The sequence below is a fragment of the Streptomyces sp. NPDC007189 genome (genome assembly GCF_040703635.1).
Taxonomy (GTDB): domain Bacteria; phylum Actinomycetota; class Actinomycetes; order Streptomycetales; family Streptomycetaceae; genus Streptomyces.
Window position 1 is genome coordinate 480,481 of sequence record NZ_JBEYEY010000002.1, and the last position, 188,108, is coordinate 668,588.

Annotated in this window: 173 protein-coding genes, 1 other RNA gene and 1 pseudogene; 76 read left to right on the forward strand and 99 right to left on the reverse strand. The window is 72.4% G+C overall.

Annotation, left to right across the window (positions count from 1 at the left end; all coding sequences use genetic code 11):
- Window positions 1-279 precede the first annotated feature (279 nt).
- Window positions 280-840, forward strand: a complete 561-nt coding sequence (locus AB0950_RS05270) for a hypothetical protein (protein WP_366777838.1) — start codon at window positions 280-282, stop codon at window positions 838-840.
- A 25-nt stretch (window positions 841-865) separates the two neighbouring features.
- Here AB0950_RS05270 and AB0950_RS05275 read toward each other — a convergent pair whose 3' ends face one another.
- Window positions 866-1,303 carry a DUF1992 domain-containing protein gene (locus AB0950_RS05275; protein ID WP_360143855.1) on the reverse strand — a complete coding sequence of 146 codons (438 nt, stop codon included), beginning with the start codon at window positions 1,301-1,303 and terminating at the stop codon, window positions 866-868.
- A gap of 115 nt (window positions 1,304-1,418) precedes the next feature.
- On the opposite strand from AB0950_RS05275, the gene AB0950_RS05280 reads away from it, so the two are divergent.
- Window positions 1,419-1,811: a hypothetical protein gene (locus tag AB0950_RS05280; protein WP_360143852.1), complete on the forward strand. Its 393-nt coding sequence runs from the start codon at window positions 1,419-1,421 to the stop codon at window positions 1,809-1,811.
- 27 nt (window positions 1,812-1,838) lie between these two features.
- Here the strand turns inward: AB0950_RS05280 and AB0950_RS05285 are convergent, their stop codons facing one another.
- Window positions 1,839-2,510 carry an O-methyltransferase gene (locus tag AB0950_RS05285; protein WP_360143849.1) on the reverse strand — a complete coding sequence of 224 codons (672 nt, stop codon included), beginning with the start codon at window positions 2,508-2,510 and terminating at the stop codon, window positions 1,839-1,841.
- Window positions 2,511-2,680: 170 nt separating this feature from the next.
- The gene (proP, locus tag AB0950_RS05290) at window positions 2,681-4,054 is read right to left on the reverse strand and encodes a glycine betaine/L-proline transporter ProP (RefSeq protein ID WP_366777839.1); all 1,374 of its coding nucleotides are present in this window, start codon (window positions 4,052-4,054) and stop codon (window positions 2,681-2,683) included.
- Window positions 4,055-4,443: 389 nt separating this feature from the next.
- Here proP and AB0950_RS05295 point away from each other — a divergent pair, with 389 nt between their 5' ends.
- On the forward strand, window positions 4,444-6,486 hold the full coding sequence (locus tag AB0950_RS05295; RefSeq protein ID WP_366777840.1) for a bifunctional glycosyltransferase 87/phosphatase PAP2 family protein: 2,043 nt from the start codon (window positions 4,444-4,446) through the stop codon (window positions 6,484-6,486).
- The gene (locus tag AB0950_RS05300; RefSeq protein ID WP_366777841.1) at window positions 6,483-6,848 is read left to right on the forward strand and encodes a hypothetical protein; all 366 of its coding nucleotides are present in this window, start codon (window positions 6,483-6,485) and stop codon (window positions 6,846-6,848) included. The genes AB0950_RS05295 and AB0950_RS05300 overlap by 4 nt, the downstream gene beginning before the upstream one ends.
- Here the strand turns inward: AB0950_RS05300 and AB0950_RS05305 are convergent.
- The 7 genes from AB0950_RS05305 to AB0950_RS05335 all read right to left on the reverse strand — a co-directional run bounded on the left by AB0950_RS05305 (window position 6,810) and on the right by AB0950_RS05335 (window position 13,919).
- Window positions 6,810-7,508 (reverse strand): YoaK family protein, encoded by a 699-nt coding sequence (locus AB0950_RS05305; protein WP_360571040.1) that lies wholly within the window; start codon window positions 7,506-7,508, stop codon window positions 6,810-6,812. The genes AB0950_RS05300 and AB0950_RS05305 overlap by 39 nt on opposite strands.
- An 88-nt stretch (window positions 7,509-7,596) precedes the next feature.
- Window positions 7,597-8,013: a transglycosylase SLT domain-containing protein gene (locus AB0950_RS05310; RefSeq protein WP_360143834.1), complete on the reverse strand. Its 417-nt coding sequence runs from the start codon at window positions 8,011-8,013 to the stop codon at window positions 7,597-7,599.
- A gap of 286 nt (window positions 8,014-8,299) precedes the next feature.
- A complete protein-coding gene (locus AB0950_RS05315) occupies window positions 8,300-9,205 on the reverse strand; it encodes an ECF transporter S component (RefSeq protein WP_366777842.1) in 906 nt (301 codons plus the stop codon).
- On the reverse strand, window positions 9,202-10,911 hold the full coding sequence (locus AB0950_RS05320; RefSeq protein ID WP_366777843.1) for an ATP-binding cassette domain-containing protein: 1,710 nt from the start codon (window positions 10,909-10,911) through the stop codon (window positions 9,202-9,204). Before AB0950_RS05320 ends, AB0950_RS05315 begins: the two co-directional genes overlap by 4 nt.
- Complete coding sequence (locus AB0950_RS05325; RefSeq protein ID WP_360571046.1) at window positions 10,908-12,059, reverse strand: CbiQ family ECF transporter T component; 1,152 nt, start codon at window positions 12,057-12,059, stop codon at window positions 10,908-10,910. The genes AB0950_RS05320 and AB0950_RS05325 overlap by 4 nt, the downstream gene beginning before the upstream one ends.
- The gene (locus tag AB0950_RS05330; protein ID WP_366777844.1) at window positions 12,046-12,699 is read right to left on the reverse strand and encodes an SCO2322 family protein; all 654 of its coding nucleotides are present in this window, start codon (window positions 12,697-12,699) and stop codon (window positions 12,046-12,048) included. Before AB0950_RS05330 ends, AB0950_RS05325 begins: the two co-directional genes overlap by 14 nt.
- Window positions 12,696-13,919, reverse strand: a complete 1,224-nt coding sequence (locus AB0950_RS05335; RefSeq protein ID WP_360571050.1) for a prenyltransferase/squalene oxidase repeat-containing protein — start codon at window positions 13,917-13,919, stop codon at window positions 12,696-12,698. Before AB0950_RS05335 ends, AB0950_RS05330 begins: the two co-directional genes overlap by 4 nt.
- Before the next feature lie 342 nt (window positions 13,920-14,261).
- Between AB0950_RS05335 and AB0950_RS05340 the strand changes: the two genes are divergently transcribed.
- Entirely contained in the window at window positions 14,262-14,930 is a 669-nt protein-coding gene (locus AB0950_RS05340) for a phosphotransferase (RefSeq protein ID WP_366777845.1), read from the forward strand.
- On the opposite strand, the gene AB0950_RS05345 is transcribed toward AB0950_RS05340, so the two are convergent.
- Both AB0950_RS05345 and AB0950_RS05350 read right to left on the reverse strand, forming a co-directional pair.
- Entirely contained in the window at window positions 14,908-15,381 is a 474-nt protein-coding gene (locus AB0950_RS05345; protein WP_360143813.1) for a nuclear transport factor 2 family protein, read from the reverse strand. The genes AB0950_RS05340 and AB0950_RS05345 overlap by 23 nt on opposite strands.
- A gap of 70 nt (window positions 15,382-15,451) precedes the next feature.
- Window positions 15,452-15,784 (reverse strand): hypothetical protein, encoded by a 333-nt coding sequence (locus tag AB0950_RS05350; RefSeq protein ID WP_366777846.1) that lies wholly within the window; start codon window positions 15,782-15,784, stop codon window positions 15,452-15,454.
- Window positions 15,785-15,898: 114 nt separating this feature from the next.
- Here AB0950_RS05350 and AB0950_RS05355 point away from each other — a divergent pair, with 114 nt between their 5' ends.
- Window positions 15,899-16,759 carry a tetratricopeptide repeat protein gene (locus AB0950_RS05355; RefSeq protein ID WP_360143807.1) on the forward strand — a complete coding sequence of 287 codons (861 nt, stop codon included), beginning with the start codon at window positions 15,899-15,901 and terminating at the stop codon, window positions 16,757-16,759.
- 16 nt (window positions 16,760-16,775) lie between these two features.
- On the opposite strand, the gene AB0950_RS05360 is transcribed toward AB0950_RS05355, so the two are convergent.
- Window positions 16,776-17,396, reverse strand: coding sequence for a TetR family transcriptional regulator (locus tag AB0950_RS05360; RefSeq protein WP_360143804.1), 621 nt, complete (start codon window positions 17,394-17,396; stop codon window positions 16,776-16,778).
- A 220-nt stretch (window positions 17,397-17,616) separates the two neighbouring features.
- Between AB0950_RS05360 and AB0950_RS05365 the strand changes: the two genes are divergently transcribed.
- The 3 genes from AB0950_RS05365 to AB0950_RS05375 are packed head-to-tail and all read left to right on the forward strand — an operon-like array spanning window position 17,617 to window position 20,833.
- Entirely contained in the window at window positions 17,617-19,038 is a 1,422-nt protein-coding gene (locus AB0950_RS05365; protein WP_366777847.1) for a glycosyltransferase family 4 protein, read from the forward strand.
- On the forward strand, window positions 19,032-19,766 hold the full coding sequence (locus AB0950_RS05370) for a class I SAM-dependent methyltransferase (protein ID WP_366777848.1): 735 nt from the start codon (window positions 19,032-19,034) through the stop codon (window positions 19,764-19,766). The genes AB0950_RS05365 and AB0950_RS05370 overlap by 7 nt, the downstream gene beginning before the upstream one ends.
- Window positions 19,763-20,833: a prenyltransferase gene (locus AB0950_RS05375; protein ID WP_360143795.1), complete on the forward strand. Its 1,071-nt coding sequence runs from the start codon at window positions 19,763-19,765 to the stop codon at window positions 20,831-20,833. Before AB0950_RS05370 ends, AB0950_RS05375 begins: the two co-directional genes overlap by 4 nt.
- Before the next feature lie 20 nt (window positions 20,834-20,853).
- Here the strand turns inward: AB0950_RS05375 and AB0950_RS05380 are convergent, their stop codons facing one another.
- Window positions 20,854-21,147, reverse strand: a complete 294-nt coding sequence (locus AB0950_RS05380; RefSeq protein ID WP_360143792.1) for a hypothetical protein — start codon at window positions 21,145-21,147, stop codon at window positions 20,854-20,856.
- Between the two features lie 129 nt (window positions 21,148-21,276).
- Here AB0950_RS05380 and AB0950_RS05385 point away from each other — a divergent pair, with 129 nt between their 5' ends.
- A complete protein-coding gene (locus tag AB0950_RS05385) occupies window positions 21,277-21,858 on the forward strand; it encodes a hypothetical protein (RefSeq protein ID WP_360571058.1) in 582 nt (193 codons plus the stop codon).
- Window positions 21,859-21,979: 121 nt separating this feature from the next.
- Here AB0950_RS05385 and AB0950_RS05390 read toward each other — a convergent pair whose 3' ends face one another.
- The 4 genes from AB0950_RS05390 to AB0950_RS05405 all read right to left on the reverse strand — a co-directional run bounded on the left by AB0950_RS05390 (window position 21,980) and on the right by AB0950_RS05405 (window position 26,494).
- A complete protein-coding gene (locus AB0950_RS05390; RefSeq protein WP_360143786.1) occupies window positions 21,980-22,798 on the reverse strand; it encodes a hypothetical protein in 819 nt (272 codons plus the stop codon).
- An 83-nt stretch (window positions 22,799-22,881) separates the two neighbouring features.
- Window positions 22,882-23,844 (reverse strand): N-acetylmuramoyl-L-alanine amidase, encoded by a 963-nt coding sequence (locus AB0950_RS05395; protein ID WP_366777849.1) that lies wholly within the window; start codon window positions 23,842-23,844, stop codon window positions 22,882-22,884.
- Window positions 23,845-23,978: 134 nt separating this feature from the next.
- Complete coding sequence (locus AB0950_RS05400; protein WP_360143780.1) at window positions 23,979-24,632, reverse strand: class I SAM-dependent methyltransferase; 654 nt, start codon at window positions 24,630-24,632, stop codon at window positions 23,979-23,981.
- A gap of 113 nt (window positions 24,633-24,745) precedes the next feature.
- On the reverse strand, window positions 24,746-26,494 hold the full coding sequence (locus tag AB0950_RS05405; protein ID WP_360571064.1) for an MFS transporter: 1,749 nt from the start codon (window positions 26,492-26,494) through the stop codon (window positions 24,746-24,748).
- Window positions 26,495-26,704: 210 nt separating this feature from the next.
- On the opposite strand from AB0950_RS05405, the gene AB0950_RS05410 reads away from it, so the two are divergent.
- Window positions 26,705-28,141, forward strand: a complete 1,437-nt coding sequence (locus tag AB0950_RS05410; protein WP_360143774.1) for an MFS transporter — start codon at window positions 26,705-26,707, stop codon at window positions 28,139-28,141.
- 20 nt (window positions 28,142-28,161) lie between these two features.
- On the opposite strand, the gene AB0950_RS05415 is transcribed toward AB0950_RS05410, so the two are convergent.
- A complete protein-coding gene (locus AB0950_RS05415) occupies window positions 28,162-28,803 on the reverse strand; it encodes a response regulator transcription factor (RefSeq protein ID WP_366777850.1) in 642 nt (213 codons plus the stop codon).
- A gap of 423 nt (window positions 28,804-29,226) precedes the next feature.
- On the opposite strand from AB0950_RS05415, the gene AB0950_RS05420 reads away from it, so the two are divergent.
- Together AB0950_RS05420 and AB0950_RS05425 are read left to right on the forward strand one after the other, a co-directional pair.
- Window positions 29,227-30,009, forward strand: a complete 783-nt coding sequence (locus AB0950_RS05420; RefSeq protein WP_366777851.1) for a class I SAM-dependent methyltransferase — start codon at window positions 29,227-29,229, stop codon at window positions 30,007-30,009.
- 174 nt (window positions 30,010-30,183) lie between these two features.
- Complete coding sequence (locus AB0950_RS05425) at window positions 30,184-31,752, forward strand: alpha-L-arabinofuranosidase B (RefSeq protein ID WP_366777852.1); 1,569 nt, start codon at window positions 30,184-30,186, stop codon at window positions 31,750-31,752.
- On the opposite strand, the gene AB0950_RS05430 is transcribed toward AB0950_RS05425, so the two are convergent.
- Genes AB0950_RS05430 through AB0950_RS05440 form a run of 3 tightly spaced genes read right to left on the reverse strand, consistent with a single transcriptional unit; the run spans window position 31,730 to window position 34,707 of the window.
- On the reverse strand, window positions 31,730-33,001 hold the full coding sequence (locus tag AB0950_RS05430; protein WP_360143762.1) for a sensor histidine kinase: 1,272 nt from the start codon (window positions 32,999-33,001) through the stop codon (window positions 31,730-31,732). The genes AB0950_RS05425 and AB0950_RS05430 overlap by 23 nt on opposite strands.
- 18 nt (window positions 33,002-33,019) lie before the next feature.
- A complete protein-coding gene (locus AB0950_RS05435) occupies window positions 33,020-33,736 on the reverse strand; it encodes an ABC transporter permease (RefSeq protein ID WP_360143759.1) in 717 nt (238 codons plus the stop codon).
- A complete protein-coding gene (locus AB0950_RS05440) occupies window positions 33,736-34,707 on the reverse strand; it encodes an ABC transporter ATP-binding protein (RefSeq protein WP_366777853.1) in 972 nt (323 codons plus the stop codon). The genes AB0950_RS05435 and AB0950_RS05440 overlap by 1 nt, the downstream gene beginning before the upstream one ends.
- A 190-nt stretch (window positions 34,708-34,897) precedes the next feature.
- Between AB0950_RS05440 and AB0950_RS05445 the strand changes: the two genes are divergently transcribed.
- Window positions 34,898-35,773: a MaoC/PaaZ C-terminal domain-containing protein gene (locus tag AB0950_RS05445; RefSeq protein WP_366777854.1), complete on the forward strand. Its 876-nt coding sequence runs from the start codon at window positions 34,898-34,900 to the stop codon at window positions 35,771-35,773.
- Window positions 35,774-36,002: 229 nt separating this feature from the next.
- Here AB0950_RS05445 and AB0950_RS05450 read toward each other — a convergent pair whose 3' ends face one another.
- Entirely contained in the window at window positions 36,003-36,161 is a 159-nt protein-coding gene (locus tag AB0950_RS05450) for a hypothetical protein (protein ID WP_360143750.1), read from the reverse strand.
- 97 nt (window positions 36,162-36,258) lie between these two features.
- Window positions 36,259-37,503 (reverse strand): hypothetical protein, encoded by a 1,245-nt coding sequence (locus AB0950_RS05455; protein ID WP_360143747.1) that lies wholly within the window; start codon window positions 37,501-37,503, stop codon window positions 36,259-36,261.
- 187 nt (window positions 37,504-37,690) lie between these two features.
- Here AB0950_RS05455 and AB0950_RS05460 point away from each other — a divergent pair, with 187 nt between their 5' ends.
- From AB0950_RS05460 to AB0950_RS05470, 3 genes are read left to right on the forward strand one after another with little or no spacing between them, the layout of a single operon-like run.
- Window positions 37,691-38,527: a Nif3-like dinuclear metal center hexameric protein gene (locus tag AB0950_RS05460; RefSeq protein ID WP_366777855.1), complete on the forward strand. Its 837-nt coding sequence runs from the start codon at window positions 37,691-37,693 to the stop codon at window positions 38,525-38,527.
- Window positions 38,528-38,544: 17 nt separating this feature from the next.
- Window positions 38,545-39,288 carry a C4-type zinc ribbon domain-containing protein gene (locus AB0950_RS05465; protein WP_360145449.1) on the forward strand — a complete coding sequence of 248 codons (744 nt, stop codon included), beginning with the start codon at window positions 38,545-38,547 and terminating at the stop codon, window positions 39,286-39,288.
- A 25-nt stretch (window positions 39,289-39,313) separates the two neighbouring features.
- Window positions 39,314-40,504, forward strand: coding sequence for a bifunctional RNase H/acid phosphatase (locus tag AB0950_RS05470; protein ID WP_360143741.1), 1,191 nt, complete (start codon window positions 39,314-39,316; stop codon window positions 40,502-40,504).
- On the opposite strand, the gene eda is transcribed toward AB0950_RS05470, so the two are convergent.
- Entirely contained in the window at window positions 40,487-41,179 is a 693-nt protein-coding gene (gene eda / locus AB0950_RS05475) for a bifunctional 4-hydroxy-2-oxoglutarate aldolase/2-dehydro-3-deoxy-phosphogluconate aldolase (RefSeq protein ID WP_366777856.1), read from the reverse strand. The genes AB0950_RS05470 and eda overlap by 18 nt on opposite strands.
- A 98-nt stretch (window positions 41,180-41,277) precedes the next feature.
- Window positions 41,278-42,060, reverse strand: coding sequence for a peroxide stress protein YaaA (gene yaaA, locus AB0950_RS05480; protein WP_366777857.1), 783 nt, complete (start codon window positions 42,058-42,060; stop codon window positions 41,278-41,280).
- 205 nt (window positions 42,061-42,265) lie between these two features.
- On the opposite strand from yaaA, the gene AB0950_RS05485 reads away from it, so the two are divergent.
- The 3 genes and pseudogenes from AB0950_RS05485 (at window position 42,266) to rnpB (ending at window position 44,437) form a co-directional block, all read left to right on the forward strand.
- Window positions 42,266-43,114 carry an AraC family transcriptional regulator gene (locus tag AB0950_RS05485; RefSeq protein ID WP_360143732.1) on the forward strand — a complete coding sequence of 283 codons (849 nt, stop codon included), beginning with the start codon at window positions 42,266-42,268 and terminating at the stop codon, window positions 43,112-43,114.
- Between the two features lie 85 nt (window positions 43,115-43,199).
- A pseudogene (locus AB0950_RS05490) lies at window positions 43,200-43,916 on the forward strand (DMT family transporter); the annotation flags it as partial.
- Between the two features lie 118 nt (window positions 43,917-44,034).
- An RNA gene (gene rnpB, locus AB0950_RS05495) (RNase P RNA component class A) lies at window positions 44,035-44,437 on the forward strand.
- A gap of 66 nt (window positions 44,438-44,503) precedes the next feature.
- Here rnpB and AB0950_RS05500 read toward each other — a convergent pair.
- Together AB0950_RS05500 and AB0950_RS05505 are read right to left on the reverse strand one after the other, a co-directional pair.
- Entirely contained in the window at window positions 44,504-44,851 is a 348-nt protein-coding gene (locus tag AB0950_RS05500; protein ID WP_360143729.1) for a MazG-like family protein, read from the reverse strand.
- A gap of 41 nt (window positions 44,852-44,892) precedes the next feature.
- The gene (locus tag AB0950_RS05505) at window positions 44,893-45,438 is read right to left on the reverse strand and encodes a DoxX family membrane protein (protein WP_366777859.1); all 546 of its coding nucleotides are present in this window, start codon (window positions 45,436-45,438) and stop codon (window positions 44,893-44,895) included.
- Between the two features lie 171 nt (window positions 45,439-45,609).
- On the opposite strand from AB0950_RS05505, the gene AB0950_RS05510 reads away from it, so the two are divergent.
- The 3 genes from AB0950_RS05510 (at window position 45,610) to AB0950_RS05520 (ending at window position 48,386) form a co-directional block, all read left to right on the forward strand.
- The gene (locus AB0950_RS05510) at window positions 45,610-45,936 is read left to right on the forward strand and encodes a nuclear transport factor 2 family protein (RefSeq protein WP_360143723.1); all 327 of its coding nucleotides are present in this window, start codon (window positions 45,610-45,612) and stop codon (window positions 45,934-45,936) included.
- Window positions 45,937-45,994: 58 nt separating this feature from the next.
- On the forward strand, window positions 45,995-46,975 hold the full coding sequence (locus AB0950_RS05515; RefSeq protein ID WP_366777861.1) for an aldo/keto reductase: 981 nt from the start codon (window positions 45,995-45,997) through the stop codon (window positions 46,973-46,975).
- Between the two features lie 181 nt (window positions 46,976-47,156).
- Window positions 47,157-48,386, forward strand: a complete 1,230-nt coding sequence (locus AB0950_RS05520) for a serine hydrolase (RefSeq protein WP_360143717.1) — start codon at window positions 47,157-47,159, stop codon at window positions 48,384-48,386.
- 265 nt (window positions 48,387-48,651) lie between these two features.
- On the opposite strand, the gene AB0950_RS05525 is transcribed toward AB0950_RS05520, so the two are convergent.
- Together AB0950_RS05525 and AB0950_RS05530 are read right to left on the reverse strand one after the other, a co-directional pair.
- Window positions 48,652-49,410, reverse strand: coding sequence for an SDR family oxidoreductase (locus tag AB0950_RS05525; RefSeq protein ID WP_366777863.1), 759 nt, complete (start codon window positions 49,408-49,410; stop codon window positions 48,652-48,654).
- Window positions 49,411-49,501: 91 nt separating this feature from the next.
- A complete protein-coding gene (locus tag AB0950_RS05530; RefSeq protein WP_366777864.1) occupies window positions 49,502-50,509 on the reverse strand; it encodes a Gfo/Idh/MocA family oxidoreductase in 1,008 nt (335 codons plus the stop codon).
- 114 nt (window positions 50,510-50,623) lie between these two features.
- Here AB0950_RS05530 and AB0950_RS05535 point away from each other — a divergent pair, with 114 nt between their 5' ends.
- The 4 genes from AB0950_RS05535 (at window position 50,624) to AB0950_RS05550 (ending at window position 55,931) form a co-directional block, all read left to right on the forward strand.
- Complete coding sequence (locus AB0950_RS05535; protein WP_366777865.1) at window positions 50,624-51,928, forward strand: multidrug effflux MFS transporter; 1,305 nt, start codon at window positions 50,624-50,626, stop codon at window positions 51,926-51,928.
- A complete protein-coding gene (locus AB0950_RS05540; protein ID WP_360571086.1) occupies window positions 51,868-53,049 on the forward strand; it encodes a serine hydrolase domain-containing protein in 1,182 nt (393 codons plus the stop codon). The genes AB0950_RS05535 and AB0950_RS05540 overlap by 61 nt, the downstream gene beginning before the upstream one ends.
- A 1,055-nt stretch (window positions 53,050-54,104) precedes the next feature.
- Complete coding sequence (locus AB0950_RS05545; RefSeq protein ID WP_360143702.1) at window positions 54,105-55,112, forward strand: small ribosomal subunit Rsm22 family protein; 1,008 nt, start codon at window positions 54,105-54,107, stop codon at window positions 55,110-55,112.
- A gap of 90 nt (window positions 55,113-55,202) precedes the next feature.
- Window positions 55,203-55,931, forward strand: a complete 729-nt coding sequence (locus AB0950_RS05550) for a bifunctional DNA primase/polymerase (RefSeq protein WP_366777867.1) — start codon at window positions 55,203-55,205, stop codon at window positions 55,929-55,931.
- 13 nt (window positions 55,932-55,944) lie between these two features.
- Here the strand turns inward: AB0950_RS05550 and AB0950_RS05555 are convergent, their stop codons facing one another.
- From AB0950_RS05555 to efeO, 4 genes are read right to left on the reverse strand one after another with little or no spacing between them, the layout of a single operon-like run.
- A complete protein-coding gene (locus AB0950_RS05555; RefSeq protein ID WP_360143696.1) occupies window positions 55,945-56,937 on the reverse strand; it encodes a hypothetical protein in 993 nt (330 codons plus the stop codon).
- Window positions 56,897-57,769: an iron uptake transporter permease EfeU gene (efeU, locus tag AB0950_RS05560; protein WP_360143693.1), complete on the reverse strand. Its 873-nt coding sequence runs from the start codon at window positions 57,767-57,769 to the stop codon at window positions 56,897-56,899. The genes AB0950_RS05555 and efeU overlap by 41 nt, the downstream gene beginning before the upstream one ends.
- A 3-nt stretch (window positions 57,770-57,772) precedes the next feature.
- Window positions 57,773-59,020, reverse strand: a complete 1,248-nt coding sequence (gene efeB, locus AB0950_RS05565; protein WP_360571088.1) for an iron uptake transporter deferrochelatase/peroxidase subunit — start codon at window positions 59,018-59,020, stop codon at window positions 57,773-57,775.
- 2 nt (window positions 59,021-59,022) lie between these two features.
- On the reverse strand, window positions 59,023-60,159 hold the full coding sequence (efeO, locus tag AB0950_RS05570) for an iron uptake system protein EfeO (RefSeq protein WP_360143687.1): 1,137 nt from the start codon (window positions 60,157-60,159) through the stop codon (window positions 59,023-59,025).
- A 138-nt stretch (window positions 60,160-60,297) separates the two neighbouring features.
- On the opposite strand from efeO, the gene AB0950_RS05575 reads away from it, so the two are divergent.
- Together AB0950_RS05575 and AB0950_RS05580 are read left to right on the forward strand one after the other, a co-directional pair.
- The gene (locus AB0950_RS05575) at window positions 60,298-61,188 is read left to right on the forward strand and encodes a hypothetical protein (protein WP_366777868.1); all 891 of its coding nucleotides are present in this window, start codon (window positions 60,298-60,300) and stop codon (window positions 61,186-61,188) included.
- A complete protein-coding gene (locus tag AB0950_RS05580; RefSeq protein WP_360143681.1) occupies window positions 61,181-61,825 on the forward strand; it encodes a PhzF family phenazine biosynthesis protein in 645 nt (214 codons plus the stop codon). The genes AB0950_RS05575 and AB0950_RS05580 overlap by 8 nt, the downstream gene beginning before the upstream one ends.
- A gap of 35 nt (window positions 61,826-61,860) precedes the next feature.
- On the opposite strand, the gene AB0950_RS05585 is transcribed toward AB0950_RS05580, so the two are convergent.
- From AB0950_RS05585 to map, 3 genes are all read right to left on the reverse strand, one after another.
- Entirely contained in the window at window positions 61,861-63,006 is a 1,146-nt protein-coding gene (locus AB0950_RS05585) for a PP2C family protein-serine/threonine phosphatase (RefSeq protein ID WP_366777870.1), read from the reverse strand.
- 58 nt (window positions 63,007-63,064) lie between these two features.
- Window positions 63,065-63,712 carry a biliverdin-producing heme oxygenase gene (locus AB0950_RS05590; protein WP_360143675.1) on the reverse strand — a complete coding sequence of 216 codons (648 nt, stop codon included), beginning with the start codon at window positions 63,710-63,712 and terminating at the stop codon, window positions 63,065-63,067.
- A gap of 102 nt (window positions 63,713-63,814) precedes the next feature.
- The gene (map, locus tag AB0950_RS05595) at window positions 63,815-64,672 is read right to left on the reverse strand and encodes a type I methionyl aminopeptidase (RefSeq protein WP_360143672.1); all 858 of its coding nucleotides are present in this window, start codon (window positions 64,670-64,672) and stop codon (window positions 63,815-63,817) included.
- 58 nt (window positions 64,673-64,730) lie between these two features.
- Between map and AB0950_RS05600 the strand changes: the two genes are divergently transcribed.
- The gene (locus AB0950_RS05600; RefSeq protein WP_330340440.1) at window positions 64,731-64,964 is read left to right on the forward strand and encodes a hypothetical protein; all 234 of its coding nucleotides are present in this window, start codon (window positions 64,731-64,733) and stop codon (window positions 64,962-64,964) included.
- Here the strand turns inward: AB0950_RS05600 and AB0950_RS05605 are convergent, their stop codons facing one another.
- The gene (locus AB0950_RS05605; protein WP_366777871.1) at window positions 64,965-66,242 is read right to left on the reverse strand and encodes an MFS transporter; all 1,278 of its coding nucleotides are present in this window, start codon (window positions 66,240-66,242) and stop codon (window positions 64,965-64,967) included.
- A gap of 66 nt (window positions 66,243-66,308) precedes the next feature.
- Window positions 66,309-66,905, reverse strand: coding sequence for a hypothetical protein (locus AB0950_RS05610; protein ID WP_360143665.1), 597 nt, complete (start codon window positions 66,903-66,905; stop codon window positions 66,309-66,311).
- Window positions 66,906-67,031: 126 nt separating this feature from the next.
- Between AB0950_RS05610 and AB0950_RS05615 the strand changes: the two genes are divergently transcribed.
- The 3 genes from AB0950_RS05615 to AB0950_RS05625 are packed head-to-tail and all read left to right on the forward strand — an operon-like array spanning window position 67,032 to window position 69,102.
- The gene (locus AB0950_RS05615; RefSeq protein ID WP_366777872.1) at window positions 67,032-68,105 is read left to right on the forward strand and encodes a sialidase family protein; all 1,074 of its coding nucleotides are present in this window, start codon (window positions 67,032-67,034) and stop codon (window positions 68,103-68,105) included.
- A 36-nt stretch (window positions 68,106-68,141) separates the two neighbouring features.
- A complete protein-coding gene (npdG, locus tag AB0950_RS05620; protein WP_360143659.1) occupies window positions 68,142-68,855 on the forward strand; it encodes an NADPH-dependent F420 reductase in 714 nt (237 codons plus the stop codon).
- Window positions 68,856-68,910: 55 nt separating this feature from the next.
- The gene (locus AB0950_RS05625) at window positions 68,911-69,102 is read left to right on the forward strand and encodes a hypothetical protein (protein ID WP_360143656.1); all 192 of its coding nucleotides are present in this window, start codon (window positions 68,911-68,913) and stop codon (window positions 69,100-69,102) included.
- Here AB0950_RS05625 and AB0950_RS05630 read toward each other — a convergent pair.
- On the reverse strand, window positions 69,092-69,892 hold the full coding sequence (locus tag AB0950_RS05630; RefSeq protein ID WP_360143653.1) for a site-2 protease family protein: 801 nt from the start codon (window positions 69,890-69,892) through the stop codon (window positions 69,092-69,094). The two genes, AB0950_RS05625 and AB0950_RS05630, sit on opposite strands and share 11 nt — an antisense overlap.
- A gap of 114 nt (window positions 69,893-70,006) precedes the next feature.
- On the opposite strand from AB0950_RS05630, the gene AB0950_RS05635 reads away from it, so the two are divergent.
- A complete protein-coding gene (locus AB0950_RS05635) occupies window positions 70,007-70,516 on the forward strand; it encodes a DUF6578 domain-containing protein (protein ID WP_360143650.1) in 510 nt (169 codons plus the stop codon).
- A gap of 14 nt (window positions 70,517-70,530) precedes the next feature.
- Window positions 70,531-73,788 (forward strand): BTAD domain-containing putative transcriptional regulator, encoded by a 3,258-nt coding sequence (locus AB0950_RS05640; protein ID WP_366777873.1) that lies wholly within the window; start codon window positions 70,531-70,533, stop codon window positions 73,786-73,788.
- Between the two features lie 14 nt (window positions 73,789-73,802).
- Here the strand turns inward: AB0950_RS05640 and AB0950_RS05645 are convergent, their stop codons facing one another.
- The 3 genes from AB0950_RS05645 to panB all read right to left on the reverse strand — a co-directional run bounded on the left by AB0950_RS05645 (window position 73,803) and on the right by panB (window position 76,710).
- A complete protein-coding gene (locus AB0950_RS05645) occupies window positions 73,803-74,663 on the reverse strand; it encodes an ABC transporter permease (protein WP_360143644.1) in 861 nt (286 codons plus the stop codon).
- Window positions 74,660-75,685, reverse strand: coding sequence for an ATP-binding cassette domain-containing protein (locus tag AB0950_RS05650; RefSeq protein ID WP_360143641.1), 1,026 nt, complete (start codon window positions 75,683-75,685; stop codon window positions 74,660-74,662). Before AB0950_RS05650 ends, AB0950_RS05645 begins: the two co-directional genes overlap by 4 nt.
- Window positions 75,686-75,843: 158 nt before the next feature.
- The gene (panB, locus tag AB0950_RS05655) at window positions 75,844-76,710 is read right to left on the reverse strand and encodes a 3-methyl-2-oxobutanoate hydroxymethyltransferase (RefSeq protein WP_366777874.1); all 867 of its coding nucleotides are present in this window, start codon (window positions 76,708-76,710) and stop codon (window positions 75,844-75,846) included.
- 224 nt (window positions 76,711-76,934) lie between these two features.
- Here panB and AB0950_RS05660 point away from each other — a divergent pair, with 224 nt between their 5' ends.
- The 4 genes from AB0950_RS05660 (at window position 76,935) to AB0950_RS05675 (ending at window position 81,836) form a co-directional block, all read left to right on the forward strand.
- Window positions 76,935-78,521 (forward strand): MFS transporter, encoded by a 1,587-nt coding sequence (locus AB0950_RS05660; protein ID WP_360571104.1) that lies wholly within the window; start codon window positions 76,935-76,937, stop codon window positions 78,519-78,521.
- A gap of 106 nt (window positions 78,522-78,627) precedes the next feature.
- Window positions 78,628-79,257 (forward strand): TetR/AcrR family transcriptional regulator, encoded by a 630-nt coding sequence (locus tag AB0950_RS05665; RefSeq protein ID WP_360143635.1) that lies wholly within the window; start codon window positions 78,628-78,630, stop codon window positions 79,255-79,257.
- A 191-nt stretch (window positions 79,258-79,448) separates the two neighbouring features.
- Window positions 79,449-80,498: an endonuclease/exonuclease/phosphatase family protein gene (locus AB0950_RS05670; protein ID WP_361981088.1), complete on the forward strand. Its 1,050-nt coding sequence runs from the start codon at window positions 79,449-79,451 to the stop codon at window positions 80,496-80,498.
- Window positions 80,499-80,618: 120 nt separating this feature from the next.
- A complete protein-coding gene (locus AB0950_RS05675) occupies window positions 80,619-81,836 on the forward strand; it encodes an MFS transporter (protein WP_360143629.1) in 1,218 nt (405 codons plus the stop codon).
- A gap of 128 nt (window positions 81,837-81,964) precedes the next feature.
- On the opposite strand, the gene AB0950_RS05680 is transcribed toward AB0950_RS05675, so the two are convergent.
- The 3 genes from AB0950_RS05680 to AB0950_RS05690 all read right to left on the reverse strand — a co-directional run bounded on the left by AB0950_RS05680 (window position 81,965) and on the right by AB0950_RS05690 (window position 85,461).
- A complete protein-coding gene (locus tag AB0950_RS05680) occupies window positions 81,965-83,908 on the reverse strand; it encodes a S53 family peptidase (RefSeq protein ID WP_366777875.1) in 1,944 nt (647 codons plus the stop codon).
- 234 nt (window positions 83,909-84,142) lie between these two features.
- Entirely contained in the window at window positions 84,143-84,775 is a 633-nt protein-coding gene (locus AB0950_RS05685) for a DUF305 domain-containing protein (protein ID WP_360143623.1), read from the reverse strand.
- Window positions 84,775-85,461, reverse strand: a complete 687-nt coding sequence (locus AB0950_RS05690) for a DUF3105 domain-containing protein (protein WP_360143620.1) — start codon at window positions 85,459-85,461, stop codon at window positions 84,775-84,777. Before AB0950_RS05690 ends, AB0950_RS05685 begins: the two co-directional genes overlap by 1 nt.
- 153 nt (window positions 85,462-85,614) lie before the next feature.
- On the opposite strand from AB0950_RS05690, the gene AB0950_RS05695 reads away from it, so the two are divergent.
- Window positions 85,615-86,067: an Rrf2 family transcriptional regulator gene (locus AB0950_RS05695; protein ID WP_360143617.1), complete on the forward strand. Its 453-nt coding sequence runs from the start codon at window positions 85,615-85,617 to the stop codon at window positions 86,065-86,067.
- Between the two features lie 1,146 nt (window positions 86,068-87,213).
- Here the strand turns inward: AB0950_RS05695 and AB0950_RS05700 are convergent.
- On the reverse strand, window positions 87,214-88,407 hold the full coding sequence (locus AB0950_RS05700; protein ID WP_366777876.1) for a globin domain-containing protein: 1,194 nt from the start codon (window positions 88,405-88,407) through the stop codon (window positions 87,214-87,216).
- Between the two features lie 344 nt (window positions 88,408-88,751).
- Here AB0950_RS05700 and AB0950_RS05705 point away from each other — a divergent pair, with 344 nt between their 5' ends.
- The gene (locus tag AB0950_RS05705; RefSeq protein WP_360143611.1) at window positions 88,752-90,113 is read left to right on the forward strand and encodes a glutamine synthetase family protein; all 1,362 of its coding nucleotides are present in this window, start codon (window positions 88,752-88,754) and stop codon (window positions 90,111-90,113) included.
- Between the two features lie 199 nt (window positions 90,114-90,312).
- A complete protein-coding gene (locus tag AB0950_RS05710; protein ID WP_360143608.1) occupies window positions 90,313-91,686 on the forward strand; it encodes an MFS transporter in 1,374 nt (457 codons plus the stop codon).
- A 29-nt stretch (window positions 91,687-91,715) separates the two neighbouring features.
- On the opposite strand, the gene AB0950_RS05715 is transcribed toward AB0950_RS05710, so the two are convergent.
- Genes AB0950_RS05715 through AB0950_RS05725 form a run of 3 tightly spaced genes read right to left on the reverse strand, consistent with a single transcriptional unit; the run spans window position 91,716 to window position 94,856 of the window.
- The gene (locus tag AB0950_RS05715; RefSeq protein WP_360571116.1) at window positions 91,716-92,735 is read right to left on the reverse strand and encodes a TolB-like translocation protein; all 1,020 of its coding nucleotides are present in this window, start codon (window positions 92,733-92,735) and stop codon (window positions 91,716-91,718) included.
- Entirely contained in the window at window positions 92,732-93,967 is a 1,236-nt protein-coding gene (locus AB0950_RS05720) for an MFS transporter (protein WP_360571118.1), read from the reverse strand. Before AB0950_RS05720 ends, AB0950_RS05715 begins: the two co-directional genes overlap by 4 nt.
- Window position 93,968: 1 nt before the next feature.
- Window positions 93,969-94,856 (reverse strand): alkaline phosphatase family protein, encoded by an 888-nt coding sequence (locus tag AB0950_RS05725; protein ID WP_360143599.1) that lies wholly within the window; start codon window positions 94,854-94,856, stop codon window positions 93,969-93,971.
- A gap of 126 nt (window positions 94,857-94,982) precedes the next feature.
- Between AB0950_RS05725 and AB0950_RS05730 the strand changes: the two genes are divergently transcribed.
- Together AB0950_RS05730 and AB0950_RS05735 are read left to right on the forward strand one after the other, a co-directional pair.
- A complete protein-coding gene (locus AB0950_RS05730; RefSeq protein ID WP_360143596.1) occupies window positions 94,983-95,945 on the forward strand; it encodes a DUF72 domain-containing protein in 963 nt (320 codons plus the stop codon).
- Window positions 95,946-96,212: 267 nt separating this feature from the next.
- Window positions 96,213-99,206, forward strand: a complete 2,994-nt coding sequence (locus AB0950_RS05735) for a bifunctional [glutamine synthetase] adenylyltransferase/[glutamine synthetase]-adenylyl-L-tyrosine phosphorylase (RefSeq protein ID WP_366777878.1) — start codon at window positions 96,213-96,215, stop codon at window positions 99,204-99,206.
- On the opposite strand, the gene AB0950_RS05740 is transcribed toward AB0950_RS05735, so the two are convergent.
- On the reverse strand, window positions 99,194-100,069 hold the full coding sequence (locus AB0950_RS05740; protein WP_360143589.1) for a phosphatase PAP2 family protein: 876 nt from the start codon (window positions 100,067-100,069) through the stop codon (window positions 99,194-99,196). The two genes, AB0950_RS05735 and AB0950_RS05740, sit on opposite strands and share 13 nt — an antisense overlap.
- Window positions 100,070-100,137: 68 nt before the next feature.
- Window positions 100,138-101,172 carry a LacI family DNA-binding transcriptional regulator gene (locus AB0950_RS05745; protein WP_360143586.1) on the reverse strand — a complete coding sequence of 345 codons (1,035 nt, stop codon included), beginning with the start codon at window positions 101,170-101,172 and terminating at the stop codon, window positions 100,138-100,140.
- Window positions 101,173-101,518: 346 nt separating this feature from the next.
- Between AB0950_RS05745 and AB0950_RS05750 the strand changes: the two genes are divergently transcribed.
- The 6 genes from AB0950_RS05750 to AB0950_RS05775 all read left to right on the forward strand — a co-directional run bounded on the left by AB0950_RS05750 (window position 101,519) and on the right by AB0950_RS05775 (window position 109,832).
- Window positions 101,519-102,796: an extracellular solute-binding protein gene (locus AB0950_RS05750; RefSeq protein WP_360143583.1), complete on the forward strand. Its 1,278-nt coding sequence runs from the start codon at window positions 101,519-101,521 to the stop codon at window positions 102,794-102,796.
- Between the two features lie 100 nt (window positions 102,797-102,896).
- Window positions 102,897-103,901, forward strand: coding sequence for a sugar ABC transporter permease (locus AB0950_RS05755; RefSeq protein ID WP_360143580.1), 1,005 nt, complete (start codon window positions 102,897-102,899; stop codon window positions 103,899-103,901).
- Between the two features lie 19 nt (window positions 103,902-103,920).
- Window positions 103,921-104,826, forward strand: a complete 906-nt coding sequence (locus tag AB0950_RS05760) for an ABC transporter permease subunit (RefSeq protein WP_366777879.1) — start codon at window positions 103,921-103,923, stop codon at window positions 104,824-104,826.
- A 180-nt stretch (window positions 104,827-105,006) separates the two neighbouring features.
- Window positions 105,007-106,692 (forward strand): glycoside hydrolase family 13 protein, encoded by a 1,686-nt coding sequence (locus AB0950_RS05765; protein WP_360143574.1) that lies wholly within the window; start codon window positions 105,007-105,009, stop codon window positions 106,690-106,692.
- A gap of 178 nt (window positions 106,693-106,870) precedes the next feature.
- Window positions 106,871-108,247, forward strand: a complete 1,377-nt coding sequence (locus AB0950_RS05770; protein WP_366777881.1) for an alpha-amylase family protein — start codon at window positions 106,871-106,873, stop codon at window positions 108,245-108,247.
- Between the two features lie 136 nt (window positions 108,248-108,383).
- Entirely contained in the window at window positions 108,384-109,832 is a 1,449-nt protein-coding gene (locus tag AB0950_RS05775) for a Yip1 family protein (RefSeq protein WP_360571128.1), read from the forward strand.
- Here AB0950_RS05775 and AB0950_RS05780 read toward each other — a convergent pair.
- Window positions 109,807-110,868, reverse strand: a complete 1,062-nt coding sequence (locus AB0950_RS05780; RefSeq protein ID WP_366777882.1) for a hypothetical protein — start codon at window positions 110,866-110,868, stop codon at window positions 109,807-109,809. The genes AB0950_RS05775 and AB0950_RS05780 overlap by 26 nt on opposite strands.
- Window positions 110,869-110,944: 76 nt before the next feature.
- Here AB0950_RS05780 and AB0950_RS05785 point away from each other — a divergent pair, with 76 nt between their 5' ends.
- From AB0950_RS05785 to AB0950_RS05795, 3 genes are all read left to right on the forward strand, one after another.
- On the forward strand, window positions 110,945-111,133 hold the full coding sequence (locus tag AB0950_RS05785; protein WP_366777883.1) for a hypothetical protein: 189 nt from the start codon (window positions 110,945-110,947) through the stop codon (window positions 111,131-111,133).
- Between the two features lie 513 nt (window positions 111,134-111,646).
- On the forward strand, window positions 111,647-117,019 hold the full coding sequence (pulA, locus tag AB0950_RS05790; protein ID WP_366777884.1) for a pullulanase-type alpha-1,6-glucosidase: 5,373 nt from the start codon (window positions 111,647-111,649) through the stop codon (window positions 117,017-117,019).
- A 34-nt stretch (window positions 117,020-117,053) separates the two neighbouring features.
- Window positions 117,054-117,410, forward strand: a complete 357-nt coding sequence (locus tag AB0950_RS05795; RefSeq protein WP_360571134.1) for an isomerase — start codon at window positions 117,054-117,056, stop codon at window positions 117,408-117,410.
- 1 nt (window position 117,411) lies between these two features.
- Here AB0950_RS05795 and AB0950_RS05800 read toward each other — a convergent pair whose 3' ends face one another.
- The 5 genes from AB0950_RS05800 to AB0950_RS05820 form a co-directional block, all read right to left on the reverse strand.
- Entirely contained in the window at window positions 117,412-118,128 is a 717-nt protein-coding gene (locus AB0950_RS05800; RefSeq protein WP_360143553.1) for a TetR/AcrR family transcriptional regulator, read from the reverse strand.
- A 47-nt stretch (window positions 118,129-118,175) separates the two neighbouring features.
- A complete protein-coding gene (locus AB0950_RS05805; RefSeq protein WP_366777886.1) occupies window positions 118,176-119,198 on the reverse strand; it encodes a PDR/VanB family oxidoreductase in 1,023 nt (340 codons plus the stop codon).
- A complete protein-coding gene (locus tag AB0950_RS05810) occupies window positions 119,198-120,076 on the reverse strand; it encodes a metal-dependent hydrolase (RefSeq protein ID WP_360143547.1) in 879 nt (292 codons plus the stop codon). Before AB0950_RS05810 ends, AB0950_RS05805 begins: the two co-directional genes overlap by 1 nt.
- Before the next feature lie 100 nt (window positions 120,077-120,176).
- Window positions 120,177-122,096 carry a hypothetical protein gene (locus AB0950_RS05815; RefSeq protein ID WP_366777887.1) on the reverse strand — a complete coding sequence of 640 codons (1,920 nt, stop codon included), beginning with the start codon at window positions 122,094-122,096 and terminating at the stop codon, window positions 120,177-120,179.
- A gap of 71 nt (window positions 122,097-122,167) precedes the next feature.
- Complete coding sequence (locus tag AB0950_RS05820; protein WP_360571187.1) at window positions 122,168-122,686, reverse strand: tetratricopeptide repeat protein; 519 nt, start codon at window positions 122,684-122,686, stop codon at window positions 122,168-122,170.
- 95 nt (window positions 122,687-122,781) lie between these two features.
- Here AB0950_RS05820 and AB0950_RS05825 point away from each other — a divergent pair, with 95 nt between their 5' ends.
- Window positions 122,782-123,183, forward strand: a complete 402-nt coding sequence (locus tag AB0950_RS05825; RefSeq protein ID WP_360143538.1) for a hypothetical protein — start codon at window positions 122,782-122,784, stop codon at window positions 123,181-123,183.
- Between the two features lie 120 nt (window positions 123,184-123,303).
- On the opposite strand, the gene AB0950_RS05830 is transcribed toward AB0950_RS05825, so the two are convergent.
- The 7 genes from AB0950_RS05830 to AB0950_RS05860 all read right to left on the reverse strand — a co-directional run bounded on the left by AB0950_RS05830 (window position 123,304) and on the right by AB0950_RS05860 (window position 130,682).
- Window positions 123,304-124,845: a DUF1996 domain-containing protein gene (locus AB0950_RS05830; protein ID WP_366777888.1), complete on the reverse strand. Its 1,542-nt coding sequence runs from the start codon at window positions 124,843-124,845 to the stop codon at window positions 123,304-123,306.
- Window positions 124,846-124,981: 136 nt separating this feature from the next.
- Window positions 124,982-125,635: a response regulator transcription factor gene (locus AB0950_RS05835; RefSeq protein WP_360143532.1), complete on the reverse strand. Its 654-nt coding sequence runs from the start codon at window positions 125,633-125,635 to the stop codon at window positions 124,982-124,984.
- A complete protein-coding gene (locus AB0950_RS05840) occupies window positions 125,620-126,879 on the reverse strand; it encodes a sensor domain-containing protein (RefSeq protein WP_366777889.1) in 1,260 nt (419 codons plus the stop codon). Before AB0950_RS05840 ends, AB0950_RS05835 begins: the two co-directional genes overlap by 16 nt.
- A 31-nt stretch (window positions 126,880-126,910) precedes the next feature.
- The gene (locus AB0950_RS05845; RefSeq protein ID WP_366777890.1) at window positions 126,911-127,960 is read right to left on the reverse strand and encodes an NAD-dependent epimerase/dehydratase family protein; all 1,050 of its coding nucleotides are present in this window, start codon (window positions 127,958-127,960) and stop codon (window positions 126,911-126,913) included.
- Window positions 127,961-128,028: 68 nt separating this feature from the next.
- Window positions 128,029-128,595 carry a winged helix-turn-helix domain-containing protein gene (locus AB0950_RS05850; protein ID WP_360143523.1) on the reverse strand — a complete coding sequence of 189 codons (567 nt, stop codon included), beginning with the start codon at window positions 128,593-128,595 and terminating at the stop codon, window positions 128,029-128,031.
- Window positions 128,596-129,019: 424 nt separating this feature from the next.
- Window positions 129,020-130,051 carry a glutamine synthetase gene (glnII, locus tag AB0950_RS05855; protein ID WP_360143520.1) on the reverse strand — a complete coding sequence of 344 codons (1,032 nt, stop codon included), beginning with the start codon at window positions 130,049-130,051 and terminating at the stop codon, window positions 129,020-129,022.
- 136 nt (window positions 130,052-130,187) lie between these two features.
- Window positions 130,188-130,682 (reverse strand): MarR family transcriptional regulator, encoded by a 495-nt coding sequence (locus AB0950_RS05860; protein WP_360143517.1) that lies wholly within the window; start codon window positions 130,680-130,682, stop codon window positions 130,188-130,190.
- 69 nt (window positions 130,683-130,751) lie between these two features.
- Between AB0950_RS05860 and AB0950_RS05865 the strand changes: the two genes are divergently transcribed.
- The gene (locus tag AB0950_RS05865) at window positions 130,752-131,609 is read left to right on the forward strand and encodes an alpha/beta hydrolase (RefSeq protein ID WP_366777891.1); all 858 of its coding nucleotides are present in this window, start codon (window positions 130,752-130,754) and stop codon (window positions 131,607-131,609) included.
- 3 nt (window positions 131,610-131,612) lie between these two features.
- Here the strand turns inward: AB0950_RS05865 and AB0950_RS05870 are convergent, their stop codons facing one another.
- Both AB0950_RS05870 and AB0950_RS05875 read right to left on the reverse strand, forming a co-directional pair.
- Window positions 131,613-132,335 (reverse strand): hypothetical protein, encoded by a 723-nt coding sequence (locus AB0950_RS05870; protein ID WP_360571150.1) that lies wholly within the window; start codon window positions 132,333-132,335, stop codon window positions 131,613-131,615.
- A 119-nt stretch (window positions 132,336-132,454) separates the two neighbouring features.
- Window positions 132,455-132,823: an arsenate reductase family protein gene (locus AB0950_RS05875; protein WP_366777893.1), complete on the reverse strand. Its 369-nt coding sequence runs from the start codon at window positions 132,821-132,823 to the stop codon at window positions 132,455-132,457.
- Between the two features lie 219 nt (window positions 132,824-133,042).
- Here AB0950_RS05875 and AB0950_RS05880 point away from each other — a divergent pair, with 219 nt between their 5' ends.
- Window positions 133,043-133,357, forward strand: a complete 315-nt coding sequence (locus AB0950_RS05880; protein ID WP_360143505.1) for a hypothetical protein — start codon at window positions 133,043-133,045, stop codon at window positions 133,355-133,357.
- Between the two features lie 49 nt (window positions 133,358-133,406).
- On the opposite strand, the gene AB0950_RS05885 is transcribed toward AB0950_RS05880, so the two are convergent.
- Window positions 133,407-134,153: an alpha/beta fold hydrolase gene (locus AB0950_RS05885; protein WP_366777894.1), complete on the reverse strand. Its 747-nt coding sequence runs from the start codon at window positions 134,151-134,153 to the stop codon at window positions 133,407-133,409.
- A gap of 136 nt (window positions 134,154-134,289) precedes the next feature.
- On the opposite strand from AB0950_RS05885, the gene AB0950_RS05890 reads away from it, so the two are divergent.
- Window positions 134,290-134,565, forward strand: a complete 276-nt coding sequence (locus AB0950_RS05890; RefSeq protein ID WP_360143500.1) for a hypothetical protein — start codon at window positions 134,290-134,292, stop codon at window positions 134,563-134,565.
- A 16-nt stretch (window positions 134,566-134,581) separates the two neighbouring features.
- Here the strand turns inward: AB0950_RS05890 and AB0950_RS05895 are convergent, their stop codons facing one another.
- The 5 genes from AB0950_RS05895 to glnA all read right to left on the reverse strand — a co-directional run bounded on the left by AB0950_RS05895 (window position 134,582) and on the right by glnA (window position 138,448).
- Window positions 134,582-135,166 carry a hypothetical protein gene (locus AB0950_RS05895; RefSeq protein ID WP_360143497.1) on the reverse strand — a complete coding sequence of 195 codons (585 nt, stop codon included), beginning with the start codon at window positions 135,164-135,166 and terminating at the stop codon, window positions 134,582-134,584.
- A gap of 3 nt (window positions 135,167-135,169) precedes the next feature.
- The gene (locus tag AB0950_RS05900; RefSeq protein ID WP_366777897.1) at window positions 135,170-135,343 is read right to left on the reverse strand and encodes a hypothetical protein; all 174 of its coding nucleotides are present in this window, start codon (window positions 135,341-135,343) and stop codon (window positions 135,170-135,172) included.
- Between the two features lie 220 nt (window positions 135,344-135,563).
- A complete protein-coding gene (gene htpX, locus AB0950_RS05905; protein ID WP_360143491.1) occupies window positions 135,564-136,484 on the reverse strand; it encodes a zinc metalloprotease HtpX in 921 nt (306 codons plus the stop codon).
- A 140-nt stretch (window positions 136,485-136,624) separates the two neighbouring features.
- The gene (locus AB0950_RS05910) at window positions 136,625-136,879 is read right to left on the reverse strand and encodes a hypothetical protein (protein ID WP_360143488.1); all 255 of its coding nucleotides are present in this window, start codon (window positions 136,877-136,879) and stop codon (window positions 136,625-136,627) included.
- A 159-nt stretch (window positions 136,880-137,038) separates the two neighbouring features.
- On the reverse strand, window positions 137,039-138,448 hold the full coding sequence (glnA, locus tag AB0950_RS05915) for a type I glutamate--ammonia ligase (protein WP_360143485.1): 1,410 nt from the start codon (window positions 138,446-138,448) through the stop codon (window positions 137,039-137,041).
- A 210-nt stretch (window positions 138,449-138,658) separates the two neighbouring features.
- Here glnA and AB0950_RS05920 point away from each other — a divergent pair, with 210 nt between their 5' ends.
- Both AB0950_RS05920 and AB0950_RS05925 read left to right on the forward strand, forming a co-directional pair.
- The gene (locus AB0950_RS05920; protein ID WP_360143482.1) at window positions 138,659-139,129 is read left to right on the forward strand and encodes an RDD family protein; all 471 of its coding nucleotides are present in this window, start codon (window positions 138,659-138,661) and stop codon (window positions 139,127-139,129) included.
- 101 nt (window positions 139,130-139,230) lie between these two features.
- A complete protein-coding gene (locus AB0950_RS05925; protein WP_360143480.1) occupies window positions 139,231-139,731 on the forward strand; it encodes a flavin reductase family protein in 501 nt (166 codons plus the stop codon).
- A gap of 22 nt (window positions 139,732-139,753) precedes the next feature.
- Here the strand turns inward: AB0950_RS05925 and AB0950_RS05930 are convergent, their stop codons facing one another.
- The 4 genes from AB0950_RS05930 to lipB all read right to left on the reverse strand — a co-directional run bounded on the left by AB0950_RS05930 (window position 139,754) and on the right by lipB (window position 142,845).
- The gene (locus tag AB0950_RS05930) at window positions 139,754-140,443 is read right to left on the reverse strand and encodes a DUF4191 domain-containing protein (protein ID WP_360143478.1); all 690 of its coding nucleotides are present in this window, start codon (window positions 140,441-140,443) and stop codon (window positions 139,754-139,756) included.
- 69 nt (window positions 140,444-140,512) lie between these two features.
- Window positions 140,513-140,710 (reverse strand): hypothetical protein, encoded by a 198-nt coding sequence (locus AB0950_RS05935; protein WP_208901281.1) that lies wholly within the window; start codon window positions 140,708-140,710, stop codon window positions 140,513-140,515.
- Between the two features lie 253 nt (window positions 140,711-140,963).
- Window positions 140,964-141,929, reverse strand: coding sequence for a lipoyl synthase (lipA, locus tag AB0950_RS05940; protein ID WP_360143475.1), 966 nt, complete (start codon window positions 141,927-141,929; stop codon window positions 140,964-140,966).
- 118 nt (window positions 141,930-142,047) lie between these two features.
- Window positions 142,048-142,845 carry a lipoyl(octanoyl) transferase LipB gene (gene lipB / locus AB0950_RS05945; protein ID WP_360571165.1) on the reverse strand — a complete coding sequence of 266 codons (798 nt, stop codon included), beginning with the start codon at window positions 142,843-142,845 and terminating at the stop codon, window positions 142,048-142,050.
- Between the two features lie 240 nt (window positions 142,846-143,085).
- On the opposite strand from lipB, the gene AB0950_RS05950 reads away from it, so the two are divergent.
- A complete protein-coding gene (locus AB0950_RS05950) occupies window positions 143,086-144,555 on the forward strand; it encodes a regulator (protein ID WP_360143469.1) in 1,470 nt (489 codons plus the stop codon).
- Window positions 144,556-144,672: 117 nt separating this feature from the next.
- Here AB0950_RS05950 and AB0950_RS05955 read toward each other — a convergent pair whose 3' ends face one another.
- Window positions 144,673-146,034: an NAD(P)/FAD-dependent oxidoreductase gene (locus AB0950_RS05955; protein ID WP_366777898.1), complete on the reverse strand. Its 1,362-nt coding sequence runs from the start codon at window positions 146,032-146,034 to the stop codon at window positions 144,673-144,675.
- A gap of 252 nt (window positions 146,035-146,286) precedes the next feature.
- Between AB0950_RS05955 and AB0950_RS05960 the strand changes: the two genes are divergently transcribed.
- On the forward strand, window positions 146,287-146,766 hold the full coding sequence (locus tag AB0950_RS05960; protein ID WP_360143463.1) for a GNAT family N-acetyltransferase: 480 nt from the start codon (window positions 146,287-146,289) through the stop codon (window positions 146,764-146,766).
- A gap of 80 nt (window positions 146,767-146,846) precedes the next feature.
- Here the strand turns inward: AB0950_RS05960 and AB0950_RS05965 are convergent, their stop codons facing one another.
- Complete coding sequence (locus AB0950_RS05965) at window positions 146,847-148,031, reverse strand: MarP family serine protease (protein ID WP_366777899.1); 1,185 nt, start codon at window positions 148,029-148,031, stop codon at window positions 146,847-146,849.
- A 1,008-nt stretch (window positions 148,032-149,039) separates the two neighbouring features.
- Between AB0950_RS05965 and AB0950_RS05970 the strand changes: the two genes are divergently transcribed.
- Both AB0950_RS05970 and AB0950_RS05975 read left to right on the forward strand, forming a co-directional pair.
- Window positions 149,040-149,804, forward strand: coding sequence for a peptidoglycan recognition protein (locus AB0950_RS05970; RefSeq protein WP_360143457.1), 765 nt, complete (start codon window positions 149,040-149,042; stop codon window positions 149,802-149,804).
- 72 nt (window positions 149,805-149,876) lie between these two features.
- Complete coding sequence (locus AB0950_RS05975; protein ID WP_366777900.1) at window positions 149,877-150,128, forward strand: hypothetical protein; 252 nt, start codon at window positions 149,877-149,879, stop codon at window positions 150,126-150,128.
- 154 nt (window positions 150,129-150,282) lie between these two features.
- On the opposite strand, the gene AB0950_RS05980 is transcribed toward AB0950_RS05975, so the two are convergent.
- The 9 genes from AB0950_RS05980 to AB0950_RS06020 all read right to left on the reverse strand — a co-directional run bounded on the left by AB0950_RS05980 (window position 150,283) and on the right by AB0950_RS06020 (window position 162,692).
- On the reverse strand, window positions 150,283-150,801 hold the full coding sequence (locus AB0950_RS05980; RefSeq protein WP_360145446.1) for a DUF4240 domain-containing protein: 519 nt from the start codon (window positions 150,799-150,801) through the stop codon (window positions 150,283-150,285).
- Window positions 150,802-150,868: 67 nt separating this feature from the next.
- A complete protein-coding gene (locus AB0950_RS05985) occupies window positions 150,869-151,882 on the reverse strand; it encodes a WYL domain-containing protein (protein ID WP_366777901.1) in 1,014 nt (337 codons plus the stop codon).
- 77 nt (window positions 151,883-151,959) lie between these two features.
- Window positions 151,960-154,662 (reverse strand): pyruvate dehydrogenase (acetyl-transferring), homodimeric type, encoded by a 2,703-nt coding sequence (aceE, locus tag AB0950_RS05990; RefSeq protein WP_360576142.1) that lies wholly within the window; start codon window positions 154,660-154,662, stop codon window positions 151,960-151,962.
- 294 nt (window positions 154,663-154,956) lie between these two features.
- Window positions 154,957-155,580, reverse strand: a complete 624-nt coding sequence (locus tag AB0950_RS05995; protein WP_360143445.1) for a GntR family transcriptional regulator — start codon at window positions 155,578-155,580, stop codon at window positions 154,957-154,959.
- A 296-nt stretch (window positions 155,581-155,876) separates the two neighbouring features.
- Window positions 155,877-157,703, reverse strand: a complete 1,827-nt coding sequence (sucB, locus tag AB0950_RS06000; RefSeq protein WP_360143442.1) for a 2-oxoglutarate dehydrogenase, E2 component, dihydrolipoamide succinyltransferase — start codon at window positions 157,701-157,703, stop codon at window positions 155,877-155,879.
- A 61-nt stretch (window positions 157,704-157,764) separates the two neighbouring features.
- A complete protein-coding gene (gene lpdA / locus AB0950_RS06005; RefSeq protein ID WP_360143439.1) occupies window positions 157,765-159,153 on the reverse strand; it encodes a dihydrolipoyl dehydrogenase in 1,389 nt (462 codons plus the stop codon).
- Window positions 159,154-159,438: 285 nt separating this feature from the next.
- On the reverse strand, window positions 159,439-160,971 hold the full coding sequence (locus AB0950_RS06010; RefSeq protein ID WP_366777902.1) for a leucyl aminopeptidase: 1,533 nt from the start codon (window positions 160,969-160,971) through the stop codon (window positions 159,439-159,441).
- A gap of 277 nt (window positions 160,972-161,248) precedes the next feature.
- Window positions 161,249-161,857, reverse strand: coding sequence for an RDD family protein (locus AB0950_RS06015; protein ID WP_360143433.1), 609 nt, complete (start codon window positions 161,855-161,857; stop codon window positions 161,249-161,251).
- Between the two features lie 49 nt (window positions 161,858-161,906).
- Window positions 161,907-162,692: an adenosylcobinamide-GDP ribazoletransferase gene (locus tag AB0950_RS06020; RefSeq protein ID WP_360143430.1), complete on the reverse strand. Its 786-nt coding sequence runs from the start codon at window positions 162,690-162,692 to the stop codon at window positions 161,907-161,909.
- An 84-nt stretch (window positions 162,693-162,776) separates the two neighbouring features.
- Here AB0950_RS06020 and AB0950_RS06025 point away from each other — a divergent pair, with 84 nt between their 5' ends.
- Entirely contained in the window at window positions 162,777-163,541 is a 765-nt protein-coding gene (locus AB0950_RS06025) for a hypothetical protein (protein ID WP_360143427.1), read from the forward strand.
- On the opposite strand, the gene AB0950_RS06030 is transcribed toward AB0950_RS06025, so the two are convergent.
- The 3 genes from AB0950_RS06030 to cobT form a co-directional block, all read right to left on the reverse strand.
- Window positions 163,481-164,245 carry a hypothetical protein gene (locus AB0950_RS06030; RefSeq protein WP_360576146.1) on the reverse strand — a complete coding sequence of 255 codons (765 nt, stop codon included), beginning with the start codon at window positions 164,243-164,245 and terminating at the stop codon, window positions 163,481-163,483. The genes AB0950_RS06025 and AB0950_RS06030 overlap by 61 nt on opposite strands.
- Window positions 164,246-164,269: 24 nt before the next feature.
- Window positions 164,270-166,066, reverse strand: coding sequence for a phosphatidylglycerol lysyltransferase domain-containing protein (locus tag AB0950_RS06035; RefSeq protein ID WP_366777903.1), 1,797 nt, complete (start codon window positions 166,064-166,066; stop codon window positions 164,270-164,272).
- An 83-nt stretch (window positions 166,067-166,149) separates the two neighbouring features.
- Window positions 166,150-167,214: a nicotinate-nucleotide--dimethylbenzimidazole phosphoribosyltransferase gene (gene cobT / locus AB0950_RS06040; RefSeq protein ID WP_366777905.1), complete on the reverse strand. Its 1,065-nt coding sequence runs from the start codon at window positions 167,212-167,214 to the stop codon at window positions 166,150-166,152.
- Window positions 167,215-167,347: 133 nt separating this feature from the next.
- On the opposite strand from cobT, the gene AB0950_RS06045 reads away from it, so the two are divergent.
- Entirely contained in the window at window positions 167,348-168,331 is a 984-nt protein-coding gene (locus tag AB0950_RS06045; protein ID WP_366777906.1) for a methyltransferase domain-containing protein, read from the forward strand.
- 75 nt (window positions 168,332-168,406) lie between these two features.
- Here the strand turns inward: AB0950_RS06045 and AB0950_RS06050 are convergent, their stop codons facing one another.
- Window positions 168,407-169,609, reverse strand: coding sequence for a bifunctional adenosylcobinamide kinase/adenosylcobinamide-phosphate guanylyltransferase (locus tag AB0950_RS06050; protein ID WP_360143412.1), 1,203 nt, complete (start codon window positions 169,607-169,609; stop codon window positions 168,407-168,409).
- A gap of 146 nt (window positions 169,610-169,755) precedes the next feature.
- Between AB0950_RS06050 and AB0950_RS06055 the strand changes: the two genes are divergently transcribed.
- A complete protein-coding gene (locus tag AB0950_RS06055; RefSeq protein WP_055709718.1) occupies window positions 169,756-169,968 on the forward strand; it encodes a hypothetical protein in 213 nt (70 codons plus the stop codon).
- A gap of 68 nt (window positions 169,969-170,036) precedes the next feature.
- Here the strand turns inward: AB0950_RS06055 and AB0950_RS06060 are convergent, their stop codons facing one another.
- The 3 genes from AB0950_RS06060 to AB0950_RS06070 all read right to left on the reverse strand — a co-directional run bounded on the left by AB0950_RS06060 (window position 170,037) and on the right by AB0950_RS06070 (window position 172,554).
- Window positions 170,037-171,086, reverse strand: a complete 1,050-nt coding sequence (locus tag AB0950_RS06060) for a trypsin-like peptidase domain-containing protein (protein WP_360143409.1) — start codon at window positions 171,084-171,086, stop codon at window positions 170,037-170,039.
- Window positions 171,087-171,142: 56 nt separating this feature from the next.
- Window positions 171,143-171,844 carry a methyltransferase domain-containing protein gene (locus AB0950_RS06065; protein ID WP_360143406.1) on the reverse strand — a complete coding sequence of 234 codons (702 nt, stop codon included), beginning with the start codon at window positions 171,842-171,844 and terminating at the stop codon, window positions 171,143-171,145.
- 83 nt (window positions 171,845-171,927) lie between these two features.
- Window positions 171,928-172,554 carry a DUF3043 domain-containing protein gene (locus AB0950_RS06070; protein WP_360143403.1) on the reverse strand — a complete coding sequence of 209 codons (627 nt, stop codon included), beginning with the start codon at window positions 172,552-172,554 and terminating at the stop codon, window positions 171,928-171,930.
- A gap of 258 nt (window positions 172,555-172,812) precedes the next feature.
- On the opposite strand from AB0950_RS06070, the gene AB0950_RS06075 reads away from it, so the two are divergent.
- The 6 genes from AB0950_RS06075 (at window position 172,813) to AB0950_RS06100 (ending at window position 180,060) form a co-directional block, all read left to right on the forward strand.
- Window positions 172,813-173,604 (forward strand): PspA/IM30 family protein, encoded by a 792-nt coding sequence (locus AB0950_RS06075; RefSeq protein WP_360143400.1) that lies wholly within the window; start codon window positions 172,813-172,815, stop codon window positions 173,602-173,604.
- 33 nt (window positions 173,605-173,637) lie between these two features.
- On the forward strand, window positions 173,638-173,916 hold the full coding sequence (locus AB0950_RS06080; RefSeq protein WP_361987667.1) for a hypothetical protein: 279 nt from the start codon (window positions 173,638-173,640) through the stop codon (window positions 173,914-173,916).
- Window positions 173,917-173,977: 61 nt separating this feature from the next.
- A complete protein-coding gene (locus AB0950_RS06085; protein WP_360143394.1) occupies window positions 173,978-175,195 on the forward strand; it encodes a histidine kinase in 1,218 nt (405 codons plus the stop codon).
- 84 nt (window positions 175,196-175,279) lie between these two features.
- Complete coding sequence (locus tag AB0950_RS06090; protein WP_360143391.1) at window positions 175,280-175,960, forward strand: response regulator transcription factor; 681 nt, start codon at window positions 175,280-175,282, stop codon at window positions 175,958-175,960.
- 201 nt (window positions 175,961-176,161) lie between these two features.
- Window positions 176,162-179,263 carry an efflux RND transporter permease subunit gene (locus AB0950_RS06095; protein WP_360576150.1) on the forward strand — a complete coding sequence of 1,034 codons (3,102 nt, stop codon included), beginning with the start codon at window positions 176,162-176,164 and terminating at the stop codon, window positions 179,261-179,263.
- A gap of 227 nt (window positions 179,264-179,490) precedes the next feature.
- Window positions 179,491-180,060, forward strand: coding sequence for a hypothetical protein (locus AB0950_RS06100; protein ID WP_366777908.1), 570 nt, complete (start codon window positions 179,491-179,493; stop codon window positions 180,058-180,060).
- Here the strand turns inward: AB0950_RS06100 and nadA are convergent.
- Window positions 179,984-181,168, reverse strand: a complete 1,185-nt coding sequence (nadA, locus tag AB0950_RS06105; protein ID WP_360143385.1) for a quinolinate synthase NadA — start codon at window positions 181,166-181,168, stop codon at window positions 179,984-179,986. The genes AB0950_RS06100 and nadA overlap by 77 nt on opposite strands.
- A gap of 264 nt (window positions 181,169-181,432) precedes the next feature.
- Here nadA and AB0950_RS06110 point away from each other — a divergent pair, with 264 nt between their 5' ends.
- Entirely contained in the window at window positions 181,433-181,789 is a 357-nt protein-coding gene (locus AB0950_RS06110; protein WP_301974519.1) for an iron-sulfur cluster assembly accessory protein, read from the forward strand.
- A gap of 91 nt (window positions 181,790-181,880) precedes the next feature.
- Here AB0950_RS06110 and AB0950_RS06115 read toward each other — a convergent pair whose 3' ends face one another.
- Both AB0950_RS06115 and AB0950_RS06120 read right to left on the reverse strand, forming a co-directional pair.
- Entirely contained in the window at window positions 181,881-183,374 is a 1,494-nt protein-coding gene (locus AB0950_RS06115) for a hypothetical protein (RefSeq protein ID WP_366777909.1), read from the reverse strand.
- Between the two features lie 102 nt (window positions 183,375-183,476).
- Entirely contained in the window at window positions 183,477-183,686 is a 210-nt protein-coding gene (locus tag AB0950_RS06120) for a hypothetical protein (protein ID WP_360143378.1), read from the reverse strand.
- A 129-nt stretch (window positions 183,687-183,815) separates the two neighbouring features.
- Between AB0950_RS06120 and AB0950_RS06125 the strand changes: the two genes are divergently transcribed.
- Window positions 183,816-184,790 carry a carbohydrate kinase family protein gene (locus tag AB0950_RS06125; protein ID WP_360143375.1) on the forward strand — a complete coding sequence of 325 codons (975 nt, stop codon included), beginning with the start codon at window positions 183,816-183,818 and terminating at the stop codon, window positions 184,788-184,790.
- Between the two features lie 27 nt (window positions 184,791-184,817).
- On the opposite strand, the gene AB0950_RS06130 is transcribed toward AB0950_RS06125, so the two are convergent.
- Window positions 184,818-186,197, reverse strand: a complete 1,380-nt coding sequence (locus tag AB0950_RS06130) for an aminotransferase class V-fold PLP-dependent enzyme (RefSeq protein ID WP_366777910.1) — start codon at window positions 186,195-186,197, stop codon at window positions 184,818-184,820.
- A 293-nt stretch (window positions 186,198-186,490) separates the two neighbouring features.
- Between AB0950_RS06130 and coxB the strand changes: the two genes are divergently transcribed.
- Together coxB and AB0950_RS06140 are read left to right on the forward strand one after the other, a co-directional pair.
- On the forward strand, window positions 186,491-187,450 hold the full coding sequence (gene coxB, locus AB0950_RS06135; protein WP_366777911.1) for a cytochrome c oxidase subunit II: 960 nt from the start codon (window positions 186,491-186,493) through the stop codon (window positions 187,448-187,450).
- A partial coding sequence (locus AB0950_RS06140; RefSeq protein ID WP_366777912.1) for a cbb3-type cytochrome c oxidase subunit I occupies window positions 187,447-188,108 on the forward strand: 662 nt, incomplete at its 3' end. The genes coxB and AB0950_RS06140, both read left to right, overlap by 4 nt.

Consider the following 188,108-nt stretch of genomic DNA (forward strand, 5'->3'; position numbering starts at 1 on the left):
CGGACGTCGGACGAAGGTCGGATGCCTCCGGCTGGGACACCTGGTGAGGGCCGGATGCCTGGCGAGACTGGGATGCCCGGCGAGGACCGGATGGCTGGCCCGGAGGGGATGCCGGGGGAGCGGCGGATGCCTGGTGAGACCGGGATGCCGGGCGCGTACGGTCCGGCCGCGGGGGCTGGTGAGACCGGGATGCCCGGTGAGGAACGGACCCCGGGTATGCGTGGAGCTCCCGGTCAGGGCCGGGTGTCCGGTGAGAGGCGTGCCGGGTACGACAGCCCCATGCCGGACGACGGGCTGGGGGTGCCGTCCTCCGGGGAGATGGCCGGGCGGGAGGCGCACACGACCGACTACCCGGCGCCGGACGCCTGGCCGGCGGCACCGGGCGGCAGGGCGACGGGGCCCGCTCCCGCCACCGCACCTGGGCAGACCACCGCGCCCGAGTCGGCGGCCGCACCCGGCACTTCCGCCGGCGCCTCCTCCGCCGCTGCCGGTGAGGCTGCCCCCGGACCCTCCGGCGCTGTCGGTGAGGCCGCTCCCGGGCCCTCCGGGGTTGGCGCGCCGTTGTTGCCGCACGAGGAGACCGATCGGTGGGAGCAGGAGATGCGGCGTCTGGCCGTGGGGTTCGTGGACGAGCCGCGGACGACGGTCGAGCAGGCCGATCACGTGCTGGAGGAGATCGCGGGGCGGTTCGAGGAGGCGGTGGAGCGGCGCCGCCGTACGCTGCGCCGGTCCTGGGAGGCCTCCGAGGACCGGGGCCCGGGCTCGGACGCCGACACCGAGCAGCTGAGGCTCGCCCTGCGCGACTACCGGGAACTGGCCGGACGGTTGCTGCACATGTGAGCCCCCGGATCCGCCCGCCGCGTGCCTACCCGGCGCCCGGACCCGGCAGCTCCCCCTTGGCGGCAGCCCTGCGCTGCCGCCACTCGCGTACGACCTCCTCGACGTCGTACGGCTTCTTGCCCAGCGGAGGACCCGGCGGCGGCTTGAACATCATGTCCTTGATCTTGACGTTGACGTCCTCGATGATCTTCCGCGCGATCCGCTCGGACGGCGCCGCGTAGGCCGCCGCGAGCGCGTCCTCCGCCTCCTTGCGCAGCGCGAGGGCGGGAGGCAGGACCGACAGCCCCTCGCGGGCCAACTTCCTCTTGACCCACCACAGTTCGTCGTACGCGGAGTAGAGATCGGCGGGCAGCGGCTCGCCCGCCCCCGGCAGCCGCTCGAACTCACCGCGCCGCTGCGCGTCGCGGATCTGCTTGTCGGCCCAGGACTCGAACGGCACACCCGGTGGTTTTCGCTCGGTCATGACCCCATTGTGCCGGACGCGGCCCGGCCGGGCGTTTTATCATGCGGCGGCGGTCCGCCGATCCGGCCGCCGCGCCACGATGGTCGTGCAGCCGGCCGTACAGGGGGAAACGCACGTGCTCGAACTCACCATGGCCACCGTCTCCGGGGAGGACGCGGGCGCCACCGCCGGCATGACGATGGCCGAGGCGCCGAGCGAGCCGGGCGCCGTGCTCCGGGTCGGCCGGGACGCGTCGCTGTGCCGGCTGGTCACCCCCGAGGACTGGCTGTTCGTCTCCCGGGTCCATCTGGAGTTCGTGTGCGGCCCCGACGGCGGCTGGCACCTCACCTGGCTGCGCGGTTCACAGCCCGACCCGGCCGCCGAAGTGCGGCTGACCGCCGGGGAGTACGCGCAGCCGCTCGGCTACGGCGCGACCGTGGCGCTGCCGCGCGGCGGGTCGGGCGAGATCGTCGTCCAGGACCGCACCGCGCCGCGCAGCGTCAACGTCGGCTTCTACCACGAGGCTTGAGCTCCGGCCGGGCGGCGCCGACGCGGCTCAGTCCAGCACGCGGGCCAGCGCGAAGCCGTCGTAGCCCTTGGCGCCGACCGTCTGGATCGCCGTGCCGCTCAGCCGCGGATGGGTGGCGATCAGCTCGATCGCGGCGCGCGTGCCCACGATGTCGGGCTCGGTGCTGTCGGCGTCGGTGACCCGGCCGCCGCGCACCACGTTGTCCAGGACGATCAGGCTGCCGGTGCGGGTGAGCCGCAGCGCCCACTCCACGTAGTGCGCGTTGTTGGCCTTGTCGGCGTCGATGAACACCAGGTCGAACGGGGCCGGGTTCTCGTCGGCGAGCTTGGGCAGCGACTCCAGGGCTGGGCCCACCCGCACCTCGGCGATCCGGTCCAGGCCGGCCCGGGCGATGTTGCGGGCGGCCACCTCGGCGTGCTTGGCGCTGTACTCGAGGGACACGAGTCTGCCGTCCTCCGGCAGGGCGCGGGCCAGCCAGATCGTGCTGTACCCGCCGAGCGTGCCGATCTCCAGGATGTGCCGTGCGCCCTGGACCTGGGCGAGCAGATGGAGGAGCTTGCCCTGTGCCGCCGTGACGGCGATGTGCGGCAGCCCGGCCGCGTCGTTCTCCCGCCGGGCCGCCCGCAGCGCCTCGTCGTCGGGTGCGAGGCGGCTGGTGAAGTAGTCGTCGACGTCGTCCCAGAGCTGGGAGTCGCTCATGGTCCTGCTGCCTTTCCCGAGTGCCTGCGCTTCCCCGACATCGTCTCAGCCGAGGGGCACGCACGGGGTGATCACCGACGGACTCGCCGCCCAGGGATCGGTTCCGCTGCGGGTACGGGCCGGGGGGTTGCGCTCACCGGCGCGGCGGTTTTCAGCGACCCCTACGGCGCTTACCGCTGCTCCACCGCCGGGGCGGAACCCGGCAGCGGCCGGCCCGCCGACTCCGACATCCTCCACACCGCGAACCCGCCCACGACAGCCGCGGCCATCATGTAGTACGCGGGCATCATCATGTTCCCCGTCGCCCCGATCAGCGCGGTGACGACCAGCGGCGTCGTCCCGCCGAACAGGGACACCGACACGTTGAACCCGATGGACAGGGACCCGTACCGCACCCGCGTCGGGAAGAGAGCGGGCAGCGCGGCCGGCATGGCCGCCGTGAAGCAGACCAGCAGCAGACCCAGCGCACCCATGCCCAGACCCACCGACAGCAGGCTGCCCTGGCGGATCAGCAGCAGGGCCGGGATGGACAGGAACAGGAAGCCCGCGCAACCGGCGGCGATCACCGGGCGGCGGCCGACCCGGTCGGTCAGCGCGCCGGCGAACGGCTGGACGATCATCATCAGGGCCATCACGCCCAGCACGACCAGCAGCCCGTGCGTCTCGTCGTACTTCAGCTCACTCGTGAGGTAGCTCGGCATGTACGACAGCAGCATGTAGTCGGTGACGTTGAAGACCAGCACCAGGCCCATGCACAGCAGCAGCGCCTTCCACTGGCCCGCGACCATCTCGCGCAGCGGCACCTTCGGCCGGGCGGCCTCCGCCTTCTCGACCTCGGCGGCGAAGGCCGGGGTCTCCTCGAGACGCATCCGCAGGTACAGGCCGATGATGCCCATCGGGCCGGCGATCAGGAACGGGATCCGCCAGCCCCAGGCCAGCAGGTCGTGCGAGGACAGCAGTGCCGTCATCAGGGTGACCAGGCCCGCGCCGCCGATGTAACCGGCCAGCGTGCCGAACTCCAGCCAGCTGCCGAAGAAGCCGCGCTTCTTGTCGGGGGCGTACTCGGCGATGAAGGTCGAGGCGCCCGCGTACTCACCGCCGGTGGAGAAGCCCTGCACCAGCCGGGCGGCGAGCAGCAGCAGCGGCGCACCGACGCCGATCGAGGCGTACGACGGGATCAGGCCGATCGCGAACGTGCCCACCGCCATCATGATCATGGTGACCGCGAGCACCTTCTGGCGGCCCACGCGGTCGCCCAGCGGACCGAAGACCATGCCGCCGAGCGGCCGGACCAGGAAGGCCGCCGCGAACGCGCCGAACGTCGACAGCAACTGCGCGGTCGGGTTGCCGGACGGGAAGAAGACCTTGCCCAGCGTGACGGCGATGTAGCTGTAGACACCGAAGTCGAACCACTCCATGGCGTTGCCGAGTGCGGCCGCCTTCACGGCGCGCTTGACCAGCGCGGGGTCGGTGACGGTGACGTCGCGGGCCTTGGTGGCCCGCCGGGTCTTGAGGGACGGGGTGACGGCAGTGACGGTCGCCAAAACGGGGCTCGCCTACCTTTCGTCGGGGACAGGGCGCGGTCCGTGCGGCGACGCTGCCGGGAAACGGGCCGAAAAAAGACCATAGGCGGAGTTCGGCCCCTTACGTACTGTATGCACTTAGCTGCTCAGTGCATCTAAATGGTGCGTACGCAGGTACGTCTGCCCGCCCGTGACCGGCCAATCCCGCCGGACGCTGTGATCCTTGTCGCGCCCCGCCGGGGCAACCGTTCCGGCCCCCGACTATCGTCTTCCGGACAAAAGGAGAACGGACGTCAGGTGAAGTCGCGGTAGCCTGCGTCCTTCTCCGGGGGACTGGGACCCTCATAGGGTCCTCCAGGAGTACCCGGCGTGCCCGGCGCCGGGACGACGGGGCGGGAGGCCGACGAGGCGTGGCGAACGTGGAGCACAGCGGGCGACCGGCGGACACCCTCGGCAGAGCACCGGCCGATGCGCGGCTGTGTGCGGCCCGCCTCGCCCTGTGGGCGGTGGCCGCCATCCTCGCGGTACGGCAGCTGACCGTGGTCCTCACCACGCCGAGCGGCGAGCGGCTGACCGACCTGGAGACCTGGGTCGGCCCGCACGGCGTCCTGCATGTGAAGGGCTCGCTCTACGACTCGACCCGGTTCACCGGCACCCCCTTCGCCGGCCTGGTCCTCAAACCCCTCACCCGCTCCGCGCAGGCCGCCCTCGGCTGGGGCTGGACCTTCGGCACCCTCCTGCTGGTCGTCGCCCTCGGCCTGGTGGCCGCCCGCGCGCTGCCCCAGCCGGTCGGCCGCCGCACCTCCCTGCTGGCCGCGCCGGTCGCGATCAGCCTGCTCATGCTGTCGCTGCCGGTGCGCAACGCCCTGTGGCTCGGCCAGACCAGCATCATCCCGGTGCTGCTCGTCCTGGTCGGCTGCTTCGCCGTGCGCGGGGAGCGGGGCAGCGGGGTGTGCATAGGCATGGCCGCCGCGCTGCAGCCGACCATGCTGCTGTTCGCCCCGCTGCTGTGGTTCACCGGCCGCCGCCGGGCCACCGCCGCCACCGCCGTCACCTTCACCTCCTGCGCCGCGCTCGCCTGGGCGGCGCTGCCGCACGACTCGTACACGTACTGGGTGCACCACATGGCCGGGGTGGGCCTCGGCGGCAAGGCCGACGCCCTCGGCAACCAGTCCCTGCACGGCGCCCTGCTCCGCCTGGGCCTGACCGGCCCCCTGGAGATCGGGCTCTTCCTCTCGCTGGGCGCCGTCGTCGCCGCCCTCGCCCTGCGCCGCGCCGTCCACTACGCCCACGACGGCCAGCTACTGCTCGCCGTGGCGATCACCGGCTGCGCCGCCGTCGCCGTGTCCCCGACCGCCTGGCAGCACCAGCTGCTGTGGGTGCTGCTCGCCATGGTCGGCCGGGTCGGCAGACGCGCCTCCGACCGCTATGTCTGGCCGGTCGCGATGGTCCTGGTGACGACGCTCCCGGCGAAGATGATGCTGCCGAACATGGCGGTCATGCACCCGCTGCGCGACAACCTCGTCCTGCTCGCCGCGCTGGCCGCCGCCACGGCCGTACCGTTCCTGTCCCGGACGTCCCCCACCTACCAGCGGCCCGTCCCGGCCGAGTACGCGCCGGCGGTCCCGGCCCGCTTCCGCCGCGTCCCCCTGCTGCCCGTCCTGCGCAGGGTCCTCACCCGCCCCAACCTCCTGCTGGAGCTGCTGCTGCTCCGTGTGGTGTACGCCGCCTACTCCCAGGTCCGGCTCGCCGCGACCGGCGGCACCATCTCCGGCGGCCGGGCGCGCGCCGAGCACCACGGGCACATCGTGCTGGACACCGAGCGGTTCCTGCACATCGACATCGAGCACTGGGCCAACCACGCCGTGGTGAGGATCGGCTGGCTGCGGGACTTCTTCGACTTCTACTACGAGTCCTTCCACTTCGTGGTCCCGCTGACGATCCTCGGCATCCTCTACTGGCGCCGCCCCGTCGACTACCGCTGGGCCCGCGCCTCCCTCGGTTTCGCCACCTTCCTCGCCCTGATCGGCTTCTGGCTCTTCCCGCTGGCCCCGCCGCGTCTGATGCCGACCCTCGGCATCATCGACACCGTCCACGGCGCCCAGAACTTCTCCAAGCCGAACTACGGCACGCTGACGGCCCTGACCAACCAGTACGCGGCGATGCCCTCGCTGCACTTCGGCTGGGCCCTGTGGTGCGGTGTCGTCATCGGGGTCATCGCCCCGAGGTGGTGGATGAAGGCCCTCGGCCTCCTGCATCCCCTCTTCACCGTCTCGGCGATCATCGCCACCGGCAACCACTGGGTGCTGGACGCGGTCGGCGGCGCGGTGGTGGTGTCGGCGGGCTTCGGGCTGTCGTACGTGTTCCAGGGCCCGCGAGCCCGTCTCGTCACGGCGGCGGCGGCCCGCCAGGAGTCCCCCGCCCCGCTCGCCGTGCCGGAAGGGCAGCGGTGACCAAGCTCGTGTCGCTGCCCTCGGGGGACTCGGGGGAGCACCTGGCCTGGTTCGCCACGGCCGCCCTCTTCGACGACGTGGCCGCCTTCGTCCTTGGCCATGTGGCGGACGAGCAGGCACGGCGCGCGGTCATCGCGGGCGCCGCCTCGGGCCATGTGTTCGTCGGGGACCTGCCCGAACCCGATCAGACCGCCGTCCTGCTCGCCCTGCGCTCAGCGCCCGCCTGGCCGACGGCGCACGCGAACCAGACGGTCTCGCCGCCGTCCGGCGCGGCCGTCACGTCGGTGACCAGCTCGCTCATCTCCAGCATGAGCGTCCGGTGCTCACTCGCGGCCCGAGGCCAGGAGCGCCAGGGCGCCTGATGCCGCCGCCGCGATGAGCAGGGGGATGCCCAGGCCGTGATGGAGGACCAGCCACGCGCCCAGGAAGGCGCCGGCGAGCATGGCGAGGACCGAGGCCGTGCGGCGCGGTGAGCGGTGGCCGGTGGCGTCGCCGATGTGGGATTCGGAGGCCAGACCGGTCAGGGTCATGGTGAGGACGGTGGTGGTGAGGTCGGCGACGCCCAGCTTGCGGACGGTGGCGTTGCGCAGGCCCATCGCGTAGCCGGTGAGGGCGATCAGGGCGTAGACCGTGGCGGTGGCGTGCGGCCAGGCGAAGGCGACCGCCGCCGACAGGGCGATCAGGAGGGCCTCCGCCGCCAGGGTGAGGCGGGTCCAGGTGCGGCGCGAGCCCTTGCCGACGCGGGCCGCGAGCCGGCCGCCGGTCACCGCGCCCAGGAGGAAGCAGGCGAGCGAGGTCGCCGTATGGGGCACGGAGAAGCCGGGCGCGCCGGCCGCCGCGAAGCCCAGGACGACCACGTTGCCGGTCATGTTGGCCGTGAAGACGCGGCCGAGCCCCAGATAGCTGACGGCGTCGATGAGTCCGCTGACCACGGTGAGGATCAGCAGGACGGCCACCAGGCGCAGCCCGCGCGCCTCCGGGTCGTACGTCTCTTCCGGCGATGTGTCACCCGCTGTGCTCACCGCCCCAGTTGACCACGCGGGGACACGGAAACGCCGAAGGCGGCGGCCCGGGGATCGGGGGCCGCCGCCTTCGGCGGCTGTGGACGGCTCAGTACCAGCCGTTGGCCTGCCAGAAGTTCCAGGCCTTGACGGGGCTGCCGTAGCGGGACTTCATGTAGTCCAGGCCCCACTTGATCTGGGTGGCAGGGTTGGTCTTCCAGTCGCTGCCGGCGGAAGCCATCTTCGAGCCCGGCAGGGCCTGGACCAGGCCGTAGGCGCCGGACGAGGAGTTGGTCGCGGTCGGGTTCCAACCGCTCTCATGCGAGACGATCTTGTTGAACGCGTTGAACTGCGCGGCGTCCGGGATCATCTTGTGCGCGATCGCCTGGGCGGAGGAGGCCGATGCGGGGGCCGCGGCATGGGCGGGCGCCGCGGACAGAGCCATACCGGCGGTGGCGGCGGCCACGGCGGCGGTGGTGAGGGCCTTCTTCGGGGAAGCGATGCGGCGGATGAAGGAGACGGACACGGAGTACCTCTTGCGTCGGGGACGGGGGATCGCCCGCATGGGGTGGGCCACGCGCTGTGGCCTTCATGCGTCGGCGCCCGGCCCGTGTGGGCTCGTGGCGCCTGGCGACGTCGTCCAGAGAAGCAGCCCGGAAAGCCGTCCGCAATGACCCCTTTTACTAGTTGTGGCCGGATGGGGCGGAATCGCCGAGTGTGTGACGTGGGTCGCAAATCGCAGGTCAGAGGGGGTACTCAAAAGGATGTATCGGACATTCGGGACTACGGCTCGGCATCGTAGGTGACCTGCGTCATGTGGGGCGCTTCACCGTCTCGCTTGCAGCCGGTGAAGCCGTCGATCCGGTGGGTGAGCGGTCCGGGGCGTCGAATGTGACCGCGGTCTCGAAGGCGGCGCGCCGGGTGGCCCTGCGCAGCGCGCGCAGCACCGCCGGGCCGAGAGCGAGGGTCAGCAGCACCGTGCACAGGGCCCGGCCCAGGTCCCAGCCGAGCGAGGTGGCCAGGCAATAGGCGATGAAGCGGGCCAGGTTGGCGGGCACGGAGGCATGGGCGTCGAAGGAGATGTTCGAGGCGGCGCCGCCCATGAAGGGCCAGCCGGCCAGATTCATGACGGTGCCGTAGGCGAAGGCGGCGAGGAAGCCGTAGACCGCGAGGAGCACCAGTTCCGCACGGCCGCGCAGCCGGACCGCGCCCGGCAGCAGCCCGGCGCCCATCGTGAACCAGCCCATCGCCAGCATCTGGAACGGCAGCCACGGCCCGACCCCGCCGGTGAGCAGGGCGGACGCGAACATCGTCACCGAGCCCAGGGTGAAGCCGAAGCCGGGGCCCAGCACGCGTCCGCTGAGCACCATCAGGAAGAACATCGGCTCGATCCCGGCCGTACCCGCGCCGATCGGGCGCAGCGCGGCGCCCGTCGCAGCCAGCACGCCCAGCATCGCCACGGCCTTCGGCCCGAGATCCGACTCCGAGATCGTCGCCGCCACGACCGCGACCAGGAGGGCCAACAGCCCCGCGAAGAGCCAGGGCGCGTCCTGGGCGTGGGCGCTCAGCCGGGACTCCGGCGGAGCGAGGAAGGGCCACCCGAACGCGACCACCCCGACGGCCCCGACCAGGACGAGCGCGACGAGCGAACGGGGGCCGAGACGGACGGCGTGCAGCCGGGCGGGGCGCAGGGGGCTGATGTGACTGTTAGGGCTCATGCGAGGGCCTCGCGGACGTCGGTCACGGTGAGCCACTGCTGCGGGGCGAGGATCTTCGTCACCTGCGGGGCGAAGGACGGCGAGGACACGACGATCTGCGCCGTCGACCCGTCGGCGATGACCTCCCCGTCCGCCAGCAGCACCACCCGGTGCGCGATCTCCGCCGCCAGCTCCACGTCGTGCGTGGCCAGCACGATCGCGTGGCCCTCGGCGGCGAGGGCGCGCAGGACGGCCGCCAGGCGGGCCTTGGCCGCGTAGTCCAGGCCGCGCGTCGGCTCGTCGAGCAGCAGCAGGGGCGGGCGGGCGGTCAGCACGACGGCCAGGGCGAGCGCCAGGCACTGCCCCTCGGACAGGTCGCGGGGGTGGGTGCCGTCCGTGATCCCGGGCAGCAGCTCGGACACCAGCGCCCGGCAGGTACCGGGCTCGGCGCCCGCGTCCCGGTCGGCCGCCGCGCACTCGTCGGCGACCGTGTCGGCGTAGAGGAGGTCCCGGGGGTCCTGCGGGACCAGACCGACGCGGCGCACGAGGTCGGGGGGCGCCGTGCGGTGAGGGACGGCGCCGGCGACGGTGACGCTACCGGCGGAGGGCGCGAGCAGCCCGACCAGGGAGCCGAGCAGCGTGGACTTTCCGGCGCCGTTGCGGCCCATGAGGGCGACGGTCTCGCCGGGGGCGACGGTGAGGTCCATATGACGCAGGGCGTGTATCCGACCGCGGCGGACGGAGAGCGAGCGGATCTCGGCGAGGGGGCTGTCGGCGGGCGCCGGGGTGAGGGAGGGGCGGCGCCGGAATAGGCGCCGGCGGCCGGGGGCGCCCCGAAGGGGCGCGGGGAACTGCGCGACCAGCCCGGACGGACCCGCGGCCGCCGACGGAGAGGTGCCACCCGCTGCGGCTGCGGAAAGGCGTTCTCGCAGCTCGCCGGCCTTCCGGCGAGCGTCCCGCACTGTCAGAGGCAGCGGCGACCAGCCCGCCAGCCGCCCCAGGTCCACCACCGGGGGGAAGACGGGCGAGACGGCCATCACCTCCGGCGGGGTGCCGACGACCGGCGGCTCGCCCGGGGCCGGGAGGAGCACGACCCTGTCGGCGTAGTGAAGGACCCGCTCAAGACGGTGCTCGGCCAGCAGGATCGTCGTACCGAGGTCGTGGACCAGCCGCTGCAGCACCGCGAGGACCTCTTCCGCCGCGGCCGGATCCAGCGCGGAGGTCGGCTCGTCCAGCACCAGCACCTGGGGATGCGGCGTGAGGACCGAGCCGATCGCGACCCGCTGCCGCTGCCCGCCGGAGAGGGTGGCGATCGGACGGTCGCGCAGCCCCGCGAGGCCCAGCAGATCGAGGGTCTCCTCGACCCGGCGCCGCATCACCTCGGGCGCGAGGCCCAACGACTCCATGCCGTAGGCGAGTTCGTCCTCGACGGTGTCGGTCACGAAGTGGGCGAGCGGATCCTGCCCCACCGTGCCCACCACGTCGGCGAGTTCGCGCGGCTTGTGGGTACGGGTGTCCCGGCCGGCCACCGTGACCCGCCCGCGCAGGGTGCCGCCGGTGAAGTGCGGCACCAGCCCGCTCACCGCGCCGAGCACGGTCGACTTGCCGACCCCGGACGGGCCGACGAGCAGCACCAGTTCGCCCTCGGGCACCTCGAAGTCGACGCCCTGGACGACGGGTCCGGCGGCCCCGTCGTACGTGACGCTGACATCCTCGAAGCGGATCACGACGGCTCCTTGGAGTTCTTGGATACGGCGAAGGCGGGGACCAGGGCGAGGAGGATCGCCGCGGCGGGCCACAGGGGAAGACCGGGGGAGACGAGGGGGACGACACCCGGGTGCAGCGCCTCCGGGTCGCGGGCGGCGGCCAGGCTGAGCAGCGCGGCGACCGCGGCGCCGGAGCCGGCCACCAGCCAGGCCCGTACGTCCCACGGGTCGGGCCGGTACCGGGTGCGCAGCGAGCGCCGGCCGCCGAGCCGCAGTCCCGCGAGCGCGGCGACGACACCGGCGAGGAGCAGCGGGACGCCGTAGACGCCGCCCTCCGCGGTGAGGAGGCCGTAGCTGCCGGCGCAGACGCCGAGCAGGCCGCCGAGGGTGAGCGCGGCCGTCGTACGGCGGACCCGTGCGGGAACCCGGGCACCGCGGCCGTAGCCCCGGGCCTCCATGGCGGCGGCGAGCGCGACCGAACGCTCCAACGCGCCCTCCAGCACCGGCAGTCCGACCTGGAGCAGGCCGCGCAGGCCCCGGTCCGGGCGGCCGCGCAGCCGGCGGGCGGCGCGCAGACGCTGGACGTCGGCGATGAGATGCGGGGCGAAGGTGAGCGCGACGACCACGGCGACCCCGGCCTCGTACAGGGCGCCGGGGAGGGACTTCAGCAGCCGGGTGGGGCCGGCGAGGGCGTTGGCCGCGCCGACGCAGATCAGCAGGGTGGCCAGCTTGAGGCCGTCGTAGGCGGCGAAGACGAGCGCCTCCGCCGTGACCTCGCCGCCCAGCCGGATCCCCTGCGCCCAGTGCGGCAGGGGCACTTCGGGCAGGGTGAACAGGGTGTGCGTGCCGGGGATGGGCGAGCCCAGCGCCGCCGCGAAGAGCAGGCGGACGAGGAGAACGGCGAGGGCGAGCTTGGCGAAGGCCGGGTAGGCGCGGGCGGCGGGGGTGTCGGTGCGGTGCGCTGCCACGACGTAGGCGGAGGCCGATATGAGAAGGGCGAGGAGGAGGGGGTTGGTGGTGCGGGTGGCGGCGGTGCCCAGGCTCAGCGCCCACAGCCACCAGGCGCCGGGGTGCACGAGCGCCCGGCGAGGGGCGCGGGCCGTACCGATGTGCGGCTGAGCCGCGTGGGCGCGCTCGGCCCCGACCGGCCCGCGGTCAGGCGGAGTCATCGCGTCGCCGTCGGTACTGCCACACCGCCGCACCCGCCAGCACGGCCACCACCCCGGCACCGACCGGCAACCCCAGCGAAGGCCCGCTGTCCGAACCGCTCTTCTTCTCCTCGGCCGGGGCCTTCTTGCCCGCGGAGCCGGAAACCTGCTCCCCGCACCCCTTCTGCGGATACCCGGCGATCGCGCACAGCAGGGCGTTGGCGTCGTACCGCAGCGGCGGCGCGACGGCCGCGAGCGCGTCCGCGGCCGTCGCGTCGGCCGGGATCCGCGCGCAGGCCGTACGGCGGGCCGGCGGCGTCTCGCCGGACGGCGCGTCCGCCGGGGTGCCGAAGTCGAGGACGACCGCCACCCGCTTCGTGCCGGACGCGGCGGGCTTCCCCGCACAGATCGTGCCGAAGTCCGCCGGCCCGCGCGGCCGGCTCGCGTCCGCCGAGTCCGCGCTCACCGCGAAGCGGAAGCCCTCCACCGCGCCGTCGCCGGGACGGGCGGTCGACGGCCCCTGCGTGGCGTACGTCCAGCGGTCCGAACTCCGCTCCCAGAAGGACCAGTAGCGGTACCCGGTGGCGTGCGCCGGGGCCGCGGCGGCCAGGAGCAGGAACGCGGCCGGCAGGACGCACCCGGCGCGGCGGACGGCACTCACGGCTGCCGCTTCTTCCGGCCGCTGAGCAGGAAGCCGATGCCGATGCCGGCGACGAGGCAGACGCCGACGAACCACCACACGCCGAAGCTCGAGCCGCCGTCGGACTTCCCGGGCTTCTTGGTCCCGTGCGTGGCGTTGTCCATGGCCGGCGCCGGGCCGAGCGCGTCGAGGGACCGGACCAGGCTGGTGCCGCCGAAGTCGCCGGGCTGCGCGCCGACCGCGTGCGCGGCGAGGATCAGCTGCGCGTACGCCGCGGGTCCGCTCTGCGCCGCCCAGGGCCCGGCGTTCTTCTCCAGCCAGGCGTAGGTCTTCTTCGCCGGCTCGGTGCGGCCGTCCGCGGCGAGCGCGACGACGGTGTCCGCCGTGTTGCCGTAGTCCGGCTGGTCCTTGGCGCCGGGCAGCGTGGACTGCAGGTGACCGGTGCTGGCGACGGCCGCCGCGAGATACGCGCCCGCGTTGTCGGCGATCCGCGCCGGGGCGGGGTGGCCGGCCTTGGCGCACGCGTCGTTCGCGGGCGCCTTGCCGGCGTCGGCCACGAACCCCTTGCCGAGCGCGGCGAGCACCCCGGCCGCCGTGGCGTCGGCGTTGGCGGCGAGCTCGCCCTTCTTGTCCGGCTGGTAGGCGAGGGCGCCGCCGCCGGCCTGGTCGCAGGGAAGGGACATGGCGGCGAGGAGGTCGTACGGCGACCTGCCCGCCTTCTCGACGCGCGCCGGGTCCGTGCCCGCCGCCGCGAGCGCGCCGATGACGACGGAGGTGGAGTTGGTGTCGCTGGCGCCGCCCGGCGAGTAGCCCCAGCCGCCGTCCTTGTTCTGCACGGACTTCAGCCAGGCGACCGCCTTGCCGACGGCGGCGTCGTGTCCGCCGACGGCCTTGAGGGCCTGGACCGCGGCGGCGGTGCTGTTGGTGTCCACCATGACCTTGGCGTCGCAGGCCTTGGCCGGGGCGGCGCGGAACGCGGCGAAGGCGCCGTTCGCGCACTGCTGCCCGGTGAGCCAGTCGACCGCCTTCACGGCCGGCCGGTAGCCGAGGGTCCGCTGGGCGACGAGCGTCAGCGACTGCCGCCAGACGCCGTCGTAGGTCGGGTCGGACTTTCCGTACAGACCGGACGGCACGGCGACCTTGGGAGACGGCGACGGGGACTGGCCGGCGGCCGTGGCGGGCGCGGCGGCGGCCAGCACGCCTACGGCGGCGAGAGCCGCGGCACTGCGGCGGACGTTCATGGTCGGCGACTGCCTCTCTGCGGGGAACCGGCAGCGCACGGGAGACCCCCGGGCGGCTCGGCTCCGTAAACCTCGACGGTGCCGTGCGCGGCGGACCGCCGACGCACGCGAGCCGGTCAACGTCCCGCCCGGGGCATTCCGGCTCACCATCTTTGCGACGGCTCACGGATGGGGGCGCCCCCGGGCTCGAGCGAAGCCGAGAGCTTGGGGGAGGGCCAGCGCCGGAATTGCACCGGCTTTCCCCCGTACGGGTGTGATGACGACCCCGCCACTTTAGCGGCAGCCCCGCGCGGCCCGAGCAGTGGCTGTGCCCACGCGCTCGCGGTGACTAGGGTCACGGTCATGACGGAGACGGGGAGACTGCTGGGCTCGGGCCGTTCGGCCGACGTGTACGAGATCGACGACGCCTGGGTCCTGCGCCGGGACCGGGAGGGCTGGGGGGACGCGGCGGCCGAGGGCGCCGTGATGACGTACGTACGGCAGCACGGCTATCCGGCGCCGCTGGTACGGCCCACCGGCTCGCGCACCGATCTGGTGATGGAGCGGCTGTCCGGGCCCACCCTGCTCGACGCCCTCGGGGACGGGCGGGTGAGCGCGGAGGACGCGGGCGCGCTGCTCGCCTCCCTGCTGCGGCGACTGCACGCCGTACCGGGACGCGACCCGGCCGACCCGCGCTCCCGCGTCCTGCACCTCGATCTGCACCCCGGCAACGTGATGCTCACCCCGGACGGCCCCCGGGTCATCGACTGGTCCAACACCGAGGACGGCCCTCCCGGGCTGGACTGGGGCATGTCGGCGGTGATCCTCGCCCAGGTCGCCGTCGGCGACACCCCGCTCGCGGCTCAGGCCCACGCCCTGCTCGGTTCCCTGCTGGCCGGTCGCTCCGCCGTGACGGAGGAGGGCCTGACGGAGGCCCGCCGACGCCGGGCGGCCAACCCGACGATGACCCGGCAGGAGAGCGAACTGCTGTCCCTGGCCGAGGAGTTGATCAGGAAGCTGGCCTTCCGCTGAGACCGGCGGCCTTCGGCGTCTCACCGCCGAAGGCCAGGTGCAGGGTGCGGGAGGCGATCAGCCAGCTGCCGCCGACCCGGCGGAAGGCGTCCACGTAATGCCCCACCTGCACGGGCGGCCCGGCGGGGAGCAGACCCGTTTCGTACCCGTCGACGCGGTACGTCGTGAAGTACGAGGTCGCGCTCGCCGTCTCCGGACCGGTCACCGTGACCAGTACGTTGGACATCAGACGCCGGGACAGCCGGTCGCCTGGCCGGGACCCGAAGTAGGCCCGCAGCGCCTCCCGCCCCTCCACCCGCCGCCCGTCACCCGGCGCCGGCCACTCCCAGACACCGTCCTCGGTGAACAGCTCGGCCACGGAGCCCGGTTCGCCGAGGTCGAGACGGTGGACGAAGTCGATGACGGCACGCTCACAGGCGCGCTCGGCCAGAAGTCGCTGCACGGGGTCCATACGCCTGTGTAGCAGGACGCCCGTCACCGGTCGACCGGATTCACGACCACGCAGACCACCGGTCCGGACGTCACCTCGCGCGATACGTGCCCTTCGCACGGCGGCCGTGGATGTGCGCGCTCTCCCGAAGTCCCCGGCGCACGAGTCGGCGCTGGCGGCCCCTTTCCAGCCGGGCGAACATCGCGAACCATCCGCCGAGCAACACGCCCATGCCCAACGCCGGCAGAACGTCGCCCTCCGAGGCGAGGAGGAAGAGGCCCGAGGAGAAAAGCCCGGCCACCACCGCCACGACGAGTGGCCGCCTCGCCGCGAACATCTGCGATCTGGTCGGAGGCCGTTCACCTCCGAGGGCGCGGTCGACGGCCCAGTAGGCACGCGCCGGATCCCCGCCCCTGATCGGCATGGCGGGATCGTAGCCCGCTCCCCGGCCACGGAAACAGCTCCGGCACCCAGGTGAGTCCGAGCAGCCACGGGGTACGCTCCAGCGGTTCCGACGTACCGACCGGGGTGGGGAAACGTGCACGAGTCCGAGGCCGAGCGGCTGATCGAGCGGGCGTACGAGGCGTGGGCCGCCGAGGACTGGTTGGCCGCCGCCGGTCTGCTGGAGCAGGTGCTGGCCCACTTCCCGGACGCGCCGCAGAGCGAGGTGTGGTGGTACGACGCCGCGCTCGCCCACAAGTTCCTGCGCAACTGGGCGAAGGCGTACGAGCTGGGCCGCGAGGCCGCCGCCCGCGCGCCGCGCGGCGAGGGGGATCCGGCCCACTGGAACCTGGGCATCGCCGCCACCATCCAGCGCGACTGGGTGACGGCCCGTGCGGCGTGGGCCGGCTTCGGCATCGAACTCCCGGACGGCGAGGGCGAGATCAACGGCCGGTTCGGGCCGGCCTGCGTACGGCTGGACACGGGAGGGGAGCGGGAGGTCGTCTGGGTGGACCGGCTCTGCCCGACGCGCGGCCGGGTGATGAACGTGCCCGTGACCGCCGGCCGGCGCTTCGGCGAGATCGTCGTCCACGACGGGGAGCCGAAGGGGGAGCGGGTCGTCGACGGCATGACGTTCCCCGTCTTCGACGAGCTGCTCCTGTTCGAGGCGTCCGAGCTGCCCACCCTGGAGGTCATGGTCGACGCGGGGGCGGCGGCCGATCTGGAGGCGCTGGTCAGGCTGTTCGTCGACCACGGTTACGGCGCCGAGCCCGCGAGCGCCGTCGAGGTGATGTGCGCGTGCTGCAGCGAGGGCACCCACCAGCAGGACCGCACCGTGCACGCGGGCGCCCAGCCGGTCGCCCTGGCCGCGCCCGAGGAGGAGGCCCGGCGCCTGCTGGAGCAGTGGGCCGGGCAGACGGCGGCCGGCCGGAGCTGGAAGGGGCTGACGGTCGCCTGAGCGGTGTGCCGGGGCCTCAGCGCGAACCGCCCGGCTCCGTCAGGTCGATCAGCCTGCACACCGTCTCGATGTCGATCTTCACCTGCGCGATGGAGGCACGCCCGGACAGCCAGGTGATCAGCGCCGAGTGCCAGGTGTGCTCGATCACCCGGACCGCCGACAACTGCTCGGGCGTGGGGTCCTCCAGGCCCATCGCGTCCAGGATGATCAGCGTCGTCTGCCGGGAGACCTGGTCGACCTCCGGCGAGACGCTGCGGTCGGCGAACGTCAGCGCGCGGACCATCGCGTCGGCCAGGTGCGGCTCGCGCTGCAGCGCCCGGAAGGCCCGCATCAGGGTCTCGGCGACCCGCTCGGCGGCCGTGTCACCCGCGGGCGGCTTCTTCCGCAGCGTGGCGTGCAGGTGCTCCAACTGGTCCTGCATCGTCGCCACCAGCAGATGGATCTTGGACGGGAAGTAGCGGTACAGCGTGCCGAGCGCCACCTGGGAGGACTCGGCGACCTCGCGCATCTGCACGGCGTCGAAACCGCCGCGGCCGGCCAGCTGGGCGCTCGCGTGCAGGATCCGCCGGCGGCGGGCCTCCTGGCGCTCGGTGAGCGGCGCCGAGGCCGGCCTCGAAACACTGGCTTCCGCAGGCATGGGTACCGTTCCGTGACAGTCGGTGAAGGCGTCTGTGGGGCACGTGATCGAACAGCTTGGCAGGGCGCCGCGCCGTGGCGCGAATCACCTGATCCACCGCTCACAGCGCCCTTACCTGCCGGTAGATTCAGAGCCTCTTGAACGATCAAGTCTGAAACTTGTTCTAGGTTAGCGTCCCGCGTAGTCTCGCGGGACAGTGCAGGCAGAAGGGGGCACGTCAGTGACCGCTGAGGCCCGGGTGGCGGGCGCCGACCTCGACCCCGCCGCTGACGGCGAGCGACCGCTCGACATCGCGCTCCTCACCTATAAAGGGAACCCGTTCTGCGGCGGCCAAGGGGTCTACGTACGGCACCTCTCGCGCGAACTGGCCCGGCTCGGCCACCGCGTCGAGGTCATCGGCTCGCAGCCGTACCCCGTGCTCGACGAGGGCTGCCCCGGACTCACCCTGACCGAGCTGCCCAGCCTCGACCTCTACCGGCAGCCCGACCCCTTCCGCACCCCCGGGCGGGAGGAGTACCGGGACTGGATCGACGCCCTCGAAGTCGCCACGATGTGGACCGGCGGCTTCCCCGAGCCGCTGACCTTCTCCCTGCGCGCCCGCCGCCATCTGCGCGCCCGGCGCGGCGAGTTCGACGTCGTCCACGACAACCAGACCCTCGGCTACGGCCTGCTGGGCGACATCGGCGCCCCCCTGGTCACCACCGTCCACCACCCCATCACCGTGGACCGGCAGCTGGAGCTGGACGCGGCCGACGGCTGGCAGCGCCGCTGGTCGGTGCGCCGCTGGTACGCCTTCACCCGGATGCAGAAGCGCGTCGCGCGCCGGCTGCCCTCCGTCCTGACCGTCTCCGGCACCTCCCGGCAGGAGATCGTCGACCACCTCGGCGTCCGCGAGGAGCGCGTGCACGTCGTGCACATCGGCGCCGACACCGATCTGTTCGCGCCGAATCCCGCCGTGCGCGAGGTGCCGGGCCGGATCGTCACCACCTCCAGCGCCGATGTGCCGCTCAAGGGGCTGGTGTTCCTGGTGGAGGCCCTCGCCAAGGTGCGCACCGAGCACCCCGCCGCCCATCTCGTCGTCGTCGGCAAACGCCCCGCGGAGGGGCCGGTCGCGGCGGCGGTCGAGCGGTACGGCCTCGAAGGCGCCGTCGAGTTCGTCAAGGGCATCTCCGACGCCGAACTGGTCGACCTGATCCGCTCCGCCGAGGTCGCCTGCGTGCCCTCCCTGTACGAGGGCTTCTCGCTGCCCGCCGCCGAGGCCATGGCCACCGGCACCCCGCTGCTCGCCACCACCGGCGGAGCGATCCCCGAGGTCGCCGGCCGCGACGGCGAGACCTGCCTGGCCGTGCCGCCGGGCGACGCGGGCGCGCTGGCCGCCGGACTCGGCCGGCTGCTCGGGGACCCGGAGCTTCGGGCCCGGCTCGGCCGCGCCGGCCGCGAACGGGTGCTGCGGCACTTCACCTGGGCGCGGGCCGCCGAGGGCACCGTCGCCCACTACCGCGAGGCCATCGCCCGCGCCGGCCGCTCCACCGGCCCCCGCCCCGACAGCCACTCCCCGGCAGGCATCAGCTCCCGGACTCCCGGCCGCTTCGCGGCCCCAGCAACTGCAGGCGTCTCCTCCGAAAGCAGGGCCACGTGCTGACCGTCGACTTCTCCCGGTTCCCGCTCGCCCAGGGCGACCGCGTCCTGGACCTCGGCTGCGGGGCCGGCCGGCACGCCTTCGAGTGCTACCGGCGCGGAGCCCAGGTCGTGGCCCTGGACCAGAACGGCGAGGAGATCCGCGAGGTCGCCAAGTGGTTCGCGGCGATGAAGGAGGCCGGCGAGGCACCCGAGGGCGCCACCGCCACCGCCATGGAGGGCGACGCCCTCGCGCTGCCCTTTCCCGACGAGTCCTTCGACGTGGTCATCATCTCCGAGGTGATGGAGCACATCCCCGACGACAAGGGCGTGCTCGCCGAGATGGTCCGCGTGCTCAGGCCGGGCGGCCGTATCGCCGTCACCGTGCCGCGCTACGGCCCCGAGAAGGTCTGCTGGGCGCTGTCCGACGCCTACCACGAGGTCGAGGGCGGCCACATCCGCATCTACAAGGCCGACGAACTCGTCGCCAAGATCCGCGAGGCCGGCCTGAAGCCGTACGGCAGCCACCACGCGCACGCCCTGCACTCGCCGTACTGGTGGCTGAAGTGCGCCTTCGGCGTCGACAACGACAAGGCCCTGCCCGTGCGGGCGTACCACAAGCTGCTGGTCTGGGACATCATGAAGAAGCCGCTGGCCACCCGGGTCGCCGAGCAGGCGCTGAACCCGCTGATCGGCAAGAGCTTCGTCGTCTACGCCACCAAGCCCCACCTGCCCCGGGTGGACGCCAAGTGACCACTCCCCGGACAGAACACCTGGTCCTGCCCGGGGTCCTCACCGCCGGGCAGGCCGCCGCGACCGTCCGCGGCATCCTCGCCGTCCAGCGGGAGGACGGCGCGATCCCCTGGTTCCGCGGCCACCACCTGGACCCCTGGGACCACACCGAGGCCGCGATGGCCCTGGACGCGGCCGGCGAACACGAGGCCGCCGAACGGGCCTACCTGTGGCTCGCCCGGCACCAGAACGAGGACGGCTCCTGGTACGCCGCCTACGCCGACGGCGCCCACGACGACGTCACCGACCGCGCCCGCGAGTCCAACTTCGTCGCCTACATAGCCGTCGGCGTCTGGCACCACTACCTCTCCACCGGCGACGACACCTTCCTGGACCGCATGTGGCCCACCGTCTACGCGGCCATCGAGTGGGTGCTCGCCCTGCAGCAGCCCGGCGGTCAGATCGGCTGGCGCCGCGAGGACGACGGCACGCCCACTCCGGACGCCCTGCTCACCGGCAGCTCCTCCATCCACCAGGCGCTGCGCTGCGCCCTCGCCATCGCCGAGCAGCGTGAAGAACCGCAGCCCGACTGGGAGTTGGCTCTCGGCGCGCTGCGCCACGCGATCCGCCGGCACCCCGAGCGCTTCCTCGACAAGGACCGCTACTCGATGGACTGGTACTACCCGGTCCTCGGCGGCGCGCTCACCGGCGAGGAGGCCAGGGCCCGCATCGCCGCGTCCTGGGACCGGTTCGTGGTGCCGGACACCGGCGTGCGCTGCGTGGTCCCCAACCCCTGGGTCACCGGCGGCGAGTCCAGCGAACTCGCCCTCGCCCTGTGGGCGGTGGGCGAGTCGGACCGGGCCCTTGAGATCCTGCAGTCCATCCAGCACCTGCGCGACCCGGACAGCGGCCTGTACTGGACGGGCTACGTCTTCGACGACGACGCCGTCTGGCCCCGCGAACTGACCACCTGGACGGCCGGCGCCCTCCTCCTCGCCGTCGCCGCGCTCGGCGGCCACGAGGCCACCTGCGCGGTCTTCGGCGGGGAACACCTCCCAACCGGCCTGGACCCCGACTGCTGCGCCTAGCCGGGGGCCAGTGCCGGTACTCAGTGCCGGTGCATCCGGTTGGCGACGGCGTGGCCGACGAACAGGTACACCACCGCGGCCAGACCGTACCCGGCCACCACCCGGGCCCACGCCTCGTCGAAGGTGAACAGGTCGTGCGACCAGCCGGCCAGCCAGGCGGCGGCTTGGTGGACGAACTGCACCAGGCTGTTCGCCCGGTTGGCGTCCAGCAGATACATCAGGATCCACAGGCCCAGGATCACAGCCATGATGTCGGCGACGACCGCGATGACCGTCCCGGCCTGATTCGCGCTGTTGCGATATCGAGGGGACATACCTTCCGGATTGCCGGGCCGCGACCGGTGAAACCCGAACGGCGGACGCCGAGTGGCGCCGTGGGCCACACCGGGTGACGCTGCCGGAGGAAGCCAACCGCTCGGGGAGGAGAGGTACCGGAGGATCCCGTGCCCGTACCCATACGGCGTCTCTGTGTGGCGCTCACCCTGTGCTGCGCCCTGCTGGCCGGTTCCACCGCCTGCGGCAGCAGCGAGAAGACCAGTACGAAGGACACCGCGGCGGTACCGGCCCTGCAGGCCGTCCCGGCCGCCGCCACCCCCAGCCCGACGACCTCCGCGGAGAAGCGCAAGTTCGCCAAGACGCGCTTCGTCGTGGACGCCGGTCTCGCGGCCGGCGCGACCTACCAGTGGATTGTGAAGCCGTACAAGGCCGGGAAGTTCAAGAAGGGCGCCCACGGCCGCAAGACGGCTCTGGTCAAGGCCGCCCTCGCCGGCGCCTTCACCTACAACCGCCTCAAGGCCGCCGTCCGCAACGCCAAGGCCGACCCCACGCTGTCCAAGGCGCTCGCACCGCTCAACTCCGCCATCGCCGGCCTGAAGGACCTGCCGTCCAAGCTCCGCAAGGGCGACGGCAGCGCGGTGAACTCCTTCAACGACACCATCGACAAGGTCAAGGGAGCGGGCGCGGGCGCCGGCGCCCCGGTCAAGGACAAGGTGCCGTCCGCCTCCCAGCTCAGGGGAAGCAGCTAGCCGTTCCGCTGTCCCCTGATGTCTTGACGTACCGTCAGTTTCCTTTCCGGAGGCGGCTGTACGACGACAACGGCCCCCCGCCCGGAAGGGCGAGGGGCCGTATGCGGCGCTTGCGGCGGACTCAGCCGCGCTGGATCCCGGTGGTGTCCTGCAGGACGCCACGGCGGCCGTCCTGGGTCTGCGCGACGAGCGCGGCACCGCGCTGCTCGACGGCCAGGTACCAGGTGCCCGGCGCCAGTTCGGCGATCGGGTTCGGCGAACCGTCCTCCGAGAAGAGCGGACGGGTCACCGGCACGGCGAACCAGAACGGCGAGAAGTCACCGGCGGGCGGCTGCGCGGCGGCCGGAGCCCCCTGCGCGGCCGGCTGCTGCTGCCCGAACGGCTGCCCCGGCTGCGGCTGCGCACCGTACGGCTGGCCCGGCTGCGGCTGGGCGCCCGGGTAGCCGTAACCCCCGGGCGGCTGGGCGCCGTAGGGCTGCGGGGCGACCGGCTTGGGGGCCGGGAGCAGGGCGGCCTGGAGGGCCGGGACCAGCGGGGTGGCGACGGCGGCGCCCGCGAGGACCAGGGCGGCGATGAGACCGAGGATGAGGCCGGTGCCGGCGCCGACCTTCGAGCTGCCCAGCTCGTCGCTGAACGCGCCCAGCGGGTCGACGATGGTCCAGAACGAGGTCCATGCGGCGAAGATCGTGAAGGCGACGCCCACATGACCGAGGTCGAGGCCGGCGACCTTGCGGGGCTGCGGAAGCGCGCGGGCGACGATGATGAGGACCGCCCCGATGATGCCGCCGACGTACATGCTCATCACCAGGCCGAGATTGTCCCAGGCGTTGGGGATGTCGCTGCCGTCGGTGTCGAATGTGTCGAGGAACGACGCGATGAACAGCACCACCGCTGCTCCGATCACCACGCCGTCGCCTCTAGTGAGGGAGCGGATATTCACCTTAGGTCCTTCGTAGGTCGTCTCGTCGTCGGTAGACACTACCGTCCGCAAGATCCGGCCGTCCGGCCGTATCCGCCTGCCGGTCACGACTCGCGCAGGAAACTCACGATTCCCTCAGAGATCCCCTGCGCCGCCTTCTGCCGCCAGGCTCCGCTGGTCAGCAGTGCCGCGTCCTTGCTATCGCGCATGTTGCCGCACTCGATGAACACCTTGGGAACCGTTGACAGATTGAGACCGCCCAGGTCCGTGCGTGTGACGAGACCGGTGCCTTTACCGAGGTAGTTGGACGGCGGCTCACCGGTGTCACGCAGGAAGTTGCCCGCGACGCGCACGCCGAGGGCGTGCGAGGGGCCGACGATGTTCCGGGTGTCGGCGGCACCCGCGTGCACCGGCCCCGGCAGGATCACATGGAAGCCGCGGTCGCCCTCGGCGGCGCCGTCGGCGTGGATGGAGATCGCCGCGTCCGCGTGCGCCTCGTTGCCGACCCGCGCCCGCTGGTCGACGCAGGGCCCCCAGGCGGGGCTGCCGCCGTCACGGGTCAGCTTCACCGTGGCGCCCTGCTTCTCCAGCAGCGCGCGCAACCGGTGCGCGACGTCCAGGGTGAACCGGGCCTCGGTGTAACCACCGTTGGTGGACGTCCCGGTGGTGTCGCACTCCTTCCAGTTCGTGCCGATGTTCACCTTGCGGTTGATCTCGGCCGTGTGCTGGAAGTTGCCGGGGTTGTGCCCGGGGTCGATGACGACGACCTTGCCCTTGAGCGGCCCGGCCGCTCCGGAGGGACGCTTCCCGTCGTCCGAAGCGGAGGGGGAGCCGGTGGGGGACGCGGCGTGGGCCGCCGGTGACGAAGGCGCGCCGGACGCACCGGACACGGGAGCCGCGGGCGCCGTACGGTCCGCGCCGCCCTTCCCGGCACCGCCGCCCACCGCCTCGTACACCACCCAGCCGAGCAACGCGCCGGGCACCAGCGCGGCGAGCGCCACGGTCAGCGGACCACGCCGGGACCGACGCGACTGCGGGGGATCGAACTCCGGGCCTAGATAGGACACATCTGCCACCCTAACGGCTGTCCAGGGTGCCCAGGCGGCCGGTGACGGCCCTACAGGTGACGTGGAACACCGGTGCTTCCAGCAGCGGACGCTCGCTGCGAGCAAAGACCAGGTGACCCGAAAACCCCGCGAGACTAGATCCCCGCTCCCGTTCGCCGCAGCACGCGCAGGGAGCCGGTCGCCGGGACTTCCGTGAACGCGCCGGAGTCGAGTGCCCGCAGGTACACGCGGTACGGCGCCTGCCCGGTGAACTCGTCCTCGGGTTCAGGGAAGACGTCGTGGATGACGAGGAGGCCGCCCTCGGCCACGTGCGGCGCCCAGCCCTCGTAGTCGGCGGCGGCGTGCTCGTCGGTGTGGCCGCCGTCGACGAAGACGAGGCCGAGCGGGGTGTTCCAGAGCGCGGCGATCTGCGGTGAGCGCCCCACGAGGGCGACCACGTGCTCTTCCAGGCCCGCCTTGAACAGCGTCCGCCGGAAGGCCGGCAGCGTGTCCATCAGGCCGACCTCCGGGTCGACGGTGTCCGGGTCGTGGTAGTCCCAGCCCGGCTGCTGCTCCTCGCTGCCCCGGTGGTGGTCCACCGTCAGCGCCGTGACCCCGGCCTCCCGGGCCGCGTCGGCGAGCAGCACGGTGGAGCGGCCGCAGTACGTCCCCACCTCCAGCAGCGGCAGGCCCAGCCGCCCCGCCTCCACCGCAGCCGCGTACAGCGCCAGCCCCTCGTCCACGGGCATGAACCCCTTGGCCGCCTCGAACGCGGCCAGGATCTCGGGCTTGGGGGCGGAGGCGGGCATGGGGGGCCTTTCGGTCGTACGGCGGTGGCAGCGGCCCCCAGGAGGGCGCGGGGAACTGCGCGACCAGCCACGACGGACCCGCAGTCGCCGGCCGGCAGTACCCCCCCCGAGTTCTACGCGCTGACAACCTCTCCAGGCAAGGAAAGATCCAGCTCGACGGCTCGCTCCTCCCCGGAGTGCGTGGCGGCGGAGGCGCGCGGCCCGTGGCCGGAGGCCTTCGCGGCGAGGACGTACGCCCCCTGCGCCGGCACGGCGAGGACGTAACTGCCGTCCTCTTCGGTGACGGTCGCGCCCGCCTGCCGGCCCCGCCGGTCGATCAGCGTGACCTTGGCGCGGGCGACCGGAGTGCCGTCGGCGCCCAGCACCCGGCCGCGGAAGCCGCGCAGCACCTGCTCGGCCCGCTCCAGCACGGCGTCCTCCTCGCTGCTGGCCCGCAGCTGGGTGTGCTGCGGCCGGCCCGCGCGGCGGGCGCTCGGCAGGAACAGCGCGAGCAGCAGACCGACCGCCACCGCGGCCGTGGCGATCAGGAAGGACACGCGGAACCCGTGCATGGTCGGGATCGCGACGCCGCCGACGTTCTGCGCCGTGTTGGCCAGCACCATCCCGACGACGGCGCTCGACACCGAGGTGCCGATGGACCGCATCAGGGTGTTGAGGCCGTTCGCCGCGCCGGTCTCCGAGGCCGGCACCGCGCCGACGATCAGCGCGGGCAGCGAGGAGTAGGCGAGGCCGATGCCCGCGCCGAGGATCACCGAGGTGACGATCGTCTGCCAGGCGGCGTCCATCAGGCCGAGCCCGCCGCCGTAGCCGATCGCGATGATGAGCAGGCCGATGATGAGGGTGGTCTTGGGGCCGTACCGGGCGGACAGCCGGGCGTACACCGGCGCCGTGAACATCATCGTCAGGCCCAGCGGGGCCACGCACAGACCCGCGACGACCATGGACTGGCCGAGGCCGTAGCCGGTGGCCTTCGGCAGCTGGAGCAGCTGGGGCAGGACCAGGGAGACGACGTAGAAGGCGACGCCGACCATGATCGAGGCGAGGTTGGTGAAGAGGACGGCCGGGCGCGCGGTGGTGCGCAGGTCGACCAGGGGCGCCTGGCTGCGCAGCTCGTACAGGCCCCACAGCAGGAGGACGGCGACCGACCCGGCGAACAGGCCGAGCGTCGTGCCCGACGACCAGCCCCAGTCGCTGCCCTTGGTGATCGGCAGCAGGAGGAGCACCAGACCGCCGGACAGGCCGATGGCGCCGAGCAGGTCGAAGGAGCCCTCGGCGCGCATGGCGGACTCGGGGACGACGAGCAGGGTCAGGGCGATGGACAGCACGCCGAGGCCGGCGGCGCCGTAGAACAGGGCGTGCCAGTCGGTGTGCTGGGCGACCAGGGCCGCGGCGGGCAGGGCGAGGCCGCCGCCGACGCCGATGGAGGAACTCATCAGGGCCATGGCCGAGCCGAGCCGTTCGCGGGGCAGCATGTCGCGCATCAGGCCGATGCCGAGCGGGATCGCGCCCATGGCGAAGCCCTGGAGGGTACGGCCGACGATCATGGTGAGCAGCTGGCTGGTGAGGGCGCTGATCAGGGCGCCGACCACCATCACGGCCAGGCTGAGGATCAGCATCCGCCGCTTGCCGTAGAGGTCGCCGAGCCGGCCCATGATGGGCGTGGCCACGGCGCCGGACAGGAGGGTCGAGGTGAGGACCCAGGTGGCGTTGGAGGGCGCGGTGTCCAGCAGTTGCGGCAGGTCCTTGATGACCGGCACGAGCAGCGTCTGCATCACCGCGACGACGATGCCCGCGAAGGCGAGCACCGGGACCACGGCGCCGCTGGCCCTCCGGGGCGGCTGGTCGGTCGTCGTGTGGGTCATTGAGTGAGGCCTCCCGTGTACATAAGTGCCGGGTAAACCTCGTATGCACAGGCAACTATTCCGTTGCTTCGGGCTGCTAATGAATTCTTGACCTTATCATGGGTTTCTGACGGTCATTCAGACGCTGGAGGCGTGTGGGGCGTAGGCCGCAGGCCCTAGGGCACTCGTGGTCCGAAAAGCCGATGCAAGGACCGTAACCGGCTTGAGACCATGACGCCCATGCTGGAAGCCGCCGACACCGCACCCCGTATATCCCGCCGCACGGCACCGCCCACCTGGCTGGTGGTGGCACTCGCCTGCGCCGGACAGTTCCTGGTCGTACTCGACGTGTCGGTGGTGAACGTCGCCCTGCCGTCCATGCGGTCCGGGCTCGGCCTGACCGCGACCGGCCTGCAGTGGGTGGTGAACGCCTACGCGATCGCCTTCGCCGGGTTCATGCTGCTCGGCGGCCGGGCCGGCGACCTCTACGGCCGCAAGCGGATGTTCCTGGTCGGCCTCGGCCTGTTCACGCTGGCCTCGCTGGGCGGCGGCCTCGCCCAGGAGGGCTGGCAGCTGCTGCTGGCGCGGGCCGTGCAGGGCCTCGGCGCGGCGGTGCTCGCCCCCTCCACGCTGACCCTGCTGACCTCCGCCGTGCCGGAGGGAGCGGCGCGGGCGCGCGCGATCGCCACCTGGACCGCGGTCGGCGCCGGCGGCGGAGCCGCGGGCGGGCTGGTCGGCGGGGTGCTCGTGGACGTGCTGTCCTGGCGCTGGGTACTGCTGATCAACGTGCCGGTGGGCGCGCTGGTGCTGGCCGGCTCGGTGCTGTGGCTCACCGAGAGCCGCGCCGGTGACGGGCGGCGCCTCGACCTGCGGGGTGCGCTGCTCGTCACGGCGGGCCTCGCCACCCTGGCCTACGGCATCTCGCAGACGGAGGCGGAGGGCTGGACGGCCCCGGCCACGCTGACACCGCTGCTCGCCGGGCTGCTGCTGATCGCCCTGTTCCTGCTGGCCGAGGCCCGTACGGCGGCTCCGCTGATGCCGCTCGGCCTGCTCCGGCTGCGCCCGGTCGCCTCGGCCAACGCGGCGATGTTCCTCTCCGGCTCGGCCATGTTCTGCATGTGGTACTTCATGACGCTCTACGCCCAGAACGTCCTCGGGTACTCGCCGCTGGAAGCCGGTGTCGCGCTCGTCCCCAGCTCGCTGGCCGTGGTCGTCGGCTCCAAGCTGGCGCCGCGCCTGATGCGGCTCGCGGGCCCGCGGAACGTGGCGGCGCTGGGCACGCTGGTGGCCGCCGCCGGCTTCGGCTGGCAGTCGACGATGAGCGCGCACGAGGCGTACGTCACCGCGATCATGATCCCGGGCGTCCTGATGATGCTCGGCGCGGGCCTGGCGGCGACCCCGCTCGCCTCCCTCGCCACCTCGGGGGCGGCGCCGGGCGAGGCCGGCGTGGTCTCGGGGCTGGTCAACACCTCGCGGACGATGGGCGGTTCGCTGGGGCTCGCCGTGATGTCGACCGTCGCCGCGGCCGGCACGGGCTCCGGGCACGGGCCGGGGGCGCTGACCCACGGCTACGCGCTGGCGTTCCGGGTCAGTACGGCGGTGCTGCTGGGCGGGGCGGTGCTGATGCTGGTGTGGCTGCCGCGCAGGGCCACCGGGGCGCGGAGCTGATCCGGCGGCTCGGCGGCGGCTCACAGCCAGCCCTGCTGCCGGGCCTCCCGTACCGCCTCCGCCCGGTTGCGGGTGCCGGTCTTGCCGATCGCCGAGGACAGGTAGTTGCGCACGGTGGACTCCGACAGATGCAGCCTGCCGGCGATGTCGGCGACCGTCGCGCCGTCCACCGACGCCTTCAGCACCTCGCACTCACGCGCCGTCAGCGGATTCGGCCCGGCGCTCAGCGCGGCGGCGGCGAGCGCGGGATCGACGACGGTCTCCCCGGTGAGCACGCGCCGGATCGCCGCGGCCAGCTCCTCCACGGGGCCGTCCTTGACGAGGAACCCGGCAGCGCCGGCCTCCATGGCCCGGCGCAGATAGCCGGGCCGGCCGAAGGTGGTGAGGATCAGCACCCGGCAGTCGGGCGCCTGCTCGCGCAGCTCGGCCGCCGCGTCCAGACCGCTGATGCCGGGCAGCTCGATGTCCAGCAGGGCCACGTCCGGGCGGTGGGTGAGCACCGCGTCCACGATGCCGTCGCCCGAGCCCAGTTGGGACACCACCTCGATGTCCTCCTCCATGCCGAGCAACAGCGCGAGCGCACCCCGCATCATGCCCTGGTCCTCGGCGAGCAGCACCCGAATGGACTTCACGGTCCGGTGCTCCCGGGGCATCTCGTTCATGGCTTCAGATTACGGCGGGGAACACGGCGACCTTGACGGCTTGGGGGGGGCGCGCTGGCGGCTTTGGAGGGTTGATCCTCTGCGGCTCCGGCGTGTGTCCCGGCGAGGCTTTGGGGCGGCGCCTTCGCGGCCGGGGTGCTCCGCGGTGCGTCCCTTACGGCTTTGAGGTCGCGGCGCTGTACGGCTTTCGGGGTGCCGCCCTTTTGTGGCTTCCGGTGCGCCCCTCACGGCTTCGGGGGGTGCGTGCCTCACGGCTTCGGGGGTGGCCCTCCACCGCTCCCGGGTGCGTCCGTGACGGCTCCGGGTGCGGCCCTGCGCGACTCCGGGGTCTGCCCTTAAGGCTCCCGGGGCGTTTCTCCCCGGCTCCCGCATGCCACCCGAAATCCCGCCCCACCCCCGCACCCACCCCACTAACCTCCCCTCATGCCCCAGCCCTCCACCGCCCGTTTCTACGACAGCCTGGCCGACGACTACCACCTGATCTATCCGGACTGGGCGGCGAGCGTGCGCCGGCAGGGTGTGGTGCTGGACGCCCTGGTGGGCCGGGAGCGGGCGGCTGTGCTGGACTGCGCCTGTGGGATCGGGACGCAGGCCATCGGGCTGGCGTTGCGCGGCCACCGGGTCATCGGGACCGATCTCAGCGTGCGGGCCGCCGCCCGGGCGGGCCGGGAGGCCGCCCAGTGGGGGGCGACGCTGCCGACGGCCGGCGCGGACATGCGGCGACTGCCGTTTCCCGGCGGCCGGTTCGACGCCGTCGTCTGCGCCGACAACTCGCTGCCCCACCTCCTCACCGAGCCCGACGTGCGCGCCGCGCTGGCCGAGATGCGCAGGGTGCTGCGGCCCGGTGGACGGCTGCTCGTCAGCACCCGGCCGTATGACGAGCTGCTGCGCGAGCGCCCGGTGTCGACACCGCCGCAGGTGCACGAGTCCGCGGACGGCACCGGGCGGACGGTCACCTTCCAGCTGTGGCACTGGCACGAGGACGGCGAGCACTACGACCTGGAGCACGTCCAGCTGGTCCCGGGCCAGGGCGACCAGGAGGACTCGGGGGAGTGGCGGGTCCGGGTCCGGCGGGCCGCCTACTGGGCGCTCGGCCGCGACCGGCTCGCCCGGTTCGCGGCAGGTGCGGGATTCACCCAGGTCGCCTGGCTGACGCCCGAACAGACGGGTTTCTTCCAGCCGTTGCTCACGGCGCGGGCCGATTAAAGACTCTCCCTTTTCCGGTGCGGCAGGGGTTGACGGCCCTGGGCGGCGCCCAAACAATCGCCCGTGCATTTCAGGAAACCCCCGCCGTAATTCCGCTGCCGAATAGTTCGGTATTTCGATCGAACGGCGTCCGAGATACCGAACGATGCGGCCAGACCACGTCGAGGTGCACCCGTGCTCCTGAGAACCCCCCGCTCCCGCCCCCGGCGCCCGCGCGGCGCCGCCCTGTCCGTGCTCGCCGTCTGCGCGACCCTCGCCGCGCTGCTCCTCGGCGCCGGCGAGCCCCGGGCCGCCGCCGCCGGCTCGCTGCCCTGCGACGTCTACGGCGCCGCGGGCACCCCCTGCGTCGCCGCGCACAGCATGGTCAGGGCGCTGTACTCCTCGTACAACGGCCCGCTCTACCAGGTGCAGCGCGCCTCGGACGGCGCCGCGAAGGACATCGGGCTGCTCTCCGCCGGCGGCTACGCGAACGCCGCCGCCCAGGACTCCTTCTGTTCCGGCACGACCTGCGTCATCACCAGGATCTACGACCAGTCCGCCCGCCACAACGACCTCACCGTCGAGGGCGCGGGCGGCGCCGGGAAGGCGGATGTCGGGGCGCCCGCCGACGCCCTGCCGGTGACCGCCGGCGGCCACCAGGTCTACGGCCTGGAGATCAGCGCCGGCATGGGCTACCGGGACAACTCCACCTCCGGCGTCGCCACCGGCGGCGCCGCCGAGGGGATGTACATGGTGACCTCCGGCACCCACGTCAACGGCGCCTGCTGCTTCGACTACGGCAACGCCGAGACCAACAACATGGACACCGGCAACGGCCACATGGACGCCATCAACTTCGGCACCGAGTGCTGGTTCTCGCCCTGCTACGGGCAGGGCCCCTGGGTGCAGGCCGACCTGGAGAACGGGCTGTTCCAGTCCGACGCCGGATACAGCAGGAACAGCTCCGACACCGGCACCGGACCCCTTCCGTTCGTGACCGCGCTGCTGAAGAACAACGGCCAGAACCATTTCGCGCTGAAATGGGGAAACGCGCAATCCGGCGGGCTGACCACCACCTATTCCGGCGGTGAGCCGACCAGGAGCGGATACTCGCCCATGCACCAGGAAGGCGCGATCGTCCTCGGCACCGGCGGCGACAACAGCAACGGTTCCGTCGGCTCCTTCTTCGAGGGCGTCATGACCTCCGGCATCCCGACCGACGCCGCCGACGACGCCGTCCAGGCCGACATCGTCTCCGTCGGCTACGGCGGCGCCACCGGCAGTACCGGCACCCTCGGCCCCGGCTCGGAGATCTCGCTGCGCGCCACGACCTCCTGCTGCACCGCCGACTACGTCCGCCACCAGAACGACGCCGGCGTCATCTCCCCGATCACGTCGGGCAGTTCCAGCCTGGACAAGAACGACGCCACCTGGATCGTGCGCCGTGGCCTGGCGAGCAGCTCGTGCGTGTCCTTCGAGTCCCGCAACTACCCCGGCGACTACCTGCGCCACTACAACTACAAGCTGTACCGGCAACCCATGGACGGCACCGCCCAGTTCCGGGCCGACGCCACCTTCTGCCCGCAGACCGGCAAGAGCGGCACCGGCACCTCGTTCGCGTCGTACAACTACCCGGCCAGATACCTGCGCCACTTCAACCACAGCCTGTACATAGCGAGCGACGGCGGGTCCAACGACTTCGACAGCGGCACGTCGTGGACCGACGACGTCAGCTGGGTGGTCAGCCGGCCCTGGGCGCCGTAGCCACCGCAGCCGCGAACTCGGCGGAGACCACCGGGAGTTCGGCGGTCACCGTGAAACCGCCGCGCGGCGACGGGCCGGCCCGCAGTGAGCCGCCCGCCGCCGCGAGGCGCTCGGTCAGCCCCTTCAGGCCGGTCCCGCCGATCCCCGGCTCGGACCGGCTCACCGGCCGGCCGCTGCCGTTGTCCGAGACGGTGAGCGCGGTCCGCTCGGCGCCGCTGTCCACGGTGATCTCACAGCGGCTCGCGTCGCTGTGCCGCACCACGTTGGTCACCGCCTCCCGCACCACCCAGCCCAGCAGCGCCTCCGTCTGCGGCTCCAGCGGCACCCCGGACTGCCGCACCACCGGCTCGATGCTCGCCGCCGACAGCGCCGAACGCGCCCGGGTCAGCTCGGTGGCGAGGCTGCCCTCCCGGTAGCCGGTCACCGCCTCGCGGATCTCGGTGAGCGCCTGCCGGCCCACCGACTCGATGTCCGCGATCTGCCCCAGCGCCGCGTCCAGATCGCACGGTGCCAGCCGCCGGGCCGCCTCCGACTTCACCACGATCACCGACAGCGTGTGCCCCAGCAGGTCGTGCAGGTCCCGGGAGAAGCGCAGCCGCTCCTTCTCCACCGCGCGCCGGGCCAGTTCCTCGCGGGCGGCGCGCAGTTCCCGTACGGCCTCGGACAGGCCGAGGATGGCGGCGGTCACCATGCTGGAGAGAAAGGTGCCGTAGGCGATGTTCACCGCGTCCGAGCCGTCGCGGACGTAGGAGACCGCCCCCGCGTACCCGGCCAGCAGCAGACCCGTGCGGCCGAGCCACGGACCGCGCAGCGCCGCACCCGCCGCCAGCCCCAGCAGGGGGAAGAACATCAGCCAGCTGCCGCCGTAGCCGAGCGCCAGGGCCGTGGTCACCAGGGCCATGAGCAGCAGCGCCAGCCGGGTGGAGACCGCCTCGCGGGTCTCCCGCCGGAAGGAGCGGAAAGTGACGTAGATATACAGGGTGTTGAAGGTCACCAGGCCCACGCCGCCGATCCACGGGCTCGGCGTCCTGCCCTGGAGGAGGTTGGAGAAGGCTCCCATCCCCATCAGCAGCCACGGCAGCAGCGCGAAGCCGGTGGGCGGCGGGCCCGGATGGTCGACGTCCGGGTCCCTGCCCTCCTTGCGGGCGGCCCGCTGCGCGGCCTTGAATCGCTCGTGCTCGGCCTGCCACTGGCGCCGCTCGGCCCGCAGGGCCCGTAGCTGGCACCGAACTCCCGACACCCACGTCATGTCTCTTGTTTCCCCCGGTCAGATGGTCCCCGCCCGACGGCGGTACGACAGCACGGCGTACGAACCGAACAGCAGCAGCCAGGCCGTCAGCACGATGATGGCACCGGCCCCCGGCGCATGCCCCTGCGATACGGCGGTGCCCAGCTGGGCGAACCGGTGGGTGGGGGTGTACGCCGACACCGCCCGCAGCCAGCCCGGGAAGAGGCTCACCGGGAACCACAGCCCGCCGAGCACCGCGAGCCCCAGATTGCACACCATGTTGACCACGCCGGTGGCGGGCCCGGTCAGCCGGTAGCCGTTGCCGAGGCCGAGCAGCGTGAACGGGACCGAGCCGAGCCACAGCAGCAGCGCGATGGCCACCCAGTGGCTCGCCGCCAGCCGTACGCCGTTGACCAGTCCGCCCGCCGCCAGAACGGCGACGATCGACGGCAGCACGGTCACCACGCCGGTCAGGGCCCGTCCGGTCACCACCTCGCGGGGAGTCATCGGGGTCACGCGGAGCTGTCGCAGCCAGCCGGTCGCGCGGTCCTCGGCGACGGCGCCCCCGGTGTTCAGCGCCGACCCGACGGCGCCGTAGGCGGCCATGCCGATCATCGAGGCCGTCTTCCAACTCCCTTGGTTCTCCCCGAGGTTGGTGAACAGCAGGTACATCATCACCGGCATGGCCACGCCGCCGACGACGAAGCCCGTGTCGCGCAGGGTGCGCAGGGTCTCCAGGCGGATGTAGGCGAGCATCAGACGGTCTCCGGGGTGTGCGGGGGAAGGGGGCGCTGCGTCGTCGTCCGGGTGCGGGTCCCGCCGCCCTCGACGGCATCGTCCTTGGCCGTGATCGCCAGGAAGGCGTCGTCCAGGGACGCCCGAGACACCTCCAGGTTCCTGATCGCCCCCAGCCCGGCCAGGGCGATCACCGTCGCGTCCGAGTCGTCGGTACGGAGGCGGGCCCGGTCGCCGTACACCTCCACCGAGCGCACCCCGGGCAGCAGGCCCAGGGCCTTCGGCTCCCGGCCCGCCAGGTCCACGCACACCAGGCTGCCCCCGGCCGCGCGGCGCAGCTCCTCACCGGTTCCGTCGGCGACGATCCGGCCCCGGTCGATGACCACGATCCGGTCGGCGTAGGCGTCCGCCTCCTCCAGGTAGTGCGTGGAGAACAGGACGGTGTGGCCGCGCCGGGCATAGGCGCGCATCGACGCCCAGAAGGCGTGCCGGGCCTCCACGTCCAGCGCCGCCGTCGGCTCGTCCAGCACCAGCAGCGCCGGGTCCCCGCACAGCGCGACGGCGAACCGCACCCGCTGCACCTGCCCCCCGGACAGCCGGTCCACCCGCCGCCCGGCGAGGTCCGCGATCCCGGCCAGGTCCAGCGCCCGCGCGACCGGCATCGGCGCCGGATAGCGGGAGGCGACGAACCCGACCAGTTCCGCCACGGTGACCCGGGGCACCGGCCGTGCGTCCTGGAGCATCGCGCCCACCCGGCCCGCCCGCACCGCGTGCTCCGGCGCGGCGCCGAACAGCTCCACCGCGCCGGCGTCGGGCTCGTACAGCCCGAGCAGCAGCCCGATCGTGGTCGACTTGCCGGCGCCGTTGCGGCCGAGCAGGGCCACGGTCTCCCCGCGCCCGATATCCAGGTCGACCCCGTCCACGGCCCGCACCGCGCCGTACGTCTTGACCGCCCCCGTGAAGGACACGGCGGTGTTCTCCGTCTGTGTCATGTCTACGACGTTACGGAGCGCGGCCCCGTTGGAGGCAGAGGCGCATGTACGGACTCGGGCAGGACAAATGTCACCGACGCTGATCTGACGCAGCGTCAGGTGTCTTCACAAGCGTGGACCGCTCGGCTATACAGAGGGCGCCGGACTGGAACGCGTTGCAGGTCGGCCCGCAGCCAGTGTCAGGAGCCGTATGCCCATCGACGCGAGCCGCGCCCTCGCGGCCGAACCCCGGACCGGGGGGATCTCCTGGACCGCCAAGGACGTCCAGCTCTACCACCTCGGCATCGGCGCGGGAGCCAACCCCGACAAGGACGACCCCGCCACCGACCCCGACGAGCTGCGCTACACGCTGGAGTCCCGGCTGCACGTCCTGCCGAGCTTCGCCACCGTCGCCGGCTCCGGCGCGCCCGGCGTGATCGGCGGGCTGTCCGTGCCCGGCGTGGACGTCGAGCTGGCCAAGGTCCTGCACGGCGGGCAGAGTCTGCGGATCCACCGCCGGATCCCGGCCGAGGGCACCGCGACCGCGACCCACCGGCTCGCCGCCGTCCACGACAAGGGCAAGGCCGCCGTCCTGGTCCTGCGCACCGACGTCGCCGACGCCGCCGGCCCGCTGTGGACCACCGACGCCCGGATCTTCGTACGCGGGGAGGGCGGCTGGGGTGGCGACCGCGGCCCCTCCACCCGTCTCGACCCGCCCGCCACCGGACCCGACCGGACCGTCGAACGCCCCGTCCGCCCGGACCAGGCCCTCCTCTACCGCCTCTCGGGCGACCGGAACCCGCTGCACGCCGACCCCGAGTTCGCCGCACTCGCGGGGTTCGACAAGCCGATCCTGCACGGGCTGTGCACCTACGGCATCACCCTGAAGGCGGTCGTGGACACGCTGCTCGGCGGCGATGTGACCCGGGTGCGGTCGTACACCACCCGCTTCGCGGGCGTCGTGTACCCGGGGGAGACGCTGCGCATCCGCATGTGGCGGCGGAAGGGGAGCGTCCAGGTGGTGGTGAGCGCGGTGGAGCGGGGGGACGCGCCGGTCCTCGCGGACACCGTCGTCGAGCACGGCTGAAACCGGTACCGAGGGTGGCCGGTTGTAAGGGTGCGGGCGGCGGCTGGGCCCCGCCGGGGTCCCGCGCGGTCCCACCGCGCCGGTGTGGAGCACGCGGTGGGACCGGCCCGGCGTCCAGGAGACGCCGGGGCGCCCGGTCTGCACTGCATCACGCTCGACCGCACAACGGCGGTCCCGCAGAGCCCTCGCAGCCTTCGGCCGCCGACCGGGCGGGGATACCGAACTGCCGTCAGGCAGCGGCCTCCGTGGTCTGCTCGGCCGGCTTGCGGTGCTTGCCGTGCGGAGCGGACTCGCTCTCCTGGGCCGCTACCGGGCCCCGGTGCCGGCCATGGCCGACCGCCTTCTGAGAGTCGGCAGACAGCTGCTGAGTCGTGCTGGTGTCGCTCATCGGAAGTAATTCACCCCGTCAACATGATCTTTCGTACAGCCGGGCGAGTCTAACCGGCACACCACGGGCCGAATCCAGGCGCACACGCCAACCGGCACTAGTTCGTTACAAGACGTCCCAGAGGCGCTTGCTGCAACGGCACCGGACGTGCCGTGACCTGCTCCGCAGGCTCCGCTCGCGCCGGCTCCGCAGGCCCCGGTTCCGGTTGCTGCGGCGGCGCCCCGGGCGCCCCGCCCGCCGTACCGTCCAGGCGCTGGACCGTACCTTCCGGATCCGCGTTCCCCGACCCCGCGGACGCATCGCGCTCCGCGGCCGCCTCCACCTTCGGCACCGTCAACTCCGCCACCCCGCACGGAGTCTCCTGCGTGGCGTACGGCAGCCGCAGCACCCCCTCCGGCGTCCACAGCCCGGCCCCGGCCAGCCACCCCAGGGGCGCCGGCAGATGGTCCACCCGCCGCCCGGCCGGCCGCCAGACGCCCACCCAGCTGCCGTACGGGCCGTCGATGCGCAGCGCCACCGCGCAGCTCTCCGGCATCAGCACCTGCCCGGGCTGGACCGCGAACGGCGTCACCGCGCAGTCCGGCACCCGGAGGCTCTCCGGGAAGCGCACCGGGAGCGTGCTGCCGAGCACGCCCCAGCCCAATCGTTCCTGCCCCGGCGAGGGCGCGTCGGAGGAGATGAGCAGCAGCCCGCTGTCGGGGTCGGCGAGCAGCAGCCGGTCGTCGCTGTCGGCCGCGATCTGCAGCAGCGGCGACACCTCGGCGCGCTCCAGGTCCACCACGACCGTCTTCACCGGCCCGCCCAGCTCCCGGTCCAGCGCCAGCATCCGCCCGGCGCGGTCCAGCCACACCCCGCCCGAGCAGCGCCCCGGCACCTCCGCCAGCCGCTCGGGGCCGAACGCCCCGCCCGCCACCAGCCAGACGGCGCTCGAGCGCGGCCCGACCGCGAGGGCGTACGCCCGGGCGCCTCCCGGCGCGGGCGGCAGCAGCGTGAGCCGGGTGCCGGGCTCGGGGCACTCCACCGCGCCCAGCGGCAGTTCACCGGTGCCGGGCCCGGTCGGGTACAGCAGCGAGAAGGCGTGCCGGTGCTCGACCAGCCGGTGGATCAGCACCCGGCCGTCGGACAGCGGCTGCACCTCGGTGCCGGGCTCCTCCGGCTGGTCGCCGGGCAGCGGCACCGCGTACGGCTCCGGGCCGTCCAGCGTCCAGCGCTCCGGGAACCAGGAGTCGCCGGCCGAAGCGAGCCGGGCCGCGTAGGCGCCGTCGGCCGTGAGGGCGAAAACCGGCCCCGGCACCCCGTCGGTCCCGTCCGTGGACGGGGGTTCGATCGCACAGGCCGTCATCGTTCGGTCACCTCCGGCGACGAAGCTAGTTTTCGCACGCACGGGCGTGGGACGGGCCGGGTCCGGCTTCACACATACGGGTGGTGCAGAAGCGATTCAGCTGAGGAAAACGGGACCTTTGTGCTGACCGGGGCAGAGCCGCCGTATGCGGTACGGCCGCGCAGGCCAGCCAGGTAGCCTTGCCCTCGTGCCCCGTCTGTCTGAAGTCATCGCCGCGCTGGAGACCCTGTGGCCCGCCGAGCGGGCCGAGTCCTGGGACGCGGTCGGCACGGTCGTGGGCGACCCCGGCCAGGAGGTCACCCGGGTCCTGTTCGCCGTCGACCCCGTGCAGGAGATCGTCGAGGAGGCGGTGAAGCTCGGCGCCGACCTGCTGGTCACCCACCACCCGCTCTATCTGCGGGGCACCACCACGGTCGCGGCGACCCACTTCAAGGGCCGTGTCGTGCACACGCTGATCAAGAACGACATCGCCCTGCACGTCGCCCACACCAACGCCGACACGGCCGACCCGGGCGTCTCGGACGCCCTGGCCGGCGCGCTCGACCTGCGCGTCGTACGGCCCCTGGTGCCCGACCCCACCGACCCGGAGGGCCGCCGGGGCCTCGGCCGCGTCTGCGAACTGGACCACCCGCTGACCGTCCGCGAGCTGGCCGAATGCGCCGCCCGGCGACTGCCCGCCACCGCGCAGGGCATCCGGGTGGCCGGCGACCCCGAGGCCGTCGTCCGCACGGTCGCCGTCAGCGGCGGCTCCGGCGACGGCCTCTTCGACCAGGTCCGCGCCGCCGGCGTCGACGCCTTCCTCACCGCCGACCTGCGCCACCACCCGGCGAGCGAAGCCGTCTCCGCAGGCCCCCTCGCGCTGCTCGACGCGGCGCACTGGGCCACCGAGTGGCCCTGGTGCGAGCTGGCCGCGAGCCAGCTCGACGAGATCTCCGACCGCCACGGCTGGGACCTCAGGGTCCACGTCTCCAAGACGGTCACCGACCCCTGGACCGCCCACGCGGCGTCCATCACCTCTAGCTGAACCCCGGGAGCCCCCAACTGAACGCCGCCCCCGCCGACCAGATCCGCCTCCTGGACGTCCAGGACCTGGACGTCCGGCTGCAGCAGCTCGCGCACAAGCGCAGGTCGCTGCCCGAGCACGCCGAGATCGACGCGCTGACCAAGGACCTCACCCAGCTGCGCGACCTGCTCGTCGCCGCGCAGACCGAGGAGAGCGACACCGCCCGCGAGCAGACCAAGGCCGAGCAGGACGTCGACCAGGTGCGCCAGCGCGCCGCCCGCGACCAGCAGCGCCTGGACTCCGGCGCGGTCACCTCCCCCAAGGACCTGTCCAACCTCCAGCACGAGATCGCCTCCCTCGCCAAGCGGCAGGGCGACCTGGAGGACGTGGTCCTGGAGGTCATGGAGCGCCGCGAGGCCGCGCAGGAGCGGGTGAACGAGCTGACCGAGCGGGTCGCCTCCGTCCAGTCGAAGATCGACGACGCCACCACCCGCCGGGACGCGGCCTGCGAGCAGATCGACAGCGAGGCCGCCTCGGTGACCAAGGAGCGCGAGGTGGTCGCCGCCTCCGTCCCGGCCGACCTGCTCAAGCTCTACGACAAGCTGCGCCAGCAGCAGGGCGGCGTCGGCGCGGCCAAGCTGTACGCCCGCACCTGCCAGGGCTGCCGTCAGGAACTGGCGATCACCGAGCTGAACGAGATCCGCACGGCGGCGCCGGACACCGTGGTGCGCTGCGAGAACTGCCGCCGCATCCTGGTGCGCACGGCCGAGTCGGGTCTGTAGACCTCGTAGACAAGGGGCTTGTCGGGTGCGGGAGTTCATCGTCGAGGCGGACGGCGGGTCGCGGGGCAACCCGGGGCCCGCGGGCTACGGCACGGTGGTGCGGGACGCGGCCACGGGCGAGCCGCTGACCGAGGCGGCCGAGTACATCGGCGTCACCACCAACAACGTCGCCGAGTACCGCGGCCTCCTGGCCGGCCTGCGCGCCGCCCACGCCCTCGACCCGACGGCCCGCGTCCACGTCCGCATGGACTCCAAGCTCGTCATCGAGCAGATGTCGGGCCGCTGGAAGATCAAACACCCCGCCATGAAGCCCCTGGCCACCCAGGCACGGGCGGTCTTCCCACCCGACCGGGTCACCTACGAGTGGATCCCCCGCGACCAGAACAAACACGCCGACCGCCTGGCCAACGAGGCGATGGACGCGGGGGCGAGGGGGGAGGAGTGGTCGGCTTCGGGGTCGACGGCGGCTCTGCACACGTCGGCGTCCGGGGCCGGAGCCGCGGGGGAGGTGCCTTCCAGCGAGCAGCCCCCTACGACCCCCAGCGAGCAGCACGTCTCGACACCGGGCTGGGGCAGCGCCCCCGACCTCGGCGCCCCCGCCACCTTCGTGCTGCTCCGCCACGGCGAAACCCCCCTCACCCCCCAGAAGCGCTTCTCCGGCAGCGGCGGCACCGACCCCGCCCTCTCCGCCGCCGGCCGCGAACAGGCCCACCGAGCCGCAGAGACCCTCGCCCGGCGCGGCACCATCCAGGCCGTCGTCGCCTCCCCCCTCACCCGCACCCGCGAGACCGCCGCCATCGTCGCCACCCGCCTCGGCCTGGACGTGACGATCGAAGAGGGCCTGCGCGAGACGGACTTCGGCGCCTGGGAGGGCCTCACCTTCGGCGAGGTCCGCGAACGCTACCCCGACGACCTGAACGCCTGGCTCGCCGACCCGGAGGCCCACCCCACCGGCGGCGGCGAGAGCTTCGCCGAGACGGCCGTCCGGATCGCCGCCGCCCGCGACAAGCTGGTCGCCGCGTACGCGGGCCGCACGGTCCTCCTCGTCACGCACGTCACCCCGATCAAGATGTTCGTCCGCCAGGCCCTCGGCGCCCCGCCCGAGTCCCTGTTCCGGATGGAGCTGTCGGCCGCGTCCCTGTCGGCGGTGGCGTACTACACGGACGGCAACGCCAGCGTCCGCCTCTTCAACGACACCTCACACCTGCGACCCTGAACCCACCCAGGCCCCCGAACCCGGCGCCCTGACCTCGCCGAGCCGCGCCGCGCTCCGCGCCAGCTCCTCGATCCGCGCCCAGTCGCCGGCGGCCACCGCGTCCGCCGGGACCATCCAACTGCCGCCCACACAGCCGACGTTCGGCAGCGACAGATACCCGGGCGCGTCGGCCGGTCCGATCCCGCCCGTGGGACAGAAACGGGCCTGCGGCAACGGCCCCGTGAGCGACCGCAGAAACGCCGTACCGCCCGCCGCCTGCGCCGGGAAGAACTTCATGTCGCGCACCCCGCGCTCCAGCAGCGCCACGACCTCCGACGCGGTCGACACCCCGGGCAGGTACGGCACCCCGGCCCCGCGCATCGCCGCCAGGAGCGCGTCCGTCCACCCGGGGCTGACCAGGAACCGCGCCCCCGCCGCCGTACTCGCGTCGGCCTGCTCCGGCGTGATCACCGTGCCCGCGCCGACCACGGCCCGCGGCACCTCGGCGGCGATCGCGCGGATCGCGTCCAGCGCCGCCGGTGTCCTGAGCGTCACCTCGATCGCGGGCAGCCCGCCCGCCACCAGGGCCCGCGCCAGCGGTACGGCGTCGGCGGCGTCGGAGACGACCACCACGGGCACGACGGGCGCGAGATCCAGCACGGAGGCGGCCGGGACGGAGGGCAGCGGTGAGGTCATGCCCTCATCGTGCCGACGTGGTGCACGTCCCGCAATGAGCGTTGCACATGCTGCAATGGGTGCCGCGAGCACCCAGAAGCCCGGTGAATGCGCTCAGCTCAGTGGATCTCGTCCACCAGCACGTCCAGCGACCACGGCCTGCCGGCCCGTCCCGGCGCCTCCGCCTCCACCACGTACCCCAACTCCCGCAGCACCTCGACCAGTTCGGCAGGGCTTTCCGGCGCGGCGCCGGCCGACAGCAGGCTGCGTACGATCCGCCCCTTGGTCGCCTTGTTGAAGTGGCTGACCACCTTCCGGGTCGGCGCGTGCAGCACCCGTACCGACGCCGTGCGGCCCGCGACCTCGCCCTTCGGCTTCCAGGCCGCCGCGTACGCCGAGGAGCGCAGATCCAGCACCAGGCCGTCGCCGGCCGCCTCGGGCAGCACCTCGGCCATCGGCGCTCGCCAGTGCCCGGCCAGCGCGCCGAGCCCCGGCAGCTTCACGCCCATCGGGCAGCGGTAGGAGGGGATGCGGTCGGTCACCCGCACCGCGCCCCACAGCCCGGAGAACACCAGCAGCGAGTCCGCCGCGCGCTCCCGGGCCGCCGCGTCCAGTGTGGCCAGGCCCAGGGCGTCGTAGAGGACACCGGTGTAGATCTCCCCGGCGGGGCGGGCGGCGGCCGTGGGCAGGCCCGCGTTCTTCGCGACCTCGCCGCGCAGCCCCTCGCTCAGCCCGAGCACCTCCCGCGCCTTCTCCTCGTCGCCGCTGCACAGCTCGACCAGCTCGGTGAGCACGGCCTCCCGCGCGGCGGTCAGCCCCGGCAGGGACAGCGACCGAAGCTCCAGCGGGGCGCCCTCGCCTCCGTTCGCCTTGCCTTCCGAGGGCGGCAGCAGGACCAGCACCACATACTCCTCACGTAGACCTCCGCGACAGGGTACGGCGTACCGCCGACGGGCCCTCGCGCGGAGATCCGCTGGGAGACAGCCGGTTTCCCCTTGGACGCGGCATGGAAGCGAGGGCTGAAGGCGTTGCACCCTTGGCCGGAAGCCGGGGTTTGCGCGACGAGGCCGGCAGGTGCGAGCCGCGGGGCGGGAGGGGTGACGGGTGATGACCGAACAGGCGCTGTGGACGCGCGCTCGGCTGGGCCCTGGCGGACCCCCGCTGGACCTCCTGACGGCCGACTTCCGCCGGCACACCTACGCCCCGCACGCCCACGACGAGTACACGATCGGCGTCTGCGTGGGCGGCACCGAGGTGATCGACTACCGGGGCGGCCGCATCCGCACCGGCCCCGGCACCATCGTCGTACTCGATCCGGGCGAGATGCACACCGGCGGCCCCGGCAACGCCACCGACGGCTACGCCTACCGCGCCCTGTACGCCGAGCCGTCCCTCCTGGCCGACGGCACCCTCGGCGGCCTCCCGCACTTCCGCGAGCCCCTCCTCGACGACCCGGAGCTGGCTGCCGCGCTGCACCGCGCCCACACCCGGCTGAGCGCCTGCCCCGACCCGCTGGAGGCGGAGTCCGTCCTGCCCTGGCTGCTGACGGCCCTGGCCCGCCGCCACTCCACGGCCAGGTCCGCGCCGGACGAGATCCCCGGCGCGGGCGCCATCGCCCTGACGGTCCGCGACCGCCTCGCCGACGACCTCACGGCACCGCCCCCGCTGGCCGGCCTCGCCGCCGAGCTGGGCCTGTCCCGCTACCAACTCCTGCGCGCCTTCCGTACGACGATGGGCATACCGCCGTACGCCTGGCTGGCCCAGTACCGGGTGAACCGGGCCCGGACCCTGCTGGAGGCCGGTCTGCGCCCGGCGGAGGTCGCGGGTCTGGTGGGCTTCGCCGACCAGGCGCATCTGACCCGCTGGTTCCGCCGGGTGCTGGGGGTGACGCCGGCGGCGTACCGGACGAGCGTGACGTCGGCGGCGTACCGCAACAGCGTTCAAGACATCCCCTGACCGGGCGGCCGAAACTCACCGTATGACTGCACGCGGCTGGTTTCTGTTCTCCCTGATGGGAGTGGTCTGGGGCGTCCCCTATCTGATGATCAAGGTGGCGGTGGACGAGGTGTCCCCGCCGGTGGTCGTGTTCACGCGCTGCGCGCTCGGCGCGGTCCTGCTGCTCCCGTTCGCCCTGCGCCAGGGCGGCCTGCCCCGGACCGTGCGCGCCCACTGGCGGCCCATGCTGGCCTTCGCGTGCCTGGAGATCATGATCCCCTGGTTCACCCTCACCGACGCCGAACGGCATCTGTCCAGTTCGACGTCGGGCCTGCTGATCGCGGGGGTGCCGATCGTGGGCCTGATCGTGGCCCGGCTGCTGGGCGACACGGAACACCTCGGAGCGCGCCGCCTGACGGGCCTGGCCCTCGGCCTGTCCGGCGTGACGGTCCTGACCCTGCCCCATCTGACCGGCGGCGACGCCCGCTCGCTGGCCGAGGTGCTGGTGACGGTGGTGGGCTACGCGACGGCCCCCGCGATAGCCGCGCGCCACATGAAGGACGTCCCGTCCCTGCACCTCACCTCGGCCTGCCTGACCCTGGCGGCGCTGGTCTACGCCCTGCCGGCGACGCTGACCTGGCCGTCCTCCGCCCCCTCGTCCTCCGCCTTCGTGGCCCTCGCCGGCCTCGGCGTGCTCTGCACCGCGGTGGCGTTCGTGGCGTTCCTGGAGCTGATCAAGGAGGCGGGCCCGACGCGGGCGACGGTGATCACGTACGTCAACCCGGCGGTGGCGGTGGCGGCGGGCGCCTTCTTCCTCTCCGAACGGCTGACGCCCACGGTCCTGGCGGCCTTCGCCCTGATCCTGACGGGCTCGGTCCTGGCCACGGCCGCCGCCGGCCCGCGCCGCTCCCGGCGCCCGGTACCATGGTCGACACGGCAGACGAGCCGGGCGGACGGCCGCGTGGAGTCCCCCTAGGGGGCTTCCCGAGGAACGTCCGGGCTCCACAGGGCAGGGTGGTGGCTAACGGCCACCCGGGGTGACCCGCGGGACAGTGCCACAGAAAGCAGACCGCCGGGGGCCTCGGCCCTCGGTAAGGGTGAAACGGTGGTGTAAGAGACCACCAGTGCCCAGGGTGACCTGGGCAGCTAGGTAAACCCCACCCGGAGCAAGGTCAAAAGGGAGCACCTCGGTGCTCCTGCGCGGACGATCGAGGGCTGCCCGCCCGAGTCCGCGGGTAGACCGCACGAGGCCGGCGGCAACGCCGGCCCTAGATGGATGGCCGTCGCCCCGGCGCCCGCGAGGGCACCGGGGAACAGAACCCGGCGTACAGCCCGACTCGTCTGCCGCTCTCCATTTCCCCAGGTCAGAGGCCATGTCTAGGAGCCTCACACCGGGGTCGGCACCCCCTCTCACTCCCCGGGGATCAACGGCCGTTCGCGCACCCGCTTGAGGTGGCCCTCGAACACCTCCCGTGCCTCGGGCGTCAGTGTGCGCAGGGCGACCAGGGCCGTGATCACCACGTCGCAGAGTTCCGCCTGCACGTCCTCCCACGTGTGGGTGACGCCCTTGCGGGGGTTCTGGCCGGTGGTGCCGATGATCGCCTCGGCCACCTCGCCGACCTCCTCGGAGAGCTTCAGGACGCGCAGGAGGAGGCCTTCCTGTCCGGCGTGCGTGCGGGTGGCCTCCAGGCGGGAGAAGAGGTCGTCGATCGTCGCCCAGAGGGCGGGGCCGGTGCCGGTGGTGTCCTGAGCGGTCATGCCGGGCAGCTTGCCATGGCCCCGGCCCGACGCCGTACCCCCTACTCCTCGAACAGCACCTCCTGCTCGCCCTCCCTCTTCGCCCGCAGTCGCTGGTTCCGGGCACCGATCACCAGGGCCGTGGCCGCCGCCGTGGCCCCGAGGGCCGCCGGGATCATCCAGCCGCGGTCGAAGACGTGGCCGAGGGCGTGGTCGAGGGAGAGGCGGCCGGGGCCGGTGACGGCGAGGCCGGCCGCCGCGAGGCCCAGGCTCGCCGCGTACTCGTAGCCGCCCTCCTGGGCGAAGAAGCCGTTGGGCATGTGGACCGTCGCCGCCCCGGCCATCGCACCGGCCGCCGCCGCGCCCGCCGCCGGGGTCGCGAGACCGAGGGCGAGGAGGGTGCCGCCGCCGGCTTCCGCGAGGCCCGCCGCCGTCGCGCTCGTCTTCCCCGGCGTGTAGCCGACGGACTCCATGAACTGGCCCGTGCCTTCCAGGCCGTGCCCGCCGAACCAGCCGAACAGTTTCTGCGCGCCATGCGCCGCCAGCACCCCGCCGGTGCCCAGCCGGAGCAGCAGCAGGCCAAGGTCACGGCGGTCGAGACAGGTCACGGCGACTCCCAGGTGATGACGTGCGGACATGTGATGACGTGCGGACACGCATGACGTGCGGAGGGGAGCAAGTGGGTTCCGCGTATCCACCGTCGCAGCTCTCACACCCTCCGGCCTGCAGGGAAGAGCGTTCGGGTGGCGGGGAGGGAGCACCGGTGTGAGCCTTGCGGCATGACGATTCAGCCAGCCAAGCTCAGCGATCCGGCCGTTCGGGCCTTCGTCAACGCGGTCAACTCCCATGACCGGGAGGGGTTCATGGCGCTGCTCGCGCCCGGGGCGACCATGTCCGACGACGGCTCCGACCGTGACCTCGCCGAGTGGATCGATCAGGAGATCTTCTCCTCCCACGGCCACATGGAGGTCGACAACGAGTCGGCCGGCGGCCGTACCCTCCTGGCCCGCTACCGCAACGACACCTGGGGCGAGATGCGCACCAAGTGGACCTTCACCGTCGAGGACGACGGGCGGATCTCGCGGTTCGAGACCGGGCAGGCGTAGGCCACCGGAGCCGGGGGGCTTGTGCTCGTGTGCGCTTCAACTCCTAGCGTCCTCGGGCATGGAGACCACAAGGACCTTGGGACGCAGTGGCATCGGCGTGAGCGCGCTCGGCTTCGGGTGCTGGGCCATCGGCGGGGAGTGGCAGGGCGCCGACGGGCAGCCGCTCGGGTGGGGGAAGGTGGACGACGAGGAGTCCGTACGGGCGATCCACCGCGCCCTCGACCTCGGCGTGACCTTCTTCGACACCGCCGACTGCTACGGCGCCGGGCACAGCGAGACCGTTCTCGGCCGCGCCCTCGGCACACGCCGTGACGACGTCGTGCTCGCCACCAAGTGGGGCAACCTCTTCGACCCGGACACCCGCACCGCCGACGGCCAGGACGACACGCCGGAGTACGTCCGCCGCGCCCTCACCGCCTCCCTGCGCCGCCTCGGCACCGACCACGTCGACCTGTACCAGTTCCATCTGGCCGATGCCGATCCGGGGCGCGCCGCCGAAGTCCGCGACGTGTGCGAGGAGTTGGTCGCCGAGGGGCTCATCCGCGGCTACGCCTGGAGCACCGACGACCCCGACCGCGCCGCCGTCTTCGCCGAGGGCCCGCACTGCACGGCCGTACAGCACACCCTGAACGTCCTGCAGGACGCGCCGGGTCTCCTGGGGCTGTGCGAGCGGGCGGATCTCGGCAGCGTCAACCGCGGTCCCCTCGCCATGGGGCTGCTGGCCGGCAGGCGGCAGGCCCCCCTGGAGGCGGGGGACATCCGCAGCAGGCCGCCCGTCTGGCTGCAGGGGTTCGGGGACGGTTCCGGGGCCGATCCGCGCTGGACGACCCGGGTCGACGCCCTGCGCGACGTCCTCACCAGCGGCGGTCGCACCCTCGCCCAGGGCGCCCTGGCCTGGATCTGGGCCCGCAGCCCGCGCACGGTGCCGATCCCGGGCTTCCGCTCGGTGGCGCAGGCCGAGCAGAACGCGGGCGCGTTGGAGAAGGGACCGCTCACCGCCGGGCAACTGGCCGAGATCGACCGCATCCTCGGCAGGTGAGCGGCCCCGGGTCCAGCGCGCGGCCACCAGCCGGGGAGGAACCTTTCGGCCATCCTCGGTGAGGGATGCGCGGGGCCGGGAAGGGAGTTGGCTCATAGGACTTTCATAAGGTGGCAAATTCCGGCGGCGGCACGGGGATCCTGTGCGGTTTCCGCTGCTGGGCGCGGTGTACCGTCCCCAGGTGCGCGAATGCTCCCGGCTCAGCCGGCGTGCCGTCCTCGGACTGACGGCCGCCGCCCTTCCCGTGTCCATGACCACCCCGGCCTCCGCCGCCGAGTCCACCGTCATCGGCGGCGAGCAACTGGCCCGCGCCGGTGTCCAGGTGCGGGGTGCCTCCGGGCTGCCCGAGAAGCTCAGCGCCCGCTCCTGGCTGATCGCCGACTGCGCGAGCGGCGAGGTGCTCGCCTCGTTCAACGCGCACCGGCGCCTCGCGCCCGCGTCCACGCTGAAGATGCTGTTCGCGGACACCGTGCTGAGCAGGTTCGACCGCGCCGAGCGGTACACCGTGAAGGACTCCGACGTCGCCGACGTCCCGTTCGGCTCCAGCCTGGTCGGCATCAAGCCCGGCATCACCTACACCGTCGAGCAGCTGTGGCAGGGCGTGTTCCTGCGCTCCGGCAACGACGCCGTGCACGTCCTCGCCCACATGAACGGCGGCATCGCCAAGACGGTCGCCGAGATGCAGGCCAAGGCCCGGGATCTGCAGGCCCTCGACACCCAGGTGGTCAGCCCCGACGGCTTCGACCACCCGGGCCAGATCTCCTCGGCGTACGACCTCACGCTGTTCGCCCGCCACGGCCTGAAGGACGCCGACTTCCGCGGCTACTGCGGCACGAGGACCGCGGACTTCCCGGCGGGCGGCAAGAAGACCTTCCAGATCCAGAACACCGACCGCCTGCTGACCGGGGCGTGGGGCCTGAAGTCGTACGACGGCCTGATCGGCGTCAAGAACGGCTACACCAGCCACGCCGGCAACACCTTCACCGGCGCCGCCACCCGCGGCGGGCGCACCCTGCTGGTCACCGTGATGCACCCGGCCACCGGCAGCAACGCCGTCTACGAGCAGACCGCCGCGCTGCTCGACTGGGGCTTCGGGCGCGGGCGTTCGGCGCAGCCGGTGGGCGTGCTGGTGGAACCGCTCAGCGAGGGCGGGGCGGAGGCGAGTCCGTCACCGGCGGCCGGCAAGGGGGCCCCGGCGGCGGCCGGGGCGGCGGGCGCGGGCGCCCGCGGCCCGTCGACCGGGCGGCTGGTGGAGGGCGCGGCCGGTACGGCGCTGCTGCTGGCGGCGGCGGGTGCGTGGGCCGTACGGCGGCGGCGCAGGGCGGTCGCGGCGGCCGGGGCCGTCGAGGCGCCGGAGCTTCCGGAGGCGGTCGAGGGGGACGCGGAGCCGGGCGGCAGGCACCGGCGCTGACAGTGTTCGGCGGCCGTTCCACCGGCCGGTGTGCACCTCGCGTCCCGTCGCGAGGCCCACCCCCAACTCCGGCCCGGTGGAACGGCAGCCGCTTCCCCCCTCGGTGTGGCCGAGACGCGACCGCGTGAGCGGCCGCGGAATCCATGTGCCCCAACTGTGAAGCTCTTGTGGAGGAATGTGAGCATACGGGCTCGACGGGCCGCAATGCCGCGGATGTTCACATTCCGCTTGTGTGGAAACGCCCGGTGACGGCGCGACGGGTTCCTCAGCCCCGCCCGATGTACGGCATCGCCGTCGCCAGCACCGTCGCGAACTGCACGTTCGCCTCCAGCGGCAGCTCGGCCATGTGCCGTACGGTGCGCGCCACATCGGCCACGTCCATCACCGGCTCCGGGACCACGTCGCCGTTCGCCTGCAGCGCGCCGGTCCGCATCGGGGCCGTCATGTCGGTCGCCGCGTTGCCGATGTCGATCTGCCCGACCGCGATGCGGTACGGCCGCCCGTCCAGCGACAGCGACTTGGTCAGGCCGGTCAGGGCGTGCTTGGTCGCGGTGTAGGCGACCGAGTGCGGGCGGGGCGTGTGGGCGGAGATGGAGCCGTTGTTGATGATCCGGCCGCCCTGCGGGTCCTGCTCCTTCATGCGCCGGTACGCCGCCTGCGCGCACAGGAACGCGCCGTTGAGGTTGGTGTCCACCACGTGCCGCCAGGCGTCGTACGGCAACTCCTCGACCGGGACCCCGCCGGGCCCGAACGTCCCCGCGTTGTTGAACAGCAGGTCCACCCGGCCGAAGCGGTCCACCGTCGCCGTGAACAGCGTGTCCACGTCCTCGGGCCGGGACACGTCCGTACGCACGGCGAGCGCGTCGCCCTCCGGGACCAGCGCCGCCGTCTCCTCGAGCGTCCCGGTGCGCCGCCCGGCCAGGACCACCGACCACCCGCCCCGCAGCAGCTCCACGGCCACGGCCCGCCCGATCCCGGACCCGGCCCCGGTCACCACCGCGATCTTCGATTGCCTGTCAGTCATGGCACCGCAGCGTAGGCGGAGAGTCCGCGATGCGGAATGCCGTGTCCGCCATACGGTTGTTCGGTGATGGGGGCCCGCCCCGGACACCGCGTCACACGGCCACCGTCATCTCCTCGCCCGGGTACCGCACCCCGATCCGCTCCCGGACCGCGTCCAGGGTCCGCATGACCGCGAGGGAGCCCTCCAGCGGTACCAGGGGGGACTCCTTCTCGCCCGCTCGCAGGGCCCGCATCACCTCGGCCGCCTCGTGGCGCAGGGTGGTGCGCGGGCCGTCCGCGGGGTCGGCGGTGAACTCCTCGGGGCCGTGGCCCTCGCGGTGCAGCACGAACCGCTCCGGGTGGAAGAAGCCCGACGGCACGTCGATCCGGCCGCGCGAACCGGTCACCGAGGCCGTGCCGCCCGTACCGCCGACGATCGAGCAGTGCAGCGACGCCATCGCCCCGCTCTCCCAGGACAGCACCGCTCCGGTCTGCAGATCGACGCCCTCCGGAGACAGCAGCGCGCTCGCCGCGACCGCGTCCGGCTCACCCAGCAGCAGCTGCGCGAACGACACCGGATACACACCGAGGTCCAGCAGCGCCCCGCCGCCCAGTGCCGGATCCCGCAGCCGGTGCGCGGGCGGGAAGGGGCCGGCGAGCCCGAAGTCGGCCTGGACGGTGCGCACGTCGCCGATCGCCCCGTCGTCCACCAGCGCCTTCAGCCGCCGGACCAGCGGATTGCAGTACATCCACATCGCCTCCATCAGGAAGCGGTCGTGCTCGCGGGCCAGCGCGACGAGTTCCTCCGTCTCGCGCAGGTTCAGCGTGAACGGCTTCTCGCACAGCACGTTCCGCCCCGCCTGAAGGCACAGCCCGGCCGCCGCCCGGTGCGCCACGTGCGGAGTGGCCACGTACACGACATCGATGTCGGGGTCCGCGGCCAGCGACTCCCAGTCGCCGTACGCCCGCGCCGCCCCGAACCGCTCGGCGAACGCGCGGGCCGACTCCGCCCGCCGCGAGGCCACCGCCGCGATCTCCGCGTCCGGCAGATCCACGAGGTCCGCCGCGAACGCCGCCGCGATCCCGCCCGTCGCCAGGATCCCCCAGCGCACCTTCTCCATCGCCCCACCCTCGCTCGTGTGTGCCCCGGCACTCTGTACGAGCTGAGAGCATAGGTGCCGTCCGCGTCAGAAGGGCACGGACGGGCACGGACGGCCACGACAGGGGAGGGGCGGATGCACGAGCAGGCGGCGGCGTCGACACCGAAGGCACGGTCCGCACCGGCTCCCGTCCGGCCGCCCGCCGCGACCCGCCGCACCGGCGTCCTCGTCACCCTCGTCCTCGGCGGCCTCACCGCCACGCCCCCGCTCGCGATGGACATGTACCTCCCCTCCCTGCCGGAGGTCACCCGGTCCCTGCACGCACCGGCCGCCACGGTCGAACTCACCCTCACCGCCTGCCTGCTGGGCATGGCCCTCGGGCAGCTCGTCGTCGGCCCGATGAGCGACCGCTGGGGCCGCCGCCGTCCGCTCCTGGCCGGCCTCGCCGTCTACCTCCTCGCGACCGCCCTGTGCGCCTTCGCGCCGAACGTGGAGACCCTGGTCGCCTTCCGGCTGGCCCAGGGCCTCGCGGGCGCCGCCGGGATCGTCATCGCCCGGGCCGTCGTACGCGACCTGTACGACGGCGTGGCCATGGCCCGCTTCTTCTCCACCCTGATGCTGATCTCCGGGGTCGCGCCGATCGTGGCGCCGCTGATCGGCGGTCAGATCCTGCGGGTGACGGACTGGCGGGGCGTGTTCCTGGTGCTCACCGTCGTCGGCGCGCTGCTGGGCGCCCTGGTCTGGCTGCGGCTCCCCGAGACCCTGCAGCCCGCGGAACGCCACGGCGGGGGAGTGGGCGACGCGCTGCGCTCGATGCGCGCCCTGCTCGCCGACCTGCCGTTCACCGGCTACACGCTGGCCGGCAGCTTCGCCTTCGCCGCCCTGTTCGCCTACATCGCGGCGTCCCCCTTCGTCGTCCAGGAGATCTACGGCGCCTCCGCGCAGACCTTCAGCCTGCTGTTCGGCCTCAACTCGGTCGGACTCGTGGCCGCCGGGCAGATCAACGGCAAGGTGCTGGTCGGCCGCGTCAGCCTGGACAAGGTGCTCGCCACCGGCCTCACCGTGATCGTGCTCGCCGCGACCGCCCTGCTGCTGATGGCCACCGGCGCCCTCGGCGACACGGGCCTGGTCCCCGTCGCCGCCGCCCTCTTCGTCCTGATGTCCGCCATGGGCATCACCCTCCCCAACACCCAGTCCCTCGCCCTGCTGCGCACCCGGCACGCCGCCGGCTCCGCCTCCGCACTGCTCGGCACCTCCTCCTTCCTCGTCGGAGCGGTCGCCTCACCGCTCGTCGGCGTCGCCGGAGAGCACACCGCCGTCCCCATGGCGGTGGTCCAACTGGTGGGAGCACTGGTCGCGGCGGCCTGCTTCGTGGGAATGTGCCGTCCCTGGAACGCACGCGGGAACGGCCGTGCGGGTTCGGAGGGAGACGAGAACTGAGCGCACCGAGACTGCGCGCCGACACACCGGAACGGGCCGGGCTCGACCCCGTGCACCTCGGGCACCTGGTCGGCGAGGTGCACGCCCTGACCGCCGGCGACCGCCCCTGGGCGGCCGGCGCCGTCGTGCTGGCCGGGCGCGGCCCCGTGATCGCCGTGGCCGAGGCCGCGGGCTGGGCCGTCCGCTACGCGGCGTACGACCCCGAGACCGACACCGGTGTCGAACTGCCGCCCGCCGCCCGGGTCCCGGCCACCGTCGACACGCCCTTCGACCTGGCCTCCCTCACCAAGCTGTTCACCTCCGTCGCCGCCGTGCAGCAGATCGAGCGCGGCACCCTCGGCATGGACGCCCGGATCGGCGACTACCTGCCCGACTTCCACGCCGTGGCCGCCCACGGCATCACCGTGCGCCAACTGCTCACCCACACCTCCGGGCTGCGCCCCGAGCTGCCTCTGTACGACTGCCCCGACGACGCCTCCCGCCTCTCCCTGCTGCGCGCCGAGGCCCCCGTCGGCGAACCCGGCCGGTACCTGTACTCCGACCTGAACATGCTCCTGCTGCAGGCCGTGCTGGAGCGCGTCACCGGCCGCACCCTCGACGTCCTGATCGCGGACGGCATCACCCGCCCGCTCGGCATGACGGCGACCGCCTTCGGGCCCTGCCCCGGCGCGGCCGCCACCGAGGACCAGCGGCGGCCCTGGGCCAAGGCGGACCGCGGGATGCTGCGGGGCGTCGTCCACGACGAGAACGCCTTCGCGCTCGGCGGCGTCGCCGGCCACGCGGGCCTGTTCTCCACCGCGCGCGACCTGGCCGTCTTCTGCCGCGCCCTGCTCGCCGGCGGCTCCTACGGCCCCGCCCGCATCCTCGGCCCCGACTTCGTCGAGCTGCTGCTCACCCCGCCGGGGCTGGGCTTCGCCGTGGACCAGCCCCGGTTCATGGGCGAACTGGCCGGCCACGGGGCGGCGGGCCACACCGGCTTCACCGGCACGTCCCTGGTCGTGGACCCGCACACGGACACGTTCCTGGTCCTGCTGGCCAACACGGTCCACCCACGACGCAGACCACCGGACAGCGACCCGAGAGCGAGACTGGCGACCCATCTGGCACGGGCGGTGATCTGAGGGGCCGGCACGGGTGGTGAACTGAGGGCTCCGACAAGGGTGGCGACCAGGGTCCGGCCCGGGCGGTGATCCGAGAGTCCGGCACGGGTGGTGATCGGAGGGCTCGGCCAGGGCGGTGAACTGGGGCTGGCAAGGGTGGGGGCTGAGGCTCCGGCAAGGGTGGCGATCCGGGTCCGGCCCGTGGGGTGATGCGAGAGTCCGGGACGGGCGGTGACTGAGGCTGCCGCCTGGGCGGTCACCGAGGCTTTGGCCAGGGCGGTGACCGAGGCTCCGGCCAGGGCGGTGATCGGAGGGCTCCGGCAGGGCGGCGATCCGAGGGCCCGGCCAGGACGGTGACCGAGGCTCCGGCCCGTGCGGTGATGTGAAGTCCGGCACGGGCGGTGACCGAGGCTCCGGCCAGGGCGGCGGCTAGAGTCCGGCCCGTGCGGTGATGTGAAGTCCGGCACGGGCGGTGACCGCTTTGGCAGGGCGGTGATCCGGAGGGGCTGGCAAGGGTGGGGGCTGAGACTCCGGCAAGGATGGCGGTCAGGGTCCGGCCCGTGCGGTGATGTGAGAGTCCGGCACGGGCGGTGACCGAGGCTCCGGCCAGGGCGGCGATCCGAGGGCCCCGCCAGGGCGGTGATCGGAGGCTCCGGCCAGGGCGGCGATCCGAGGGCCCCGCCAGGGCGGTGATCGGAGGCGGCGATCTGAGGGCCCGGCCCGGGCGGCGATCGGGGCGCTCCGGCAGGGCGGTGATCGGAGGGCTCCGTCAGGGCGGCGATGCCAAAGCCCGGCCAGGGCGGCGATCCCAGCGCCTGACCAAGGCGGCGATCCGAGGGCCCCGCCAGGGCGGTGACCGAGGCTCCGGCGAGGGTGGCGGTTACGGGGCAGCCCATGCGGTGATGCGAGAGTCCGGTACGGGCGGTGACCGAGGCTCCGGCCAGGGCGGTGATCGGAGCGCTCCGGCAGGGCGGCGATCCGAGGGCCCGGCCAGGACGGTGAGCGAGGCTCCGGTCAGAGCGGTGACCGAGGCTCCGGCAAGGGCGTCGCTCCCCGGTCCGTCTTAGAATCGCCGGGTGAACGACCCCGTACCCCCGGCGGAAGCCCTGCGTGGGAGCCTTGCCGAGTTGCTTGACGGACTTCCGCCCCGGCAGGCCGCCGGTGCGGTGGAGCGGCTCATCGCCCACTACCGGGGCGACACCCCCACCCACACCCCGATCCTGCGCGACCGCGCCGACGTCGCCGCGTACGCGGCCTACCGCATGCCCGCCACTTTCGAGGCGGTCCACGCCGCGCTGGAGGCGTGCGCGGCGGCCCTGCCCGGCTGGACGCCCGGCAGCCACACCGACGTCGGCGGCGGCACCGGCGCCGCCACCTGGGCCGTCACCGCAGCCTGGCCCGGCGAGCGCGGCGTCACCGTGCTGGACTGGGCCGAGCCCGCCCTCGCCCTCGGCCGGGAGATCGCCGCCGCCAACCCCGACCTGCGCGCCGCCCGCTGGCAGCGCGCCCGGATCGGCGCGGACCTCACCCTGGATGCCACCGATCTCGTCACGGTGTCGTACGTCCTCAACGAACTCTCCGAGCCCGACCGCGCCGCCCTCGTCGACGCCGCCGCGGCCGCCGCGCGGACCGTGGTCATCGTGGAGGCCGGCACCCCCGCCGGCTACGCCCGCGTCATCGAGGCCCGCGACCGCCTGATATCCGCCGGGCTACGGGTCGTCGCACCCTGCCCGCACAGCGCCGCCTGCCCCATCGAGCCCGGCCGCGACTGGTGCCACTTCTCCGCCCGGGTGGCCCGCTCCTCCCTGCACCGCCAGGTCAAGGGCGGCACCCTGCCCTACGAGGACGAGAAGTTCTCGTACGTCGCCGCCACCCGCCTGCCCGCCGCGCCCGCCCCCTCCCGGGTGGTCCGGCGCCCGCAGATCCGCAAGGGCCAGGTGCTCCTGGACCTGTGCGAGGCCGATGAACGGCTGGCCCGTACGACGGTCACCAAGCGCCACGGCGACCTGTACAAAGCGGCCCGCGACGCCGAGTGGGGAGACGCCTGGCCGCCGCGGGGCCCGCGGCAGGAGCCGCCCGCGTAGCCGCCCCCCGGATGCCCGCGGTCCCCCCGAAGCACATGAAGATGGGACGATAGGGCACACTGTCCGCACACCAGCGAGGCGAGGGGATAGATGAGCGCGACGTTCGGCGGCCGGTCCGGCCGGCAGGGCAAACTCTCCCGGTGGCTGCGTGGACGCCGCCCGAAGGAGGCCGCCGGCGACGGCGGCCGTGAGACCCTGCTGCTCGCCGCCGCCGCGGCGGGACTGCCGCTCGCCCCCGCCGCGCACCCCGCCCCCGGCTACCGATGTTCCTGCGACCGCGTCGGCTGTCCCACCCCGGCCCGGCACCCCGTGTCGTTCGCCTGGCAGACCCAGTCCACCACCGACCGCGCCCAGATCGAGCGCTGGGCCCGGCACCAGCCGGACGCCAACTTCATCACCGCGACCGGCATGGTGCACGACGTCCTCGACGTCCCCCTCGAGCCCGGCCGGGAGGCGCTGGAGCGGCTGCTCGGCTCCGGCGTCGAGGTGGGTCCCGTCGCCGAGAGCGACGACGGCCGCTTGCTGTTCTTCACCCTCACCCGCGGCACCCCCGAGGACGAGGACGAGTGGTGGCCGTGCGAGCTGGACTGCCACCCCGAGACCATGGACGAGCACCCGGGGCTGCGCTGGCACTGCCGGGGGTCGTACGTGCTGGTGCCGCCGGCCCGGCTGCCGGGGGACGAGCGGCGGGTGCGGTGGGTGCGGGGACCGGAGCACGCGCTGCCGGATCCCCTCAGCCTGCTCGAAGTGCTCACCGACGCGTGTTCGCGGTATGCCGGGGCCGATCACCAGGGCGCTGCCTGGCCACTGCGGCACTGACCTCAGGGCGCCCTCACTCGCCCTGTGCGGCAGTGAGCCCCGGCACCCTGCCCACGACCGAGACCTTGCCGCTGCCCGCCGGGTCGACGGCGGCCTCCGCCGAGATGAACTCCAGGGTCAGGGACTGCTTCACCTCGCCCTCGGTCAGCGCCTGGACGTCCTTGTTCGGGACCGGCACGGTGGTGCCGGCGGCGGCCGTCTGCTTCTCATAGTGGTGGGTGGTGAAGAACACCAGCGCCCCGCCGTCCGCCGTGCGCAGCGCCAGCGGCGCGTAGTCGCCGGCCGTCAGCGGCCGGTCGATGAACTGCGTGACCAGGCCCGGCTTGCGGGCCCGCTTGGTCCGGTTGGCGCGTTCGACGCTGGTGTACGTGCCGGCGGCGAAGGCCGTGCCGCCCTTCTTCAGGTACGCCGCGTAGTCCGCGCTCAGCTTCCCGGGCGCGACGGCCAGTTGCCCGGAGCCGGCCGGCACCGCCTGGGCCCAGCCGTCCTTGTCCGTCGTGAACTCCGGTACGGCGCCGGGCGCCACCAGGGTGACGTACGCCACCCGCCAGCGCTGCCCGAGGTCGCCCCGGGTGAACACCATCAGCCAGCGCGCCTTGCCGGTCTTGTTGGCCCGGGCGTCGGCGAGGAACCAGCGCGGCCAGCCGGCCTTCTTGGGGATGGTGATCTTGACGTCCGACAGTTTCAGCGGCACGTGGGCGGGGTTGCCGGAGGGGCTGTTGGCGTGGCCCGCCTTCAGGCGCGCGGCGGTGATGTCGCCGAACGGGCCGGTGAGATAGGGCGCGTCCAGGGAGTTGTCGTAGGCCTTGTCGGCCTTGTTGTACGCGGCCGTGAACGCGGTGACCGCCTTGGCGGCCTCGGCGCGGGTGGCGGTGGGGAGCACCTCGCGCTCCCCGTGCACCACCACGCATCCGCTCGTCGTCAGCGACAAAGCGGTCAGCGAGGCCGCTATGAGGGCGTACCTCTCACGCCTGCGGAGCCTGCGCGGGCTGCGATCCCTGCTCATCGGGTCCCTTCACCTTCCCCTTTCCGGAGGCGAACCCTACCGGGGCGAGGAAGACCGCGAGCGTCGGGACCAGGTACAGCAGCCACACCGTGACCTGGAGGACGGTCGGGTCGGGCTGGAAGTTGAACACGCCCTTCAGGAGCGTGCCGTACCAGCTGTCGGGCGGGATGGTGCCGCTGATGTCGAAGGCCAGGTGCGTCAGGCCGGGCAGCCAGTCCGCCTCCTGCAGGTCGTGGAAGCCGTACGCCAGCACCCCCGCCGCGACCACGACCAGCATGCCGCCGGTCCAGGTGAAGAACTTCGCCAGGTTGATGCGCAGCGCGCCCCGGTAGAACAGCCAGCCCAGCAGGACGGCCGTGGCGAGGCCCAGGGCCACGCCGATCAGGGGGCGCGGGGTGCCGTCGGAGGCCGCGTGCACCGACGCCCACACGAACAGCGCGGTCTCCAGGCCCTCCCGGCCGACGGCCAGGAAGGCGGTGGCGACCAGCGCGCCGGTGCCCACGGCGAGGGCCGCGTCCAGCTTGCCGTGCAGTTCGGACTTCAGGTGCCGGGCGGTGCGCCGCATCCAGAACACCATCCAGGTCACCAGCCCCACGGCGAGGACCGACAGCGAGCCGCCGAGCGCCTCCTGCGCCTCGAACGTCAGCTCCTGCGAGCCGAATTCGAGGGCGCAGCCGAAGCCCATCGCGATGGCGATCGCGATGCCGATGCCGGTCCAGATCGGCCTCAGGGCGTCCCTGCGGCCGGTCTTGACGAGGTAGGCGATCAGGATGCAGACGACCAGCGACGCCTCGAGACCCTCGCGCAGGCCGATCAGGTAGTTGGAGAACACGGTCTAGGCCTCCTTCGAGAACAGCGTGCGGCCCCACCAGTCGCCGGAGTCCCGGACGCCGGGCGGTATCGCGAAGACCGCCGAACCCACGTGCTGGATGTATTCGTTGAGCGCGTCGTGCGCGGACAGCTTGCGCTGCAGCGGGATGAACCCGTGGCGCACGTCCCGCTGGTAGGCGAGGAAGAACAGGCCGGCGTCGAGGCGGCCGAGGCCGTCGGTGCCGTCCGTGAAGGAGTAGCCGCGGCGCAGGATGGTGATCCCGCCGTTGGCGTCCGGGTGCGCGAGCCGTACGTGCGCGGTCGGCTTCATCGCCTTCAGGAACGGCGCGTCGTGCTCCTTGGCCCGGCCGACCGGAGCGCCCTCGCGCTTGTCCCGCCCGAACACGTCCTCCTGCTCCTGGAGCGACGTACGGTCCCAGGTCTCGATGTTCATCCGGATGCGCCGGGCGACGAGGTACGACCCGCCGGTCATCCAGTCGGGACCGTCCCCGGCCCCGACCCACACGTGCTCGTCCAGCCGGTCGGTCTCGGTGCCGGCGATGTTGCGGGTGCCGTCCTTGAACCCGAAGAGGTTGCGCGGGGTCTGGGCGTCCGGGGTGGTCGAGGAGGTCTTGCCGAAGCCGAGCTGGGACCAGCGCACGGCGACCTTGCCGAAGCCGATGCGGGCGAGGTTGCGGATGGCGTGCACGGCGACCTGCGGGTCGTCCGCGCAGGCCTGGATGCACAGGTCACCGCCGGTGCGGGCCTTGTCCAGGTTGTCGCCGGGGAACGCGGGCAGGTCGACCAGGGCCTCGGGCCGCCGGCCGTGCAGGCCGAACCGGTCGAAGAGCGACGGCCCGAAGCCGATCGTCAGCGTCAGCCGGGACGGCTTGAGGCCCATCGCCTCGCCGGTGTCGTCCGGCGGCGCCTCAGCGAGCCCGCCGAAGGCGCCTTCGCCGACCGGCCTGCCCGCGGTCATCCGCCGGGCCGCCGCCGTCCAGTCCTTGAGCATCCGCACGAACGCGTCGCGGTCGTCGGTCTTCACGTCGAACGCGGCGAAGTGCAGCCGGTCCTGCACCGGGGTGGCGATGCCGGCCTGGTGGGCGCCGTGGAACTGCACCGCGCCGCCCGCGTCGGCGGCCGGGTCGATGTCGTCGCCGGCCCTGGTCATCGCCACGGCCCCGCCGGCCGCGGCGGCCCCGAGCGCGAGTCCGGCGCCGCCCCAGCCGATCAGCGCGCGCCGCGACGGATTGCTGCCGCCCGTCTCCGTCATGGTCACTTCACCACCGCGGCGGCGAGCTTGGACAGCGGCTCGGCGAGCGCGTTCACCGCGTCCGACAGCTCCTTGCGCTGGTCCTCGGTGACCTTGTCGTAGGAGACGAAGGCGTAACCGGCCTTGTCCGTACGGTACTTGTCGAGGAGCGCGTTCAGCGCGGTGAACTGCTTGTCGAGTTCCCCGGTCAGCTCGGGGTCGTTCTTCTGCGCGACCGGCTTCAGCAGCTCGTACGCCTTCTGGGCGCCCTCGACGTTGCCCTTGAAGTCGACGAGGTCGGTGTGCGCGTAGCGGTCCTCCTCGCCGGTGACCTTGCCGGTGGCGACCTCGTCCAGCAGCTCCTTGGCGCCGTTGGCCATGGAGGTCGGGGTGATCCCGGCCTTGCCGACCCGCTTCTGCCAGTCCTTCAGGTCGGTCACCAACTGGCCGGCGAGCGCCTTCTCCTCGGCACCTACCTTCTTGTCCTTCCACAGGGCCTTCTCCAGCCGGTGCCAGCCGGTCCACTTCTGGCCGTCCTCCAGGCCGTCCTCGCGCACGTCGACCTTGGGGTCGATGTCACCGAAGGACTCGGCGACCGGCTCGGTGCGCTCCCAGCCGAGGCGGGAGAGGGCGTAGGCCTTCTTCGCGGCGTCCAGGTCGCCGGAGTTGACCGCCTTGGCGAAGGCCTCGGCCCGCGGCAGCGTCTGGTCGGCCTGGTCCTGGGCGTACCTGCGGTACCGGGCGACGGCCGTGTCGAGCCGCGGGTCCCGCTTCGCGGCCGTACCGGCCCCGGTGACGGTGAGCTTCTGCCGGACGCCGTGGCCCTTCATGCCGGGCCGGCAGGCTATCTCGTACGACCCGGCCTTCACCTCGGCGGTCAGCGTGTACTTGGTGCCCGGCCCGATGTTCTCCTTCTCGGAGACGATCCGGTCGTCCGGGAACAGGATCTCGACCTCGGTGGCCTTGGCGCCCTTGTTCTCGATCCTCAGCGTGACCTGCCCGGCCGGCACCGACTTCGCGGAGGTCTCACAGCTGGAGTCGGCCGCGGTGACCCGAACGGCGTCGCCGTCCTCGGCGTCGCTCTTCGCGGTGCAGGCCGTGAGGGCGGTCAGAGCGGCCACGGTCGTGGCAGCGGCGACGGTCGGTCGGACGGCTCGCATGCGGGCTCCCGGCAGAATCTGGTTTGGTGAGGCTGCCCTAACTTACCTGAGGCTTACCTTGCTCATGCCCTCGGGGGCAGTGATCCGGGTCTCACAGTGGTTCGCGGGAGGCGGGCCGGCGGTGGCAGGGTGGCCCGCATGGGGAACGCGCGCAGGGAACTGCTGGGGGCCGGCCGCGTCGTGCTGGACATCGAGGACCGGCCGGGGCCGCCGCCGCTCCGCTTCGAGACCACCGGGGACGGAGATCTCACGGTGCTCCGGCAGGGGGAGCACGCTGTGCTGCTCGGCGCGCTCACCGGCGACGGCTGCTGCCGTGACCTGCACCTGCACCGCCTCGACGGCTACCGGTCCCCGCTGCCGCCGATCGAGTCCGCGCTGATGCGCTCGGAGGTCGACTGGGTCCACCGGTACGCCCGTTGGCTGGAAGAGTCCGGCCTGGACCCGCTGTACGACGGCCGCTGGAAGCTGTCGCCGCGCACCGCCTTCGAGCCGGCCGTCTGGACGGTCGACCTCGTCCGTGACTGGCCCGGCGGGCTGCTGGAGCTGTACTGCGGCGGAGGCTGGCACGGCGTCCTGCCGCTGCGCAGGCTCTCCGCCCCCGACGCCGGTCGCGTGAAGGCCTACCGCAAACACGTCCGCGACGGCACCCTCGCCCCCGTCCTGCTGTGGTGGGTGCCGCGCTACGACGGCTGGCTGATCCTCGACGGCCACGACCGCGCCGTGGCCGCGCTGGCGGAGGGCCGGACCCCGCAGTGCGTCGTCCTGACCCGGCTGCGCGACGAGGAGCTGTGGCGCCGGGACGCCGAGAGGATGACCGAGGAGCTCCGACAGCACAGGGTGCGGCTCGCCGCCCACCCCGCCTCGCCCGGGACCGAGCGGCACCGGGCGGCCATGGAGCAGGGGTACGGCGACGCGCTGGCCGAGCTGCCGTACGACCCCTCGGGCATCAGTACCTGGCCGCTGCCCGGCAGTGCCCCCGCCTGGGACGCGCTTGCGCGGGCCGCGGTGTTTCAATTCCCCCGTGACTGACTACGACGTACTCCGCGTCTTCTGCGGCCCGGACGGCGGTTACGGCAACGAACTCGGTGTCGTCCGCGACGGCTCGGTGCTGCCCGAGCGGAGCGGCCGGCAGGAGCTGGCGGCCAAGCTCGGCTTCAGCGAGACCGTGTTCGTGGACGACCCCGAGCGCGGCGTGATCGACATCTACACGCCCACCCTGCGCCTGCCCTTCGCCGGTCACCCCTGCGTCGGCACCGCCTGGCTGCTCGACGTGCCCGAACTGGTCACGCCCGCCGGGGTCGTCGGCGCCCGGCTGGACGGCGAGTTCAGCTGGATCGAGGCCCGCGCGGAGTGGGTGCCGCCGCGCACCCTGCGGCAGTACGGCACGGCGGCCGAGGTCGACGCCCTCGACGTGCCGCCGCCGGGGGAGTGGACGTACGCCTGGGCCTGGGAGGACGAGGCGGCCGGCCGGATCCGCGCCCGCGCCTTCCCCGGCCGGAACGACGGCATCGACGAGGACGAGGCCACCGGTGCCGCCGCCCTCCTCCTCACCGACAGGCTCGGCCGCGCCCTGAACATCACCCAGGGCAAGGGCTCCCAGATCCTGACGGCGCCGCAGCCGCACGGCTGGGTGGAGGTGGGGGGCCGGGTGTACCTGGAGCACTGACCGGCCGTCCGCGGGCGCACACCGCGCGCTGCGGCTCAGTCGGAAGCCGGTGCCTCGTCGCGCTGTACGACCATCATGGCCGTGTCGTCGTGGAGCGCGTCGCCCGCGTAGGCGCGCAGGTCGGCGACGATCTCGCGCAGCAGGGGGCGCGGTGCGTGATCGGACCACTTGGCGAGGCGTTCGGCGAGAGGGTAGAAGTCGCCCTGGTCGTCGCGGGTCTCGGTGACACCGTCGGTGTAGAGCAGGATCCGGTCCCCTTCGTGGAAGGGGAAGGTCGTCGCCGTGTACGGGGTGTCGGACATCGAGCCCAGGCCGAGCGGCGGGGCGGTCTCGGTCACGCAGAGCGGCGTGGCGGTGCCGGCCGCGTGGGACAGCAGCAGGGGCGGCGGATGGCCGCAGCTGATCACGTGGGCCACGGGCTGGTCGTCCGGGATGTCCAGCACCACCGCGGTCACGAAACGCTCCTCGGTGTCCGGGTCGGTGCCCGAGAACTCGGTGAGGCCCCAGTGGACGGCGTCCTCCACGTAGGCCACCAGCTCCGGCAGCGGAACCGGCCGGTGGGCGGCGGCGCGGAAGGCGCCCAGCACGATGGCCGTGTCGCTGATCGAGGCCAGGCCCTTGCCGCGGACGTCTCCGATGACCAGGCGCGTGGAGTCGGCGGTCCGCGCCGCGGCGTAGAGATCACCGCCTATGTAGGTGTCGGCCTCGGAGCTGTGGTACTCGCCGGCCAGGGTCAGCGGTCCGGCGCGCGTCGGGAGCGGACGCATGACGACACGCTGTGCGGTGTCGGAGACCATGCGCGCCCTGAGCAGTTCCCGCGCGCGCCGGTCCCGCAGCAGCGTGAAGGCGACGAGCAGCGTGCTGAGCGCCACCAGCGAGACCAGCTCGACCAGCACGTTCTCGGTGCTCAGCATGTGTCTCTCCACCCCGGCGGTGATCAGTGCGAGCACCGCGAGCGCGCCGACCAGGGCCGTGGGTCTGGGGCCGTAGCCCATGGCGGTCACCGCGGTCGCCACGACCAGGAGATGCGCGAGGTGGATGTCCGGCGGCAGGAACGCGTCGGCGACGGGGATGGCGACGACCAGGAGCACCGGGACGGCCAGCCAGGGGAAGCGGGGTGATGCCGGAGCCCACACACGCGGGACCCACGTGGCTGATGTCTTCGTCGTCGCAGCGCTCACGCCGATGGGAACGCTGCGAACATAACCCTTATTTCCGGATTGCTGTGACCGCATACCGCTAGGCGCTCAGCGCGAACTCGTCGCCCAGTGCCCGGAAGACCGCCGTGTTGAGATCGAACGCCCTCCTGCACTCGGCCACCACCCGCCGGCGCTCCAGCTCGTCCGCCCGGATGCCGTCCAGCAGCTCCCGGTAGCCCCGCTTGAACGCGGCCGGGTTGGCGACGCCCTCGAAGACGTAGAAGCGGACGCCGTCGCCCTTCCTCGCGAAACCCCAGGTCTTCTCCGCGCGGTCGCGGATGACCTGCCCGCCGGAAAGGTCGCCCAGGTAGCGGGTGTAGTGGTGGGCGACATAGCCGGCGGGCCAGTGCTCGGCGCAGGCGCGGACCCGGTCCGCGTACGCGCGCGTGGCGGGTGCGGCGCTCAGGCCCGCCCGCCAGTCCGGACCCCGCAGATGCGCCAGGTCCCGCTCCAGCGCCGCCAGCCGGAACAGCTCGGGCCGGATGAACGGCCCCGCCACCGGGTCCGCCGCCAGCCGCTCGGCGCCGCTCTCCAGGGCCTCGTACACGAACCACAGCTGCTCGGTGTAGCGCGCGTACGCCGCCACGCCCAGCCGGCCGCCGAGCAGGGCGCTCATGAACGCCGAGGTCTGCGCCGCCGCGTGCTGCTCGTGGGAAGCGGTGCGGATGAGGGTCGAGAAGGACTCCATGGGGCCGCCTCCGAGCCTTTTGCCGACAAGCTGTCGGTAAAAGTGTACGAGAGAAAGCCCGCCCTCGCAGAGGGCGGGCGACACGGGCGTGGCGACCTGGCGCTACGGCAGGGTCAGGATGTCCGCGCCGGTCTCCGTCACCACCAGCGTGTGCTCGAACTGCGCCGTCCGCTTGCGGTCCTTCGTCACCACCGTCCAGCCGTCGTCCCACATGTCGTACTCGTGGGTGCCCAGCGTCAGCATCGGCTCGATCGTGAAGGTCATGCCCGGCCGCATGACCGTCGTCGCGTGCGGGCTGTCGTAGTGCGGGATGATCAGGCCCGAGTGGAACGCCGTGCTGATGCCGTGCCCGGTGAAGTCGCGGACGACCCCGTAGCCGAAGCGCTTGGCGTAGGACTCGATGACCCGGCCGATGACGTTGATCTGCCGCCCCGGCCTGACCGCCTTGATCGCGCGGTCGAGGGCCTCCCGGGTCCGCTCCACCAGTAGCCGGGACTCCTCGTCCACGTCGCCGACCAGATAGGTGGCGTTGTTGTCGCCGTGCACCCCGCCGATGTACGCGGTGACGTCCAGGTTGACGATGTCGCCGTCCCTGAGGACCGTCGAGTCCGGGATGCCGTGGCAGATGACCTCGTTGACCGAGGTGCACAGCGACTTCGGGAAGCCGCGGTAGCCGAGCGTGGAGGGGTAGGCGCCGTGGTCGCACATGTACTCGTGGGCGACCTTGTCCAGCTGGTCCGTGGTGACCCCCGGCGCGATGATCTTCGCGGCCTCCTCCATCGCCCGCGCGGCGATACGGCCGGCGATCCGCATCGCCTCGATGGTCTGAGGGGTCTGCACCTCCGGCCCGGTGTACGGCGCCGGCGCGGGCTTGCCGACGTACTCGGGGCGGCGGATGTTTCCGGGGACCGAACGGGTGGGGGACAGCTCCCCTGGTACGAGCAGCGACTGGCCAGACATGTCAGCGAGTCTATCCAGCGGGCGTGGGGGAATATGTCGATGGCGAGAGGAGCTGTCCATGCCCCTGTTCAAGAAGCGCACCGTCGGCAAGCCCGGTGAGTGGTACTACTGCCTGGAGCACAAGAAGGTCGAGGAGGGCCCGGAGTGCCCGGCCAAGGACCGCTTCGGGCCGTACGCCTCCCCCGAGGAGGCCCGGCGGGCCATGGAGACCGCCGCCGAGCGCAACCTCCAGTGGGAGAACGACCCCCGCTGGCACGACGCGCCGGCGGGCGGCAGCGGCGACGAGGAGTGATCACACCTCGGTCGGCACGGCGGCGGCGCGGCGCTCGCGCATCCGCAGCGCGTGCTCGTTGGTCCGGGCGTCGTACGTCATGAGCCCCGGCAGGCAGAGCGCGAGCAGGCCCACGGCGCCCGCGCACGCCAGCCCGCCGGAGACGACGGAGGTCCGCACGCCCGCCCAGGCCGCCATGCCGCCCGCCCGGACCTGGCCGAGCTGCGGGCCGACCGAGTAGGACAGCAGCTCGATCCCGGCGAGCCGGCCGCGCAGCTCGTCCGGGATCGTCTGGTTCCACATGGCCGACCGGAAGATCCCGCTGACCATGTCGAAGCCGCCGCCGGCGGTCAGGAACAGCAGGACCAGCCAGACGTTCCCGCAGAGTCCGGCCGCCGCGACCGCCAGGCCCCAGCCGGCGGCCGACAGCACCACCATCAGCCCGTGCCGGTGGATCCGCGACGCCCAGCCGCCGGTCAGGCTCACCAGCATCGCCCCGGCCGGGACGGCGGCGTACATCAGGCCCAGCGCCCAGGCGGCGTGCAGCTCGTCGGCGAGGAACGGCAGCACCGCGAGTGGCATGGCCAGGAACATCGCCGCGAGGTCGACGACGTAGGTGCCGAGGAGTTCCCTGCGGCCCCAGGCGTAGCGGGCGCCCTCCAGGATCGCGCCGAGCGAGGGCTTCGACGTCTCGTGGGAGGCGGGGGAGGGGGCGATCCGGACCATGTACGCCAGCGACACGGCGAACGTCAGCAGGTCGGCGGCGTACGCCCAGCCGAGACCGGCGTAAGCGACGACCACGCCCGCGACGGCCGGGCCCGCCACGCCGCCGACGGTCCAGCGCAGGGAGTTCAGCGAGGCCGCGGCGGGCATGTCGTCGTGCGCGACGATCCGGGGCCACAGCGAGTCCAGTGCCGGGCGCTGGACGGACACCAGGGCGGAGGACAGGGCGGCGACCGCGTACAGCGGCCAGACCGCGGGGTGCGGGAGCAGGGCGTTGAGCAGCAGGGCGGCGCTCAGCAGGCCCTGGCCGGCCTCCGTCCACACGATGAGCCCGCGCTTGTCGAGCGCGTCGGCGAGGGCGCCGCCGTACAGGCCGCACACGATGAGCGGCAGCAGCTCCGCGGCGCCGATCGCCCCGACCGCCGCGGTCGACTCCGTCAGGTCCTTCAGCTGGACCGGGAGCGCAACGAAGGTGAGAAAGCTGCCGAAGTTGCTGATCAGTCCCGACTTCCAGAGCCGGCGGAAATCCGCGGAGGCCTTCCAGGGGGAGAGGTCGGGAAGGAGGGTGCGCGTCACTCCAGGGATGCTCGGCCAGGCGGGACCACCGGGCAACTGTTTTTGCCGGACCCCACCGGGCACACGTCACCAGGGCACAGGCGGCGGTGCCGTCAAGATCTCCGCCAGCCTCGACAAACGGTCACGGAAGCCCCGCCGAACCCTCGGAGAGCACCCGTTCTCGCCGGCCGCCGCGCTGACCAGGTGCTGCACCGTGTCCAGGTCCAGCTCCGCGCCCTCCGGCACGGTCAGCGTGTCGTGGGCCATCGCCGCGAGGTCGCCGTCCCCCGCGCCGAGGGCCAGCACGGTCACCCCGGCCCGCCGGGCCGCGTGCACCCGCTCGAGCAGCGGCGCGGGCTCAGAGGGGGCCACGACCAGCAGCGTCTCGCCCCGCCGTGCCGCCTCGATGCGCCCGGGCCCGACGGCCAGGTGTGCGGGGTCGCAGGGGCGGGCGTGGTGCCGTACCAGGGTGGGAGCCAGCTCAGGCGTCCCGGACCACGCGGCCTCGTCCACCAGGTGCGCCGCCAGATGCCACGGCTCGTACTCCGGCGTGCCCACCAGCAGCAGTCCGCCCCCGTGCGCCACCACCGACCCGCGCAGCACGCCCGCGAATCTCCGGGTGGCCCCCAGCCACTCGGTTCCGGCGAGCACTTCCCGCAGCAGCGCGACCCGTACGGCGTCCATGCGCCCGCATCCTGCCGCAACACGGCACTCGTGACCCTAAGTTCACCCGGAATTCGCCCGCTCCGGGGACATGCACCGGTCACCGTGCGAACACCGCTCGCCCCCCCGATTCCGAGGAGCCGCCCCATGACCGACGTCACCGTCCCCTTCCGCGCCGGACAGGAGGGCTACGCGAGCTTCCGGATCCCGGCGGTCGTGCGCACCGCCGGCGGCACGCTCCTCGCCTTCTGCGAGGGCCGCGTCGACTCCGCCGCCGACCACGGGCACATCGAGATCGTGCTCAAGCGGTCCACGGACGGCGGCCGCGGCTGGGGACCGCTCCAGGCCGTCGCGCGCAACGGCGCGGACCTCGCCGGCAACCCGGCCCCCGTCGTCCTCGGCACCGGCCGGATCCTGCTCGTGCACGTCCGGGCCGCCGCCACCGCCACCGAGGCCGCCATCCTGCGCGGCGAGGTCGACGACGCCGACGGGCGGCGGGTGTGGGTCCAGCACAGCGACGACGACGGCGTCACCTGGTCCGCGCCCAGGGAGATCACCGCGCAGGTGAAGAAGCCCGGCTGGCGCTGGTACGCCACCACCCCCGGCCACGGCATCCAGCTCGGCGGCGGGCGGGTCCTCGTCCCCGGCAACCACACCGTGCCGCCCACCGGAACCGACACCGGCGCCGAGCCGCAGTACAACAGCGGCCACTGCCTGCTCAGCGACGACCGGGGGGAGTCCTGGTACCTGGGCTACCTGGACGAGAACACCGACGGGTACGTCAACGTCAACGAGACCACCGCCGCCGAACTCCCGGACGGCCGCGTCTACCTCAACACCCGCAACGACTCCCCCTCGCCCGGCAACCGCGCCGACGCCCACTCGCGGGACGGCGGCAGGACCCTGGTCAAGCCGTTCCGCCCGCAGGCCGGCCTGACCGCGCCCGTCTGCCAGGCCTCCGTCCTGCAGCTCCGCGACCCCGACCTGCTGCTGTACTCCGGCCCGGCCGACCCCGCCCAGCGCGCCCTGATGTCGATCCGGGCCTCCGCCGACGGCGGCACCACCTGGCGCACGGCGTTCACCGCCGACGGGCTGCCCGCCGCCTACTCCGACCTGGTCCGCGTGGACGCGGACACCGTCGGACTCCTCTACGAGACCGGCGACTTCGGCGCCTACGAGACGATCACCTTCCGCCGGGTCCCCGTGCGCCGGCTGACCTGAGCCGTGCCGTGTCCGTCACGGACGTAGAGTCGCCCCATGACCTCTACCGACAGCGCACAGACCCCCGCCAAGGCGCCCGCCAAGGACCCCTGGGACCTGCCCGACGTCTCCGGGTACGTCGTCGGCGTGCTCGGCGGCACCGGACCGCAGGGCAAGGGCCTCGCCTACCGGCTCGCCCGGGCCGGCCAGAAGGTGATCATCGGTTCCCGCGCCGCCGAGCGTGCGCGGGCCGCCGCCGAGGAACTCGGCCACGGTGTCGAGGGCGCCGACAACGCCGAGACCGCCCGCCGCAGCGACATCGTGATCGTCGCCGTACCGTGGGACGGGCACGGCGACACGCTGGAGGCCCTGCGCGAGGAACTGGCCGGCAAGCTCGTCGTGGACTGCGTCAACCCGCTCGGCTTCGACAAGAAGGGCGCCTACGCGATCAGGCCCGAGGAGGGCAGCGCCGCCGAGCAGGCCGCCGCCCTGCTCCCGGACTCCCGCGTCACCGCCGCCTTCCACCATCTGTCCGCCGTCCTGCTCCAGGACCCCGAGGTCGAGCAGATCGACACCGATGTGATGGTGCTGGGCGAGGAGCGCGCCGACGTCGAGACCGTGCAGGCCCTCGCCGGGCGCATCCCCGGCATGCGCGGCATCTTCGCCGGGCGGCTGCGCAATGCGCACCAGGTCGAGTCGCTCGTCGCGAACCTGATCTCCGTCAACCGCCGCTACAAGGCACACGCCGGGCTCCGCATCACCGACGTCTGAGCGGATGGGGGACACTGTCTGTCGTAGCAGTGTCCCCCGCAAGGAGCCGACCCCCATGCCCCGCATCGCCCTGTGCACCCTCGTCGTCTGCGTGCTGTCCGTGGCCGCCGCCGTCGTCTCGTTCCTCCAGGGCAGCTGGCTGGGGCTCGTCTGGGTGCTGCTGGCGGGCCTGACGTCCAACATGACCTGGTACTACGTCAAGCGCGGCCGGGCCACCACGGAGCGGGACACGTCCGTCACGGGCTGACCTGGCAGATCTCCGGCGTGCCCTGCCAGAAGCGGTACAGCTCCTGGCCGCAGTACCGCGGGAAGTCGCCCACGCCCAGGTGGCGCAGGACCGCGTCGATCACGTCGAAGAACGCGGTGTTCACCGCCGGCAGCCACAGCAGCGCGAACACGAACAGCAGCCCGAACGGCGCGAACGGCTCCACCTGACGCTTGATGTTGTACGACAGCCAGGGCTCGATGACGCCGTAGCCGTCCAGGCCGGGCACCGGCAGGAAGTTCAGGATCGCCGCCGTCACCTGCAGCAGGGCCAGGAACGCCAGCGCGTACTGGAAGCCGGCGGGCACGCCGTCCAGCGCGTGCAGCCAGAACGGCGCCGTGCACACCGCCGCGAACAGGGCGTTCGTCAGCGGGCCCGCCGCCGAGACGAGGCTGTGCCGCCAGCGGCCCGGGATCCGGCCGCGCTCGATGAACACCGCGCCGCCGGGCAGACCGATCCCGCCCATGATCACGAAGAGCACCGGGAGCACGATGCTCAGCAGCGCGTGCGTGTACTTCAGCGGGTTCAGCGTGAGATAGCCCTTCGCGCCGACCGTGATGTCGCCGCTGTGCAGGGCCGTGCGCGCGTGCGCGTACTCGTGCAGGCACAGGGAGACGATCCAGGCCGCCGTCACGAACAGGAACACCGCGACGCCGGGCTGTGCCGCCGCCCCGGTCCAGGTGGCCCAGCCCGTGACGGCCGTCACGGCCAGGATGCCGACGAACACGGGACTGACCCGGCGGTCGCCGCGGCGGGTGGTGGCGGTGGTCATCGGCGGGCTCCTGTGCGGTCGGCGGTCCGAAGTGCGACCGTACCGGCCGCGCACTCCTCGGAGAAACGTCTCGCGTCCGCCGCCGGGTTCCGGGAACCTGGGGGAATGCCACGGATGAGGGTGTTCTACGAGGACTGGCAGATGGAGTGCTGCGGCACGCCGTTCGCCGTGGGCGACGAGGTGGCCTGGCGGCTGGTCGCCTACGACGCCGAGGACATCCGCGAAGGGTGGGGCTACGGCGCCGGGGCACGGGTGGAGCGCCACGGCGGAGGCCCGGACGAGGAGACCACGGACCGGGTGAAGACCACGGGCCGTGTGCACGCCATCGAGCTGGTGCGGCAGGAGTTCCTGGTGCACACCGACCCGCGTCTGCGCGCGCAGCTCGACCGTGCCCTGGAACCGGGCGGGGAGCCGCCGGGGCTCGCCGTCCTGCCGTCCCCGTACCGCATGGAACCGGTGCCCGGCGCGCACAGCCTCCAGGCCGTCGGCACCTGCCCGAAGTGGTTCGACAAGGAGGCACCCGGCAGGGACCCGGAGCCCCACCGCATCCGGCGTGCCGTCGGCGTCCTCGTCACCCTGGACGTCCCGGGCGGCACGCCGTCCCCACCCTGTGACCCGCGCTGACCGCTCCGGAGACAATGGACCCCGTGCGCTTTTCCCTGCTCGGCACCACCCAGGTACTCCGCCCCGACGGCACGGCCGTCCCGGTCGGCGGGGCGCGGCTGCGTGCCCTGCTGGGCGTCCTCGCGCTGCGTGCCGGACGGACCGTCCCCGTCGGCGTGCTCGTCGACGAGGTGTGGGGCGCCGATCCGCCCGCCGACACCGCCGGGGCGCTCCAGGCGCTGGTCGGCCGGCTGCGCCGCACCCTCGGCGCGGACGCCGTCGCCTCCGCCGAGGGCGGCTACCGGCTCACCGCGGCGCCCGACGACGTCGACGTCACCCGCTTCGAGCGGCTGACCGCCGACGGCCTCGCCGCGCTCGCCGACGGCGACCCGGCCAAGGCCGCCGCCGTCCTGGACGACGCGCTCGACCTGTGGCGCGGCCCCGCCCTCGCCGACCTGCCCGACCACCACGCCGAGGCGGCCCGCTGGGAGACCCGCCGGCTCGACGCGCTGCGCGCCCGGCACACCGCCGCCCTCGCCCTCGGCCACGCCGAGCAGGCGCTGCCCGAGCTGACCGCCCTGTGCGACGAGCATCCGCTGGACGAGCCGCTGCAGGCGCTCCGGCTGCGCGCCCTGCGCGACACCGGCCGCCCGGCGCAGGCGCTCGCCGCCTACGAGGACGTACGACGGCTGCTCGCGGACCGGCTCGGCTCCGACCCCGGCCCGGAACTGCGCGCCCTGCACGCCGAGCTGCTGACCGAGGAGGCCCCGAAGCAGCCGCAGCGGCAGGTGCTCGGCAACCTGCCCGCCCGGCTCACCTCCTTCGTCGGCCGGGAGAGCGACATCGACGCCATCGGCGCCGACCTCGCCACCGCCCGCCTGGTCACCCTGCTCGGGCCCGGCGGCGCAGGTAAGACCCGGCTGTCCCAGGAGGCCGCCGAGGCGGTACGGCACACCGTCCGCGACGGGGTGTGGCTGGCCGAGCTGGCCCCCGTGGACGACCCCGAGGCCGTACCGCAGGCCGTGCTCACCGCCATCGGCGCCCGCGAGACCGTGCTGCACGGCGCCGGCGCCGAGAGCATCCGCGCGGTCACCGACCGGCCCGACGACCCGCTCGAACGGATCGTGGAGCACTGCGCCCGCCGCCGGATGCTGATCGTCCTCGACAACTGCGAGCACGTGATCGAGGCCGCCGCCCGCCTCGCCGAGCGCCTGCTGGCCCGCTGCCCGGGACTGACCGTCCTCGCCACCAGCCGGGAACCCCTCGGCGTGCCGGGGGAGCGGGTGCGCCCGGTGGAGCCGCTGCCCGAGCCGGTCGCGCTCAGGCTGCTCGCCGACCGGGGCGCCGCCGCCCGGCCCGGTTTCCGCATCGAGGACGACCTCGAGGCGTGCGCCGAGATCTGCCGGCGGCTCGACGGACTCCCGCTCGCGATCGAGCTGGCGGCGGCCCGGCTGCGGATGCTCACCCCGCGCCAGATAGCCGACCGGCTGGACGACCGCTTCCGGCTGCTCACCTCCGGCAGCCGCACCGTGCTGCCCCGCCAGCAGACCCTGCGGGCCGTGGTCGACTGGTCCTGGGAGCTGCTGGACGCCGCCGAACGGGACGTCCTCGCCCGGCTGTCCGTCTTCGCGGGCGGCTGCGACCTCGCCGCCGCCGAGGCCGTCTGCGGCCCGGCCGCCCTGGAGGCGCTGGGCTCCCTGGTCGACAAGTCCCTGGTGGTGGCCGCCCCTTCGGCCGACGGCGGGATGCGCTACCGGCTGCTGGAGACCGTCGCCGAGTACGCCGGTGAACGCCTCGACGAGACCGGGCGGCGCGCCGAGGCCGAGCGCGCCCATCTGACGTACTACCGCGAACTGGCCCGCACCACCGACCCGTTGCTGCGCGGCCCCGGGCAGCGCGCCGCCATCGACCGGTTCGAGACCGAGTACGAGAACCTGCGCACCGCCCTGCGGCACGCCGTCGCCGCCCGCGACGAGCAGGAGGGGCTGTGCCTGGTGCTGTCCCTGGCGTCCTTCTGGCAGATGCGCGACCAGCGCATTGAGACCCGCGGCTGGTGCGAGGAGGTCATGGCGCTCGGCCCCGACCCCTTCGCCGAACCGCTCCGGCCCGCCCGGCCGGTGTGGCGGCCGTGCACCGAGACCCCGCCCCCGTACAGCGGCGAGGTCCTCGCCGAGGCCCGGCGCGGCGTCCACCTCGCCCATCTCGCCTGCATGGACCACGACCTGGCGGCCTGGCAGACGCCCGAGGCGCAGGCGAAGCTGCGCGCCATCGCCCGCGCCTACGAGCCCGGGATGCCGCAGACCTGCCGGGTCCCCGGCCTGCTGTGGTTCTACGCCGTCATGCTGACCGGCGGCGCCGAGCGGATGTGGACGGTCATCGACGCCTGCGTCCGCACCAGCCGCGACACCCCCGGCTTCGAGTGGGAGCTGGCCGTGACCCTGCAGATGCGCGCCAACCTCCTCGCCAACCGCGCCGCCTGGGCCGGCAGTGCCGCCGAGGACGCCGAGGAGGCGCTGGAGATCTTCCGCCGCATCGGTGACGCCTGGGGCACCGCCGAGGCGCTGTCCGCCCGCGGCGAGGCCCACGAACGCCAGGGCGCCTACCACGAGGCCGCCGCCGACTACCGCGCGGCCATCGAACACGCCGAACTCCTCGGCGCCCGCGGCCAGATCGCCATCCTCCGCGCCCGCCTCGGCGCCGTGCTCATGGAGGTCGGCGAGATGGAGCGCGGCGAGCGGCTGCTGAGGGACGTCATCGCCAGCCAGGACGGCTCCCTCAACGAGGCGATGCCCGCCGCCCGGCTCTTCCTCGCCTGCTGGCTGGGCCTGACCGGCCGCGTCGCCGAGGCGAGGGAGCAACTGGTCCGGCTGCGCGAGGAGTTCAGGATCGCGCACTTCGTCGTCTTCGACTCCATGCTGCTCACCCAGGAGGCCTGGCTGGACGCCCTCGACGGCCGGGCCGAGGAAGCGCTCGAGCGGTGCCGGCGGGCGCTGCGCCTGGCCCGCGACCCGCTGACCCAGACCATCGCCCCGCACCTGGAGTCGATCTGCCTCACGAGCGCGGCGATGGCCCTCGCGCGCCTGGACGGCGGCAGCCGCGCCGTCGACGGCGCCCGCTGCCTGGGCGCCGCCGACGCGCTCTTGCCGGCCGGCCACATCCTGTCCGGCGTCGAGCGCCGCTGCCACGACCTGGCCGAGGGCCGGATCCGGCAGGTGCTGGACGAGACCGCCTTCCGGGCCGCGTACGCCGAGGGCGGTGGCCTCTCCCTCGCGGAGGCCACCGCCCTGGTCTGACGGCACGGCGAACGTCAGTGCTTGGTGCGGAACTTGTGGATCGCGACCGGTGCCATGACCGCCGTGATCCCCACCGACCAGGCCACCGTCACCCACAGGTCGTGCGCGACCGGGCCGCCGATCATCAGTCCGCGGGCCGCGTCCGCGAGCGTGGACAGCGGGTTGTAGTCGGTGAAGGCCTGCAGCCAGCCCGGCATCGACGTGGTCGGGGCGAAGATCGAGGACCCGAACTGCAGCGGGAACAGCACCAGGAAGCCCATCGCCTGCACCGACTGCGCGTTCTTCAGGATGACGCCGAGGGTGAGGAACACCCACATGATCGAGGAGGCGAACAGCGCGGACAGGCCGACGGTCGCGAACAGGCCGGTCCAGCTGGTGATGTGGAAGCCGACCAGCACGGAGACGATCATCAGCACGGCCGTGGCGAACAGCATCCGCCCCAGCTCGACGGCGATCTTCGCGAACAGCACGGACCCGCGGCCGATCGGCAGCGACCGGAACCGGTCCATGACCCCGCTGTTGAAGTCCTGGCTGAACCCGGTGCCGACGCCCTGGGCCAGCGTCATGCTCATCATGGCGATCATGCCGGGGATGACGTACTGCACGTACTTGCTCTGGCCGCCGCCCAGCGCCTGCCCGATCGAGCCGCCGAAGACGTACACGAACAGCAGGGTGAAGACGACCGGCATGAGCAGCGCGTCGAACATCGACTCCGGGTCCTGGCGGATCCACAGCAGGTTGCGGCGGATGAGCGCGCCGGTGTGCCGCAGGTGCCCGCGCAGCGGGATACGGGCGTCGGTGGGCAGGGTGGTGATCGCAGGGGCGGCGCGAAGCGCCTCGTTCAGGGTGGTGGTGGGCGACGGGTGGGAGCTCATACGGCGACCTCCTCGCGGGCGTCGGCGGGCTCGGTGTCCTGCGGGGCACTGGCGCGGTGGCCGGTGAGGGACAGGAACACCTCGTCCAGGCTGGGGAGTTCGGTGGTGATGGAGGAGATGGTGATGCCGCGCGCGGTGACCGCGCCGACCACGGCGGTGAGCTGCTCGTCGCTGAGGATCGGCACCAGCAGGGTCCCGGACTCGGTGTCCACGGTGGTGCTCGCGAGCCCGGTGATGCCCAGTTCGTCCATCATGTCGGCGAGCGGCCGCAGCTGCAGCGGATCCACCGGCCGGACCCGGAGGGTGCGCCCGCCGACGCGGGCCTTGAGTTCCTCGATCCGGCCGCCCGCGATGACCTTGCCGCGGTCCACCACGGTCAGCTCGGAGGCGAGCTGCTCGGCCTCCTCCATGTACTGGGTGGTCAGCAGCACGGTCACGCCGTCGCCGACCATCGCCTTCACCTCGTCCCACACCTCGTTGCGGGTGCGCGGGTCGAGCCCGGTGGTCGGCTCGTCCAGGTAGAGGACGGCGGGCCGCCCGATCATCGAGGCGGCCAGGTCCAGCCGCCGCCGCATACCGCCGGAGTAGGTGCTCGCCGGGCGCTTGGCCGCCTCGGTCAGCGAGAACCGCTCCAGCAGTTCGTCGGCGCGGGCGCGGGCGTCCTTGCGGGACAGGTCCAGCAGCCGGCCGATCATGTACAGGTTCTCCCGGCCGGACAGCTTCTCGTCGACGGAGGCGTACTGCCCGGTCAGCCCTATCACCCGGCGCAGCTGCCGGGGCTGCCGTACGACGTCGTAGCCGGCCACGGTGGCCTGGCCGGCGTCCGGGGCGAGCAGGGTGGACAGGATCCGGACGAGGGTGGTCTTGCCGGCGCCGTTCGGACCGAGCACACCCATCACGGTGCCCTCGCGCACGTCCAGGTCGACACCGTCCAGCGCCTTGGTCTCGCCGTAGTGCTTGACCAGTCCCCGTACCGTCACGGCGTGGCTCGCGCCGCCGGGGTTCTCATGGATTCGCGTCATGCGGAAGAGAGTGCCAGCCGCCACCGACAAACCACCGACAGCCGGCCGACAGGGCGCCGACAGCGGTCCGCCGGGAAAGCGGCAGCGGTCCGCCGGGAAAGCGGCAGCCCCGCTGACGGGGGAAGATCAACGGGGCTGCCGGGGTGTTTCCGCAGTGGCTAGTGGACGGAGTGCTCCTCCAGCGGGAACGTGCCGGAGACGACCTCCTCGGCGAACGACCTCACCGCGTCGCCCATGACCTCGCGCAGGCCGGCGTACTTCTTGACGAACTTCGGCACCCGGCCGGAGGTCAGGCCGAGCATGTCCGTCCAGACCAGGACCTGCGCGTCGGTCTCGGGCCCGGCGCCGATGCCGACGGTCGGGATGTGCAGCACGCGCGTCACCTCGGCCGCCAGCTCCGCCGGAACCAGCTCGAGGACGACGGCGAAGGCGCCCGCGTCCTGCACGGACTTCGCGTCGCGCAGGAGCTGCTGGGCCGCTTCCTCGCCCCGGCCCTGCACCCGGTAGCCCATCGCGTTGACGGACTGCGGGGTCAGCCCGATGTGGGCCATGACCGGGATGCCGGACTCGACGAGGAGCCGGATCTGGTCGTGCGAGCGCTCGCCGCCCTCCAGCTTGACCGCGCCGACCCCGGCCTCCTTCACCAGCCGGGTCGCCGAGCGCAGCGCCTGCACCGGACCCTCCTGGTAGGAGCCGAAGGGGAGGTCGCCGACGATCAGGGCGCGCTGCGTGCCGCGTACGACGGCCGCCGACAGCATGGTCATCTCGTCGAGGGTGACGGGCACGGTCGTCTCGTACCCGAGGTGGCAGTTGCCCGCCGAGTCGCCGACCAGGAGCACCGGGATCCCGGCCTCGTCGAAGACGGACGCGGTCATCGCGTCGTAGGCGGTGAGCATGGGCCACTTCTCGCCGCGTTCCTTGGCGAGGGCGATGTCGCGGACGGTGATGCGGCGGGTGCCCTTCCCCCCGTACAGCGCCTTGCTGCCGTCGGAGGGCTTGTGCTGGGCAGCCGAAAGCTGCGTCATGGCAACGGCTCCTTCAGTCATCTCGAGGCGCCCTTACGGCGTCCCCGGATCGTCTCCATGGTGGCACCTCGTGCCAGTCAGGGCCAGAGGGGCCGCCTGTGATCCCCGCCGATGGCCGGTCCCCGCCCCTGGCCGACCGGGCCCCTGGCGGTTCCCTGTAACGCCTTGATAAAGACGTAAGATACGAGACCGTTCCGTATCGAAATTGTCGTAGGCTCGCACCCATGACAAGTCCTGTCCCTGCCTCCCGGATACCGGAAGCGGTGCACCGGCGCCGCTGGGCGATCCTCGGCGTCCTGATGCTGAGCCTGCTCATCGTGGTGCTCGACAACTCGATCCTGAACGTCGCCATCAAGACCATCGCCAGCCCCGCGCCGACCGGCCTCGGCGCCTCCCAGGGGCAGATCGAGTGGGCGATCAACGCCTACACCCTCGTCTTCGCGGGTCTGCTGTTCACCGCCGGCCTCATCGGCGACCGCCTCGGCCGCAAGAAGGTGCTGCTCGGCGGCATCGCCGTGTTCGGCATCGGCTCCATGCTCGCCGCCGAGTCCGGCACGCCGGACCAGCTGATCGCCTACCGCGCGCTGATGGCCCTCGGTGCCGCCTTCGTCATGCCCGCCACCCTCGCCGTGCTGATGAACGTCTTCGAGCGCGAGGAGCAGCCCAAGGCCATCGGCATCTGGGCCGGCGGCGTCGGCCTCGCCATCGCCATCGGCCCGATCACCGGCGGCGCGCTCCTCGACCACTTCTGGTGGGGCTCGGTCTTCTTCATCAACGTGCCGATCGTGGTCGTCGCGCTGATCCTGATGACCTGGCTGGTGCCCGACTCCCGTGACCCGAAGCCCGGCCGCCTCGACCCCATCGGCGTCGTGCTGTCCGTCGTCGGCCTCGTGCTGCTGGTCTACGGCATCATCAAGGGCGGCGAGCTGGCCGACTTCACCGACGCCAAGGTGCTCGCCACCATCGTCGCCGGTCTCGTCGTCCTGGCCGGTTTCGTCCTGTTCGAGAAGCGCAGCGACCACCCCTCGCTGGACGTCAGCTACTTCAAGAACAAGGTCTTCTCGGCCGCCATGAGCGCCATCGCGCTGGTCTTCTTCGCGCTGATGGGCGTCACGTTCTTCGGCGTCTTCTACACCCAGAGCGTGCGCGGCTACTCCCCGCTGGAGTCCGGCGTGCTGATGCTGCCGCTCGCCGCCGCCCAGCTGATCTTCGCGCCGCGCGCCCGGCTGCTGGTCGACCGGTTCGGCAACAGGGCGACCACCACCGCCGGGCTGGTGCTGATCGCCGCCACCCTGGGCGCGTTCGCCACCTTCGAGGCCGACACGCCGATCTGGATCCTCGAGGTCGTCTTCTTCCTCATGGGCACCGGCATGGCGCACATCATGACCCCGACCTCGGTCGTCATCATGCAGGCGCTGCCGCGCGAGAAGGCCGGCTCCGCCTCCGCGCTCAGCAACACCTTCCGCCAGGTCGGCGGCGCGCTCGGCATCGCCGTCCTCGGCTCGGTGCTCGCCACGTCGTACCGCAACGGCATCGAGGGCAAGCTCGGCGTGCTGCCGCCCGCCCTGCGCGACAAGGCCGCCGAGTCCATCGAGGCCACCCTCGGCATCGCCGGCAGGCTCGGCCCGCAGGGCAAGGCCCTGGTCACCCCCGCCAACGACGCGTTCCTGCACGCCATGCACGTCACCGCGCTGTGCGGCGTGGGCGTGGCGCTGATCGGCGCCGTGGTGACCGGCCTGTTCCTGCCCGGCAAGCCGCCGGCCGCTCAGGCGGACGAGCAGGAGACGGAGTTGGTCGTCGCCGCGGAGTGACGCGGACGCGGACGCGGACCGACGCCGTACGGTCGTACGGTCGTACACGGGGGAAGGAGGCGGCTGCGGGACGATTCCCGCAGCACAGTGAGAGGACGGACACGACGTGAGCCTTGCCGAGAGCCGGCCGCGACCGGACGGGCCCGCGCGGGGGCGACCCCGCAGCGAGGCCGTGGAACGGGCCATCCTGGACGGCGTGATGAAGCTCCTGGAGGAGGGCGTACCGCTCGCCGAACTCTCCATCGAGCGCGTCGCGCGCACGGCCGGCGTCGGCAAGGCCACCATCTACCGCCGCTGGAGCGGCAAGGAGGAACTGTTCGTCGACGTCGTGCGCGCCGCCGAACCCCCCGACCCCGAACTCCCCGGCACCTCCCTGCGCGACGACCTCGTCGTGCTGCTGGAGTCCCTGCGCCAACGCGGGCTCCTCCAACGCACCTCGGCGATCCTGCACAACGTCTACGCGCAGATGAAGCACAGCCCCAAGATCTGGTCGGCGTACCACGCCAGCGTCATCGCACCCCGCCGCCAGCTCGGCATGGAGGTGCTGCGCCGGGGCCGGGACAACGGCGAACTGCGGCCGGACGTCGACCTGGAACTCGCCAACGACCTGTTCGTCGGCCCCATGCTCGTGCGCACCGCGCTACGCCCCGACGGCGACCTCCCCGAGGACCTCGCGGAGCGGATCGTCGACGCGGTCCTGGTAGGCCTACGGCCCGTCAGCTCGACAGCTTCGTAGCACCGATGTGCACGTTTCGTCACAAACCCCGGGCGTCCCGGGAGTGACGGAACCCGCCGTCCCGCTCCGCTCGTCATCGTCTTCCGTACGGCCGTCATACGACGGCGGGGAACGGAGCCGATCATCCCCTAGGGTCGACAGGAACACGGGGGGACGACGGTGTGTGCACGGCAGGCAGTGAGGCAGACGGTATGGCGCAGCAGGCGTACATGACGGAGACGGTAGGCGGCGGCTCGGGGCCCGAGCGACCGGGAACCCGGCTTCGGCGCCTGCTGCACCGGCTGCTCGACGGCTGGCGGGGCGATCCGCGCATCTGGCGCCGCGGCCTCGTCCTGGCGGCGCTGGCCGTGATCCTCGCCCTGGTGATGCTGCTGCACTCGCACATCCCGAACCGGGTGGGCAACCTCGGCAGCCTCACCGAGACGTTTCTGCCGTGGCTGGGCCTCGCCATCCCGGTGCTGCTGCTCCTCGGCCTGCTGCGCAGGTCGGCGACCGCGCTGATCGCCGTACTCCTCCCGGCCGTCGTGTGGCTGAACCTCTTCGGCGGGCTGCTCACCGACAAGACGGGCGCCGGCGGCGACCTGATGGTGGCGACCCACAACGTCAACGCCGAGAACCCCGACCCCGCGGGCACCGCCCGCCAGGTGGCCGCCTCCGGCGCGGACGTCCTGGCCCTGGAGGAGGTCCCCGCCGGCGCCGTACCCGTCTACGAGAAGGCGCTCGCGTCGACGTACCGGTACCACGCGGTCGAGGGCACGGTCGGACTGTGGAGCAAGTACCCGATGAGCGACGTGCGGGCGGTGGACATCAAGCTCGGCTGGAAGCGCGCGATGCGGGCCACCCTCGCCACCCCGAAGGGCCCCGTGGCGGTGTACGTCGCCCACATGCCCTCGGTGCGGGTGAAGCTGGAGGCCGGGTTCACCGCCCGGCAGCGCGACACGAGCGCCGACGCGCTGGGAGAGGCCATCGCTGCCGAGCCGCTCAAGCGGGTCATCCTGCTCGGCGACCTGAACGGCACCATGAACGACCGCTCGCTCAACGCCGTCACCTCCCAGATGCGCTCCACGCAGGGCGCCGCGGGCAGCGGCTTCGGGTTCAGCTGGCCGGCGTCGTTCCCGATGGCGCGGATCGACCAGATCATGGTCAGGGGCGTGGAGCCGGAGAGCTCCTGGACCCTGTCGCGCACCGGCAGCGACCACCTTCCGGTGGCCGCCCGTGTGAAGCTCGACACGTCGTCGTAACCCCTTGGAATACTGCGCCCGAGAGGATTTGTTCCGCAGCTGAACATAAGCTGTACGGAACTCCGCTCTCGTCGGCTCCCACGTCGGGTCGACTCCTACCTCGAAAGGCACAGGCCCTTCATGCCCCTGGCCCTGCTCGCTCTGGCCGTCGGCGCTTTTGGAATCGGAACGACCGAGTTCGTGATGATGGGCCTGCTGCCCGACGTCGCGGACGACCTGCACATCTCGATCCCCGCCGCCGGGCACCTGGTCTCGGCGTACGCGCTGGGGGTGGTGATCGGCGCCCCCCTGCTGGCCGCGCTCACCGCGCGCATGTCCCGCCGCACGGTGCTGATCTCCCTGATGGCGCTGTTCGTCGCGGGCAACGCCCTCTCGGCGTTCGCCCCCGGCGACGACGCCCTGCTGGCCGCCCGCTTCCTCAGCGGCCTGCCGCACGGCGCCTTCTTCGGCGTGGGCGCGGTCGTCGCCACGGGGATGGTCCCGCCGGAGCGCAAGGCGCGGTCGGTGTCGCTGATGTTCCTGGGCCTGACGGTCGCCAACATCGCGGGCGTGCCGGTGGCGACGCTGGTCGGCCAGCACCTGGGCTGGCGCGCCACCTTCCTGGGCGTGAGCGTGATCGGCCTGGCGGCGATCGCGTCGCTGGCGCTGCTCGTTCCGCGTGACGGGGGTCGTACGGCGGCGCCGGCGGGCCTGCGCCACGAACTGGCCGCGCTGAAGTCCCTGCCGGTCTGGCTGGCCCTGGGGACGACGGTGGCGGGCTTCGGCGCGCTCTTCGCGGCGTACAGCTATGTGACCCCGATGCTGACGGAGTCGGCCGGGTTCGCGGAGACGAACGTGACGCTGCTGCTGGCCCTGTTCGGCGTGGGCGCGACGGCGGGCAACCTCCTGGGCGGCCGCCTGGCGGACCACTCCCTGCGCGGCACCCTCTTCGGCGGCCTGACGTCCCTGGGACTCGTCCTCGTGCTGTTCCCGCTGCTGATGCGCGCGGAGTGGAGCGCGGCTGGGGCGGTGGCCCTGCTGGGGATGGCGGCGTTCGTCACGGGTTCGCCGCTCCAGCTGATGGTGATGGAGAAGGCGGCCGCGGCCCCGTCGCTCGCCTCCTCCGCCAACCAGGCGGCCTTCAACCTCGCCAACGCCGGCGGCGCCTGGATCGGCGGCCTCGCCCTCGCGGCGGGCTTCGGTACGACGTCCCCCGCACTGGCCGGCGCGATGCTGGCGGTCCTGGGCCTGGGCGTGGCAGGCGTGGCGTGGGCGGTCGACCGGCGCCGGGTGACTCCGTCGGCCGGCCGCGTGGTCACGTCCCACGTACCGGAGGGGTCGGGGGCGTTGCACCACTGAGGGCGCTCGGCCCTTGGCCTGCCTGCCTGCCCGCCCACCCGACCCGGTCGGATCCAAGTCGGCGCAACGCAAAGGGGCGTGAGGTCCTAAGGACCTCACGCCCCCTCGCTCAGTGGAGCGTCAGCGCGTCAGTGGTTCCTGGCGTACGACTGGACGTAGCCGTTCGCCGGGGAGCCCACGCCGGTGACGTCGTCGTAGCCCTTGACCGCGGACAGGGAGCTGTCCTTGCCCAGGCTGCGGACCGAGGTCAGCAGGCCATTGGCGGCGTCGAAGCCGTTGGCGAAGTCGATACGGGCGACCGCCAGGCCGGAGCCGGTCGGGTTGTCCGTGACGTCGTGGAAGACGCCGTGCTTGCCGTACTTGGAGTAGATCGCCGGGTTGGCGAAGCCGATCGCCTTGCCGCCGCGCGCCTCCTGGGCCAGCGCCTGGACCGCCGCGATCACCGGAGCGGCGAGCGAGGTGCCGCCGATGCGGTACTCGCTGTACTGCTGCGAGCCGTCCGGGAAGGTCTGGGTCTGGCCCACCAGGAACCCGGTGTTCGGGTCGGCGATGGCCGCGATGTCCGGGACGACGCGGTTGCCGGAGGCGCTGTTGGCCTTGGCGAGCGAGTCCGGGACGACGCCCTTCTGGTAGTACGGCTCGGCGACCGTCTTGCTGGTGCCGCCGCCCGCGCCCGAGGTGAAGGCGCCGGGGAAGCTGGTCCAGCTCTTGCCGTCGGCCGACAGGGTCGCCTTCTCGGTGCCCCAGCCGGTCTCCCACTCGTACGCGTTGCCCTTGCCCACGGCCAGGGACGTACCGCCGACCGCCGTCACCCAGGCGGAGTTGGCCGGGGTGTCGACCTGCTTCGTACCGGTGTGGGCGACCTCGTCGCCGTTGTCACCGGAGGAGAAGTAGAAGCCGATGCCCTGCACCGCGCCCAGCTGGAAGACCTGGTCGTAGGCGGCCGCGAGGTCCGGGGTCTGGTTGGCCTCGATGTCGCCCCAGGAGTTGGAGACGATGTCGGCCAGGTGGTTGTCGACGACCTTGCTGAGCGAGTCCAGCAGGTCGTCGTCGTAGCAGGAGGCCGCGCCGACGTACGTGACGTCGGCGTTCGGGGCGACGGCGTGCACGGCCTCGACGTCGAGGGTCTCCTCGCCGTACCAGCCGGCCGCGCCGCACTCGTCGGTCTTGGTGTAGTTCTTCGGCAGCACCTGGTGCAGCTGGCCGGTCTTCCACGCCGCGTCGCCGTTCTTCACCGCGTACTTGCCGGCGTCGTAGGCGATCGTCGGGGAGGCGTACGCGTCCGTGATGGCGACGCGGACGCCCTTGCCGGTGTAGCTGCCGGCGCCGTAGGCGGCGCGCAGCTGCTTGCCGGTGTAGCCCTTGATCGCGTACGGGATCTTCTGGCCGTACGCGTCCGGGAGCGTGGTCGCGATGTCCGAGCCGTAGTACGAGGAGAACGGCCCGGCGTTCTTGAACACGGCGTCCGGCGGCGGAAGCTGGTCGTCGTGGTTGGCCTTGTGCGGAGCGCTGTCCAGGCCGGTGACGGTGAGGACGGCGCCCTTCAGGCTCTCCGGGACGGAGGCCGCCTGGGCCGGGGCGCGGTAGGTCTTCGAGCCCTTGGCGTAGTTGTGCAGCTGGGTGCCGAACGCCTTCTCGGCGGCGGCCACGTCACCGGAGACGGTGACGTAGTGCTGGGTGACCTCGGTGACCTTCAGGCCGGCCGACGTCAGCCAGGACTTGACGGCGGCCACCTGGGCCTTGGTCGCCCCGAAGGCGGCCTGCGCCTTCTTGGCGCTCAGGTACTTGCCGTACAGCGGCGAGCTGGGGTCGGACACGGCCTTGGCGTAGGCGGCGAGGCCCGCCGCGTCCTTGCCGGCCAGGTAGACCCGGGCCTTCACCTGGGCGCTGTTCGAGGTCGCGCCCTTGTCCGCCTTGGCCGTGGCCCACAGCGGCTTGGTGCCCTTCAGTGCCTCACGTGCGGGGCTGTCCGTGGCGTGTGCCGCGGGTATGCCCAGCGCCAGCGCGCCGGCGACCATGGGCAGTGTCGCTGCCATGCTCACGGCGCGCAGCTTGGCGCGGTTGGATCTCATAGAACCCCCTGCGATGCGGTTCGCATGCATGTAGTGGCTGGGTGCGTCATGCGTCCGCGTGCCGGCCCGCGGCGGCTCGGCCGACCGTATGGATCACACGATGGGGGTCACTCTTTCGATGAACCGTTCATGCCAGGGGAACGGAATGGTCAAGAGAAGCTCAAGTAACCGTCAGTTAGGCCGATTTGAGCCGCTTTGTCCTCACGGGTCGATTACGAAACCGCTGTCCCGCTTTCACGAACGCGGCGCGGCGCCCCGCTCCTTGAGCATCTGGGCCATCACCTGGAGCTCCGACTGCTGCGCGTCGACCATGCCCTGCGCGAGCCGCTTCTCCACGCCGACGGTGCATTTCCGGACACATCCCTCGGCCATGTGGATCCCGCCCTTGTGATGCTCCGTCATCAGCTGCAGGTACAGCACCTCGGCCTGCTTGCCGTTCAGCGACTGGAGTTTCCTCAGCTCCGTGTTCGTCGCCATGCCCGGCATCAGCGAGCCGTCTCCGCGCTCGGGCATGCCGCCCATGCCCATCCACGCCATCGGCGGCTTCGCCGACACCTTCGGCAGGCCCCACAGGTCCAGCCAGCCGAGCAGCATGCCGCGCTGGTTGGCCTGCGTCTGCGCGATGTCGTAGGCCAGCCGCCGCACCTGAGGGTTCTTCGTGCGGTCCCGGACGATGTACGACATCTCCACGGCCTGCTGGTGGTGCACGGCCATGTCCCGGGCGAACCCGGCGTCCGCCGAGTCCGCGCCCGGCGCCTTCGGAGCCGGACCGCCGGAGTCCTCGGCGACCGCGTAGGTGACGGCGCCGGCCGCGACGAGCACCGCCGCCGCGGATCCGGCGACCCAGCCGGCGTGCCGCCGCTTCACTACATCGCCCCGCTGGTGCAGGCGGCACCGGGCTCCGGGGTCTGCGGGCCCTGGACGTAGGCGGCGAAGAACTTGTCCACCTCGGGGTCCGACGCGCTCTTGACGGCCACCTGGTGGCCCCACGCCGACAGGATCAGCGGCGCCGCCTGGTTCTCGTACGGGCTCATCAGCGAGTACGGCGTCTTCTTCACCTTCGCCGCGAGCGCGTCGACGTCGGCCTTGCTCGCCTTGCCGGTGTACGTCACCCAGACCGCGCCGTGCTCCAGCGAGTGCACGGCGTTCTCGTCCTGCAGCGGCTTGGTGTAGACGGTGCCGTCGCAGGTCGCCCAGACCGGGTTGTGGTTGCCGCCGACCGGCGGGTGCATCGGGTACGACACCTTGGTCTGCACGTGCGTCCGCGCCAGCTTGCCGGACCAGGTCCTCACACCGTCCTTGCCGGTGACCCAGTGCCCGGAGTCCCCGGAATTCCCGGAGTTCCCGGCGGGCTTGGCGTCGCTGACGGTGTCCTTCTTCTTCCCGGACTGGGAGTTGACGAGGACCACACCGCCGACGACGAGGCCGGCGACGACCACCACGCTCGCCGCGACGGCGACGACGCGGTTGCGGCGCTCGCGCACACGCTCGGCTCGACGCATTTCCTCGATGCGCGCCTTGCGCGTCGCGCCGCTGTTCTTGGCGGAACCCATGAGGTGTGTCCTTCTGAGGGAAAGAGTCGGCAACGGGAAGGGTGGGGCCCGCTGATCGTAGTGGGGAAGGAGCCCACTTCCGTAGACAGAGCGCGGCAAAGAGTGACGGGGAGAAAATTTGAACGGTGGATGCGTATTACCTAGGCTCGCGGTATGCGGCTCCTGCGCTCCACCGACCTGGCCCTGCGCGTCCTGATGCGACTGGCCGTGGCCGGCGACGCCACGCCCACCACCCGCCGGGTCGCGGAAGACATGGACGTGCCCTACACCCACGCCGCGAAGGTCGTCGCCGAACTCCAGCACCTGGGCCTGGTCGACGCCAGGCGCGGCCGGGGCGGCGGTCTGGCGCTGACCGAGAAGGGCCGTACGGCCTCGGTCGGCGCGGTGGTGCGCACCTTCGAGGGCGACGGGGACGTCGTCGACTGCGAGGGCACCTCGGGTACGGCCCCCTGCCCCCTGAACTCCGGCTGCCGCCTGCGAGGCGCCCTGCGCCGGGCCCAGGAGGCGTTCTACGCGGCGCTGGACCCGGTCACCGTGGCAGAGATCGTCACCGCACCGACGGGCCCGCTGCTACTGGGCATCTCCCGGGGCCCGCACGGCGCTTGACGTCCCGACGCGGCGGAGCCGTCCCAACGCGGCGGAGCCGTCCCCGCCCGATGAAGCCGTCCCGGTAGGCGGAGCCGGCTGCCTGCGGCAGGGGGCCGGAAGCCGGGAGGTCGCCGGAAGCCGGGAGGCCGTCGGTAGCCGGGAGGCCGCCGCAGACTGGCAGGGCCCGCCGTCGACCGGGTAGGGCCGCCGCAGACTGGCAGGGCCCGGCGCAGACCGGCCGGGCGTGCTGTAGATCTGCAGGGCGGGCCGCACACTCGCAGGGCCCGCTGCAGACCGGCGGGGCGCGCGGTAGATCCGCAGGGCCGGCCGCAAACTGACAGGGCCCGACGCAGGACGGCAGGGTCCGCCGTAGACCCGCAGGGCCCGGCGTAGATCCGCAGGGCCCGGCGTAGATCCGCAGGGCGCGCCGCGGACCGGCGGGGCGCGCGGTAGATCCGCAGGCCCCGCCGCGGACTGACAAGGCCCGGCGCAGACCGGCAAGCCCGCCGCACACCGGCAGGGCGTGCTCGAGACCGGCGGGGCCCGCCGCACACCGGCAGGGCCTGGCGTAGATCCGTAGGGCGCGCTGCAGACCGGCAGCGCGAGCTGTAGATCCGCAGGCCCTGCCCGTAGACCGGCAGGGCCCGACGCAGGACGGCAGGGGCCGCCGTAGACCCGCAGGGCCCGGCGCAGATCCGTAGGGCGCGCCGCAGAGCGGCAGGCGCGCCCTGATCCGCAGGCCCCGCCGCGGACTGACAAGGCCCGGCGCATACCGGCAAGCCCCGCCGCACACCGGCAGGGCGCGCTCAAGACCGGCGGGGCCCGCCGCACCCCGCAGGGCCCGACGCAGGACGGCAGGGCCCGCCGTAGACCCGCAGGACCCGGCGCAGATCCGTAGGGCGTGCCGCAGACCGGCAGGCGCGGCGTGATCCGCAGGCCCCGCCGCGGACTGACAAGGCCCGGCGCATACCGGCAAGCCCCGCCGCAGGACGGCAGGGCGCGCCGCAGACCGGCAGCGCCTGCCGTAGACCGGCAGCGCCTGCCGTAGCCGGCAGGGTCCGGCGCAGACCCGTAGCCCCCGCCGCACACCCGCAGAGCCCGGTGGCCTGGCGGCGGGTCCTGGTCGAGGGGGCGTCGCCGCTCGTCAGCAGCGCGGCTGCCGGGTCAGCTGTCCTGCTGGGCCAGCCACAGGTCCGGGCCGAAGACCTCGTAGTGGATGTCGGCCGGGGCCACACCGTTCTCGATCAGTTGGCCGCGCACCGCGCGCATGAAGGGCAGCGGTCCGCACAGGTACGCGCGCGTGCCGGCCGGTACGGGGATGCCGTCGAGGTCGACCAGGCCGGTGCGGGCGCCCGGACCGGCGTCGCGCTCGTAGAAGAAGTGCACGGAGGCGTCCGCGAGCTTCCCGGCGTACGTCTCGTGCTCGGTGCGCAGGGCGTGGTCGGCGGGGGAGCGGTCGCCGTGGACCACGGTGACCGGAGCGGTGTGGCCCCTCGACGCGAGGTCGGCCAGCATCGCGACCATCGGGGTGACGCCGATGCCGGCGGAGGCGAGCAGCAGCGGGGTTTCGGCGTCGGCGTCCAGGACCAGGTCGCCGTACGGCTCGGACAGGTGCAGCACGTCGCCGGCCCGCACGCGCGCGTGGAGGTGGTTCGAGACCTCGCCGGCGGGGGTGGCGTCGTCGCCGGTCACGCGCTTGACGCTGAACTGGCGGAGCGTCTCGCCCGGCGCGCCGGACAGGCTGTACTGCCGGATCTGACGGGCGCCGTCGGGCAGCTCGACCTGGACGGAGACGTACTGGCCGGCGCGGAAGTCGCGCACCGGGCCGCCGTCGGCCGGGCGGAGCCGGAAGGTGACCACGTCCGCGGTCTCCTCGACGCGCTCCACGACCTCCCAGGGCCGCCGCCCGGTGCTGCCGCTCTCCTCGTACAGCCGCTTCTCGATCGCCATGAGCGCGTTCGCCATCAGCCAGTAGACGTCGGTCCAGGCGGCGGCGACCTCGGGGGTGACGGCCTCGCCGAGGACCTCGGCGATGGCGGCGAAGAGGTGCTCGTGGACGACCGGGTAGTGCTCCGGGGCCACGCCCAGGGAGGCGTGCTTGTGGGCGATCCGGCCGAGCATCGCGTCGGGCCGCCGGCCGGGGTGGTCCAGCAGGTGGGTGGCGAAGGCGGCGATCGAGCCGGCGAGGGCCTGCTTCTGGGCGCCGGAGGCCTGGTTGCCGCGGTTGAACAGGTTCCGCAGCAGCTCGGGGTGGGCGGCGAAGAGCCGGGCGTAGAACCGGTCGGTGATGTCGCCGATGGCCGCGCCGACGGCGGGAAGGGTGGCGCGGACGGTGGCTGCGGACTGCTCGGTCAGCATCGGGACTCCTTGCAACTCGACTGATCGAAACGCTAAGAAAACTTGCATATGAGATGCAAATTAAGCGGCCGTGGTATCCCTCACTCCTCTCACTCCCCTCACTCCGCGAACCGGCCCCGCTCGCGGCGGATCCGGGCCGCCCATTACGGATGTCGGTCCGAGCAGGCAAGATGGGCGACACAGCAGTACATCCGCCGTACGCGAGGCGTTCAGGCCGAGGACGCGTCCGCGATCAAGGTCCGCAACGCGCATGAAATGGTGTTGTGGTGGGATGCTCAGGTGCCCGACCGCTCCCGCGGGACCGAGGACAGGCGGCCTGACCAGCAAGGATGGGGAATCGGAAGATGGACAAGCAGCAGGAGTTCGTGCTCCGGACACTGGAGGAGCGCGACATCCGGTTCGTACGCCTGTGGTTCACGGACGTGCTGGGCTTCCTGAAGTCCGTCGCCGTGGCCCCCGCCGAGCTGGAGCAGGCCTTCGACGAGGGCATCGGTTTCGACGGCTCGGCCATCGAGGGCTTCGCCCGGGTCTACGAGTCCGACATGATCGCCAAGCCGGACCCGTCGACCTTCCAGGTCCTGCCCTGGCGCGCGGAGACCCCCGGCACCGCCCGCATGTTCTGCGACATCCTCATGCCGGACGGCTCCCCGTCCTTCGCCGACCCGCGGTACGTGCTCAAGCGCGCCCTGGCCCGCACCTCCGACCTGGGCTTCACCTTCTACACCCACCCCGAGATCGAGTTCTTCCTGCTGAAGGACAAGCCGCTGGACGGCTCCCGCCCCACCCCGGCGGACAACTCGGGCTACTTCGACCACACCCCGACCAACGTCGGCATGGACTTCCGCCGCCAGGCGATCACCATGCTGGAGTCGATGGGCATCTCGGTGGAGTTCTCCCACCACGAGGGCGCGCCGGGCCAGCAGGAGATCGACCTGCGCTACGCCGACGCGCTCTCCACGGCCGACAACATCATGACGTTCCGCCTGGTCATGAAGCAGGTCGCGCTGGAGCAGGGGGTGCAGGCGACCTTCATGCCGAAGCCGTTCTCCGAGCACCCCGGCTCCGGCATGCACACCCACCTGTCCCTCTTCGAGGGCGACCGCAACGCGTTCTACGAGTCCGGCGCGGAGTACCAGCTCTCCAAGGTCGGCCGCTCCTTCATCGCGGGCCTGCTGAAGCACGCGGCGGAGATCTCCGCGGTCACCAACCAGTGGGTGAACTCCTACAAGCGCATCTGGGGCGGCTCCGAGCGCACGGCCGGCGCGGGCGGCGAGGCCCCGTCGTACATCTGCTGGGGCCACAACAACCGCAGCGCCCTGGTCCGCGTCCCGATGTACAAGCCCGGCAAGACCGGCTCCGCGCGCGTGGAGGTCCGCTCCATCGACTCCGGCGCCAACCCGTACCTGGCCTACGCCGTCCTCCTGGCCGCGGGCCTGAAGGGCATCGAGGAGGGCTACGAACTCCCGCCGGGCGCCGAGGACGACGTCTGGGCCCTGTCCAACGCCGAGCGCCGCGCGATGGGCATCGAACCGCTCCCGCAGAACCTCGGCGAGGCGCTGACCCTCATGGAGAGCAGCGACCTGGTCGCCGAGACCCTCGGCGAGCACGTCTTCGACTTCTTCCTGCGCAACAAGCGCCAGGAGTGGGAGGAGTACCGCTCCGAGGTCACCGCCTTCGAGCTGCGGAAGAACCTGCCGGTGCTGTAGGCGCAGGTCGGGGCGGGTTTCCGCCGAAACGATCCCGTGGGGCCGCCGGTCACGGACCGGCGGCCCCCTCGCCTTCCGGTAGCCCGGCGGTTTGAAGGAGGCGAGCCCCGACGGGGGCGTATGTCACCGTTTTTCTGTTCTCCGCGGCTTAGCATGCTCACTGCTCAGGGGGAGCCGTGGACAGGACGGAGTCGGCGACGTGCCTTTCGCGCAGCCGGCCGTACGGCGTGCCACGGCGCCGCTGCTGGCCGTGTGCGCCGGGTACTTCATGGTCATCCTGGACGTCACGATCATCAATGTCGCCGTACCCGTGGTGGGCCGGGACCTGTCGGCCTCGCTCACCGGCATCCAGTGGATCACCGACGGGTACACCCTCGTCTTCGCCGGGTTCCTGATGACCGGTGGCGCGCTGGGCGACCGGCTGGGGAACCGGCGCGTCTTCTGCGCCGGCGTCGTGGTGTTCACGCTGGCCTCGGCGGCGTGCGCCCTCGCGCCGAGCGCCGCCCTCCTCGTCGCGGCCCGGCTGGTGGAGGGGCTCGGCGCGGCACTGATCGTCCCCGGCTCGCTCGCCCTGCTCCAGGAGGCCTACCCGGTGCCGGCGGCACGCTCGCGCGCCTTCGGGCTGTGGGGGTCCATGGCCGGCATCGCGGCCTCGGCCGGGCCGCTGGTGGGCGGGCTGCTGGTGTCCACGGCGGGCTGGCGCTGGGTCTTCCTCATCAACCTTCCCGTCGGCGCCCTCTGCCTGGCCCTGACGTGGCGGTACGTCGCACCCTCCCCGCGGCACGCCGAACGCCCCCTGGACCTGCCGGCCCAGTGCGCCGTGGTGGCGGCGGTGGCCCTGCTGACCGCCGCCCTGAACGAGGCCGGACGGCGTGGCTGGTCCGATCCGGCCGTGCTCGCCGGACTGGGCCTGGCCGTGGTGGCGGTGGCGGCGTTCGTGCTGCGCGAGCGGCTCGCCCGCAGCCCCGTCCTTCCGCTGCGTCTGCTGCGCACCCGTGCGATGAGCGGGGCGGCCGCCATCGGCCTGCTGTTCAACTTCGCCTTCTACGGCATGGTGTTCACCGCCAGCCTCGACTTCCAGCACCAGCGCGGTTTCAGCGCCCTCGACACCGGGCTCGCCCTGTTCCCGGCCGTGGCGGTGACCATGTTCGCCTCCGTCCTGTCCGGGCGGCTCAGCCGCCGCACCGGCGACCGTCCGCTGGTGGTCTGCGGGATGCTGCTCGGCGCCCTCGGTCTCGGCGGCTGGGCTGCGGCGGGGGCTGAACCGGCCTACGCGCTGCTGGTGGCGCCGATGATGGCCACCGGGTTCGGCACGTCCTTCGCGCTCACCGGCTCGACCGCCACGGTGATGGGTGCAGCGCCGGAGGCGTACGCGGGGGCCGCCTCCGCCCTGTTCAACACCACCCGGCAGATCGGCAGCGCCACCGGCGTGGCACTCGGCGGCAGCCTGCTGGCCGGCAGCGCCGGCTACGGCAGCGGACTGCGCGTCAGCATGAGCGCCGGGGCCCTCGCCTACCTGACCGCCGCCGCCCTCGCCTGGCTGTGCGTGCCGGGCCGTGAACCGGCCGGCTAGGCGAGGGCCCGGCCTCGACCGGCATTCCGCTACCCGGGATACGCCGGCGAGACCGCGGCCGTACTGATCCGCCGGGGCTTTCCCGACCCGTCCGCCGGGACCTGGTACAGATCGGCGCCGTAGTCACCCGGCAGCGCGTACACGACCGTACGGGCATCGCGCCACACCGCCTGGTCGTCCACACTCCTCGACTCGGCCAGCGGGGTCTCCCGCATGGTGCGCAGATCGAGGACGTACAGATGCCAGGGGGCGTCCTTCGGCAGGCCCTCGACCCGCTTCTTGTAGGCGATGCGGGTGCCGTCGGGGGACAGGGACGGGCACTCGACGTTCTCGTGCAGGGTCGTCACCGTGCGGGCCCGCAGGTCGCCCCGCACCAGATGCGTACGGCCCTTCGTCGCCAGCGTCGCGTAGAACGTGCGGTCGTCCGCCGCGAACGTCACGCCCCAGAAGTTGACGTCCGCCGCCCGGTAGGGATGCCCGTCCTTGACGATCCGGAAGGCCTCAAGGGACGGGATCAGCTTCCCGCTCCGCGTGTCCACGATCGCGGCACGCGTGGAGAAGTTCGTGCCGGCGTAACTGTCACCGCCCACGAACGCCGTCCAGGCGGCGAAGTGGCCCGTGGGGGACACCCGGGCCCGCGAGGGGATGCCCGGGACGTCGTACCGGTGCACGGTCCGCAACCGGGCGTCAAGGATCAGCGCGCGATAGCTGTCCGAGACCGGGCCGTGCACGGCCTGCAGGCAGACGCCCGTCCCCGAAGCGGCGTAGAAACGCAGGCACTTGACCCCGGAGGCCGTCCGCGCCCCCGACGGGTCACCGGCCGGGACACTGACCAGCTCGTCCCGGTGCGGGCCCCACGCCATGTTCCGGAACACCATCCGCCCGTGCCCGGTCAGGGTCACCGTCCCCGCCGTGACCCGCGGACCGCCCGCCTGCGCCTGATCGCGGCGGTCGGCCCGCGCGGAGGCGTGCAGCACGGACGCCAGCCCGACCGCCGCGAGCACGGCGACGGCGGCGGCCAGGATCAGGACGCGGTGGCGTACGGTCATGCGGCACCCCTCGGACGGATGACGACGGAGAAGGCGGCACACCCGGCCAGCGCCACCGCCGCCCCCGCCAGCGCCGCCCGGTCGCCCCACACCGTCCAGGCCGCCCCGAACAGCAGCGAGCACGCGAACCGGGCCAGCGCCTGCCCCGTCTGCACCAGGGCGAGACCGGACGAGCGCAGCGCCTCCGGCACCCCGTCCGAGGCCGCCGCCATCAGCACCCCGTCGGTGGCCGCGTAGAAGACGCCGTGCAGGGCGAGGACGACGTACGGCAGAGCCGATCCCCGCCACGCCGTGAGCAGCAGGGCGTACGCGACCAGCAGGCAGGCGTGCCCGGCCACGAACACCGCCCAGCGGCCCACCCGGTCCGCGAGCCGTCCGAGCGGCACCGCCAGCAGCAGGAAGGAGGCGGCCGTACCGAGCGGCAGCAGCGCGAACCACCGGTCCGGCACGCCGAGACGCCGCTGGAGCAGCAGATACACGAACGAGTCACTCACCGTGGCGAGCCCCAGCAGCAGCGCGCAGACGGCGATCCGCCGCAGCCCCCGCCGCCGCAGCAGCCCCACCGCACCCCGCAGGGAGGGCCGCTCGGCCGCGACCGCGCCACCGCGCCCGCCCGGCACGAACAGCACCAGCACCAGGACGCCGGCCACCGCGACGCAGAAGCTGACGGTGAACACCGCGTCGTACCCGTCGACCGTCGCCCGCAGGATCAGGAAGGCCACCAGCGGCCCGAGCAGCGCCCCGGCCGTGTCCATGGCCCGGTGCACCCCGAACGCCCGGCCCCGGGACTCCGGCGTGCTCGACAGCGAGATGAGGGCGTCCCGGGGAGCGGTCCTCAGGCCCTTGCCCGTACGGTCGGCGGCGAGCACGAGGCCGATCGGGGTCAGGGTGTGCGCGACCAGCAGCAGCGGCTTGCACACGGCCGAGACCGCGTACCCGAACCCGGCGACCCACTTGTGCCGCCCGCCGCCGCGGTCCGCGAGATGACCGCCCACCAGCCGTACGGCCGCCGAGAACCCGTTGTAGACGCCGTCGAGCAGCCCGAAGCCCAGCGGGGACAGACCGAGCCCGCTGACCAGGTACAACGGCAGCACGGCCGTGACCATCTCCGAGGAGACGTCCGTCACCAGACTGACCGTTCCGAGCGCGAGCACGGTCGGGGCGATCGCGGCACGGCGCCGCCCGGCCAGCGGCCGGACGGCACCGTCCGCGCGGCTGTCCGCTACGTACACGTCAGGACGCCCAGATGCCGGTGATGTCCTTGGCGGAGGCCGCGTTGCCCGCGTGCGAGGTCAGGCCCTGGCTGTCCTCCAGGGTGCGCAGCAGGTCGTAGTGGTTGTACGTCGTCGCACTGGACGACCCGGCCGCCACCGGCTGCCCGTACAGCACGGTCGGGATCCGGTTGCCGCTCAGCCGGTTGTCCTCGTCGAACGTGACGACGAGCAGGCTGTTGTGCGTCTTGGCCCACGTGGCGTACGCGCCCAGGTTGTTCTTCAGCCAGGTGTCACCGGTGGACACCGAGCAGTCGTGCATGTCGCTGCACAGGTTGGGGGTCACGAAGGACATCTGCGGCAGCGTCGAGTAGTCCGTCGGGAACTGCGCGAACGTCTTGGCGCTCGACGTCGGCACGTTGCTGAACCCGAACCACGGGTTGTGCTTCTGGGCGTAGTCGCCGCTGCTGCACACGGTGGAACCCTGGCTCGGCAGCGACTCGTTGTAACTGGCCCAGGTCCTCCCCGCGGCAAGGACCTCCGAGCCCAGGTTCGGCGCCGAGGAGAAGCCCGGGGTGACACAGCTGTCGTCCGTGACGCCCTGCGTCGACCCGGAGAACAGGGCGTAGTAGTTCGGCTGGCTCGGGTGGGTCTCTGCGTACGACTGCGTGAGGTTGGCGCCTTGCGACTTGAGCGAGTTGATGTACGGCGCGCTGGAGGAGCCGATGACCTGGCTGTACGCGTGGTTCTCGAAGACCACGACGACCACGTGGTCCGGACTCGGCACGACGCCCGCGGCGTGCGCGGACTCCTCGCCGATCCCGGTCCACAGCCCGACCGCGGCCGCGGCGAGGGCCGCGGCGGACGCCACGACGGTGCGGGTACGGCGGTACACGGAACTGCCGGACACATCAACCTCCGGTTGGGGGGCGGGAGCTGGCGGTGCGGACAGAGCATGCACACGCCAATATGCCCTCACCCCACGGACGCCAACCTCGGGGGTGAAGAGCGGATGAACGCCGGGTACTCCCGCCCCATGACAGCGAGGATCCTCGTGGGCACCTGCGGCTGGACCGACCGCGCACTCCTGACGAGCGGCTGGTACCCGCCCGGCCACCGCGACCCGGAAGGCCGCCTGCGCCACTACGCGACCCGCTTCCCCGTCGTCGAGGCCGACTCCCCGTACTACGCCCTCCCCGCGCCCCGCACCACCCGCCTCTGGGCAGAGCGCACCCCACCCGGCTTCCGCTTCGACGTCAAGGCCTTCTCCCTCCTCACCGGCCACCCCACCCGCCCCGCCGCCCTGCCCCGGGACTTACGCGACCGCCCCCGCGACGAGGGCCTCCTCCACGAGGTCTGGACCCGCTACGCCGAGGCCGTCGCCCCCCTGCGCGACTCCGGCCGCCTGGGCACCCTCCTCTTCCAGTACCCGCCGACCCTCACCCCCGGCCCGGACGCCGAGGCCTTCATCCGCGCCGCCAGGGAACGCGCCCGGGACTGGCCCTTCGCCGTGGAGTTCCGCAACCCCGCCTGGTGGCACAGCGACCGTACGACCGCCTTCCTCAAGGACCTGAACGCCACCGCCGTGGCCGTGGACGCCCCCGGCCTCCCCCCGACGACCCCGGTCACCACACCCCGCCTGGCCCTGATCCGCTTCCACGGCCGCAGCCCGCACTGGGGCACCGGCAGCAAGGAGGACCGCTTCCGGCACACCTACACCACCGCCGAACTCACCGAGTGGCTGCCACGCATCCGATCCCTGGCAGCAGCAGCCGAGGAGGTCCACGCCCTCTTCAACAACTGCTGCGGCGACGCGGCGCCGAAGGCGGCGCACGCCCTGCAGACCCTGCTGACCACGACGGTGCCGCGGCCGCGCACGGCGGGAAGGGGACCTGCCGGGTGGTGTCCGCCCGCAGCGGCCGGCGAGAACGCGGCTCACCCACCCGGAAGAGGGTGCGCCGGACCGAGGACGGACACCACCCGGCGCGGCACCGACTGAAAGACAACCGCAGGCGCGCCCCGCACCACAACGAACCGGAACGGGCCGCCGCAGGCATCGCCCCACGACCCCACGCACCCGCACCTGACAACGCACCGCAAGCGCCCACGCACCCGCAAGCGCCCACGCACCCGCAAGCGCCCACGCACCCGCACGGACCCACGCACCGCCCCCCGCCACCCCCCAGCCCCCGCCACCCCCAAGCCCCCGCCGCCCCCTCCAGCTAGGCTCTGGCCAGGAAGACCGCACCGAGGGGAGGCCACGGACATGACGCCGGGGCGCAGAAGCAGCACCTTCACCCGCCTGCTCCGACACGGCTTCACCGACCCCTCCGCCGCCGAGCGCCTCCTCGACGGCCCCGAACTCACCCCCGTCCGCAACGACCCCGTCCTGCTGGAAGCCCTCGGCGCCACCGCCGACCCCGACCTCGCCCTGCACGGCCTGGTCCGCCTCCTGGAGGCCCAGCCGACCCCCACCGCCCACCGCGAACTGCTGGACACCCTCATCGCGGCCAAGCCCCTGCGCGACCGCCTCCTCGGCGTCCTCGGCGCCTCCGCCGCCCTCGCCGACCACCTGGCCCGCCACCCGGCCGACTGGCAGGCCCTGGTCACCTACGAGCCGAGAGACCTCCACCCCGGCGTCGAGGAGTTCGAGCGGGGCCTCGCCGAGGCCACCGACCCCGTCACCCTCCGCGTCGCCTACCGCCGCTGCCTGCTGTCCATCGCCGCCCGCGACGTCTGCGGCACCACGGACGTCGCCGAGACGGCCGCCGAACTCGCCGACCTCGCCACCGCCACCCTCCGCGCGGCCCTGGCGCTGGCGCGGCAGAACGCCCCCGAGGACGCCGCGGCCTGCCGCCTCGCGGTGATCGCGATGGGCAAGTGCGGCGGTCACGAGCTGAACTACGTCTCCGACGTGGACGTGATCTTCGTGGCCGAGGCCACCGAGCAGAGCACCGAGACCGAGGCCCTCAAGGCCGCCACCCGCCTCGCCTCCCACCTCATGCGGATCTGCTCGGAGACGACCGTCGAGGGCTCCATCTGGCCGGTGGACGCCAACCTGCGCCCCGAGGGCCGCAACGGCCCCCTGGTCCGCACCCTCTCCTCCCACCTCGCCTACTACCAACGCTGGGCGAAGACCTGGGAGTTCCAGGCCCTCCTCAAGGCCCGCCCGGTCGCGGGGGACGCCGAACTCGGCCAGGACTACGTGGACGCGCTGCAGCCCCTGGTGTGGAAGGCGGCCGAGCGCGAGAACTTCGTCGCGGACGTGCAGAAGATGCGCCGCCGCGTCGTCGAGAACATTCCCGCCGCCGAGATCGACCGCGAGCTGAAACTCGGCCCCGGCGGCCTGCGCGACGTCGAATTCGCCGTGCAGCTCCTGCAGTTGGTGCACGGCCGCACCGACCAGTCCCTGCGCAGCGGCACCACCCTCGACGCCCTGCAGGCGCTGGCCGCCGGAGGCTACGTCGGCCGCGACGACGCCGCCCGCCTGGACGAGGCGTACCGCTTCCTGCGCTCGATGGAGCACCGCATCCAGCTCTACCGCCTGCGCCGCACGCACCTCGTGCCCGTGGCGGAGGAGGAGCAGCGGCGCCTGGGCCGCTCCCTGGGCCTGCGCGCGGACCCGGTGGCCGAGCTGAACCGCGAGTGGAGGCGGCACACGGGCGTCGTACGCCGGTTGCACGAGAAGCTCTTCTACCGGCCGCTCCTGGACGCGGTGGCCCAGCTCGCCCCGGGCGAGGCCCGCCTGAGCCCCGAGGCGGCCCGCGAGCGCCTGGTCGCCCTCGGTTACGCGGACCCGGCGGCCGCCCTGCGCCACCTGGAGGCCCTGGCCTCCGGCGTGAGCCGCAAGGCGGCGATCCAGCGCACCCTGCTGCCGGTCCTGCTCGGCTGGTTCGCGGACTCGGCGGACCCGGACGCGGGCCTGCTGAACTTCCGCAAGGTCTCCGACGCGCTCGGCAAGACCCCCTGGTACCTGCGCCTGCTGCGCGACGAGGGCGCGGCGGCCGAGAACCTGGCCCGCGTGCTGTCGGCGGGCCGCCTCGCCCCCGACCTGCTGATGCGCGCCCCCGAGGCGGTGGCCCTGCTCGGCGACGGCGACGGCGGCGGCCTCGCACCGCGCGGGTGCGCCGCGCTCGAGCAGGAGATCCTGGCCGCCGTGGGCCGCGCGGAGAACGCCGGGCACGGCGTCACCGCGGCCCGGGGCGTGCGCCGCCGCGAGCTGTTCCGTACGGCCGCCGCCGACATCGTCGGCTCCTACGGCACCGAGACCAGCCCCGCCGAGGCCGACCAGGGCGCCCTGGTGGACCGGGTCGGTGCGGCCGTCTCCGACCTCACCGCGGCCACCCTCGCCGGCACCCTGCGCGCGGTGGTCCGGGACGGCTGGGGCGACACGCTGCCCACCCGGTTCGCGATCATAGGGATGGGCCGGTTCGGCGGTCACGAGCTGGGCTACGGCTCCGACGCGGACGTCGTCTTCGTGCACGAGCCGCAGGACGGCGTGGACGAGCACGAGGCGTCCGCCGCCGCGAACAAGGTCGTCGCCGAGATGCGCCGCCTGCTGGCGCTGCCCAGCGCCGACCCGCCGCTGCTCATCGACGCCGACCTGCGCCCGGAGGGCAAGTCGGGGCCGATGGTGCGCACCCTGAAGTCGTACGAGGCGTACTACCGCCGCTGGTCCCTGGTCTGGGAGTCCCAGGCGCTGCTGCGGGCCGAGCCGGTCGCCGGGGACGAGGAGCTGGGCCGCCGTTTCACCGAGCTGATCGACCCCCTGCGCTATCCGCGGAGCGGCCTCGGCGAGGACGCCGTGCGCGAGATCCGCCGGCTGAAGGCCCGTATGGAGTCCGAGCGGCTGCCGCGCGGCGCCGACCCGAAGCTGCACACCAAGCTGGGTCCGGGCGGGCTGTCCGATGTCGAGTGGACCGTCCAGCTGTTCCAGCTGAGGCACGGCTGGGAGCAGCCCGGCCTGCGCACCACCCGGACCCGCGAGGCGCTGGCCGCCGCCCGCGAGGCGGGGCTGCTGTCCGCGGAGGAGGCGGAGATCCTGGACGAGGCCTGGGTGCTGGCGACGCGGGTGCGCAACGCGGTGATGCTGGTGCGCGGCCGGGCCGGGGACACCTTCCCGACCGAGCCCCGCGAGCTGGCCGCCGTGGGCCGCTACCTGGGCTACGGCGCCGGGCACGCCGGGGACATGCTGGACGCCTACCGCCGTACCGCCCGCAGGGCCCGCACGGTGGTCGAGGAGCTGTTCTACGCGGACTGAGCGGCCGGCGCCGGCTCGGCCGCCCGGGCCGGCGCCCGTCTCGGCAGGGCGTGGGGCAGCGCCCCGAACCAGAGACGCGCCACGGCGAACCCGAAGGCCAGGCACAGTACGCCGCCCACCGCGTCCAGCCAGAAGTGGTTGGCCGTGGACACGATGACCAGCAGGGTGACCGCAGGGTAGAGCAGCCCCAGCACCCGCGCCCACGGCACGGACGCCAGCGCGAACACCGTCAGCCCGCACCACAGCGACCAGCCGATGTGCATGGACGGCATCGCCGCGTACTGGTTCGACATGTCCTTCAGGTCGCCGGAGGCCATCGAGCCCCAGGTGTGGTGGACCATGACCGTGTCCACGAAGTGCCCGCCGCGCATCAGCCGCGGCGGCGCGAGCGGGAACAGGTAGTAACCGAGCAGGGCCACACCGGTCGTCGCGAACAGCGCCAGACGGGCCGCCGAGTAGCGTCCCGGATGCCACCGGTACAGCCACACCAGCACCCCGATCGTGATGACGAAGTGCAGCGTGGCGTAGTAGTAGTTCATGCCGATGATCAGCCAAGTCACCGAGTTCACCGCGTGGTTGACGGACTGCTCGGCGGCGATGCCCAGATGGTGCTCGGCGCGCCACACCCAGTCGGCGTTGCGCAGCGCCTTGCCCCGCTGCTCCGGGACGGCGTTGCGGATCAGTGAGTACGTCCAGTAACTCACCGCGATCAGAAGGATCTCGAACCACAGCCGGGGCCGCCGCGGGCGCCTCAGCCGGCCGGCGAGACCACCGCGCGCCTCGCGCTCGACCTCGTCCGTGACGGAACCCGGAACGGCCACCTCCTCGCGACCTTCCGACTGCGTCACGGTCGAGTCACTCATAGCCATCAAGTGTGCCAGAAAAGGCGTCTTCGACCGATCATCCCAAGGTCGGGTCCGGGACGCACCTTCTACGACGTACGGACGACATGCGGCGCCGAAGCGGTCGAACCGCGCACCACCAGCTCCGGCATGAACACGAACTCGCTGTGCGGCGCGGGCGTGCCGCCGATCTCCTCCAACAGCGTGCGCACCGCGGCCTGCCCCATCGCCGGCACCGGCTTGCGGACCGTGGTCAGCGGCGGGTCGGTGAAGGCGATCAGCGGGGAGTCGTCGAAGCCGACCACCGACACGTCCTGCGGCACCTGAAGACCCCGCTGCCGGGCGGCCCGTATGGCGCCGAGTGCCATCATGTCGCTGGCGCACACCACGGCCGTGCAGTCCCGCTCGATCAGCGCGGTCGCGGCGGCCTGCCCGCCCTCCAGCGTGTACAGCGAGTGCTGGACCAGCTCGGTCTCGACCGCCTCGGCGGTGAACCCCAGCTGGTCCTGCATGGCCCGCACGAAGCCCTCGATCTTGCGCTGCACCGGCACGAACCGCTTCGGCCCGAGGGCGAGCCCGATCCGGGTGTGCCCGAGCGACACCAGATGGGTCACCGCGAGCGTCATCGCGGCCCGGTCGTCGGGGGAGATGAACGGCGCCTGCACCTGCGGCGAGAACCCGTCCACCAGCACGTACGGCACGCCCTGCGCCCGCAGCCGCTCGTAGCGGGACATGTCGGCGGTGGTGTCCGCGTGCAGCCCGGAGACGTAGATGATCCCGGCGACCCCGCGGTCCACCAGCATCTCGGTCAGCTCGTCCTCGGTCGACCCGCCCGGGGTCTGCGTGGCGAGCACCGGCGTGTAGCCCTGGCGGGTCAGCGCCTGGCCGATGACCTGGGCCAGGGCCGGGAATATCGGGTTCTCCAGCTCGGGGGTGATCAGCCCGACCAGGCCCTCGCTGCGCTGCCGCAGCCGCACCGGCCGCTCGTAGCCCAGCACGTCCAGCGCGGCCAGCACGGACTGGCGGGTGGTGGCGGCGACGCCCGGCTTCCCGTTCAGGACCCGGCTGACGGTCGCTTCGCTCACCCCCGCCTGCGCAGCGATGTCGGCAAGCCGTGTGGTCACGGCACTGGACTGTACCGGGCGTATGGCGCCTTGCACACCGACGGGACGCCGGGTTCGAGCGGCCGGACGGCTCGCCCTGGGTTGCTGCCTCATCGGGCTCCCTCGCATGGATGGTGGCAAGAGCTTGCAGAGTCTTGCACACGTGTCGGCCGACTGCTGAGCGGTAACGACGGGGTAACCATCGTGTTCCCTTGCACTTTTTTTCTGCAAGGTCTTTCGCAACGCTTACAACGCTGTTACGTTCCTGGTCGCCCGGCCGCCCTGCAACGGCGCTGTCGGCAAGACCGCAGGGACGGCGGACGGGACCGCCCCTGCCTCACTCGGGCATAACCCTCAAGGAGAACTCATGCGGCGTGGCATAGCGGCCTCCGCGCTGGTGGCGTCCCTCGCCCTGGCGGCGACGGCCTGCGGCAGCGGGAGCGACAGCGGCAGCGGCAAGTCGGACGGCCCGGTCACCATCACCTGGTGGGACACCTCCAACGCCACCAACGAGGCGCCGACGTACAAGGCCCTGGTCCAGAAGTTCGAGGCCGCCAACAAGAACATCAAGGTCAAGTACGTCGACGTGCCCTTCGACCAGGCGCAGAACAAGTTCGACACCGCGGCCGGCTCCAAGGGCGCCCCGGACGTGCTGCGCTCCGAGGTCGGCTGGACCCCCGCCTTCGCGAAGAAGGGCTACTTCCTGCCGCTGGACGGCACCGAGGCCCTCGCCGACCAGGCCAAGTTCCAGCCCAGCCTGATCCAGCAGGCCCAGTACCAGGGCAAGACCTACGGCGTGCCGCTGGTCACCGACACCCTGGCGCTGGTGTACAACAAGGCCCTGTTCAAGAAGGCCGGCATCACCGAGGCGCCCAAGAGCTGGGACGAGCTGAAGTCCGACGCCGCCAGGATCCAGTCCAAGACCGGCCAGTACGGCTACTGGGGCTCCACCCAGGCCTACTACGCGCAGACCTTCCTCTACGGCGAGGGCACCGACACCGTCGACGCCTCGGCCAAGAAGATCACCGTCGACTCGCCGGCCGCGAAGAAGGCCTACGGCACCTGGCTGAGCACCTTCTCCGGCAAGGGCCTGCACAAGGCCGACACCACAGCCGACGCCTACGCCCACATCCAGGACGCGTTCGTCAACGGCAAGGTCGCCGCGATCGTCCAGGGCCCGTGGGAGATCACGAACTTCTACAAGGGCAGCGCCTTCAAGGACAAGTCCAACCTGGGCATCGCCACCGTCCCGGCCGGCTCCACCGGCAAGGCGGGCGCCCCGACCGGCGGCCACAACCTCTCGGTCTACGCCGGCTCGGACAAGGCCCACCAGGAGGCGGCGCTGAAGTTCGTGAAGTTCATGACCTCGGCGTCCTCCCAGGAGACCATCGCCCTGAAGAACTCCACCCTGCCGACCCGCTCCGACGCCTACAGCGCCCAGGTCAAGGCCGACCCCGGCATCGCCGGCTACCAGAGCGTGCTGTCCGCCGCCCAGCCCCGCCCGGCGCTGCCCGAGTACAGCTCCCTGTGGGGTCCGCTCGACACCGAACTGCCGAAGATCGCCGGCGGCAAGGAGTCGCTGGACCAGGGTCTGAGCAACGCCGAGGCCGCCTTCACCAAGCTGGTGCCCGACTTCAGCAAGTGACGCCCGGTCGGCCGTCGGATCCTCGCTTCAGGAGGGGAAGGATCCGACGGCCACCGCCCTGTGCCCGGCCAACTCCTTGATCCTTTGAAGGTGTCGAACCATGACAGTCGCCATCGACCGCGCGACCGGCAAGCGCCGCGGTGACCGCGCGCCTCGGCCCGGGCTGGGGCAGCGCATCAAAAACGGCTACCAGAGGTACTGGTACGCCTACGCGATGATCGCACCGGTGGTCGTCGTGCTCGCCGTGATCGTGGGCTACCCGCTGATCCGCGGCGTCTACCTGACCCTCACGGATGCCAACAGCCTGAACTCGGCCCGCACGATCGGCGTCAACCACATCCCGGCGACCTACAAGTTCATCGGGTTCGGCAACTACAAGGACATCCTGTTCGGCCCGCTGTCGTACGACCGGTTCTGGTCGCACTTCCTGTGGACCGTCGTGTGGACGGCCGCCTGTGTGGCGCTGCACTACGCCATCGGCCTGGGCCTCGCGCTCATGCTCAACGAGAAGCTGCGCGGCCGCACCTTCTACCGGGTGCTGCTGGTCCTGCCCTGGGCGGTGCCGACCTTCGTCACCGTCTTCTCCTGGCGGATCATGCTCTCCGACTCCGGAGTGATCAACCAGCTCCTGCACGCCGTCCACCTGCCCCAGCCGCAGTGGCTGGAGGACACCTTCTGGCAGCGGTTCGCCGCGATCATGGTCAACACCTGGTGCGGTGTGCCGTTCATGATGCTCTCGCTGCTCGGCGGCCTGCAGTCCATCGACTCCTCCCTGTACGAGGCCGCCGAGATGGACGGCGCGACCGCCTGGCAGCGCTTCCGGCACGTCACCCTGCCGGGGCTGAGGTCCGTCAGCTCCACCGTCGTCCTGCTCGGCATCATCTGGACCTTCAACCAGTTCGCCATCATCTTCCTGCTGTTCGGCCCGACCAGCGCCCCCGACGCCCAGATCCTCGTCACCTGGGCCTACTTCCTGGGCTTCGGACAGCAGCCGCGCGACTTCGCCCAGTCCGCCGCGTACGGCGTACTGCTGCTGTCCATCATCACCGTCTTCACCTCCTTCTACTTCCGCTGGCTGAAGCGCAATGACCAGCTCGCCGTCTGACGCCGCAGGAGCCGCCGCCATGAGCACCACGACCCTGGAAAAGACCGAGGCCGGGGCCGCCCCCGCCGCGCAGCCCCCGCGGCGTGTGCGCCGGCGCGGCGAACGCGGCCCGCTCGGCGCCGCCCTGCTGCACGGCGGCCTCGCCCTCGCGAGCCTGATCGCGCTCGCCCCGGTGGCCTGGCTGATCTACCTGTCGCTCGGCCCCGACAAGGACGACTACCTGCACCCGGGCAAGATCGCGGCCAAGGCCGGCTTCTCCAACTACAGCTTCGTGCTGGAGCACACCGGGTTCTTCGACTGGTTCAAGTCGACGATGATCGTGGCCCTCGGCACCACCCTGATCGGTGTCATGGTCGCCGCCACCACCGGTTACGCGGTCTCCCGGATGCGCTTTCCCGGCTACAAGCAGCTGATGTGGGTCCTGCTGCTCACGCAGGCCTTCCCGATCGCCATCCTGATCGTGCCGATGTACGAGATCTTCAGCCGGTTCGACCTCATCGACACCTACTGGGCGCTGATCATCATCAACTGCACCACGGCCGTGCCGTACAGCGCCTGGCTGCTCAAGGGGTACTTCGACACCATCCCCTTCGAGATCGACGAGGCCGGACGCGTCGACGGGCTCAGCCCGTTCGGCACCTTCTTCCGGCTGATCCTGCCGCTGGCCCGGCCGGGCCTGGCCGTCGCCGCCTTCTACAACTTCATCACCGCCGTCGGCGAGGTCGCCTTCGCGACGACCTTCCTGCTGGACGACTCCAAGTACACCTTCGCCGTCGGTCTGCAGACCTTCGTCAGCGAGCACGACGCCCAGTGGAACTACATGGCCGCCACCGCGGTGCTGATCGCGATACCCGTGTCGGTGTTCTTCTACCTCGTGCAGAAGAACCTCGTCACCGGCCTCACCGCCGGCGGCACCAAGGGCTGACGGCCCCTTCGAAGAAGGCCCCCTGCTCCCGCGCCGCAGTCGGGCGCGGGTAGGCGGCCGCGGTGCCCATCCGACCCCGCCGACACCGCGGCCGCCTCGCACCCGTTCCCCGGTCCGCATCCGCAGCCGTACCGCATCCACGCGCCCATGACCCGAACCCGTTTACCTCTCAAGGACGCCATGAGCCAGCAGCACACCGCCGCACCGGCCCCCCACGCCGCCGTCGCCGCCGTCGCCGACCGCCGTCGCGACTGGTGGCGGGACGCGGTCATCTACCAGGTCTATCCGCGCAGCTTCGCCGACAGCAACGGCGACGGCATGGGTGACCTGGAAGGCGTACGCTCCCGCCTGCCGTACCTGCGCGACCTGGGCGTCGACGCCGTGTGGCTCAGCCCCTTCTACGCCTCCCCGCAGGCCGACGCCGGCTACGACGTCGCCGACTACCGTGCCGTCGACCCGATGTTCGGCAACCTCCTGGACGCCGACGCGCTGATCCGCGACGCCCACGAGCTGGGCCTGAGGATCATCGTCGACCTCGTCCCGAACCACTCCTCCGACCAGCACGAGTGGTTCAGGCGCGCCCTCGCCGAGGGCCCCGGCTCCCCGCTGCGGGAGCGCTACCACTTCCGCCCCGGCAAGGGGAAGAACGGCGAACTGCCGCCCAACGACTGGGAGTCCATCTTCGGCGGCCCGGCCTGGACCCGGGTGACGGAACCGGACGGCACGCCCGGCGAGTGGTACCTGCACCTCTTCGCGCCCGAGCAGCCCGACTTCAACTGGGAGCACCCGGCCGTCGGCGACGAGTTCCGCTCGATCCTGCGCTTCTGGCTGGACATGGGCGTCGACGGCTTCCGCATCGACGTGGCCCACGGCCTGGTGAAGGCCGACGGCCTGCCCGACCTCGGCGCCCACGACCAGCTCAAGCTGCTGGGCAACGATGTCATGCCGTTCTTCGACCAGGACGGCGTGCACGCCGTCTACCGGCAGTGGCGTCACATCCTGGACGAGTACTCCGGCGAGCGAATCTTCGTGGCCGAGGCCTGGACGCCGACCGTCGAGCGCACCGCCAACTACGTCCGCCCGGACGAACTGCACCAGGCCTTCAACTTCCAGTACCTGTCGACGGAGTGGGACGCGAAGGAACTCCGTACGGTCATCGACCGCACCCTGGAGGCCATGCGCCCGGTCGGCGCCCCGGCCACCTGGGTGCTGTCCAACCACGACGTGACCCGGCACGCCACCCGCTTCGCCAACCCGCCCGGCCTCGGCACCCAGATCCGCACGGCCGGAGACAGGGAGCTGGGCCTGCGCAGGGCGCGCGCCGCCACCCTCCTCATGCTGGCCCTGCCCGGCTCGGCGTACGTCTACCAGGGCGAGGAGCTGGGCCTGCCCGACGTCGTCGACCTGCCGGACGAGGTGCGCCAGGACCCGGCGTACTTCCGCGGCGCCGGCCAGGACGGCTTCCGCGACGGCTGCCGCGTCCCGATCCCGTGGACCCGCGAGGGCTCCAGTCACGGCTTCGGCAGCGGCGGCAGCTGGCTGCCGCAGCCGGCCGGCTGGGGCGAGCTGAGCGTGGAGGCGCAGACCGGTGTCCCCGGCTCGACGCTGGAGCTGTACCGGTCCGCCCTCGCCGCCCGCCGCACCCAGCCCGACCTGGGCGCGGGCGACGCCGTGGAGTGGCTGCGCGCCCCCGAGGGCGTCCTGGCCTTCCGGCGCGGCGAGTTCGTCTGCGTCACCAACACCACGGGGGAGTCGGTGACGACCCCGGCGTACGGCCGGGTGCTGCTCGCCAGCGGCGAGGTGACCGAGACCGACGACGAGACGAAGGTCCCGGCCGACACGACCGTCTGGTGGACCACGGCATGACACCGGACCGGCACCCGGCCTGACGGCCTGTCTGAAAGTTCTTGCATCAACTTCGCGACGGCCCGCTGCCTTTCAGGCAGCGGGCCTTTAACATCTGCGTCACCGCAAGGTTGCTGAAACATTGCAGCAAGCGCCTTCAGCGGTCTTTCATCAGCCTTCAAGGACGAAGGACCCCCACATGGCACGCAGAACCCTCCCCGTGGTGGTCGCCCTCACGGCCGCCGCTCTGGTTGGCATGAACCCGACCATTGCCCAGGCCTCCCCGCCGGGCGCCAAGGACGTCACCGCCGTTCTCTTCGAGTGGAACTACGCCTCGGTGGCCCGCGAGTGCACCACCACCCTCGGCCCCGCCGGGTACGGCTACGTCCAGGTCTCCCCGCCCGCCGAGCACATACAGGGCTCGCAGTGGTGGACGTCGTACCAGCCGGTCTCCTACAAGATCGCGGGCCGCCTGGGCGACCGCACCGCCTTCAAGAACATGATCGACACCTGTCACGCGGCCGGCCTCAAGGTCGTCGTCGACACCGTCGTCAACCACATGTCGGCGGGCAGCGGCACCGGCACCGGCGGCTCGACGTACACCAAGTACGACTACCCCGGCCTGTACTCGTACCCCGACTTCGACGACTGCACCTCCCAGGTCACCAACTACCAGGACCGCTGGAACGTCCAGCACTGCGAACTGGTCGGGCTCGCCGACCTGGACACCGGTGAGGAGTACGTCCGCAGGACGATCGCCGGCTACATGAACGACCTGCTCTCCCTGGGCGCCGACGGCTTCCGCATCGACGCGGCCAAGCACATCCCCGCCGAGGACCTGGCCAACATCAAGTCCCGCCTGACCAACCCTTCCGTCTACTGGAAGCAGGAGGTCATCTACGGCGCCAACGAGGCGGTCCAGCCCTCCGAGTACACCGGCAACGGGGACGTCCAGGAGTTCCGCTACGCCTACGACCTCAAGCGCGTGTTCAACAACGAGAAGCTGGCCTACCTGAACAACTTCGGCGAGGGCTGGGGTTACCTCAGCAGCTCGGTGGCCGGCGTCTTCGTGGACAACCACGACACGGAACGCAACGGCAGCACCCTCAACTACAAGGACGGCGCCAACTACACCCTGGCGAACGTCTTCATGCTCGCCTGGCCCTATGGCGCCCCCGACATCAACTCCGGCTACGAGTGGTCCGACGCGGACGCCGGCCCGCCCGACAACGGCCAGGTGGGCGCCTGCTGGCAGGACGGCTGGAAGTGCCAGCACGCCTGGCCGGAGATCATCCGCATGGTCGCCTTCCGCAACGCGACCCGGGGCCAGGCCGTCTCCAACTGGTGGGACGACGGCAACAACTGGATCGCCTTCGGCCGCGGCACCAAGGGCTATGTGGCGATCAACCACGAGTCCTCGGCACAGACCCGTACGTATCAGACCTCCCTGCCGGCGGGCACGTACTGCAATGTGCAGAACAACACGACGGTGGCGGTGGACTCCAGCGGACAGTTCACCGCCACCCTGGGCGCCAATACCGCGCTGGCGATCTATGCGGGCAAATCAACCTGCTGAACAGTGCTCCGTGCCCGGCCGTTCCCGCGGCCGGGCACGGCGTGGAGGTGGCCCTCACCCGGGGAGCGAGGTGCGTGTCCGGCCAACCGGAGCAACACCGCATGCGCGCTTCCCGCTCGGGTTCGAGCCTGGCCTCATGAGCATCCGTCCGTGGGTCGTCGTCGAGGCGCCGGACAGGCGTGGTCTTCGCCGGGTCACCGTGGGAGGCGACACCGTGGGCAGCGCCTGGTCGCTGCGCCAGCTGCGGACCATGCTGGACCGCCTCGGCTACCGGGACGTGGATGTGGAGGATCCGGCATCCGTGTGCTGGCGCGGCGGGGACAGCGGGGCTTGGCCGGACCGGGCCTGGCGGAGGCGCGCGACCCTCGTCGTCATGATGGCGGGACTCCTGGCGTCCGCGGCCTTCACCGCGCTGATCGGGTGGCCGGACGCCTCCGGGGCTCAGACGTTTGCGCAACGGATCACCGGGGCCCTGCTCGCCCTGTTCGGTGTGGTGCAGTTCGCCGCAGCGGTCTTCGCCCCCGACTACTGGGGAAGACGGCAGTTCGCCTTCTCCGGGACGATCATCCTGATCGGTGCCTTCACAGCGCTGGCCACGGACAGCCTGCTCGTGGCGATGTGGCTTCAGGAGAGGGAACCAACGCCCTACATGCTGGCCTTCATGCCGCTGTGGTGCTGGTCCTTGTGGGCGCTCTACGTGCTGGTCCGGGAGAAATCCTGGGAGGGGATTCCACAGCCCAAGAAATTCGCGGCAGGAGTACTCGCATCGGCCGTTTTCAGCATCGTCAGTCTAGCCTACTCAACGATATACCAACCCACGGTGGCACCCCTCCGTTTCGCCTTGAAGGCGGATTTCGGAACGGCGCGTCCGGATCGTCGGCTGCCCTTTGTCCACGTACCGCTGAAGCTCTCCGTGAAGAACACCGGGGAAGTGCCGGTGTACGTCATCATCGACGACTTCACGGTCTACGGGAGGACGGCGAAGTATTCGGAGAAAGGGGAGTCGGTGCTGCAGGGATGGAAGGACAGCTATGTTCGGGGCCACCCGCTGGACGAAGAGGCGGACCGGCACGTCGATCAACTCGGTTTCGTGGCCATCAGCAGCGGGCGCCTGTATGAACCGGGCACAGTGCTGGACAGCGGGCAGGAGGACATCCTGACGCATGTGTTCCAGATCCCCAAGAACGTCGCATACGACCTGCTGCGTGTCAATCTGCAGATCACGTACATGCGGAAGGACCGAGGGCGGATCGATGTCGAGAGCTTCGGTCAGCCGCACCCGACCTGGCTCAAGAGGACGCCGGACTACTGCCATCCGGCGAAGTGCCCGGCACGGCTCCTCTATCGCGGCCGGGTGCGGCACGACAACAACCTGGTCAACGTGACGCGCAAGCCGCGCTATGTGGGAGCACAGTGGTCTCCGACGAAAGGTCCTCAGTACTCCATTTCCTCATACGATTCCGCGGGCAGCAGCGTCGAAGAGACGAGAGACGAGGGAAGATACGGCATTTCGACGGTGGTCGCATCCTCGGAGGTCTCGGTGGCGGAGCTGCTGAAGTCTATTCCATCTCCTTCGCCTTCTTGACCCAGGTGCCCGATGTCACTCCCGAGACCTGGTAGACGTCCAACGCGGCTCGCAGGCAGTTCAGCCCCGGAGTCCCGAGAGTGACGTAGAGGTATTCCGCCGGTATCGTATCGGCGAGCTTGGGGGCGAGGCGTTTGATCTGCACGGGGGCGTCGGTGACGTCTTCCTGGCCCCGCAACAGGACGCGGATGTCAAGAGCATTTTTCTTTGCCTCCTCCGACTTCCAGAAGTCATCGACGCCTTCGGTGTCCCACTTCTTCGGCAGCACACTGCCGAGTTTCTTGATGAGGACGTCGTCGTCGACGTAATCGAAGACAGCATTGGTGCACACTTCGGCCGCCTTGGGGAGTGGTACGTTCGGCAGCCCCTGAGCGGAGGCGGCTTTCTCCAGTTCCTTCTTCATGTGGTCGAGTTGCTTGTCCAGGTCTTTCTGCGCCTGGTCCCGCTCATCGGCCGACGCCTCGGGATCGCCGGCCCTGTCCAGCGACGAACTGGTCTCGTGCGTGACTTTTGCGAGTTCCTTCTGCAGGTTGCCGGGTGTGTGCGGGTCCCTGATGGTGGCCCACGAGGCCTCCACCGCCTTCGCGGCACGGGTTCTGTCCGCCGAGGAACCGGAATCGCCGGTGGTCCCGCCGCGCTCGCTTCTGGCGTGGGTCAGGTGCCGCACGCTCTCGGTCAGGTCCCGCCGCAGCTGTGGAGGTGTCTTCCGGTCGCCGATCAAGGGCAGGAGGGAGGTCGCCCTCGCCGCGATGAAGGTGGCGGTGCGCCGTTCGTCGGGCCGTACTCCTGGCCGCTGGGCCGCCTCCAGCGTGGAGGTCACCTGTTGCACGACCCCGGTCAGCTGTCGGCGCGTCGCGGGAGGCGTATCGGGGGCGCCGATCACCTCGAGGGCGGCGCTCACCTGCTGCGCGCTCGTGGTGGTGGCGTCCCGCACGTGCGGCGGGGTGTGCGGGTCCTCCACCGCTCGCAGGGCGGTGCTCAACCGCTTCACGCTCGGGACCAGCTCCTTGGGAACGTCCTTCTCCTTCTGGTGCAAGTCCGCCGTCACGTCCTTGGTTTCCTGCTTCTGCCGCTTCAGGGCATCGGAGGCGGAGGACCCTCCCCGACTGGGCGTGGGTGACGTCTGGGTGGCCGACGTGCGGCTCGGGTGGGACGTCCCGGTCCCTGTGGGCGTGGACGGCGATGGAGCGGAGGACGACGTGCTCGGCGTCGACGGGGAAGGCGCCGTTGTCGTGGTCGGCGTCGGTGGGGAGGGCGCCGTTGTCGTGGTCGGCGTCGACGGAGCAGGGGGTGATGACTGAGCGGGCGGATCCGTCCCGGTCTCGCCGCGGATCTGAGACACCGGCAGGGCAGTCGCGAGACCTGCGGGTAACGCGAGTGCCGCGGCAAGGGCCAAGGCGCTGGTGATGTGGCGGACGTGTCGCCGTGTGGCTCTGGGCATCATGGATCCGGATGGGCTGTGCGGTCGCGTGTTCCCTGGCTGCTGTTCCGGTGAGTCCTCCGCCTCCGCTCGCGTGCGCGCTGTCGTGGGCGTCCTTTCCTCCACGCTCACTCCGGGGGCGACGAGCCGCAACCCGGGCCGCCGTACCGGCAGCCGCCGCCCTGCGCAACCCGCCCGAGCGCGGCCTCGGTTGAACGGTCAAGTAGGCAGGGCTCGGACGCTCCGGGGGAGGGTGCCTCGCAGTCTCCGGGCCGGGAAGCCCGGTGAAAGTCCTTGCCGTTGATTTCAAGACTCTTGCTGCAACCCTTGCGGCGGCGATACGGTCGCGCGGGGTCGGACCCAAGAGAGCCGCTTGCGCTAGGAGTTACCGCCTGTGATACCGAGAGCGAAACGGGCCGCGGCCGTCACCGCCGCAGCCCTCGCCGCCGCACTGATCCAGCCACTGGCGGCCCACGCCGCCAGTCCGCCCGCGCCCCCCTCGGACGCCTCCCTCGCCGCCCAGCCGGCCCGGCACGACGACACCCGCGAGCAGTTCTACTTCGTCATGCCGGACCGTTTCGCCAACGGCGACGCCTCCAACGACAAGGGCGGGCTGACCGGCTCCCGGCTCAGCACCGGCTACGACCCCACCGACAAGGGCTTCTACCAGGGCGGCGACCTCAAGGGCCTGACCAAGAAGCTCGACTACATCAAGGGCCTGGGCACCACCGCCATCTGGATGGCCCCGATCTTCAAGAACCGGCCCGTGCAGGGCACCGGCGCCAACGCCTCCGCCGGCTACCACGGCTACTGGATCACCGACTTCACCCAGGTCGACCCGCACTTCGGCACCAACCAGGACCTGAAGAACCTCGTCTCCAAGGCGCACGCCAAGGGCATGAAGGTCTTCTTCGACGTCATCACCAACCACACCGCCGACGTCGTGGACAACCAGGAGAAGTCCTCCGAGTACCGCTCCAAGGGCGCGTTCCCGTATCTCACCAAGGACGGCAGGCCCTTCGACGACGCCGACTACGCGGACGGCAGCAAGCAGTTCCCGGCGGTCTCCCGCGCCTCGTTCCCGTACACGCCGACCGTCACCAGCCGGTCCAAGGTCCCGGCCTGGCTCAACGACCCGACGATGTACCACAACCGGGGTGACTCGACCTTCGCCGGCGAGTCCGCCACCTACGGCGACTTCTCCGGCCTGGACGACCTGTGGACCGAGCGTCCCGAGGTCGTGCACGGCATGGAGAAGATCTACGAGCGGTGGGTGAAGGACTTCGCCGTCGACGGCTTCCGGATCGACACCGTCAAGAACGTCGACATGGAGTTCTGGACGCAGTGGGCGACCGCGCTCGACCGGTACGCGGCGGCGCACGGCCGGAAGAACTTCTTCCTGTTCGGCGAGACCTACTCCGCGGACACGAACGTCACGTCCCCGTACGTCACCCAGGGCCGCCTCGACGCCACCCTCGACTTCCCGTTCCAGGACGCGGCCCGCGCCTACGCCTCCCAGGGCGCGAGCGCGCGGAAGCTGGCGAGCGTCTTCGGTGACGACTACAAGTACACGACCGACAAGGCCAACGCGTACGAGCAGGTCACCTTCCTCGGCAACCACGACATGGGCCGCATCGGGTACTTCCTGAAGCAGGACAACCCGAAGGCCTCCGACGCCGAGATCCTGAAGAAGGACGAGCTCGCCAACGAGCTGATGTTCCTCAGCCGCGGCAACCCGGTCGTCTACTACGGCGACGAGCAGGGCTTCACCGGCGCCGGCGGCGACAAGGACGCCCGCCAGACCATGTTCGCCTCCCAGGTGCCCGACTATCTCAAGGACGACGAGATCGGCACCGACCGCACCCACGCCAGCGACTCCTACGACACGAGCGCCCCGCTGTACCGGCAGATCGCCGCGCTCTCCAAGCTCCGCAAGGCCAACCCCGCCCTCACCGACGGCGTCCAGACCGAGCGCTACGCGGCCGACGGCGCCGGGATCTACGCCTTCACCCGCACGGACGCGAGGACCGGCCAGGAGTACGTCGTCGCCCTGAACAACGCGGACGAGGCGAAGACGGCGACCTTCGCGACCGGCTCGGCCGGAATGCCGTACAAGGGCGTCTACGGCGCGACCGGCACCGTGACCTCCGACGGCGACCGCAAGGTCGGCGTCACCGTCCCGGCCGGGTCCGCCGTCGTCTACAAGGCCGCCGGCGCCCTCGCCGACCCCGCCACGCTGCCCGCGATCACCCTCACCGCCCCGGCCGCCGGAGCCACCGGCACGGTGGACGTCACCGCCGATGTCGACGGCGGCCGGCTGAACCGGGTCGTCTTCGCCGCCCAGGTCGGCAACGCCAAGTGGCGGGTGCTCGGCTCCGCGGACCACGCCCCGTACAAGGTCACCCAGACCCTCGGCAAGGGCGTGCCCGCCGGGACCGCGCTGCGCTACAAGGCCGTGGTGACCGACTCCGCCGGGCACACCGCGAGCGCCCTGGCGAGCAGCACCTCCGGCACCCCGCCCGCACCCGAGGTCCCCACCGCCTCGTCCCGCGACTACGCGATCGTCCACTACCAGCGCACCGACGGCGACTACGACAACTGGGGCCTGTACGCCTGGGGCGACATCGCCGACGGCGAGGCCACGAACTGGCCGGCCAGCCACCCCTTCACCGGCCGGGACGCCTGGGGCGCCTTCGCCTACGTCAAGCTCAAGCCCGGCGCCTCGAACGTCGGCTTCCTGGTCATCGACAAGAACGGGAACAAGGACGTCTCCGCCGACCGGAGCATCGACGTCACCAAGACGGGTGAGGTCTGGGTCGAGCAGGGGAAGACCGACGTCCTGACCCGGAAGCCCGGCTATCCGGCGCAGGACACGACCAAGGCCGTCATCCACTACCACCGCGCCGACGGGAACTACGACGGCTGGGGCCTGCACGTCTGGACGGGCGCCGCGCACCCCACCGACTGGTCGAACCCGCTGAAGCCGGTGAAGACTGATGCCTATGGCGCTGTCTTCGAGGTGCCGCTCGCCGAGGGTGCCACCAGTCTCAGCTACATCATCCACAAGGGCGACGACAAGGACCTGCCCGCCGACCAGTCACTGGACCTCAAGGCCAACGGCTACGAGGTGTGGCTGTTGAACGGCCAGGAGAAGTACCTGCTGCCGCAACCGGCGGGCAGCGCCGCCGCCCTCGACCTGACCACCTCCAAGGCGGTCTGGATCGACCGGGACACCGTCGCCTGGAACGGCGCCGACGGCGCCGCCTCCACCCAGCTGCTGTACTCCCCGAGCGGCTCGATCGCCGTCAAGGACGCCACGCTGACCAGCGACGACGAGCACTGGATCCGGCTGGAGAAGACCACCCTGACCGACGCCCAGAAGGCGAAGTTCCCGCACCTGAAGGACTACGCCGCCTGGTCCGTCGACCCGCGGGACCGCGGCCGGGTGCGCGCGGCGCTGAGGGGCCAGCTGGTCGCCTCCCAGCGCGCCGCCAACGGCGCCGTGCTCGCCGCGACCGGCGTGCAGATCGCGGGGGCGCTGGACGACCTGTACCCGGCCGCGACCAAGGCGCACCTCGGCCCGGTCTTCCGCGACGGAAAGCCCACCCTCTCCGTCTGGGCGCCGACCGCGCAGAGCGTCTCGCTGGAGCTGGACGGCTCCCTCAAGGCCATGCACCGCGACGACACCACCGGCGTGTGGTCCGTCACCGGCCCGTCGTCCTGGAAGGGCAAGCCCTACCGGTACGTGGTGAAGGTGTGGGCGCCCAGCGTCCGCAAGATGGTCGTCAACAAGGTCACCGACCCCTACTCGGTCGCCCTCACCGCGAACTCCGGGCGCAGCCTCGTCGTGGACCTGAACGACAAGGCGCTCGCCCCGAGCGGCTGGTCGGCCCTGCACAAGCCCAAGGCCGTACCGCTCAAGGACGCCCAGATCCAGGAGCTGCACATCCGGGACTTCTCGGTCGCCGACAAGACCGTCCCGGCCCAGGACCAGGGCACCTACCTAGCCTTCACCGACAAGAGCAGCGACGGCTCCAAGCACCTGCGCGCGCTGGCGAAGTCCGGGACGTCGTACGTCCACCTGCTGCCCGCGTTCGACTTCGCCACTGTCCCCGAGAAGAAGGCCGACCAGGCGAGTCCCGGCTGCGACCTGGCGTCCTACCCGGCCGACTCCGACCAGCAGCAGGCGTGCGTGGCGAAGACCGCCGCGAAGGACGCCTACAACTGGGGCTACGACCCGTACCACTTCACGGTCCCCGAGGGCTCCTACGCCACCGACCCGGACGGCACCGCCCGCACGGTCCAGTTCCGCAAGATGGTGCAGGCGCTGAACGGGGACGGCCTCAGGGTCGTCATGGACGTCGTCTACAACCACACGGCGGCCAGCGGCCAGGCGGACGCCAGCGTGCTCGACAGGATCGTGCCCGGCTACTACCAGCGGCTGCTCGCCGACGGCAGCGTGGCCGACAGCACCTGCTGCTCCAACACCGCGCCGGAGAACGCGATGATGGGCAAGCTGGTCGTGGACTCGATCGTCACCTGGGCCAAGGAGTACAAGGTCGACGGGTTCCGCTTCGACCTCATGGGCCACCACCCGAAGGCCAACATCCTCGCGGTCAGGAAGGCCCTCGACGCGCTGACCCCGGAGAAGGACGGCGTCGACGGCAAGAAGATCATCCTGTACGGCGAGGGCTGGAACTTCGGCGAGGTCGCCAACGACGCCCGGTTCGTGCAGGCCACCCAGGCCAACATGGCCGGCACCGGCATCGCCACCTTCTCCGACCGCGCCCGTGACGCCGTGCGCGGCGGCAGCCCCTTCGACTCCGACCCCGGCGTCCAGGGCTTCGCGTCCGGGCTGTACACCGACCCCAACTCCTCCACCGCCAACGGGACGAAGGAGGAGCAGAAGGCCCGCCTGCTGCACTACCAGGACCTGATCAAGGTCGGCCTGACCGGAAACCTCGCGAAGTACCACTTCACGGACAGCGACGGAAAGGCGGTAACCGGAGCGGAGATCGACTACAACGGCTCGCCCGCCGGCTACGCGGACGCGCCCGGCGACGCCCTCGCCTATGTGGACGCGCACGACAACGAGTCCCTCTTCGACGCCCTGACCTACAAGCTCCCCAAGGACACCTCCGCGTCCGACCGGGCCCGCATGCAGGTCCTGGCCATGGCCACGGCCGCCCTGTCGCAGGGGCCGGCCCTGTCCCAGGCGGGCACCGACCTGCTCCGCTCCAAGTCGCTGGACCGCAACTCCTTCGACAGCGGCGACTGGTTCAACGCCATCCACTGGAACTGCGCCGACGGCAACGGCTTCGGGCGCGGGCTGCCCATGGCGGCCGACAACCAGTCCAAGTGGGACTACGCCCGGCCGCTGCTCACCGGCGTGAAGGTGGGCTGCCCGCAGATCACCGGCGCCTCCGCCGCGTACCAGGACCTGCTGCGGATCCGTACGACGGAGAAGGCGTTCTCCCTGGGCACGGCCGCGCAGGTGCAGGACGCGCTGTCCTTCCCGCTGTCGGGGAAGGACGAGACCCCGGGTGTCATCACCATGAAGCTCGGTGACCTGGTCGTCGTCCTCAACGCCACACCCGAGCGGCAGGAGCAGAGGATCGCCGGCCTGGCCGGCGCCGCCTACCGGCTGCACCCGGTGCAGGCGAAGGGCGCCGACCCGGTGGTGAAGAGTTCGTCCTACACGGCCGGCACGGGCACGTTCAGCGTCCCGGCGCGGACCGTGGCGGTGTTCGAGCGGGCGGGCGCGTAGGGTCGGGGCGTCGTTCACAGAGACAGGAGTGCCCATGCCGCAGATCACCGTGGACTACTCGTACAACGCCGAGATCCACTCGGAGGCGTTCGTACGGGACCTGCACAACGCGGTCGTCGACATCGCGGCGGCCCGGCCCGAGGCCTGCAAGACGCTGTTCCGCGAGGCCAACACCGGGTACGGGTACGAGGGGCTGACGGACGAGAGCCACCATGTCGTGCACGTGACCATCGGTCTCCTCGCCGGACGCGACGAGGAGACCAAGGCACGGCTGACCGAGGCCGTGCTCGACCTGCTCCGCAAGCACCTGGCACCGGAGGACGGTGTCGCCCTGCACGCCTCCGCCGAGGTCCGCGACCTCGACGCGTCCTACCGGAAGTTCGACCGGTAGCTCAGGGCGCGAGGGACAGCAGCCGGCCGGCGAGTTCCGCGAAGGGGCCGTCGGCCGGCTCGTCCTGGACCATCTTCTTCAGCAGGGTCGCCATGTCCTCGTCGTAGGCGGCGCTGACCGCGGCCAGCGCGGCGAAGTCGTGCACCAGCTGGACCTCCAGCTCGGCGCGCGGAATGCGCCGGCCGTCCAGCCAGATCAGCGCCGTGGACTCGGCGAGGGAGATCCAGGAGCGGACGACCAGCTCCAGCCGCGGGGACGCGTCCGTGACGCCCAGGTGCGACAGGATCTGCAGGTAGGCGGCCTGCCGTACGGAGTCGATGAGCGCGTTGGTGGCCGACGCGTGTTCTCTTGAGCCCACTCCGTCCGCGGGCACCGCCGGACCGCCGCGCATCAACGCCGAGAAACCCGGCCCGTGTTCGTCCACGAAGTCGAAGAAGCGGCCCATCACCCGCAGCAGCCGCGCGCCGAGCGGGCCCTCGTGCGGCTCGTCGAAGCGGCCGGCGAGATCCTCCGCCGCCCGCTTCAACGCGGCCTCGTACAGGCTGAGTTTGCCGGGGAAGTAGTGGTAGACCAGCGGGCGCGAGATGCCGGCCGCCGAGGCTATCTCGTCGATGGAGACCTCGTCGGGCGAGCGCTGGCTGAACAGGTCGAGGGCGACGCCGATCAGCTGCTGCCGCCGCTCCTCGACGCCCATCCTGCGGCGAACCCCGGTACTCATGGGCACACCTTACCGATCGGATGACCGATCCGATCGGGCGCAGGTGTTCACATATCGAGCACCAGACGATCACCGCGGGCCCGCGAGACGCAGATCAGCATCGAGTCGCCCCGTTCCTCGTCCGTTAGCAGCTCGTCCCGGTGGTCGATCTCCCCGTCCAGCACCCGCTGCTGGCAGGTCCCGCAGAAGCCCTGCTCGCAGGAGTAGGCCACCCCGGGCAGCTCCCGGCGCACGGCGGCCAGCACGGAGGTGTCGGCCGGTACGGTCAACGTCCGTCCGCTGCGCCGTAGTTCGACCTCGAACTCCCCGTCGCCGCCGGACGGCGCACGCGGCGCGAACCGTTCGAGGCGGACCTCCGGGAAGCGATCCGCGACCGCCGCCATGAGACCCTCGGGACCGCAGCAGTACACGGCGGCGCCCTCGCCCGCCTCCAGCACGCCGAGGTCGGGCCGCCCCTCCACGACGGTCACCCGGCCGCCGCCCAGCTTCTCGACCTCCTCCAGGAACGGCATCGAGGCCCGGTCCCGCCCCGCGTACAGCAACCGCCACTCGGCGTGCTCCGGCAGCGCCCGCAGCATCGGCAGCAGCGGGGTGATGCCGATCCCGCCCGCGACGAAGACGTACGACTCCGCCTCGGTCAGCGGAAAACGGTTCCGCGGGCCCCGCACCTCCAGTTCCATGCCCTCCGTGATCTGCTCGTGCACCTCGCGCGAGCCGCCCCGCCCGGCCTCGGCCAGCCGGATGGCGACCGTGTAGGAGGAGGTGTCCTCCGGGTCGCCGCACAGCGAGTACTGCCGTACGAGCCCCGACGGCAGCACCAGGTCGACATGGGCTCCGGGCTCCCAGCGCGGCAAGGCGTGGCCCTCGAGACGGAGTTGGACGACCCCTTCGGCCACCGTCTCGTGCGAGGCCACCAGCAGCCGCAGGGCTCGCGAGCGCGGCCGGCCCGAGACGGGCTCCTCCAGCGCCGGCATTGGCCACAGCGGGGAGACGCGGATACGGCGGCGCAGGGCCTGCCGGGTCAGCAGGGCGGCGCCGGCGACGAGCACGACAGTGCGCAGCTTCGGCATCAGCCGGCCCTTCTCTCCGCCGCCGTGGCCGCGGGGGAGGCGGCGAGGTAGGCGACCGCCTGCGCGGTGTCGCCCTCCTGCGAGGGGTGGTAGTCGCGGCTCAGATAGCGGGGGACCGACCTGAGCAGGGCGCCGGTCGAGGGCAGCAGCCCCTGCCGGCCGCGGACGTGGAAGTCCTTGAAGGCGGCCCTGCCGTCGATGAGGGTCGGGTCGTTCTCCATGAAGAACCGCGTTCCGCGCTGCCACAGGAACACCAGTGCCGTGAAGGCCGTGGCCCAGGTCCGCACGCGCCGTCGGTAGCTGCCGTCGACGTGCAGGAACAGGTCGAAGGCGACCGAGCGGTGCTCGACCTCCTCGGCGCCGTGCCAGCGCAGCAGGTCCAGCATGGTCGGGTCGGCGCCGCGCCGGTCCAGCTCGTCGGCGCCCAGCACCCAGTCACCGAGGAACGCGGTGTAGTGCTCGATGGCCGCGATGAGCGCGACCCGCTCCATCAGCCACCAGCGGCGCGGCCTGCCCGGCGGCAGCGTGCGGTCGCCGAGCAGCTTCTCGAAGAACCAGTCGATCTGCGCGGTGTACGGCGTCGGGTCGAGCCCCTGCTCACGCAGGTGCGGCAGCACCTCGTCATGGGCCTGGGAGTGCATCGCCTCCTGGCCGATGAACCCGATGACGTCCTCGCGGAGCCGCTCGTCACGGATGTACGGCAGCACCTGCTTGTACACGTGCACGAACCACCGCTCACCGGCGGGCAGCAGCAGGTGCAGCACGTTGATGGTGTGCGAGGTGAACGGATCCCCCGGCACCCAGTGCAGCGGCGTGCCGTCCCAGGAGAAGGACACCTTGCGTGCCTTGAGCGGCACCCGGGCCTGCGTATTAGACATGGCGTCAATGTACTGACGAGTAAGAGGTCTGAGAACCCTTGCGGCAGTTCTTGTTTACGCCGGTGTCAGTAAGGGCTTCCTACCGCAGTGCCTCGACTTCCTACCGCAGCCCCTTGATCTGCGTCCCGTCCGTCAGCGTGCCCGTCAGCGTGGCCCGGGCCCCCTGCTCGGCCCTGGCCACCAGGAACTGCCCCTGCCCGGCCGCGGTCACCCCGCCGCCGGCCCGGACGGCCGCCGTGTCCTTGTCGCCCGCCGCCAGCAGATACCAGTGCCCCGCCGCCGACTTCCACAGCACCCCGGCGAGCACATGGGGATCACGCGGACCGCAGGACCGCCCGTCCGTGCCCTTGGCGACCACCGCGCCGACCGTCCCGCCCGGTGTACGGAACTGGGCCAGCGCGCCCGTGCCGTCGCCGCGCCAGGTCTCCGCCCTGGTGCACACCCAGCCGGCCGCCCCGCTGCCGTCGGGGAGCGGCTGGTCGGCGAAGGCCCAGGCGTTGACGCTGCGCACCCCGGCGGCGCGCTCCGCCTGGAGCGAGCAGGCGAACGGCGCCCAGGTCCTCAGCCCGGCCGGGCCGGACGCCTCGCCGGCCGCGCCGGGCCGCCCTGCGGTGAGGTGGGCCGGCACCAACTCGCCGAGGTCGGTGGTGAGTTCGGTGCCGGAGGCGTCGGTCAGCTGGAGCACGGTCCAGGAGGTGCAGTCGCCGGGCCGCAGCGCGGGGCTGGCCAGCGGTGCGGTGATGCCGTCGGTGATCTGCAGCGGGGTCGCGGCCGCGTCCGGCTTCGTCAGGTCCCGCGAGGCCGCCTTGCGCACCCAGGGGGCGGTCAGATACCGGACGTTGCCGTCGGAGCGGTTCAGCACCAGCGCGCTCGCCTCGGCGCCGGTCGCGCCGTCGGCCCGGGCGAAGTCGAGGGCCGCGCCCGCGGTGCCGTCGACCGGCTCGGCGTACCGGGCGATGCGCAGACCGTCGTAGAGGATCACCACGCGGGCGTTGTCGACCCGGCCGGCGTACAGCAGCTGGGGCGGGCCGGCCGGGCCGCCGGTCTGGGTGCCGGGGGTCGCCGAGACGCGGACCGTCCCGCCGGGCCGGGCCCACACCGCGAGGGCGCGGCGCAGCAGGGCGGTGTCCCCGGTGAGCGGGCCGCGCGCGGGCCACACCGAGAAGTCGGCGCGCGCGGCCGACCTCCAGTCGGCGGGGGAGACCCGGACCAGCCGGGCCGGGTCGAGGGCGGCCCGGGCGGACGGGTTCTCGGCGTAGGCGGGCGCGGCGGCGCCGTCCGGGCCCCAGCCGCCGGAGGGCAGGCCGACCAGCGCCCCGCACACCGCGAGTGCGGCCGCGGCGGCGAGGGCGGCCTTGGTGTGCTGGCGGCGGCGCATCAGATCGGTGGGCCGCGCCTGCAGCAGACAGGGGTCGAACTCGGTGGAGGTGAGCAGCGCGGGCCGCAGGGGCACGCCGTTCGCCGCGGCCAGCGCGCCGCCCGGGTCGTCCACCCCGGCGGCCTTGAGCAGCCGCCGGATCTCGGTGTCGGACAGCTTCTCCAGACCGCGCAGCACACAGGCGGCGCGGGCCGGGCCGGACAGGGCGGACAGCCGCTGGTCCAGGGCGAGTTCGTCGGCGCCGCCGGAGCGCGGGAAGAGCCGCAGGCCCCACACCTGGGGCAGCAGCGGCGGCAGCTGGGACAGCCGGGGCAGGCCCTTGCGGGGCCGGGCCGCCTCCAGGGCCGTACGCAGCACCCGCTCGCGCAGGAAGGCGTACCCGGGGTCGCCGCCCTGGCGGCCCGAGGTCTGCGCCGGGATCGCGGGCTGCCGCTTGCGGCCGCTGGGCAGGGCGCGCTGGACGAGGGCGTGTGCGGTCAGCACCCGGCGGCTGCGGCCCAGGCCCGGCGGCAGCACCAGGTAGGCGATCCGGACCAGTCGTGGATAGTGCTCGACGAGCGCGGCCTCGGCCTGCTCGAGGTCGAACGGTCCGGTGTTCCCGGAGGCGGGTGCGTGACGCTGGGCTACATCCTGTGACTGCACGTCCTGCAGAACGAGCGAACCGGGCGTAGGTCACCGCCGGACGAGTGACGCGGCCGCGGCGGCCGCCGCTGTCAGTCCTGGGGGCCGACCAGCGCGCGGGCGTAGTTGGCCATCGACCGCTGGTAGCGCGGCAGATGGGGGGCCAGGGCGCCGAGGACGAGGGACAGGCCCTCCCGGTCGCGGCCGAGGCTGGACAGGCACAGGGCGAGCGTGGCCCGGACCGCGTCGTCCAACTCGTCCGACGGCGCGTCGAGTTCGGGGGTGAGCAGCTTGACGCCCTCCTCCGCCTCGCCGATGTTCCTGAGCGAGCTGGACAGCTGGATCTTGGCCCGCCGCCCCTTGTAGCCGCTGAGCCCGCGTGCCAGCGCCTCCCGGTACAGCGGCACCGCCTTGTCCGAGTGGCCGGTGGAGTCCCAGGCGCAGGCCTGCTCGAACAGGCCCAGGGGGCTGCCCTCCGGCAGCTCGGCGACCAGCGCGTCGATCATCGCGCGGAACTCGTGCGCACGCTCTTCCGGATAGTCGTCGAAGGTGGCCCAGGCGGCGGCCACGCGGTCTTCCCAGTCCTTGTTCACCGCGCCACCTTCGCACACCCGTGCCACTGCGTCACCGGATTTGAGCGCTCGGCGGCCGGCAGCCGTATCCGAAGGAGCTGAGGCATGCTTGGCCCACAGGACCGGAGGAACAGATGAGGGTGACACGACTGCTGCCGGCCGCCGTGGCCGTACTGGCGCTGGCGGGCTGCGGCGCGGGCGGCGGGACCAAGGCGGTGCCGCCCACCGCGACCGGCAGTCTGGAGAGCCTGGCCGCCGAGGTGAAGTGCACGCCGAACATGCAGACGGACGCCGACACGATCCGCCAGGCCCTCTGCACCAACTCCGACGGGAAGTTCGTCCTCGCCACCTTCGCCACCGACCGCGGGCAGCGGGAGTGGATCAACGACGCGAAGGACTATGGCGGTTACTACCTCGTCGGCCGCAAGTGGGTCGCCGTCGGCGACGACGGAGTGGTCAAGGCGCTGCGCGGCACCCTCGGCGGGGACGTGGAGATCGGCATCGACCACTCCGCCCATTCCGGGCACCACGGCTGAGGCACGACGGCTGGGGCACGAGGAGGGCACGAGAAAGGCCGGTGACGGGAGGGGGTCCGTCACCGGCCTTGTTCTCGGCCCGGGGCGCTCGGCCCCGGGCAGCGGGCCAGGGTCAGCGCATCATGCGCAGTTCTGACCGCGGTTGATGCAGTCGGCGATCCGGTTGGCCAGGCCGCCGGTCGTGACGCTGATGAAGTCGTCGTGGTCGGTGATCGCCTTGTGCAGCTGCTCCGGGAAGCCGTCGACCGCGTAGGCGTTCTTCACCGTGCCGTCCGCCTGGACCACCGGCTGCGGCACGTCGTACACCAACCGCATCGTCAGCTGCGGGATCGCCTTGAAGCCGTTCGGGCAGACACCGCTCGCGGGGTCGGCGAACGCCACGTGCGTACGGTGGTTGGCGCTGTCGACGTTCTGGCCGTCCCAGCAGCTCTGGAAGGCGAACGTGCGTACCACCTTGCTGCCCGACGGGCAGATCGGGTACTTGTCCGTCAGCTGGACCTTGTTCTCGAAACCGGTGCAGCTCCAGTGGGCGTTGGCGTTGGCCGTGCCGTTGGTGAAGGCCTTCGCGTCGCCGGTGATGATGCGCAGGAACTGCGGCATCGCGACGACCTTGCTCGCCGGGCTGCCCACGTACTTGATCTGGGCCTGCTGGGCGACCAGGATCTTGCCGACGTTGAGGTCCTTGCCGCCGCCGTCCGCGTTCGCGTCCTTCTCCTGGGTGCCGTCCTGCTCGCGGATGACCGGCCAGTAGTACGCCGACAGGTCGTTGCGGTTCTGGCAGCTGGTGCCGCCCTGCAGGAACGTCTGGTTGCTGGAGAAGGCGTTGACCTTCTGGTTGCCCACGTAGTCGTGGACGTGGTGGGCGCCGTTGGTCACACCGGGCGCGACGATGACGTTGTCGCTGTTGTGGTTCTGGTTGGCGTTCACGCCGCAGCGCGTGGTGAACGAGCCCGTCGAGGCGTTGGGGGTCTTGTTCGGCTTGGCCAGGACGTTCGGCGCGACCTTGGTGATATCCACGAAGTCCGCTGCGGACGGGCCGTCACCGCCCTGCCCGCCGTTGTTGCCCTGCTGCTGACCGCCCTGCTGACCGCCTTGCTGCTGACCGCCTTGCTGCTGGCCGCCTTGCTGCTGACCGCCGTTGTTCTGCTGCTGGCCACCGCTGTTCCCCCCAGCGGTGGTCTGGTCGGCGGTCTGCGTCGTACAGGCGGCGAGCTGCTTGAGCGCGTTGTCGAAGGAACCGCCGGCGCGCTGGATGTCGATCCGGATCCGGTCGATCGTCGCCGCCCGCTTCTCCTTCAGGGGCCCGACGATCGCGTTCTGCACGAAGCTCGGGTCCTTCGCCTGCGCGGCGCGGGTGGAGGCGAGCCGGTTGTAGGCCTCGGTGATCTGCCTGTCGAGGTTCGACAGCTCCATCGCCACGCCCCGGCGGGCCGCGTTCGGCACGTTCGTCAGCTTCTGCTGGACGTCCGGGCAGGAGACCGTCGCGACCTGCGCCGTCGCGGCCTTCGTCTGGTTGCCTCCCCACGTCTGGTGGTGCGACTCGTGCGCCGAGGCGTAGAAGTTCGCCCAGATCAGCCCGCCCCCACCGAGCGCTAGGGCCGCCGATGCGGCTATGGCCTTGGTGGCCAGCGGCGTACGGCGTTTTCGTGTGTTGCGTCCCATGGAACTCCTCTGACTTCCTTGCGGGGCAGCATCGAGGCGCCCGACAGGAGTGAAGCGGCGCCCTTCCATACGGACGCCGCCTCAGAGGTGTTCACCGGTCTCACAAATTCCTCACGGAAACACGGGAGTTGGCAGGTCAGCGGTCCCGGTCCAGATAGGCGATGACCGCCAGCACGCGCCGGTTGTCGTCGTCCGACACCTCCAGGCCGAGCTTGGCGAAGATGTTGGAGGTGTGCTTGGCGATGGCCCGTTCCGTCACCACCAGCTGGGCCGCGATGCCCGCGTTCGACCGGCCCTGCGCCATCAGCTCCAGCACCTCCAGCTCGCGCGGGGTCAGGCCCGCGAGCGGCCGGTCGTCGCCGGCGCGCCGGGACAGCAACTGCTGGATCACCTGCGGGTCCATCGCCGTACCGCCCGCCGCCACCCGTCGTACGGCGTCGACGAACTGCTCGGCGTCGAACACCCGGTCCTTGAGCAGATACCCGATCCCGCCGGCTCCGTCCGCGAGCAGTTCGCGCGCGTACAGCTGCTCCACGTGCTGGGAGAGCACCAGCACCGGCAGCCCCGGCCGCTCCCGCCGGGCCTTGAGCGCGCACTGCAGGCCCTCGTCGGTGTGCGTGGGCGGCAGCCGTACGTCGACCACCGCCACGTCCGGCTCCAGCTCGGCCAGCGCGCGGGTGAGTTCGGGGCCGGACTCGACGGCGGCCGCGATCTCGAAGCCGAAGGCCTCCAGCATCCGGACCAGCCCGTCGCGCAGCAGGAACAGGTCTTCGGCTAGGACAACGCGCACGGGATCTCCACGGTCACCAGGGTGGGGCCGCCGGCGGGGCTGCTGACGGCCAGGACGCCGTCGAATGTACCGAGCCGCCGCTCCACCCCGGCGAGTCCCGAGCCGGCGCCGACCGTCGCACCGCCCCTGCCGTTGTCGGTGACCGTGATCCGCAGCCGGCCGTCGGTGTGGTGCACGTCGATCCAGATCCGGTCGGCGCCGGAGTGCTTGGCCGCGTTGGTGAGCAGCTCGCTGACCGCGAAGTAGGCCGCCGACTCCACCGGCGCCTCCGCCCGGCCCGGCAGGTCCACGCCCACCTCGGTCGGCAGCGGCAGCCGCAGCGCCAGCGCCCGTACGGCGTCGCCGAGTCCGCGTTCGGCGAGGACCGGCGGATGGATGCCGCGCACCAGGTCGCGCAGCTCCTCCAGGGCCTCGGCGGAGTTCCGGCGGGCCTGCGCGAGCAGCCGTCTGGCCTGCGCCGGGTCCCGCTCCACCAGCATCTCGATGGTGCCGAGGTCCATGCCCATGGCGACCAGCCGGGCCTGCGCCCCGTCGTGCAGGTCCCGCTCGATGCGGCGCAGCTCGGCGGCGGAGGTGTCCACGGCGTCCCGCCGGGTCTCCGTCAGCACCCGGACGCGTTCGGCGAGTTCGCCCTGGGCGTTGTCGAGCACCGCCCGGGTGAGCCGGAAGTGCCCGGTCAGCAGGGCCGGGGTGTAGCGCAGGGCGACGCCGAGGAGGACCAGGGCGAGGACACCCGCGCCGATGGCGCTCAGCTCGCCGTCGACCGGGACGAACGCGTACCAGTAGGTGCCGCCCTGCGTGTACGGCAGCCACAGCCCGAAGGGCAGCATCAGCCCCTCGACGGGGTAGAACAGCAGCACGGCCGGAAGCAGCGCGGTGACGAAACCCGCCGTGACGTCCACCGGCAGCCAGCGCACGTCCCGCCAGGTCTGGGGGTCGCCCAGCATCGTGAAGGTGCGGGTCCACGGGTTGGCGCCGCGGGGGACCGGCCGGTACGCCGCCCGGATCCGCACCCCGCACCACTCGCCCGCCAGCCTGCGGCGCACGTCCGCCAGTGCGCGCACGCCGGTCAGCACGGCCGGAGTCGTCACCAGTCCGACGCCGAGCGGGATGAAGGCGAGGCTCAGCGGGACCAGGACCAGGAACACGATGCCGAAGGGCAGCACCGTCACTGCCAGCACCAGCCCGCGCACGGCGGCCAGCAGGACCTCACGGGCGCGGCCTCTCTTGTCTTCGCTGCTCATGCGGAAAGTCTCGCGGACCCCGGGGCGGGGGTCACTGGTCCGAGGTCCCCTCCTGGGGGGTGGTGCCAGGTACACCGCCGGCCGCGGCCAGCAGCTTCGCCTCCACCTCCGGATCGACACCCTTGATGGTGCGGTCCGGCCGCATCGGCGCCGTGCCGCCGAGCTGAGTGAGCCAGCGCCAGGTGTCCGCGACGGTCTCCCGGGGCGGCCGGCACACCAGGCCGGTGGCCAGCGCCCGGGACACGTCGGTGCGGTGCACGCACGCGTACAGCTCGCTGTCCGGCGGCACCCACACCGGCAGGTCGGTCCACGGTTCGATCCCGGCGGCCAGGATCGCCTCCGGAGCGAACCAGCGCAGCTCGGCGCCGGAGCCGGTGACCCGGACGCACAGGTCGAGCAGCTCGCCCATGGTGCTGTGGCCCGGCGGGCCGATCAGGTCGTAGGGCCCGCTGAGCCCCTGTTCCACCGCTCCGAGGAGCCAGCCGGCCAGGTCGCGGGCGTCGATGAACTGCACCGGCAGCTCGCGCGGTCCGGGGGCCGGCACCGGGCCGCCGCGGGCGATCCGGGTCAGCCACCAGGGCAGCCGGCCCACGTTCTCGTACGGGCCGAGGATCAGCCCGGCCCGCACCAGCAGCGAGTCCGCCGCGCCGAACGCCTCGACGGCGGCCAGTTCGCCGCCCCGCTTGTCGCGGGCGTAGTCGGTCGGCCCGGCGTCGGCGGCGCCCTCGACCAGCGCCCCGGCGTCGTCGGGCCCGTCCAGCGAGGGCCAGGGCCAGGCGTACACCGACCGGCTGGAGACGTACGCGTACCGCCCGGCACGGCCCCGCAGCAGCCGTGCCGCGGCGAGCACGGCACGCGGCTCGGCCGACCAGGTGTCGATCACGGCGTCCCAGGAGCCCGTGTCGGCGGCCAGTGCGGCGAGGCCGTCCGGGGCGGTGCGGTCGCCGTGCAACGACCGCACCCCGGGCGGGGGTTGGTGCCGGCCCCGGTGGAAGACGGTCACCTCCCAGCCCCGCCCCAGCGCGGCCTCGACGACGGCCCGCCCCACGAATTCCGTACCGCCCAGCACCAGTAGTCTCATGCCGGGAATCCTGCCCGCTGCGGGCGCGCGGCGGTACGGGACTCTGCCGAGGGCAGAGCGCAGGCCGGTCAGCGGCCGGTCGGCGGGGTGTACTTGTAGCCGACCCGGCGCACCGTCTGGATCGTCTGGCGGTGCTCGGCGCCCAGCTTGCGGCGCAGCCGGGCGACGTGCACGTCGACGGTACGGCCGTCGCCGACATGGCCGTACCCCCACACCGTGGTGACCAGCTGGTCGCGGGTGTGCACCCGGTGCGGATGCGCCACCAGGTGTGCCAGCAGCTCGAACTCCAGGTAGGTCAGGTCGAGTTCACGGCCGTCGACGCTGGCGGTGCGGCGCACGGGGTCGATCCGCACCAGCGGCTCGGGGCCCGTCGCGGGCTCCTGCTCCGCCTGGTCCGGCACCGCGACCGGCAGGAACGGGGGCCGCTGGTCGGCCGGGACCAGCACCAGGTAGCCGACCATCGGCGGCTGTCCGGGCAGGGTCGGCAGGGTGTGCTGCGGCGCGGGCAGCCAGGTGGCGCCCGGCGGCAGCAGGTCCGCGACGTCGACCACCTCGTCCCGGTCGACGGCGCGCAGCCGGTGCCGGGCGGGGGCGGTGAGGGTGGAGGCGGAGGAGAGGGAACGAGTGGTCGCCATGAGAGGTCAGCTCTTTCGCGCGAGAGGTTCGTCGGTGGGAGCGACGGCCGCGATTCGTGGTCGGGCGCGCCGGAGGACGTACGTCGTTCGCGCTGGCCGAAGGCCGGGGGTTACGGCTTTAGAGGGCCCGCGCGTTCACCGCGCGGCAACACACCCGGTCGAAGTCGTGGTGCTGACGGGAAGGCCAGAAGGGCTCGAGGTCATGGCGACCCGTCGCGGTGGTCTTCTGGAAGCTGGCCATGCGCCCATTGAAGCAGACCCGGCCCCCGGACAGGACCCCTGTGCGAGATGTCGTCTCGCTATCCGGACGAACTCCCGCCGGTGCCCGGCCCCGTGGGGGCCCGGACAGGGGACGGCGGAGCCGTACACGTGCGCGAGGGGCGCACGCCGTGACGGCGGGCGCCCCTCGCGGAAGCGGGACGGATCAGACCTGGCCGGCCTTCTCCAGCGCGGTGCAGCAGGTGTCCACCAGCAGGCGGGTCACCACGTACGGGTCGACGTTGGCGTTCGGGCGGCGGTCCTCGATGTAGCCCTTGCCGTCCTTCTCGACCTGCCACGGGATGCGCACGGAGGCGCCGCGGTCGGAGACGCCGTAGGAGTACTTGTCCCACGGGGCGGTCTCGTGCAGGCCGGTCAGGCGCTCGTCGATGCCGGCGCCGTAGTTCTTGACGTGGTCCAGCGGCTTGGAGCCCTCGCCGAGCGACTCGCACGCGGTGATGATCGCGTCGTAGCCCTCGCGCATGGCCTTGGTGGAGAAGTTGGTGTGCGCGCCCGCGCCGTTCCAGTCGCCCTTGACCGGCTTGGGGTCCAGGGTCGCGGAGACGCCGAAGTCCTCGGCGGTGCGGTACAGCAGCCAGCGGGCCACCCACAGCTGGTCGGAGACCTCCAGCGGGGCGAGCGGGCCGACCTGGAACTCCCACTGGCCCGGCATGACCTCGGCGTTGATGCCGGAGATGCCGAGACCGGCCTTCAGGCAGTTGTCCAGGTGGGCCTCGACGATCTCGCGGCCGAAGATCTCGTCGGCGCCGACACCGCAGTAGTAGCCGCCCTGCGGGGCCGGGAAGCCGCCCTCGGGGAAGCCCAGCGGGCGGGAGCCGTCGAAGAACGTGTACTCCTGCTCGATGCCGAAGATGGGCTCCTGCGCGGCGAACCGCTCGGCGACCTCGGCCAGCGCGGCCCGCGTGTTGGACGGGTGCGGGGTGAGGTCGGTGTCCAGGACCTCGCACAGCACCAGGATGTCGTCGCCGCCGCGGATCGGGTCGGGGCAGGTGAAGACCGGCTTGAGCACGCAGTCCGAGGAGTGGCCCTCGGCCTGGTTGGTGGAGGAGCCGTCGAAGCCCCAGACCGGCAGCGCGTCGAGACCGGCCGGGGCACCCGTGATGATCTTCGTCTTGGAACGGAGCTTCGCCGTCGGGGCGGTGCCGTCGATCCAGATGTACTCAGCCTTGAAGGTCACGGGGGCCATCCTCGGGGTGGTCGGGCTGCACTCGGTGCGGGTGCCGCGGCGCTGCGGCACCGGGGCGCCGCGTCGATCTGCCGGGCAGCCTGTCAACAGGCGGTTTCCCGTCCATTGCTCGTGTGTGAACCCCGTGTTACCTGGGCGTTCTGTGTCCCGGCTCACCTTGTGAGGCGCCGGCGGGCGGGGTATGGGCGCCCTCTGCCGCGGCCCGGCGCACCCCGTCGAGGAAGTCCCGGATCGCGGCCCGCTGGTGGTCGTCGTAGCCGCGCAGCAGCCGCACGCAGTGCTCGATCAGCGGCCCGAAGGAGGCCTGACCGAGGTCCATGGCGTGCTCCGTCACCGCTACGACGACCTTGCGCCGGTCGCCCGTCCCGCGTACCCGCCGTACGTGACCGGCCCGCTCCAGCCGGTCGAGCAGGGCGGTCGTTCCCGCGGAGTTGAGCCCGAGCACGGCCCCGAGCCGCCCCGCGGTCAGCTCCTCACCGGCCCGCCGCGCGTCCATGAGCGCGATCAGGGCCCGTACGTCCGTGGGGTGCATGCCGTTCGCCTGCGCGAACCGGGCGCTGTGCAGGCCGAGTTCGACGGCGACGGCACGCAGGAGGTGGACGGTCTGAGTCTCGGGCTGCACGCGGGGCCTCCGAAGCTATTATCTCGCTGAGCGAATGTCTCGCTGAACGAGATAATAGGGGGCGGTGCCATGGCCGGATACGACAGCGGGGCCTTCCGGGTCGCATACGACACGGTGCTGGCGAAGTGGCCCGCCGAACGGGAGGCGCTGACCGTCGCCACGCCCTTCGGCGACACCCGCGTCAACACCTGCGGCCCCCGCGACGCGCCCCCGCTGCTCCTGCTCCCGGGCGGCGGCGCAGCCACCTCCGTCTCCTGGTACGCCCAGGTCGCGGAACTGGCCCGGGTACGCCGGGTGCACGCGGTCGACGTGATCGGCGCCCCGGGCCTGAGCGTCCCGGCCGGCGACCGCCACCCCCGTACGGTCGCCGACCTGACGCGCTGGCTGGACGCGGTCCTGGACGGCGTGGGCGCCGCCTCGGCCGACCTCGGCGGCCACTCGTACGGCGGCTGGATCGCCCTCCACTACGCCCTGCGCGCCCCCGCCCGGACACGCCGCCTGTTCCTCCTGGACCCGACCCAGTGCTTCGCCGGGTTCAAGGCGGCGTATCTGCTGCGTGCCCTGCCGATGCTGCTGCGGCCCGCGCCCCGCCGGGTCCGCGCCTTCCTGGAGTGGGAGACCTCGGGAGCACCCCTGGACCCTCAGTGGCTCGCACTCCAGGAGGCTGCCGCCGGCTTCCCGGCCGTGAAGCCGGTGACCGGCCCGCGCCCGGCGCCGGACGCGCTGCGGACCCTGGACGCGCGGATCCTGCTGCTCGTGGCCGCGCACAGCAGGACCCACGACCCCCGCGAGGTGGCGGCCCGGGCCCAGGCGCTGCTGCCGCGCGTGGAGACCGCCGTGCTACCGGACGTCTCGCACCACGCGCTGCCGCACGCCGCGCCGGCGGCCCTGGCCCGCCGCCTCACCGCCTTCCTGTCCGGTCCCTGAGCCTCACCCCACCTTCTCGATCCGGGCGTGCCGGATGAGGAACTTGCCGGGTTCCCTGACCTGTTCGAAGGCCGCGTTGTTGAGCAGCACGCAACTGCCGGAGACGGAGGTGACCTTCACCGTCGTGGACTTGTTGTTGTCCAGGTTGGTGACCTTCAGGGTCGTACCGGCCGGGAACTGGTTGCTGGAGGCGGCCGGGGCGCCGGCCTCGCCGGAGAGCGTGACGGTGGAGCCCTGGCACACCTGCTGCCCGGAGGCGGCGGCACCGCCGCCGCCGTTGTCCCCCGCGGCGGCGGACTGCGAGGGCGCGGCGCTCTGCTGACCGGCACCTTGCTGCCCCGCGCCCTGCTGACCGGACCCTTGCTGCCCGGCGCCCTGCTGCCCGGCCTGGGAGTCCTGAGCCGACTCCCCAACCGTGCACCCGGCCGCCTTCTGCTGCGCCTCGATCTGCTGGATGACCGCCTGCCGGTTGGCGATCCGGGCCGCCGACTGGGCGTCCGGGTTGGCCTGCTGACCGGCGATGAACCGCTGGTTGTTGCCGAGCGCGGTGGCGAGCCCCTGGCAGACGGTCGAGGAGTCCGCGGCGGACAGGGTCTTCGCGTTCTTCGCCGGCTGGGCCGCGTTGGACGTGGCGGCCAGCGCGAACGCCCCGCCGCCCGCCACCGCCGCGGCACTGACGAGCAGCGCGATCTTCTTCTTCGTACTGAGGGTGCGCCTACGCGACATGCGCGCCTCCTGGAGAGGTAGGGGAGCGTACGCCGCTATGTACGAGATACCGAACGAGGTTACTCAGCGGTTGTGGGAGTCGATGAAGTGGGCTGTGTCACAACCGAGTTGAGCACCACTCAGCTCTTGTCGCGGGACAGGGCCTCGCGCACCGCGTCCTCGGAGCGGGCCACCAGGGCCGTACCGTCGTCGGCGGTGATGATCGGCCGCTGGATGAGCTTCGGGTGCTCGGCGAGCGCGGTGATCCACCGGTCCCGCGTGGCGGCGTCGCGCGCCCACTTCTTGAGCCCCAGCCCCTTGGCCTCGGCCTCCTGGGTGCGGGTGATGTCCCACGGCTCCAGGTTCAGCCGGTCGAGCACGGCCCTGATCTCGTCCTCGCTCGGCACGTCCTCGAGATAGCGGCGGACGGTGTACTCCGCGCCCTCGGCGTCGAGCAGGCTGATGGCGCTGCGGCACTTGGAGCAGGCCGGGTTGATCCAGATTTCCATGCCGCACACGGTACTCGCCACCGGATCTGTTCGATTTTCCGACGCCCCGGCAGCCCCTCCCCGCACCCCTGTCGCACGCCTCCAATTGCCTTCGCCACCTGGGTGTTTACCCGATCGCGCGATCCTGTGATTGTCAGTGCCCGGCAGTAGACTGGAAGCAGTGTTCGAGGGCGTCGCCGGACTGTCCGGCGGGGCCCTGACCGCGACAGGAGGATGCCTGTGCCCGCTGCCGCCCTGCAGTCGAAGCCGTCCCGGACCCAGTCCACCGCCCAGCACCCCGTTCTGTTCGACTCGCCGTACGAGCCCGTGATCAAGCGGCCGCTGCCGGCCGGGCGGCCGCGCGAGTGGTACGTGGCGCACAACCGCCGCCTGAAGGCCATGCGCCTCGCCATAGCCCTGCTCGACTCCGGCGTCTATCTCCCGTCCCAGGCCCACGACGCCACCATCCGCAGCACGGCCGAGGACATCGGCATGCGGCCCCCGTCCGACACCACCTGCCGCATGGTCCGGGCGTTCATGCGCTACAGCCGCTGAGGCCGACCGGCACCGGGTGCCCCGCGCCGTCGCGGGGCACCCGGCGCTCTCACGCCGGCACGGCCCGCAGCGGCTCCCGCTCGGCCGACGGGGCCAGCAGACGGCTCACGAACTCCCGCCGGTCCTCCGCGTGGTCCCGGAACCACAGCCCCAACCGGTGCTCGGCCCCGGGGAGTTCGAAGCGGGTGTACTCGGCCCGCGTCGAGAGCGCGTCCTGTACGGCCGCGGTCACCGCCGGCGGGATCACCGCATCGGTGCCGGGCACCGCCAGCACCGCCCGGCCCGCGTACGCCCGGTACGTCTCCAGCGCGGAGGAGGTCCGCCAGCTGTCCGGGGAGCGGATGATCCGGGTGAACCGGCCCTGGCCGTCTTCGAACGGCACCTCCCAGGCCTCGGGGGAGTAGACGGCGGGGGAGCACAGGCCGACGGCCGCCACCCGTGCGCCGTGGTGCCGTACGAGATCGGCGACCGTCTGCCCGCTCATGCTGAAGCCGACCAGCACCAGCGGATCGTCCGGCGGGACGTGCGCGTCGAGCACCGCCACCGCCTGCTCGAACCGGCGGCGCAGGCTCAGTTCGGCGAGTGTTCCCGTGCTCTCGCCGTGCCCCGAGAAGTCGAACGCCAGGGCGCGGCAGCCCTGCCCGGCGAACTCGCCGAGCAGCGGCAGGAGGCGCTCCTTGCTGCCGTTGCCCGCGCCGTGCAGCAGCACCGCGGTGGCCCGGCCGGGTGCGCCGGTGTGCACGCCGCTGAGCCGTTCGCCGTCGAAGTCGTGGGTGAAGTACGCGAGTTCGCTCATGGGGTCATTCACTCACGGCGGGTCCCGCCGGGCGGAAAACCGGATGCGGGCGCCGTGGCGGGATCCCTACGCTGAACAAACGGCACTAAGCCGACACATTCCACGCTCGCCACACTCACCCCAACGGAGGTCCGTCATGCGTGGCATCGTCGCGTCCGGGACCGTCGTCCTGGTGATCCTCGGCATCGGAAACCATCTGTGGTGGCTCGCCGCCGTCGCGCTGCTGTACCTGTACACGACGCACGGACGCGGCTCCCCGGGCACGCCACCGCCCGGCCCGGGCAGCCCGCCCCTGCCGGACAGCTACCGCGCCTACCGCGACCGCCGGGACCGGCAGGCGAAGTGGGAGCGCCGCTACCGCCGCGAGCGGCCCTTCGAGGCCCGCCGGCAGGCGCGGGAGAAGAGCAGGTGAGCCACGGCGTCCCCGGTCACAGACCGGGGGCGCCCCACACCGGGAACCAGCGGCCCAGGTCCTGCTCGATACGCAGATCGTTCGCGAGGGTCGCCTTCATCTGGAGCTCCAGCGGGTTGTCCCGCCGCTCGGCGGCGCCGGGCAGGGGCGCGAAGGGGTAGAAGGTGCCCCGCTTGTACAGGTAGACGAGCGCCAGTCTGCGGCCGCCGTCGTCCGTGAAGGCGGCCAGCGAGCACAGCAGCTGCGGGCCGAAGCCGTTGACCTCCATCGCGCTGTTCACCGCGTGCAGGTCGTTGACCAGCTCCGGCAGCTGCTCCGGGCTGCGCTCGGACACCAGCCAGGAGTAGCCGTAGTCGTCCCGGCGCAGCTCCACCGGCGGGCCGGAGCGCTCGGTGTCCGCGTCCAGCAGCGCCTGCACCTCCCGGTGGGTCTGCTCGAAGGCCGCGCCCTCCACGGTGGCGAAGCACACCGCGCCGGTCCCGGTCGGCCGGAAACCGGCCGCGGCCTCGAGGGTCACGGCCGCCGAGGGCAGCGCGAAGAGCTGGTCGAGATCGGGCGCGACCGGTTTCGTACGGCCCAGCAGGATGTCCAGCAGCCCCAACTCTCAGCCCGCCTTTCCCGGTGCGATGCGCTCGGGTCTCATCTGGTCAGCCCCGGCTTCTCCGGTGGGGATGTGCTCGGGTGCCGCCCGGTCTGCTCCGGATTCGACGGTGCGGATGCGCTCGGGTGTCATCTGGTCATCCCCGGCTTCGCCGGTGCGGATGTGTTCGGGTGTCATCGGGTCGGCTCCGGCTTCCCCGGCGCGGATGTGCTCGGGTGCCGCGCGGTCAGCCCTGCCTTCCCCGGTGCCGATGTGTTCGGGTGTCGTCCGGTCGGCCGCCTTTCCCGGTGCGATGTGCCGCGCGCCATCCGCTTAGCCCACCTTTTCCGGTGCGATGTGCTCGGGTGTCGTCCGGTGACCACCCTCCCCACCTGCGATGCGCCCGCTCGCCATCCGCTCAGCCCGCCTTTCCGGGCGTGGCGGTCTCGCCCAGTTCTGTCGAGATGCGGGCGAGCTGCTCCAGCCGCTGTTCCAGGCTCGGGTGTGTGGAGAAGATCCGCTCGATGCCGGGCTCCTTGCCGGCCGCCGGGGTGAAGTAGAAGGCGTTGAAGGCCTGGGCGGTGCGCAGGTCCTTGGTCGGGATCCGGGCGATGTCCCCGGTGACCTTGGTGAGCGCCGAGGCGAGCGCGGACGGGCGGCCGGTGAGATGCGCGGCCGCGCGGTCCGCCGCCAGCTCCCGGTACCGGGACAGCGCCCGGATCAGCAGGAAGCTGAGCGCGTACACCGCGGCCGAGACGCCCATGATCATGGCGAAGAGGGCGGCGGTGTTCTGGTCCCGGCGGCCCCCGCCGAAGATCTGCGAGTAGAAGGCGAACCGCACGATCAGGCCGGCGAGCACACCGAGGAACGACGCGATCGTGATCACGGCGACGTCCTTGTGCGCCACGTGCGACAGCTCGTGCGCCAGCACGCCCTCCAGCTCGGCCGGCTCCAGCCGTCGTAGCAGCCCGGTGGTCACGCAGACCACGGCGTGGTCGGGATTCCGGCCGGTCGCGAACGCGTTGGGCATGTCCATGTTGGACACCGCGACCACCGGTTTGGGCATGTCCGCGATCGCGCACAGCCGGTCGATCACGGCGTGCAGCTCGGGATACTCCTCGCGCTCCACGACCCGGCCGTGCATCGCGAACATGGCGATCCGGTCGGAGAACCAGAACTGCGCCACGAACATCGCGCCGATCACCACGACGACCAGCACCCACGACCTCAGCAGCGCGATCAGCGCGGCGATGAAGGCGACGTACAGCAGACCGAGCAGGAACATGGTCAGCCCCATGCGCACGGTCAGCCGTCGGTCGCTCCGGAAGCGGCTCTGCATCTTGCATCACCCCGCAGTCAGGCACTCGTCCCGCTGTCCAGTGTGCACCCGCCGACTCCCATGAACAGGTCCGGAACCGCCCTAGGAGCAGCAAAACGTACCCGTGAGTCGGCCGCCGGTCGCGGACGGTCCCCGCTCCGCTAGCGCGACACGCCGAACTGGAGCAGCCCGATCAGCACCATGACCCCGATCACGGCGCCGACGACCACGCCCGTCGAGGCCCACGACGCCCGGCGCGGCGCCGGGGCGGGGTCGGCGCGGAAGGGCGCCGGGTCCGGCGGGGTGTCCTTCCAGCGCGCGGCGAGCATCCGGGCCCGGGCCGAGGGCTCCTTGTGCTCGGCGGAACTCGCCCAGCGGTGATCGAATTCCCGCTCCCAGTCGTCCTGTTCCGTCATCCCCGTTCAACCTCTCTCGTCCGGCAGGGTCAGGAGGATGATCCCCCGGAAGTAGGAAGTTCGGGAAGCGGGAAAAGTTCCCTCCGGCCCGGCGCCCTCCGGGCGCAGCACGCCGAAGGCCCCCCGGCCGGAGCCGAGGGGCCTTGGGAGTGGCGTCTGTCACACGTCGAAGTAGAGCTCGAACTCGTGCGGGTGCGGACGCAGCTGGAGCGGCGCGATCTCGTTGGTGCGCTTGAAGTCGATCCACGTCTCGATCAGGTCCGGCGTGAACACGTCGCCCTGGAGGAGGAACTCGTGGTCGGCCTCGAGCGAGTCGAGGACAGCCGGGAGCGAGGTCGGGACCTGGGCGACGTTCGCGTGCTCCTCCGGAGCCAGCTCGTACAGGTCCTTGTCGATCGGCTCGGCCGGCTCGATCTTGTTCTTGATGCCGTCCAGGCCCGCCAGCAGCAGGGCGGAGAAGGCCAGGTACGGGTTGCCGGAGGAGTCCGGGGCGCGGAACTCGACGCGCTTGGCCTTCGGGTTGGAGCCGGTGATCGGGATACGCATGGCCGCGGAGCGGTTGCGCTGCGAGTACACCAGGTTGATCGGCGCCTCGAAGCCCGGCACCAGACGGTGGTAGGAGTTCACCGTCGGGTTGGTGAAGGCCAGCAGCGACGGGGCGTGCTTGAGGATGCCGCCGATGTAGTAGCGGGCGGTGTCTGACAGGCCCGCGTAACCGGCCTCGTCGTAGAACAGCGGGTCGCCGTTCGCCCACAGCGACTGGTGCACGTGCATGCCCGAGCCGTTGTCACCGAAGATCGGCTTCGGCATGAAGGTCGCGGTCTTGCCGTTGCGCCAGGCCACGTTCTTCACGATGTACTTGAACAGCTGCAGGTCGTCGGCGGCGGCGAGCAGCGTGTTGAACTTGTAGTTGATCTCCGCCTGGCCGGCGGTGCCCACCTCGTGGTGCTGGCGCTCGACCTGCAGGCCGGCCTTGCCCAGCTCCAGGGAGATCTCGGCGCGCAGGTCGGCGAAGTGGTCGACCGGCGGGACCGGGAAGTAGCCGCCCTTGTAGCGGACCTTGTAGCCGCGGTTGTCCTCCAGCGCACCGGTGTTCCAGGCGCCCGCCTCGGAGTCGATGTGGTAGAAGGACTCGTTCGCGGACGTGGCGAAACGCACGCTGTCGAAGACGTAGAACTCGGCCTCGGGACCGAAGTACGCGGTGTCCGCGATACCGGTCGACGCGAGGTAGGCCTCGGCCTTCTTCGCCACGTTGCGCGGGTCACGGGAGTACTGCTCGCCCGTGATCGGGTCGTGGATGAAGAAGTTGATGTTGAGGGTCTTGTCCCGCCGGAACGGGTCCACACGGGAGGTGGACAGGTCGGCGCGCAGGGCCATGTCGGACTCGTGGATCGCCTGGAAACCACGGATCGACGATCCGTCGAAGGCGAGCTCCTCGTCCGGGTCGAACGCCTCAACGGGCACCGTGAAGTGCTGCATGACGCCCGGCAGGTCGCAGAAGCGGACGTCGATGAACTTGACGTCCTCGTCCGCGATGAACTTCTTGGCCTCGTCGGCGTTCTGGAACATCCAGCTCCTCCTACTCCCGACCGTCCTCGCCGGGGTGGTAGATCGTTCGTGCGGCCAGTGCGGTGGCACACGCTGGCCTCGACCCTAGGGACGGGTGATTTCTCGGGCGTGACCCATTTGTTTCGCAGAAGTTAACCGGCCACGTGTCCACGGTAGCCCCGACACACCCCTCGGCACAGTGCGTGAAACCGGGCGCAGTACCGTGGTCGGGTGGACAACAGGCAAGCACTCGGATCGTGGCTCTCCGGGCCCCGCGCGGCCATGGAGGAGGCCGGTGCGGACTTCGGCTACCGGGGCGAGCGGCTCGGCCTCCCTCAGGAGGGGCCGAACTCCGTCGCACGCCCGGGACGGCGGCTCGGCGCGCTCGCCGTGGACTGGGCGCTGAGCGTCCTGATCGCATACGGCCTGATCACGAACGGCTACCGGGTGCCTGCGACGAGCAACTGGGCGCTCGGCGTCTTCTTCGTCATGAGCGTCCTGACCGTCGGCACGATCGGCTTCACGCCGGGCAAGCGGCTCTTCCGCATCCGGGTGGTGGCCCTGGAGACCGGCACGGTCCATCCGCTGCGGTCGCTGCTGCGCACGGTCCTGCTGTGCCTCGCGGTTCCGGCGCTGATCTGGGACCGGGACGGCCGCGGGCTGCACGACCGGCTCGCGAAGACCGTCGAGGTCCGCATCTGACGGTCGGCATCCGCCGGCCGGCATGCGGTGGCCCGGCGGGCGATGGCCCGTATGCCCCCCATCCGGTTGCCCGGTCACACCGTCGGCGGCATGGTCGCCGTATGACCGATGCTCAGGATGTGATGGCGGCCGAGGTGACACCCGAGGAGTTCCGGGACGCCATGGCGCGCTTTCCGTCGGGCGTGGTGGTGGTGACCGCCCGCTGCGAGGACGGTACTCCGCGCGGCTTCACGGCCAGCTCCTTCTGCTCCGTCTCCCTGGAGCCGCCCCTGATCCTGGTGTGCCTCGCGGACGCGGCCGACTCGGCGGCGGTCTTCGGGCGCTGCGACCACTTCGCGGTGAGCGTGCTGGCGCCGGAGCACGAGCCGCTGGCCATGCTGTTCGCCACCAAGGGCGCGGACAAGTTCTCCGATGCCCTGCTCCAGCCGAGCCCCTTCGGCCTGCCGGCGGTGCGGCAGGCGCCCGTACAGCTGGACTGCGCCGCATACGCGCGTTACCCGGCCGGGGATCACACGATCCTGATCGGCCGGGTAACGGGAGTACGGCTGGGCGAGGGGTCGCCGGTGGTGTACTGCGAGCGGGAGTTCCGAAGCCTGAACTGACGGGCCCGGCGGACCGCTGGGGTCAGCGGCCCTTCGGCATCCGCATGCCCTTGGGCATCGGGCCCTTCGGCAGCGGCATGTTGCTCATCAGGTCGCCCAGGGCCCGCAGCCGGTCGTTGGTGGCCGTCACCTGGGGACCGGTGAGCACGCGCGGGAACTTCAGCAGGGTCGTGCGCAGCTTCTTCAGCTCGACCTGGCCCTCGCCGTTGCCGACGATCACGTCGTGCACCGGCACGTCCGCCACGATCCGGTTCATCTTCTTCTTCTCGGCGGCCAGCAGGCTCTTCACCCGGTTCGGGTTGCCCTCGGCGACCAGCACGATGCCGGCCTTGCCGACCGCCCGGTGCACCACGTCCTGGCTGCGGTTCATCGCCACCGCCGGAGTCGTCGTCCAGCCCCGGCCGATGTTGTCGAGCACGGCCGCCGCGGCGCCCGGCTGGCCCTCCATCTGGCCGAACGCGGCACGCTCGGCGCGGCGGCCGAACACGATCGCCGTCGCCAGCAGAGCGATCAGCAGGCCGAAGATGCCCAGGTAGACCGGGTGTCCGAGCAAGAAGCCGATCACAAGGAAGACAGCGAGGGTGCCGAGACCGACGGCCCCGAGTACAAGGCCGATCTTCTTGTCGACCTTGCTGGTCATCTTGTAGGTGAGAGCGATCTGCTTCAGTCGCCCTGCGTTCGCGGCGTCCGCCGCGGTTTCCTTCCTCGCCATGTCACGAAGTCTACGTGGCCCCGGGAGTGCGGACGACGGCAGTGTCCGGGGACGCGGCCGGGGAGGGCGTCAGGAGCGGCCGGCGGCCTGCTCGAGGAAGCGCTGGGCCTCGACGCGGTCCTTGGCCCGGCGGCGGTCCTCCAGCACGGAGGTCCACGCGTTGCGCCGGGCCGTGCGCTGACCGCCGCTCATGAGCAGGGACTCGACGGCGCGGAGAGCATCGGTGAAGGACGGGATGGCGGTGGCGCGTACGGGCGCGGCCTGCATGATCGAGGTCCCCCCTCGGAGCGGATGGTGTACGAGGCGTGATACCAGAGTCACTGATTGGTGTTACCAGGGCGTGTCCGACCGGTCAAACGCCCATGAAGCCTTGATGGGGAGCGATGAAACGCCGACGCGGCCCCGGCGCCCGCCCTCATCAGCGAGGACGGCCGGGACCGCGTCGACTCGGCCATTACTGGCCAGTAGGAACTTGTGCGCGAATTCACACGCTCGGCTCACACCGCCCGCGTGGCGACGCTCACACCGCCTGGGTGGCGACGAAGGAGCCGCGCCTCTCGATGGCCATCTGGTACAGGCGCCCGGCCCGGTACGAGGAGCGCACGAGCGGACCCGACATCACGCCGGAGAAACCGATCTGCTCGGCCTCCTCCTTCAGCTCCACGAACTCCTGCGGCTTGACCCAGCGCTCGACCGGGTGGTGCCGCACGGAGGGACGCAGGTACTGGGTGATGGTGACCAGCTCGCAGCCGGCGTCGTGCAACTGCCTGAGCGCCTCGCTGACCTCCTCGCGGGTCTCGCCCATGCCGAGGATCAGGTTGGACTTGGTCACCAGGCCGTAGTCGCGGGCCTCGGTGATGACCTTCAGGGAGCGCTCGTAGCGGAAGCCGGGGCGGATGCGCTTGAAGATCCGCGGAACCGTCTCGACGTTGTGCGCGAAGACCTCGGGGCGGGAGGAGAAGACCTCTTCGAGCTGCTCGGGAACCGCGTTGAAGTCCGGGGCCAGGAGCTCGACCTTGGTACGGCCGCCCTCCCGGTGTGCCGTCTGCGCGTGGATCTGGCGCACGGTCTCGGCGTACAGCCAGGCGCCGCCGTCCTCCAGGTCGTCGCGGGCGACGCCGGTGATGGTGGCGTAGTTCAGGTCCATGGTGACCACGGACTCGCCCACCCGGCGCGGCTCGTCGCGGTCCAGCGCCTCGGGCTTGCCGGTGTCGATCTGGCAGAAGTCGCAGCGCCGGGTGCACTGGTCGCCGCCGATGAGGAAGGTCGCCTCGCGGTCTTCCCAGCACTCGTAGATGTTCGGGCAGCCGGCTTCCTGGCAGACCGTGTGCAGGCCCTCGCTCTTCACGAGGTTCTGCATCTTCGTGTACTCGGGGCCCATTTTCGCCCGGGTCTTGATCCACTCGGGCTTGCGCTCGATGGGGGTCTGGCTGTTGCGGACCTCCAGGCGCAGCATCTTGCGTCCGTCGGGTGCGACTGCGGACACGACCGGCTCCCTAAGCTTTGATTCTTCGGCGTACACCAGGGTACGCCCGTGCTCCTTGCGCCCTGCCGGGGAGATCAACCCCGCGGTCGCAGGGCGCATTCCCCCGGCGCGGGGCGGCTCAGGCGGACGCCTTCTCGATCACCCGGGGCTTGAGCTCCGCGTTCTCCAGGACGTCCTTCAGGTGCTTCTCCACGACCGGCAGCACCTCCGCGATGGTCACGTCCCGGCCCAGCTCGCCCGCGAGGGAGGCGACGCCCGCGTCGCGGATGCCGCACGGGATGATCTTGTCGAACCACTTGTTGTCCGGGTTCACGTTGAGCGCGAAGCCGTGCATGGTGACGCCCTTGGCGACCCGGATGCCGATCGCGGCGATCTTGCGGTCCTCACGCCGCTGGCCCGCGTTGGACGGGGCGTACTCGGGGCCGTTGAGCCGGGGGTCGAACTCCGGGTCGCTCATCCGGGGATCGAAGTCCAGGGACAGGCCGCGAAGCGCCGGCCGCTGCTCGACCGGGTCGCCGAGCACCCACACCCCGCTGCGGCCCTCGACCCGGGTGGTCCGGAGCCCGAACTCCGCGCAGGTGCGGATCAGGGCCTCCTCCAGCCGCCGTACGTGCGCGACCACGTCCACCGGGCGGGGGAGCTTCTGGATCGGGTAGCCCACCAGCTGGCCCGGTCCGTGCCAGGTGATCTTGCCGCCGCGGTCCACGTCGATGACCGGGGTGCCGTCCAGCGGGCGCTCGCTGTCCTCGGTGCGCCGCCCCGCCGTGTACACCGGCGGGTGCTCCAGCAGGAGCACGGTGTCCGGGACCTCGTCGGCGAACCGCGCCGCGTGCACCCGGCGCTGCTCGTCCCAGGCCTCCTGGTAATCGACGGCATCCGCACCGAACCCCATGCGGACGAACCGCAACTCACTCACGGCAAGCGCCTCCCTCAGCGACCGGTGTGTCAGGCACGTAAAGCGCCCACGCCACTGTACGTCCGTCCGGTGTACGTCAGCCCTACGGGCGTTTCTCACACGATCGGATGAATGCCTGGCGGAATGTGCGATCGCCTGCTCACTCTCCGCTACATTCGCGCCGTTCATGAGGCCATAAGGGCTGCTCAAAGGCAAACCGGGCACATCGTCGGGCCCGGAAGGCAGGAGACCGCACCGCAGATGACGGACCGACCCGCGCAGCGCACCCCCAACCGCCAGCTCGCCGCGCTCATCGCAGAAGCGGGGTTCTCCAACGCGGGTCTGGCCCGTCGCGTCGACCAGCTCGGCCTGGAACACGGACTGGACCTGAGATACGACAAGACCTCGGTCACCCGCTGGCTGCGCGGACAGCAGCCCAGAGGCACCACCCCCGCCCTCATCGCCGAGGTCTTCACGCGCCGGCTCGGGCGCCGGCTCACGGCCCAGGATCTCGGCCTGGACGCGTGCGCGCCGGTGTACGCCGGGCTGGAGTTCGCGGCCACCCCGGAGGAGGCCGTCGACATCGTCAGCGGGCTGTGGCGCAAGGACTCCGGCAGCCACGCCGAGCTGCGCAAGATCGCCTTCACCCCGGCCGGGCTCGTGGTGCCCAGCCGGGACTGGCTGATCGGCAAGGCCGACGACAAGGTGGCCCGCGAACCGGGGCCCCGCGTCCCCGCGCAGGGGCGCCCGGCCCCGGCCAAGGCCCAGGGCCGCCCGGCGCTCACCGTCCCGCCCCGGGCGCGCGGGCACGCCGAGCGCGCCCCCGGCCACAAGGTCACCGGCGGCGACATCAGCGCCCTGCGCTCGGTCGGCGAGCTGTTCCGCACGCTCGACGACCGGTACGGCGGCGGCCACGCCCGGCAGGCCCTGGTGCGCTACCTGGAGCACGAGTGCGAGCCGATGCTCCGGGGCTCCTACGACGAGCAGACCGGCCGCAAGCTGTTCGCCGCGGCGGCCGACCTCACCCGGCTCGCCGGCTGGACCTCGTACGACATCGCCGCGCACGGACTGGCCCAGCGCTACTTCGTGCAGGCCCTGCGGCTCGCCCAGGCGGCCGCCGACCGGGCGTACGGCTCCTACGTCCTGGTCACCATGAGCCGCCAGGCCGTCTATCTGGGCCACGGCAGGGAGGCCGTCCAGCTGGCCCGGGTCGCCCAGCAGGGCATGGGCACGGGCGGCCCGCCGGTCGTACAGGCGCTGCTGCACGCCGCCGAGGCGCGGGCGCACGGCGTGCTCGGCGAGGTGCGGGCGTGCACGGCGGCGCTGGTGCGGGCCGAGCGCGCCCTGGAGGCGGCCCGGCCCGGGGACGAGGTGCCGTACTGGGCCCGGTTCTTCGACGAGGCCCAGCTCGCCGACGAGTTCGGGCACTGCCACCGGGATCTGCAGCAGTACCGGGCGGCCGCCCAGCACGCCGAACGCTCCCTCCAGCTGCGCGCGCCCGCCTACGCCCGCAGCCGGCTCTTCTGCCGCGTCGTCCTCGCCACGGCCCGCCTCGGCCTCGGTGAACTCGACCAGGCCTGCGCGCTGGCCGCGGAGGCCGCCGGCCAGGCCGCGGAGATGCGGAGCGCCCGGGCGGTGGAGTACGTGCGCGACTTCGAACGCCGCCTGGAGCCCTACCGGGACGCGGCCCCGGTGCGGGGGTACCGGGAGAAGGTGGCGGCGTTCGGGTAGCTGTCGCGACTCGCCGTTGGGGGCTGCGGTTCTCCGCCGGGTGACGCGCCGTCGTGGCTTGTCGCGCCCGCGCGGCGGAGCCGCATGTCGACACAGGGCAGGGCCCCTTCGGGGCGCCTACGCCGCCCTGGGCAGGGTAGGGGCCGGGTCCGCGCTGTGCATCGAGCCCGCGCCCAGGTCCGCCAGGATCGCCGCCGCCGCGCGGTGGGCGGAGTGGAGGGCGCCCTGGACCGTGCTGGTGTCGCGGTGGTCGCCGCAGACGTACAGGCCCGCCAGGAGGCGTACGGGACGGCGCAGGTCGTGCGGCGGACGCATGGCGGGGACCGCCTCGGGGGTGTGGTGCACGGCCAGCGTCTCCCAGCGGCGCGTCGAGGTGCCGTAGAGACGGGAGAGGTGGATGCGCACCGCCGTGTCGACGCCCTCCGGCGGAGCCCCGAGCACCGTCGAGGAGATCAGCACCCGCCCCGCCGGCGCCCGGCTCGGATCCACGTTGCTGAGCACCGCCGTGTGCGCCACGGGCCCGCCCCGGTCGGCGTCCAGCAGCAGCGAGGCGCCGGTGGCGAAGGCCGCCGCCGGTTCGTCGGTGGTGTGGTGGACCACGGTCACCGGATGGAAGTCCGGCACCCTGAGCCCCGGCAGCAGCTCCGCCGCCGCGCGCGCGTCCGTCGCCAGCAGCACGGCCCGGCAGCGCAGTTCGCCGTGCTCGGCGGTGGTGACGGACGTCGTGGACACCGAGGTGACCCGCACCCCGGTGTGCACGGTGCCGGGCGGCAGGGCCCGGGCCAGCTGCTCCGGCAGCATCTCCGCGCCGCCCTCCGGCACGCACAGCCGGCCGCCGGCGAAGGAGCGCAGGGCGAGATCGGCGCACCGGCTGGAAGTGGTCAGCTCCGGGTCGCAGAGCAGGGCGGCGAGCAGGGGGCGCAGAAAGCCGTCGACCGTGCGGGAGGGCAGCCCGCGCCGGGCGAGTGCCTGGCCGGCCGGCAACTCGGGGCGGGCCAGGATGCGCTCGACCGGGGTGGCGGCGATCCGGCCCAGCGCGGCGCCGAGCCGGGCCTGGTCGACCGCGCCGCCCACCGGCGCGCCGGTCCGGCCTGGGGTGGCCGCCGGGCCCCTGGGGGCGCTCGCCAGGGCGCGTACCACATGGAGTGCGCCCCTTGTGCTCCCGCCGGACGCCGGTGCGCCCGCGCGCTGGGTGCGTCCGTCGCGGTGCAGCAGGACGCCCGGCGCGTAGCTGCGCAGGATCAGGGAGTCCAGGCCCGGGGACGTACGGAGTTCGGGGTAGGAGGTGGACAGCAGCTGTCCGATGCGGTCGAGCCGGAAGCCGTCGACCTTCTCGGTCGACATGCGGCCGCCGACGTAGGGGGCGGCCTCGAGGACTGCGGTCGAGATTCCTGCGCTGGTCAGCCGATGAGCCGCCGAGAGACCGGCGATTCCGGCTCCCACGATGACGACGTCCACCTGGTACGCGGGCTCAAGCACGAGGCCCCTCCTGTGGTTGCGCGGCCGGTGGAGACGTCATGCCCCCAACAGGCTTTAGGGATACCCGAGTTCGGCTCGAGGTTAGGTCCGTGATCGGTCACGAACAGTCGCGCATCGGCAGGGCACGGTCGCATGGAGGTCGCATACGGTCACAAGAGATCTCAGGAGGTCACAGGAGATTCCCCGTGTGTACGCCGGGCCGCCGGACCGCCTCGGTGAGGCCTTCCGGCCGCCCGTCGTAGGGTGATCGTCATGCCGGAGCCGTACATACGCATCGCCGTGGCCGCCGACGAAGAGCAACTGGCCGCCCTGGACCGGGCCGCCTGGTCCACCCTGCACGCCGTCTCGCCCCCGCCGCAGGGGCCGTTCTTCGACGAGCGCCACCTGCCCGAGGACTACCTGGTCGCCGAGGCCGACGGGCGGATCCTCGGCTACATCCGCATCGCCCACCCGACCCCGCTCGCGTCCAACGCGCACGTCCTGCAGATACAGGGCCTCGCCGTGGCCGCCGAGGCGCGCGGGCGGGGCGTCGGGCGCGCGCTGGTCCGGGCCGCCGTCGAGGAGGCGCGCGGACGCGGTGCGCGCCGCCTCACCCTGCGCGTGCTCGGGCACAACGCCCCGGCCCGCGCGCTGTACGAGTCCGAGGGGTTCGCCGTCGAGGGCGTGCAGCCGGAGGAGTTCCTGCTCGACGGCGCCTACGTCGACGACGTGTTCATGGGCCGGCGCCTGTGAGCGCGACGGCGTGGTCAGGGCCGGTGCTGTGAGCGAGAAGGCGTGTTCATGGCCGGCGATCTGTGAGCGCTAGGAGCTGACTAGGAGCTGACCAGCCGGCCCGTGTCCACCGCGGCCGTCGCCCTGGCCCCGCGCGTGGCGTCGCCCGACACCTCCTGCGCCGTCAGCACGTACCCCGTCTCGGCGTCCGAGGTGGAGCGGGCGAACACCACCCCGAACACCCTGCCGCCCGTGGTCAGCAGCGGGCCGCCGGAGTTGCCCGGCCGGACCGTGGAGCGGATCGAGTAGATGTCCCGGGTGACCGTGCCGTCGCTGTAGATGTTCTGCCCGGTCGCCTCCACCCGGCTCGCCACCGTCGCCGCCTGCAGGTTCAGGCCGCCGTCCTGCGGGTAGCCCGCGACCACCGCCGAGTCGCCGCGCGCCGCACCGGTGTCGAAGCGCAGCACCGGCGCGTGCAGCCCCGGCACGTACAGCACCGCCACGTCCCGGTCGGGGTCGAAGAGCACCACCCGGGCCGTGTACGACCGCCCGACGCCGCCGACCCGCACGGTCGGGTGGTCGATGCCGGCCACCACGTGCGCGTTGGTCATCACGCGCTGCGCGGAGTAGACGAAACCGCTGCCCTCCCGGCCCTCGCTGCCCGAGACGCCCTCGATCTTCACCGTGCTCAGCTTGGCCGCGCTCGTCGCCGCGGGGGTGACGCTGTCCCCGGTGGGCCGGGCCACCCGGGCCGTCGACTCGTTCTCGAACGGGTTGAAGACCTGCGGGAAACCCGCCTCGGTCAGCGCCGACGTGGCCCGCGAGAACCAGGCGGGGGTGGTGTCCGGCATCGCGTCCTGCACCGCGCCCAGCAGCGTCGAGTTCCGGATCGCCGTGTTCAGCGTCTGCGAGGGGGCCGCGCCCAGCACGCTCGCCGCCACCCAGGCCACGATCAGCACCGCCACCGAGTTCGCCGCCGCGCCCCCCATGCCGTCCAGCACCCGCAGCGGGCCCCGGTCCAGCTCGCCGCGCAGCCGCAGCGCGAGGCGGCCCGCCAGCTCGTGCCCCACCACCGCGGGCACCAGCACCGTCACCACCGCGAGCACCGTCGCCTCCGGCGTGCCGCGCTCGACCAGGCCGGTCACCCAAGGCAGCACCCACACGCCGACGACGGCGCCGCCGACGAACCCGGCCAGCGAGACACAGCCGGCCACCAGCCCGCGCCGGTAACCGGACGCCGCGTAGAGGACGATCACCAGCGCGATCACCAGGTCGAGCAGGTCCACGGAGCCGCCTTTCTCTCGGACCCCTCAGTACGGACGGGACGGGCCCCTTGATCACTCACCACCACACCGGGACGGCCACCGGACGGTGAGCCGGCCAGTATGTGTGTACCCCCAGAAACGTCCCGGACCGGGATGATGGTTCCGCCAGGTGGCAGAGCGCACATCGCGGGCGCAGCCCGGCCGCCGGAGAGTGGCTTCATGCACGCCGTCCGAAGAACACCGGAGACGCCCGGAGACCGGCAGCCGCCGGGAACACCGGGAACGCAGGAGCCAGGGGCGACACCGGAGCCGTCGGCCGCGCCGGGAACCCCGCAGACATCGGCAACACCGGGAACACCGGGACCGCCTGACACGGAGGACGCCGCCGGGATACCGGACACTCCCGAGCCACCCCGGCCGCCGGGCGCCTCGGGGACCGCGACACCGGGCACCTCGGGGGCCGCCGGGACACCGGGTGGCTCGGAGTCCTCGGGGATGCCGGGGGAAGCCCCGGTTCGGCGGGGCGCCGGGCCCCGGCGCAGGTCCGCGGCCCGGAGGTTCACGGGACTTCTGGGCCGCCGGAGGTTCACCCTTCCGGGGCGCCGCAGGCTCGCGCCGCCCTTGGGACAGCTCAGGCCCCGGGGGTGTCACAAGACGCCACGGACTTCGCGGCCCACAGAGATGCAGAGCACGTCCGGGACCTCGCAGACACCGGACACGTCACAGACACCGGACACGTCACAGACGCGGGGCGCGTCGGGGACGCCCGGGACCCCGCAGGCACCGGTGACGCCAGAGACTTCGCGGCCCGCTGAGACGCCCAGCGCCCGGCAGACGCGGGATGTGTCCGAGATGCCCAGGACCCCGCAGACACCAGAGGCCTCGCAGCCCCTCAACCCCTCGCCGCCCCCCGGTCCGTCGCAACTCCCCGCCACCCCACAGCCCTCCGCTACCGCCCCGGAGACCACCACCCCACCCACGCCCCAGGCACCCCACCATCCCCCCACCCGGAAACCCCGTCCCCTCCTCGTGTTGCTCGGGTGTCTGCCCGGGCTGGTGGCCGTGCTCACGCTCGGGCTGTGTGTGCGGGGGGTCGAGCGCGCCGCCGTGGTCGTGCCCGAGCGGGCCGTGCCCGCGCGCACGCCCTTCGCCCACCGCGCCCCCCGGCCGCGCATCGTGCCCCGCTCCGTCTGGCTGGGCACGGCCGGGCGCACCCAGCCGCCGCCGCGCTACGACGACAAGGTGGTCGCCGTCTTCCTGCACCACACCGACTCGCCGAGCGCCTACGACTGCGCCGACGCGCCGGAGATCATCCGTCGGCTGTACGCGGGCCAGACCGGCGCCCGGAAGTGGGACGACATCGGCTACAACTTCCTCGTCGACCGCTGCGGCACCATCTACGAGGGCCGTGCCGGGGGCATCGACCGGCCCGTCACCGGGGCCCACACCCAGGGCTTCAACCACCGCACCGCCGGCATCGCCGCCCTCGGCACATTCACCGCCGGCGTCCCGGTGCCGAAGGCGATGAGCGACGCGATCGCCGCGCTGGTCGCCTGGAAGCTGGGCCTCGCCGACGTCGACCCCCGCTCGAGCGTCCGCCTGGTGTCCAGCAACAACCTCGCCCGCTACAGGGCCGGCACCGCCGTCACCCTGCCCGCCCTGGCCGGCCACAACGCGGGGTTCATGACCAGTTGCCCCGGCGCCGCCCTCACCGCCCGCCTCCCCGAGATCAGGGAGAAGGCCGCGCGCCTCCAGGGCCGTACCTCCACCGCACGGCTCACAGCCTTCCCCTAGCCGCCGCGCAGCCGGCTCAGAGCCCCGCGCCCTACGGTCGGGGCCATCACCAGCCGACTGGAGGTGGGGATCATGAACAGCAGTCGTAGGCGCGCCGGGAACCGGGCCGCGGGCACGGAGGGGACGCACGGGACGCGGACCGCACGCGGCCCCTGGGTGGCGCTGTGCGCCGCCGTGACGGTCGTCCTCGGCCCGGCCGCGGCCACCGCGTCCGCCCTCGACCAGGCCAACGCCGCGCCCCTGCACCACGGGGTGCGGGCCGACCAGGCGCAGGCCTACCTGCCCGCCGACAGCACCCGCAGGCGCACGGCCGGGGCCGGTTAGTCCCGGAAGCGGTCCCAGAGGCGTGGGAAGCGTTCCGCGAGCGCCCGCTCGTTCTCGAAGTCCAGCGGGGCGCCGCCCCTGCACCACGCGCTGCGGGCCGATTCCGCGCAGGCCTACCTGCCTGCCGACAGCACCCGCAGGCGCAGGGGGCCGGTTAGTCCCGGAAGCGGTCCCAGAGGCGTGGGAAGCGTTCCGCGAGCGCCCGCTCGTTCTCGAAGTCCAGCGGGGCGCCCTCCGGTTCGGCGGGCGCCGGGGCGATGCCCAGGTCGGGCGCGACGGTGCCGGTCAGCTGCTCATAGGCCTCGTCCGCGGCGTAGCCCAGCTCCTCGCCGTCGCCGTCGATCTCCTCGTCGAACTCGTCCAGCAGCTCCGCCAGCGAGTCGGGATCGTGCAGGGCGCCCTCGTACACCTCCCGGCCCTGGCCGATCAGCCAGCAGCGGAAGAAGTCGAACGCGTCGTCGCTGGCCCCGTCCAGCAGCACCCACGCGGCGCCCCACAGGTCCCAGCGGTAGGCGCGGTTGTAGCGGGCCTCGAAGTGACGGGCGAAGTCCAGGATCATGTCGGGGTCCAGCTGGAGCAGCCGGTCCACGAGCACGTCGGCCTGTTCCTCGGGGTCGCCCTCGGCGGCCTCGCGGGCGGCGTCGATCAGCTCCCAGAACTCCGTCTCGTCCATCACGTCCACCAGCATCGGGCCTCCACCGGCGGGCCGCACGCGGAGTGCGCCGGTGTGCGGCGGATCGTTATCCGGCGTCCGCGGTGGGCGGTGCGGCGTCGGTGCGGCCGTACAGCGCGGCCAGCCGGGCCGCGTCCCCGGCGAACCGCTCCCGCAGGCCCGGCGGGGCCAGCACCTCCGCCTCCGCCCCGAGCGCCGTCAGCTGCGCGTGCGCGACCTCCTCGGACTCCACCGGGAGCGTCACCGTCACCCAGCCGGCCGCGTCGGGTTCGGCCGGCCCGCTCAGCGCCTCGCGCGCCGCCACCGGGTCGACGGTCCAGCGCAGCATGCGCACACCCTGCGGGGAGAGCCGTACGACGGCCTCGGCGCGCAGGATCGACCGCGCGAACCGCTCGGCCTGCTCCGCCCAGTGGCCGGGCAGATCGAAGTCCGGGTCGCGTGTGAATCGTTCCTCCAGGGTGTCCACGGCGCTGAACCGGTCGATCCGGTAGGTGCGGTAGGTCCGGTGGGCGCCTTCGGCCACCCGTGCGCACAGGTACCAGACGCCCGCCTTCAGCACGAGCCCGTACGGCTCCAGCAGCCGCTGCACCTCGTCCTCGCCGCGCCGGTAGCGCGCGGTGACCCGGCGGTCGTCCCAGACCGCCTCGGCGAGCGCGGGCAGCAGCGCGGGTGTCTCCGGCTCCCGGAACCAGGCCGGTGCGTCCAGGTGGAACCGCTGGGCGGCGCTGTCCGGGGCGTTCCGCAGCGACGGCAGCAGCGCCGCCGACACCTTCAGCCGGGCCGCGGACGCGGCGTCCTGAAGGCCCATCTCGCGCAGCGCCCCCGGCACCCCGCTCAGGAACAGCGCCTCCGCCTCGCTCCTGGCCAGCCCCGTCAGCCGCGTCCGGTACCCGCCGACCAGCCGGTACCCGCCGGCCCGCCCCCGGTCCGCGTACACCGGCACGCCCGCCTCCGACAGCGCCTGCGCGTCCCGCTGGACCGTCCGCTCTGACACCTCCAGCTCCCGCGCGAGCTCGGCCGCGGTCATCACCGGCCGGGACTGCAGGAGGAGCACCATCTTGATGAGCCGCGCGGCACGCATGCGTTCATGATGCCGGGGGCCACCGACAACAGAAGGGGTACGGCCGACAGCCGTACCCCTTCACCGGACCTCGGTACTTACAGCCCGTACTTCTCCCGCGCCTCCTTGACCGCCGTGGCCTTCACCTCGCCGCGCCGCGCGAGCTGGGCCAGGGCCGCGACGACGATCGACTCGGCGTCGACGCCGAAGTGGCGGCGGGCGGCGTCACGGGTGTCCGACAGGCCGAAGCCGTCGGCGCCCAGCGAGGACCAGTCCTGCTCCACCCACTGCGCGATCTGGTCCGGCACCTGGCGCATGTAGTCGGACACGGCCAGCACCGGGCCGTCGACGCCCTGCAGCGCCTGGCGGACGTACGGCGCCCGCTCCTCGCCGCGAAGCAGCGCGGCGTCCGCCTCCATCGCGTCGCGGCGCAGCTCCGTCCAGGAGGTCGCCGACCACACGTCGGCGGCGACGCCCCACTCCTCGGCGAGCAGCTTCTGCGCCTTCAGCGCCCAGTGGATCGCCGTGCCGGAGCCCAGCAGCTGGATGCGCGGGGCGTTCGCGGCCGGGGAGAGCCCTGCGGACTCCGCCGTGTTGAAGCGGTACAGGCCCTTGACGATGCCCTCGTCGATGCCGAGGCCCTGCGGCTTGGCGGGCTGCGGCAGCGGCTCGTTGTAGACCGTCAGGTAGTAGAAGACGTTCTGGTCCTCGCCCGGCTTGGCCTCGCCGTACATCCGGCGCAGACCCTCACGGACGATCACCGCGATCTCGTAGGCGAACGCGGGGTCGTACGTCAGCGCGGCCGGGTTGGTCGCGGCGATGACCGGGGAGTGGCCGTCGGCGTGCTGCAGGCCCTCACCCGTCAGGGTCGTACGGCCCGCCGTCGCGCCGACGAGGAAGCCGCGGCCGAGCTGGTCGCCGAGCTGCCACATCTGGTCGGCGGTGCGCTGCCAGCCGAACATCGAGTAGAAGATGTAGAACGGGATCATCGCCTCGCCGTGCGTCGCGTACGACGTCGAAGCGGCGATGAAGTCGGCCATCGAACCGGCCTCGGTGATCCCCTCGTTGAGGATCTGGCCGTTGGTGGCCTCCTTGTAGTACATCAGCTGGTCGCGGTCGACCGGCTCGTACGTCTGGCCCTTGGGGGAGTAGATCCCGAGCGACGGGAACAGCGACTCCATGCCGAAGGTGCGCGCCTCGTCGGGCACGATCGGCACCCAGCGCTTGCCGGTCTCCTTGTCCCGGACCAGGTCCTTGACCAGGCGGACGAACGCCATCGTGGTGGCCACGTTCTGCGAGCCGGAGCCCTTGTCGAAGGAGGCGAACGCCTTCTCGGACGGGGCGGGCAGCGCCGGCAGCGGGTGCGTGCGGCGGGCCGGGGCCGGGCCGCCGAGGGCTGCGCGGCGCTCCTGGAGGTAGCGGACCTCGGGGGAGTCGGCGCCGGGGTGGCCGTAGGGGACCACGCCGTCGACGAAGTCGCTGTCCTTGATCGGCAGTTCCAGCAGGTCGCGCATCGCCTTGAACTCGTCCACCGTCAGCTTCTTCATCTGGTGGTTGGCGTTCTTCGACGCGAAGCCCTCGCCGAGGGTGTGGCCCTTGACCGTCTGGGCCAGGATCACGGTCGGCGCGCCGTTGTGCTCGACGGCGGCCTTGTACGCGGCGTAGACCTTGCGGGCCTCGTGACCGCCGCGCGAGAGGTGGAAGCACTCGAGGATCTTGTCGTCGCTCAGCAGCTTCGCCATCTCCGCCAGCGCCGGGTCCTTGCCGAAGAAGTCCTGGCGGATGTAGGCGGCGTCGCGGGTCTGGTACGTCTGGATCTGCGCGTCCGGTACCTCGCGCAGCCGGCGTACCAGCGCGCCCGTGGTGTCGAGCGCGAACAGCTCGTCCCAGGCGGTGCCCCACAGCGTCTTGACGACGTTCCAGCCGGCGCCGCGGAACTGGGCCTCCAGCTCCTGCACGATCTTGAAGTTGGCGCGGACCGGGCCGTCGAGGCGCTGCAGGTTGCAGTTGATGACGAAGGTGAGGTTGTCCAGCTCCTCACGGGCGGCGAGCGCGAGGGCCGCCGTCGACTCCGGCTCGTCCATCTCGCCGTCGCCGAGGAAGGCCCAGACGTGGGAGGCGGAGACGTCCTTGATGCCGCGGTGGGTGAGGTAGCGGTTGAAGCGGGCCTGGTAGATCGCCGACAGCGGACCGAGGCCCATCGACACCGTCGGGAACTCCCACAGCCAGGGCAGGCGGCGCGGGTGCGGGTACGACGGCAGGCCGTTGCCGCCCGCCTCCTGGCGGAAGTTGTCCAGGTGCGCCTCGGTTAGGCGGCCGTCGAGGAAGGCGCGGGCGTAGATGCCGGGGGAGGCGTGGCCCTGGATGTACAGCTGGTCGCCGGAGCCGTCGCCCTCCTTGCCCTTGAAGAAGTGGTTGAAGCCGGTCTCGTACAGCCAGGCGGCGGAGGCGAAGGTGGCGATGTGGCCGCCGACGCCGTGCTTGCTGCCCCGGGTGACCATCGCGGCCGCGTTCCAGCGGTTCCACGCGGTGATCCGGGCCTCCATCTCCGGGTCACCGGGCAGGCCCGGCTCCGCGGAGGTGGGGATGGTGTTGACGTAGTCCGTCTCGAGGAGCTTCGGCAGCGCGATGCCGCCCGCCTCGGCGCGCTCCAGCGTGCGGCGCATCAGGTACGCGGCGCGGTGCGGCCCGGCCTCCCTGGCGACGGCGTCGAGGGAGGCCTGCCACTCGGCGGTCTCCTCCGGGTCGCGGTCCGGGAGCTGGTCGAGCGCGCTCGGCTGGATGGCGTGGGGGTCGGTCATGTCGCCGCCTTCCTCAGTCGAAGGGGGTTCCCTCATCGGTAAGGGTTCGGGGGGTGCCCTTGGTCTTTGGCAGGACAGGGCTGGGACTTCGGTGGAAGTCCGTCGGTGACTGTAACTCGCTGATCGATGATCGATCAAAGGGTTGAGGGGGAAAAAGTCTCGATTCCGAGAAAGTAGGCACGCGGTGCCCTCAGTGATGGCACCCGGTGACGCGAATCCGCCTTGTTTTCGCAGGTGGGACGGCGTATGAGCAGCCGCCCGCTCGGCTGACCAAGGCGTGCCGTACGGCGTGCTTCACGCCCGCGGCGCGCACCCCAGGACGTGGGCCTTCACGATCTCCGCGATGCGCGGGTCCCGCCTCTTGAAGGCGGCCACCAGCTCCTCGTGCTCCTCCGCGTACGACTGCTGGACCGTGCCCAGCCAGCGGATGGACAGCGCGGTGAAGACCTCGATGCCGAGGCCCTCCCAGGTGTGCAGCAGCACCGAGTTGCGCGCGGCGCGCACGAGTTCGCGATGGAAGCCGACGGTGTGGCGGACCTGCGCGGTGCCGTCCGCCATGCGGTCGGCCTCGTACAGCGCCATGACGTGCGGCTCCAGCGCCGAGCAGTCCTCGGCGAGACGGTCGGCGGCCAGCTCCGCCGCGATCGCCTCCAGGCCGGCCCGGACGGGGTAGCTCTCCTCCAGGTCCGCCGCGGTCAGATTGCGCACGCGCACGCCCTTGTTCGGCGCGGACTCGATCAGCCGCAGCGACTCCAGCTCCCGCAGGGCCTCGCGCACCGGGGTCTGGCTGACCTCCAGCTCGGTCGCGATCCGCCGCTCCACGATCCGCTCACCCGGCTGCCAGCGCCCGCTGACGATCCCCTCCACGATGTGCTCGCGGATCTGTTCGCGCAGCGAGTGGACGACGGGCGCGGTCATTGTGGGCTCCTTAGTCAGGGCGCTGACGTTTAGACAATAAGGCCGGTTCGCTCCGCGGGTAGGGCGCGCGGGGGTGCTTTGGCGCAGGTGAGACGAGGCGCACACCTCCGGTGGTCGAGCCGGGGCGCCCAGTGGCTCGGTTCCATCCGTGTTCGGGCGGGTGCGGGCCGGATGCGGTGTGTCGCGCCCACGCGGCGACAGCCGCACATCGATACGGTCCGCGCCCCCAAACGTCGGTGCCCTTGCCCGGAACTTCCGGGCAAGGGCACCGACGTACCGCTATGGCTGACCGGTGACTACAGACCGAGCTCGACCTCGAACTCGCCCGCCTCCAGGATCGCCTTGACCGCCGTCAGGTAGCGGGCCGCGTCGGCGCCGTCGACCAGGCGGTGGTCGTAGGAGAGGGTCAGGTAGGTCATGTCGCGGACGCCGATGACCGTGCCCTCCTCGGTCTCGATGACCGCCGGGCGCTTGACCGTGGCACCGATGCCGAGGATCGCGACCTGGCCCGGCGGCACGATGATCGTGTCGAACAGCGCGCCGCGCGAACCGGTGTTGGAGATGGTGAAGGTCGCGCCGGACAGCTCGTCCGGGGTGATCTTGTTGGCGCGGACCTTGCCGGCCAGCTCCGCCGTGGCCTTGGCGATGCCCGCGATGTTGAGGTCGCCGGCGTGCTTGATGACCGGGGTCATCAGGCCCTTCTCGGAGTCCACCGCGATACCGATGCTCTCGGTGTCGAAGTAGGTGATCGTGCCCTCGGCCTCGTTGATCTTGGCGTTGATGACCGGGTGGGCCTTCAGCGCCTGGGCCGCCGCCTTCACGAAGAACGGCATCGGGGAGAGCTTGACGCCCTCGCGCGCGGCGAAGGAGTCCTTGGCCAGGGCGCGCAGGCGCATCAGGCGGGTGACGTCGACCTCGACGACCGACGACAGCTGGGCCTGCTCGTGCAGCGCCTTGACCATGTTGTCGCCGATGACCTTGCGGATGCGCGGCATCTTGACGGTCTGGCCACGGAGGGGGGAGACCTCGAGGGCCGGCGCCTTCTTGGCGGCCGGAGCAGCGGCGGCGGCCGGAGCCGGGGCAGCGGCGGCGGCCTTCGCGGCCTCGGCGGCGGCGAGCACGTCCTGCTTGCGGATACGGCCGCCGACGCCCGTGCCCTTGACGGTGGACAGGTCGACGCCGTTCTCGGCGGCGAGCTTGCGCACCAGCGGGGTCACGTAGGCGCCCTCGTCCGTCGCCTGGGTGGCGGTCGGGGAGGTCGGCGCGGTGGCCGGGGTCACTGGAGCCGGAGCCGGAGCCGCCGGGGCGGGCGCCGGAGCGGCGGCCTGGGCCGGGGCAGCCGGGGCCGGAGCCGGGGCGGCGGGCGCGGCCGGGGCAGCCGGAGCGGGAGCCGGGGCGGCCGGAGCCGCGGGGGCAGCCGGAGCCGGAGCCGGGGCCGGGGCGGCCGGGGCCTCGGCGGCGGGGGCCGGGGCGGCCGGAGCCGGAGCGGCGGCCGGGGCGGCACCCGGGGCGCCGATGACGGCGAGCTTGGCGCCGACCTCGGCGGTCTCGTCCTCGTTCACCACGATCTCCAGCAGCACGCCGGAGGCGGGCGCCGGGATCTCGGTGTCGACCTTGTCGGTGGAGACCTCGAGCAGCGGCTCGTCGGCCTCGACGCTGTCGCCGACCGACTTCAGCCAGCGGGTGACGGTGCCCTCGGTGACGGACTCGCCGAGCGCGGGCAGGACCACGTCCGTGCCCTCGGCGCCACCGGCCGGGGCGGCGGCGGGGGCGGCGGCCGGAGCCGGGGCGGCCGGGGCCTCGGCGGCCGGAGCCGGGGTGGGCTCGGCCGGGGGAGCCGGCACCTCCTCGACCGCCGGGGCCGGAGCGGCGGCGGGCGCACCGGTGCCGTCGTCGATGACGGCCAGCTCGGCGCCGACCTCGACCGTCTCGTCCTCGGCGACCTTGATGGAGGCCAGCACGCCGGCGGCCGGCGAGGGGATCTCGGTGTCGACCTTGTCGGTGGAGACCTCGAGCAGCGGCTCGTCGGCCTCGACGCGTTCGCCCTCGGCCTTCAGCCAGCGGGTGACAGTGCCCTCGGTGACGCTCTCGCCGAGCGCCGGAAGGGTTACGGAAACCGCCATGGTTTCGGTTGCTCCTAACGAATTGCGGAAGTCTGTGTCGTCGCGCCCGTTGACCGAAGGCTCAGTCGTGGGAGTGCAGCGGCTTGCCGGCGAGCGCCAGGTGCGCCTCGCCCATCGCCTCGTTCTGCGTCGGGTGGGCGTGGATGAGCTGGGCGACCTCGGCCGGCAGCGCCTCCCAGTTGTAGATCAGCTGGGCCTCGCCGACCTGCTCGCCCATGCGGTCGCCGACCATGTGGACGCCGACCACGGCACCGTCCTTGACCTGGACGAGCTTGATCTCGCCCGAGGTGTTCAGGATCTTGCTCTTTCCGTTGCCCGCCAGGTTGTACTTCAGAGCGACGACCTTGTCCGCGCCGTAGATCTCCTTGGCCTTGGCCTCGGTGATGCCGACGGAGGCGACCTCCGGGTGGCAGTACGTCACCCGCGGGACACCGTCGTAGTCGATCGGAACGACCTTCAGACCGGCCAGACGCTCCGCCACCAGGATGCCCTCGGCGAAGCCGACGTGCGCGAGCTGGAGCGTCGGCACGAGGTCACCGACGGCGGAGATCGTCGGGACGTTGGTCCGCATGTACTCGTCGACCAGGACGTAGCCGCGGTCCATGGCGACGCCCTGCTCCTCGTAGCCCAGGCCCTGCGAGACCGGCCCGCGGCCGACGGCCACGAGCAGGACCTCTGCCTCGAACTCCTTGCCGTCCGCCAGGGTGACCTTCACGCCGTCCTGGGTGTACTCGGCCTTCTGGAAGAAGGTGCCGAGGTTGAACTTGATGCCGCGCTTGCGGAACGCGCGCTCCAGAAGCTTCGAGGAGTTCTCGTCCTCGACCGGGACGAGGTGCTTGAGGCCCTCGATGACGGTGACGTCGGCGCCGAAGGACTTCCACGCCGAGGCGAACTCGACGCCGATGACGCCGCCGCCCAGGATGATCGCGGACTTCGGCACGCGGTCCAGGACGAGGGCGTGGTCGGAGGAGATGATCCGGTTGCCGTCGATCTCCAGGCCCGGCAGCGACTTCGGCACGGAGCCGGTCGCCAGCAGCACGTGGCGGCCCTGGATGCGCCGGCCGCCCACGTCGACGGAGGTGGGGGAGGACAGCCGGCCCTCGCCCTCGATGTACGTCACCTTCCGGGACGCGATCAGACCCTGCAGGCCCTTGTACAGGCCGGCGATGACGCCGTCCTTGTACTTGTGGACGGCGGCGACGTCGATGCCCTCGAAGGTGGCCTTCACACCGAACTGCTCGCTCTCGCGGGCCTGGTCGGCGATCTCGCCCGCGTGCAGCAGGGCCTTGGTGGGGATGCAACCCCGGTGCAGGCAGGTACCGCCGACCTTGTCCTTCTCGATCAGGGCGACGTCCAGGCCCAGCTGCGCCCCGCGCAGGGCCGCGGCGTAACCACCGCTACCACCGCCGAGGATCACTAGGTCGAAAACGGTGCTGGCGTCGTTCGCCACGTCACGTCCTCCATGCATGTGCGCCGTACGCCGGTCTTCACTGACCGGCAGGCGGCTGGTGTCCGGCCGCTTGATGCTTCGGCCCTTCGGTGGGGCCCTGTCCTGCCGGGCTCCATCTTTGCACTTGTCGGACAGGATCGAGACGCCGGGCCGGTGTGTGAGACGTCCCACGTTCGCTTGAAAGAAGCGGAGGGACAGCACCGCCAGGGGCGCGGGGAACTGCGCGAACAACCCCCACGCGCCCGCTGGCGCCGTACTACGGAATGGACCGAGCTATGAGGCGACTCAGCCGAGGTCGCCGGCGGCCGTCAGCTCGGCGAGCCGCACCAGCGTCCGCACCGCCGTACCCGTGCCGCCCTTCGGCGTGTACCCGAACGGACCGCCCTCGTTGAACGCCGGCCCGGCGATGTCGAGGTGCGCCCAGGTGATCCCCTCGCCCACGAACTCGCGCAGGAAGAGACCGGCGACCAGGCCGCCGCCCATCCGCTCGCCCATGTTCGCGATGTCGGCGACCTGGGACTCCATGCCCTTGCGCAGGTGCTCCGGCAGCGGCATCGGCCAGGCCGGCTCGCCGACCTCCTCCGCCGCCTCGTACACCGCGCCGCGGAACGCGTCGTCGTTGGCCATGACGCCGAACGTCCGGCTGCCGAGGGCCAGCATCATCGCGCCGGTGAGGGTCGCGACGTCCACGATCGCGTCCGGGTTCTCCTGCGAGGCCGCCCACAGCGCGTCGGCGAGCACCAGCCGGCCCTCGGCGTCGGTGTTGAGGACTTCCACGGTCTTGCCGCTGTACATGCGCAGCACGTCACCCGGGCGCACGGCGGAGCCGGACGGCATGTTCTCGGCCAGCGCCAGCCAGCCGGTGACGTTGACCTCCAGGCCGAGGCGGGCGGCGGCGACCACCGCGGCGAACACGGCGGCGGCGCCGCTCATGTCGCACTTCATCGTCTCGTTGTGCCCGGCCGGCTTCAGCGAGATGCCGCCCGAGTCGTAGGTGATGCCCTTGCCGACGAAGGCGAGGTGCTTGGCCGCCTTCGGGTGGGTGTACGACAGCTTCACCAGGCGCGGGGCGGCCGCGGAGCCGCCGCCGACGCCGAGGATGCCGCCGTAGCCGCCCTTGGCCAGGGCCTTCTCGTCGAGCACCTGCACCTTGATGCCGTGCTCCTTGGCCGCGGTCTGCGCGATGCCGGCGAAGGCGGCGGGGGTCAGGTCGTTCGGCGGGGTGTTGATCAGGTCGCGGGCGCGGTTCAGCTCCTCGGCGACGGCGACGGCGCGGGCGACGGCCCCCTTGTGGGAGGCGTCGCGCGGCTTGCCGCCGAGCAGCGCGGCCTCGGCCAGCGGCGCCTTGCCGTTCCTGGCCTTCCCGCCGTTCGCGTTCTCCTTGTAGACGTCGAAGGAGTACGCGCCGAGCAGGACGCCCTCGGCGATCGCGCCGACCGCGCCGGGGCTGTCGACGGGCAGCGCGAACGCGGCCCTCTTCGAGCCGGCGAGCGCCCGGGCGGCCACGCCGGCGGCCTTGCGCAGCGCGTCGGATTCGTAGCCCTCGTCGCTCTTGGCGTCCGGCTCCTCGCCCAGGCCGACCGCCACCACGAGGGGCGCCTTGAAGCCGGCCGGAGCGGGCAGTTTCGTCAGCTCGCCCTCGGCACCCGAGGCGCCGAGGGTCTCCAGGACGCCGGCCAGCCTGCCGTCGTACGCCTTGTCCACGGCCTCGGCGCCCGGCGCGACGACGGGCCCCTGGGCGCCCTTGGCGACACCGATCACGATCGCGTCGGCCCGCAGGCCGGGCGCCGCTGCGGTGCTGAGAGTCAGAGCAGTCACGGTGGTGAATTCTCGCTTCCGATGTGAAGTTGCTGTGGCCGAAGTGGGGTGGGTCGACCGGGCCCGAGAGCCGACCCTAGGTCCATGCCTGGGCGCAGGTGGCACCGGGGCCTTCACCCTGTCGGCGAACACCCGGGACGAGACTACGCGCGTGCGCGCGTTCGCTCATTCCTGCGGACGTTCGCCTGTGTCTGGCGTCGTGGTCACTTCGGCCCCCCGCGCCGCGCGGCGAGCCATGGTCGTCGCGGGCCCACTGCGCGGTGCCCGGCGCGGGGGCTCACCCCTGGGGGACGCTGCCCATCGGGCTGGGCTCCGTCCGCTGAAGGGCGCCGACCACACAGGTCCCGGCGAGCCGGTCGGCGAGGGAGCGGCGGCCGGGGAAGAGCACGGTGAGCGCGTTGACCAGGAACAGCAGGACGGCGACCGCCCAGACCAGCACCGACAGCACGAACTTGCCCTCGGCCAGCAGCACACAGGCCAGCGCGTACACCGCGACGTCGGCGGCGGTGGTGACGGCGGCCCGGCGCAGGGCGTGCCGGGACAGCCGCGGGGTGACGCGCAGGCCGAGCAGGCCCTTGCCCAGGGTGCGGCCGAGCAGCGCGAGGCAGGCCCACTGGTAGAGGAAGGTGACGACGACGAGCGCGCCGAAGGCCTCCTCCACGTCGAGCACGATCCTGTCCCACACGGACAGGCCGACGTGCTCGCCGGCGCCGATGACGTCACCGCGGGAGGTGACGAGGTCGAGGCCGCCCTTCGTGGCCAGTTCGGGCACGTCGGTGACGAGCGCGGTGATCCTGTGGAAGGTCAGGACGGCGAGCAGCGTGGCGGCCGCCGCGACCAGAGCGAAGTCGACGAACCAGGCCGTGATGCGGCGCAGCTTCGGCACGGAAGTTCCCCCGATGTGCAACTGTCTTGTCCGTGTACGGCCGAGAAGTTTAACGGCCCAGCGACAGCACCATGAGCGCGGCCGTGGCCGCCGTCTCCGCCAGCGCGCCGAAGACGTCCCCGGTCACCCCGCCGAAGCGGTGGACGCAGCGGCGCAGCAGGAGTTCGGCCGCGGCCAGGGCCAGCAGGACGGCGACCGCCGCGTGCAGGGCGCCGTACGGGCCGAAGGCCGAACCCCCGGCGGCCGAACCGAGCGTGACCGCGGCCGTGACCGCCAGCGCCCCGGGCACCGGCACCACTCCGGCGACCGCCGCGCCCAGGCCCTCCGGGCGGGCGGCCGGCACGCCGGTGCGGGCGGCCAGGGTGAGGGCGAGGCGGGCCGCGACGGCCGAGACGACGGCGGCGAGGGCGCCCCGGGCCCAGGAGGCGCCGTACAGCTGGGCCAGGACGGCGACCTGGGCCAGCAGCACCAGGACGAGGGTGACGACCCCGAACGGGCCGATGTCCGACTGCTTCATGATCCGGAGCGCGTCCTCGGCGGGCTTGCCGCTGCCCAGGCCGTCGGCGGTGTCGGCGAGGCCGTCGAGATGCAGTCCGCGGGTCAGCGCGGCGGGCACCGAGACCGAGGCGACGGCGGCGAGCAGCGGGCCGGCGCCGAGCGCGAGCAGCAGCAGACCGAGCCCGGCCGCGCAGCCGCCGACGGCCAGCCCGGCCACCGGGGCGCTCAGCATGCCCCCGCGCGCCGCTTCCCGGTCCCAGCGGCGCACCCGTACGGGCAGTGCGGTGAGGGTGCCGAAGGCGAAGCGGAGGGCGTCGTGAGGCAAGGACGTGGGCACCGGCGAAGGTTACCCGGCGGTCGCCGAGCCGCCGTGGGCGCCCGGGCGGGAGCCGTCTGCGGCCCTCAGGGATAAAGTGCGCATATGGGGCACTGGTGGGAACGGAACATCCTGGAACCGGGCAAGCTTCCCCTGCTGCTCGCCCTCAGCGCCTTCCTGCTCACCTTCGTGGTCACCCGGGTGATCACCCGGCTGATCCGGGCCGGCAAAGGGCCGTTCGGGAACGTCAAGGCGGGCGGGCTGCACATCCACCACGCGGTGCCCGGCGTCGTCCTCACCATCGTCGGCGGATTCGCCGCGGTCGCCAGTGACCGGCGCGGCGCGGGCGGCGCGATCGCGGCCGTGGTCTTCGGGATCGGAGTCGGTCTCGTCCTGGACGAGTTCGCGCTGATCCTGCATCTGGACGACGTCTACTGGAGCGAGGAGGGCCGCAAGAGCGTCGAGGTCGTCGTGCTCGCCGCCGCGCTCGTCGGGCTGCTGCTCGCCGGGTTCTCCCCGTTCGGCGTCAACGACCTGTCCCCGCAGGAGCTGACGGACCGCGGCGGCGCCCTGACCACCATCGCCATGAACTTCCTCTTCGCGCTGGTCGCCCTGAGCAAGGGCAAGGCCCGCCTCGCGGTGTTCGGGGCGATCGTGCCGCTGGTCGCGCTGTTCGGCGCTGTTCGGCTGGCCCGCCCCGGCTCCCCCTGGGCCCGCCGCTTCTACGGCCGCCGGCCCCGCGCCCGCGCCAGGGCCGAGCTGCGCGCCCGCCGGCACGACCGCCGCTGGGCCCGGCCGCGCCGCGTCGTTCAGGACTGGATCGGCGGCAAACCCGACCCGCGCCCGGCCCGGCTGCCCGACCGCCACTGAGCCGGCCGCAGCGGGCGGCCGTACGCGCCCTGCGGCCCGAGCCGCACCCCCGGCCCGTAGCGGTGCCGCACCGCCACCGCGAGGCAGATCAGCCCCACGGCCATCAGCGCGGCCAGATGCTCCTTGCCCGCCAGGTTCTCCTTGACCAGCACCTCGGCGACCATCGCCAGCGTCACCGCGCCGGAGGTGACGTACGCGCCGTAGCGCCAGCTGACATACACCGCGAGCCCCACCACGGCCGCCGACGGGCCGGTGTCCACGACCTGTGCGTCCGTCCACGGCAGCCCGAACGGGGCGTGCGCGCCGAGGGAGATGCCGGTGCGCGCGTACAGGGTCCCGGCGAGCGTGGCGGCGTATGCGATGCCCAGGGTCCGCCACCAGCCGATGCACGCCTCGGCGATGCCGAACACCAGCAGGATCTGCGCCAGCGCGCCCCACACCGGCAGGTCCAGCGCCGGCACGAAGAGGGACAGCGGGGTGCGCAGCAGGGCCTGCCACAGGGGGTCCTGGGCCCGTACGGCGCCCAGGTCCTGCACGAGCTGATAGCCCCACGGCCGGTTCTGCACGTACTGCAGCAGGGCCGTCAGGCCGACCGCGCCGAGCGTCATCGGCGCCGCCCGCAGGACCCGCTCGCGCAGGGCCCCGCGTACGGCGCCGTACAGCGGCCCCCACTCCTCACGGGCCCAGCGGGCCGGCGGCCTCATCAGACGTTCCTCATCGGGCGTTCCTCACCGGTGTGTCTCCAGGTGCCTGCGGTGCAGCCACTTCGGCAGTCCCGGCGCCTCCAGGAAGCCCTCCGCGCGGGCCGAGGCGAGGCCGATGCGCAGCAGGTCCGCGCTCTTCTCGAAGAGCAGGAACCGCGGCTCCCAGATGGGCCGGTACTTGGCGTTGGCGCGGTACAGCGACTCGATCTGCCACCAGCGGGAGAAGAAGCTGAGCAGTGACCGCCAGAGCCTCAGCACCGGACCGGCGCCGATCCGCGCTCCGCGTTCGAAGACCGACCTGAACATCGCGAAGTTGAGCGACACCTGCGTGATCCCGATCTCGTCGGCCCGCCGCAGCAGCTCGATGACCATGAACTCCATCAGCCCGTTGTCGGAGTCCCGGTCGCGGCGCATCAGGTCCAGGGACAGCCCGTGCGGCCCCCACGGCACGAAGGACAGCAGCGCCCGCAGCCCGCCCTCGGCGTCCGTGCACTCCAGCATCACGCACTGCCCGTCCTCCGGGTCCCCGAGCCGGCCGAGCGCCATGCTGAACCCGCGCTCGGTCGCGCCGTCCCGCCAGTCGTCCGCACGCTCGACGAGACGCGCCATCTCGTCGGCGGGGATGTCCTCGTGCCGCCGGATCCGCACCGTGTACCCGGCCCGCTTCACCCGGTTGTACGCCTGCCGGACCGTGCGCATCGCCCGGCCCTCCAGGGTGAAGTCGGCGACCTCCACGATCGCCTCGTCGCCGAGTTCCAGGGCGTCGAGACCGTGCCGGGCGTAGACCGTCCCGGCCTCCTCGCTCGCCCCCATCACCGCCGGGATCCAGCCGTGCGCCCGCGCCTCGGCCAGCCAGGGCACGATCGCCCCCGGCCACGCCTCCGGATCCCCGAGCGGATCCCCGGAGGCCAGGCTCACCCCGCCGACCACCCGGTAGGCGACGGCCGCCTTGCCGGTGGGCGACCACACCACGCTCTTCTCCCGGCGCAGCGCGAAGTAGCCCAGCGAGTCCCGGTCGCCGTGCCGCTCCAGCAGGGCCCGCAGCTGCTTCTCGTCGTCCTCGGTGAGCGGGTCGACGGCGCGCCGGGAGCGGAACGCGGCGTAGAACACGGCCAGGACGAGGGCGGTGCTGAGCACGTTGACGGCGACGTTCGCCCAGTTCGGCGGGGAGATGCCGGGGAAGCGCGACTCGTCGGCGGCCACCGACACCAGGCGCAGGGTGCCGTAGTGCCAGCGCTCCAGGAACGTCGAACGGGCCGCGTCCGGCGCCTGGTTGGTGACCGTCACCAGCAGCCCGGCCAGCAGGCTCGCGGCCAGTCCGCCGCCGACGGCGACCGTCGCCGCGAGCCGGGGGTTGGCGCGGTCGCCCTTGGCGTAGAACTCCCGCCGGCCCACGAGCAGCGCCCCGACGAACACGGCCGTCAGCCCCAGCGAGATCCAGTTCTGCGGGTACCGCCGGATCTCCGGGAACGCCGTGGCGAACGCGAACAGGACGAGGAAGGCGCCGCTGAGCACCAGGTTCAGGATCCACGCGGCCCGCTTGCGGCGGCGCATGGTGATCGCCAGGAACGCGGTGAACACGCCCGAGGCGAAACCGGCCGTCAGCAGGTACGGCGTGAAGAAGTCGTCCTGGTTGTGCCGGCGCACGTCCTGGCCGAGCGAAACCCACACCGCGCTGAGGAAGTTGATGAAGGCGACGGTCCGCAGATACCAGACGGCGACGGCGGCGGCCCGCCGGGACGCCCCGCCGGACCGCCGCCCCTGCTCACCCGGGCGCCCCGGCTCGGCTTGCTGCGGCACGGCAATTCGGGCATCTCCCATGGTGAAGGATCATATGGGGGCCGCCCCGACGAACCGTACATCGGACATGTGCGTGTGCTGTGCGCACGCTTTTACGCAACCGACTACTCGTTCTTCTCCTCCGGCTTCCTCTCCGGAAGCTCCGCGGCCAGCGCCGCCGCGGCCCGCACCAGCGGCAGCGCGAGCAGCGCCCCCGCACCCTCGCCGACCTTCACGCCCTGCTTCAGCAGCGGCTCCAGGGCCATCCGGTCCAGTGCCTTGGCCTGCCCCGGCTCCCCGCTGTCGTGCCCGGCCAGCCACCAGTCCGGCGCCCGGAACGCGACCCGCTGCGCGACCAGCGCGCACGCCGCCGTCACCACCCCGTCGAGCACCACCGGCAGCTTCCGCACCGCGCACTGCAGCAGGAACCCGGTCATCGCCGCGAGGTCCGCCCCGCCGACGGTCGCCAGCAACTGCACCTGGTCCCCGAGCACCGGCCGCGCCCGCCGCAGCGCGTCCCGGATCGCCGCGCACTTGCGCATCCACGCCAGGTCGTCGATCGCGAGCCCGCCCCGCCCGGTCACCACCGACGCGTCCGTCCCGCACAGCGCGGCGATCAGCACCGCCGCCGCCGTGGTGCCGCCGACGCTGACGTCGCCGAGCACCACCAGGTCCGTACCCGAGTCGGCCTCCTCGTCGGCGACCGCGACACCCGCGCGCACCGCCGCCTCGGCCTCCTCCAGGGTGAGCGCGTCCTCGATGTCGATACGGCCGCTGCCGCGCCGTACGCGGTGCCGTACGACGTCCTCGGGGAAGGCGTCCGGCGCGCAGTCCAGGGCCATGTCCACGATCCGCACCGGCACCTGGAGCCGCCGCGCGAGCACCGACACCGGGCTCGCGCCCTCCAGCACGGCCCGCACCAGCTGCTCCGCACCGCCCGCCGGGCGTGCGGAGACGCCCAGTCGGGCGATGCCGTGGTCACCGGCGAAGAGGACCGCCTTCGGTCGCTCCACGGTCCGTACCGGCACGGCACTCTGCGCGGCGGCCAGCCACTCGCCCAGCTCGTCGAGGCGGCCCAGCGCCCCCGGCGGCACGATCTGGCGCTCCCGGCGGGCCTCGGCGTCACGGCGCACGCCCCCGTCCGGGCGCTCGATCAGATCGGTGAAGTCGTCCAGATTAAGCCTGCTCATTCGCCGAACAGTACCGCCAGAGAACGAACGCTTCCGCGCCACAGGGCCACCACACCCCCGCAGCGTCGTTGCACCCAAGATCGGTATCCCATACGTTCCGGTTTGCCGCGGAATGTCGCCCAGGGAGCCGCCCATGCCGACCTCGCCCTTCACGCCGACGCCCCTCCCTCGGTCCTGCGACCCGTTCCTCGAACCGCGCCGCGAGGACTGCCCCTGGTGCGGCTCCGCGCGCCTGCGCACCCGGGTGCGCGCGAGCGACCCGCTGCGGCACCGGCCGGACCGGTTCGTCCTCGACCGGTGCCGTGACTGCGCGCATGTCTTCCAGAATCCCCGGCTCACGGCGGAAGGGTTCGCCTTCTTCCACCGGGACCTGTACGAACGGCAGCTGGAGGGGTTCACCGACCGCGTGCTGTCCGCCCGCGCGGTGCGCCGGCGGCACCGGGCCACCGCCCGGCGGCTGTCGGCGCTGGCCGAGGCGGAGAGCTGGCTGGACGCGGGCACGGGCCACGCCCGCTTCCCCGAGGCGGCGAAGGAGGTCTTCCCGTACACGAGCTTCGACGGCCTGGACCCGACCGCCCGGGTGCAGCAGGCCCAGCTGGAGGAGCGGGTCGAGGAGGCCCACCGCGGCTACCTCGCCACGCCCGGCATGACCGCCCGGCTGCGCGGCCGCTACGACGTCGTCAGCATGTTCCGCCATCTCGAGCACACGCCCGACCCGCGCGCCGAACTCCGCGCCGCGCTCACGGCCCTGCGCCCCGGCGGCCACCTCGTCGTCGAAGTCGCCGACCCGCGCTGCGCGTTCGCCGCGCTGCTCGGCAGGCTCTGGCTCCCGTACGGCCAGCCCCGCCACCTCCATCTGGTGCCCCTGGCCAACCTGCGCGCGGAGCTGGAGTCCCTCGGCTGCACGGTCCTGGTGACCGACCGCACGGATCCCCACCTGCCCTACGACCTGTCAGGCGCCCTGGCCCTGGTCTCGGCCCGGCATCCCCTGCTGAGCGCTGCGGTTGCGCCCGCGCGGGTACTGGCCTCGGTACTGGATCACGTTGCGGCGCCCTTGTTCCGCCGTACGTGGTTCTCCAACGCCTACAGAATCGTGGCCCGCAAGGACCGTGGCTAGCTGCGGGCCCGTCGTGGCTGGTCGCGCAGTTCCCCGCGCCCCTGGGGGGTTGCAGTCGCCGCGCGCTTGAGCTGCTCAGCCCCGGAGCATCAGCGCCTGGCCGGCGACGACCAGCAGGAGCTGCTCGCACTCCGCCCCGAACGCCGCGTTCAGACGCCCGAGTTCGTCCCGGTACCGCCGCCCGGACGCGGTCGCCGGCACGATCCCCGACCCCACCTCGTTCGACACCGCCACCACGGTCCGCCGCGTACGGCGCACCGCCTCCGTCAGCTCCCGCACCCGCTCCCGCAGGGACTTCTCCCCGCCGCCGCTCCACTCCGCGTCGTCCCACGCGCCCACGGCGTCCATGGCGTCCGTCAGCCACAGCGACAGGCAGTCGATCAGCAGCGGCGGCCCCTCCTCGCGCAGCAGCGGCACCAGGTCCGTCGTCTCCGCCGTACGCCACGACCCCGGCCGCCGCTCCCGGTGCAGCGCCACCCGCTGCGCCCACTCGGTGTCCCCGCCCCGCGTGCCGCCGGTCGCCACGTACAGCACGTCCGGGAAGGACTCCAGGCGCCGCTCGGCCTCCACCGACTTGCCCGAGCGGGCCCCGCCCAGCACCAGCGTCCGGCGCGGCACGTCCGGCACGTCCTCGTACGCGCCGACCGCCAGCGTCGTGCCGTCCGGCACGGCCCGCGCCCCCGCCGCCGCCAGCCGGCGGCCCAGCTCCGCGCCGGGCGGCACGTCGTGGTCGAGGTGGACGGCGAGCACGTCCGTCGTCGGGCCGGCCGAGCCCACCGCCCGGAGCCGGGCCAGCGCGTCCGGGCGGCCCACGACGTCCGCGAGGACCATGTCGTACGACTCCGCCGTCGCCTGCTCCAGACCGGCCGGTGCGCCGCCCGGCGGCAGATACAGCAGCCGCTGCCCGTCCGGTCCCGTCACCGCGTACCCGGTGCCGCCCGCGTCCATCGCCAGGGCACGCACCCGATGCCCCGTCAGCAGCGCCAACTCCCGCCCGTCCGGCACCCGTCCGGGCTGCGGCAGCCCGGCCGGCACCTCCACGGCGGGGCCGTCGTGCGGATGCGACAGCAGCACCTGCCGTACCCCGCCCAGCGAACGCCCGGCCCGGGCCGCCGCGAACGCCGCACCCGGCGTCAGGTCCAGCAGCAGCGCCCCGTCCACCAGCACGGCGGTGGCCGCCCGGGCCTCCCGGCCCAGCGCGGTCGCGCACGCGGCACACGGGCAGTCGGGCCGGGGCAGTCCGGCGGGCGCACCAGTACCGAGCAGAGTCACTTCCACGCACCGATTCTCACCCGCGCCCGCGGGTACCGCTCACTCCAGCACCCCGACACCACCCCCTCACCCGCGGATGATCCACCACCTCTCACGGCCGGCCCCGCCGAGCGCATACGCTGCGGGCAGGTGTCGGATCGAAGGAGGCCCACATGACGGCATGGACGTGGCGGTTCGAGAAGGCCGACGGGACGGAGGTCCAGCCCGCCGTGCAGCCCGAGGAGTTCACCACGCAGGGGGATGCCGAGTCCTGGATCGGCGAGCACTGGAAGGCGCTCCTCGAGGGCGGCGCCGACCAGGTGCGGCTGTTCGAGGAGAACACCGAGATCTACGGGCCGATGAGCCTGCACGCCGACGCGGCGTAGCCGGTGCGAGGGGTGCGGCCCCGGCGGCTCCCGCCGTCGTACGGGGGGCGCCGCGGCCGTACCCCTCGTCACTGCTCGCCCAGCGTCACCGTCGCCTTCTTCTCGTTGCCGTCCCGCTGGTAGGTCACCGTCGTCTTCCGGCCCGGTTTGTCCGCCGCCAGCGCCACCGCCAGGGAGGTGATGGTGGAGATGGGCCGGCCGCCCAGCTTGGTGATGATGTCGCCGGGGCGCAGGCCCGCCTCGTCCGCCGCGCCGCCGGACTTGACGCTGACCACGGCCACCCCGGCCGGCTGGTAGTTCTCGTCCACGACGGTCCGCGCGGTGATGCCGAGCGCGGCCCGCCCCGAGTTGGTGACCCGGCCCTTGTCGACGATCTGCCCGGCGATCGTCTTCACCATCGACGCCGGGATGGCGAACCCGATGCCGGGCGCCGCGCTGTCCCCGAGGCCGGGGGCGGCGGCGCCGAGCGTCGGGATGCCGATGACGTGCCCGGCCAGATCGACCAGCGCGCCGCCGCTGTTGCCGGGATTGATGGGGGCGGAGGTCTGCACCATGTTCGCCAGGGTGGCGCCCGTGCCCCCGCCGGCCTCGCTGACGGTCCGCCCGGTCGCCGAGACGATGCCCTGGGTCACGCTGGACGACAGCCCGAGCGGCGAGCCCATGGCCAGCACGATCTGGCCGACCTCCACCTTCTCGGAGTCGCCGAACACCGCCGCCTTCAGCCCGGCCGGCACCTTGTCCAGCTTGATCACGGCCAGGTCCTGCTCGGGGTAGGAGTACACCAGGCGCGCGGTGAGCGATTGCTCGCTGTTGGCCGTGGCCACCTTGAACGTCTTCTGCGACGCGACCACGTGCGCGTTGGTGACGATGTGCCCCTTGTCGTCGTACACCACCCCGGAGCCCAGCTCGCGGCTCGACTGGATCTGCACCACCGACGGCAGGGCCTGCTTGATGACCTTCTGGTACTGGCTCTGCAGATCACTCGCGGCCATCGGCGCGTCCGCCCGCGCGGGGGCGGAGGTGTCCTGCCGGGAGCCGGTGGTGCAGCCGGCCGCCACACAGCACACCAGCGCGGCGGCGGCCGCCGTGCGCAGGGCACGGTTCGGGGAAGCGTCCATACCCCGAGTCTCGGCGCGCGCCGGTCATCCGGCCCGCGGTGATGGCCCGAACGGACTCAGCCCCGCACGCCGCACAGGTGCAGCAGCGCCGCCACCCCGCGGTACGGGTCGGTGCGCCCGGCCCGCTCCTCGACCGCCAGCAGCGTCTCGAGGTCGTCCGGGATCCGAGCGTCGTCCGCCGCCGTGTCCGTGAACACCCGGACGCCGTACCAGGCGTGCAGCGGGGCGGCGATCCCGGCGAGCGTGGCGGTGAGGGAGGCCAGCCTGTCGGCCCGTACGTCCAGGCCGAGGCGGTTGTGGTAGGCGGTGGTGTCGAAGGCGGCGAGGGCGCCCGCCCAGTCGCCGGCGAGGCCGGGCCGCATGGCGAGCGCGTCGCCGTTGCGGACCAGCAGCGAGAGCAGCCCCCCGGGCGCCAGCATCCGCGCCAGGCCCGCCACCAGCGGGTCGGGCTCCTCGACGTACATCAGCACGCCGTGGCACAGCACCACGTCGAAGCTGCCGGGCAGGAAGTGCACCCCGGTGTCCCGCCCGTCGCCCTGCACCAGCCGGACCCGCTCCCGGATGCCCTCCGGCTCGGCGGCCAGCGCCTCCCGCGCGGCGGCGATCATCGTCGGGTCCTGCTCGACGCCGGTCACCTGGTGGCCGAGCCGGGCCAGCCGCAGCGCCTGCGTGCCCTGGCCCATCCCGACGTCGAGCACCCGCAGCCGCCGCCCGACCGGGAACCGGCCGGCTATCTGCTCGTCCAGCTGCCGCGACACCAGTTCCTGGCGTACGACGTCACGCAGCCTGCCCAGCTTGTTCAGCCAGGCCTCGGCCGCACCCCCGGTGAAAGCGTCAGCGCTCAGGGCCGCTCTCCGCGCTTGACCTGCGGCTTCGGAAGCCGGAGCCGGCGCATCTGCAGCGACCGCATCAGGGCGTAGGCGACCGCGCCGCGCGTGTTCTCGTCCGGGAAGCGCTCCTTGAGGCGCTTCTTCAGCCGGAAACCGCTGACCGCCGAGTCCAGCACGATCAGCACGATCACCACGAGCCACAGCAGCAGCGCGATCGACTGGATCGACGGCACCCGCACCACGCTCAGCACCAGGATGACCACGGCGAGCGGCAGGAAGAACTCCGCCGCGTTGAACCGCGAGTCCACCCAGGTGCGGGCGAACTTGCGGACCGGGCCCTTGTCCCGGGCGGGCAGATAGCGCTCGTCACCGGTGGCCAGCGCCTGGCGCTGCCGCTGAAGTGCCTCGCGCCGGTCCTCGCGCTGGCGCTTGGCGGCCTCCTTGCGGTTGGACGGCGTGTGGGCCACGCTGCGCCGCTGGGACTGGGCCTCACTGCGCTTGGGCGTGGGCCTGCCCTTCGGGGCCTGCGGGTCACGGGACTGCTTGGAGAGGGCTACCGGCGCCTTGTCGGCGGGGGCCTTCTCTTGCTTGGCACGGCTTCGGAACACAAAACCCAAGGGTAAGGGCTTGACCGGCATGGACCCCAGCCCGGCGGGGAACGATCCGGCAACACCGAACGTCTGTAGGGGGACAGAGGGGACGTTACGGCACGGGGTCGCGGGGGATACGGCAGGGCATCACCTACTCCTCACGCCGGAGCGGTACGGTCCGCAGTCGTCCTTGGGGATGAGCGCATCCGTCCCCGAACAGTGCGGTAATGGAGTCAGGGCCCGTACTGTGGGTCCTGTCGCAGGATCTGTGAGCTGGAGTCCGTCAGAAGGGGGCGCGCGAAGCCCATGAGCGGTGTCATGAAGCGTATGGGGATGATCTTCCGCGCGAAGGCGAACAAGGCCCTTGACCGGGCCGAGGACCCGCGCGAGACCCTCGATTACTCGTACCAGAAGCAGCTGGAGCTGCTGCAGAAGGTCCGCCGCGGCGTCGCCGACGTGGCGACCAGCCGCAAGCGTCTGGAACTCCAGCTCAACCAGCTGCAGCAGCAGTCCACCAAGCTGGAGGACCAGGGCCGCAAGGCGCTCGCGCTCGGCCGCGAGGACCTGGCCCGCGAGGCGCTGTCCCGCAAGGCGGCGCTCCAGCAGCAGGTCACCGACCTCGAGACGCAGCACGCCACCCTCCAGGGCGAGGAGGAGAAGCTCACCCTGGCGGCCCAGCGCCTGCAGGCCAAGGTCGACGCCTTCCGTACGAAGAAGGAGACCATCAAGGCCACCTACACCGCCGCCCAGGCCCAGACCCGGATCGGCGAGGCCTTCTCCGGCATCTCCGAGGAGATGGGCGACGTCGGCCTGGCCATCCAGCGTGCCGAGGACAAGACGCAGCAGCTGCAGGCCCGCGCCGGCGCCATCGACGAGCTGCTCGCCTCCGGTGCGCTGGACGACCCGACCGGCATGGCCAAGGACGACATCACGGCCGAGCTGGACCGGCTGTCCGGTGGTAGTGATGTAGAGCTGGAGCTGCAGCGCATGAAGGCCGAGCTGGCCGGAGGCTCCCCGCAGCAGGCCATCGAGGGCGGCACCGGCCAGGGGCAGACCCAGCAGCAGCCGCAGGACACCCCGCGCTTCGACAAGCAGTAGCCCGGCGCCGGGACCCGAGCCGAGGAGGCCGACGTGATCGTACGGATCATGGGGGAGGGCCAGGTGCAGCTGGACGACTCCCACGTCGCCGAGCTGAACAAGCTGGACGACGACCTGCTGGCGGAGATGGAGCGCGGCGACGAGGCGGCGTTCCGCCGCACCCTCGGCGCGCTCCTGGACGCCGTACGCCGTCTCGGCACGCCCCTGCCCGACGACGCGCTGGAGCCCTCGGAGCTGATCCTTCCGTCTCCGGACGCGTCGTTGGAGGAGGTCCGGGCGATGCTCAGCGACGAGGGGCTGATTCCGGGGTAGCGCCGTCGGGGTGCTCCTCCACGGCGCCGGCACCCGGACGGCGGGCCGTACTGTTCCCTCCGTGAGCACTCTCGACCGCGCCCGTTGCAGCGTGAAGGCGCACCCCCTCGCGCTGGACGCGTCCATCGCCGCCGGCGTGCTGGTGTGCATGGTCGCGGGCTCCCTCGTGGTGCCCCGCGGAGCGAACGGCGTCACCTGGGGCCTGCGCACCCCCGACCTGCTCAGCCTCGTGCTGATGGCGCTGGCCGCGGCCGCGCTCGTCTTCCGCCGCCGCGCCCCCAAGACCGTGCTCGCCGTCACCGGTGTCCTCTCCGTGATCGAGTGCGTCACCGGCGACCCCCGCGCCCCGGTCGCGATGTCCGCCGTGGTCGCCCTCTACACCGTCGCCGCCACCACCGACCGCACCACCACCTGGCGGGTCGGCCTGCTCACCATGACCGTGCTGACGGCCGCCGCCATGCTGGCCGGCCCGCTGCCCTGGTACGCGCAGGAGAACCTCGGCGTGCTCGCCTGGACCGGCATCGGCGCCACCCTCGGGGACGCCGTACGCAGCCGCCGTGCGGTCGTCCGGGCGATGCAGGAGCGGGCCGAGCGCGCCGAGCGCACCCGTGAGGAGGAGGCCCGCCGCCGGGTCGCCGAGGAGCGGCTGCGCATCGCCCGCGATCTGCACGACGTCGTCGCCCACCACATCGCCCTGGTGAACGTGCAGGCCGGGGTCGCCGCGCACGTCATGGACAAGCGGCCCGACCAGGCGAAGGAGGCCCTGGCGCACGTCCGCGAGGCCGGCCGCGCCGCGCTGGAGGAGCTGCGCGCCACCGTGGGTCTGCTGCGCCAGTCCGGCGACCCCGAGGCCCCGACCGAGCCCGCGCCCGGGCTCAGCCGGCTCCAGGAGCTGGCCGACACCTTCCGCAACGCGGGCCTGCCCGTGGAGGTGGCCCGCGCCGACCAGGGCGCCGAACTGCCCGCCGCCGTCGACCTGGCCGCCTACCGGATCGTCCAGGAGGCCCTGACCAATGTGCAGAAGCACGCCGGTGCCGGTGCCAGGGCCGAGGTCAGCGTCGTACGGGTGGGGACGGACATCGAGGTGACCGTCCTGGACGACGGGGCGGGCGCGGCCGGTGTGCCCGGGGGCGGCGGCGGGCACGGACTGATCGGCATGCGCGAGCGGGTCACGGCCCTCGGCGGCACCCTGACCACCGGGCCCCGCTACGGCGGCGGCTTCCGCGTCCATGCGATCCTGCCCCTCAAGACCCGCACCGAGACGCGTGAACACCGCTGAGCCCGCAAGGACCGGCAAGACCGTGAAGACCCGCGCCGAGACCGCCCGTACCGGGGCTCGTGCGACGGCCCCGGGGGAGACCGCATGACGATCCGTGTCCTGCTCGCCGACGACCAGGCCCTGCTGCGCAGCGCGTTCCGGGTGCTGGTCGACTCCGAGCCCGACATGGAGGTGGTGGGGGAGGCCTCCGACGGGGCCGAAGCCGTCCGGCTGGCCAAGGAGCAGGCCGCCGACGTCGTCCTCATGGACATCCGGATGCCGGGGACCGACGGGCTGGCCGCCACCCGGATGATCAGCTCGGATCCCTCCCTGACCGAGGTCCGCGTGGTCATCCTGACGACGTTCGAGGTCGACGACTACGTCGTCCAGGCGCTGCGCGCGGGCGCCTCCGGCTTCCTCGGCAAGGGCAGCGAGCCGGAGGAGCTGCTGAACGCCATCCGGGTCGCGGCCGGCGGCGAGGCCCTGCTCTCGCCGACCGCGACCAAAGGGCTGATCGCCCGTTTCCTCGCCCAGGGCGACGGCGACGACGGCCGTGACCCCGCCCGCTCCGAGCGGCTCGGCGCGCTCACCGGGCGGGAGCGCGAGGTGCTGGTCCAGGTCGCCGGCGGCCACTCCAACGACGAGATCGCCGAACGCCTCCAGGTGAGCCCGCTGACGGTGAAGACGCACGTCAACCGGGCCATGGCCAAGCTGGGCGCGCGCGACCGGGCGCAGCTCGTGGTGATCGCGTACGAGTCGGGGCTGGTGCGTCCGCGGATGGAGTGATCTCCACCCGGGCGCAGCGCGGGTCTCCACCCCGCGCGTACTGCGGGCGCAGTAGGGCCCCGGCGAGGAAATGGACTCAGGGCTTACGGAACGGCCCCGGCCATGGCCGAGGGTGTGGGAGTGGGCGCTCACCTGCGTCCTTCGCCGTTTGCGGCGCGCATCGAAGCACTTCTGCCGCTCACAGAAGGAAGACCCTGATCCATGTCCTGGCTGTCGAGATTCAGCCTCCGGCAACGGGCCCTGATCGGCCTGATGTCGCTCGTCGCGCTCGTCTTCGGGCTGATCGCGATACCCCAGATCAAGCAGCAGCTGCTGCCCACCATCGACCTGCCCATGGTGTCGGTGATCACGCCCTACCAGGGCGCCTCGCCCGACGTGGTCGAGAAGCAGGTCGTCGAGCCGATCGAGAACAACCTCCAGGGCGTCGACGGCGTCACCGGCGTCACCTCCACCGCCAGCGAGGGCAACGCCGTGATCATGGCGTCCTTCGACTACGGCAACGACACCAAGCGGATCGTCTCCGACGTCCAGCAGGCCGTGAACCGGGCCCGCAACCAGCTCCCGGACGACGTCGACCCGCAGGTCGTCTCCGGCTCCACCGACGACATGCCGACCGTGGTCCTCGCCGCCACCTCCGACAAGGACCAGCAGGCCCTCGCCGACCAGTTGGACGACACCGTCGTACCGGCGCTGAAGGACATCGACGGCGTCGGCCGCGTCCAGGTCACCGGTGTGCGCGACCTGCAGGTCACGGTCACCCCGGACGACGCGAAGCTCGCGCGGGCCGGACTCACCTCCGCCGCGCTCGGCCAGGCGCTCCAGGCGGGCGGCGCGACGGTCCCGGCGGGCTCGTTCGACGAGGACGGCGTGAGCCGCACCGTGCAGGTCGGCGGCGGCTTCACCTCGCTGCGGCAGATCCAGGACCTCAGGGTCACCGGCCAGAACGGCGGCAAGCCCGTACGCCTCGGTGACGTGGCCACGGTCAAGGAGCAGCCGGCCCCGGCCGACTCCATCACCCGCACCGACGGCCGGCCCAGCCTCGCCGTCAACGTGACCATGGACCACGACGGCAGCGCGGTCACCATCTCCCACGCGGTGAAGGACAAGCTGCCCGGCCTGCGCGCCCAGCTCGGCTCCGGCGCGAAGCTCACCGTCGTCAGCGACCAGGGCCCGGCCGTCTCCAAGTCCATCAAGGGCCTGACCACGGAGGGCGCCCTCGGTCTGCTCTTCGCGGTCCTGGTCATCCTGGTCTTCCTCGCGTCGGTCCGCTCGACGCTGGTGACGGCCGTCTCCATCCCGCTGTCGGTGGTGCTGGCCCTGATCGTGCTGTGGACGCGCGGCCTGTCGCTGAACATGCTCACGCTCGGCGCGCTGACCATCGCCATCGGCCGGGTCGTCGACGACTCGATCGTGGTCCTGGAGAACATCAAGCGGCACCTCGGCTACGGCGAGGAGCGCAGGGAAGCGATCCTGAACGCCGTGCGCGAGGTGGCCGGCGCGGTCACCTCCTCCACCCTCACCACGGTCGCCGTGTTCCTGCCGATCGGTCTGGTCGGCGGCATGGTGGGCGCGTTGTTCGGCTCGTTCAGCATCACGGTGACGGCGGCCCTGCTGGCCTCCCTGCTGGTGTCGCTGACCGTCGTCCCCGTGCTGTCGTACTGGTTCCTGCGCGCCCCGAAGGGCACCCCCGAGGACGCGGCGGAGGCCCGCCGCCGGGCCGAGGAGAAGGAGGCCAACAGCCGCCTCCAGCGCGCCTACGTCCCCGTCCTGCGCTTCGCCACCCGCCGGCGCCTCACCAGCGTCCTGATCGCCCTCGTGGTCCTGGTGGTGACCTTCGGCATGGGCGGCCTGCTGAAGACGAACTTCTTCGACCAGGGCGAGCAGGAGGTCATCACCGTCAAGCAGGAGCTGAAGCCCGGCACCGGCCTCGCCGAGACCGACCAGCAGGCCAAGCGGGTCGAGAAGCTCCTCGCCTCCACCGAGGGCGTCAAGGACTACCAGGTCACCGTCGGCTCCTCCGGCTTCATGGCGGCCTTCGGCGGCGGCACGGACACCAACCAGGCGTCGTACCAGGTGATGCTGAAGGACTCGAAGTCGTACGACACGGTGCAGCAGCACATCGAGGACGGCCTGAAGCGGCTGAAGGGCATCGGCACGACCACCGTGTCGGCCGGTGACGGCTTCGGCAACCAGAACCTGAGCGTCGTCGTGAAGGCCGCCGACCCGCAGGCCCTGCGCACGGCGGCCGAGCAGGTGCGCTCCACGGTCGCCGGCCTGGACGACGTCACCGACGTCACCAGCGACCTCTCGACCAGCGTGCCGCGGATCTCGGTGAAGGCCAACGCGAAGGCCGCGGCGGCCGGGTTCGACGACCAGAAGCTCGGCGCGGCGGTCGCCCAGGCGGTGCGCGGTACGACGGCGGCGAAGGCGGTCCTCGACGACACCGAGCGGGACGTCGTCGTGAGGTCGGCCAAGCCCGCGACCACGCTGGCCCAGCTGAAGGCGCTGCGCCTCGGCCCCGTCAGGCTCGGCGACATCGCCACCGTGAAGCTGGTGGACGGCCCGGTGTCGCTGACCCGCATCGACGGCCGGCGCGCCGCCACCATCACGGCCAAGCCGACCGGTGACAACACGGGCGCCATCAGCACCGAGCTGCAGTCGAAGATCAAGGCGCTGAAGCTCCCGGCGGGCGCGAAGGCGGAGATCGGCGGCGTGACCTCGGACCAGAACGACGCGTTCAAGAACCTGGCGCTGGCCATGCTGGCGGCGATCGCGATCGTCTTCATGCTGCTGGTCGCGACCTTCCGCTCGCTCGCCCAGCCGCTGATCCTGCTGGTGTCGATCCCGTTCGCGGCGACGGGCGCGATCGGCCTGCTGGTCGCGACCGGCACCCCGATGGGCGTCCCGGCGATGATCGGCATGCTGATGCTGATCGGCATCGTGGTGACCAACGCGATCGTCCTGATCGACCTGATCAACCAGTACCGCAGGCAGGGCCACGGCGTGGTCGAGGCCGTGATCGAGGGCGGCCGCCACCGTCTGCGCCCGATCCTGATGACGGCCCTGGCGACGATCTTCGCGTTGCTTCCCATGGCGCTGGGCGTCACCGGCGAGGGCGGCTTCATCGCCCAGCCCCTCGCGGTGGTCGTCATCGGCGGCCTGATCACCTCGACCCTGCTGACGCTCCTGCTGGTGCCGACGCTCTACGCGATGCTGGAACTCCGCAAGGAGCGCCGCGCCAAGAAGCGGGCGGCGAAGCAGCAGCCGGAGGTCCAGCGCACTCCGGAACCGGCGGGCGTGTAGTCGTCCGGTGATGCGAACGGCCGGGCCCCACTGCGGTGCGGGCGGGTTCGGGGGGCCGCAGCCGGGGTCGTCGGTGGGCGTGTACCCGCCTGGCCCCGCACAGGGCGGTTCGTGTCAGTACGTCCCCCAGCGGCCGGGTCCGTGGTGGGACGGCCTCTACCCGCCCCGGCGCGCAGGGCCGGCCCGAGGTCGCCGGCACCCGGCTCACCCTGCCCGGGCTGTGGGCCGTGACCCACCGGCGCCTGGACCTGTACCACGAGATCGCCCTCGGCCAGGCGGCGCGCTCGTTCCGCAACGCCCAGGTCGCCATGGTGATCGGCTTCTTGCTGCTGGGCGGATTCGTGGTCGTGGCGCTGCACGCGAGCACGACGGCCGGAAGCGTGGTCGCGGGTGGCCTCGGAGCGGTGGCGGCCGCTCTCGCGGGCTATGTGAGCCGCACCTTCATCCGCTCCCAGGAAGCGGCGGCCGGCCGTCTGCGCGCGTACTTCCACCAGCCGCTGGAGTTCTCCCGCTACCTGGCCGCGGAACGCCTCGTCGCGGACGCGGCCCTCGGCGAGGAGCGCCGGGCGGAGGTCCTGGGCAGGCTGGTCGAGGCCGATGGTCTCGGGGCCGGGCTCAAGGGCCCCGGAGAGCCCCGCACCGGCACAGGAAAGGGGCGCCCCCGACGGCGGGGGGCGCCCCTGACGCGCGTACGGGTGACGACACCCGTACGGCGCTCCCTTACGGCAGCGCCAGCATGCGCTCCAGGGCGAGCTTGGCGAACGCCTCGGTCTCCTTGTCGACCTCGATGCGGTTGACCAGGTTGCCCTCGGCGAGGGACTCCAGGGCCCAGACCAGGTGGGGCAGGTCGATGCGGTTCATGGTCGAGCAGAAGCAGACCGTCTTGTCGAGGAAGACGATCTCCTTGCCCTCGGGCGCGAAACGGTTCGCCAGCCGGCGGACCAGGTTCAGCTCGGTGCCGATGGCCCACTTGGAGCCGGCCGGGGCCGCCTCCAGGGCCTTGATGATGTACTCGGTGGAGCCGACGTAGTCCGCCGCGGCCACGACCTCGTGCTTGCACTCGGGGTGCACCAGGACGTTCACGCCGGGGATGCGCTCGCGCACGTCGTCGACCGAGTCCAGGCTGAAGCGGCCGTGGACGGAGCAGTGCCCGCGCCACAGGATCATCTTCGCGGCGCGCAGTTCGTCCGCCGTCAGCCCGCCGTTCGGCCGGTGCGGGTTGTAGACCACGCAGTCGTCCAGGGACATGCCCATGTCCCGGACGGCGGTGTTGCGGCCGAGGTGCTGGTCGGGCAGGAAGAGCACCTTCTCGCCCTGCTGGAAGGCCCACTCCAGGGCCCGCTTGGCGTTCGACGAGGTGCAGATCGTGCCACCGTGCTTGCCGGTGAACGCCTTGATGTCGGCGGAGGAGTTCATGTACGAGACGGGGACGACCTGCTCGGCGATCCCGGCCTCCGTCAGCACGTCCCAGCACTCCGCGACCTGCTCGGCCGTCGCCATGTCGGCCATCGAGCAGCCGGCGGCGAGGTCGGGCAGGACGACCTTCTGGTCGTCGGAGGTGAGGATGTCCGCCGACTCGGCCATGAAGTGCACACCGCAGAAGACGATGTACTCGGCCTCCGGGCGCGCGGCCGCGTCCCGGGCCAGCTTGAAGGAGTCGCCCGTGACGTCGGCGAACTGGATGACCTCGTCGCGCTGGTAGTGGTGGCCGAGCACGAAGACCTTGTCGCCGAGCTTCTCCTTGGCCGCGCGGGCGCGCTGCACCAGGTCGGGGTCGGACGGCGACGGAAGGTCACCGGGGCACTCGACGCCCCGCTCGCTCTTCGGGTCGGCCTCGCGGCCGAGCAGCAGCAGGGCGAGCGGAGTCGGCTGTACGTCGAGCTCCGGGGTCTGGGCGGTGGTCACGACACGCACCCTTTCTACTTTTCGTCTAACTGACGCTATCTATCATAACCGGTTCACGTCAGTTTGACGATGGCCATAGCGTCGATGTGACGTGAATCCCGCCGGACTCCCCCTCCGGGCCGCTGTCGGCGTTCCCGGCCATATGCGAGCATGAAGAGGGAACCACCACCGCGACAACGTGACTGCCCGGCCCGGAATGAATCCGCGGAAGCGCCGGTTGGAATCGTCGGCAAGCAGTCTCCGTACAACCCGGGAGAGATGTAGATGTCCGTATCGGACGAGACCACCACCGTCACCGACGGCATCGTCCTGACCGACGCCGCCGCGGCCAAGGTCAAGGCCCTGCTCGACCAGGAAGGCCGCGACGACCTCGCGCTGCGCGTCGCCGTCCAGCCCGGCGGCTGCTCCGGCCTGCGCTACCAGCTCTTCTTCGACGAGCGCTCGCTCGACGGTGACGTGGAGAAGGACTTCGGCGGCGTCAAGGTCGTCACGGACCGCATGAGCGCTCCGTACCTCGGCGGCGCCACCATCGACTTCGTGGACACCATCGAGAAGCAGGGCTTCACGATCGACAACCCGAACGCGACCGGCTCCTGCGCCTGCGGCGACTCCTTCAGCTGAGCCGAGGGCCCGGGCCCTCACGGCCCCACGGTCCTGGAAAGGCGGCGGCCCCCTGCACGGGGGGCCGCCGCCTTCGTCGTACCGCGGTGTCCTACCGGGCCTGCGGCGAGGCGTCCGGCCGCAGCGCCCCCGGCTTGGCCTGCGGGATCCGGCTGCCGTCCGCGCCGACCACGCTCCGTCCGCCCAGCGGCGCGGCGAGCCGTACGGTCTTCACGTACTCCTTGGCGATCAGCACGCACACCTTGTCCGGCCAGGGATGCTCCGTCACGCTCACGGTCACCCGCGCGCCGCTCTCCCGCGCCGCCACCGTGTAGTCGGCGCACACCCCGCCGTAGAAGCTCACCGTCAGTTCGCTGTCGTCGGCCAGGTAGCCGATCACCTTCACGGTCCGGGGCGCCGCGGACGCGGTGGGCGCCGACGGCTTGGCCGCGGGCGCCAGATACCGGGGGTCGACCGCCGGATACGACACCGTGGACGCCCCCTGCCCGCCCGGACCCCGCACCTGGAACAGCCAGGACGGCACCAGCGTCTGCCGCCCGGCCACCGAGTGCGCGGCCAGCCCGAACACCGCCTTCTCCACGGTGACCTGGTCCTCTCCCGCATCCGCCCCCCGCTTCGGCGCCCCCGTGGACGCGCCGCACGGCTGCTCCAGCCGGTTCTTCATCGGCACCGGGCCGGCACACCCGCCGATCCCCATCCGGTGGTCGCCCTGCGGCGCCGCGTTCATCAGCTTCAGCGTCTTCGCGGCGCTCAGCACGGGATACGTGTCGCCCTTCGCCGGCGCCCCGAGCAGCCCGTGGCCGCCGACCAGTTCGCCCTGCCGGTCCACGGTCAGGCCGGTCGTCCAGCCGTACGTCGGCAGCCCGCCGGCCACCGGATCGGCGTTGACCACCCGCTGGGCGCCCATCACCTGGCCCGCGTCGATCTTCGCGTCGTCCAGCCCGGCCGCCTTCAGCACCGGCGCCGCGGCCCGGGTCGCCTTCGCCGCGCTCACCGGGGCGCCGGCCGGGCCCATCGGGTCGTGCGTGCACAGGGCGCCCTTCTTGCAGTCGTCGGTGCCCGGCGCGTACCGGCTGAAGGTCCAGCTGCCCGGCGCGTCCCGGTGCACCGTCAGGCTCGGCCCGGTGCCGTCCTTGCCGCCGACCCGCCAGATCCGCCCCTCGGCCACCGGGGCGCCGTCGACGCCCAGCGCCCTGGCCAGCCGGGCCACCGCGTCCCGGCCGACCTCGCCCTTCGGCACGTACACCGGCGCGGACCCGGGACCGGCCGGCAACCGCCCCTGGGCGACGTACGTGGCGCCGTACGGGTCAGGCTCGCCCGGCGCGACGCCGCCCCCGAAGCCGTCCAGTGCGAGCGGCGGAGGAGTGGCGCCGGAGCCGGCCGCGCCCGGTCCGCCCGTACGGCCGCCGCCGTCGCTGCCCGCCGCGAGACAGGCGCCACCACCGCCGGCCAGCAGCACGGCGGCGGCCACGGAGACCACGACGAGCGGCGACCGCCGCCGCCCGGCCGGCCCGCCCGGGCCGGGGGCCTCGGCGTGTTCGGAGCCCTCGGGGTGCTCGCGGTTCTCGGGTCGCTCGGTGTTCACCGCATCGCTCCTCGCTGGTCGTATCCCGCCTCCCCCGCGTGGGGGACGGCGATGGGACGCGGGAGGGGAGCGTGCGGTTCCCGGCGGAACGCGCCCCGCGCCTCAGTCGCCGTACTCGGACATGGCGTCCAGCAGCCGCGCGGAACGCGCCGGCACGCTCACCCCGTGGATCTGGGACGGCGGCACCGGCCGGGACGCGGGGTGCTCGGGAACCGCCCAGTGCGGAGCCATCCGGGCGCAGTCACCGCGCAGCGCGGCGAGATCGCCCTCGAGGTCGGCCGGGGCGGGGGAGTGGACCTTGAGGTTCGTCATGACGGCACCGTAGGCCTGCTCCGGGGTGCGAAGAAAGATCTACTATCGGGTAGTTTCGCCAGCTGCAGTCGGGGTGGCGGACCGGGTAGCGTGAACTGTCAACCCAGCCTCCCGCAGGAGAATGCCGTCGTGCGCATCGCAGTCACCGGCTCCATCGCCACCGACCACCTCATGACCTTCCCCGGCAGGTTCGCCGACCAACTGGTCGCCGACCAGTTGCACACGGTGTCGCTCTCCTTCCTGGTCGACAAGCTCGACGTGCGCCGGGGCGGCGTCGGCGCGAACATCGCCTTCGGCATGGGCCAGCTCGGCACGAAGCCGATCCTGGTCGGCGCCGCCGGCCCCGACTTCGACGAGTACCGGGCCTGGCTCGACCGGCACGGCGTCGACACCGCCTCGGTGCGGATCTCCGAGACCCTGCACACCGCCCGCTTCGTGTGCACCACCGACGCCGACCACAACCAGATCGGCTCCTTCTACACCGGCGCGATGAGCGAGGCCCGGCTCATCGAGCTGAAGACCGTCGCCGACCGCGTGGGCGGCCTCGACCTGGTCCTCATCGGCGCCGACGACCCGGAGGCGATGCTCCGCCACACCGAGGAGTGCCGCTCCCGCGGGATCCCGTTCGCCGCCGACTTCTCCCAGCAGATCGCCCGCATGGACGGCGACGAGATCCGGCTGCTGCTGGACGGGTCGACGTACCTGTTCTCCAACGAGTACGAGAAGGGCCTCATCGAGTCCAAGACCGGCTGGAGCGACGCCGAGATCCTGGGCAAGGTCGGCCACCGCGTCACCACGCTCGGCTCGCGCGGGGTGCGCATCGAGCGGGTCGGCGAGGACCCGATCGAGGTCGGCTGCCCCGAGGAGGAGCGCAAGGCCGACCCCACGGGTGTCGGCGACGCCTTCCGCGCCGGGTTCCTGTCGGGGCTGGCCTGGGGCGTCTCGCTGGAGCGCGCCGCGCAGGTGGGCTGCATGCTGGCGACGCTCGTCATCGAGACGGTGGGGACGCAGGAGTACCGGCTGCTGCGCGGGCACTTCATGGAGCGGTTCGTGAAGGCGTACGGGGACGAGGCCGGGGAGGAAGTCCGGGCTCACCTGGGCTGAGGCTCGGGGGCCGCGCCCTGCGGCCCCTCAGTTCAGCCGGCGTACGACATACGCCGCACCCCTGTCCGCCGGCTCCTCGCCCACGTACTCCTGCCCCCGCATCTCGCACCACGCCGGGATGTCCAGGCGGGCCGCCTCGTCGTCGGAGAGGACCCGCACCGTGCCGCCCACCGGGACCTGTCCGAACACCTTGGCCAGCTCGATGACCGGGATCGGGCAGCGCTTGCCGAGGGAGTCGACCAGCACTTCCCCGGGGCCCTCCTGGGCGGCCGGTGCGGCCGGTGCGCCCAGCTTCTCCCGGACCCCCGCGACCGCGCCCGGCAGCACCTCCAGGAACCGCTCCACGTCCTCCTCGGCCGCCCCCGCCGGCAGGGACACCCGTACGTTCCCCTCGCTGAGCACGCCCATCGCCTTCAGCACATGGCTGGGCGTCAGCGTGCTGCTGGTGCAGGAGGAACCGGAGGAGACGGAGAAGCCCTCCCGGTCCAACTCGTGCAGCAGCGCCTCGCCGTCCACGTAGAGGCAGGAGAAGGTGACGATGCCGGGCAGCCGGCGCTCGGGGTCGCCGACCACCTCCACGTCCGGCACCAGCCGCGGCACCCGGGCGCGGATCCGCTCCGTCAGCTCCCGCAGGCGTACCGCCTCCTGGGCCGCCTCGGCCCGCACCGCCCGCAGGGAGGCCACGGCGGCCACGATCGCGGGGATGTTCTCGAACCCGGGCGCGCGCCCCGACTCCCGCTCGTCGACGGGCCCTTGCACGGCGAACCGCACCCCCTTGCGCACGGCGAGCAGCCCGACCCCGGACGGCCCGCCCCACTTGTGCGCGCTGGCCGTCAGCAGCGACCAGTCACCCTCGACGGGCCCCCACCCCAGCGACTGCGCCGCGTCCACCAGCAGCGGCACCCCGGCCGCCCGGCACACCTCGGCCACCTCGGCCACCGGCTGCACGGTGCCCACCTCGTGGTTGGCCGACTGGAGCACGGCGAGCGCGGTGTCCTCGCGCAGCGCGGCCGCGTAGCCCGCCGGATCCACCGCCCCGGCCCGGTTCACCGGCACCTGGGTCACCGTCCCGCCGTCCGCCTCCCACACCTCAGCCGAATGGAGTACGGAGGAGTGTTCGACCGCCGACACGATCAGGTGGCGTCCCACCCGCCGCCGCCCGGCCAACGCCCCCGCGACGCCCGTGTGTACGGCCCGGGTGCCGGAGGAGGTGAACACCACCTCGTCCGCCCGGCAGCCGACGGCCTCGGCAGCCGCCTCCCGGGCCGCGTCCAGCAGCATCCGGGCCTTGCGGCCCTCCCGGTACAGCCGCGCGGGATCCGCCCACCCCTCGTCCACCGAGGCCAACAGCGCCTGACGGGCAACGGGGTGGAGGGGAACGGCGGAGGCAGCGTCGAAGTAGGCCATACGGCAACGTTAAAACGCAGGTGAGAGTAAAGGGGCGCGAGGAAGTGCGCGCGAACCCACCACGCACCCCCACCCGCCCAGCAAACCCCCACAACCCGAGCTATTGGGCGCCCATTGCCTCCCCAACCGAGTGACAGGCGACGCGTATGCCCCCCTCCCCGCGAGCCCCCGGAGGGCGTCGGCTAGGGTTTGGTCCGCATAAACATCCAAACCCCTGCCCGACGCAGGGCGGCGACCGACCAGCGAGAAGGCCGCAGCCGACCGCGCGGGCGAGACTCTCGGGAAGGCGCTACGTGAGTCCCAACGGCTCCGACCGCTCGCCGCGGCGCCCGATGCGGCGGAAGCTGCTGCAGGCACTGACCGCGGGCCTGGTCCTGGCGACCGCAACCGGTTGCACATACAAGGACTTCCCCCGCCTTGGCATGCCCACCCCGACCACGGAAGAGGCTCCGCGGATCCTCTCCCTGTGGCAGGGATCCTGGGCGGCCGCGCTCGCCGTCGGCGTGCTGGTGTGGGGCCTGATCCTGTGGAGTGCTTTCTTCCACCGGCGCAGCCGCACCAAGGTCGAGGTACCTCCGCAGACCCGGTACAACATGCCGATCGAGGCCCTGTACACGGTGGCCCCGATCATCATCATCTCGGTGCTCTTCTACTTCACGGCCCGGGACGAGTCGAAGCTCCTGGACCTCTCCAAGAAGCCCGACGTCACGGTCAACGTGGTCGGCTTCCAGTGGAGCTGGGGCTTCAACTACGTCGAGAACGTCCCCGGTGTCTCCGGCGACGCCAAGACCGACAAGAACCTGGACGCCATTCCGGACCGGTTCAAGAAGGACTTCCCGGCCAACGCGGGCGGTGTCTACGACGTCGGTACCCCGGGCACGCGGAACCCGCAGAACGGCAATCCCGGCCCGACCCTCTGGCTCCCCAAGGGCAAGACGGTCCGCTTCGTCCTGACCTCTCGTGACGTCATCCACTCCTTCTGGGTGGTGCCGTTCCTGATGAAGCAGGACGTCATCCCGGGCCACACCAATGCGTTCCAGGTGACCCCCAACCGCGAGGGCACCTTCCGCGGCAAGTGCGCCGAGCTCTGCGGTGTCGACCACTCGCGCATGCTGTTCAACGTGAAGGTCGTCTCCCCGGCGGCGTACCAGAAGCACCTCCAGGACCTCGCCAAGAAGGGGCAGACCGGTTACGTTCCCGCCGGCATCGCGCAGACGAGCCACGAGAAGAACCGGGAGACGAACAACCTGTGAGCATCCTCAACGAACCCCAGGGTGCCGCGGCAGCTGAAGGCGCGTACGCGGACGAGCTGCCGGTCAGGCGCAAGCAGCCCGGCAATGTCGTGGTGAAGTGGCTGACGACCACCGACCACAAGACGATCGGGACGATGTACCTTGCGACGTCGTTCGCGTTCTTCCTGATCGGTGGCGTGATGGCGCTGCTCATGCGCGCCGAGCTGGCCCGGCCGGGTCTGCAGATCATGTCGAACGAGCAGTTCAACCAGGCGTTCACGATGCACGGCACGATCATGCTGCTGATGTTCGCGACGCCGCTGTTCGCCGGCTTCACGAACTGGATCATGCCGCTGCAGATCGGCGCGCCGGACGTGGCGTTCCCGCGGTTGAACATGTTCGCCTACTGGCTGTACCTGTTCGGCTCGACCATCGCGGTCGGCGGCTTCCTCACCCCGGAGGGCGCGGCCGACTTCGGCTGGTTCGCCTACTCCCCGCTGTCGGACGCGGTCCGCAGCCCGGGCATCGGCGCCGACATGTGGATCATGGGTCTGGCCTTCTCCGGCTTCGGCACCATCCTCGGCGCGGTCAACTTCATCACCACGATCATCTGCATGCGCGCCCCGGGCATGACCATGTTCCGCATGCCGATCTTCGTGTGGAACGTGCTGCTGACCGC

What these genes read in the sequence shown, in the direction of transcription:
- AB0950_RS05530 (WP_366777864.1), bottom strand. Translation starts at nt 50,509, where the DNA reads ATGGAGAAGGTGCGCTGGGGGATCCTGGCGACGGGCGGGATCGCGGCG.
- AB0950_RS05615 (WP_366777872.1), top strand. Translation starts at nt 67,032, where the DNA reads ATGACCGACGTCACCGTCCCCTTCCGCGCCGGACAGGAGGGCTACGCG.
- AB0950_RS05765 (WP_360143574.1), top strand. Translation starts at nt 105,007, where the DNA reads ATGAGCCAGCAGCACACCGCCGCACCGGCCCCCCACGCCGCCGTCGCC.
- AB0950_RS05715 (WP_360571116.1), bottom strand. Translation starts at nt 92,735, where the DNA reads ATGACCGTACGCCACCGCGTCCTGATCCTGGCCGCCGCCGTCGCCGTG.
- AB0950_RS05700 (WP_366777876.1), bottom strand. Translation starts at nt 88,407, where the DNA reads ATGCTGACCGAGCAGTCCGCAGCCACCGTCCGCGCCACCCTTCCCGCC.
- AB0950_RS05550 (WP_366777867.1), top strand. Translation starts at nt 55,203, where the DNA reads ATGAGCGCGACGTTCGGCGGCCGGTCCGGCCGGCAGGGCAAACTCTCC.
- AB0950_RS05695 (WP_360143617.1), top strand. Translation starts at nt 85,615, where the DNA reads ATGCGGCTCCTGCGCTCCACCGACCTGGCCCTGCGCGTCCTGATGCGA.
- AB0950_RS05420 (WP_366777851.1), top strand. Translation starts at nt 29,227, where the DNA reads ATGCCCCAGCCCTCCACCGCCCGTTTCTACGACAGCCTGGCCGACGAC.
- AB0950_RS05705 (WP_360143611.1), top strand. Translation starts at nt 88,752, where the DNA reads ATGGACAAGCAGCAGGAGTTCGTGCTCCGGACACTGGAGGAGCGCGAC.
- map (WP_360143672.1), bottom strand. Translation starts at nt 64,672, where the DNA reads ATGTCTGGCCAGTCGCTGCTCGTACCAGGGGAGCTGTCCCCCACCCGT.
- AB0950_RS05500 (WP_360143729.1), bottom strand. Translation starts at nt 44,851, where the DNA reads ATGACCGCTCAGGACACCACCGGCACCGGCCCCGCCCTCTGGGCGACG.
- AB0950_RS05825 (WP_360143538.1), top strand. Translation starts at nt 122,782, where the DNA reads ATGAGGGTGACACGACTGCTGCCGGCCGCCGTGGCCGTACTGGCGCTG.
- AB0950_RS05675 (WP_360143629.1), top strand. Translation starts at nt 80,619, where the DNA reads ATGCCCCTGGCCCTGCTCGCTCTGGCCGTCGGCGCTTTTGGAATCGGA.
- AB0950_RS05890 (WP_360143500.1), top strand. Translation starts at nt 134,290, where the DNA reads ATGCGTGGCATCGTCGCGTCCGGGACCGTCGTCCTGGTGATCCTCGGC.
- AB0950_RS05485 (WP_360143732.1), top strand. Translation starts at nt 42,266, where the DNA reads ATGACCGAACAGGCGCTGTGGACGCGCGCTCGGCTGGGCCCTGGCGGA.
- AB0950_RS06045 (WP_366777906.1), top strand. Translation starts at nt 167,348, where the DNA reads ATGCCGACCTCGCCCTTCACGCCGACGCCCCTCCCTCGGTCCTGCGAC.
- AB0950_RS05430 (WP_360143762.1), bottom strand. Translation starts at nt 33,001, where the DNA reads ATGACGTGGGTGTCGGGAGTTCGGTGCCAGCTACGGGCCCTGCGGGCC.
- AB0950_RS05285 (WP_360143849.1), bottom strand. Translation starts at nt 2,510, where the DNA reads ATGAGCGACTCCCAGCTCTGGGACGACGTCGACGACTACTTCACCAGC.
- AB0950_RS05730 (WP_360143596.1), top strand. Translation starts at nt 94,983, where the DNA reads ATGACAGCGAGGATCCTCGTGGGCACCTGCGGCTGGACCGACCGCGCA.
- AB0950_RS06070 (WP_360143403.1), bottom strand. Translation starts at nt 172,554, where the DNA reads ATGCCGGTCAAGCCCTTACCCTTGGGTTTTGTGTTCCGAAGCCGTGCC.
- AB0950_RS05315 (WP_366777842.1), bottom strand. Translation starts at nt 9,205, where the DNA reads ATGAGCCCTAACAGTCACATCAGCCCCCTGCGCCCCGCCCGGCTGCAC.
- AB0950_RS05445 (WP_366777854.1), top strand. Translation starts at nt 34,898, where the DNA reads ATGCCCATCGACGCGAGCCGCGCCCTCGCGGCCGAACCCCGGACCGGG.
- AB0950_RS05910 (WP_360143488.1), bottom strand. Translation starts at nt 136,879, where the DNA reads ATGACGGAACAGGACGACTGGGAGCGGGAATTCGATCACCGCTGGGCG.
- AB0950_RS06110 (WP_301974519.1), top strand. Translation starts at nt 181,433, where the DNA reads ATGTCCGTATCGGACGAGACCACCACCGTCACCGACGGCATCGTCCTG.
- AB0950_RS05640 (WP_366777873.1), top strand. Translation starts at nt 70,531, where the DNA reads ATGGACCCCGTGCGCTTTTCCCTGCTCGGCACCACCCAGGTACTCCGC.
- AB0950_RS05845 (WP_366777890.1), bottom strand. Translation starts at nt 127,960, where the DNA reads ATGAGACTACTGGTGCTGGGCGGTACGGAATTCGTGGGGCGGGCCGTC.
- AB0950_RS05510 (WP_360143723.1), top strand. Translation starts at nt 45,610, where the DNA reads ATGACGATTCAGCCAGCCAAGCTCAGCGATCCGGCCGTTCGGGCCTTC.
- AB0950_RS05795 (WP_360571134.1), top strand. Translation starts at nt 117,054, where the DNA reads ATGCCGCAGATCACCGTGGACTACTCGTACAACGCCGAGATCCACTCG.
- glnA (WP_360143485.1), bottom strand. Translation starts at nt 138,448, where the DNA reads ATGTTCCAGAACGCCGACGAGGCCAAGAAGTTCATCGCGGACGAGGAC.
- AB0950_RS05345 (WP_360143813.1), bottom strand. Translation starts at nt 15,381, where the DNA reads ATGGACCCCGTGCAGCGACTTCTGGCCGAGCGCGCCTGTGAGCGTGCC.
- AB0950_RS05980 (WP_360145446.1), bottom strand. Translation starts at nt 150,801, where the DNA reads ATGGACGAGACGGAGTTCTGGGAGCTGATCGACGCCGCCCGCGAGGCC.
- AB0950_RS05435 (WP_360143759.1), bottom strand. Translation starts at nt 33,736, where the DNA reads ATGCTCGCCTACATCCGCCTGGAGACCCTGCGCACCCTGCGCGACACG.
- AB0950_RS05660 (WP_360571104.1), top strand. Translation starts at nt 76,935, where the DNA reads ATGACAAGTCCTGTCCCTGCCTCCCGGATACCGGAAGCGGTGCACCGG.
- efeB (WP_360571088.1), bottom strand. Translation starts at nt 59,020, where the DNA reads ATGACGGAGACGGGCGGCAGCAATCCGTCGCGGCGCGCGCTGATCGGC.
- AB0950_RS05735 (WP_366777878.1), top strand. Translation starts at nt 96,213, where the DNA reads ATGACGCCGGGGCGCAGAAGCAGCACCTTCACCCGCCTGCTCCGACAC.
- AB0950_RS05935 (WP_208901281.1), bottom strand. Translation starts at nt 140,710, where the DNA reads ATGCAGGCCGCGCCCGTACGCGCCACCGCCATCCCGTCCTTCACCGAT.
- AB0950_RS05515 (WP_366777861.1), top strand. Translation starts at nt 45,995, where the DNA reads ATGGAGACCACAAGGACCTTGGGACGCAGTGGCATCGGCGTGAGCGCG.
- AB0950_RS06060 (WP_360143409.1), bottom strand. Translation starts at nt 171,086, where the DNA reads ATGGACGCTTCCCCGAACCGTGCCCTGCGCACGGCGGCCGCCGCCGCG.
- AB0950_RS06095 (WP_360576150.1), top strand. Translation starts at nt 176,162, where the DNA reads ATGTCCTGGCTGTCGAGATTCAGCCTCCGGCAACGGGCCCTGATCGGC.
- eda (WP_366777856.1), bottom strand. Translation starts at nt 41,179, where the DNA reads ATGACCTCACCGCTGCCCTCCGTCCCGGCCGCCTCCGTGCTGGATCTC.
- AB0950_RS06075 (WP_360143400.1), top strand. Translation starts at nt 172,813, where the DNA reads ATGAGCGGTGTCATGAAGCGTATGGGGATGATCTTCCGCGCGAAGGCG.
- AB0950_RS05670 (WP_361981088.1), top strand. Translation starts at nt 79,449, where the DNA reads ATGGCGCAGCAGGCGTACATGACGGAGACGGTAGGCGGCGGCTCGGGG.
- AB0950_RS05995 (WP_360143445.1), bottom strand. Translation starts at nt 155,580, where the DNA reads ATGACCGCGCCCGTCGTCCACTCGCTGCGCGAACAGATCCGCGAGCAC.
- AB0950_RS05635 (WP_360143650.1), top strand. Translation starts at nt 70,007, where the DNA reads ATGAGGGTGTTCTACGAGGACTGGCAGATGGAGTGCTGCGGCACGCCG.
- AB0950_RS05805 (WP_366777886.1), bottom strand. Translation starts at nt 119,198, where the DNA reads ATGCCGAAGCTGCGCACTGTCGTGCTCGTCGCCGGCGCCGCCCTGCTG.
- AB0950_RS05380 (WP_360143792.1), bottom strand. Translation starts at nt 21,147, where the DNA reads ATGTCCCCTCGATATCGCAACAGCGCGAATCAGGCCGGGACGGTCATC.
- AB0950_RS05680 (WP_366777875.1), bottom strand. Translation starts at nt 83,908, where the DNA reads ATGAGATCCAACCGCGCCAAGCTGCGCGCCGTGAGCATGGCAGCGACA.
- AB0950_RS05360 (WP_360143804.1), bottom strand. Translation starts at nt 17,396, where the DNA reads ATGCCTGCGGAAGCCAGTGTTTCGAGGCCGGCCTCGGCGCCGCTCACC.
- AB0950_RS05610 (WP_360143665.1), bottom strand. Translation starts at nt 66,905, where the DNA reads ATGGACGCCGTACGGGTCGCGCTGCTGCGGGAAGTGCTCGCCGGAACC.
- AB0950_RS06035 (WP_366777903.1), bottom strand. Translation starts at nt 166,066, where the DNA reads ATGGGAGATGCCCGAATTGCCGTGCCGCAGCAAGCCGAGCCGGGGCGC.
- AB0950_RS05405 (WP_360571064.1), bottom strand. Translation starts at nt 26,494, where the DNA reads ATGACCCACACGACGACCGACCAGCCGCCCCGGAGGGCCAGCGGCGCC.
- AB0950_RS05275 (WP_360143855.1), bottom strand. Translation starts at nt 1,303, where the DNA reads ATGACCGAGCGAAAACCACCGGGTGTGCCGTTCGAGTCCTGGGCCGAC.
- AB0950_RS05870 (WP_360571150.1), bottom strand. Translation starts at nt 132,335, where the DNA reads ATGTCGCGTAGGCGCACCCTCAGTACGAAGAAGAAGATCGCGCTGCTC.
- AB0950_RS05450 (WP_360143750.1), bottom strand. Translation starts at nt 36,161, where the DNA reads ATGAGCGACACCAGCACGACTCAGCAGCTGTCTGCCGACTCTCAGAAG.
- cobT (WP_366777905.1), bottom strand. Translation starts at nt 167,214, where the DNA reads ATGAGCAGGCTTAATCTGGACGACTTCACCGATCTGATCGAGCGCCCG.
- AB0950_RS05930 (WP_360143478.1), bottom strand. Translation starts at nt 140,443, where the DNA reads ATGGCGAGGAAGGAAACCGCGGCGGACGCCGCGAACGCAGGGCGACTG.
- AB0950_RS05885 (WP_366777894.1), bottom strand. Translation starts at nt 134,153, where the DNA reads ATGAGCGAACTCGCGTACTTCACCCACGACTTCGACGGCGAACGGCTC.
- AB0950_RS05650 (WP_360143641.1), bottom strand. Translation starts at nt 75,685, where the DNA reads ATGACGCGAATCCATGAGAACCCCGGCGGCGCGAGCCACGCCGTGACG.
- AB0950_RS05840 (WP_366777889.1), bottom strand. Translation starts at nt 126,879, where the DNA reads ATGAGCAGCGAAGACAAGAGAGGCCGCGCCCGTGAGGTCCTGCTGGCC.
- htpX (WP_360143491.1), bottom strand. Translation starts at nt 136,484, where the DNA reads ATGCAGAGCCGCTTCCGGAGCGACCGACGGCTGACCGTGCGCATGGGG.
- AB0950_RS05850 (WP_360143523.1), bottom strand. Translation starts at nt 128,595, where the DNA reads ATGGCGACCACTCGTTCCCTCTCCTCCGCCTCCACCCTCACCGCCCCC.
- AB0950_RS05985 (WP_366777901.1), bottom strand. Translation starts at nt 151,882, where the DNA reads ATGCGTGCCGCGCGGCTCATCAAGATGGTGCTCCTCCTGCAGTCCCGG.
- AB0950_RS05770 (WP_366777881.1), top strand. Translation starts at nt 106,871, where the DNA reads ATGGCACGCAGAACCCTCCCCGTGGTGGTCGCCCTCACGGCCGCCGCT.
- AB0950_RS06130 (WP_366777910.1), bottom strand. Translation starts at nt 186,197, where the DNA reads ATGGCCTACTTCGACGCTGCCTCCGCCGTTCCCCTCCACCCCGTTGCC.
- AB0950_RS05950 (WP_360143469.1), top strand. Translation starts at nt 143,086, where the DNA reads ATGACGGACCGACCCGCGCAGCGCACCCCCAACCGCCAGCTCGCCGCG.
- AB0950_RS05575 (WP_366777868.1), top strand. Translation starts at nt 60,298, where the DNA reads ATGGGGAACGCGCGCAGGGAACTGCTGGGGGCCGGCCGCGTCGTGCTG.
- AB0950_RS06120 (WP_360143378.1), bottom strand. Translation starts at nt 183,686, where the DNA reads ATGACGAACCTCAAGGTCCACTCCCCCGCCCCGGCCGACCTCGAGGGC.
- AB0950_RS05630 (WP_360143653.1), bottom strand. Translation starts at nt 69,892, where the DNA reads ATGACCACCGCCACCACCCGCCGCGGCGACCGCCGGGTCAGTCCCGTG.
- AB0950_RS05925 (WP_360143480.1), top strand. Translation starts at nt 139,231, where the DNA reads ATGACCGATGCTCAGGATGTGATGGCGGCCGAGGTGACACCCGAGGAG.
- AB0950_RS06090 (WP_360143391.1), top strand. Translation starts at nt 175,280, where the DNA reads ATGACGATCCGTGTCCTGCTCGCCGACGACCAGGCCCTGCTGCGCAGC.
- AB0950_RS06055 (WP_055709718.1), top strand. Translation starts at nt 169,756, where the DNA reads ATGACGGCATGGACGTGGCGGTTCGAGAAGGCCGACGGGACGGAGGTC.
- AB0950_RS06025 (WP_360143427.1), top strand. Translation starts at nt 162,777, where the DNA reads ATGGGGCACTGGTGGGAACGGAACATCCTGGAACCGGGCAAGCTTCCC.
- AB0950_RS05400 (WP_360143780.1), bottom strand. Translation starts at nt 24,632, where the DNA reads ATGCCCGCCTCCGCCCCCAAGCCCGAGATCCTGGCCGCGTTCGAGGCG.
- efeO (WP_360143687.1), bottom strand. Translation starts at nt 60,159, where the DNA reads ATGCGAGCCGTCCGACCGACCGTCGCCGCTGCCACGACCGTGGCCGCT.
- AB0950_RS05865 (WP_366777891.1), top strand. Translation starts at nt 130,752, where the DNA reads ATGGCCGGATACGACAGCGGGGCCTTCCGGGTCGCATACGACACGGTG.
- AB0950_RS05325 (WP_360571046.1), bottom strand. Translation starts at nt 12,059, where the DNA reads ATGACTCCGCCTGACCGCGGGCCGGTCGGGGCCGAGCGCGCCCACGCG.
- AB0950_RS05900 (WP_366777897.1), bottom strand. Translation starts at nt 135,343, where the DNA reads ATGACACCCGAACACATCCGCACCGGCGAAGCCGGGGATGACCAGATG.
- AB0950_RS05760 (WP_366777879.1), top strand. Translation starts at nt 103,921, where the DNA reads ATGAGCACCACGACCCTGGAAAAGACCGAGGCCGGGGCCGCCCCCGCC.
- AB0950_RS05525 (WP_366777863.1), bottom strand. Translation starts at nt 49,410, where the DNA reads ATGACTGACAGGCAATCGAAGATCGCGGTGGTGACCGGGGCCGGGTCC.
- AB0950_RS05750 (WP_360143583.1), top strand. Translation starts at nt 101,519, where the DNA reads ATGCGGCGTGGCATAGCGGCCTCCGCGCTGGTGGCGTCCCTCGCCCTG.
- AB0950_RS06030 (WP_360576146.1), bottom strand. Translation starts at nt 164,245, where the DNA reads ATGAGGCCGCCGGCCCGCTGGGCCCGTGAGGAGTGGGGGCCGCTGTAC.
- AB0950_RS05440 (WP_366777853.1), bottom strand. Translation starts at nt 34,707, where the DNA reads ATGACACAGACGGAGAACACCGCCGTGTCCTTCACGGGGGCGGTCAAG.
- AB0950_RS05350 (WP_366777846.1), bottom strand. Translation starts at nt 15,784, where the DNA reads ATGCCGATCAGGGGCGGGGATCCGGCGCGTGCCTACTGGGCCGTCGAC.
- AB0950_RS05335 (WP_360571050.1), bottom strand. Translation starts at nt 13,919, where the DNA reads ATGAACGTCCGCCGCAGTGCCGCGGCTCTCGCCGCCGTAGGCGTGCTG.
- AB0950_RS05800 (WP_360143553.1), bottom strand. Translation starts at nt 118,128, where the DNA reads ATGAGTACCGGGGTTCGCCGCAGGATGGGCGTCGAGGAGCGGCGGCAG.
- AB0950_RS05340 (WP_366777845.1), top strand. Translation starts at nt 14,262, where the DNA reads ATGACGGAGACGGGGAGACTGCTGGGCTCGGGCCGTTCGGCCGACGTG.
- AB0950_RS05410 (WP_360143774.1), top strand. Translation starts at nt 26,705, where the DNA reads ATGACGCCCATGCTGGAAGCCGCCGACACCGCACCCCGTATATCCCGC.
- AB0950_RS05960 (WP_360143463.1), top strand. Translation starts at nt 146,287, where the DNA reads ATGCCGGAGCCGTACATACGCATCGCCGTGGCCGCCGACGAAGAGCAA.
- AB0950_RS05415 (WP_366777850.1), bottom strand. Translation starts at nt 28,803, where the DNA reads ATGAACGAGATGCCCCGGGAGCACCGGACCGTGAAGTCCATTCGGGTG.
- AB0950_RS05830 (WP_366777888.1), bottom strand. Translation starts at nt 124,845, where the DNA reads ATGGGACGCAACACACGAAAACGCCGTACGCCGCTGGCCACCAAGGCC.
- AB0950_RS05645 (WP_360143644.1), bottom strand. Translation starts at nt 74,663, where the DNA reads ATGAGCTCCCACCCGTCGCCCACCACCACCCTGAACGAGGCGCTTCGC.
- AB0950_RS05535 (WP_366777865.1), top strand. Translation starts at nt 50,624, where the DNA reads ATGCACGAGCAGGCGGCGGCGTCGACACCGAAGGCACGGTCCGCACCG.
- AB0950_RS05590 (WP_360143675.1), bottom strand. Translation starts at nt 63,712, where the DNA reads ATGGAGTCCTTCTCGACCCTCATCCGCACCGCTTCCCACGAGCAGCAC.
- AB0950_RS05755 (WP_360143580.1), top strand. Translation starts at nt 102,897, where the DNA reads ATGACAGTCGCCATCGACCGCGCGACCGGCAAGCGCCGCGGTGACCGC.
- aceE (WP_360576142.1), bottom strand. Translation starts at nt 154,662, where the DNA reads ATGACCGACCCCCACGCCATCCAGCCGAGCGCGCTCGACCAGCTCCCG.
- npdG (WP_360143659.1), top strand. Translation starts at nt 68,142, where the DNA reads ATGACCTCTACCGACAGCGCACAGACCCCCGCCAAGGCGCCCGCCAAG.
- AB0950_RS05690 (WP_360143620.1), bottom strand. Translation starts at nt 85,461, where the DNA reads ATGGGTTCCGCCAAGAACAGCGGCGCGACGCGCAAGGCGCGCATCGAG.
- AB0950_RS05625 (WP_360143656.1), top strand. Translation starts at nt 68,911, where the DNA reads ATGCCCCGCATCGCCCTGTGCACCCTCGTCGTCTGCGTGCTGTCCGTG.
- AB0950_RS05740 (WP_360143589.1), bottom strand. Translation starts at nt 100,069, where the DNA reads ATGAGTGACTCGACCGTGACGCAGTCGGAAGGTCGCGAGGAGGTGGCC.
- AB0950_RS05555 (WP_360143696.1), bottom strand. Translation starts at nt 56,937, where the DNA reads ATGAGCAGGGATCGCAGCCCGCGCAGGCTCCGCAGGCGTGAGAGGTAC.
- AB0950_RS05975 (WP_366777900.1), top strand. Translation starts at nt 149,877, where the DNA reads ATGAACAGCAGTCGTAGGCGCGCCGGGAACCGGGCCGCGGGCACGGAG.
- sucB (WP_360143442.1), bottom strand. Translation starts at nt 157,703, where the DNA reads ATGGCGGTTTCCGTAACCCTTCCGGCGCTCGGCGAGAGCGTCACCGAG.
- panB (WP_366777874.1), bottom strand. Translation starts at nt 76,710, where the DNA reads ATGACGCAGCTTTCGGCTGCCCAGCACAAGCCCTCCGACGGCAGCAAG.
- AB0950_RS05810 (WP_360143547.1), bottom strand. Translation starts at nt 120,076, where the DNA reads ATGTCTAATACGCAGGCCCGGGTGCCGCTCAAGGCACGCAAGGTGTCC.
- AB0950_RS05875 (WP_366777893.1), bottom strand. Translation starts at nt 132,823, where the DNA reads ATGGAAATCTGGATCAACCCGGCCTGCTCCAAGTGCCGCAGCGCCATC.
- AB0950_RS05270 (WP_366777838.1), top strand. Translation starts at nt 280, where the DNA reads ATGCCGGACGACGGGCTGGGGGTGCCGTCCTCCGGGGAGATGGCCGGG.
- AB0950_RS05775 (WP_360571128.1), top strand. Translation starts at nt 108,384, where the DNA reads ATGAGCATCCGTCCGTGGGTCGTCGTCGAGGCGCCGGACAGGCGTGGT.
- AB0950_RS05455 (WP_360143747.1), bottom strand. Translation starts at nt 37,503, where the DNA reads ATGACGGCCTGTGCGATCGAACCCCCGTCCACGGACGGGACCGACGGG.
- AB0950_RS05600 (WP_330340440.1), top strand. Translation starts at nt 64,731, where the DNA reads ATGCCCCTGTTCAAGAAGCGCACCGTCGGCAAGCCCGGTGAGTGGTAC.